Source organism: Arthrobacter sp. StoSoilB19 (genome assembly GCF_019977275.1).
GTDB lineage: Bacteria > Actinomycetota > Actinomycetes > Actinomycetales > Micrococcaceae > Arthrobacter.
On the sequence record NZ_AP024650.1, the window covers coordinates 1943982 to 2174667 of the forward strand.

Consider the following 230686-nt stretch of genomic DNA (forward strand, 5'->3'; position numbering starts at 1 on the left):
CCGCCGTTGGGGCCGCCGGGGTTCATGTTCACCGTCAGGACCCATTTCATGGCTGAGGAGTCACCGTCCAGGGGCAGCTCAAAGAGGTCCGGGCATTCCCAGATCCCGCCGGTGGCGTTGGCCGGGCCGAAGGTGCTGAGATATTCCCAGATCTTGAGGTCCTGTGAGCGGTAGAGCAGGACGGTGAAATCATGGGCTTCCACCGCCACCATGACCCAATAGCTGCCCGAAGGGCCGTCGTAGCGGAAGACTTTGGGGTCCCGGAATTCCGGCGAGTTTCGGGTCAGGACCGGGTTGCCGGCGTACTTCGTCCAGGAGTATCCGCCGTCCGTGCTCCACGCGAGGGACTGCGCCTGCGTGCCCTCGTGGAGGGAGCCCGGCTTGTACGCGCTGGTGTAGATGGCCACTAGGGGAGCCTTACCGTCCGCGCCGAATCCGCTGGTGTTTTCGGCGTCCACCACAATGCTGCCGGAGTAGATTTCCTCGACGTCATCGCAGGGAATCGCTACCGGTTGCTCCGTCCAGCTGACCAGGTCAGTAGAAGTCGCATGGCCCCAGGACATGTTGGCGTGGACGTTTCCGAAGGGGTTGTTCTGGTAGTACAGGTGGTAGGTGCCCTCGTGGAAGACAAGCCCGTTCGGATCGTTGAGCCACGTGTCTTTGGCGGCGAAGTGCGTTGCCGGCCTGTAGGTCTCAACGGTGGTGGTAACGCTGTTCATTCTTCTCTTTTCATGGCTGGCTGAGGTCCTCGGACCTGTGGAGCGGGCGTGTGTTGGCGTAAAGGGGCCACTGCGAAATCAGCTGGCTGCAATTGCAGGAGTCGGGGTGCTCTCAGGTTCATCGCGTGGGGTGAGCGCCTGGCGAAGCAATGCCTGAGTAGTTCCGTGCCCGGCTTTGGGAGGCGGTGTCCGCCATTGGATGCTCCAGAAGTCTTCGTTGAACTGGACGTTGGCTGCTAGTGGTTTGCGCTTATCAGTAGTAACTCGCGTTACCTTGTTGCGTGATCTAAGTTACCCGCGTTAGTTGGGTGGTGTCAAAGGTTTTTTAACTCGTCCGCCGTCGCCCACTACATGGAGGGTTTCGTTCAATGACGGGGCTGAGGGCGAGGACGATGCTGGCGGGGACGATTTCCCGGCCCACACGCCGCGCGCAGATTAGCTGGGGATGCTGGCCTGCTGCAGCCGTGCCGACAGTTCGCCGGCGGTAGGCGGAGCTGCGCCTTTTCGGCTGACCGTGATTGCAGCTGCGGCGGCAGCAGTTCGGCCGAGTCTTTCCTGGGCCTGGGGCGTCAGTCCGTGTGTTCCGCGCGCGAGGAGCCCGTAAATGAGGGCGGCCATGTATGAGTCCCCTGCTCCGATGGTGTCGACGACCTGCGTGGGGAATGCCGGTACGTGCACACTGCCGTGAGGAGTCATCAGGAGCGATCCGTCTGCACCCAGTGTGGTGACCACCAGCTCTGGTCCGAGGCGAAGGATTCGCTCGCCAACCTCCTCCACAGTCAATTCTGGGTAAAGCCAGGCGGCGTCCTCATGGCTGAGTTTGATGACGTGTGCAAACGCCGCCAGATCCTCGAACGTCGACCGTGCCTCCCATACGGAGCCCAGCAGAGCCGGCCTGATAAGACACCGACGATGAGCCTGTGCAACGAGTTCCCTCACCACCGCGGCTCCGGGCGCCAGGAACGAAGCGAGGGATCCCGTGTGCAGGATTTGCGGCAGGATGGGCGCAGCGATCCTTAAGGGGTCCCAGCTGATATCGAACTGGTAGGACGCGGACCCATCGGCGGACAAAGTGGCGGCTGCGGTGGCCGTAGGGCTGTCGCGGTGTGCACCTGGCAGGAGTTCGACGCCGGCGCTGTTCAGGTGGGCGGCGATCGCGCGCCCCCGGGGATCTTGGCCAATCGACGTGTGGAAGCTGGTTTGGATCCCCAGGCGCCCCAGCCCGTAGGCCACGTTTGCCGGTGAGCCGCCCGGGTGTTCGGACACTCCTTCCGGTGAGTTGACGACGTCTATCAGGGCCTCCCCGACCACAAGGACGTCAGGGCCGTGCGGTTGTTTGGAGCATGTGTTCATGTTTCAGGCGAGCGGCGTCAGCTGCAGAGAAGCGGCGGCTGTTCCGCCGGTCGAGTAGAGCGCCAGCGAGGTCGCGGAGGGGTCAGGGAAGATCAGTTCGGTCAGCGTCACGAGCCCGTCCTGCGCAAAGATCTCAACGGAGCAGTGGTCGATGAAGATCTGCAGGGAGTAGGTCCCATCGGGGCCCGGCTGGATTGGTGCGGTGCTGACGGAGGGGAAGGCGTCGTGGAATCCAGTGTCGCCGGAGTTGGTGCGGTCCACAAGGAGTTCGCCGGATACCGGACGGATGCCAATCCTGGTAGCGGCACCATCCTCGCAGCCCCTGACCGCAACGCCGTATTCTTCCGCTGTTCCCGGAGTGAAGGTGACCTGTATCTGCTGGACGGCCGTGCCGCCGTCGACCGCAACCGTCCCGTCCAGTTGTAGCTGCTGAGCGGGAACGGGAACCGAATTGGCGGTGTATTCGGCGGCGGGTTGCTGGACTAGCCGCGGTTGTCCGTTGACGGAGGTGAGGGTGACGTCGCGGACGAGGCTCATAGGGCTGCGCCAGGGCGACGTGGGGATGTGGTTGGCGTACTGCCAGTTGTTCATCCAGCCGATCATCAGCCGGCGCCCGTCCGGGACGTTGCTGAAGGAGACTGCTGCGTAGTAGTCCCGGCCCCAGTCCAGCCACTGGTAGTCGGCTACGCGGCCGTCGTCCTGCATGCCCTCGGTGACCGTGGTTTCGGAGCGGAACGTCACGCCGTCGAACTGTCCCACGAAGTATTGCCCGGCGGACCCGCCGTTGGGGCCGCCGGGGTTCATGTTCACGGTCAGGACCCATCGGGTGTTCCCGGCGTCGCCGTCCAGGGGAAGTTCGAAGAGATCCGGGCATTCCCAGATGCCTCCCGTGCCGTTCGCGGGCCCGAAGGTGCTGAGGTACTCCCAGGTCTTCAGGTCGTCGGAACGGTAGAGGAGGACAGCGTAGTCGTGGGCTTCTACGGCGGCCATCACCCAGTAGCTGCCTGCGGGGCCTTCGTAGCGGAAGACCTTGGGGTCACGGAATTCGGGGGAGTCACGCGTGAGTACGGGGTTGCCGGCGTATTTGGTCCATGAGTAGCCGCCGTCTGTACTCCAGGCGAGGGACTGTGCCTGGATGCCGGGGTGGGCTGAGGCCGGCTTGTAGGCGCTGGTGTAAATGGCTACCAGCGGGTCGGCGCCGTCGTTGCTGAAACCGGAGGTGTTCCCGTGGTCCACCACGATGCTTCCGGAGAAGATCTCTTCCGTGTTATCGCATGGGATGGCCACCGGCTGCTCTTCCCAGTTCACCAGGTCTGTGGATGTTGCATGTCCCCAGGACATGTTGCTGTGGACGTTCCCGAACGGGTTGTTCTGGTAGTAGAGGTGGTAGGTGCCTTCGTGGAAGACCAGGCCGTTGGGGTCGTTGAGCCAGGTGTCCTTGGCCGTATAGTGCATGGCCGGGCGGAAGGTCTCAAGGGTGGACGTGACAGTGTTCATGGGTCTCTTTCGTGATGCCGCCGGCCGGGGCGGCGCAGGCTGGGGTGCCGGGCGCGGAGTCCGCGCCCGGCACCGGGAGGGAAAGCCGGGGGCTTAGGAGTTGCTCTTGTACCGGTCGTAGGCCTGCTGGTAGACCTCGACCATCTTGTCCACTCCGATGTTCTTAAGCTGTGAGACGTAGCCGTCCCATTCGTTCTCAATGCCGCCGGACACGATCCATTTGGCCGTTGACTGCTTGACGATGGTGGCGGCGTCGGACTCGATGGTGCTGATCTGCTGGATTTCCTCATTGGACAGCGGGACCGGCGGGTAGCCGTCGTTGGCGGCGAAGGGCTTGTAGTTCTCCTGGACCGTCTTCTGACGCTCGGCGGCGCGGGGTTCGGGCGCTACGACGTTCTTGAAGTTTTCAGCGGTGTTGGCTTTGGGACCGCCCGGGGCGACCTTTTGCCGGCGTTCGCCTTCGCTGGTGCCCGCCGGTGCCGGGATCTGGGTGAGCAGCCCGGTGGCGGGGTCCTTTTGCAGGGTTTCGCCGATGGGTCCCCAGTTGGCCTGGGCGGACTGGATGGGTTCGTAGAGGTGGTCCGCCCAGCGGATGGTCGCGGCGGGGTACTTGTCCGCCCGCGTCACGGCGAAGGCGCCGCGCGCGATCTCCTGGTTGTTGGACTGGCTGGCCCGGCGCTTGCCGTCCACTCCTTCCAGGACCGGCAGCAGCTTGTAGTCGGAGGCGCGATCGGCGCCGACCATTTCCTTGATCTCCCACCAGACGAATGACCCGAGGTTTTCCGTTCCAGCTTTGCCCTTGGCCAGGTAGGCTTTGTCGTCCTGGGAGAAGGATTCCGGATCGATCAGTCCTTCCTGGTACCACTGGTGCAGGGTCTGGAGCGCTTTCTTGTAACCGTCCTGGGTGGCGGTGTAAATGACCTTGCCGTCCTGGACGATCCTGTGGTCCATATTGTCCGGAACGCCGCCGAGTGCGGCGATCAGGTCCACGATGTCCCCGCACCATGAGCCAGGCATGAAGCTCAGCGGGATCGTCTTGCCGGTCCCGGATGCGTCGCGGTTCTTGAAGGCAAGCAGGGCGTCATGGAGTTCGTTGACGGTTTTGGGCATCGGGATGCCCAGCTTGTCCAGCCAGGCGGTGTTGATGGCCATTTCGTTGGGGAACTGGACCAAGCCGAGCTCCTCAATGGAGGGGAGGGAGTAGATGTGCCCGTCGGAGGAGGTGATGGCTGCCTTGATGTCGGGCCGGTCCGTGAGCAGCTTTGAGAGGTTGGGAGCGTTCTTCTCGATCAGTCCTTCCAGCGGGATGAGGGTTCCGCTGGCTGAGTACGTGGCGATTTCGGCGTCGGTCAGGCCACTGTTGAAGAAGGCGTCGGGCAGGTCGCCGCTGGCAAGGATGAGGTTCTTCTTTTCCTTGAACACGGTTTCGGGAAGGTTCTGCCACTCGATGTGGACGTTGGTGTCCTTTTCCCATTGCTGCACCAGGGACATGGTGTTGTAGTCAGGGGCCAGTGCGGTTTTAGTTCCGGAGAACTTGAGGGTCAAGGTGTCCTTGACGATCGGCAGTCCTGACTGTTGGAAGCCGAAGTCCGCGGACGAATCCTTGATCTCCGTGGTGCCCTTGGAGTTGCCTGAGCAGGCGGTGAACAGCATCGTTCCTGCCATCAGGGCGCCGGCGACGGCGAGTTTGCGGCTGGTTGCCATGGGTTTTCCTTTGCTTGGGTGGAGGGGAGGAGCACGACGGCGGTGCGGGGCAACGGCGTCGGGCATTGGTTTTGAGGGGTGTCAGCTCTTGACGGCACCGATCATGGTGCCCTTGGTGAAGTGCTTTTGCATGAACGGCAGGGCGATCATCAGGGGGAGGCTGGAGACCACGATCATGGCGTATTTGGTCAGTTCGGCGATCCGCTGGGCGGCGGCGTAGGACTGGATGTCCCCGCCGGTGGTGCCGGTGGAAGAGACGTCCGATTGGATCAGGATGTTGCGCAGAACCAGTTGCAGCGGGTACTTGGTGTCATCGTTAAGGAAGATCAGGGCGTCGAAGAACGAGTTCCAGTGGGCCACCACGTGGACCATGATCATCAGCATGATGAGCGGCTTGGACAGCGGCAGGACCATCCTGAAGAAGAAGGTGAAGTCGTTGGCGCCGTCCATCTGGGCGGCTTCGCGGAGTTCGCCGGGAATGGTGTGTTCGAAAAACGAGCGGGCGATGATGAGGTTCCATACGCCCACCGCACCCGGCAGGACAACGGCCCAAACCGTGTCGAGCATGCCCAGGTCGCGGACCACCAGGTACTTCGTGATGAGGCCGCCGTCGAAGAACATGGTGACCACAAAGAGCAGCATCAGGATCTTCCGGCCCGGCATGTCTTTCCGCGACAAGGCATAGGCGCCGCACAGGATGGTGGTCACGCTGATGGCAGTCCCCAGCACGGTGTACACCAGGGTGTTGCCGAGGCCGTTCCAGATCCGGCTGTCGGCGAGTATGCGCTGGTAGCCTTCCAGGGTCACGCCGGAGGGGACCAGCCACACTTTGCCTTCATAGACGGCGTTCGGGTCGCTGACGGAGGCGATGACGATGAAGTACAGCGGGTAGACAACCGCGATGATGGACAGGGTCAGGATGGTGATGGCCGTGATGTTGAACGCTTTATCGGCCCACTTTTCGCGGAACGGGACAGTCCGCCCGGGGCCTGGATCGTTCGTTCCAGGCCTGTTTCGCTGGGCAGGGGCCGGAGTGGCCACGGGTTTGGTATTCAGGGTCATAGCGGCATCACCAGAGGGTTGCTTGGTTGGCCCGGCGTGCTACCCAGTTGAAGGTCAGCAGCAGCACGAGGTTGAGGACGGAATTGAACAGGCCGATGGCGGCCGAATAGCTGAACTGGGCCTGCTGGAGGCCTGCATGGTAGACGTACGTCTGGATGATTTCCGACGCCGGCAGGTTCAGGTTGGTCTGCATCAGCAGGGCCTTTTCGAAACCGACGTTGAGCAGGTTACCGATGGCCAGGATGAACAGGACGGTGACCACGGGCATGATGCCCGGAAGGTCGATGTGGCGGATGCGCTGCAGTTTGGAGGCGCCGTCCACCTTGGCTGCGTCGTGCAGCGCAGGGTCGATGCCGGAGAGCGCAGCCAAGTAAACGATCATGGAGAATCCTGCGTTTTGCCAGACATCCGAGATCACATAGATCGGCCGGAACCACTCGGCCGAACCCATGAAGAAGATGGGTTCGCCGCCGGCCAGTTGGATGGCGTTGTTGACCAGGCCGGACCGTGGAGACAGCAGCACGAACATCATTCCGACCACCACCACCGTGGAGATGAAAGCAGGCGAGTACAGCACGGTCTGGGTGAACTTCTTGAACCGTTCGCTCTGCAGTTGGTTGACCAGCAGGGCCAGGACAATCGGGATGGGGAAGGCCACTACGAGCCCGAGGACCGCGATCCAGAGGGTGTTCCCCACAACTTGGCCGAACTGGTATGAGTTGACGAACCGGATGAAGTGCTGGAGCCCCACCCACGGACTTCCTGTGAAGCCGTCAACCGGGTTGTAGTTGCGGAAGGCGATCTGCACTCCGTACATCGGCCAGTACTTGAAGACGGCGATGTAGATGAGGGCCGGAGTTAGTAATACGTATAACTGCCAGGACCGGGCGACTTTTTTGAGGCGCAGCGGCAGGGGAGTGCGGCGCGTTGGTTCAGTAGGGGGAGTTGGCGGCGCTGCCGGTGTGGATCGAGCCAGGATGCGGCTCATGGCTTCTCCTTGGGATGAGTCACTGAGTTTCTTTCGATCAGGGGGCAGGTGATGAATTCCACCTGGCCGTCGGGTTCGGCGCCTTGCAGGATGAGGTCCACGGCGCGGCGTCCCATCTCCACGAACGGCAGCTCAAGGGTGGTGAGGCCGGGCCGCAGGTGCGGGGCGAGGGTTTCCTGGTTGTCGAAGCCGATGATGGATAGGTCACGCGGAATCGAAAGGTGCAGTTCCTGGGCAGCCTGGTAGGCGCCCCAGGCGGTACGGTCGTTGGCGCAGAAGATGGCGGTGGGCGGCTGTGCTGCCGTGAGCAGGTCCATGGCGTGGGTGAAGCCATCCTCTTCGTTGCCCCTGCCGAAGCGCACCAGCTCCGGCTGAACGCCATGCCCCGCTTCGTTCATGGCCTGGGTGTAGCCGCGAAATCGTCCGACGGCGGCGGGGAGTTCGCTTTCCAGGGTTTCGATGTTGATCATCGCCACCCGGGTATGGCCGGCGTCCAGGAGATGCCGGGTAGCCGTGAGGCCGCCCAATTCCTCGTCGGGAGCCACGCTGTGCAGGCGGAGCTTTCGGTCCTGGGAGTTCAGCACCACGGAAGGGACGTCCATCAGCGCCTCGGGAACGTCCAGGCGGCGGTGGTACATGCCCGCGTAAACCACCCCCGCCACCTTATAGCTGAGCATGGAGTCCAGCGACGCTGCCTCGAGGGCCTTGTTTCCGCCGGTGTTCATGGTGAGCAGGAGCAGGCCGTCTTCCCATGCCCGTTCCTGTGCGCCTTCGATGATCTTTCCGGCGAATGGAGCGGTGGCCACGGCATCCCCGAGGAATCCGATGATTCCAGAGACGCCGTCACGCAAGGTTTTGGCATGGGCGTTGGTGCGGTACCCGAGCTTCTGGACGGCATCCTGCACCCTTTTCCGGGTGTCGTCCGAAAAACGCGATCCGGCGGCCGAATTCAGGACCAGGGAGACGGTGGCCTGCGAGACACCCGCTTCCGCCGCGACGTCATGCATGGTGGGTCCTGAATGGGGGCGGGGTCGTGCCATGGGCACCTCCTTGGGCCGTTGGTTATTCGTATCAGTTATTCGTATAACTGGATTGCTGTAAAACTGTAACCTGCGCCATATCGAGCCGTCAAGGGATGGGACTGCGGAATTCGGCAACCCATTCTTCTTGATGCTGGAGCTCACCGTTGCTGGTTGCCCTGCAGCATTTAGTGATCAACCGGTGCTGTCCGCGCGAGGTTCGCGAGTGATTGCTGTTGGTGCTTCCGGCCGGCGGCTTCGAAGCCCACGACCGAAACAGCCGGCGCTGCGGTGACGATCAGCAATGTCACTCCAATCGGCGCACCTGCCGCGGATACCGTGGCGGCCAGAGCAAGGATGGCGGTGGTGGCGACGGACAGCCATGCGTGCAGTCCGTCGAATTCCTGCAGCATGTAGGTGTAGCCGGCCATCACGGCCAGGCAAAAGACGGCGACCGGGATGATCACGGTGAGTGTGGAGGCGAAGGCTCCAATCCCGCGGCTCCCTCGATGGCGTGGGCGGCCACATGGAGGCCTGCGCCAATCGCAACGATGCTTGCATACAGCGCAAAATGCAGGTAGATGAAGGGTTGGAACTTACGGCGGAAGCGCGAGAGGACCCAGCCATAGGGTGTCATAAAGTACATCCACCACAGGCCGAAAGTCAGGCCGACTCCGGCGGTCACCACTGTGACGGCGTCGAAGCTCCATCCGGTGATTCCGACCAAGGCATTGACCGAGGCGACAGTTCCAAAGACACCTTCGCCAAGAGCAATGATTGCCAGCAGGCCAAAACGCTCTGCGATGTGGTGCGCATTCCACCCCACTTCGCCGCTGCGCTGTTCGACGAGGCGGGTTCCGGTAATTTCCAGCAGGAACAGGATTACGGCCGCCAGGACGAACAAGGGGAGCGTCGGCCTGGTGATGGCAATCCCCAGCCATCCGGTCATTGAGGTGCCCACGAGGAGCGTGTGCTGGAGGGCTGAGCGCCGCTGCCCGCGGTCCTGGCGGGCTAGTCGGGTCCACTGCAGGAGCGTCGCGGCCCGCATGACGAGATACCCGGCGATGATGACCCGGGGATCGATGGAATCGCCGCTTTCCAGAGTCCGAAAGAAGTCGGGCAGGCCCAGCGCCAGGATCATCACACCGATCATCTGGATCATCGTGGCGAGGCGGTAGGCCCAGTCATCCACACCGAAAGCCGAGCCGAACCAGGTGAAGCTTACCCAGACCGACGCGATGCCCGTAATGGCGTAGATGAACCCGCCCACGCCCAACGCTGCATGACCGGAGACTATGGCGTGGGTCAGTTGGTCCGCCGCCTGGCCGAACGCTACGACGAATGCCAGGTCAAACAACAGCTCCAGGGGCGTCGCGGTCCGGGGACTGGCTGGGTCACGGCGGCGCATGCTTACGAGGCTGCGCCGCCCTGGCCCCGTGGCTCCGGATTTCCACGGTGCTGCATCCCTCACGTCATCCTGCCTGTCTTATGCGTTTGGCGAGCCAAGGTAGGCCCCGAGGTTGTCCTCCACTTTCAGGAGGCCTTCCTGGTCTATCAGCTGACCGAAGGCCTGGATCCGTTGCGGGAACCCGGGAAAGTTGAGGGATTCAACGAATTCGTTCCATGAGCTGAGGAGGTCTGCTTTTGGCGGGAGTGTGGCCCGGTTGATCTGGGCTTTGGCTCCCAAGATAGCCTCCTTATCAAACGAAGCGATGCGGCGGGCGATGGTGTCCACAAAGCCGTCCAGGTCGTCGTCGGCGAGGGTCCGGGTAACCCAGCCGAACGCTTCGGCCGTATCGGCGTCGTAATCCATGCCGCTCATGATGGCTTCGAGTGCTCGGTCCCGCCCCAGGAGGCGGGCAAGGCGGTCTGTGCCCCCTCCACCGGGGATCAGGCCGGTTCCGACTTCCAGTTGGCCGAACGTTGCCTTCTGGCGGCTGGCATAGCGCAGGTCGAAGGCGAGGGCGATTTCATCGCCTCCGCCGCGGGTGTGGCCGCGTATCAGGGCGATGGTGATGAACGGAGCCGAGGCAATGCGGGAGGCAAGGTCCACCCAGCCGGGTGTGCCGTCGTCGGCCGTGAATGCCAGCAATCGCGGTATCTGGGTGAGGTCTGCGTGGTTGTAGAAATAGCCGTCGACGCTGCTGTCGAATACTGCGGCCTTGACGTTTTCGTCCCGGCTCAGGGCATCCATGACGCCCGCAAGCTCGATGGCTGCATCGGCGCCCATGAGGTTGACGGGAGGGTTAGCGAAGGTCACCCGCCGCAGGTTGTCGGTAATGGTTTTAACGGTAAAGAACGCTGTGCTCGTCATTGGTTCCTCCGGGGTCGCGGCGTCGCGTGTTTTAGCGGGTTGGTGGGTTGAAGGTGTGGCGGATGCTGAAATGCCGGGAGACCGGCGGTGCGGTGATGATTTCGGCAAGCCTGGTGACGCCTTCCGGGGACTGCCGCCACGCCGTGTAGGCGGCCAGGTCGGACTCCGTGGCCCAGCGGGTCATGACGGTCAGCCGGGTGGGGTCGTCGCCGTCCTGCAGTACTTCGGTGCTGATGTTGCCGGGGAACGACGCCGTCCGGGTGAGGTCGTGTTCGAAGATGGCGTCCAAGTTGGTGGCGGCTGGATTTACACGAATTTCCAGGGTGGAGGTCATGGTCATGAAGCGGTTCCTTGGTGACGGGGCCTACTCGCCGCTCACGGCGGCGAGGAGGTCGGCGATGGGCAGGGCCATTCCGGCCCGGACTTGGCGGGTGGTTTCGTCGGCCAGGACTTCATCCGCGTTGGCTTCCAGCCCGTCGTAGATGGCCCGGACGACGTCGGCGGGATCGTTCATGTCCATGGTCATTCCTTCTGTCATGGGCGTCTTGGTGTAGGCAAGATGGGCGCCGAGGACGTGGACACCACTGGGCGCCAGCTCCAGCCGGAGGGCGTTCGTCGCCGACCACAGGGCGGCTTTCGAAGCGCCGTAGGAGCCCAGCGGCAGCCAGCTGGCAATGGAGGCAATGTTGACCATGGCGCCCTTGGCATTCCGAAGTGCCGGGGCGAAAGCCCGGGTCAGCGCCAGGGGTGCGAAGAAGTTTGTTTCCATGGTTGCCCGGATGTCGTCGAAGGAGCCGTCAACCAGCGAACCCGGGCGTGAAATGCCGGCGTTATTAATCACGACCGTTACGTCCGGTGCCGCTGCCACTGCTGCGGCGATGGAGCCGTCGTCGGTCACGTCCAAGGCCAAGGGCACTACGCGGGCGTCGTCCCATTCACGCGGGGTGCGGGCCGCTGCGTAGACTCTGGCGGCACCCCGCTCAAGGGCCTCGGTGACGAAGTGGATGCCGAGGCCGCCGTTGGCGCCAGTGACGAGGATGACGGAGTCTTTGAGGTTCATGCGCTGATTCCTTCTGGATTGGGGGAGTGGGTGCTTAGGCGGGAAGGTGGTTGAGTTTGCGGATTTGACTGTCGAAAACCGAGGCCGGGGCGTACCTGCGGAGCAGGTGCACCTGGCCTGCGCGGGCACCGGCGGCATACCGGGCCTTGGGACGGGCGGCTCGTGCCGCCGTGACGACGGTGTCTGCCACGACATCGGACGGATAGCCATCACGCACCGCGCTTGCCATGTATTCCTCAAATACCCTTCGCTGCGTGGCGTAGTCGGCCAGCGGCTGGTCCGCCTTGAGGTTGTTGGCGTCGAAATCGGTACTGGTCCAGGCCGGTTCAACAAGGAGGGCACGGATGCCGTGTTCACGCAGTTCGTGGTCCAGTGACTCGGTGTAGCCCTCGACGGCGTGTTTGGAGGACGAATAGACGGCCATGAAAGGCTGGGGAATGAATCCCACAACGGACGAGATATTGATGATCCGTCCTGTCTTGCGGCTTCGCATATGCGGCAGGACCGCTTTAGTCATGCGCATAACACCGAAGACATTGATGTCGAACACCCGGCGGTCCTGGTCCAGGGAGGTGTCCTCCGCCGCACCGGATGCACCGACCCCGGCATTGTTCACCAGCACGTCGATGCGACCGAATCGGCTCAGGACCTTTTCCACCGCTGCGGCGACCGACTCGTCACTGGTGACATCGAGGTCGATGAACGTGACCCCCTGAATCGGGGAAGCGCTGACAGCGGATCGGCTGGTGCCGACGACGTTGAAACCGGCAGTGACCAAGGCGGTCGCGACCGCCCTGCCGATTCCGGTTGATGCTCCGGTGACCAGCGCTACCTGGGATGAGCTTGGCATGGCCGCTCTCCTAAATTATTTTTCGACAATTGATGTATCACTAGTGTAGCCATTAAGTGAATAATTGCAACAGCAATGTTCTAGTTAGGGGCTTAGTTGCGTCGCGTCAGTGTTGGATAGGATGGGGTGACAAGCCAGAAGGAGTGAGCGTGGGAAGACCCCTGAGAGCCGACGCCGAGCGCAGCGTGCGGGCCATCCTTGAAGCCGCCGAGCAGGTCCTTAGCAGGGACCCGGGGGCGTCGATGGAGCAGATCGGAGACGCGGCGGGAGTTGCCCGAACCACGGTCCATCGGCGGTTCGCAAGCCGCCAGGCCCTCATTGATGCGCTGGCGATTTCAGCCAAGCAACAGCTCGCCGACGCCGTGGAGGAGAGCAGGCCGGATTCGTCACCTCCCCTCGTGGCGCTGTACCGCGTCACGGCGAGTGTGTTGAAAACGAAGAATGCGTGGAGGTACACCCTCGGCAGCCATTCCGAGGACACCAGTGCCGCGGCTGACATCTGGGACCGGATCAACGCCCGTACCCATGACCTCCTTTCGAGGGCGCAACACGAAGGCCTGCTCGCCCCGGAAGCCGACCTCGAATGGGCTCGCCAGGTGTACTACGCCCTCATGAGTGAGGCGCTGCAGAAACCCTCAGGTCCGGAAGGCCCCGATACGGACGCCTTGGCTGAACTCGTAGTCGATACCCTGCTATGCGGCGCCGGGGTCAGGCGCGCCCAAGGACTTCAGCAGCGGGTCAATCCGGTACTCCTAACGCCCGAGGATACCGATTTGCCCCGGGGCTGAAGTTTTCGAAGGCGATCCGGCTTGGATCGGCCAAGCGACGGGCTCCATAAGTGGCCAGCTCATCGCACGAGAGCCTGTGTGGAAAAATATTCACATCTGGAGCCCCGAGCGTCGAGCCAGAATCCCGAGCAGCGTCGGCACGAATCCAGAAGAGGAGTCAACGTGAAGCACGCGGCCTGGACTGAGGGTACATGGACTACGGAACCTGCACGGGTCGACATAGACCAGCACGGCATGCGAGTAGCGGCCGTTGGGGGAAGTGATGCTTGGCGAATAACTTCATACGGATTCATCCATGACACTGAACATGCCCTCCTCGCCCCTTTTGAACCGGGCTCTGCGGTCGAGGTTTCGTTCCTTTTCGACTTTTCATCGCAGTTTGACCAAGCAGGCATCTTCGTTCGTACCGACGACGCCACTTGGATCAAAACCGGCATTGAGTGGAGCGACGGAGACGGAAGCCTCGGTGCTGTCGTTACCCGCGGCGTATCTGATTGGTCACTGTCGCGGGTTGAGGGCTGGCAGGGACGACTCGTCACAGTCCGAGCGAGTCGTTCAGGCGACGCCCTCACAGTACGAGCGCGCGTCGATGACGAGCCATGGCGCCTGGTCAGGGTAGCTCCTCTGGATCCGGACGCTGACGTCACGGCCGGACCCTACTGCTGCGCCCCGTCGAGGGACGGCCTAACCGTTCACTTCACATCCTGGCGGACCGGCAACGCAGACCCAAGCCTGCACCCAGAAGCCTAACTGGATCGCATACGGCAAGGTCCATCAACAGCAGTCGTTGCCCCGGCAGGCCGCCACCCACGAGTTTGGGTGCGGACTCGACACGAAACGCACACAAGAGCCGCGGCCAAGACGGCACTGCGAATCCCGCCGGTGGCCCCCGCATCAGCTTGGCCGCCGGCAACCTGTCGCCTTCGGGGCCTAAGAAGCCACTCGCCCTGAACGCCAAAGCATTCATCCCCGTCACTCGATGATCACCAAGCGGGAACTGGTCTCCAGCTAAGACCCGCTTCGGCGCGGAACCTCGGCGCGAGAACCCATCGGCGTTAGCGGGAAAATGCCGACTTTTGGCCCGCATATTGCTTAAGTCCCACAATGGTTATTCCGACAGGCTCACCAGGGCGTCACAGGCCAAAAGTAAGAGTGTGGACATTGTCCACACTCTCGGCTCTGGATCGGGTCATACGGGCCTCGGATTGGCCCGGATCCCGCATGTTTTCTCGAGTTCCCAGTGTTTGCAACGGCCGGAATGTAGTTCGAGTCCCACCTCGGGCACAGTGTTTCCGCAGGTCAGAGGCGATTTTGCTTTGACGTGTGTACAAAGCTTGATTTTCGTAGCTCTGACGGGTGGGTTGCGGGCTGTGGCCTGGCCGCCGCAGTGGTCTGTTCAGGTGTGTGGGGTGGCGGGTTCAAGTCCCTGGCTGGGTGAGCCCTCCGCCTGCTGAAAGTGTGTTTATGCGGTTCCTCGTTCCTGAGCTGTAAGGTGGGCCCGGGCCGGCGTACACCTATTCATGTGCCGGGGGAGCGGGGACGACATGACCGTGCTGACAGCGCTCTAGGAGTTTCCCAGGGGTGGCCTTCTCATCGCTGCGACGGGTGAGCTCCTTCGATACCGAACACCCCCATAGCCGGATTGTCCGCCGCCCATGGGATGCGGGGGTCGGGGGCGCCATGCGTGATTACCACACCGTTCCGGGCTGGATGCGAGCTGCGGCCTAGGGAGCCGCAGCCAAGTAAGTGACCAGACGGCGGCACCGAGGCCGACCTCGAGACCGCTGCTTTCCCACTGCTTCATCGATGGTGTTGTAGGCGGATGATGGGCAGGAGGGGCCGAACTGTTCTTTGGCGACGACGGCGTATTCCGCGGTCTATGGTGGCCACGCGGGTCGAGGGACTCGTAGGTCTCCATAGCGTAGCCTTCTCCGGCAGCAGGGCCCTGTGGTCATTGTCCGTTTGGTTATGGTTTGTCGGCGAAGTCCTGTGAGGGCTGCGCTAAAAAGGCGATATAGCCGAAGTGCGCAGTCAGCATCACAACTGCTCCCGTCGACACATGGTCCAGGTTCGGAAGCGGTTCGCAGCCCTAATGAGAGGATGTCCGGTGCAGGACCGGACATCCTCTCCGGGCCTAATGCTTGTTGGTGTCCTGAGGGTACTCGGTGGTGTTCAGCACGCTGAGCCGGGAATCGAAGGGCAGGATGACCGGTTCGTTGGCGGGGTCGTCCCAGCCGAACATCCGTCCGATGGAGCGCTGTTCCCGCAGGTCCGCGAGCAGGACGGCTTCAACGCACATCACCTTTTCGGTCCAAAAGAAGATGAAGAGGTCCTCTGCTACTTCCCAGGTCATGCACCGATCGGTGTCCGCCAGCCCCGCCTCGCCGCCGCGGACGCAGTTCCAGGTGAAGGTGCCTGGGTTCAGGTAGATGTGTTCGTAGGACTCGACGTCGCTGTAGCGGTAGAAGATCCGTTTTCCGACCAGGCCGGATGAGCGTTCGTGCCGGGCCGCTGAGCCGTTGCTGTTGGTCTGGCTGAAGTCGGTGGTGCTGCGGGTCCTGTCGCCCACGAGGACGAAGCGTGATACTCCGGAAGTAACCGCGCCGGTTTTCCGGTCCCAGATAATGGTGACGTTATCTGCTCTGAGCCCTTCACCGCGGACGAAGTCGATGATGAAGATCCCGGGGCGGGCTTCGATGGCTTTGTAGCCTGCAGTTCCGCTGGTCTTCTCCTCGCCGCGCTTAGAGGTCCAGATGATGGAGGATTCCGTGTCGAAGACGTACTCCTCGGTTGCTCCGTCCTCGCCCGGGATGCTCAGAGCCGCTCCAGTGAGGGCGGGGGAGGCGGGCAGCGTCTGGTCGCCGAAGCCTTCGAGCATGGCAGAAACCGGCGGCCACTCCTCTTCGGGAATGTAGTCCTGGATATCCGTTGAAGTCATGGTGTGTTCCTTTGTTCTTTTCATTGTGTGGGGACAGGTGGGTGCGGCTGGGTCAGCCGATGACCGCGGCGAAGTTGATCGAGGGCTTTTGTGCTCCCCGGGCAATTCCGGCCACGAAGAAGAGGGGGATGCCGAGGAGGAGCCAGCGGGCAACGCCGCCGGCGCCGCCGAGCAGGGCGTCGTAGTTGTCCAGCGTCAGGTATCCGATGACGATGAATGCGAGGAATGACAGGGACGGTGCGATGACGGTGACCCAGAGGTTGTCCCGCATGCCGTTCCTGGCGAAGAAGACCACGATGGCAGCTGAGGTCACCAGCAGGATGGTGATGAAGCCGGCCGTTCCCAGGGCAACGAACCAGGAGAACACGGTGGTGATGGGGTCGGCTCCTGCGAGCAGGAAGATGCTGATGACTGCGAGGACGACGATTCCGTTGATGAACCCGGCAATGTGCGGGGCCCTGGTCTTGGAGACGGCGGAAAGCTTCGCGGGCAGGGCGCCGGCGCGGCCGAGGGAGAAGAGGTAGCGGGAGAACATGTTGGACAGGCCCAGCAGCATGGCCAGGAAGCTGGTGACCACGAGGATCTGCATGGTCATGCTCAGCCAGTAACCTGCACTGGTCTGGGCCAGGTCGAAGATCATGCCGGCCGGGTTGTCCGTAGCCACGGTCTGGATGTTGTCGATGCCGATGGCTCCGCTGATGGCCCACGTGGAGATGGTGTAGAAGATTCCTACGAAGGCGATGACGAAGTAGGCGGCGCGCGGAATGGTGCGGCGGGGTTCTTTGGCTTCTTCGGCGAAGACGACTGTTGCTTCAAAGCTGGTGAAGCAGGCGAATGCAAAGAGCAGGGAAATTCCCATACCGGGTCCGAAGACGTTGGAGCCGGTGAAGCCCTCGAATGTGAAGATGCCGATGCCCTTTTGGGCGATGAGGGAGACCACCAGCGCGGCTACCGCGAAGGCTTCGCCGACAATGAGAACTCCCAGCACTTTGAGGCTGGCGTCCACGCCGCGCATGGTCAGCCCGGTCACGACGGCAAGCAGCACGGTGATCCAGAGGTATGCCGGGATGCTGAGCCCGGTGATTCCTTCGACCAGGAGTTGGGCGAATACCCCGAACTGTGACCAGAGCCCGATTTGAAGGCTGAGGTAGGTCAGGATGGCGATCCCCGCGCCGCCGGTGGCCCATTTCGTTCCCAGGCCTTTGGCCATATAGGCGACAAAGCCGCCTGCGTTGGTGATGTGCTGGCTCATCCGGAGATAACCGACGGAAAGAGTGCTACAAGGAGCGCGGCAATCACGTAGATGACGGGTGTTCCGGCGCCGGTGGTCGAGAACAGTACCGGGCTGGCGCCTACTACCGCCGCCATGGGGGGGCGGCCGCGGCAATAGCGAAAAAGGCTATGGCCAGGACGCCGAGTTTATTGGGCCTCAGTCCCGCTGGGCTGGGAGAGTCCCCGCGCTCTTCCGACCCAATGGTCGTTCGCAATGCGACTGATTCTTGATTCATGCGATGGCTCTTTTCGGGATGCAGGGCGTTAAGCCGATGCGAAAAAGGTGCCCCAATTTCGGTGCGTCAGTACGCGGAAGATGCAGGGGAGAAGCTGATTGCAATCGAGCGAACGTGGGTGACCGGGGCCACGCCCAGAACTCTACAAGTGTTTAGTTAGAGGTGTCAACGTATCCCTTTCGAGGAGTGGCAAAGACTAGACTCGGCGTATGAGCCAATCCCAACGTTCGGCCCGATTGCCCTATGGAGACGGCCGGGAGGCGTTGTTGTCAGCAGTGCTTGCTCTCGTGGGAGAGAAGGGGCTGCGGGGAGTTACCTACCGTGCCGTCGCCGCTCGGGCAGGCGTGAACCACACGCTGGTCACGCACCACTTCGGTTCCATCGAAGGTCTTCTGGCTGCCACGATGGAATGGGCTGTGCAACGGTCCATCGAGGAGACTGGCCTGGAGCGGATTGTCGACTTTGACGACAGTTTCGCTGATTCGCTCATTGCGACGGTGTCGGCTGAACCGGAACTGCAGCTCTTCCAGTTTGAGATGCTGCTTGAATCCCGTCGGAACCCGGAAGTACGGCCACTGGTTGAAAGGTTGTACGCCGCTTACATGCAGACCGTTGAGGATGCGCTGAGGCAACGCGGCCTGGTGGCGGATGATGCTGTTTCGCTGGCTATCTTTGCAGCATTGGACGGTCTCATGCTCCAGTTCCTGACCATCAGCGATCCGGTGAGAATCAGGGCAGCCGTGATTAAGGTCGGTCACATGGTGAGCCTTCTCGAATCCGCCAAGGACAGCGTTGACGGGAATTGACCAGGACTCGCAACCGGGCTCCGGTGTCACATGCCGTGAATGGTGGGCCGCAAAATTTGAAAAAAGATGAGGACGACGGCGGGAATCCCGCCGTCGTCCTTTGTTTGGTTCCTAGGCTCGATAGGCCCATTGTTCGAGTAGCCGCCCGTGGGCATCGTACTTTTGGACGGCCAGTCCTGGCCCTTGGTAGCTCATGCCGGCTAGAGGGTTGTGGTGGTCGTAGGTGAAGGCGATTAGTGGCCCACTTGAAACGACATCGTGCAGGTGAAACCGGGTTTGTCCGGCCCCTTTGCGGGCCAAGGCGCTAACTTCCTCCAGGCCTTGGTATGTCTTGTCGAGATCGACGATGTTGTATTGAACGTCGTCGTGGAAAGTGGCGATCAGGGGTTCCGGGTCCCCGTTGTTGTAGGCCGCCATCACGGTCCGGACTCTTTCGGATAGGGTGCTCACGACGCCGCTCCTGCTTTCCTTGGGGGTGCCGTTTTCAGGCCGCTGTCATGCCCTTCTTCGATGTTTTCTTGATTCGTTGGGGTGCGGGGGATGGCAAGGGCAGCGAGTGCCCCGGCTACCGCGACGCCTGCGATGAACAAGAGGGGCACGATGACATTGCCGGTCCAGTCCTGACCGAGCCCCATGACGTAAGGGCCAAGGAAGGACCCTATGGAGCCCACGGTGTTGATCAACGCGATGCCTGCGGCGGCCGCCGTCATGCCCTTGAGTTGTAGGTTGGTGACCGCCCAAATAATGGGGCCGGTGGCGGTAAAGAGTGCACTTGCGAGGGATATGCCGATGAGGGTGGGGACCAGTTGATCGCCGGTGGCCACACTGGCGACCAGTCCCAGTGCGGCCAGTACCATGCCCGTGACCAGTACCCGCCGGTGGGCCTGGCTGCGGTCGCAGTAGATGCCAAGGGCGATGGTCGCCACGACAGCGACTGCGAACGGGACGGAGGACAGATAGCCGATCGTCATTACATCCGTTACGCCGGTGTTCTTGATGATGGTTGGTATCCAGAAGACGACGGCGTAGATGCCTATGTAGTTGGCTGCCAGGATGACGCCGAGGAGCCAGACCCGCTTGTTGGTGATGGCCTTCTTGAACTGCGTTGTTGCTTTCTCACGCGCGCCGGCCGGGCCGAGGCTTGCCGCAATGGCGGTCTTTTCCTCATTGGTGAGCCACGCGGCGTCCTTCGGTGTGCTGGCGACGGCAAAGAAGAAGATAATGCCAAGGAGGGCTGCCGGAATGCCCTGGATCACGAAGAGCCATTGCCAGCCTGCGATACCGGCGAGTCCCCCCAGGCTGGACATGACCCAGCCGGAGAGGGGGCCGACGAACATGCTGCCGATGGGTCCTGCGATAACCAGCAGTGCCAGGGCCTGGGCGAGGCGTTTGCGTGGGAACCACTGGGATAGGAAGTAGACCATGCCTGGGTAGAAGCCGGCCTCTGCGATACCCAGGAAGATCCGGGCAATGTAGAACTGTTCAGTGTTTTGGACGAAGCCGGTAGCGATGGTGACAACGCCCCAGGTGACCATGATGCGGGCGATCCACATTTTTGCGCCGACGCGTTCGAGGATCATGTTGCTGGGCACTTCAAAGAAGATATAGGCGAGGAAGAAGATGCCGGCGCCGAGCCCGTAGGCGGCTGCCGAGAGACCGATGTCGGCACTCATTTCGAGCTTTGCGAAGCCGATATTGACCCGGTCGATGATGGCCACGGCGTAACAGATGGAGGCCAGGGGCAGAATTCGCCAGGCGAGTTTCTTGTAGAGGGTGGTTGGCAGGTCCCCGGTGCCTTCTGAAGCTGTGTTGTGGGTGTACGTCATTGTACGGACTCTTTCACTCGTCAGTGGGTTGTGTTGTGTGCTGGATGCAGGGCGGGGAATGTCCACCAGGTGTCGGGCTGCCACTCTGCCGATTCCCATGCCTGCCGTTGTTGCTGCCGGGGGTCCGGGACCACTGTTGGGGTGGTGTCCAGCAACATTGTCCACCGTTCTGTTCGCCGGTATTCCGGCCAGAAGGGCAGGTCCTGGCTTTCGGGTTTTCCGTGGTGGATGAAGGTTGTCCATGCCTGCCGGATTCCTGATGCCAGAGTCTGTAACGCCGGTTCTGCCGCTTCGAGTCCGATGTCCCAGACGAAGGGAACGTCGGCGCCATGGAACCCCCACTTCTCCTTGGGGGCGCCGGGGCTTGGAGCATCGAAGCGGTAACGCCAGCAGGACGCGTGTTCGGACTGGCTGTCGAGCAGCCGAATGGTGGGGATGCCGTACCGTTCGTCGGCCAGCACGGCGCAGTGGAGGCGGCGCTCATCCGCCTCTGGGAAGGCGCTCCGGTAAATGTCCAGCACTTGTTCTGCTTCGTCCCCGAAGATCTCCTGTAGGACGCGTGGTGACTGTTGCGATGCACACGGGTCGGCGAGGTCGTAGCTTCCGGCCTCGTTGGCTGTCACGCCGGCCATGATGTTGATCCCCCTGGCGCGGCCCTTGGCGAAGGCGTGGACCGGGGCCTCGGGAAGAATGAGTCCGTCTACGGTTGGGCGCCAGACCCAGGTTGCCCTGACGCCGGCGGCAATCTCCTGCTGTGCGGCGAGGATTGTCTCAACGGGCATCGTTAGGAGCTCCGTGGCATCCGCAGGGCTAAGGCCGAGGGTGCGAAGCAGTGCAGCGGTGACCTGCTCTGCGGTGTCGGGGGTGTTGAGGTGCTCGCCGCCACTTTGAATGATTCCGCGGTGGAACAGGCCCTCGGCCATTGGCGAGGCCATCAGATTGACCACGCTCTTGGCCCCGGCGGAAACACCGGCGATGGTGATGCGTGAAGGGTCTCCCCCGAATGCGGCCACGTTGTCCCGGACCCATTTCAGTGCAGCGATCTGGTCCAGTAGGCCTGCGTTCGCCGACGAGGCGTACTGCTCGCCGAGGAGGTGGTCCAGCTTGAGGAAGCCGAGGGCTCCCAGCCTGTAGTTGACGGTGACCACGATGGTGCCTTCGAGGGCGAGGGCTGTCCCGTCGCCGATAAAGTTGGCTCCTGATCCCCAGGTGTATCCGCCGCCGTGGAACCAGACCAGAACCGGACAGGGCGAGTTTGCCGACTGCATCGGTGCGGTGATGTTGAGGAAGAGGCAGTCCTCACCCATGGGCGAGTCATCGTCCGACGGCGTTGCCCCGCCAGGCGGCACGAGCTCGGCCGCGAGCACCTGCGGGGCACGCGTTGGAAACGTGGTCACGTCCAGAATGCCCTCCCACGGCTCTGCCGGCTGGGGAGCCTGCCACCGCAGGGCTCCGGTCGGGGGAGCGGCGTACCGTATCCCGCGCCAGCTGATGGTGCCATCGTTCGTGACCCCGCGAACTGCTCCCTGACGCGTCATTGCGACTGTGCCTGTCATTGCTTTTCCTTCACTAGGTATCGACTTCGTCAACAATCGTGTGCTGGGTCACGTGTTTCCGACAATGATTTCTGGATAAGTGGAAGAATCAGCCAAAAGTCTGGCGGAAAGTCTAGAGTTGGAGGTGACAAAGAAGTCGTAAAAGGGAGCGGGAAATGGATGTGCTGGATGAGCTGGACCAGCGGATTGTCGGCGCCCTCCAGGTAGACGGGCGCGCCTCGTGGGCGAAAGTGGCCGCATCATTGGGGGAGGCCGAACGGACGGTGGCGCGGAGGGGCTCCGAGCTCCTCCGGGACGGGCGGGTGCGGATACGCGCGTTGCCGAATCCGAGCCGCTTCAGGCATCTGGAACAGTTTGTGTTGAAGGTTGCCTGCAATCCGGGCTCAGCAGGAATAGCCGCTGCGGCCCTCGCGCGACGGCCGGAGACCTTGTACACCTACATCCTCACCGGTTCGGCGGATTGTGCGGCGGAGTTTTCCAGCCCTGCTTCCAAGTTTGCAGAGCTGCTCATCCGGGACATAGGGAGCATCCCGGGGGTGAGGTCGGCCGCCACGTATCCGGTCCTCAGCTATCCCAGGACCATGCATCAGTGGAATCCCGGCGTCTTGACGCCGGCGGAGATTGAGGCGATGGGCGGAACCCGGTACTCGGAGGCTCCCACCGCCCTGGAGCACGTGGAGCAATTGGGCAAAGAGGACCGGCAGATTCTCCGGGCACTGGAACGCGATGGCCGCGCCAGTTATGAGGAACTGGCGCGTATCACTGGGCTCTCAGTGCAGACCGCCCAGCGCAGGGTGGAGCGGATGCGGCGCGAGGGCACATTGTTCATCCGTGCGGTCTTCGAGCCTGCGCTGCTCGGTTTGCCGGTGGAGGTTCTGCTGTGGGTCAAGGTGCCGTTTCCAGAACTGGACCGTGTGGAAGCGGAAATGCTTCCTTCTTCGTCAGTACGGTATGCCGCGGTCCTCGCCGGTGACTTCCAGCTTGTTGTCGATGCCGTATTTCCAAGCCGCGCAGCACTTTCTACCTATCTAAAAGGGGCTGAGTGGGCCACGCGGGCGCAGGCCATCGAGCCTGCCGTGGTGGTAGACGCGTTGAAGCGCAGCGGAACGATGGCGTTGTCGTTCGGCGAAGACCCCGGCGGGTACAGCTCCTGACAGGTTTGCCGTCGTGGCCGCTGTGGCAACACGACTTCCAGGCACTACGCCAATGTGTTCAGCGTTTCCTGCTCGGCGGCGATGGTGGTGTTCCCGCCGTGGCCGGTGCGGACCACGGTGTCGGCCGGGAGGGTCAGGAGCCGTTCGCGGATGGAGGCGAGGATGGTGGGGTAGTCGCTGTAGGACCGGCCGGTGGCGCCTGGGCCGCCGTTGAACAGCGTGTCCCCGGTGAAGACCGTCCCCTCGCTTTCCAGGTGGAAGCAGGTGGACCCGGGCGAGTGGCCGGGTGTGTGGATTGCCTTCAGGGTTGCCCCGCCCACCTGGAACACGTCGCCGTCGGAGTGGTAGTGGTCCGGTTTGGCGTCCGGGTAGACCTGCTCCCAGAGCACCAGGTCCTCCTTGTTCAGGTGGATCGGTGCGCCCAGGGCATCGGCGACTTCGCGTGCGGCGCCGATGTGGTCGTTGTGCGCGTGCGTGAGCAGGATGGCCTTCACCTTCCGGCTGCGGACCTGGGCGATGATCGCGGCGGCGTCGTGCGGCGCGTCGATGATGATGCATTCCTCGTCATTGCCCACGATCCAGACGTTGTTGTCCACGTCCCAGGTGCCGCCGTCGAGCGAAAATGTGCCGGAGGTGACCAGGTTTTCGATGGTGACGCTCATGCGGACGCCCCGGCCGGCTGGACCTCGACGACGGAGCGCAGCACCTTGCCCTCGTGCATCTTGCCGAACGCTTCCTCGACCTGGTCGATGGTGATCCGCTCGGACACGAACGCATCCAGGTCCAGGTTGCCCTGCTTGTAGTGCGAGACGAGCATCGGGAAGTCGCGGGAGGGCAGGCAGTCGCCGTACCAGGAGGACTTCAGCGACCCGCCGCGGCCAAAGACATCCAGCAGCGGCAGTTCCAGCGTCATCTCCGGCGTCGGGACACCCACCAGCACCACGCGGCCGGCAAGGTCGCGGGCGTAGAAGGCCTGCTTGTAGGTTTCAGGGCGGCCGACGGCGTCAATCACCACGTCCGCTCCGTGGCCTCCGGTGAGGGCGCGGATGGCTTCCACGGCGTCCTCCTGGCGCGAGTTCACGCCGTGGGTGGCGCCGAGCGACTTGGCCATGTCGATCTTGTTGTCGTCGATGTCCACGGCGATGATCGTCGTGGCACCGGCCAGCCTGGCCCCGGCGACCGCAGCGATGCCCACGCCGCCGCAGCCAATGACGGCCACGGATTCCCCGCGCTTGACCTCGCCGGTGTTGATCGCGGCGCCGATGCCGGCCATGATGCCGCAACCCAGCAGCCCCACGGCGGCTGCGTCAACGTCCGGGTCCACCTTGGTGCACTGCCCGGCGGCGACCAGCGTCTTCTCGGCGAAAGCGCCGATGCCCAGGGCCGGCGAAAGCACGGTTCCATCCTCCAGGGTCATCTTCTGCGTGGCGTTGTGCGTGTTGAAGCAGTACTGCGGCTGGCCCTTGGCGCACGCACGGCACTGCCCGCAGACGGCACGCCAGTTAAGGATCACCCGGTCGCCGGGGGCCACGGACGTGACGTCGGGGCCGACAGCACTGACCACACCGGTGGCTTCATGGCCCAGGAGGTACGGGAAGTCGTTTCCGATACCGCCCTGCTTGTAGTGCAGGTCGGTGTGGCAGACGCCGCAGGTCAGGATGTCCACCAGCGCCTCCCCCGGCCCCGGATCCGGCACCAGGATGGTCTCCAACGACACAGGGGCGTTCTTCTCCTTAACCACAACTGCTTGGACTTTATGAACCATGAATGTGCACCTTCGTTTGCGTTCTTGCTGTTGAACCGGGGCGGATCAGATGTCTTTAGTGTCGAGATGCCAGATTCTGTGGGTCCCGACGCTGAGAAGCTGGCGGTCACCACTGGAGATTCTGCGGACCCAGATCACGCCTATCTCTGCTGCTGTTTCTTCTACTTGGAGCCCGTCTTGGTAGAAGAGGTCTTCTGAGACGGCAACCCTGTCGCCGGCCCGGAGCATGGACCAGTCCTTTACCTCAACTGCACGGGTGTGGCGGTTCAAGTAATCCTCCGCAATGTCGATTGGCACTACTGGGTCGCTGTATCTAGCGTGCGGCCCTTAGCCTTGGCCTTCCGCGGTGGGGGCACCGCCTGCGGCGGTGCCCCCACCAGTCAGTGGTGTTTTAGCCGTTGATTACCTGGGGGACGCCGAGGTGTTTGAGTCCTTCGACGCCGAATTCGAGGCCGTAGCCGGATTGTTTTGCGCCGCCGAAGGGGATGCGTGGGTCGACGGCGCCGTGTTTGTTGATCCAGACGGTGCCGGCTTGGATGCGGGCGGCGACATTGCGGGCTGTTGCCGGGTCTGAGGACCAGACGGAGGCGCCGAGTCCGACGTCGAGGGCGTTTGCTTTCTGGATTGCTTCGTCGATGGTGCTGTAGCGGATGATGGGCAGGGCGGGGCCGAATTGTTCTTCGGCGACGAGTGGGTTGTCGTTGTCAATGTCGGCCACGAGGGTGGTGGGGTAGAAGTAGCCGGGCTGGTCAGTGTCCGGGTTTCCGCCGAGGAGGACGCGGGCTCCGGAGGCTTTGGCGGCCTCCACGAGGTTCGCGACGATCTCGTATTGTGCCTTGTTCTGCAGCGGTCCGAGGACGTTCTTTTCGTCCAGGCCGTTACCCATCGGCATGGCCTTGGCCACGTTGGTGAGCTCCTCGCAGACGGCGTCGTAGATGTCGTCGTGGACGTAGAGGCGTTTCAGGGCGGCGCAGGTTTGGCCGGTGTTGATGAAGGCGCCCCAGAACAGGCCTTCGGCGATGGCCTTCGGGTCGGCGTCGGGCAGGACGATGCCGGCGTCGTTACCTCCCAGTTCCAGGGTGAGCCGCTTGACGGTGTCCGCGGAGGATTTGATGATCGCTTTGCCGGTGGCGGTGGAGCCGGTGAACATGATCTTCCCGATGGCGGGGTGCGAGGCGAGGGCCTCGCCTACATCGCGTCCGCCGGAGACTACGGTGAGGAGCCCTTCGGGCAGGGCTTCGTTGATGGTTTCAACGAGGGCAAGCACGCTGAGCGGGGTGTGTTCGGAGGGTTTGACCACTACGGCGTTGCCCATTCTCAGCGCGGGGGCGACCTGCCAGACGGTGATCATCATGGGCCAGTTCCACGGCCCGATGGCCCCGACGACGCCGATGGGCCGGTAATGCAGCTCGGCGCGTGTTTCACCGTCATCGACCAGGGTTTCGGCTTCGAGCGGTGTCCCTGCGGCGGCGCGGAGCCAGGCCGCGCAGGCGCCGACTTCGAAGCGGGCGTTGGGGCCGTTCAGCGGTTTGCCCTGCTCGCGGGAAAGCAGCTGGGCGAGTTCTTCGGCGCGGGCTTCGATGGCGTCGGCGGCCTTCAACAGTGCAGCGGACCGTGCCTCGTGGCCGAACTCGGCCCAGCCGGGCTGGGCGGCGACTGCCACGTCGATGGCGTGCTGCAGGTCCGCGACCGTATGCACCGGGGCGTCTCCGACGGGTTCACCGGTGGCGGGATTGAAGATGGTCCGGGCAGCAACGGAGCCCTCGGTCAGGACAGGCGTGGTGTTCATGGCATTCTCCTCATTGAGTGGTTAGTTGTTGTTCCGCGTGAATCCGGGATGGTCACCATTGGTTTTGATCAGTAGGGCCGTCGAGTGTTTCCAGTGCCAGACGGAGTTGCTCGATCATGTGTTGGGCGTGTTCGAGTTCGAAGACGAGCGGTGGCCTCATTTTGAGGACGTTTTCGTGGCGACCGATCTTTCCGATGAGAACGCCGCGGGAACGCATCTCTTCTGTGAGTGCCTTGGTGGCGGCGGGGTCCGGCGTCGCATCGTCGGTATTGACGATTTCCAGGCCAAAGAAGAGGCCCCTGCCGCGTACGCCCTTGATCCTGGGGTTGCCCTTAGTAAGGGCTGCGAGTTCGTCAGCGATGAACTTGCCGAGTTGGTGTGCATTTTCAACAAGCCCGTTCTCTTCCATGACCTGGAGCACAGCAAGGCCGGCTGCCGACGAAACGGGGTTTCCAGCAAATGTGTTGAAGTAGGTGTTGTTTTCCCCGAATTCCTCCATCAGTGCGTGCGTGGTGATGACGCCACCTACGGGGTGGCCGTTGCCCATCGGCTTGCCAAGTGTCACCAGATCAGGGGTGGTGCCGAAAGCCTGGTGGCCCCACATGTGGTTGCCGGTCCGTCCGAAGCCTGACTGGACCTCGTCCGCGATGATCAGTCCGCCGGCAGCACGGACCCGGTCGGTGACTGCCTCGATGTAGCCGGCGGGGGTCTGCAGGAGTCCCTCGGTTGAGAACAGCGGGTCATACAGGATGGCTGAGACGCCGTAGCCTTCGGCCTGGAGCGAGGAGATGGCTGCGTCGACGTCGCGCAGCGCTTCCTGGAGGAGGCGCTTTCGTTTAGCCGGTGTCAGCCCTGCTGCGTCCGGAATACGAATGGGGCGTACGTGGGCGCCGAGGGGTTCTTTGACCTGGAGGCCGGTGGTCAGTTCGGCAAGGGTCGTGGTGTTGCCGTGGTAGCTGTGGTCCGAAATAAGGATGCCGGTGTTGCCGGTGTGTTGCCGTGCGATTCGCAGCGCGAGCTCGTTTGCTTCTGATCCGCTGTTGGTGAAGAACACCCGCTCCAAGGGGGAATCGAAGAGCGCCAGCAGCTTTTCGGCGTACTCAACGACGCGTGAGTTGAGGTACCTAGTGTGGAGGTTGATGGTCTGCAGCTGGGTTGTGATTGCTTCGCGGACGACGGGGTTGGAGTGTCCGACGTGGGGAACGTTGTTGTAGACATCCAGGTAGGTCTTGCCGGTGGCGTCGTGGACCCACACGCCCTCGCCGGCCACGATTTCCAGGGGAGTGGCATAGAACAGCGGGGAGTGGCGCCCGATGGTGCGTTCGCGGCGGTTAATGAGACCTTCCTGGAGGAGTGCGTCGGGTGCCGGTTCTGTGGCTGTTTCGAGTGTCATTGCTGTCCTTGGCCGTTGGTGCGGATTTGAGTCCGGAACATGAGTCGGTGGGTGTTGCCGGGGTCGGACGGTCGATGGCCGGCCCCGGCAACCGGTTAGAGGGCTTGGGCGCCGGCAGTAGCGACCAGGTGGTCGTTTTCCACGGTGCTGCCGCTGACACCGATGGCGCCGATGGTCACCCCGTCTTTGGTCAGTGGGATGCCTCCGGGAAAGGTGATCAGGCCGCCATTGGACACTTCGATGTTGAACAGCGGTCCGCCGGGCTGCGAGATGGAGCCGATGTCTCCGGTGGGCATGTCGAAGTAACGGGCCGTGCGTGCCTTTTTGATGGCGATGTCGATACTGCCGAGCCACGCACCGTCCATGCGGGTGAAGGCCTTGAGGTTTCCGCCGGCGTCTACAACGGCAATGTTCATCAGGGTTTCCGAGGCCAGGGCTGCCTCTCGTGCCGCTTCAACTATCTTGTGTGCTTCTTGCTGTGTGATGTCGTTCATCTGTTGCTCCGAAATCTTTTCCTGTTTATGGGCGTAGTCGTATCGACTGGTGTAGAGCCAGCCTTGGTTAGGCGCTAACGCGTGGCGGGGGGTGTTAGACGAGAGCTGCTGGTTTTGCGGCTGCCTTTATTAGGTCGGGGAAGTCAGGGGCTGTTATTTCGGTGATCAGCCCTTCCCAACAGGTACGCAGTTCCCCTGCGTAGTCGGCGTCGTCGTTGGGCGCAGCGTTCCCCATTGCGGTGATCCACAGTCCACTGTTGGACCAATGAGCCACCGCCATGAAGAGCCTGGCGCGGGCCATTTTTACTGGGTCAGTGTTGCCGAAGTAGGCCTCGAAGAGTGCCTGTGCCTTCTCTTTCCCGAATCCGTTTTGCGCTGCAATAAATCCAATCTCGTAGCACGGGTCCGAGTTGCCGGCGAGGTCCCAGTCGATAATGTTGTAGTTCATCGAGGAGGTGTCCTTGATGATGTTTGCATCCCAAATGTCCAGATGGCAGGGAACAAACTGGGACGGATCCAGGGCCAGGACGGTCTCCAGACGGTCCATCAGGGCCTGGATGGCTGACGTTCCGGGCGGCAGCTCGATACCTTGTCTTCTGGCGGCCTCCATCCTTTGTCGGGCCAGGTTGAAGGGGTTGATGTCGTTGAGGAACCGGCGGCCGGAGTGATGAAGCCGTTGAAGGGCAGGGACGAGTCGGGTGACGGAGTCATCGTCGTCGCTTAGCCTCGGGTGGCCTCCCGGAACAAAGTCGAGAGCCAGCGCCAAGGGTTCGTTTGAGACTGTTATGACGGGCGCGCCTACGCCGATCTCGGCGGCAATTCTCGTGTTTTCCAGAACAACGTGGGCGGCGGGCAGAACTCCTACCGTTTCCCAGTAGTTGTTCCAGAGCTTGACGACGCAACGACGGGAACCGTCCTCGACGAGGTAGTTCTTATGGGCCTGGCCGCCGGAGAGGGAATGTGCGGTGACGTGACAGCCACCCCAGTCGGGGTTCGTCGAAAGCACCGCCTCAATGCTGGTGATTTCGGTATCAGGGACGATGGTCATTAGGATTGGATGTCCTTCGATGTTCGAATGCAGGTGCACTGTGTTGGGGTCGGAGGTTGTCCTGGCTGCACTGTTCGCACTGTTTCACGAGCTCCCACAAGCTCTGTAACGGTGCGGTCAGGACATCTGCCGGTGTCATGTTTACGCCTTTGCTGTGGCGAAGCGTGAAGGCAGGAACAGGTTTGTTTCGGGGCGGGAAACGCCGTCGACATGATCGGCCAGCATTTCACCAACAACCGCTGCATAGCGGAACCCTCGGCCCATGTCTCCGGTGCCGATGACGACATTGGACGACTCCGGGTGTCCACCGATAACCCAATGGCCGTCCTCCACCTCAGACCACATGCATACGGTGGTCGATACCGGGTTGGTGTCGATGTCCGGAAGCCTGGCGCTGAGGACTTCCTGGATCCGTTCGAGGTCTCCGGGCCTGAGGTCCTGACTGAGGTCCTCGGGATCGATCCAGTTTCCCTTCCCGGGGACAGAGAACTTCCATTCACCGTTAGGCTCGGAGCAACCGTAAGCCGGTGCCTCGTCCGATCCTGGGGGCTTGGCGAAGTAGATGGCCGGCTTCGGTGGCCCGTCCTGGCGGAAATTGGCCAGCACCTGACGGTCCACCTTGTAGGGCAGATCCAGTTGCATCAAATGGTTGGCGCGGGCACCCACGGTGACGACGACCTTGTCGGCTGAATAGTTACCCTGATCGGTGCTCACGACGATGCCCGAAGCGCTCTCATCCCAGCCTTGAACCGCTTCTCCCGTGCGCAGGGTTGCGCCGAGCCGGCGAGCCTCCGACTGCAGGGCCTTGATGGCGGGGTGGACGAGGGCAACGGTGCCGTTTGGCTCCCATACGGCGACTTCGTCGTCTTTAATCGTGGCCCAAGGGAACCGCTTCCGTGCCGTCGACGCGTTGAGGGCATCGTACTCAAAATCGGACGCGTTCAGGGATGCCACCGTTTTGTCGAACCACATTGATCCGGGTTCGCCGACGAACACAGTTCCCGAACGTTCCAACAGCCGGGTCCCGGTTTTCGCGGCCAACTCGTCCCACAACTCAAAGGTCCGCTTTGTGAAGGTGGTGTACTGGGCTCCTGCACTGCTGGATTGCCGGGCCAGCCGTGTGGCGCCTCCGTGCGAGCCGTGCATGTGTGGCGGTGCGAACTTATCCAGGCCGAGCACGGACTTGCCGCGGGCTGCCAAGTGCCACGCCGCCGATGAGCCCCAGGGGCCCAATCCAATGACGATGACGTCGTAGTGTTGTGTTGACACAAATTCCTCCGTTAGTGGTTTTCGGACCCTTGGCGGGTCAGACAGTGGCTCGTACTAGAAGTCCGTCCATGAGCAACCGGATAGCCGCGACCGCTGGCCCGGCGTTCGCCGGCTCACGTGCTGCAGCAGCCCCGGCAGCGCGGATCGCCCCGGTTATCATTGCAGCCAAGGCCTCAGTCGGTGCGTCCTCCGGCAAGGTGCCGCTGTCCTTGGCATCCTTCAGATCCCGCGCAATGAGCTCTTCGAAAGAGCGGGAAGTCGAGCCCATGACGTCCGATAGTGCTGACACCAGGTCCGGTCCCATCACCCCGTAGAACCGGCCCTTGGGCTCCTTTGTCGCCTCCACCAACGCCGTGGCCAGCGCCGTGATTCTTGCGCCGGGGTCCGTCAGGGGATCCCGCAAGCTGATCCCTCGTACGTACACGGCGTCGGCGATCCGCAGATAAACTTCGCGGACAATTTCGTCCCTTCCGCCGGGGAAGTGGGCATAAATGGTGCCCCTCGAAATACCCGCCTGCTGGCTGAGGACCTCGAGCGCGGTAGAGGCGTACCCCTCCGAACTCAGCAGCTCAGCTGCGGTGTCGAGAATGTCGCCGCGGGTTCTCATGCGGTTGCGTTCCCGAAGGGAGAGGGGCTTGTTGGAGGCACTCATTTCTGGTCCTTCGTGCGGGGTGCTGGTGATCTGCTTCACATGATTGCACATCAGATCCTAAAAGTGAACAGTCTGTGCAAACTTTGAAGAAGAGGTACGCGGCCGCTCCGATGCGGTTGAAAACATTGAACACTATGCCTAAGTTCTGAACTAGTCATGCAACAAACATTTAACGTGTTCTATTGCAGTACGAAACATTCAGTGTTTACCTTTTATGTATGAAACAGGTCACACCAGGCTTGGCTGGCCCTAACTCCCTTGAGGGCGTCCGGAACTTCCGAAGCCTCGGGGGACTGCCAGCGCACGGAGGATCCCGTGTGGCTGAAGGCATGGTGTACAGGAGTGGACACTTCGGATACTCGACAGCCCTGGACCGTCAGAGGCTGGAGGCGGCACGCCTGCACTTCATGGATCTGCGAAGTCCTTGGGAATCCGACGCCGAAGACCGTTGCGTGCCTGCGCTAACGGCTGTACAAACGCCACTTCAGGCTCAAGACAGCAGGGACGCGTGCCTGTGGTCTGCGGTTCGCGAAGGTCGCGTGAGCGAGCTTGGCAGGACGCTGACTGCTGCGGAGGCTGAAGAGGTAATGCACCGGCTCTATGCCCGTGACATAGCCGGCAACCCATCGGTATTTGCCAATTTCCTTCAGTCATTGGCTCGAGTTGAGCTGCCTGTCGTCGTCCACTGCTCGGCAGGGAAGGACAGAACCGGATGGGCAATAGCCATCCTTTTGACCATCCTGGGAGTACCTGAAACCGCAATCCTCGAAGACTACGTTCAGAGTTCATTGCCGGAGAACCAATACCTCATCAGAGATTCCGCAGGCAGCGTCGCGCCCATCGACAGGCACCTGCGAACAGTCATCACACCCTTGCTGGAAGCGCGGCAAGGGTACCTCGAAGCCGCATGGCACAGCGTGGAGCACGCCTGGGGATCACGTCACTCCTACTTGGAAGACGGACTCGGCATCACTCCGGCGCTCACAAACAAACTCAAGGCACGGCTCCTCGTCTGAGGAAGCCCGACCACGGCTACGGCCATTATCTGCCCGAAAGAGAAAACCCATGATTGATAATGTCAGCGAGTTGCCGGCAACGACGCCGTCCAGCACACCTGTCCCACCGCAAGCAGGCCATCTCCGCTCAAATAAACTCGGCGTCTTCGCCATCGCCTTTTTCGTCATCGCAGCGGCGGCCCCCATGGCAGCCGTCGTGGGCACCGGTCCCGTGGTCTTTGCTGCGGTTGGACCGGCAGCCCCCTTGATCTACGCGATCGCTGCCCTGCTCATCGCACTCTTCGCCGTCGGATACCTGCGCATGAGCAGGTATGTCACCAACGCCGGCGGCTTCGTCGCCTACATCGCCAAAGGCCTAGGTACACCCTGGGCCACGGCAGGAGCTGGTCTGGCGCTGCTGATGTACCTCAGCTTGCAGGTCGGGCTCTGGTCGCAGTTCGGCGTCTTCGCCGGGCAGTTGCTGGAGAGCATCACGGGACTCTCCGTGCCCCCGCTCGTCTGGATTGTCGCGTTGCTTCTGATCTCCACGGCACTCACTATGCGGGGCGTCGACACGAGCATCCGACTCTTGGCCGTCCTCATCATTGGTGAAACGCTCGTAGTGGCTGCCCTCGTTATCGTGCTCGTTGCCAGCAAGGGGCCAGGAGTCTTCACATTCTCTGGCTTCACGCCAGAAAACCTCTTCAGCCCGGGCCTGGGCATTGCATTGCTGTTCGCCTTCCTGTGCTTCACCAGCTTCGAAGCAACCGTGGTTTTCTCTGAAGAAGCAATCAACCCCCGCAAGACGATCCCGCGGGCCCTCTACGCCGTGATTGCCTTTGTCGGAATTTTTTACACGCTCTCCATCTGGGTTATCGGAGGGGCCATCGGGGTGGACAACATCCAACAGGCGGCAACGGATGACCCTGCGGGATTCATCTTCAACCTCGCCTCCGAAAGTGGAGGGAGCGTCTTGAGCATGGCCATGCAGGTTCTCGTCGTGACCAGTTACCTCGCCATGCTGCTGGGCCTGATGAACATGTTCGCCCGCTACCTTTTCGCCCTCAGCCGTGCCGGAGTCCTGCCGGCCAGGCTGGCCACCGTTTCCAAGGATGGGAGTCCCGCCACCGCAGCCCTGGCCAACGGCGTCGCCGTCGGCATCGTCGTGGTTGCCTTCCTGGTCTTCGGCGCAGATCCGCTGACCGTCGTGTTCGCCTGGTTCAGCGCCTTGGCAACGGCAGCCTTCATCACCATCCTCATCGTGGCGTCCGTATCCATCGTCGTGTTCTTCTTCCGGACCAAAGACAACACCAGTATCTGGGCGACCAAGATCGCACCCACTCTCTCCACCCTGATCCTCTCCTACATCGGCTACGTGACGGTCGAGAACTACGACTCCCTCATTGGGCCTGACAACGCTGCCGCGAAATGGCTGCTCGTCCTCATTCCCGCCGCGATGCTTGGCGGCCTGGTTTTCGGCAGGAGCAGACGCGACATCGACTACGCCAAAGAAGTAATCTGACGCGGATACCTTGCTGCCGCCCCTCTGGCGGCAGCAAGGTATCCGCCATCGTCGATGGGGAAAGCATTTCGGCATTGAAGCCACCAGAATGACGCGCAAAGGTACGCCGCACCCTTGTTTAAGTCGAAGGGTTAGTCCTTCATGAGACGGCAACAGCACACACTCCGAAACAGAACCGGGAGATCCAAATAACCCCCACACCAGTTGCAGTTATTACGGGCGGAGGAACCGGAATCGGAGCCGCCACCGCCGCAGCACTCCGGGGCCAAGGGTGGGAAGTTGTCATCTGTGGACGCCGGCGGGAAGCTATCGCCAAGGTCGCTGAAACAACCGGCGCCCACGCTATTGTCGCAGACGTCGCTTCGGTTTCCGATATGGAACGGCTGGTCGAGGACACCGTGGATCAATTCGGCACCATCAACGGCCTGGTACTGAATGCCGGAATTGTCCGTGCCGGCAGTGCCGGCGAGCTGTCCGATGAAGACTGGAACGCCATGGTCAGCACCAACCTCACCGGGCCCTTCCTACTAGTCCGTGCCGCCTTGCCGCACCTGATCAAAGCCAACGGCTCGATCGTAGGGGTGGCCTCGGCGGCCGCACTTCGGGCTACCGCTGGAATCGCCGGTTACGATGCCACGAAGGCCGGCCTTGCCATGTTGATGCAGTCCGTGGCCGTCGACTACGGACCGCGCGGGGTGCGCGCCAACGCAGTATGCCCTGGCTGGACCCGGACAGAGATGGCCGACATGGAGATGGGCGAATTCGCTGAACACAGCGGCATCGATCGCGAGGAAGCCTATAGCCTCGCCACAGCGTTCGTCCCAAGCCGGCGCCCGGTCGCATCCTCCGAGGTCGCCGATGTCATTGCCTGGCTGCTTTCCGATCAGGCCTCGTACGTCAACGCCGCCACGATCCCGGTGGATGGGGGGCTGATCGCAGTCGAGCCCGGCGCCATCGCCTTCGACCCCCGGGTCAGTATCTGCACCACTGGCACCGACGGACCCACCCCGGCGATGCAAGCGATTCCCTGACTAACCACTACAGCCCGTCTTTCACGAGTTAATTGGAAAAGGAGTGTGGACTTTGTCCACACTCCTGGTCCCGGACTATCCCGTACTGCCTCCAAATGCGCCCGTATTTCCGATGTTTTCGCGGGCTCCCAGTGTTTGCAAGGGCGAGAATGTAGTTCGAGTCCCACCTCGGGCACAGTGTTTTCCCTCGTCAGAGGTCTTCTTGCTTTGACGTGTTGACAAAGCTTGCGCTGGGGCGCCTCTGACGCTAACGGTGCGGGCTTTGGCCTGGCTGCCGCGGAGCCTATTCAGGGGTGTGGGGTGGCGGGCTCAAGTCCCTGGCTGGTGGGCCTTCCGCCTGCTGTGGCAGGGGTTCCGCGTTTCCTCGTTCCGGTTTCTCGGGTGGGCCCGGGGTGGGCCTATACCTATTCATGGGCCGGGGGGCGCTCAGCCCCCGCGCTGGACGCCATAGTCTTCAGCACGACTTGCCAGGCGCCGATGCCTTCCACCACGACCTGCTGGGCGCCGATGACCCGGCCAGCCTCTTTACCCTTCCTGCCTGAGACACCAGCAATTGCCGGTTTCGCCCCGGCTGGAAGAGGGCCATCAATAAATTGCCGGAGTGGCTGCTGCGGCGATTGGAGAAGGCCATGCGCAAGGCACTGCTGTGCAAACTGAACATTCACCACGAATGGCATGTCGAGCACGCCGATGACGGAGGCCCCTGCAGCCGCTGCCGGCGGTGCGGTAAGGACGCCGATGACCGCGCCGGTGGGCGTCGCGGCGGCGAGTTCAGTAAGTGGCTGGGGCTCAGTGGATGGCTGGGGCCGACCGGAGGGGGCGGGTGGGTTAGGCAGTGCCTTTCTTCAGTGACCCGGTTTGCAGATGCGGTCCAGGGCTTCGTTGAGTGAGGTTTCGATCCGGTCGTTCAGATCGTAGCGCTTGTCTTGGGTTGAGGGGTCCTCAAGCTCGGTGGGCATCGGTGGTGTTGTAACTGTCAGGGCGGCCTGGTACGCCCCGTCTCCACTGCTGACCGCGACGGTCTGGTAGTCCAAGAACGTGCCCCGGCCCTCGTGCCGCGAGTCCTTCGAGCATCCGTCTGCATGCTCCCACACGCCGAGCCCGTACGGGCTAAAACCGGGGCTGGTTTTCATTTCCCGCAGGGAGGACGCTGAGAAGGCCCGTCCTTGGAAGATTCCGGCCATGAGGAGGTTCAGGTCCTCCATCGTCGAGACCGCGCCGGCTGCCGGGTTGCCGACCGTGATTGTGTTGTCTGTGATGTCTACCCTCTCACCGTGCAGGGTCACGTAGCCGTGCAAGAGCCCGTTCTCGTGAGGGTCGACATGATCCAGGCTGGTGTTCTTCAAGCCGAGAGGGTCAAAGACCTGCTCCTGCATGATTTGGACGTAGGGCTTGTGCCGCAGCGTCTGGACCAGGAGGCCGAGTGCGAAATAGTTGGTGTTTGAGTACTTAAATGACCCGACATCGGTCGCGGTCCAGGGGAGGGTTCCTGCCAGTTGCAGGCCCCGCTCCATCGAGAGTGTTTGGGCCAGCCCAGAGCGGAAGTCAACATCCTTCGGCAGGGCATCGTTGACTTCGGGCATTCCGGACGTATGGCTGAGCAGCTGCCTCACGGTGATCGGAGCCGGCGGCTTGAGCGAGGAAGTGAATCCAGGGATGACGTCATTGACGGGATCGTCGAGGCCGATGAGGTTGTCGTCCACGAGCTTCAGCACGGCCACGGCCGTCATCGTCTTGGTGACACTGGCAACTTGGGCACGGTCCGTAGGCTGCGCCGGGGTCTTGGTCTCAAGGTCCCGCACGCCATACGCCCTGGACCACTCGCCCTCGGGCCAACGAATCTGGACGACGACGGCTACCGCGCCTTCGTCCAGGAACAGTTGGACCTGATTTTCCAGCGAAGCGAGAGGACTCGGTGAGCTTGACGACGGTGCAGGCTCATCGGTGGAATAGGTACAGCCAGTAAGAAGGAGCACGACTGCGAGTCCCACCCGCTTCCAAACGCGATTATTCCTACTCATTGCCGCATCCGCTCGGGACGATATGACAGATTCGGGGCCGCCCGCGGCCCCGGTCCGGCCAGACCTGCAGCGACACCGCCGCCCCAGCCCTACCATTTTATGACTGGGCGATCTGGTGGGGAAGTAACGGAAACGGCGCCAATCCTAGGAGAACCCCGCGGAGCGGCTGCGGACAACCGTGCGGTAACTGCCTGTACCCTCCAACACCCGCGAGGGCCATCATTGAAAGTGCCAGATACGCGGATTGGAGAAGGCCATGTTGAAGGCGCTGCTGTGCAAACTGAACATCCACCATCAATGGCATGTCGAACACGCCGAGGACGGCAGCCTGTACAAGCGCTGTCGCCGGTGCGGCAAAGACGATGATGAGCGCCAGAGAGGAGGAGGAGAGTTCAGCGGCTGGGCAGGGCCCGTCGGAGGAGGCTTGATCTAGCCCGCCTTTGATCAAAGTCGGTCTCTATCCCGTTGCTTGGCCAGAAGACGTGGCCGAGCATCCGAAGATTGGCGGCCGGGTGCTGGCACCAGGGCTCTAGCTTAGGGCCGCGCAGATATCGATGGCCGTTCCGGATACGCTTTGCACGTCGAAAACACCCTCCGGGTCGATGGTAAAGACGACGGTGCCTATGTATTGAGTTGTGGATGGGCCGGCCGGAATGTCACTGGGGAACAGAATCAGGCCCGTATGCCCACTAATTCGGACGGTCGCTGCCCCGGTCTTTGGATCAACAACGGTTTTCGAAACGCTCCCGTTGGACCGGAACGTAATCGATTTCCCTGTGTCACTGTTTGTATAAGTCAGGGTGTATCCCTTTCCAGCCTCGATGATAAGACCCACATCGCCGTTGTGGACTGTGAGCTCATGCGTCCTGGCCGTAGAGCCGGTTCCTAATACGTCCAGAGGGAATTCACAGGCCACGCCGGCGTCAAAATTCACGTCAAGATCCGGAGCGGCCGTTGCTGAGGGAGCCGAGACAATAGCCAGGGACGTAGCACCCATGAACGACACGAGGGCGGTTAAAAAGCGTTTCATTGAAATATCTCCAAAGCCCGGGAAGCATTGCCTCCGGTGAAAAGCACGCGGTGCGGTGCGGATATGCAGCTCCACCGATCCGAGATGGTCTGCGTGGTGCCACTCATTCTGGGAATCGATTGGCATGGACCGTTGGGCATTACGAAATGCCCAACGGAGGTAAATGCCATCCGCTGATGCCTACGTTAGAGATCAGGGTGACGGCGGTTACGAGCGCGTTCAGATGGTTGATGATCAGAAATGATGCGAGGACCAGGGCGACGAGAAGAGCCACGGACCACAAGATGATGATCAGGACCCTTCGTTGTCTCAGATTCTCTGGGAGAGTGCTGGCGATTGGCACTGGAATCCAGTCCGTTCAATTGAGCTGCGGAACGCGGAATTATTTCTGTTCCGGGATCCAAAAAGGCGCACTGACTCCGGCGCCCGTTAGGTTGTCGCAACGAACCAGTTGTGTGTCAATCCGTTGTAGCGGGCAGTCGACGTACGTCGTGATGGAATCGTCGCGGAACGTATTGAGCGTGCTGTGTGCTTGCACGGGGGAAAATATGAGCGACTGGAATAGCCCTGCAACGAGGGAGAGTATCAGCATAGTGATCTCCTGAATGTGCCGTGAGAGACACCGAACGCCACGGCTGAATGCAGCTAGGGTTTTTCGGCATTCCCGCAACGCGATTCAGCAACAGCGGTTCCAGTTATGCGGGCCCAGGTTCGTTGTTTTCGCAGCTTCCATGCGTGAGGGGGAAATCGAAAACCTGGGATGTTCGGGGCAAGCCCTGACTGCGAATCAACGAACCTTCCCAGCCGGCCCCGGCTCCCGCCAAGAAAGTAAATTCATAGTATTTACCCGTCGATGACCGGTAAAGCTGCGGGACTACCCAATTAAGGAAATCCATCCCCTATTACCTTTTAGTAGGACACGTCACGCAGGCGGGGAGCCAGCTTCGTGGCAGCCGTAATGTGATAGCCGATGGTGGTCTCGGCGACGCCGGCGGCTGCAGCGATCTTCGCCGTCGGGATGCGCTGCAGTTCAGCTACCCCCATTCCGGGCCCCTGCGTCTTGTCCGCGTCAGTTCGCCCAAAGGCGTGGGGCGCCGCCGAGCCCTCCTGGGAGGCCGTCCGAGTCGGCGAACGACGACACGGTGACGACCTCGGAGTAGGAGGCGGGGATGCGACTCGCTGCGTCCACAGACTCGTTACCCTCACTTGCCACGGTTGTCATGCCTCGGGGACCCGGATGACACGTTCTCGTCGTTCTCCAACTTCGGCGCGGTCGTTGACCTGTCCCCGCCCGGTGAATGCGTGACGGACAGTTGGGCAATGTGTCGGGTCCGAGCTTTTCTGCCCCACTGGTTGCAGGTGGCGCGGCGCTGTACCTGGCGAGGCAGAAGTCAGCAGCACCCAATGACGGGCGTACTGTACTGCTCCAGTCGCGCGAGCAAACGGCGCTGCGACGCGACCCCGACAGGTACAACGAAGGCATGAGACGGCCCATCCAGCCAAACCCGGTGAGGATCACCAGGCCGATTGCCGCCAGGAGGTGCATGGCTCGAGTCTTGGACCGTGATCGAGGAAGACCCCGCCGAAACTCCGGGCCGCCCATAACGAAGTTGCGAATTGGGAAGGGTGGCCGCCCCATTCGCTGAGCCAGTTGCAGCGCTATCGCAACTACGCTCGATTTGCGTAGGGGTAGGTCGGATTGTCCTAGGACCGGGAGGGCCACGCGTGAAAGAGGTCTACGGTCTAGGTTTGGTGTTGATTGGTCCGATTGACATGGTCAGTGGTCCCTTGCGGCTTGCCGTGAGCCTGGATGTGGGCGCGGGCAAACAATTCCGAGGAGAATATCGATGAAGATTGCGGTGACTGGTGGAAGCGGGAAGCTGGGCCGGCACGTGGTGCGGCGCCTCACGAGTGAGGGGCACTGGGTGCTGAATCTGGACCAGGTTGGTGAGCGAAGCCCCAGTCTGGTCGTGGTAGACCTTCGGGACTATGGCCAAGTTGTAGACGCGTTCCTGGGCGTGGACCGCCGGCACTCAGGCTTTGATGCGGTCGTCCACCTGGGCGCGGTCCCCGCCCCGGGTCTCATGTCGGACGCGGCGACCTTTGAGAACAACATGCTCTCCACCTACAACGTATTCCAGGCGGCCCGCCGGGCCGGGATAAAGAAGGTGGTTCACGCCTCCAGTGAGACGGTGCTGGGAACGCCGTTCGACGTCGACCCGCCATATATCCCGGTGGATGAGGAGTACCCGACCCGGCCGGAAACCACGTACGCTCTCGTGAAACGCCTGGAGGAGCAGATGGCCATCGAGCTGACGCGCTGGGACCCGGGACTGAGCATCGTTGGGCTGCGGTTTTCGAACGTCATGGATCCGGAAGACTACGAAGCGTTTCCGTCCTTCGACGCCGATGCCATGCTGCGCAAGTGGAACCTTTGGGGTTACATCGATGGTCGGGACGGGGCGCAGGCCGTGCTCCGGGCATTGGAGAACGGCAAACCGGGGTTCGAGGCGTTCATCATCGCCAATGCGGACACCGTCATGAGCCGCTCCAGCGCCAGCTTGGCGGCCGAGGTGTACCCCAACGTCAAAGTGACCAAGGACTTGGGCGAACACGAGACCTTGCTCTCCATCGACAAGGCCCGGCGCCTGCTAGGGTTCGATCCCCAATACACCTGGCGCACCAGCCCACCTTCGACCGGAAATTGAGTAACGGGACGGTCAGCGGCAGCGGTGCACTATGACATTGCGGCTCGCTGCCCTAATTCACCCAACTCCCGGGCGCCCGCGCCAGCAGCCGTGGGAAGGTCCGATCCTTGGATGAGTTGGATTGGGTTACGGCGTGCGGCCCGGGAGTACGAGGAGGGCGTCCCCGACGGGGCGTTCGCCGGTGGCGTCGGAGGGGGAGTTCGTGACCTGGTCGCCCTGGACCATGGTGGTGGATCCGCCGCCGTCGAGGTTGATGGCGTTGACCATGCCGAGGGACGTGGCCACGTGGGCTTCTTCGTTCAGGCTTAGGCCCAGGCTGGTGGTTTGCCGGCCGTCGGCAGTGACCAGGAGGGTACGGCCTTGGGCGTCCACTCCTGCGAAGGTGCGGGGGTTGCGCTTGTGGACCCAGCCGTAGAAGAAGCTGTTGCTGTCGTTGGTCCGGACCATGCCGTCGCGCTTTGCGGTGACGTCCAGCTGCCCGTTCTGGACCAGGGTCGGGCCACCGTTGACGACGTCCGTCGAAGGGGTCGTCTTCAGGGACTTACCGCTCTCGGTGAGCAGATCGGTGTCGACCTTCAGCTTCCTTCCTGGAGCGGCCGCGGCCGCAAGCTTGTCGACGTCGGAGCCGATCGCCTGCACCGTCTGCCCGCCGGCCGGGACCGCGGTCCCGCGCGTGTGGTTGACGGCGGTGACGGTCCCTTGGGTGTCCAGGACGACTTCGAGTCCGGGCCCGGCAGGGGTGGTCGGGCCGAACTCAGGGGTGAAGGCGACGATTTCGTCCGGGTCTGTGCAGGTGAAGTCGTGCAGGGGCAGATTCGTCGGGGTGTCGTCCGTGCCGCCGCAGTTGCGGATCAGCCCGGGGACCCGGTCGATGCCGTCCAGTGGGAGTTCCGCCGCGCCCGGCGCGGTGACAGTGCCGTGCCAGTGCAGCCGCTGGATGGCGGTGCCGTTCTTATCCAGGATGAGGGAGGGCCGGTCGCCGACGGCTTCGCTGAGGACCTTGCCATCGTCGACTGTGGCCCCGGCGGGGTCGCCGGGGGCGCCTGCTGCGGGGTCCATGGTGAAGAACCCGCCGTTCACGGCTGCTAGGGCTCCGGCTGCGGTGGAGAGCTGGCTTGTGGTTTCGCGGTCTTGGAGGTTGGGGCCGGAGGAGGAGGTGAGGTTGCCGTGGAATTCCTTCGGATCAATCGTGAGCACCTGGAGGTTCCAGGGGCCGCGGTCGTCCTCACTGGAGCCGGCGTCGCCGTCCCAGCCGGTGTAGATCACCGAGGCCTTGTAGCCCGCGGCTTTGATCTGGTCCACGGTGGCGGTTCCGTCGGCCTTCGAGCTGAACTGGCCCGTACGGACCCGGTAGCCGAGGTCGCCGCCGGCGTCGGCGAGTTGGGGTGACTGGACGTGCTCGACACGGGCCGTGACTCCGGCGGCGTTGAGCTTGTCGGCAACCTTCTGCGCCTGTGCCTGGGTGGACAGCGCGGAAGCCGGGGCGTCGGGGTCGGGCGAGGTGGACGGGACCGCGACTTCGGCAGTCCAGAAGAAGTCCTGGTTAGGGGCGCCGCGCGAGATCGTGGTCCGGGTCAGGCCCGGAGCCAGCGTGGTCACGTTCCGCCTCTCAGGCAGGTCCTGCGTGCCGAGGTCCAGATGGCCGGTCTGTGCCGGTGCGGCCGCCTGCTGGTCGGGTGCGTGTGCGGGTGCAGTTGGTGCCGCGGTGGAGGCGCCGGCGGGGGTGAGGAAGGCGAAGGGAAGGGACACGGCCAAGGCGGTGATAACCGCACAGCGGAAACGTTGATTGGGGGTGATCATGGTGATCGACACTAAAGCGCCATGAAGTCAGAGAACGCTCCCACACACCGGGGTTCTTCATGCCTTCGATTGGTGTTCATCAGCCGTTCGGGGGACTGTGTCCAGATGTTCCGTCCCGATACCGTCACCCCCATGAACCGTCACCCCCTGAACTGTCACCCCGGTGGTGCGGCGGCCCTCGCACCCTGCCCCGGCACGGGCAAGGCCGTGGCTAGTTCCTCCAGCCAGGATTGATGGAAACACTGCCCACCTGCGGCCGGCGATAAAGCGGTGGCAGGCGCTATTCGCTGATCACGCCGCCGTTCCAGCCATCCGACCGGGTGTATGAGGCCAAGAGCGATCCGTCGCCGAAAGGGGAGCACTGGTGAAGCGTTTGGCGTAATGCGGCCCTGGTGCAGTCCAGCCCCTTGACAGCTTCTCTTGCCCGTGTATCGCGTCGGGGACGTTGCGGCCTTCCACCGTGAATCGGCCAGCCCCCTGGTCGGTCACGTATTCGAGAAAGAAGGGCATCACCCAGAGCATGGCAGGCGCACCCTGCTGCGCGAAGTGACTAAGGACACCTGTCCGAGCTCGGGACAGGATCCGTGGGGCGCGGGCGTTACGTGGCTGCAACGGCTGGGGTGTCGACGTCGGCGGCCGGCAGGGTCAGGGTTGCGGTCGTGCCCTCTCCGGGGCTGCTGGAGAGGGTAATGTAGCCGCGGTGGTTTTCGACAATGGATTTGGTTATCGCCAGTCCCAGGCCCGCGCCGGGAATGGTGGAGGAGTGTGCGTTCGCGGCCCGGAAGAAACGGGTGAAGGCCTCATCCATCTCTTGTTCGCTCATGCCAACGCCGGTGTCGGTGACTTCGCAGCGGAGCTCGTGCCCGGTCCTGCTGACCGTGACAGTGACCCTGCCGCCGTCGGATGTGTATTTAATGGCGTTCGAGATGAGGTTGTCGACGGCCTGGCCGATGCGGTCCGGATCAAAGTGCCCGGTCGCGGTCCCGAACGTGCTCAGGTGCAGGCTGATGCCGCCGGCCTTCGCTTTGGATTGGGCGGCTTGGACGCTTTGGTTGACGACGTCGGTAAGGTCGGCGTGGCGGGGTTCTATGGCCAAGGCATCCGAGGCGATGGTGAGCAGGTCTCCGACCAGGTGCAGGAGGCGTTCGGCGTTGCGTTTGGCAACGGTCAGGTAGAGCTCCATCTCGGGATCAACGTTTTCCTCGGCCAGGCCAAGATCCAGGTAGCCCAGGATTGAGGTGAGCGGGGTCCGCAGTTCGTGGGAGACGCTGGTGACGAACTGGTCCTTGGCTGAGAGCGCGTCGACCAGCGCGGTGACGTCAGTGAACGCAAGGACCGAGCCGCAGTGCTTACCGGTGTCGTCACGGATAAGCCGGCAGGTGGCGGAGTATGCCCTCTGGGCAGGTCCAGTGCCTGCCCAGATCAGCTCGTCGGTGAAGGCTTCGCCCCGGGCGGCCCGGGTACCAGGGCGTCGTTCCGTCGGAAGGGGATGCTTTCGGTCAGGACCGTAGACAGGGATCCCGGGGTCTTCACCGGATGGCGGCATCCCAGGGCGGGCGTTGTCGAGGTGGCTGCTGAAGTGGCGGTTCATCAGGACGACGCGGCCTTGGTTGTTGAGGGCGCAGACACCAACGCTGACGGTATCCATGACGGTGTTGATGAGCCGCTCACGCTCCTCGCTGGCGGTCAGCAGATCATGGACCTCACGGCCCTTTGCTTCCAGCTGTTGCCGCTGCAGGGAGAGGGCGTTGGCGATCGCGTAGGCGGTGAGCGCGATCGCTCCGAGGATGACGGGCAGGAGCACGATGCGGATGAAGTCGGGTCCGTCGAAGCCTGTGCCGAGGATGACCGGGGGCAGGACCGCGCTGAGGATGGTGGCAAGGATGGCGAAAATGACTCCGGTGCGGCGCCGGTCCGTGGCCAGCCACACCACCGGGAAGACCAGGAGGAAACCCAGGACGGCGAGGTACTGGTCTGCTGCCTCGCGGGTGATTCCGATGGCCAGGCAATCCAGGACTGGAATAGAGAGCACCGCGCGTCCATGCAGCCGTCCCCAGGGCACCAAAGCGCAGGCAGCGAGTAAGAGACCGTGGATCCCCAGGCTGTACAGGAACGGTCCGGCTGCGTCGAGTTCCGGATGCAGGACCATCGTTAGGACCGTGACCAGCAGCATCGTCACCGACAACGGAAGCTGGACTAGTACCGCGCGACCTCTCGGGCCCAACGTTCGGTAGTACGCATTCAACGGCTCAAAAAGCATGGCCTCCCCTGTCCTTGCCTGATCGCCTTTCCCGTCGAAACCTACCCCGCACAGCGCGCAATCAACAGCATTGCTGGATTAAACGCCTGGTCTGACTCTGCAGAACCCAGGCTGACTGAGGTTTGGCGGCTCAGCCACCGGACAGCTGCTGCTAGCCGGCGACGTGATCCGCATCGACGGCCCCGATCCCAAGGGATCGCGGTGGATACCTGGTAGACGAATTCGTGTTGATTGCGTTGGTTTGGGTGGGTTGACGGGCGGGCGAAGCTTGTGCCGGGGTTCGCCGTCGTAAGGCGAGAGTGTGTGCTTGCCGATGAAGAGTCGTCCTGGATGATGATGCCGTGTTCGGCGAGGACAAGGTAGGTTCCTGCACGCTAAAGAGGAAAGCCACCTCCATGGGATCGGCTCGTGATTCGCCAGTGCGGCTCCGGAGGGAGATGTGCCACTCCGCGGTCTCCCTGAGCAGTTCGGCGGGATTCCGCGGTGTCCGTGGAACCGGTGTCGCTGATGCGTCCGGGAGTCTTGTGGCGATCTCCTGCAGGATCCAGCGGTTGCCTTCCGAATCATGGAATGAGGCGCAGGAGGCATACGAGCGGCGGCCGGGATCTGTCTGAACTGGTCCCCAAAAGTTGGACTCGCAAATGTGATGTGGAAACCACCGCCGAGGCTACCGTTTGGCGACTTGGAAGACCTCGCCCGGTCCATCGCCGTACTCCATCAGGGCAGTGCGGGCGGGCGTCGGTGTCATCGACCACCAGGAGCAGTCCGTCGAGACTGCCGGGTTGGGCGGAGGTGACCTGGGTGCCGAAGAGGACAGGGCGTCTGACCCGGGGGTCAGTTGCATCAGGCGGTACCCATTGCCGTCGTCGAGGTCTGCATCGATTCTCCAGCCCAGCGCCGCGTAGAAGCCCTTGGCCCGGGAGAAGTCGGCGAGGGGATGACCACCGCTTCAACCCGGCACGCCACGGGCGGGGCTTGGATGGCCGTTGTGCTGCTTGGATGTGTCGGGTTCACTGATGCTCCTGTTGTGTGGTGATTGTTCTTGGGGGTTGCTTTTTCAGGCGGCGGGGGCTGCCGGGGTGAGGGCGCTTGCGGTATCGCGCCGTTGGCGGACCAGTTGGATGACGACCGCCGGGACGGCGAAGGCCACGATGGCCGCTGCGTACCACTGGAAGGTCGGTACCGGTCCGAGGATGGGTACAAGCTGCCCGGCGATGATGACAGGAAGACCGAAGGCCAAGTACGCGACCGTGTAGATGCCGGAGAAGACGCCGGCACGCTGGTGCGGCTGGATGTGCGGGGCGATCAGGCGGACCTGCCCCCCGAATGAGGCACCGAAGCCGGTCCCGCCGAGTACGGCACCGATCCAGACGGCGGCGAGCCAGGTTTGATTCACGCCGATGAGGACCACGATGACCCCGATCAGCGTGAGGGACGTACCGATGATGGTGGCCTGCCTGGCGGGGTGCCGGTTGAAGGTGAAACTTGAGACAGCAGCGGCGAAAGGACCTAGAAATGCGGTGAACCCTGCGACCAGTCCGCCGTCCAGGGCGAAATGGAGGCGGAGGATCGCAGGTGAGAGTCCAAGGAAGAAGGCCGGGAACATCCAGCCCGCGACGTGCACCGGGACGCCGGCAGCGAACTCGCTGCGGAGCGCTGCGGGCACGCCAATGCGGGGGATGAGGGAGCGTAGTGCGCCGGGCCACTTCGGAGCTGTTTCGGACGTGAAGCCCACGAACACAAGGCCCAGCGCCATGATTGCCGTAAGGGCACTAAATATCACGGTGTTGGCGTCGGAAGTGAATTGAACGGCAGCGCCGGTCACGAGCGCCCCGAGACCCAGGCCGCCGGCAACGGAACCCGCAGCCAGGCCCCCGGCGAACTTCTTGAATCGGGCAGGTGCCTGCTCCGTAATGGCAGCACTGAAGGCGCTGGTCGCCAGGCCCGTGGCGATGCCTTGAAGGATGCGGGCACTGATGACCCACGTGATGCTCGGAGCGAGTACGAATCCAATCATCGCAGCGAGTTCAGCAGCAAGAGCAGCGAGCATGACGGGACGACGGCCCACGTGATCGGACAGCGAACCAGCCCCGAGCAGCGCCGCCAACAGGCCTATGGCGTACGCGGAAAAAGCGATGCCAAGGGTGCCAGTTGAAAAGTGCCACTCCTGCTGGCGCAGCGAGAGGAGTGGGGTCGGTGCACCGGCAGCGAAAAAGAACGCTGCGAATACTGCGGCGAGCCCGGGGAAGGCGAGACGCGCGGACATTTTCTTGGGGAACAAGGTGGAAACTCCTTAGACAGACGTAAGGGGATACACGCTCATGCCCCGTGGAGGACACTTCGCGCCCCACGAAGAACCCAACTGCTCGCCAACGACATCGCCGCATCCCTACAAACCCTATGACTCCTGTGGTTATCTATGGCTGGGACTGGGAGCTTTTGGGGTAGCTCCCGAAAGCAGTAGCGGTAAAAAACCTAACTCGGGGAGCCCGCACCCTGTTCCGTGCCGGACTTGGCGGTGTGCTGGTCGCACACTGGTGGCAGAAACACCTCGGGTGGTTCGGCGGCGGCGGTATTGAGGAGACCAGCAAGGGCATGGATGCCAGGGCTTCCGTCCTGCGAAGACCAGTGACCTCCGGTGGACCGGACTCAGCACTCAGCACAGCGCCCCTTGACGACCGAGGACCGTCGGCAGAGAGTGGCACATGTGAAGCGTGTGGCTCTTCGGGAGTATCTGGCGAGCGCACTGTGGGCGATGCCGACATGCGCCGTCGTGCTCGCGCTCATCGCGGGGGCGAGCCTTTCCGCTGTGCAGATCGACAAGAGGTCGCCTCTTGCTGTCCTCCTCTTCCAGGGGACATCCGATGACGCCCGGAACCTGCTCGTGAGCATCGCCAGCACGATGGTCACGGTCATCGCCCTCGTCCTGGGACTTACCGTGGTGGCCCTGCAGCTCGCGTCGACGCAGTTCAGCCCTCGGCTCCTGCGGAATTTCCTCCGCGACATCCCCAACCAGCTGACCCTGAGCGCCTTCGTCGCGACCTTCGCGTACAGCACGGCGGGGCTCTACACGGTGGGCATCGCAGGCGGCCAACGCATCGAGGAGTACCCCCGACTCGCCGTTAGCGGCGCGCTGATGCTGCTGTTCGTGAGCATGGTGATGCTCGTGTTCTTCGTCCACCATCTATCGCATTCGATCCAGGTGGACCAAGTCATGAAGGGCGTCGAGACGGCGACGCTGAAGGTGATCGAGCAGTCATACGTCCCCGGCGACCCTGGGATCCCCATGCCGGACGTGCCGCAGGGTGCCACCGCCCTGCCGGCACCGGCATCGGGATACGTCCAGGCCTTCCATGTCGGGCCATTCGTCGGTGCACTCGCGGAGCGGGGCCTGAAGGCACTGATGGTGCCCATGGTGGGCCGGCACGTGGTTGCCGGAGCACCCATCGCCTGGGTATGGGACGTAGCTGACGGCAGCGGGAGACCGTATGTGCCCGAGGCTTCCGCCCCGCTTCGGCGTGCACTAGCGCAGAGTGTACGCATCGGCTACGAACGGACCCTGGAGCAGGACGTCGCGTTCGGGATCCGACAGCTCGCGGACGTCGCGTCCAAGGCGCTCTCGCCAGCTATTAATGACCCATACACGGCGAACCAGGCGGTCGACCATCTGGGCACGATCCTCGCCGCGCTTACACTCAGGCAGCACGGCCCGCGAGCAGTGACAGACGCCCAAGGTACGGTCAGGCTCCACATCCCGGCCCGCGACTTCGCCTATCTCGTCGATCTGGCCCTCGGACAGGTTCGGCGTTACGGATCGAACGAACCCCGCGTCGTCAGGGCGTTGCTGCGGGTGTGCCGTGATCTCGCCTGGTTCGGAGACGCCGCGCACCGCGCCGTCGTTCGGCAGTATGTGCAGACCCTTATGAGCGACGTAACCCGGCTCGTGGCGCAGACAGCCGATCGCGACCCCCTGCTGGAGGAGGGCGCAGCGGTCCTTGACCTCTTCGACATGGCGGACGGCCCTCCGGGCACCTCTTAACTCCATCCTCCTCCCGCCGCAGAGACGGCCGGAGAGCGGAGGCAGCCAGTGGCCTGGTGCCACGCTATTTCAAGTTCAAACGCAGGAAGGTCAGAGGGCACGAAGAAGGCGCGCCCCGTTCGCTGAGCGCGCGCCCTTCCCGTATAGAACTGTTACTCCTTGAAGGCATCCTTGACCTTTCAATGCCGGCCAATTTCGCCATGCAAAAACAATTACATGGGACGCGAAGCCTGCCAGCCATAAGCCACATCGGGGCATGCGGGAACGGCATCGTGGTGCTCTACGCCTCGATCACCCGGCCCGCTCGACATGCTCAGGTCCGTTGTTACGGACGCTGTTTACCCTCGTGCTGACAACCCGGGGTGTCAGGGTTGGCTCCGGCAGAGAGCCCAGCAGGTGCTCTGCCACTCAAAGTATCCGTCAGCCGGGAGGATTGCCCTTCGTTTGACCGCCGCTTTGCGGAAAGACGGCTTCTCCAGTTCACTGCGGGCATTGATCAGCTTTTTGCCGATCTTGATGTCTTTCGCCCAAGAGGGGACCAGACCCCAGTGGGCCACGAGCAGATGCCGCTCGATGGAACCCTCGTCCAGGCGCTCAGCCACGATATGCACGCTCTGTGTCGGCGCCACATTCCAGCTCGGAGGAGGCGGGTCACCTTCTACCTCTTTGGCATCAAAGTAGCTCAGAAGGTCGCCGGTGGCCTTGGACATCACGTATCTGCCGCACATGACGCCATTGTGCCTGAAGGCTGTAGTCAGTAGGCGTCGAAGCGAACCAACAATGTTTGTGCCACCTTTCAGAAGTTCATACGGGCTCTCCCTGGCCGTTCATGACCGAATCGTTCCGCCTGCTGCGGGCGTACCTGCCGTTCGGTGCGAGTGAATCCTGATTGGAGCAGTTAGGCCCCAACGGTTCTGTCCAGGGCCTAACTGATATTCGGATATGTCGCGCGTTGAACAGGTCAGGTAGCTGTTTCGCTTACTGGAGGGCACCTCACTTCGCCTATAGGTTCAGCACCAGAAATAACGACTTTTTGAGATTCACAGACACGTTCAGAAAGCAGAAAGCAATCGCTCAAGTTGTGGCAGACGTGAGAGGGCTAGGTCATGGACGGTGCTTCCAACACTACTCCTGCCGGAAAGCCTGAGGGTGCCCAGGATTGCAGAGCCGTCAACAGGAGAACCAATCCCATGCCGATCGAGTACTACTTGGGTCAGGCGGTGGTGATAGGGCCGGGCCGGTTAGACTCGTTTCATGCGCACAACCTCGGCACGAGGCCCCGACGCCGCTGGGAGCGAGCGCGTACTTATCCTGTCAGCAGGGGTAGGAGCGGGGCACAACAGCGCCGCGGCGGCGCTGCGGCAGGCGTGTGCCGCGCGCGCCGACATTGCTGAGGTGCAGGTGCTCGACGTGCTGCAGGTGAGCAGCGTGCTCTACCGCTCACTGCTGGGCAAGGGTTACTTCGTCCTGGTCAAGGACTTGCCCTGGCTGGTCGAGTGGGGCTACGACATCAACGACCGTCCGTTCCGGCGCCGGGTCCCAGTTGATCCCTGGACACGGGTAAACGCTCTTCCGGTGATCGGTGCGATCAAGCGATTCCGGCCGACCGCAATCCTGTGCACGCACTTCCTGCCAGCCCAACTGCTGGCGTCGCTGCTCCTTCGCGGCGTGATTGACGCGCGGACCGCCGTCGTCATGACCGACTACGACTTCCAGGGCCTATGGCTTACGGGGGCGTTCCATGCGCTCTTCCTGGCCAGGGAAGAGGGCAGGGTGGAGCTGATAGCGCTGGGTTTGCCCCCCGACCGCGTCGCGGCCACGGGCATCCCGATCGCCAGCCAGCTGGATGTAGCGCCTGTGCGCGATGTAAACGAGCCCCCGATGCTGCTGATCTCGGCGGGCGCGACTGGCGGAGACTATGCCGTCTCGGTCGTGCGGCAGACGCTGCACATGCGCTCATCCTTCACGGCCACGGTTCTGTGCGGACGCAACGATGCCCTGCGGCAGCGTATCGAACAGCTAGTGGCGCCCGCTGGCGACCGCTACCGCGTTCTCGGCTTCACGGCGGAGATGCCCGAGTTGCTGCGCCGCGCCGACCTGTTTGTGGGCAAGCCGGGCGGTCTGGCGGCGGCGGAGTGCATGGCTGCAGGGCTGCCCATGGTGCTTGTGAATCCCATTCCGGGGCAGGAGGTTCGCAACGGGGATTACCTGATGGAGCAGGGGGCGGCGGTCCGTTGCAACACTCCCGCGACGATCGGTTGGAAGATCGACGAGCTGCTGCGGGAGCCGGGCCGCCTGCAGCGGATGCAGGCGGCGGCGCGGAGAACGGGCCGCCCTGACGCTGCGGCGGACGTGCTGACCGGGCTGTTGGACGGCCCGTCCCGTCCCCTCGTCGTGACACGCGCAGCGCAAAAGACAATCCTCGCCGAGAGCGAGCGGCGAGTCGTTTCGACCGATCTGACGGGACCTTCGTCGCTTGTCAGCATGATCGATTCGGCGGCGGGCAGCACGGTCGCGCTGCTGCGAGCCGAGGAGCTGGGAGATCTGCAGAAGTGGTACGCCACCCCGAACGGGGGTCTGCTACTGCGGCGCGGTCACGCGCTCAGGTCGCTCAGATGGGAGGAGCGGCGGCTGCTCCGCGCCATTCTGCGCGGGGACAACGAGCTGCACGTCCGTGTCGAAGGGCCCTCGCCACCGCCTCGCATCCGCCCCTCCCGGTCGCCAGCAGCGGCAAAGAGCCAGGCAGTCGACCCCGAATCAAAAAGCTGAACAGCGAACAGCCGGCTTCGTTTCCGGCTGTGTCGGGTTGGTTCGGGATGGCCAGCACCGGTGCAAGGGCCGGGGGAGCGGGCACAACAAGACTTTGCTGATTGTGGTGGGAAACTTCCTCGGACGGCTACTTTCTTCGGCGCGGGAGATGGGGCACCTGTCTGTCCTGCCAAAGTTTGCTCCCATCCGGCGGGGACGAGCCGGTAGAAAGACTGAGGAGCAGCGCTTAGCGCTTCCCGTACTTGCGGTGGACGGCTTGTTTGCTTACGCCCAGGCACAGGGCAATGGCTTCCCAAGAAAGGCCGGCCTGCCGGGCCTTCCTGACCAGGGACGCTTCGGTGCGCCCAACCTCCTTCTGCAGCTCAGCGACCGCGCGCAACGCGTCAGCGGGGCCCTTGCCGTCCATTGATGCAACCAATGTCTTCATCCGGTCCACCTCCATGCGTCAACATTAGTTGACGGAAATCGCCAGCGTCAACATTTATTGACAATTCCTAAGGGCCTGCAGACGGGTGTGAAGTCAGCAGTCCTCCAATACTCACGGGACAGCCACATGCCCCAGCCTCACCAGGACCGGTCTGAAACGGCTGGGGCTCGTCCCCATGAACTCGCGTCCCGCCGGCGATGCCGTCCGGGGGAGTTCCACCCAGGTCTTCATGCGGTCGACGTCGCTCCAGTCCGTTGTCGAGGATGTGCGGGATGACGCCCTGCCACTCCTGCTGACGGCCCTTTCATGAGCCCTGGCGGCGGCGTATCGTCTATTCCGCCGGGAACGGTCGTAGCCGTCAGAGGAGCGGACATGGCTGGATGGAATGCGGACACAGCGGCGGGGCCGGTGGGGGCGGGAACCGTAACGCTGGTGGAAGGCTCATGTTTCTGCATCTCCGCCGCCAACGGCGACATCCATTCGGAACTTCCCCACGGTGTATTCCACGAGGACACCCGGATCCTGTCCGAGTGGAGCATGACAGTGAACGGCCAGTCGCTTGAGCCGCTGGCCGCGGAAACGAAAGAACCCTACCGGGCACTGTTCATCGGCCGCGTTCCGCGCGGGGACGGATACGCGGACAGCCCTCTGATCGTGGAGCGCCTGCGGGAAGTCGCTGACGGCGTGATAGAGGAAATCACCATTCGCAACTACTCCGGAAACCCTGTGGAGTGCAGCGTCTCCGTTGGCGTCGATTCGGATTTCGCGGACCTGTTCGAGGTGAAGGAGGCGAGGGTCCAGCGGCGCTGGGAGGTCGTCCGTGGAGCCGACGGTGATTCCCTGATTATCAGCGCGGCATGGCAGGACCTGCGGAAGGCTGTCCTGGTGCGGGGACGCGGGGCCGTGGCCACCGCCGGCGCACTAACGTACCAGGCGGTGGTGCCCGCTTACGGCCACTGGACAACGCGGCTAAGCGTTGCACCGGCCGGGCAAAAGGACGTTTCACGCCCTGTCCGGCACGGCACCTCACAGAGTGATCGGCGGCACCAGGAATGGGTCGCGAAGATACCCAGGCTGCAGATGACCAACCGGTCCATCGAACGGACGCTGCGGCGCAGCTACGACGACCTCGGCGCACTTCGGATCGAGGACCCTGCGTATCCGGAGCGGATTGTGGTGGCCGCAGGAGCGCCATGGTTCATGACCCTTTTTGGGCGTGACTCGCTGTGGGCTTCAGAAATGGCCCTGCCTGTGGATCCGTCACTGGCTCTTGGCACCCTGCAGACCCTGGCTGACCGCCAGGGCAACGTGGTGGACCCGGTGAGTGAGGAGGAACCCGGGAAGATCCTCCACGAGGTACGGCTTGGGGTATCTTCCGGGCTGGCTCTGGGCGGAAAGTCGGTCTATTACGGCAGCGTGGACGCCACTCCGCAGTTCGTGATGACTTTGGCCTCCGTCAGCCGGTGGGGTTTCGCGAAGGAAACCATTGCGGCACTGCTGCCCAACGCGGACCGCGCTCTGGACTGGGTTCGGAACTACGGCGATAAGGACGGCGACGGCTTCGTCGAGTACTGCCGCCTCAATGACCACGGCCTGCTAAACCAGGGGTGGAAGGACTCGTGGGACGGTATCAACTTCGCTGACGGCACCCTTGCCGAGCCGCCGATAGCCCTTTGCGAGGTGCAGGCGCTGGTGTACTCCGCGCTGCAGGCACGGGCGTGGATGGCGTACGACGCCGGCGACGCGGGTTTGGCCGCGCAGCTCACCGATGAGGCGGCGGCGCTGAAGAAGAGGTTCAACGAGGCGTTTTGGCTGCCGGAACGCGGCTACTTCGCGGTAGCGCTGGACGGCAGGAAACGCCCGGTGGATGCCTGCGCCTCAAACATGGGCCAGTGCCTGTGGCACGGCATCATTGATGATGACAAGGTGCCGATGGTGGCCGAGCGGCTGATGTCGCCTGAAATGTTCAGTGGATGGGGCGTGCGGACCCTTGCCACAAACATGGGCGCCTACAATCCGGCAAGCTACCACAACGGGTCTGTTTGGCCCCACGACAATGCCATTATCGCGGCGGGCCTCATGCGCTACGGCTTCGTGGAGGAGGCGCAACGGATCGCCACGGCCCTGCTTGAAGCGGCGGACTACTCCGACGGGCGGCTCCCGGAACTGTTCTGCGGATTCAGCCGGGAACAGGTGGCCGAACCGGTGCCGTACCCCACGGCCTGCTCACCCCAGGCGTGGGCGGCCACCACACCCATCATGCTGATCACCAGCCTGATGCGGTACGACGCCCACGTGTCGCGGGGCGGCTTCTGGATGGACCCTGCTCTGCCGGCATCCTACGGGGATCTGCACATTACCAATGCGCCCCTTGCCGGGGGCCGGATCACCATTGACATCACCCCCTCGGGCCCATCGGTGCAGGGCCTGCCGGAGGGCATCACTTTCCACCGCGAACACCGGCCGTGGCTGAGCGAGCTCATTTCGCAGGCCGGACTCGACGCCAAAAGCTAAGCGTCCAGCCGGCGTCGTCTTTCAAGCTCCGGTGTCAGCTCCAGCCGAGGCCCGGGCCCCAAATGATTCTTGGCACGCAGGTATCATCGGCGCAGGAGCCCTCCCACGCAGATGCCCGGGAAAGGCTGGGCCGGCGGCGGTTAGAGGGCAGCATCCTGTCTCAAAGCTGCCACGGCCGCCGGCCCTGTCCCCATTCAAGGTCCTGCCCCCAACAAGCGGGACCTTGACGTCCGTCAGTGACGCCCACCTCATTCTGGCTTAGAGGGAATACCAGTGCTGGTTTTGGGCTTGTTCCCAGTGAGGCGCCGACGGTTGGCTGCCTCGTTCGAAAGGACCCTCTTGCCCACTGCTTTCATTCCCTTCACTATGCGCGCCTCGGTCCGAGACGACCACCGGCGCACCTTCCGCACCGACATCGAGCGGATGACCGACGGACATCTCCGGTGGACGCCGCTGGACGTTATCAAGTCAACGAACACCCAGGCCCTGTTCCGCGGGGCTGCGCCGAAAGGCCCGCACACCGCGACCGATGCGAGCCTCGCCCAGTACCTTCAGGACCGCCTCATGGCCGAGAACATCCACCTGGATCTCAGCGTCCGCATCGATCGTTAGGCGCATCTGGGGAGCCTCGGACCATTGCTGGTCCGAGGCTTTGTTGTGCCCTTGATTCGACGGTGCCAAGACAGTCAGAATAGGTCTTTGGTCAGTTGTGCAGGGCTGCAGAGCCTTCCCACATGCCCAGTCCGTCGGGGGGCGAAACCGGGCTGGTTTCCATTTCCCGCAGCAACTCCATGGAAACCCCTTTGCCGGTGAAGAGGCGTGCCATGTAAGGCCGCTCCGTTCAGTGAGCGCGCCCTTCCGTAGCGTTTGTCACTGCTTCGAGCGTCCGAAACGACCCTGCCTGCCCACCGTAACGGCATGGAGGGTATCCAAGGGCAGGAGCCGTTCTAGGTCGCGGCAGGAGTGAAGTAGTTGTGCACGTCGCGGAAGGTTAGCTTCGGTGGGCCGGCGAATCCCAGCTCCATGCTCAGTGGCCCGATCTTGTCCCGGGCGAAGGCGTCAAACTGTTCCCGGCTTTCCCAGACATCTGTTACTTGAAATCCGGTGTCTGTGGCAGCGGCCCAGTGGGATATTGAGCCTGCGGGACCGGGGCCACCGGGGGTCAGCCCCATTTTCTTGTTGATCTGGTCATATTGTTCGAGGGTTGACCCGTCGAATTCCATGATGATTGCGACTGCCATGATCTGCTCCTTGTTCAGCGCAAGTCCTCTGACGCAGACTTGCCGGTGGATTCTGTGCCAGGTGCCACGTACCGAATATAGGACTCTTCGGGGCCGCCTTATATACGTAATTTTGCGTAGCCAGGGGATCGGCAGGAAGGGTGGTTGAGCTACGTCTGATGCCTTGAAACGCGGTAATCCACGCGTCTAGCCTTGTATGACCGGGCTTTCGCTATCAGGGTGGGCAGAAAATGGATGCCGTAGGTGATCTCGCCAGCCAGTTGATCCGGTTGCCGGACCGGGAGACGTACTTGAGAGCGGCCAGCGAACTTCTCTCAAAGCTTTTCCCCTGCGATGGGCTAGCGTGGAATGAGCTGGATACGAAAGCTGCGAAAGCGGAAGTGTTCGCCCGCCCCGCCGACCACCCATTCGGTGACCTTGCCCCGAGATTGCTTGAGAGCCGAAGCTACCATCCACTCGTCACAAGCGACTTGAGCGATTCCGTGTCGGGCGTTTGGCGTCCCCGGCGTCTTAGTGACATTCTTTCGGAACGCGAATTCTATGGGTCCCGGCTCTACTGTGAGGGTTATCGAGAGCTGCGAATTAACCGTCAATTATCGATCCGGACTGCGCAGCACGGGCAAGGAAGCGTACACAGCTGGGTGATGAACCGCTGGAATCACGACTTCAGTGACGGGGAAATGGAGCTTGCCCAGGCAGTCCAGCCTGTATTGCGTTTGCTCGATGCGGCATACGCGAATTTCGACTTGCTACCGGGCAACGTTTCTCATGGCGACGGCTTGGGGCTGACCGATCGGGAGAATGAAATCATGCGGCTCGTGTCCCGGGGCTTGACGAGCACTGCAATGGGCCATCTTTTGGGAATAAGCCCCAGAACGGTGTCAAAGCATCTTGAGCACAGCTACGCAAAACTGGGATGCAGTAACCGGATAGATGCTATCAGAGTCTTCACTTCGGGAGCGGCCGGCGGTGCGACTATAAGCATCTAGGATGCTCGGTGTCAGCGCCCCCTCGTGAGTCGAAACTTCCAGAGTTCGCGGGATTCGATTGGCAGCTGGCCCCAGGAAGCACCCGGGTGCGCGTTCGCCATCTCACGGGATGCGGGAGTGGTTTCGCTGTCGACGGCGTGATTGGCCTGGCTTGAGGCATCAGGGCCGCCAAGCAACACGGCGCCAAAGACAACTGCCGTGAATAATGGCCGGAACCGGACAAAACCGTTTGAAATGCCGTAGGCGTGCATGGAAGCCTCAAATTATTCGTGAAAACTTGCGTGCTGTAACGCCCTGACGCCCTGTGCGCCTGGCTGAGATGCTGGCCGGTCAGGGGGTCGGGTCAACTAAAAACCGTCTAGTGCGGATCTCGAATCCCATGCGCCAGTGACGGGTACGAACCTATCGCCAACACCAAATCGATGGTGCCCAAGGGCGCTCTCCTTGTTCGATCTTCCATACCCTCGATGGTCCGCGCTTTGCCTTATATGAGCCATACGTATTAGTGCGTATGTCCGGGGAGGTTAGTGCGTATGTCCGGGGAGGCTCCTCACGTCCTGTGCCGAAAGCTCTGAGCTGACGAGACCGGTAGCATCATTCGCCTCTTAGCCGTCGAAGTGCGTCGAGTCGGTTGGTGCATCCGAGTTTGGTGTAGGAGTGTTCAAGATGCTTGGCAACTGTCCTCGGGCTGATCCCGAGCAGATGGCTGATGGCTGTCGCGGTGAGGCCCTGACCGACCAGCCGGAGGATCTCCTGTTCCCGGGCAGACAGCCCATGCACGTGGGCTGCCGTCGCCCACCTTATGTCAGGATGTTTTTCGTGATGGGATGCCTCGAGGAGCCTGAGTACCGGCTGGATATAGCCCGCAAGGTGAACCTCAAAATCCGTGAAGTCCTGGTGAACTCGGTTTATCGCCCACCCTGTGAGAGTAAAAAGAGTGGGCTGCGTCACCAGAAAGGCAAGCTCCCTGTTGGAACCCAGTGGCGCAAGCGTTTCATGGTATGCGCGGCTCCGGTACAGCTGCGTGTCAGTCACAAGGTCGCTGAGCCGTCGAGGCGTCCAGATGCCGTCACCGGTGTCATGCTGGTAGCTGAGGACCAGCGGGTGGTCATTCCAGATCTCAGGCAGAATATCGGCGGCGTGAGTGGGGAACGGATAGGCAGGAAAGACGTGGACGTCAGCCGTGGGCGCTCGCACGTCAAGAACGTTGTATACGACGTTTTCACAGGGAAAGAGCTTCAGCAGAAGCTCGCCGGCAGCCTGCAGGTATTCTTCCGGGTCACGGAGTCCGATGAGCTCCGCCGCAAGCTTGGTGGCTGGCTCCATCACGCGCCTCCGGACTCTCGGAACAATCCGTTCCCCGCAGCGCCCGGGGCGCTGTTCGAAGCCCTCGTACGCAGTGACGCGCACTGGCATCAAAAGGATGCGTGCCGACCCCTTTGCTGTGGAGATCAACCAAGATTAGCTCCCGCGGGAAGATCCAAACAACAGCTGTTCGGTTCCGGATTGACTTTTGTATTTGCCTGCTGGTCAGCTGTTACCGCTGGGGCCTTCCCCCTAGTCGCGGCTGGGGTGGTGTCTCTGCCGGAGGCCTTGTGCCAGACGATCTGCGACCGGTTCTGCGACGCGTGCCGACGGGTGACATTCGGTCCGCAGCAGCAGTACCTTGGCCATCAGCATGATGGCCAAGTAGCCTGTCAGGAACCGTGAGAAGAACAGCCCCAAGGCAACATGGAATGCGATAGTGAGGACAAGCCCCACTTGAGTGGCCTTCCGCCGGTGAACACCGGAACAGGCGCGTCGACGAAGAACTGCGGAGCGTTCACCGCCCGGAGATTTCATTCCAGGCGCAGGGGCCGGCAAACGCGCCACCAGCCACTGCGGTCAACGTTCCCCGCCGCCATTCACGGGCCACGAGAAATGCCAGAACCAGCGCAGCAAGCGCCGACAGCGCCGCTCCGTACAAGATCGTAAGCCACTCCAGCATCATTGCCTCCTCAAGAACACCGCCCCAGGACGCGCAGTGGACCGTAACCGATGTGCCCCGCAGCGGTAAAGGGGTGTGGCCGGTGGCGTAAGAATGGCAATGTATAGGCGACTCATTACCCGGGAGGAAGCTCGGAGAACGCAGCCGCCTGTGCGCGCTGGGTACGTGACGCTTGGGAATTCAGATCGGTGCACCATGCGGGGTAGACGCGGAAGCCGCGCTTGCCGGGATGAAGGCCGGAGCTGACGTATCCGAGCAAGACCAGGTGCGCCTTGGTGAACTGGAAAACCCCGAACCGTTCCTGCTCCTGAACTAAGACAAGCAGCCCAGACAGCGACTCATCAGCAGTGAAGGGCCTGGTCGATCCGCCTTCGACCCGCTTCCAGACCGCGACGAAGGCGCCCGGCTTCGCCGGTGTGATCCGGGCGGTGCGGATTCGCCACTGCTCCTTGCCGATGCGGGCAACCCCGGATTCGTAGTCACCGTTCTGTTCTTCTACCTGGGTGACAGCCTGTGCGGCGGCACCAGGATCCGAAAGGTCGAGGAAGCGCTTGAATCCCTGGAACTTCACCCTCTGACTTTATTCGTTCAAGGATCCGGCCTGAGTCACAACACAGCCCGCTGCCCCCAAGCCACCGCTTCTGAGGACAGCGGCGACCTCACCGAGGTCACGTCCAGCCGGGGTCAGGCGCTTTCCGCAGATAGGGCCAAGTCTGTGGGGTCCGGAGTAACCTGCTGCGCGACCGCCAGGCTCTGTGCAATGGCGGTAACGCGCTGCTCCACGCTGGCCTTTGGGGGTGCTGCCACCTTGATTGCCCGGAAGCCTGTTTCGTGCAGGGGGCCGGCTGCCTGCAGGCACTCTTCCATCCGCTCAATGGTCAGGAGCGAGCCAGGTTCGAGGAGCCCATCAGAAGGGACGCCCAGATCGGAAGTCCTGGCCGGGGCTGGTTCTGGTGGGGCGGCCGGTACGTGGACGTCGGCCCAGGCTGGACCGTATGTCGTGTCGATGCTGGAGCATCCGGAAAGCACAACCCCGCCCAGAATTCCGCGGTCACGAAGGTAGGTTATGTGTTCGCGCCCGGCTTCTGGTCGTCGCTGTTCGATCACCGACCGCCCCCAGTTGACGACCATGCCGAAAGGATAACCTGTGGCGTCGCACGCCCGCTGGACTGCTTCTGCCTCCGCTTCCAGGCTGAGGAAGCCTTTGGCCGGTGTTTGGCCTGGCATCCGGGCGTCGCAGTGTTCCAGGACGAGGCGGGCGCCCCCCGTGTCCCGGCCGGCCAGCTCGGTCAGCGAGGCTTCAAGTGCGGCAGCCGACGCGGCATCCTCAATGGCTATCGGGGCGGCATGCAACTCCAGGGCGGCGACGGCGGGCCTCCCCACCTGCCGGTTGAGCCGCTTCACGGACTCCAGCGCATCCTGGACGAAATCCAGTGCTGACCGCCGGCCGGACGCAGACGTCGAGGCAAGGCCGAAGCCCGGGTCAGCCTGCAGCCTGGCCATGGTGCCGGGGATCGTCGTGACCACGAAGCGTGCATTTTCCGGAAGCTGTCGCAGGAACCATGCTTCGTCCTCTTTGTGCAGCTTTCCGGTGAAGGGTATTTCCAGTCCGGCCACGCCATCCAGGGCCAGGACGGAGGCCAGGAACTTTCCTTCAGCCACGGGATCCCATCCCAAGAGGCTGGGCGCGGCCGCATAGGCCCCAATGAAGTAGGGGGCCCTGTCCGGGCTCGTTAAAGGCATCATGGTCTCCATTGGTTTGTGGCCGTCAACGGCTGACGGGCTCACGTGTCTGCAGCATCGCCAATTCGTGGCGGCGGGGGAGCCCTTCCCAGTCGCCTTGGACCAGGCAGGCGAAGGCCCCGGTAATGGTGGCGGTGATGAGTCTGTCCTGCGGTTCCCGGCCTGCTACGAGTTCGGCAAGGTAGCCGGCGACGAATGCGTCGCCGGCTCCCACGGTGTCCACGGCGTCGACGGGCACTGCCTCTTGGCGGAATATCGTGCCGTCGATGAGGGCCAGCGCGCCGTCCGCGCCCAGCTTGACGACGGCCTGGCTTGGACCCAGTGCGGTGATGCGCCGGGCCGCCTCCTCCGGATGGCCGGCTCCGACGGCGATCGCGGCTTCATCGTCGCCCGCGAACACGACGTCGGCGAGCGGGATGATGTCCTGGTAGACACGTTGTGCAGCTTCCGGTGACCACAGGGTTGCGCGATAGTTCAGGTCAAAGGAGACCGTCACGTGGTGGGCACGCGCCAGGTCCACTGCGTATCTCAGGGTCGCTTCCGCACGAGAGGAAAGCGCGGGTGTGATGCCGGTGACGTGCAGCAGGGTCGCTCCTGACACCAGTTGTTCGTCGATGTCCTCCGGCGCGATTCTGGATCCGGCGCTGCCGCACCGGTAGTAGCTGACGCGCTGGGTGGCGGGAGTCCGGCGTTCCTTGATCATCAACCCGGTAGGGGCGGAACGGTCGACGGCGGCCCTGACGTCAACGCCTTCGGCGCGGATTTCCCGCGCCACCAGGCTGCCCAGTGAGTCAGCGCCCACGCGTCCGCACCAGACAGTCTGCACGCCGAGTCGTTGGAGCCCGATGGCGACATTGGATTCCGAGCCGCCGATGCCCAGGCTCAGTGTGGATGTGTGGGCGAGCGGCCCCACCTGCTCCGTGCGCATCAGCGCCATGGTTTCGCCGAAAGTGAGCACGTAAGGCGCGCCGTTCATTGGGTTGCTCCAAGCTGGGCCGCGGTCTGGTCCACCAGGGCGCGGACGCGCCGGGCCCGGGCCGTAAGTTCCTGGAGGTCGCCGCCCTTGAAGGCATCACCCAGCAACGGGCCGCCCAGGCTGACCGCAAGTACTCCTGCCCGGATCCAGACGGGGACGTCGTCGATGTCCACGCCGCCGGAAGGTATGACCTGGATGTCAGGGAACGGGCCGCGCAGCTGGGAGACGTAGCCGGCACCCACAGTGGAGGCGGGGAAAACCTTTACGGCGGTCGCGCCCAGCTTCCATCCGGCGTGGAGTTCGGTGGGCGTCAGGCCTCCTGGGTAGACGGGGATACCGCGGCGGACGCAGGCTGTGATGATGTCCGGGTCGGTGACGGGGGTGACGATGTACGCCGCGCCAAGGTCCATGGCCGTTTCTGCTTCGTCGGCTGCGGTGACGGTTCCCACGCCGATTTCCAGGGTGTCGCCAAACCTCTCCTGCAGGCGGGGCAGCTCGTCCCAGACTCCTGGCGTGCTCAGGGTCAATTCGATGCTCAGCACTCCGCCGAGCTGAAGTGCTTCGATGACGGGAGCGTAATCGGAGGCGTGGCAGGCACGGAGGACGGCCACAACCCGGGTTGCGCCGAGGATTGCGGATGGGTGCGGGCGCTGAAGCGTGCCTTGGTCATCGAGGCGCTGCATTGAAGGTCCTTCTGCTCTGGTGTGCGGTGGTGACGTGCCCGACGGCGGCGCGTGCCGCCGTCGGGCGTTTAGTCGGTCTATTTGACGTGCTGGGCGGTGGTTGCGTTGGCAGCCCCAGCGGCTGCGGCCGTAACGATTTCGCTGTGGTGCCGGGCATCCTCGGGGTCGGTGAGGTCGCGGTTGAGTGTTTCGGGCGTGAGCCGGGTGGCGATGAAGCTGACCACCATGGTCAGGGACATGTAGATGGCAACCGGGATCCAGGAATTGCTGAAGAGCCCCAGCAGCCCTGCGCAGATCATCGGTGCCACGCCACCGCCGATGATGGAGGAGAACTCGCGTCCCAGGGTGACGCCGGCGTAGCGGTAGCGGCTGCCGAAGATTTCGGGGAAGTAGCTCATGTGGACGCCGACGACGCCCTGGCAGGCAAGCATGAAGCCCACGATGATCACCAGGACGATGGCCACGGGGGACCCGGTGGTGAGGAGCATGAAGGCCGGTGCCGGGAAGAGGATCAGTGCCCCGGTGATGAGCGACACGACGCGCCGGCGGCCGATTTTGTCGGACAGTATCCCGAAGGAGACGGCGGCGACGCCGCCGCACAGTGCGCCGATGAGGAGGACCGGGGGGATGAACTTGGGGTCGGTTCCGACGACGGTGATCAGGTAGGAGGCCATGAACACCTGGATGGTGTACGACTGTGTGCTGACGCCGAGGTTCATGAGGATGACGCGCAGGACGTTGGCCTTGCCGTTTTTGGCGACTTCCTTCAGCGGGGCCGGCGGTACGGTACGGGCCTGCTTGATTTCTTCGAAGACGGGGGACTCATCCAGCTTGCGCCGGATGACCAAGGCTGCAATGGTGACGAAGATGCTGGATAGGAAGACAAGCCGCCAGCCCCAGGTCAGCATGTCGTTAGGGGCGAGGGACTGGGCCGCGATCCACACGAGGGCACCGAGGGCGGTGCCGGCGGCTGCGCCGACCATGATGAGTGAGGCGAGCTTGCCGCGGGTGCCGGGGGCAGCGGATTCGGTGAGCAGGGTTGCGCCGCCGGACTGTTCGGCGCCGGCGCCGAAGCCCTGGGCTGCGCGGCAAACGCAGAGCAGGACCGGGGCAAAGATGCCGATCTGGTCGAAAGTGGGCAGCAGGCCGATGGCCAGGGTGGCGCCACCCATCAGGAGCAGGGTGACCACAAGGACCCATTTGCGGCCGAGCCGGTCGCCGAAGTGGGAGAAGAAGACGCCGCCGAGGGGCCTGAACAGGAAGCCGACGGCGAAGGTGGTGAAACTGGCGATCAGTGCCGCCGCGGGGGAGACATTGGGGAAGAACAGTTTGCTGAAGACGAGGGCCGAGGCGGTGCCGTAGATGACGAAGTCATACAATTCGAGGGTTGTACCGATGAGGCCGGCGACGGCGGCCTTCCGGACTTTGCTTTGGTCAACGTTCCCCGGGGGAACGTGCGCTGCTGTGGTCATTTCCATACTCCTTTGAATGGATGTCCTGCTGTGCTTCTGGTGGTGCTGAATCAGTAGGTGATGAGGACTTTGAGGTTGGTCGGGTCAACCACCGGTGCCGTAAGGGCCGCCGCGGTATTTTCGAGCGGGTAGGTGCTGGTGATGATGGACTGCAGGTCTACGACGCCGGAGGCCGCGAGGTCGATCGCGGCCGGGAATGCGTTGGCGTAGCGGAAAGCGGTGACGAGGTCGATCTCGTAGCGCTGGAGGAAGCCGAGCGGGATTCCGTCCACGGTGGGTTTGGCCTGGCCGACGACGGTGGCGCGGGTTGCCGGTGCCAGGGTCTGGATGCCGTCAGCGAGGGCGCGGGTGCTCCCGGAGCATTCGATCAGCCGGTCCATGCCTGCAAGGTCAAGTGGTGTGGTGGCGGTGTTGATGGTGCGGGTGGCGCCGAATTTGGTGGCAACGGCGAGGCGGTCGTCGTTCACGTCCGTCACGACGATCTCGGCGGCGCCTTGGGCTGCCGCAACCTGGGCGACGAGGAGCCCGATGGGTCCGGCGCCGGTGATCAGGACGCGCTGGCCTTTGTGGACCTGCGCCCGTTCGACGGCCCAGACGGCGACGGCGAGTGGTTCGATCGCGGCGCCGATTTCCGCCGGGATGGTGTCCGGCAGGGGGTGCACGGCGGCCTCGGGGACCACTACGTGGCGGGCGAAGAGCCCATCGGTCGGTGGGGAACCGAAGCAGGTACCGGTGGGGCAGAGGTTGTAGCGTCCGGACAGGCAGGTGGGACATTCACGGCATGGCAGGGCGGGCTCGATGACCACGGGGGTGCCGCTGGTGATGCCGGCCTGCGGACCTGCGGCAATGACTACGCCGGCGCCTTCATGCCCCAGGACCGTGGGCTGCCGCAGTACGTTGGTGCCGTTGCGTCCCTCGGCGAAGTAGTGCATGTCGGATCCGCAGATTCCGCCGGAGCGCATTTCGACCAGGAGGTCATTCGGGCCCAGGGGCGTTAGTGGTTTGTGCTCGACGCGCAGGTCCCGGGCGCCGTGCAGTACGGCGGCCTGGGTGCCGGTGGGAAGCGCGGGCGTGTTCGTTTCGGGAATGGCTTGGGTGGTCATGGCGTGCTCCGCATGATTTGGAGGGATGGGGCCGGAGTAAGGGAAACGGGTGGTCTTGCTTCAGCGATGGCGGCCAGCGGTCCCGATGAGCGAATGATGTCGATGAACTCGCCGGTGCGCAGGATGAACCCGTCGCGTCCGGCCAGTTCCTCGCCGAGGAGGTGGTGGTCCCCGATGACCTTGCGGGCGAGGTCGCGGCCCGAGCGGGACCCTGCTGCGAGTCCGGCCAGCATTCCGCGCGCCGGGTCCTCCATGGCGTGGGCCTGTGGTCCGGGATCGAAGCCGGGCAACGGGGCGATGCATGCAAGATACGCGGCGGTGGTGAGGGCCAGGAGGTGGGGCATCCCGCCGTCGTCGAGCATCTGCAGCGCCGGCAGCGGGATTCGTTGGCGGAGTTTGACGGATCCGTCGGATCCCACCTGGCTGGTGCGGTGGCCAAGGGCCGTGTTGCGCCAGCGGGTGAAGAGCTCTTCCTCGTAGGCGTCCACGTCGACGTCGCGTGGCACCGCGACGGTGGGCAGGTACTCGTTGCGCAGCACGGAGCGGGCAGCTTGTTCGATGGACGGGTGCGAGACGGATTCGGGGATGGTGACGGCGCCGGTCAGGGCACCGAGGTAGGCGATCAGTGAGTGCGTGCCGTTGAGCAGGCGGACTTTCAGCTGCTCATAGCCGCCTACCTCGTCGGAGAACACCGCCCCGCCGGCCTCCCAAGTGGGCCGCCCGGCAATGAAGTTGTCTTCCACGATCCACATGCTGAACGGCTCAGCCGGGACCGGGATCCTGTCGGTGTAGCCGCGCTGGGATGCGACCAGCCTCCGGTAGTGGTCCGTGGTGGCGGGCACGATGCGGTCAACCATGGAGGAAGGGAAGCTGGTGCGGCTGTCAATGAAGGCCAGGGCCTCGGAGGCTTCCGCCGGCGGGAGCAGGGCGGCGAATTCGCGGACCAGCCGCTGGGTGTGGTGGCCGTTGTCGGCCAGGTTGTCGCAGCTGAGGATGGCCACCGTCTCGCCATGCGTCCTGGATCGGTGCTGCAAGCCGCGGACGATCTGCCCGACGGGAGTCTGGGGTGAGCCGGGAACGGCCAGATCGTGCTGGATTGCCGGATCCTGAAGGTTGAGGGCGCCGGTGGCAGGGGTGTAGTTGTAGCCGTTCTCCGTGACCGTGAGGGACACGATCCGGGTACCGGCGTCGCCGATCGCCTTTACTACCCGGTCCGGGTTGGCGGCTGCCGTGAAGGCATCCGTGTGCACCCGGGGCACCGAATAGGTGGCACCCGCCGGGGAGGTTTCCACCACGGTGTAGAGCATGTCCTGGGCGTGCATGGCATTCGGGATGGTGGAGGAACGGCTGGCAACCCCGATGATGCCCCAGTCACCGCCGTGGGCGGCGACGGCGGCGTCAGTGTAGACGGCCTGATGTGCGCGATGGAAGTTGCCGAGGCCCAGGTGGACAATCCCGGGAGCCGGTGCTGCCGGCCGTCGCAGGATTCCCGGGGTGGCCGCGGACAGCGGGGGAACGGAGGTCATGGCTACCAGTCCTTCATGGAGCCGTCGAGTTCCCGGGCGATGGGCAGGTAGGCCTGTTTGTAGGGGAACCGGGCTGCCGCCGCCTCGTCCACCTGCACACCGAGGCCGGGTTCTTCTCCGGGATGGAGGTAACCGTCCTCGAATCTGAAGCTGGACTTGAAAACTTCCGACACCAGCGGGTCGTAGCCCATGTATTCCTGGATCGCGAAGTTGCTGGTGGCAAGGCCCAGGTGCAGCGAGGCGGACAGGTTGATGGGCGAGACGTCGGAGGGGCCGTGCGGGGCTCCCTTGATCTGGTACACCTCGGCCAGCGCCAGGATCTTGCGGACGTGGGAGATGCCTCCGGCATGGACGACGGCGGTGCGGATGAAGTCGATGAGCCGCTCCGTAATGAGGTGCTCACAGTCCCAGATGGTGTTGAAGACTTCACCGATGGCCAAGGGGATGGTGGTCTGCTGGCGCAGGGTGCGCAGGAGGCGCTGGTTTTCGGCCGGGGTGACGTCTTCGAGCCAGAACAGGTCCACGTCTTCCAGGGAACGGGCCAGCCGGGCGGCTTCGGTAGGGTTGAGCCGGTGGTGGACGTCGTGGAGCAGCTTCAGCTCGGGGCCGACGTGCTCCCGGACGGCCGACAGCACTTTCGGGGCGTGACGGAGGTAGGCGGAGGTGTCCCAGTCCTCTTCGACCGGTCCGGCGCCGCGCCCGGCCGGTTCATAGCCGGCGGCACCCTTGGTGACGCCGTAAACCTTGTCCAGGCCGGGGACGCCGGACTGGGCGCGGACAGCCCGGAAGCCTTGTTCGCGGCGCTGGTCGATCGAGTCGAGGAGCTCCGGGAGGTCCCAGCCCGTGGCGTGGGTGTAGGTGAGGATCTTCTCGCGGGCGGCGCCACCGAGGAGTTGGTAGACGGGGACGCCGAGGGCTTTGCCTTTGATGTCCCAGAGGGCGAGGTCGATCGCGCCGATGGCTGCCATGGTGACCGGTCCCCGGCGCCAGTACGCGCCACGATAGAAGTACTGCCAGGTGTCCTCGATACGGTCGGCGTCGCGTCCGAGCAGTGCGGGGGCGAGGTGGTCCCGGAGGTAGCTGGCGACGGACAGTTCGCGGCCGTTGAGGGTGGCGTCCCCCCAGCCGATCAGCCCGTCGTCGGTGGTGATCTTGAGGGTGACGAAGTTGCGGCTGGGGCTGGTAACGAGGACGTCGACGTCGACGATTTTTCGGGTCATTTGGTGATCACGACATTCTTCAGTGGCTGGTTCGCGGACAGGCGGCTGATGTTTTCGGCTATCTCGAGGGCGCGGCCGCGGAAGGTTTCGGCGGTGACGCCGGATGAGTGCGGGGTCATGATGATGTTGTCGAGCCGGTCGAAGGGCAGGGCGGACGGCATGCCGCGGCCGTCCGGACCGGGGTACTGGTACCAGACGTCGACGGCAGCCCCGGATATTCTGCGGTCCATCAGGGCTTCGTAGAGCGCGGCTTGGTCAACGACAGGGCCGCGGGCAACGTTGACCACCTGCCCCTTGGGGCCCAGGGTGTTCAGTTCCTCGGCGCCGACAAGGGCTGTTGTTTCTGCGCTGAGTGGGATGCTGATGAGCAGAATGTCGGACTCGCTGAGTGCTTCAGCGAGGCGGCCGGTGGTCCCGGCCCAGCGCAGGCCGCTTTCCTCCGGGTCGACACTGCCGCTGCGGGTGATCGCGATGCCTTCCGCCCCGAAGGCCTGGAGCAATTTCCAGGCGGCGCTGCCGATATGGCCAAAGCCAAGGAACGTGACAACGGCTCCGCGGAGTGTTTCCGGCTGCGGGATGTCCTGTGAATATACGGAGGAGGCCCAGACGCCGCTGCGGAGGGCAGCGTCCTGGCCCAGCAGGTTGCGCCGGAGGGCGACCAATGCGGCGGCGATGTACTCGGCGATGGAGCCTTCGTGGTGGAAGGTGTTTGCGCACACCGCGCCGGCTGGCAGGGCGTCGGCTTCAATACCGTCGTAGCCCGCCCCGGCAACATGGACCAGTCGGAGGTTAGGGGCTTGGGCGCCCATGGCCGCGGTGAACTTGGGTCCGACATAGACGTCAGCGTCTTTAAGGTCTGTCAGGACCGAGTGCTCATTCCAGCTGTCGTGCCAGGACGTGAGTGCACCGGCCGGGAGTGCCGCCTCCAAAGTCGCCCTTTGGGGCATCAAATTGGGGTCTGCGATGACAATTCTCATGGTTACTTTCCTTGGAGGGCGTGATCTGCGTTGCGTGCGGCGAAGGTGGAGCCGCGGACGATGAGTTGTGAGCTGAGGTGGACAGCCTCAGTGGTGGAGGGCTTGCCGGCGATCTGTTCGAGGAGGAGCTCGAGGGCCAAGGAGCCGCTTCTGCCGATCGGAACGCGCACGGACGTGAGGCCGGGCTCCGCGGCTGCGGCGATGTCGAGGTCATCAATGCCCACGACACTGATGTCTTCGGGGCAGTGGTACCCGAGGGTCCGGGCTCCGGCGAGCATGCCGATCGCCACCAGGTCGTTGTATGCGATTACCGCGGTTGCACCGCTGGCGACGACTGACGCTGCGGCGGCGAGGCCGCCGTCGACTGTGGCATTCTGGTTGCCGACCGTCACCAGTTCGATTCCCCAGTCATTGCAGAAACGGCTGATGGCTGTGTGGCGTTGCCCGTTCGCCCATGACGAGGCGGGACCGGGAATGTAGGCGATTTTACGGTGGCCGAGCGCGTGAAGGTGTTCCACGGCCTGGCGGAGGCCTTCGCCCGCTTCCATCAACACACGGGCCGCATGGTCGGCTTCACCGTTGATCACCACAAGGGGCGTGTTGCCCGCGAGCTGGTGGATCTGGTCCGAAGGCAGGCGGGGGGAGCAGAGGATGATGCCGTCGACGCCGGCAGCGAATGACACCAGGTGTTCCCGTTCCCGGGTGGACGACTCGGAAGTGTCTGCCAGCACCATCCTGTGCCGTCCGTGCCAAGCCTGATCCTGGATTGATTTGATCAAAGCCGCGAAAACGGCGTTGGAGATGTCGGGAACAACGACCCCGAAAGTCCGGCTGCCCGACAGGCCAGGCACGTCGTAGCCGACCTGCAATGCAGCGTCTACCACCTTCTGACGGGTTTCGGCCGCCAGTCGACCCGGATCGCTGAAGGCCCTGGACGCTGTCGCCAGCGATACACCCGCAAGCTTTGCGACATCCGTGAGTTTGGCCGGCATTGGTCCTCCAGTTGCTTCGTTGAAACCCTTCCTCATTAGTATGGAAATACTTGTACAAGTTTGTCAAGGATTTTCCATGACGTGCATCACTCGGCAGCGCGGTCGACAGCCGCGCCCGATCCTCTGGGTTCTCTACAGAACCAGGTGTAGCCGTTTCTGAATCAGGGCGCCGTTGCCGCGGTCGTGCAGATCCGTTGGCCCGAGGGGGAGTGGTCCAAGGCTCACGGCGTGCGTGACCTTGAGTCCAGGACAGCGGCGCAGCCCGCGGACCGGGTGGAGGTGGCGAGCGTCACCAAAACTATGACCGCCGTAGCGGTGCTGAAGCTCGTCGACGATCACCTCATTGGTCTCGACGATCCCGTCAACGACGTCACTCCCGAGTTCACGTCCTCACTCAAACCCCCGGGGCCCATCACAGTAAGGCAGCTGATGAACCACACGTCCGGAATGCCCGAGGTAAACGATGCTCTGCCAAAGGACGTTGACTTCCGCCCTGTGCCTTCCAGCACGCTCAGCCTGGAGGAGGGACTCCAGTTAGCCGGGACCCTTCCCTGGACCTCGGCCAGTGTTGGGTCCTTCAAGTATTCGAATACGAACTACCTGGCACTCGGTCTCCTGATCCAAACACTGCGGCACAAGCCTTACATCCAGATCATGCAGGAGGAGGTATTCGACCCCCTCGGTTTGAAGAACACCAGCCTGGACCGCCTCGACCCGCACGAAACCGGACTTCTGCACGGCTACGTAACCCTCCGCGGCGAACGAATCGACACCACAGACAACACCTTCACGGTCGGCAACCCGGCAGCCGGCGCGGTCTCGAGGATGGAAGACCTGAACCTCCTCATGGCCGGCATTTTCCAAGGACGGGAGCTACCAGGCGGCGATGACAGTCACAACGCCATCACTGCCCACCGAACTCGAAGACCCGTCCACCGGGAACAGGCGTGACCTCCTGGACAGCCAGGTCGAGTCCTCCCTGAACGAGACCCTTGACCGGCTCTGCATGTCAGCCAGATGAGAAAGTGCCTGCTGTTCAAGGCTTGGTTTGAACACAGCACAGATGGACGATCCGGCGGAATGCGCAATCGCGACGGGCGGGACGCCAGGGAATCCCGTGGCTTCGGGAAGGCCCGAAACCAGGTGACTAATGGCTCTGTTCGCCCGTCGGTGACCGCGCAAAGCTGGAATGAACGGCAGGGATTGAAGGGGCGGGTCCGGGGATGATGTACGGATGGTATGGCGACTGGGGTGTGGGCGGTTGGATTGTCATGGCCCTGATGATGCTGCTGTTCTGGGGTGGTGTGGTGACGGTCGTGATTCTTCTGGTCCGCGGCGGACGCCAGGGGCACGGGGGATACTACGGGTCTGCTCATGATGAGGCTGAGCGGATCCTGAATGAACGTTTCGCGCGGGGGGAAATCGACGCTACCGAGCTGAATGAACGCCGGGCTGCTCTCCGACGCAGGCCGTGAAGACACTCTCCCGCAGCACGCAGATCCTGATCGGGGCTATCGCGACAGTACTGCTGACCGCGTTGTCCATGACGGGGATCGCGCTGCTGGGCGGTGGCCCGAATCCGGGCGGAGCAGGGAATCCCGGCACCACCCGCTGTGCGGCGCCGAGTTTCGCGGGCACCGTCGTGAACGTCACTACCATCGACAGGGGCGGGACCATGATGGCCGGTCCCAGGATGATGCGCGGCAGCATGCGCCTGACCGCGGACCGGGCCACCGTGGTCCACGGCAAAGTGTCCTTCCTGGTCGTCAACGCCGGCACCATTCCCCATGAAATGCTGGTCGTCCCCGTGGCGGGCACCCAGAGCGCAGGAACGCGCCCCGTGGGCCGGGACGGAAGAGCCGACGAGGCCGGCAGCCTGGGCGAGGCCTCCGCTGCCTGCGCCGAAGGTGAAGGAGAGGGGATCCTGCCGTCCACGAGCGGCTGGGTCACGCTTGACCTGCCGCCCGGGCGGTATGAACTGTTCTGTAATCTCCCGGGCCACTACTGGGCAGGGATGTACACGGAGCTCACCGTCACCTGAACCGGCCGGAGAACCGCAGGCGGCGGGGAGCGATACCGGACAGGGGGAGCGGGTCCGCCGGTGACGAACCGGCGGACCTCATGAGGTAGCCTGCCCAGGCAGCCCGCTTCCTGCCCGGATCTAGTTGCTGAGGTAGCCGTTCGGGTCCAGGACGTACTTTGTGGCCGCTCCGGCATCGAATTCCGCGTACCCCCGCGGTGCATCATCGAGCGCTATGGCTGTGGCGTTGACCGCCTTGGCGATCTGGATCTTGTCATGCAGAATCGCCATCATCAGTTGCCGGTTGTACTTCATCACCGGGCACTGGCCGGTCGCGAAGGAGAGGGACTTTGCCCAGCCAGTGCCCAGGGACAGGGACAGTGAACCCTTCTGGGCCGCCTCGTCCGCGGCGCCCGGGTCTCCTGTGACGTAAAGGCCGGGAATGCCCACGGACCCGCCGGCGGCGGTGAGGTCCATCAACGAATTGAGCACGGTGGCCGGCGCTTCCTTGGCGCCATGCCCGTGCCCGCGGGCCTCGAAACCGACTGCGTCAATACCGGCATCGACCTCCCGAACGCCGAGGATCTGCTCGACCTGGTCGGCCGGGTCGCCGTTGGCCACGTTGACGGTTTCGCAGCCAAAGGACCGGGCCTGGGCGAGACGATCCTCATTGAGGTCCCCTACGATGACCACGGCGGCCCCCAGCAGCTGGGCGCTTGCCGCCGCGGCAAGTCCTACGGGTCCGGCCCCGGCAACATAGACGGTTGACCCGACGCCGACACCTGCCGTGACGGCGCCGTGAAATCCGGTGGGGAGGATGTCGGAGAGCATGGTCAGGTCCAGGATCTTCTCCAGGGCCTGGTCGCGGTCGGGGAACCGCAACAGGTTCCAGTCGGCATAAGGGACCAGGACGTACTCCGCCTGCCCTCCGACCCAGCCGCCCATGTCGACGTAGCCGTAAGCGGATCCTGGGCGGTCCGGGTTCACGTTCAGGCAGATCCCGGTCTTGCGCTCCTTACAGTTCCGGCAGCGCCCGCAGGAGATGTTGAACGGGACCGAGACGATGTCCCCGACCTTGATGAACTCGACGTCGGGCCCGGTCTCGATGACTTCCCCGGTGATCTCGTGACCCAGGACCAGGCCGGCCGGGGCGGTCGTGCGGCCGCGAACCATGTGCTGGTCCGACCCGCAGATGTTGGTGCTCACGGTGCGCAGGATGACGCCGTGCGGGACCTTCCGGCCGACGTTGACGGGATTGACTCCGGGGCCGGCCTTCAGTTCAAAGGTGGGGTAGGGGGTATCGATGATTTCGACAATCCCGGGTGCCTTGTACGCAACGGCTTTGTTGGCTGACATGGGCATGGCTCCTATGGTTGGTGTTCGAATTGGCACGGAAGGCCTGACGCCGGCTGCATCAGACCTTCCGTGGGGCAAGAGTTGTCAGTTTTCGTGAAGCAAGGGGGGTGGATTGAGGTGCCGGGCGGGCCGGACCGAGCGGCTAGGCGTCGATAACCATGTCGGTCAGCGCGGTTGAACAGCAGGGAAGGAACTTGCCTGCAGTGATCTCACGTGCCCGGATGCCGCCCTGGTGGTTCATCTCCACCTCGCCGGAAAGCTTGACGACTTTGCAGGAGCCGCACATACCCTCCTTGCAGTTCGCGCCGATCCGGACGCCTGCACGCTGGGCCACTCCGAGGATGTGTTCGTCCGGGCCGATCCGCACATTGATGCCCGTCCGCATGAAGGACAACGTGAGGCTGCCCGTTCCCACAGTGTCAAAGCTCGAGGCGTCGGGGGACGCGGCCTCCGGTTCCGCATCTGATCCGCCTTCGGCGGCCGCCGGGCCCGGGTCGACCGTTTCCAGCGGCAGCCCCGTGGCCTTCAAGGTTCCCTCGTCGTCGTAGCCAGGCTCGTAGAGCCCGAACGCGCTGGGCTGGCTTTCGAAGTAGTCCTCGGCGGAATCGGCGATTTCCTCGGCGATCTCCTCCGCGATGTCCGAAGCGAGCGCGATTTCTGCCTGGTATTCAAGGAGTGTCTGGCGATCCCCCGAGAAGAACTCCATGTAAATGGAGGTGTCGTCGACGCCGACCTTCTTAAGCAGCTCGGTGGCGGTGTTCAGGTAACCTTCCGGGCCGCAGGCGTACACCTGGCGGCCGTTGGCATCAGGAGCGACCTCGTCGATCATGGCCGAGGACAGCCTTCCGCTGAAGCCATCCCACTCCTCGGGCCGGCCGCGGTCGCCAAGGGCGTAGAAGACCTTGACGCGCGAGTCCACCGACGCGATGTAGGCCAGTTCACGGTGGAAGGCAAAGCCGCCGGCTTCCGCTCCGTGGTAGAGCACTACCACATTGGCCGTACCGGGCAGCGAGTGGATGGTCCGCAGCATCGACATGATCGGAGTGATGCCGGCGCCGGCAGCCAGGAAGAGGTACCGTGCGCGCCGGTCGGCATCGGGCAGGTGGAATGCCCCCACGGGTCCCAGCATGTCCAGGACGGTGCCGGGTTTGACGTTGTCATGCACCCACGGTGAAACCAGTCCGCCGGGATCGCGCTTAACGGTGACGCTGAAGGTCCAGGGTTCCGTGGGTGAGCTGGAGATTGAGTAGCTGCGGTCCACGGGTTCCTGGTCCTCGCCGTTCACGGGAAAGGCGATATTAACGTACTGGCCGGCCCTGAATGCCAGGGGTGCGCCGTCGCAGCGGCGGAACACGAAGGTCATCATGCCCCCGGCCTCGGGTACGGTCTCCACACATTCCGCCATGAACTCCTGCGGATGCCAGGGACCCAATGCACGTGCAGCGCGGGCGGGTGCCTCGGCGCTGCCCATTACCCTGTTCCACGGCATCTCAAGGCCACGGATGCGTTGGGGTTCCTGGACTACCGTTTCAGTAAGGAGTTCCGTCATGCCAAGTGCTCCTGAACGCGCTGAACGTACCAGTTGATGAAGGCCTCCACCTGGTATTCGCTCTTCATGTAGGGGCCGGGCTGGTAGGCAGGGCTGCCGGCACCCTTCTGGCACAGCTCCACGAACGCCTTGTCCTGCAGGTTTGTCTGCTTCCAGGTGTAGGTGAGCTTGTCCAGGTCGTAGTCGACGCCTTCTTCCGCGTCGTCCGCCACGAGCCAGGTGGTTCGCACCAGCGACTGGTGTTCGTTGATGGGGAAGACACCGAAGGTGATGACGTGGTCCCCAAGGAAATGGAACCAGCTGTTGGGCTGCAGGTGCATCGAGCAGCGGCCAAGGCGGAAGTCCGGAAGGTCGCCAAGCAGTTTCTTGGAAAGCCTGCGTCCGTCGGGCGAGAACGATTCGCCCTCGCCGTCGAGCGATTCCCGTGAGATGCGGATTCCCGCGATGCGCGTGTCGAGCTCCTCGACCACCTCGTAGGGAAGGCCGTAGCGGCGGCAGCGCTCCTCGAGCGATGACTGTGCGTTCTTGTTGCGGTCCCACACTTCCTCAAGGTGCGTCGGGATCAGCCCCTCCGTGAGGCCCCAGGTGGGAAAGAGGGAGCAGGCGAGTTCGGGGTGGCCGTCACAGTGGTAGCACTCCCGGTTGTTCTCCATGACGAGCTTCCAGTTGCCCTCTTCGATGATGTTCTGCTGGTAGGCAATTTTCGTCTTCGACAGATCGTGGGGCGCGAGGTAGGGCTCAAAGATCTTTGCGGTTTCATCGAAGTCCGTCGGCGGCACGTCCGCAATGCAGACGAAGATCAGTCCTGCCACCTCCCGGCCGTGGGCGCGCTTGAGGCCGAAGCAGCTCTTGTCGAACTTCGTTTCCCCCGGGGCCGAGGCGTGGATCAGGTCGCCGCTGGGCGAGTAGGTCCAGGAGTGGTAGCCGCAGACCAGGTTTCCTGTTGATCCCGTGGATTCCGTCAGGACGCGGGCGCCGCGGTGCCGGCACACGTTGTGCAGTACGTTCACGCCACCGTCGTCGTTGCGCAGCACGATCAGGGAATAGGGCCCGTAGTCGACAGTGACGTAGTCGCCCGGTTCCGGCAGTTCGGCAGTGCTGGCGGCAAAGATCCAGTGCTGCCCGAAAATGGCCTCCATGTCGATATTGAAGATCGTCGGGTCCGTGTAGAAGGGGGCATCGAGGGAATATCCCGTGCGCCGGAACTCGAACAGTTCGGTGATTTCCGCCAGTTGCTCGGCAGGCAGGGATGCAGCGAGTTTTCCGCGCTTGAGGGGGACGTTCACTGAAGCAGTCATGTTGGGTTTCCTCCCGGGAGGGCTGGCTGGTGTGCGATTCGTGGCGACCACAGAGTTGGAGGCGGCAACCGGCGTTGCCGCAACTTTGCAGTCATAAAGGTTGGGGAGGATCGACCTGCACCAATGCGTCCGTCGGGGACGTCCCTGTTCGCGCTGTACGCAACATCGATCACCATATGCAACAGTGTGACTCGTGCCACGCAGGGTGTCAATCTATTAATTGACGCCGCCAAAAACTACGAAAAAACGTGCTGACTGACCCGGGCGCGCATCAGCTAAGGCGTGTGAAATCCGTTTGGACGCTGGCCCTGAGCCGGTTACTCACTGCTTTTGTTGCGCAACGCCGCCCACGCCTGGAAACCGCCGATCAGGTCGGTGGCACGGATCAGCCCCAGCCTCTGCAGGGTGTGCGCAGCGAGGCTGGAACTGTAGCCCTCGTTGCACACAACCACGATGCGGCGGGCGGGGTCGTCAGCGATCGGGAGCCGATGGGCGCTGGAAGGATCGAGCCGCCACTCAAGAACGTTGCGGTCGATCACGACGGCTCCCGGAATTTCGCCGTCCCGGTCCCGCTGATCCACGGGCCGAATGTCAACAACAAGGGCGCCCGCTGCCATTTCCCGCTCAAGATCCGAAGGGTGGACACGCACGAGCCCGCTGCGGCTCTCTTCCAGTAACTGGTCGACCGTAAGGGCCGCGGGGGTGCCGCCCGCATGCGAACCGCGTTCGCCGCCTTCAGCGCCGTCGTCGGAGTTATCAAACTGGTTCAAAATTCTCTCCCTTTACCTTCTGATGCGTCCATCGTTCCACCATGAAGCTGAACGCGGGGACGGTCGGACCGGGGCGAATGTCTTTTTGCGTCCGCCTGGGGGAGGGGGCACCGGCGGAAGGTGCACGACGGCGGTGCGTCCCGTCGTCGTGCTCCTTGACTTTTGTGGGGACTACTTGAATTTCGGCGCCGTAGTTTCTGCGGAAGACACGCGAACGCTGTCCTGTTGCTTTCGCGGCGCTTCGGGATATGCTCCACAAATGGCACCGCGAAGTTTCCTTCAATGGCCGGTCATCCGTCAATTGTCGACGGGGGATCTGCTGGGCCGTGGGCCCGCTGTCACTTCGGCCAAGACCCAGGCCATTGCCCCCCGCACAGCTACTGCTGACCGCGTTGTCCAGAGCGTCTGCCCCTACTGCGCCGTGGGTTGCGGACAGCGTGTCTACGTCAAGGACGAAAAGGTCATCCAGATCGAAGGCGATCCGGACTCACCCATCTCGCGCGGCCGCCTGTGCCCCAAGGGTTCTGCCAGCGAGCAACTGGTCAATTCACCAGGCCGGCAGACCAAGGTGCTTTACCGTGCGCCGCGCTCCAGGGAGTGGGAACACCTGGATTTGGCCACGGCCGTCGAGATGGTGGCGGACCGGTTCATCGAAACGCGCCGCAGGACGTGGCAGCAGGAGGACGACCAGGGCCGGCTGCTTCGCCGCACCATGGGCATTGCTTCGCTGGGCGGCGCAACCCTGGACAACGAAGAAAACTACCTGATCAAGAAGCTCTTCACGGCTGCAGGGGCGGTGCAGACCGAGAACCAGGCCCGCATATGACACTCCGCCACGGTTCCCAGTTTGGGAGCCTCGTTTGGACGCGGTGGTGCAACGCAGTCACTGCAGGACATGGCCAACGCCGATTGCATCGTTATCCAGGGTTCCAACATGGCCGAGTGCCATCCCGTGGGATACCAGTGGGTAGCGGAGGCTAAAGCCCGCGGAGCCAAGGTCATCCACGTTGACCCCAGGTTCACGCGGACGTCGGCAGTGTCGGATAAGCACATTCCCATTCGTGCAGGCTCCGACGTGGTTCTCCTTGGTGCGCTCATCAACTATGTCCTCACCAATGACCTGTGGTTCAAGGAGTACGTCAGCGCGTACACCAACGCCGCCACGCTGGTCCATGAGGATTACCGCGACGCCGAGGACCTGGGTGGGCTGTTCTCCGGCTTTGATCCGGAGAAGCGCGCCTACGACACGTCATCGTGGGCCTATGCGGAAAAAGGGGACGGTGCCATCGATGAGCCCGGGCCAGGTTCGGAACACGGAGCCGATGCCACGGCCCGCGCCGCCGGCCACGCCTTTGGCAGCGGCGGACCACCTTTGGAGCACGCCGAAGTGCAGCGCGACGACACCCTCCAGGACCCGCGGACTGTTTTCCAGATCGTCAAGCGGCACTACGCCCGCTACACCCCGGAGATGGTCCAGGACATGTGCGGGATCGACGCCGCGGACTTCGAGTACCTGGCGCGCTCCATCACGGAAAACTCCGGGCGCGACCGCACGACGTGTTTCGCCTACGCCGTCGGCTGGACCCAGCACTCCCTTGGGGCTCAGTTCATCCGGGCCGCCGCCATCCTGCAGCTTCTGCTCGGGAACGTCGGACGCCCCGGTGGCGGGATCATGGCCCTGCGTGGCCATGCCAGCATCCAGGGCTCAACGGACATCCCCACCCTTTTCAACCTTCTGCCCGGGTACCTGCCCATGCCCAGCGCCGGACGCCATGACAGCCTTGAGGAGTACCTGTCAGTCATTGGCTCGAAGCAACAGAAGGGTTTTTGGGCTGATGCCGACGCCTACACCATCAGCCTCCTAAAGGCCTGGTGGGGTGAGGCTGCCAACGCGGACAACGACTGGGCTTACGACTATCTCCCGAGACTGACGGGGGCCCACGGAACGTACGAGACAGTAATGGGCATGCTCGAGGACGAAGTTGAGGGCTACTTCCTTCTCGGCCAGAATCCTGCAGTGGGTTCGGCCCACGGCCGGATGCAACGCCTGGCCATGTCGCACCTGAAGTGGCTGGTGGTGCGTGACTTGAACCTCATCGAGTCGGCCACGTGGTGGAAAGACGGTCCGGAAATTGAATCCGGGGAGCTGCGCACCGAGGACATCGAGACCGAAGTGTTCTTCCTGCCTGCCGCAACCCACGTTGAGAAAGCCGGCTCTTTCACCCAGACCCAGCGCCTGCTGCAGTGGCGGCACCAGGCGGTGTCGCCGCCGGGGGAGTGCCAGAGCGAGCTGCAGTTCTTCTTCGAACTGGGCCAGCGGATCCGGGAGAAACTGGCCGGGTCGCAGGACGAACGGGACCGTCCGCTGCTGGACCTCACTTGGGACTACCCCACGGACGAGCATGGCGAACCTGATGGTGAAGCCGTGCTGGCGGAAATCAACGGCCGCCACCTGGACGGCCCGGATGCGGGCAAGCCCCTCTCGGCATATACCGAACTGCGCGCCGACGGATCCACGGCGGCCGGCTGCTGGATCTACACCGGCGTGTACGCTGACGGTGTCAACCACGCCGCCAACCGGAAACCGGGCAAGGAACAGGGGCCTGCGGCCCCGGAATGGGGCTGGGCATGGCCGGCCAACCGCCGGATCCTCTACAACCGCGCGTCGGCTGATCCGGCCGGCAACCCGTGGAGCGAGCGGAAGAAATACATCTGGTGGGACCAGGAACAGGGTAAGTGGGTCGGAGACGACGTGCCGGACTTCCCGGTTGACCGGGCACCTGGCAGCAAACCCGATCCCTCTGTCGGTGGTCCAGCCGCACTCAGCGGTGATGATCCCTTTATCATGCAGGCAGACGGCAAAGGCTGGTTGTTCGCGCCGAAGGGCCTCATGGATGGACCCCTTCCCACCCATTACGAGGCGCAGGAATCACCGGTGGCGAACGCGCTTTATCCGCAGCAGCAAAGTCCTGCGCGGCTGGTGTTCCCCCGCGCGGACAACCTCAGCGCACCGAGCGCCGGCACCAGCGGAGCAGACGTCTACCCGTTCGTCTTCACCACATATCGGCTCACGGAGCACCATACGGCGGGTGGGATGAGCCGCTGGCTCCCATACCTGTCGGAGCTCCAGCCGGAGATGTTCTGCGAGGTCTCGCCTGAACTGGCCGCCGAGCGCGGACTTGAGCCGTACGGGTGGGCCACTATCATTTCGCCGCGCTCCGCCATCGAGGCGAAGGTTCTTGTCACGGACCGGATGAGGCCCCTGGCTGTTGGCGGCCACACCGTGCATCAAATTGGGCTGCCCTACCACTGGGGCGTCGGCAGCAATGCCGTGGTCAGTGGTGACGCGGCCAACGACCTGCTGGGTGTGACCCTGGACCCCAACGTCCAGATCCAGGAGTCCAAGGTGGCTTCGTGCGATATCCGTCCGGGCCGCCGTCCGCGGGGGAAGGAACTGCTTGCCCTGGTTGCGGAGTACCAGGCCCGGGCAGGAGTGACCATCGAGACGGGGAACAGCGCCGTCACCAATCCGACGGCGGAAGGCAACAAACCCGCCCCGCATACCGATCCCACAACGGAGGACTAGATGGGCCAGCTGTCCGGACCGACCGACCCCACCGCCGATGCCCACTGGGAACACAACCATCCGCGCAAGGGATTCTTCACCGACACCTCGATCTGCATCGGCTGCAAGGCCTGCGAAGTTGCCTGCAAGGAATGGAACCACAACCCGCAGGACGGAAACTTCGAGTTGCTGGGGTCTTCCTACGACAACACCGGATCCCTGGGCGCCAGCACCTGGCGGCATGTGGCGTTCATTGAGCAAGGCCAGGAACGCATTACCGAGGCCCGGGAATCCGGGCGGGCCCTGGTCAATTTGGGCATGCCCCGCATTGGTCCTCCCGCCACGGCAGGGTCCGCAGCGACCGACCTGGCAGAGGCCGACACGACGCCCCCGGACACGGCAGACTTCCGGTGGCTGATGTCCTCCGACGTCTGCAAGCACTGCACCCACGCCGGATGCCTTGACGTCTGTCCCACGGGGGCCCTTTTCCGTACCGAATTCGGCACCGTGGTGGTCCAGGACGACGTCTGCAACGGCTGCGGAACCTGCGTGGCCGGGTGCCCCTTCGGCGTGATCGAACGCCGCAGCAATGGCACGGTGAAGGTGGCCGGCCAGCGGGACGAGCAGCACGAAAAGCATCCCGCCGACCCCAACGTGGGCGTGGCCCAGAAGTGCACGTTGTGCTACGACAGGCTGGTGGCCGATGAGACGCCCGCGTGCGCCAAGGCATGCCCGACGACGTCCATCAAGTTCGGCGACCACGACGACATGGTGGAAACAGCCCGGGAGCGGGTGGCCCACCTGCACGCGCAAGGCCTCACCGAAGCGCGGCTCTACGGTGCGAACGAGAACGACGGCGTCGGTGGAACGGGATCGGTCTTCCTGCTGCTGGATGAGCCCGAGGTGTACGGGCTCCCGCCGGACCCGCGCGTCCCCACAGCCGACCTGCCGCAGATGTACCGGCGGGCAGGCATGGCTGTAGCGGGCATGGCCGCGGCTGCAGCATTGGCTTTCCTGGGAGGACGGGCGTGACCCTTTCGGAATTCGACAGCTTCCGGCCGGCGGAGCGTGCCCGGCGCCGCCGGCAGGACGGCAAACCCGGCCTGCGCCGCCGCAGGGACAACGGGGACGGTTCCCGCGAAGTGCCCATGGTCCCGGAGCCTGAATTCACCTCTTACTACGGCCGCCCCGTCGTAAAGCCCGCGCCGTGGGGCGATGACGTTGCCATCTACCTGTTCCTGGGCGGCGTGGCAGCAGGCTCGGCGCTGCTTGGCCTCGGCGGCCAGTTGACCGGACGGCCGATACTTCGCCGGAATGCCCGGCTGGGTGCCTTGGCCGCCGTGAGTGCCGGCGCCGTCGCGTTGGTGAAGGACCTGGGCAGGCCGGAGCGTTTCCTGCATATGCTGCGGACCTTCAAAGTGACCTCGCCGATGAGCGTGGGCTCCTGGATCCTCAGCGCCTTCAGCGCAGGTGCGGGTGTTGCCGCAGTGGCCGAAATCGACCGGATGAGCGGAAACCGGCTGCCGCTGGGACCCTTGCGCAGGGTGCTGCAGGCCGTGGAAGGACCGGCGGGCGTCGAGGCTGCGGTGTTCGCCGGACCATTGGCGGCATACACAGCTGTCCTGCTTGGCGACACCGCCACCCCCACCTGGAACGCTGCGCACGAGGAACTGCCGTTCGTCTTCGTCAGTTCGGCGTGCCTCGCTTCTGCCGGGCTCGCCATGGTCACCACGCCGGCCCGCGAGACCGGTCCCGCCCGCAAACTCGCGGTGCTTGGCGTCGTGGGCGACGTGCTTGCCATGAAGATCATGGAGCGCCGGATGGATCCGGTGGCAGCCGAGCCCCTTCATCAGGGCAAGGCAGGCACCATGCTGAAGTGGAGCGAGCGGTTGGCAGTCGCCGGCGGCCTGGGAACCGTGCTGGGTGGCCGCAACCGCGTCGCAGCTGCCGCTTCGGGGGTGGCGTTGCTGGCCGCTTCTGCACTGACCCGGTTTGGCATCTTCGAAGCGGGGCTGGCCTCTGCCAAGGACCCGCGGTACACCATCGAACCGCAGAAGGCCCGGCTCGCAGCCCGCCGCGCAGCCGGCGTAACCGGCGACGCGATCACGACCGCCAGCTGACCTGGCCGCCAGGCATCAGCGGATCCTGATGCCCCGGCCGGCAGTGGTGTGGCCGATGACGGGGTGCCCTGGCAGCTCGCCGACCACCAGCAGCCCGCCGGAAGTCTGGGCATCGGCAAGCAGCAGCAGGTCGTCTTCGGTGATGCCCGGTGCGGTCTGCAGGTGCGGCCGCACCCAGTCGAGGTTGCGCCGGGTCCCGCCGGAGACAAAGCCGTCGCGCAGTGCCTCGCGGGCTCCATCAATCAGCGGTACCGCCTTCAGGTCGATCACTGCGCCCACTTCCGATGCCCGGACCATCTTGTGAAGATGGCCAAGCAGGCCAAAACCCGTGACGTCCGTTGCTGCCCGGACGCCGGCGGCCACCGCTGCCTCGGACGCGTCGCGATTGAGACCCACCATGGTCGCTATCGCCTCGGCAAACACTTCACCGGTCGCTTTGTGCCGGTTGTTGAGAAGCCCGACGCCGATCGGCTTTGTCAGCGTGATGGGCAGGCCCGGCCGGGCGGCGTCGTTGCGCAGCAGCCGGTCCGGGTGCGCGACGCCGGTGACGGCCATGCCGTACTTGGGTTCCGGATCGTCGATGGAGTGTCCGCCAAGCACCGGGCAACCGGCCTCCGACGCCACACTAAGCCCGCCGCGGAGGACCTCCGTCATCAGCTCCATTGGCAGGACGCCGCGGGGCCAGCCCACCAGGTTGATGGCCGTGACCGGCCGGCCGCCCATTGCATAGATATCCGAGAGCGCATTGGCGGCGGCGATCCGGCCCCAGTCAAAGGCATCGTTGACAACGGGAGTGAAGAAATCCGCCGTGGTAAGAACCGCGAGGTCGTCCCGCACCAGGACGGCCGCCGCGTCGTCGCCACTGTCCAGGCCAACCAGCACCTCTGCGCCCGGCTGGCCGATGAGGCCACGGACGGCATCTTCGAGCTCACCCGGCGGGATCTTGCAGGCACAGCCTCCTCCGTGGGCGTAGTCGGTGAGCCGAAGGGCGCCCACGGCGCCCTCATCAAGTTGCTGGACTGACGTCTGGGCCTCATTCACCCGCCTAGCGTACCCCCGTGAATCGACCTGCTATATTGAGGCGCGGTGGCGTCCGGGTCCTGGTGGGCCCCCCGGTCTTCAAAACCGGTGCGGCTGAGCATCTCGGCCTGGCGGGTTCGATTCCCGTCCGCCACCGCCAACTTTCGGCAGTGAATGCCGCGATATGAGGAGGGCTGTGGACCACGTCGATCCCCGCCGCCTGATTCCCCGCACGGACGACCTGCTGGCACTGCCGCCCGTCCGCGAAGCCCGGTCACGGCTGAGTGAGCGTGTGATCCGCGAACTCGTCCGGGACATCCAGGACCAGGCCCGGCGCGGTGACCTTCCTCCCGGCCAGGTGGAGCCAGTCCTGCTGGCCGCCGTCGCTGACCGCAAGGCAACAACCCTCCGCCCGGTGCTGAACGCCACCGGGGTCATCGTCCACACCAACCTGGGGCGGGCACCCCTTTCCGCGGCCGCGGTCGAAGCTGTTATCGCAGCCAGCGGCTACGTTGACGTGGAACTCGACCTGGCTGACGGAAACCGCTCCCGCCGTGGCGCCGGGGCCCGGGCGGTACTGCTCGCCGCCTGTCCCGCCGCTGAGGACGCACTGGTGGTCAACAACGGAGCAGCGGCGCTGGTACTGGCCACTACAGCCCTGGCCGCCGGCCGGGACGTGGTGGTGAGCCGCGGCGAACTCGTTGAGATCGGTGCAGGCTTCAGGCTCACCGACCTGATGGAATCGACAGGGGCAAGGCTTCGCGAGGTGGGCACCACCAACCGGACCCACCTGCACGACTACGCAGCGGCCCTCGGCCCCGATACGGGCTGCGTGCTGAAGGTCCATCCGAGCAACTTCCGGGTAGACGGTTTCACTTCCGCTGTTCCGCTGCATGAACTGGCCCCGCTGACGCAGGCACACGGAGTACCGCTCGTGGCCGACCTTGGCAGTGGACTGCTGGCACCCGACCCGCACCTCCCTGATGAACCTGATGTTGCCTCCGCTTTGGCGGCCGGGGCCGACGTCGTCATCGCCAGCGGCGACAAACTTCTCGGCGGACCCCAGGCGGGCCTGCTGCTGGGCCGCAAGGAGGTCATCACCCGGTTGGCCCGCCACCCGCTTGCCCGGGCCGTCCGGGCAGACAAACTTGCCCTCGCTGCCTTGGAGGCGACCGTGGCCGGCGGAATGCCGCCCGTCGTACAGGCGCTGCACGCCGACGTCGGGCAATTGCGGCGCCGCACGGAACGGCTGGCCCAGGAACTCGGGGCAGCGGTGGTGCCGCATGACGGCAGGGTAGGCGGCGGGGGCGCCCCCGGTTTTGCCTTGCCCGGGTGGGCGCTCCGGCTCCCCGAAGGACTGGCGCGGCTCCTGCGTACCGGCGATCCCGCCGTGCTTCCGCGCGTCCACGACGGTTCCTGCCTGATCGATCTGCGGTGCGTGCCCGCCGCGGACGACGACCGGATTCTCGAGGCCATTCGGCAGGCGCTGGCAGCCCTCGAGGCTGCGGATGCAGGCAGGGCGGGCTGAACCGTGCACGTCGTTGCCACGGCCGGTCACGTCGATTCCGGCAAGAGCACCCTTGTCCGCGCCCTTACCGGCATGGAGCCGGACCGCTGGGAAGAAGAACGGCGCCGCGGGCTGACCATCGACCTGGGTTACGCCTGGACCACGTTGCCGTCCGGGCAGGACGTTGCGTTCGTCGACGTCCCCGGCCACGAGCGTTTCCTGGGCAACATGCTTGCCGGCATCGGACCCGCGCCGGTGGTGTGTTTCGTCGTCGCCGCCGACGAAGGCTGGCAGGCCCAGTCGAGTGACCACCGGGACGCCGTGGCGGCGCTGGGCATCGAGCACGGTGTGGTGGTCCTCAGCCGCGCGGACCGGGCGTCCAGCCAGCGGGTGGCGGACGTCCTGGCACGCACCCGGGTGGAGCTGGCCGGGACTGGTCTGAGGGATGCCCCGGCCGTTGCCGTGTCCGCCATCGACGGCACCGGCCTGGCTGAGCTGCGTTCAGCGCTCGACGGCGTCCTGGCCAGTGTGCCCCAACCCGCCACAGATGGGCGGGTCCGGCTGTGGGTGGACCGGTCGTTCACGATCACCGGTTCCGGCACCGTGGTGACCGGAACGCTGGCCGCAGGAACGATCGTCCAGGGGGACCGGCTGGGCCTCTTTGGTCACCTTGGTTCCCGGTCCGTCGTCGTCCGCGGCCTGCAAAGCCGCGACACCTCGTACCCCTCGGTGGCGCCAGTCAGCCGTGTGGCCCTCAACCTGCGCGACGTTTCCGCCACGGACATCCGGCGCGGTGATGCGCTGCTCACCCTCGATGCCTGGCCCACCACCGGCGTCGTGGGCATCCAACGGACCACCGGTGTGGCGTATACGGATGTGCCGGAGCAGCTCATGGTCCATGTTGGCACCGCGTCCGTGCCGGCCAGGCTGCGTCCTTTCGGCGCCGACCACGCTAGGCTCGTCCTCGACAGGCACCTGCCTCTCGTCCTGGGCGACCGGCTGGTGCTGCGCGACCCCGGAAGCCGCTCTGTGCTGGGCGGGGCACGCATCCTCGACGCCGATCCACCGGCCTTGCGGCGGCGCGGAGACGGCGCCCACTGGGCCCAGCGGCTTGCAGGCATGGACCCGGCGGGTGACGTGCTGGGGGAGGTGGCAGCCCGCAAAGCCGTGCAGGTGGAGCATCTGCGCCGGCTCGGGCTGTTGTCCGGGCAGGACCCGGAAGGGCCGTCCGGCGTGCAGGTCATCGACGACTGGTGGGTGCACGCTCCTGTCCTTGAGGCCTGGCAGCACCAGCTTCGCAACGCAGTCCAGGCGCTGCAGGAATCCGATCCCTTGGCGCCGGGCCTTTCCATGGGGGCAGCCCGCAACCTGCTTCGCCTGCCCGACGAGAAGCTGCTTTCCCATGTCATCCGTGGGGCCGCCCTGGAACAGGACGCAGGCCACATCCGGCTGCCCGGCAGCCGGGGCCACCTTGGCCCCATCGAACCGGCAATTGCCGAGCTGGAGCGCAGGCTCACCACGCATACGTTCCAGGCCCCGGAATCCGAGGAGCTGGCCGCGCTGGGTTTGGGCACGCGGGAGCTGGCTGCTGCAGAACGCTCGGGCCGCCTGCTGAGGCTGCGTGACGGCGTGGTGCTGCTGCCAACGGCGCCGGCCCTTGCGATGCGAACCCTAGCCGGCCTGGAGCAGCCCTTTACCACCAGCCAGGCGCGCCAAGCCCTCGGAACGACGCGCCGGATAGCGGTTCCACTGCTGGAACACCTCGATTCGCGGGGGTGGACCCAGCGGTTGGACGCAGGCCACCGCAAGGTGGTGCGCTAAGGGTTTGCGTCCCGAAGTCGACGGGCTTTGACGAGGAAGACAACCGCAACAATCGTCCAGAATGCAGCACCCCAAAGCAGTGCCGGCATCAGGACCGCCATTCCGGTCGCCGTACCTGATGCCATGAAAGAGTTGATGAACGCCCCTGCCGAAAGCGGCGCGTGCATGAGCATCGCCAGCGGGAGGCTCCCTGTCCGGTCGTAGACCCACACCATCAGCACCCGGAATGGGGGCAGCCAGGCAAACAGGAACACCGCCACGATAACCGCGTTTGGTATAGCTCCTGAAGGGTCAGTGCTGTCCGCGAACATCGGGTAGTGCCAGGTTCCCCACAGCAGGGCCATGATGAGGCCAGTCAAAAGAATGCCGTAACGCCTACGGAGTCTGGGCAGGGCAAAGCCCGTCCAGCCAAGCTCTTCCAGGATGCCGACCGCGAGCCCGACCAGGAGGCCGCCCAGGATAATGGCCGCTGTCCCCTCCAGTGTGGTCGTGCCCGCGTAGTAACCCGGAAACATCATCGAGACCATGGCCGCCGTCGTAGCCATGACGATCGGGCCAGTAAGAAGGGCGAAAAGGTACCACCGGGGGCCCACCCGCCATTGGCGCAGCCGGGTCCCGAGTTCCCGAAGCCCTGTTCGGCCGTATAGAAGGGCGGTAAGGGAAACGCCGGCTGCGGCGGGCCCTGCCGGGAGCGCCGCCGCGGCCCAGGTTACGGTTAGGTGCCCTGCACTGAGAATGGCAACCATTCCGCCCCAGGAGATGAAAAATGCGAGGAGGTAGAAAACAGGCAAGGGATGGCGCCTCGTGAACGAGGAGAACCCCTTGCCGGCGGCGCCCGAAACGAGCGGCACTCCGGGCTGTGGTTGCGTTGTCATGGGGACCCTCCTGCCTGACCAAACGCGCGCCCGCCGGTGACCCGGGAGCTGCTACCCCCAACTCCCAGCGTGATAGTGCAGGCAATGGCGGAGTAGGGGCTTTGGTCATGGCACCCTGTACCTCTGGAGCGCCGGGACGCCCCGGAGACCTGTCTTGGTTCCAAAGACCCTGTTTGGGCACTTCTCCGCGCCCTAGTCTGTCGTCATCCATTACATCAAGGAGGCATCCATGCGCAGAGCAGCAATGACTGAAACCGAGCGGGTCCATCATCTCTCCGAGAACCTCATGGGCCAGCTGGCCAGAGGCAGGGAATGGGCCACGCCTGGTGTGCAGGCTGCGCTTCAGCGGGCGGTGGCTGGGCTGGATGCAGGCATCGAGACCGCTTCTCCCCGCCTCCAGGCGCTGTTGCGCCGGTTGGCCGATGAGCTTGCCGGGGGTGTGGAGACACTGACGCCACGGGTCCAGGGACAGCTTAAGCGCGTTGGCCCGAAACCGGCCGGACGAGCCAAGAGACGCGGCCCGGTGAGGTCCCGGCAGCCGGCCTTCCGGATGTGGTGGTGGATCGCAGGGCTCGTAGCGTTGGCGGCCGGGGCAGCAGTCTGGCGCTCAATGCAGGCGTCCAAGGAAGAGACGGTGCGTTCGGACAGTTCGCAGGACATGAGCGGTGCGGATGCGAATGTCGACGCAGATCTTGCCTCGGGACGGATGTAGGAGGGCGTTCAGCGGCGGCAAGAAAGCATCGTTCTACAAAGGCGCCGGCCACCGATGGATTATCCCCCGGAAGGCCAGCGTCTCAGAGGAAGCGTCTGAGCAGTTCCGGGACCCGGGGCAGGACCAGTTCAGGGGGACCGGAAAGCCGGGACTCGAGGGCCACTGTTCCCTGGTACCCCATGGCCTTGAGGGCGGCGCCGATCGGAGCCCAGTCGATGTGGCCGGCGCCCGGTTCCAGTCGATTGGAGTCGCTGGCCTGGACGTGGCCGACGAAAGCGCCCGCTGCCTCCAGTGCCGCTGCGGGATCTGCTTCTTCAATGTTCATGTGATAGGTGTCTGCGGCAAGCTTGACCGAACCGAGTCCGACTTTCCGCAGCAGTTCCACGCCCTGGGCGAGTGTGTTGACCATGTGGTCTTCGTACCGGTTTAAGGGTTCCAGATAGAGTTCTACGCCTTCGCGCGCGGCGTGCACTCCAAGTTGACCGAGAACATCAACAAGCACGGCCGTGTCCTCCTCCTGGGTTCGCGGCGGAATGAACGGGGGAAGGCGTTTTGAAAACATGCCGTACGAGGCCGGGGTTACGGCGCCCCGGCCCCCCAGCTCGGCCATGACACTTAGCTGGGATCGAAGTTGAACCACGGCGTCCCGACGGAGGGCCTCGTCAAAGTCTCCGATGAAGTGAAGCATGTCCACGCATACGGTGGGCATGACCACTCCGTTCTTCCGTGCGCGCCGAAGCTCGGACAGACGGTTCTGGAAACCCAGGTCGCCTTGGGCGCGGAGCTCAATTCCGTCGAAGCCCCAGGCAACGGCTCTCTCAAATTTCTCCTCCAGGCAGCTACCGGGCAGGTGCTGCTCTTGTACGGTGAGCGGGATCATCGGAACTCCAAAACTGTCTGAAGGGCAGACTCGGGATTGTTATCCAACAGCTCGTAGGCCTTGGCAGCATCTGCGATGTCGAACCGGTGGGTCACCAGCGAGGCTGTATCCAGGGCGCCGGACGCGATCGAAGCGATCACTGTCTGTTCCAGGCGGGGAACGCTCCACCGGGTGCGCAGCCGGTTTGGGACCGAACCGATTTGCGAGGCGAGTATCTGGACCCGGTTGTGGTGGAACTCTTCTCCCAGGCGGAGAGGTGCCGCGCCGCCCTGGTAAAAGCCGGCAGCAACCACTGTGCCATCGGCACCCACGGCCCGCGTGGCCTCGTGGAGGGCGCGGTAGTTCCCGCTGAGTTCAATGGCGCAATCGCACCCCATGCCGCCGGTAAGTTCGCGAATCCGGGCTGCGGGATCCGGGTCCGGCGCCAAGGCTTCCTCCGCACCCCAAGCGAGTGCCTTGTTTTGGCGCACCCTGATTCCGTCAACTGCGATCACCGTCGCGCCGTTCAAAACGGCGAAGCGGGTGGCCAGCAGGCCGATGACGCCCTGGCCAAAAATGGCAACCGTCGAACCCACCCCCAGGTCAGCTGCCAGGACGGCGTTCAGGGCTATCGCTCCCACCCGCACAAATACGGCAGCGAGCGGGTCCATGCCCTCGGGCAGTTGGTGACCGGCCACGGTTTTTGCCGGCAGGATAGCCTCGGACTGGTGCCCCCAAATGCCCCAGACGGTGTCTCCGACTTTGACAGGCCGGCCGGCGTCCTTCCCCTCATCGACCGGGTCGGGCACGGCAGCAACCTCCACGACCTCTCCGACCTCCGAGTATCCCCACCCGTCCAGGGGGTAGCCAAGCCGCGGTTCACGTAGATCCTGCTGGAACAGGCGGATCCCGGGATTCCATACGGAGGTCAGGTAGGGATTAGTGCCCCGGTACGCGGTCATCTCGGTCCCGGCCGAGATACCCGAAAACAGGGTGCGGACCCGAACCTCTCCGGGCTGGAGGGCAACGCTCTGGCTCTCGATGATCTCTACTTTGCCGGGGCCTGCAAAGCGAAGAAGGCGGTACACGGCTGATCTTCCTTGATGGCGATTTGGTGCCTGGGACCATGGCGGTGCTTTCAGTATGCATGGGTCCAGCGTGGCGCTGCTTTCGAGACAGTGATCAGATGTGGGGGGTATTGCCTCGGCCACGTGCCCGCCGCAGGCTTACCCTCCGGGGGTGTGGAGCGGCACGGTTTCGGCGCATGCGGCTGTGCCATGGCCTTGCATGAAGGTGGACCGTGGTAGACGGCGCTGATGCCACCAGGGTGGATCCGTTCCTTCGGCGGCGAAGATGGACGATCACGAGGACGGTCAGGCCGATCCAGGCGAACGCAACGCCGATGACAAGGAGCACTGTCGGAATCGTGTCCACTGCGGCACTTCCTCAGGAAGCAGGGGTTTGCTGGTTCACGTAAAGAACGGGGTCATTGGCGTGGTGCCTCTGTACCCGGACGCACCACGGGCGGTCCCATGCCATGGTGGGGTCCGGGGTGGCTGCTGACGCGCAGGATCCTGCAGCGGGTGGGCGATAGGGGTGATGTCACAGCGGCCTCCGGCTGAGCTGAAGCGGGGCCTGCTGCTGGACTTAGTTGAGGTATAGCGCGGTGCCACACCATAGTCAATAGACGTGGGCGAAGCCCCCGGCTCAGGCCACCACCACGCCGTGCCGGGAACACTCCGCTGTCCAGCCAAGCGGCGTCACCTGTACTTTCATCCGGCGCCCGCAGGCGGCGCAGTACCGCGGCGGTTCCATTGCCATGCGTTCGCCGCAGCGTTGGTGGGCGTTCGACGGCGGGTGGTTGCCGCCGTCGAACGCCTTGCCGCAGTGCCCGCAAAAGTTCCCGGCGGCCGAATGCATGGAGGGAAAAGCTCTCTTCACAGCGTTTTCTGAAGTTCCTTGATGGGCATGTTGAGGTCCACGAGCAGGTTCAGGTCTGCGGTGGCAGGGCGGCCGAGGGTGGTGAGGTAGTTGCCCACGATGACGGCGTTGATGCCCCCGAGCAGGCCATCGCGGGTGCCGAGGTCGCCGAGGGTGAGTTCGCGGCCGCCGGCGTACCGAAGAACGGTGCGGGGCATGGCCAGGCGGAAGGCGGCGATGGCGCGGAGGGCGTCCTTGCCGTCCATGATGCCTTGGTTCTCCAGCGGGGTTCCAGGCCGGGGATTGAGGAAGTTGAGCGGCACTTCGTGGGGTTCCAGGGCTGCGAGCTGGGCGGCCAGTTCAGCCCTCTGCTCCAGGCTTTCACCCATTCCGATAAGGGCGCCGCAGCACAGTTCCATGCCGGCGTCCTTGACCATGGCGCAGGTCTGCAGCCGTTCCTCATAGGTGTGGGTGGTGACGACTTCGGGGAAGTAGCTGCGTGCCGTTTCCAGGTTGTGGTTGTAGCGGTGCACCCCCCACTCCTTGAGCTGGTCCACTTGGCGCTGCGTCAGCATGCCCAGCGAGCAGGCGATGTTGATGTCCACTTCCTGGGTGATGCGGTCGATGGCGAACTTGATCTGGTTCATCAACTTGATGTCGGGCCCCCGGACGGCAGCGACGATGCAGAACTCCGTGGCCCCGGTGGCGGCTGTCTCCTTGGCGGCCTTGACCAGTTCCGGGATATCCAGCCACACGCCACGGACGGGGGAGTCAAAGAGACCGGACTGGCTGCAGAAATGGCAGTCCTCCGGGCAGCCGCCGGTCTTGATGGAGATAATGCCCTCTACCTCCACTTCCTCCCCGCAGTGGCGGAGCCGTACCTGGTGGGCCAATTCAAGGGCGCTTGGAAGTGCCTCATCCGGGAGCCGGAGGACCTCTTCGAGCTGGGCCTGGTTCAGGCCGATGCCGTCCCCGAGAACCTGCCGGCCGGCGGTTTCCAGGATTGCGCAGCCTCCGCCCGCGGTGGTCCCGGTGCTGCCGGCGCTGGGAAGGTTTGCCTGGATGGTCATTAATTGGTCCTTTGCGTCTACATGGAATATGCCTCACAGCAGACGCTAGTTCTCCCTGGGCGACTCGATTTTGGAGGAGTCCAACAAAGAATCCGGTGACGGGCCCAACGATGACGCGCCGGGACCGGTGACACGTACTCCGCCCACCGCCCCTGTCCACGGCGTATCGCCCGGAACGGGCAGCACCAGATGCGCAAAAACGTACCCCTGCTCAAGTGGGAGGACCCTGGACGTGGCCCCTGCGCACTTCAGGCACAGCGCCACCGGCTGAAAGGGGGCGCCGGGATGCTCCTGCCCCACGGAGACCACAGCGCCGGAACCACCCACGCAGGCTACGGTGACGGTGTACAGCCCAGCCGCCGGCACCTTCGCCATCGTGCCAAACCCCCTGACGGGGCCATCCAGGGGTCCCTCCTCGAAAAGGAGCGCAGGCCCGGGTACTGCCTTAAGAAGCCGGTCCAGCTCAGCATAGTTTCCCACCTCGCGCTCCAGGACGAGCGGGGTCAACGTAGGGGGCAGGGGAATCAGCGACTGGGGACGGGCTCGCCATGGGACTCTGCACAGTCTCTTTGTACCCATACGCGCAGCCGGCGGTTCCCCAGGCCACAGTCGGCAAGCAAAGGGTGAAAGCAAGACCACGCTGCCTGTCCTTCATTCCCACCTTTCCATGGTCGCCATGCCCGCGGTTCAAGGCAATGGTCCGGTCACTGGCAGCACCTTCGCGGCGGGAGGCCGTGGGGGTTCTTGGTCGACAGCCGACAATGAAGCCAAGCTCAAGATTGAAACAATAAATCCCTGTAGTGGACAAAATATCTTCCCCGTGGCCGCAGGGCTTCCTAAAGTGGCCGTACAGCTACGACTTGGGGGACAGTCCCCCAATTGACCAGGCCAAGGGGGGCCGCATGAGCACAAGCAATCCGCCGGCCGCCAAGGACGAACATACGGTGACGCGGCCGGTGCCCGCTCCACCTGTGGGGCCCTTGGCAAGACCCGGCACGGTTCAACAGACCTCGCGTTCCAGCAGGCGGGAACATGAGGTACAGCGCCTGATCCGCGACCTTGCCGTCCTTGCAGACAACCATCGCGCGCAGGTTTCGTAAACCGCCTGCTTAGCTCCCGGAACCTGTTCCGGTCCTGTGGAGGATGTCATCCACCACGCTCTGGAGTGGTGCAGTAGCGTCGATCGCAATGGCACCGGACGGGATTTCTTCCCGTGTTCCGTGAAGGCGTTCTATGAGCTTCCGTTCAGCCTGGCGCCCTCCCCACTCGTCCTTTGGGCGCGCATCAAGCCGCCGGCGAAGCGTTTCGAGGTCCACCTCAAGAACGAACACCGCGTCAAAAAGCTCAATGAACTTTGAGAGATTCCTGGATCCGCCGCAGAAGAACGTCACCGCCTCCCGCCGGTCTTCGGTGAGGGCCTTCACGTCGTCCACCCTCCAGAGATGGTGATGGTGCACGGAGACGCCGGTGATGCCGGCGAGTGGTTCACCGGTCTCAGGATCGCCTTGATAGGCCAGTTCGCGGTCACCGTTGATTGCGTGATAACCGCGCCGGCGCAACTCGTCGCAGACAGCGGTCTTGCCGGTTCCCGAGCCGCCTTCGATGAGGTAGTTCTTCCTGCCCATGCCTGATGGTACCGATACTGCGTGCTGAAGAAGATGGATCCGACGATGTTCCCGGGCGCTGCATGGTGGGTTGGGAACCGGCTCGTCATTCAGCCCTCGCGGTTGATGGTTTGATTAGTCAGTGCTCCGTGTAAAACGCTTTGTTGTTTTCAGCCTGTTTGTCGTTTGCATCAGCACTGCTGTCTCCTTCTGGCTCATCCGGCAGCCAGGCGCGGACGCCCGGGTGGCCTTTTCCGCACCGCCGCGGGCAGGGGCAACTTTCGCACTCGGCCCCGCCGGCATCGACACCGCCGTCAACGTAACACGCAGCCCGGACGCCCAGTGGCTGCTGGAGGCTTCCACCCAGACCGGTATCCCTGCCCGGGCCCTGCGGGCCTACGTTGGTGCCGCCGCCACCGCCAATGACGCCACCCCGATGTGTCGAATCGGCTGGAATACTCTGGCTGCTGTCGGCTTCGTCGAATCAGCCCATGGAACCTATGGCGGCGGCCGCCTGGACAGCAACGGCCATGCGAGCGGGCCCATCGTGGGACCAAGCCTTAACGGCGATGGATTCGCCGCCATCGCGGATACGGATGGCGGCGCCCTTGACGACGACGCCCGGTGGGACCACGCGGTGGGGCCGATGCAGTTCATTCCCTCCACGTGGCGGCTTGCAGGAAGGGACGGGAACGGGGACGGAACAGCGGACCCGTCCAACATCGACGACGCCGCCCTCAGCGCGGCCACATATTTGTGCGCCCACGGCCGGGACCTCACAACCCCGCAGGGGTGGGCAGACGCCATCCACTCCTACAACCAGTCCGATGCCTACATCCGTCAGGTGCGGGCCCAGGCGACCGCTTACGCCGCAGAAACGGGCACCCCCGAATGATGCCGGGCGGCTGGCGGTCGCAGTGCCGGCTTCAGGTGCATACGGGGTCTCCCCGTGGACTCGGCCGTCCGTGCGTCAGGCAGGCTGCCACCTGACGGGAAGTGCCTTCAGTCCGTAAACGATGGTGCTTTCCATCCGCTCCAGTTGCGCTTCATGAGCCAAGGAGAGCCCAGGCAAGCGGGCCAGCAGTGCCTCCAGCGCAATCCTGGCCTCCAGCCGGGCAAGAAGCGCGCCGAGGCAAAAGTGGATGCCGTGGCCGAACGCCAGATGACGGTTGGGGTTGCGGTCAATGTCGAACTCCGCCGGCCGCTCGAATTGCTGCCCGTCGCGGTTGGCGGACCCGATCCAGGCAACAACCGGTGCCCCGGCCGGGATTCGCTGATCGCCCAAAATCGTCTCGGCCACCGTCACCCGGTACATGGACTGGACCGGCGACCGGAACCGCAGTACCTCTTCGAGGGTTTGGGGAAGCAGGGCCGGCTCCTTAAGGACACGCTCGAGAGAGCCCGGCGACTCAGACAAACATAGAACGGCGTTGCCGATCAGGTTGGTGGTGGTCTCATTGCCGGCGACGAGCAGCAGGCTGCAGAAGCCGAGCAGTTCAGGGACCGTGAGCTTTTGGCCGTCAATCTCGGCAGACAGCAGGCTGCTGATCAGGTCCCTGCCGGGGCGGCTCCTGCGTTGGTCGATGAGGGCCAGGAAGTATTCGATCATCTCTGAGGCGGTTGCGTCCTGCCCGTCGCTGGCCGGGCCAGTGCGGGTTTGGCTGACAATCACGTCGGACCATTGCTTGAAACGCTCGCGGTCCTCCGCCGGGATGCCCATGAGCTCGGAAATCACGATGACCGGCAGCGGGTACGCCAATTCCTTGATCAGGTCGCCGCTCCCGCGGGCCGCGATCCCCTCCAGGAGTTCGTCCGTGAGGTCGGCGATACGTGGCGCCAGCGCGTCAACGGCCTTTGGCGTGAAAGCCTGTGTCACCAGGGAGCGCAGCTGCCGGTGCCTCGGGGGATCGGCGGTGATGAGGCTTGAGGCGAAGAGCTGGCCGGAGCCGGACGGATTTTCACCGCCCATGCGGGATGAGAACGTAGCGTGCTCGGACAGCACCCGCTGAACATCGTCATACCGGAACACGTGCCAGCTCCCCGATTGGCCGTCCTGGAAGACAGGAGCGGCTGCACGCATTTGTTCGTAGTGGGGAAAGGGATCGAGCGGATATTCAGCAGCCTGTGTGACGTCCATGGTGGCCTCTCTGCCTCCTTGGCGCTCCCGGGGGCACGGCGGGCGCCAAGGCCTCAAACGACTGAGCGTGGAACCTTGATCCTAACCAAAGCCTGCGCCTGGGTCATCAGTCCCGCCGTCGAAATCCCTGGCCGCTATTGAAGTCTGGCTGGCAGCGGGCCCCGCCGCCGTCTGTGGGATTGCCGGAACCGCAACAGACACCTACCCCAGGCGTAAGGCGACGGCGAGGTCCGGTCCCAGTGACTTCGCGAAGGTATTGGTCATGTGGTTGTCCCGATAGACCAAGACGTTCCCGATGACAGCCGGGCAAAGGCCGTCCCGGCAAAAGAGCCTGGAGAGGTCAACAATTTCAATGCCTCCAACCCGGCGGGCCGCCCCAACAAGCGCGTCATCCCCGCCCGCAAGGGCCTCCGAGGCAGGCGTGGCGCAAGCGCCGTGGTCGGCATACTTTTGAATGCATTCCACCGGGTTGCCCTGTGGATACGGCAGGTCCGCGACGACCGCGACCCGCAGTCCCGCAGCACGCAGCCGGGAAAGGGTCTGAACATAACCCTCGACAAGCGGGGCATCCGGCGCCCAGGACCACCCAAGAGCCTTTTTATAACCGGACTCGCGCATCCCGGCAACCAGGACGAGGTCCGGTCTTCCTGCCGCGATTCTTTCGGCTGTTATGGAATTTTGGTTCGAACAGTTGGCGTAGAGGGTGGTCTCGGACCGCGGCGGAGTCAAGGCAAACGGGCAGCCGTTCCGCACCAGGGCGTGGATTCTCAGCGGGATCTTCCGGGATACGGCAATGAGGGGGTCAACAAACTGGCCGGCGTGTGAATCCCCGACAACCACAACAACAGGCGCATCCTGCTGTGCCACCGAACCGAACCAGCAATCAGTGTCAGGCACCACGGCGGGGTCGTAAACGCCGCAGGCCCCGGCGCTGGTGGCAGGTACATCCTGCATGGCGACCGAGGGATCAGGGCGGATGGGGAGGCCGGCAGGTACCGGCGCGGGGCGGGTGGACCAAGCCTGGGCGCCGGGGTAATCGTGGTCCGACAGTTCGGTCGACAGTTGTGCGCGCTTAATCTCAATTACCTGCCACGGCGCCCACGCTGCAACGGACACCACCATCGCGCCGCACAGCGCCATCGCGTAAGTCCGGCGGTAAACGCTCCAGCCAGCATGCCCTGAGCGGTGCCGGAAGCGCTGTTCCACCAGGTGGTAGGAGGCTACGGCGAGGACAAGACTGAGCAGGGCGAGGAGCAGCGCTTCCCTGATGCGTGGCGTGCGGCCCAACAGCGCGACAGCGAAAACGATGACGGGCCAGTGCCACAGATACAGGGAATACGACACGTCTCCGACGAGCGTCATGGGCCGGATGGCAAGGAACCTGGAAGCGGACCACGGAACGGCTGCTGCTGGAGGGCCAGTGCGCAAGAGGATGGCGGTCCCGAGTACTGGGATGCCGGCGATGCTGCCGGGGAAGGCAATATCAGTACTGAAGAGAAAAGCGGGGACGACGATGGCAGAGACGCCCAGCCACCCGCTGACCGCTGCAAGCCGGCCGGACGGTTTCGGCAGTGCCGGCAGGAGAGCGGCGAGCCCGCCGACGGCGAGTTCCCAGATCCTCGTCGTCGTGGCAAAGTACGCGAGGGTGTGTTCATGGCCGCTCAGGTAGATGCTGTAGACGAACGACGCCAGGGCAGTCACGGACAACGCCGGGACGATGAAGCGGCCGGGCGGCTTGCCTGTGGCGAGCGCCGCGGAGATCAGGCCAAGGAAGAAGAACGGGATGACGAGGTAGAACTGCTCCTCGACGGCAAGGGACCAGAAGTGCTGAAGGGGAGACACTTCCTGCGTTGCGCCGGCGTATGAGACTGCGGACAGGGCCTGATGCCAGTTTTGTACCTGGAGCAGCGAGAACAGGACATCGGAGGAGATGTTCTGCCAGCGGCTTTGGGCAAGCAGCAGCATTGCCCCGGCCAGGACTGCAACCAAAACAACGGCCGACGCCGGAAAGAGGCGGCGGATGCGCCGTGCGTAGAACTCGGGAACGGAGATTGACGCGTTCTTTGACGCTTCCCTGGCAAGGGAGCCGATGATGAGGAAGCCCGAGACGACGAAGAACACGTCGACTCCTACGAACCCGCCCGGGAGGGCTTCAGGCCGAAGATGGTAGATGACGACGATCCCAACGGCCAGTGCGCGGAGGCCCTGGATGTCCCGTCTGGCCCCGGAGCCGTTGGTGCCGTGCGCCCGGACCTTAGCCGCGGCATGCCTCATTGCTTCCCCTTGTATTCTGCTGTCAACCTCCGCCCTTTAGCGGGTATCGAGGCGAGTGGGACTCGCCGAGAGGGGATTCTATCCGACACCAATGCCATGGTTGTGGCACTCGAACGCCGTTTTCGTTTTGACCGGCCAAAGTGGTGCCCGCCTTTGCCGGCGCCGGGGTGGAATGGTGACGGCCCGCCCCTGGATTTCCACCCCGCCGTTGGCCAGGGGCCGGGGGCCCGGGTTTTGTGGTAGCCAATCCGGGTCCCCTAAGGTTGATGCTCGATGAAAGCCCCTGAGAAGACTTCCGATCAGCTGCCCGCAGGTTCCCCGCGCGGACCCGTTTTTGTTGATGCCTCAGGACGGCGCCTCCGGCGGGTCCAGCTGATTGGCCTGGGGGTTCTCGGGCTGGTGGCCGGATACGTCGTCCTGGTGCTTGCCGCGTTCATTGGCGGCTCCGGGGTCTCCGCGCCCTTCCTGCCCCTGCCCGCCGCGGCAGGCCCCCACGACCAGCCGTCAATTCCGCCGTCTTCACCAGCGGCTGATTCCCACACTGCCGCAGCCTTGTCCGGCCCCGCCGCTCCGCCCGTTGAGCAGTCCCCGGCGGCAGTGCCGGTGGCCCTGGCCGCCGCACCGGCCGCACCCCCGGTGGGCGGTACCGCCGTCGCGACTTCCGCCCCTGTTTCTGCTCCGGTTCCTGCTGCGTCCACTCAACCCGGACTGAGCGGGACGGCTCCCGGTGCCGCTGGAACCGCCCCCGGCTCCAGCGGGACGGCCCCGGGTACCAGCGGTGTTGCGCCGGGGTCCAGCGGTGTTGCGCCGGGCCAGGCAACGCGGCCGTCGGCCCCTTCCCGCCAGTAACATGACCCTCCGGAACAAGGGCACCAGAAATGCAAAGAGCAATGTGCCCGCGAATGTCAGGGCCCATTGGTTCGTCCTCCTGGCCACCTTGATGGCGCTGGGGCTGGCTTTGGCGGTGCAGGGATACCTGCACCACCTGGGCGGTGCCGGCGTGGACCAGGTGCCCGTGAACCAGGCATCCGGGAATGTCCCGGATGCCGTTTCCCACGGTGGCCCGGTGCTGGATTCCCGTGGCGGGACCGTAACGTCCGTCAGGCCGCCGGACCGGACGGTCGCCCTGACGTTCGACGACGGCCCGGACCCCGTGTGGACGCCCCGCATCCTCGACGTCCTTCGGGAACACCATGTCCATGCAACCTTCTTCGTTGTGGGCTCCGCTGCAGTGGACCACCCTGAACTTCTACGCCGCATCGTGGCCGAAGGCCATGAAGTAGGCGTCCACACGCTGACGCACACAGACCTCGGCGCAGCTCCAGATTGGCGCCGGGAACTGGAGGTGCAGGGCGGACAGGACGCGATTGTGGGGATCACCGGCCAGGCAGCCTCCCTGCTGCGGCCGCCCTACACCTCAGGCAACGAGGCCGTTACGGACAGCATGTGGTCCGCTCTGCGGGGGCTGGCGGATGACGGATACCTCACCGTGCTGAGCAGCATGGACAGCAAGGACTGGCAAATGCCGGGCGCCGGAGCGATCGAGGACAATCTCGCGCCGTCCGGGCCGCAGGGGCAGGTGGTTCTCATGCATGACGGGGGCGGTGACAGGGAACAGACCGTCGCCGCGCTGGACTCCGCCCTCTCACGTTTCTCCGGGCAGGGGTACCGCGTCACCACGGTGGGGGATGCGGTGGGCGTTGACAGCATGCGCCCCGCCTCCGGCATGGAACAGATTCGCGGCTCTGCGTTCGTGTGGGGCATCCGCCTCAGTGACTTCGTTGTCACCGCCATCTCCTGGGGACTCGTTGCCGCTGGTGCCGTGACTCTTGTGCGCGCCGTCCTGGTGATGTTCTTCGCTGCCCGCCATAGCCGCGCAGCGCGGCGCCTCCCCAGGGCTGGGCGCGGCAGGCGCCGCATCGACGTGAGGGTGGGGCCGGCGGTTACCGAACCGGCCACGGTGGTTGTCCCCGCCTACAACGAGTCCGCAGGAATCGAAGCCGCGGTCCGGTCCATCCTTGCCTCCACGCATCCGGTGGAAGTCATCGTGGTGGACGACGGCTCAATCGACGGCACGGCCGACATCGTGGAGGCTCTCGGCCTGCCCGGCGTAACCGTCATCCGCAAGGAGAACGGCGGCAAACCTTCCGCCCTTAACGCCGGGATCCATGCGGCGAGCCACGATCTTGTTGTCATGGTGGACGGTGACACCGTCTTCGAACCGGATACGGTCCGCGCCCTCATCCAGCCCTTCGCAGACCCCCGCGTGGGGGCGATTTCCGGCAACACCAAGGTGGCCAACCGGGGAGGCATCCTGGGTGCGTGGCAGCACATCGAGTATGTCGTCGGGTTCAACCTCGACCGCAGGCTGTTCGACGTCGCCGAATGCATGCCCACCGTTCCCGGGGCAATTGGAGCCTTCCGGATCGAGGCCCTCCGCAACGTCGGCGGTGTCAGCGATGACACGCTCGCCGAGGACACCGACCTGACCATGGCGCTGTGCCGGGACGGCTGGCGCGTGGTGTACCAGGAGGACGCCAGGGCCTGGACGGAGGCGCCCGCAACCATCGGCGCCCTGTGGCGCCAGCGGTACCGCTGGTGCTACGGCACCCTCCAGGCAATGTGGAAGCACCGGGGGGCTGTGCTGCAAAAAGGGCCGGCCGGAAAGCTCGGCCGCCGCGGACTCGGCTACCTGTTTGTCCTCCAGGTACTGCTTCCCCTCTTCGCGCCCGTCGTCGATGTTTTTGCCCTGTACGGCCTGATCTTCCTTGACCCGTTGCGGATCGGGCTGCTGTGGCTCGTCTTCCTGGCGGTCCAGTTGCTTATGGCTGCTTACGCGTTCCGGCTCGACAGGGAACGGCCGGGCCCGCTCTGGACGCTTCCCCTGCAGCAGTTCGTCTACCGGCAGCTTATGTACCTGGTGGTCATCCAGGCTGTTGTCACAGCAGTGGCCGGAGTGCACCTTCGCTGGCACCGGATGGAAAGGTACGGCAGCCTGCGCGTCCCGCAGACCCAGGGCCGGGGCTAGGGTAAGTTCGGGCCTGTGGATCCGTGCCCCCGGACCAGGGCGCCGTCCACCTTGCCGGCCAACTCGGCGGCAGGTACCTGGAATGCAAAGGAGCTCCATTGGCTGACGAACTAACCACGGGCCGGCTTGAGTGCCTTTTCACGGGTTCGGTCTGGTCAGAGGGCCCCGTGTGGGTGCCGTCGTCGAAAACCGTTCGGTGGAGCGACATCCCTAACGACCGCATCCTTGAGTTCAACCCCGCCACCGGGACCACCCGGGACTACGCGGTGGGCGTTGAGTTCACCAACGGCCGCACCCTCGACGCCGACGGCAGCGTGGTGCAGTGCAGCCACGGCCGGCGCCGGGTGGAGCGCGACCGCGAAGGCACGGTGACGGGCCTGGTGGATTCCTTCGAGGGCCACCGGCTGAACTCACCCAATGACGTGGTCATCGCCCGCGATGGAAGCATCTGGTTCACTGACCCGCCCTACGGCATCCTTCCGGGCACCAAAGAAGGTCACGAGGGCGAGCAGGAATATGGGGGCTGCCACGTCTTCCGCTTTGAGCCGGCCGCCGGAACACTGACCGCCGTCGTCACCGACCTGGTGCACCCCAACGGGCTCGCCTTCTCGCCTGACGAGTCGGTCCTCTATGTCGCGGATACGGCCGGTTCCCGCTACGGCGTTCCGCTGCGCATCGCTGCCTACAGCGTGCATGAGGGGCACCGCCTCGCCAGGACGGGCACGCTCGAACTTGAAGACGGGTATCCGGCCGACGGACTGAGGGTCGACGTCCTAGGAAGGATCTGGACCTCCGCCGGCCCATCCGTAAGGATCTACTCACCGTCCTTCCAACTCCTGGACACCGTCACAGTGCCCGAGACCGTCTCGAACCTGTGCTTTGGCGGTTCCGACGGCCAGGACCTCTACATCACCGCAACCACAAGCCTGTACCGGATCCGTACCACGACCAGGGACGCGGCCTCCCGCCACTTTCCGCCCCACAACCACTGATCACGAGGACAAACCATGCAGCACCGAACCCTTGGCCACAGCGGCGCCGTTGTCACCAGCTACGCACTGGGCACCATGACCTTCGGCGCGGAGGCGACGGAGGAGACATCCCATGCCATCCTGGACAGCTATTTCGAAGCGGGCGGCAACTTCATCGACACCGCCGACGTCTACAGCGCCGGAGTGTCGGAAGAAGTCATCGGCCGCTGGCTCGCCAACCGCCCCGACGTGAGGGACAGGGCGGTGATCGCCACCAAGGGGCGCTTTCCCATGGGGACGGCGCCCAACGACGTCGGGACCTCACGGCGGCGCCTGACGCGCGCCCTTGATGATTCCCTCCGCCGCCTGGGCGTGGAACAGATCGACCTCTACCAGCTGCACGCCTGGGATCCGATCACCCCGCTGGAGGAGACCCTCCGCTTCCTGGACGACGCCGTGACCCGCGGCAAAATTGCCTACTACGGCTTCTCGAACTTCCTGGGCTGGCAACTGACCAAGGCTGTGCACGTTGCACGCAACCACGGATGGAACCCGCCCGTCAGTTTGCAGCCCCAGTACAGCCTGTTGGTCCGCGATATCGAATTCGAGATCGTCCCGGCAGCCCTTGACGCAGGAATCGGACTGCTGCCGTGGTCGCCCCTGGGCGGCGGCTGGCTGTCCGGCAAGTACAAGCGCGACCAGCACCCCTCCGGTGCAACCCGCCTCGGCGAAAACCCCGAACGCGGCATGGAGGCCTGGAAGGCGCGCAACGAGAACCCAAGAACGTGGGCTGTCATCGACGCTGTCCAGGACATCGCCGACGCCCATGGCGTGACCCCGTCCCAGGTGGCCCTGGCCTGGCTGGCGGACCGCCCGGCTGTCACATCGGTGATCCTGGGGGCGCGGACCACGGAGCAGCTCGCTGACAACCTCGCCGCCGCCGACCTTCAGCTCAGCGCCGGTGAAGTGGACCGGCTCACCAAGGCCAGCCGGCCCGAGGCAGGCGTATATCCCTATGGCCCCATGGCTGAGGAACAGCGCAGCCGCAAAATGGAGGGCGGGCGGTAGCCTGACCGCGAAGGCAGGACGGCGGAAGCGACTACCCGCCGTGCCTTAACACGTCCGGCAGTTCGTCCACATACACCGTTTGCGGCGGCTCGTAGTAGATCACCAGCACCTCGCTGCCCACCGGGAAGTCGCTGGTTTTGTCGAACGGGTGGGCGTGGAACGCCATGATGCCGCCGAGGTAGGGCAGCATGACTTCCCCGATGGTGCCCGGGCCGATGCGCCCGGTCACCCGGCCGATCTTCCCCGTCAGGCTCCGGTCAACGTCCTTGCGCATGGGCGGGCCTATGCACCGGGAGCCTTCGGCGGACGCTTGGTGTCTTCGCCCTTCCGGAGCGCTGATGCGAGGGCAGGCAGGTAGTCGCCCGCCTGTGCCAGGATGCCGCCCAGCATCTTGTTGACGCCTTCGCCGCCGTTGAGGACGGTCATGTTGCCTACGTGGGAGAAGGGCTCGGCTGCAGCGGCGATGATGGCGGGCATGTTCTCGGCAAGCTGCTGGGAGATGACGGCGTCCTGGTTGGTGCCCAGCGCTTCGGCCCGGGCCTTGATGCCGTCCGCTTCGGCCAGCGCCTTGGCCTTGATGGCGGACGCCGCGGCGTCGCCTTTGGCCCTGGTGGCGGCGGCTTCAGCCTCGCCGGTGACCTTGGTTGCTCCGGCTGCGGCGGCAGCTGCGGTGGCATTTGCCTGGGCCTGGAGTTCCGTGCGCCGCGCGTTCGCCTGCGCCTCGAGCTCGGTGCGGCGTGCCAGCGCCTCGGCGGCGCTGATGTCCGCCGCCTTCTGGCCTTCAGCATCGGTGCGTTTGGCGTAGGCCTTCGCATCAGCGGGTTTGCGGACACTGGTCTGCAGCTTCTGCTCCTCACGGTCCGCCTCAAGCTTGGCAACTTCGGTTTCCTGGACCACCACCTGCTGCCGGGCCGTGGCCTCTGCGAGTGGCCCGGCCTGGGCTGCGTTCGCCCTGGCGCGTTCCGCGTTGGCCTGCGCCACGGACTGCCGGATTGCCGAAACGCTCTGCGCGTCCGCGATCAGGGCCGCAGCCTCCGCCTCCTTCTCCGCCGCTTCCCGGTTGCGGGTGGCCTCGGCAATCCGGGCCTCCATCTTTACCTGCGCAATATGCGGCTTGGCGATGTTCTGGATGTAGCCGGTTGGGTCCTGCAGGTCCTTGATCTGCAGCGAGTCCACCACCAGGCCCAGCTTCTCCATCTCCACTCCGCTGGCGCTGCGGACCTGGGACCCAAGCTTGTCCCGCTCGCGGATGATCTCCTCCATGGTCATGCTGCCGATAATGGAGCGGAGGTGGCCCTCAAAGACGTTGTAGACCTGGCTTTCCATTTTGGGTTGCTGGCCCAGGAAACGGCGGGCCGCATTTGCAATGAACGGCGGTGCGTCACCTATTTTGTAAATGACGACGCCCTCCACAATGACCTGGATACCCTGTGACGTCACGCAGGAAACCTTGAGCTCGGTTTCGTTCAGTGTCAGCGACAGGGTCCGCACCGTCTGGAGGCCGGGAAGGACCAGGGCGCCTTTGCCGGTCACAATCTTGAAGTCCATTCCGGCCCGGGTCTCAAGGGTTCCCCGGGTCAGTCCGGAGATGATCAGGGCCTCGTTGGGTTCAGCCACCTTCCACATGAGCTTCGTCGCCACCCAAATGAAGGCAATGGCAACAAGTACGCCCAAAACAGTGGAAATTAACGGGAAGAACGGTGCAAAGTCCGGCATGGCCAGGTCCTTTCAATGCCGCGAAAATCGCTTCACGGTAAAACCCCAATGAATGCAGCCGGCCATTTGTCCGACCTTTCGGAATCTGCGCCTGGCCAGCTGTTGTAGCCAGTCTCGTTGGGCCCCGGTCAAGAGTCCAGAGCCGGGCCGATATTTGCCTGCAGCAACGATGAAGGGCGTACGACGGCGGCGCCTGGCAGATGCCGGAAGGGTGCGGCCAGGCGTCCGGCAGGAGAGTGCCGGTCCGTGGGTGCCGCTGCGACCGGTCAGCGGCGGTTCGGGGACTCCGAACCCGTGGCCAGGAGGGTTCCGACTTCCGCGGACCGGTGGGCCTCGAAGACGAGGTCGGCATTGGCCCGTGTGCTGGAAAGGTACGGTATTGGCAGGCTGGCTCCGCACCCCCGGCAGCGGATTTCGTCGGTCCAGACCCAGTTGTAGGCTGCGTGACGTTCCAGGACGCTTTGCATGGCGGTGGCAACGGCTGTGGTGATGGCATTCGCTGCCGCGGTGACCAGCGCTGCATCCCCGGTGCTGTGGATGGACCCAACCTCAGTGTCGATGCTCATGGTGCCTCTTCCCGCGATCCCGATGGTGCTGTCGAGCATAGTGTGTTCCGCGTCACAAGCCTGTATTGGCAAGGTCTCGGTTCCCTAACGGCGCGCGGGCGCGGAACGGGGAGGGGGAGCGGCCCTGTCACGGCTCCCGGTCTGTGTCCACCACGGTGACCTCCAGGGGCATCCTGTTTGTCCGCCGCAGGCGGCCGGCCAGGATGTTGTGCAGCCCGTGGGTCACCAGCCGCCTCCTGGTCAGGAACCGGTATTCCGCTTTGTCGGACGTCACAAGGTCCAGGATTGGCTGTGCGGCCTGGTCGGCGCTCTGCCCCCACAGGCCAACCACCACCTGCAGTGCCCCGAGACGGTGTTCGTACCCGGCCTGCGACGTGACCTTTCCCAGGAGGGCCGTCTCCACAAGGCCGGGATTCATGCCGTGCACCCGGACCCCCGTACCTTTGGTTTCCAGCCTCAGCGTCTCCGTGAACTGGCGGACCCACCGTTTGCTCGACGCGTAGGCGTTCTGCATCGCCACGGGTCCGCGGTCACCCTGGCCGTAGAGGTTCACCAGGTCACCATGGCCTTGCTCCAGGAACACCGGCAGGGCCGCCCTGGCGCCGTGGAACGTGCCCAGGATGTTGGTCCGCACCACCCGTGTGAAGTCATCCACGGGCGTCGATGCCGTCGGTCCGTAGACCCCTGGCGTGCCGGCGTTGTTGACCCAGATGTCCAGCGTTCCACGGCTGAGGGCCATGTCCCGGAGTGCTTCCACGTCCGCCGGCTCGCCGGTGTCGCAGCGCCTTCCGTCCGCCGCGATGCCTTCCAGGCGCAGACGCCCGACGGCGGCAGCAACGCCGTCGTCCGTTCTGGATGCCAGCACCACCGCCGCGCCATGCAGGCCCAGCACCCGGGCCATGGCAAACCCCAGCCCGCGGCTGGAGCCGGTCACCACCGCCACCCTGCCTTGGAGCACAGTGTGAGGGGGCATGGCCGGCCGGGAACGCATTCCTCCGTCCTACGCCTCTGCGCGGTCCGGGGCAAGGGCGTTGCCCGCTACCGTTCCGTCCCCGGCCTTCCGGTCCCGGAGGGCGGCTGCCAGGTAGGGCGCTGTGCGGCTGTTGGCTGAACGTGCGACGGCGGCGGGGTGGCCGGCGGCGACGAGCTTCCCGCCGGCGTCGCCTCCGGACGGTCCCAGGTCCATTACCCAGTCCGCGGACGCAACCACATCCATGGCGTGTTCCACCACGATCACGGTGTTGCCGGCGTCCACCAGGCGGTTGAGCTGCGCCATCAGGAGTTCGACATCGGCCGGATGCAGTCCCGTGGTGGGCTCGTCCAGCAGGTACAGCGTGTGGCCGCGGCGGGCGCGCTGCAGCTCGGTGGCCAGCTTGATGCGCTGCGCCTCACCCCCGGACAGCTCGGTGGCGGGCTGGCCCAGGCGAAGGTAGCCCAGGCCTACTTCCTGGAGTGTCTGCAGGGACCGCGCGGCGGCGGGAACCCCCACCAGGAAACCGGCGGCGGCATTGACCGTCATTCCCAGCACGTCCGCAATGGTCCTGCCCTGGTAGGTGACCTCCAGGGTTTCGGGGTTGTAGCGCGAGCCGTTGCATTCGGGGCACGGACCGTAGCTGCCGGGGAGGAAGAGCAGCTCCACCGCGACGAAGCCCTCGCCCTGGCATGTTTCACACCGTCCGCCGGCCACGTTGAAGGAAAAACGTCCGGGCCCGAAACCCCGGCTCCTGGCAGCGCCGGTGGCAGCGAACTCCTTGCGGACGGCATCGAAGAGGCCTGTATATGTTGCCAGGTTGGAGCGGGGCGTGCGGCCGATCGGCTTCTGGTCCACCTTTACCGTGCGGTCGATCCGCTCCAGCCCGGACACCCGCCCCACACTGCCCACACCCTCTTCGTCACGGTCCGCGCCGGGCTCGTCACCTGGTTCAAGGTTGTCTTCGCCGGCTTGCCCGGACGTGCCGGCGACGTCCGCCAGGACCTTGCTGACCAGGGTGGACTTTCCCGAGCCGGATACGCCGGTGACGGCTGTCAGGACACCAAGCGGAAAGGCCACGTCCAGGTTCCGCAGGTTGTGCCGGTTGATGCCGCGCAGGTCCAGCCACCCGGAGGGTTTCCGCGGCGCACCCCTGGCGGCGCCGCCGTCGTCCATTGACCCTGCTGAACCGTTTGGGAACAGGAACGGCCGGGTCACCGACCCTGCCACGGCGTCGAGGCCCTCAACGGGCCCGCTGTAGAGCACCTGCCCGCCGTCTTCTCCGGCCCGGGGACCAACATCCACCAGCCAGTCGGCACGCCGGACCACATCCATGTTGTGTTCCACCACGAACACGGAGTTTCCGGACGATTTCAACCGGTCCAGGACAGCCAGGAGCGGTTCGGCGTCGGCGGGGTGCAGGCCGGCCGACGGTTCGTCCAGCACATAGATCACCCCGAACAGCCCGGACCGGAGCTGGGTGGCAATCCGGAGCCGCTGCATCTCGCCCGGCGAGAGCGTTGGCGTGGCCCGGCCCAGCGCCAGGTAGCCCAGGCCAAGATCCAACAGCACGCTGATGCGCTGCAGCAGGTCCCGGGTGATGGCCACGGCCACTTCGTTGGATTCGGATGACTGCTTCCGCGATGCCGTCCCTGCCGTGGCCAGCAGGGTGGTGGGGCGGATGATCTCCGCCAGTTCGGTCATGGGCACGGCATTGAGCCCGGCGATGGTGTGCCCGGCGAAGGTCACCGCAAGGGCCTCGGGCCGAAGCCCCGTTCCGCCGCACCGCGGGCACGGTCCGGTTTCCATGAAGCGCAGCACCTTCTCCCGCATGGCGGGGCTCTTGGAATCGAGCAGTGTGTGCATCACGTAGCTCCGGGCGCTCCAGAACCGGCCCTTGTACGGCTTGGCCACGCGGTCCCGCTGCGGCGTCACTTCCACCACGGGCTGTTCCTCGGTGAACAGGATCCAGTCGCGGTCCTTTTTCGGCAGTTCCCGCCAGGGGGTGTCGACGTCGTAGCCCAGGTGGGCCAGGATGTCCCGCAGGTTCTTGCCCTGCCAGGCGCCGGGCCAGGCGGCGATCGCGCCGTCGCGGATGCTCAGCGACGGATCCGGAACCAGTGATGCCTCAGTGACGGTGTGGGCGGTGCCAAGACCATGGCATTCCGGGCAGGCGCCTGCCGCGGTGTTGGGGGAGAAAGCGTCCGAGTCCAACGGGGGAGCTCCGGCGGGATAGCTGCCGGCGCGGGAGAACAGCATGCGCAGCGAATTGGAGAGCGTGGTGACGGTCCCTGCCGTGGACCGGGAAGTGGCGGTGCCCCGGCGCTGTTGGAGGGCGACGGCGGGCGGCAGCCCGGTGATCTGCTCCACCTTGGGGTTGTGGCCCTGCTGGATGAGCCGGCGGGCATATGGCGCGACGGACTCGAAGAACCGGCGCTGTGCCTCGGCGTAGATCGTGCCAAAGGCCAGGGACGACTTGCCGGAGCCCGATACTCCGGTGAACGCCACAATGGCATCCCGCGGCACATCCACGCTGACGTTGCGCAGGTTGTTCTCCCGGGCGCCCCGCACCCGGACGAAGCCGTCTTCGGCCTGGTCGGCCGTAAAACCCGGGAGGTCCAGCGAGGTCAGTTGCTCAGCGTTCTGTTTGGCATGCACCGCTTCGACTGTAGTGGCCAACCGTGCCTGGCCGGAACTTGAGGGGACCTGTCGGGACAGCGCGGACGGATTTACACTAAAGCATTCCGTGACGCAGGCAGGCGGGGGACGCCGACCGGGGACAGAAGACCAACTACATATTGAGGAAGGGCCGGCCATGGGCAACGCGTCGCAGGGAGCGAACAAGGCAGTATCCGAGGCCGCGTCGGCGAGCCGCAGCCCCGCGGTCCGTATTCTGGCCCGTGCCGGATTTGTCTTCATCGGTTTGGTCCACATCCTGATCGGAGCCATCGCCTTGCAGGTGGACCGGGGCCAGGGTGGTGAAGCCGACCAGTCCGGGGCGATCGGATCCCTGGCTTCCAAGCCCGGCGGCGGCATCCTGCTGTGGGTCGGGGCGGTGGCCTGCGCTGCGCTTGCCCTGTGGATGCTCAGTGAGGCGTTTATTGGGGCGCGCTCCGAGACAGACTCCAAGAAGAAGCTGAAGGCTGCCGCCAGCGCCGGGGGAAAGGCCGTGGTCTTCGGTTTCCTGGCCTTCACCTTCGCCGTCTTCGCCTCCGGGGGCAGCAAGAACTCCAGCCAGTCGGCCAGTGACTTCACGGCAAAGCTCATGGGAGCGCCCGCAGGCGTGGTTCTTGTGATCGCGGTGGGGCTGGCAATCATCGGCGCCGGCGTCTATTACGCCTACCGGGGCATCACCCGGAAGTTCATGAAGGACCTGCAGGACCCGGGCAACGCCCGGACTGCCGTCAAGTGGCTCGGAACAGTCGGTTACGCAGCCAAAGGCGTGGTGCTCGCCGTCGTTGGCGTGCTGATCATCGTGGCGGCCGCAACTGCCGACCCTTCCAAGTCCTCCGGCCTGGACGGCGGGCTGAAGACCCTGGGCTCGCAGCCTTATGGGGTGTTCCTGCTGGGCGCCATCGCCGCAGGGCTCATCTGTTACGGGGTGTACTCCATGGCCCGGGCACGGTACGGAAAGTTCTAGCTTGTGCCCCTGGGCCCCTTCCGGGACCGGGATGCCCGGATGCGGCCTTACTTACGGCGCCTGCCCGGACTTGCCGGGCCGGCCTGGCTGACCAGGCCGGCTACCGCTTCGTCCAGCTGGATGCGAAGGGCCGGCCCGTGGCCGGGCAGGACAACCGGGGCGTCAACGCCGGCCAGGGTCCGCACGGAGGCCAGCGCCGCGGCCCGGTCTGAGTGATACATCGCGTGCAGCATCTGCGGACCGGACGTCCGGCTGATCGGGTGGCCGCTGACAAACGAATCTCCAACGGCGATGGCACCCGCAGCCGGAAGAAGGATTGCTGCATTGCCGGGCGTATGCCCGGGCACGGAGATGGCAACAGGGCTGCCCGGCAGGGCTTTGAGTGTGGCGTCGTCCCAGGCCTCCGCCTGCGTCGCGGGCCTGGCCGCCAGCGCGCCTGCCCTGATGGCGTGCACCATCCAGCGGAACACACGCGGCCGCCACGCTCGCCTGAGGACCTGGCCCAGGGTGACTTGGTGCTTCTCCTTCCCCTGCACATGCGCCAACTCCGCGGGAGCGCACAGGACAGGGGTCCCGAAGGACTCGGAAAAGAATGCCGCGGAGCCGGTATGGTCCACGTGGCCGTGCGTGACCAGCAGGGCAAGGGCGTCCGCAGGTTCCAGGCCCAGGTGGCGCAGCGACGCGATGACGTGGCGGCGGTCATCGGGATATCCGCTGTCAATGAGGATGAATCCCGTGCCGTCCCGCACCACTATCCAGTTGGACGCCGGCCCTTCAGCGAAATACACGCCGGGTGCCTGCTCGGAAAGGCTGGTTGCGGGGTCCCACCCCGCGGTTTGCTGCTGCACGGGTAAAAGAGTAGCCGCAGGCAGCCGCATATGGCGGATGCGGCCCAAGCCCAGGGATACCTAAGGCCCCTAAAGTTCCTGTGCAGTCGCTGTGCATCCTTTGATCCTGGTCACCTTGGCCCTACAGTATTCCCACCATTGCCTACGATGGGATACGGACAGGGGACGGATTGGCGGCGCGCAGCCGCCTCCGGCCCGCGACGATTTGCTGGCAGGAGGTGGACCGATGCACCACGGCGTGCTGCTTCAGGGACATCCTGTGTACCGGCATCCCGGCCGCGTGATAGCGGCGGGAGCAGTTGGCCTGGTCCTGGCCATAACCTCAGGGAGTACGGCCCCCACCCAGCCCCCGGCCGCCGCCGCGCCGGTCCGCGTAGTGGTTGTGGGGGACTCGCTGAGCACCGGTCACGGCACTTCGCCGCAGCAGGCGTGGCCGGCATTGATGCGCAAGGACCCGCTGGGCGCCGGCCTGGAGGTTGTCAACGCCGCCGAGAATGGCAGCGGCTACCTCAGCACAGGTGATCTTGACGGAACTTTCGGCACCGAGGTCGAAGACTTCGTGACACCGGACACCGGCATCGTGGTCTTTTTCGGTTCAGAGAATGACCTTGGCTTTGCGCCCGCAGACGTTGGCGGCGCCGCCCTGGCCGCGATGGACCGTGCGGAAGCCCTTGCCCCGGAAGCGAAGATCATCGTGGTGGGGCCGCCGTCGTACTCTGCAACCCCGGACCCCGCCCTCGTGGACATCAGCGACCAGCTAAGGGCCGCTGCCCGGCAGGCAGGCGGGGAGTTCGTGGACCCCATCGCCGAGGGCTGGATCAGCGACGATTTTGACGACCTCATCGGCCCGGACGGCGACCACCCCACGGTGCTGGGACAGCATTACCTGCTGGAGCACATCGGCGCCTACCTGGAGCAGGCGGCCCCGGCGGCGGCCGCAGCGCAAGGCCGTCCGGAGGCCCAGTGAGCGCCGGCCGGACCGGGATTTCCCGGCGCAGCTGACTCAGATCAAGGGCCACGGGTAGCGCATGCCCGTGTGGTCAACGGGAAGTACCTTGTCCTGAAGCACGCGCTGGACGCGCCGCCGGAGGGCTGCCACTTCGGCGTGGTCGAGGAGCCCGGCCACATCGGCAGGCACCGTGGTGGCCAGGGGACTGATGTCCTCAAGCAGGTCGTCCGGAATGGGGTCGCCGGCGAAGTCCCAGATCACGGTGCGCAGCTTGAACGCGGCAGAGAAACACAGGCCGTGGTCGATTCCCCAGATGTGGCCGTCAGTGCTGCGCAGTACGTGCCCACTCTTCCGGTCCGTATTGTTTGCCACGTAGTCGAACAGGGCGATCCGGGCCAACGCGGCGTGGGTCCCGGGCGAGTCGGCGTAGAGGGTGAAGTAGTGCTCCTTGAGGTCCCCTTCGACGAACCACTGCAGGGAGCCCACCCCAAGCGGCGCGTCCGATCGGACAACTGTTGGCGGAACGATGCCCCACCCCAGTGCTTCGCTGAGCAGATAGGCTGCGCGTTCCCGGCGGTACAGGCCGGCGTCGAAATCCGCGAGCGGCCGTTCCCCGGCTTCGGGCTTGTAGACCGCCCAGGCGGACTCATCCGCGCAGGAAACCTCCACCAGGAAGGTGGCGTTGCTGCCGCTCATGATGCGGCCCAGCAGTTCCACGCGGCCCTCGTTAAGGAGGGTCAGTTCCCGGCCGGACACCGCATGCCCCGTGCGGCCGCGTCCCGCGGCCATCCATCCGATGACACTCCGCACGGCATCACGGCGACCTCAGCCCGCTCAGGGGTTCCGACGTCGAATTCACCGTGAGGACGGCCGGCGCCCGGCCGTCCACGTAGGAAATCGCGGAGACCGACGCCGGGCTGATCATGATCCGCTGGAAAAGGTCCAGATGGGTGCCCAAGGCGTGGGCCACGGCCGCCTTGATGGGGTCCGCGTGGGAGAAGCACACCACCACGCCGCCCCGGTGGGCTGCGCGAAGGTTCTCCAGGGTGCCGACCATCCGGGCCTGCATCCCGGAAAAGCCCTCTCCGTTGGGGAACCGGAAGGCCGACGGATTGTGCTGGACGGTCTGCCACTCCGGCAGGCCCGCAAGGCCGGCGAGCGCGGCGCCGGTCCAGTCACCGAAGTCGCACTCCAGAAGTCCGGGTTCTTCCGTCACCGCCATGCTTGTCCGTGCCGCCGCAGGTTCCGCGGTTTCCTTTGCACGCTCCAGGGGCGAGGAGTAGATGGCCTGGATGGGCAGGCCGGAAAGGCGTTCGGCAACAGCGTCCGCCTGGGCACGGCCGCGCTCGGAAAGGTGCAGTCCCGGGGCCCTGCCGGGCAGGACAGTACCCGTGGTGGGTGTTTCGCCGTGCCGCACCAGGAGGATCAACGTACTCTCAGCAGTCATCAGCAACCAGCCTAACGCCCCGCTGCCTGCCTGCGCCCCGCCGGCACGGGCCGGGACGCCGGCTGGCTCCCTTGGCCGGCCACGCGGCATCGTCACGCTGCTTCGAGGAATCTGGAGGAAACTCTCGATTAGCCGCAGGGCGGGGACTACCGTAGAGGGGTGACTGATCGCCCCGATATCTTTACCGTTGGTGAACTGCGTGCGGCAGGCCATGTCCACAAGGACCTGCGCCACGAGATCCGCGACAATCTCCTCGCATCCCTGGCTGCGGGGCGCGACCCCTGGCCGGGTTTGTACGGCTTCGGCCGGACCGTGATTCCGCAGCTGGAGCGGGCCCTGATTGCGGGGCATGACATTGTCCTGCTGGGTGAACGGGGGCAGGGCAAGACCCGCCTGCTCCGTACCCTGGCCGGGTTGCTGGACGAGTGGTCGCCGGTGATCGAGGATTCGGAGCTGAACGAACACCCCTTTGAACCGATTACCGAACAGTCCCGCGCCCGGGCCCTGACCGAAGGGGACCGGCTCCGGATCGCCTGGCGTCACCGGTCCGAGCGCTACGTGGAAAAGCTCGCGACGCCGGATACCTCGGTGGCCGACCTGGTTGGCGACGTGGACCCGATGCGCGTCGCCGAAGGCCGCCGCCTGGGAGACCCCGAGACCATCCACTACGGGCTCATTCCCCGCTCGAACCGCGGCATCATCGCCATCAACGAACTGCCGGACCTGGCCGAGCGCATCCAGGTGGCGATGCTCAATGTCATGGAGGAACGCGACATCCAGATCCGCGGCTACGTCCTGCGGCTGCCGCTGGACGTGCTGGTGGTCGCGTCCGCCAACCCGGAGGATTACACCAACCGGGGCCGGATCATCACCCCATTGAAGGACCGCTTCGGCGCCGAGATCCGGACCCATTACCCAATTGAACTGGAGGACGAGGTCTCGGTCATCCGGCAGGAGGGCCGGCTGGTGGCGGACGTTCCTCCCTTCATCCTGGAGATCCTGGCCCGCTATACCCGGGCGCTGCGGCAGTCTCCGGCCATCAACCAAACATCCGGCGTCTCCGCCCGGTTCGCCATCGCGGGGGCAGAGACGGTGGCCGCGGCCGCGCTGCGGAGGTCAAGCCTGCGGGGCGAGGACCAGGCCGTGGCCCGGATCATTGACCTGGAGCCCGCCGTGGAAGTCCTGACCGGCAAGCTTGAGTTCGAATCGGGCGAGGAAGGACGCGAACAGGGCGTCCTGGACCACCTCCTGCGCACCGCCACCGCCGAAGCTGTCAGGGCGCACTTCCAGGGCCTGGACATGGGTCCGCTCGTGGCTGCCCTGGACGGCCACCGGACCGTCACCACCGGGGAGCAGGTCACGGCGAAGGAGTTCCTCGGCAACCTCCCGGCCCTGAACGGATCAGGCCTGTATGACGAAATCGGCCGGCGCCTGGGTGCGACGAATGACGGGCAGCGGGCAGCCGCCGTCGAACTGGCGCTCGAAGGCCTGTACCTCGGACGGCGGATCTCCAAGGAATCCGACGACGAGGAAACCATTTACGGCTAGGCACGGGAGGCACCATGGCCATCCACAAGCGGTCCGCAAGGTACGGCCGGTACACCGGCGGTCCGGACCCGCTGGCCCCGCCGGTTGACCTGGCGGAGGCGCTCGAAGCCGTCGCCCAGGACGTGATGGAAGGCTACTCGCCCCGCCATGCCCTGCAGGAGTTCCTGCGGCGCGGCGGCCGGAACCGCGACGGACTGGACGATCTCGCCCGGCGCGTCCAGCAGCGGCGCCGTGATCTGCTCAGCCGCCACCGGCTGGACGGCACCCTGGATGAAGTGAAGAAACTCCTGGACACCGCCATCCTGGAGGAGCGCAAGCAGCTGGCACGGGACGCCATGATGGACAACACCGAACGCGCCTTCCGCGAGATGCAGCTGCAGAACCTGCCGCCCTCCACAGCGGCGGCCGTCAACGAGCTTGCGTCCTACGACTGGCAGTCAAGCGCGGCCAGGGAAGCGTACGACCGGATCAAGGACCTGCTGGGCCGGGAGGTCCTGGAACAGCGGTTCGCCGGCATGAAGCAGGCTCTGGAAAGCGCCACTGATGAGGACCGCGAGGCAGTCAACGAAATGCTCCGGGACCTCAATGAGCTGCTGGGCAAACACCGGCGGGGCGAGGACACGGAAGCCGATTTCCAGGAGTTCATGGCCAGGCACGGCCAGTTCTTTCCGGAGAATCCGCAATCGGTCGAGGAACTGGTGGATGCCCTGGCGCAACGGGCCGCCGCAGCCCAGCGGCTCCTGCAGTCCATGTCCCCGGAACAGCGTGAGGAGCTGATGCGGTTGTCGGCCCAGGCCTTCGGCTCTCCTGAGCTGATGGCCCAGCTCAGCGAGCTCGACGCCACCCTGCAGGCGCTGCGTCCCGGGGAGGACTGGACGGGATCGGAACGCTTCGAAGGACAGGAAGGCCTGGGGCTGGGTGACGGGACAGGTGTCCTGCAGGACATCGCCGAGCTTGACGAACTGTCTGAGCAACTGTCCCAGTCCTACAACGGCTCCCGGCTTGATGACCTGGACCTTGATGCCCTTGCCCGCCAGCTGGGCGAGAACGCAGCCGTGAGTGCGCGCACGCTTGCCGAGATCGAGCGCGCCATGCAGGACGGCGGCTACCTGCGGCGCGGTGCCGACGGCGACCTGCGGCTGTCACCGCAGGCAATGCGCAGGCTGGGGAAATCACTGCTGCGGGACACCGCCAGGCAGCTCTCCGGGCGCCAGGGGAACCGTGACACCAGGGTGGCCGGGGCCGCCGGGGAACAAACGGGTTCCAGCCGCCAATGGGAGTTCGGGGACGCCGAGCCCTGGGACGTTACCCGCACCATGACCAACGCCATCCGGCGCACCATGGCCGACGGCGGCGATCCGGCCCGCGGACTGCGGCTCGCCGTCGGCGACATCGAAGTGAGCGAGACCGAGGCCCGTACCCAGGCCGCCGTTGTCCTGCTGGTGGACGTTTCCTTCTCCATGGCTGCCGAGGGGCGGTGGGTTCCCATGAAGCGGACCGCGCTGGCACTGCACCACCTGGTCTCCACCCGGTTCCGCGGCGACAGGCTGCAGCTGATCACATTCGGCCGCTACGCGCAGTCAATGGACATCGGGGAACTCACGGCCCTGCCGGCCCTCCGCGAACAGGGCACCAACCTGCACCACGGCCTGCTGCTGGCGGGGCGCTTTTTCCGCCGGCACCCCTCCATGCAGCCCGTGCTGCTGGTGGTCACCGACGGCGAACCGACGGCGCACCTGCTGCCGGACGGGGACTCCTGGTTCAACTGGCCGCCGGACGCCGGGACCATCCGCGCCACCGTTGCCGAACTGGACCGGCTTGGCCGTTCGGGCGTCCAGACCACGTTCTTCCGCCTGGGCAACGACCCCGGCCTGGAGCGCTTCATCCGGCGGATGGCGCAGCGCGTTGACGGCAGGGTCGTGGCGCCGGAGGTGGGGGACCTGGGTGCCGCGGTGGTGGGGGAGTACCTCCGGGCGCACGTCCGCAGCGCCTACGCCGACGGCGACTGGTTCTGACCGGTTCTGCGGTCCGGGCTGGTCCGTGAGTCCGGGTCACTGGTCCCTTGCCGGGCTTCGCGGGCGGGAATACCATGGCCGCCATGAGCCAGTTGATGGTGGACATGATCATCACCCTGGACGGCTTCGCCTCGGGCGAGGGATGGCCTGGCTGGTGGGGCCTGGAAGGTCCTGAATATCTGGCCTGGCTGCAGCAGGAGGCCGGAGGGGACCGTACCTACCTGATGGGGGCCAACACCTACCGCCTCATGTCGGGGATGTCGGAAGATGCTGCCGCCGGGGGCACGGGATATTCGCCGGACGAAAGCACCTCCCTGACGGGTCTTGCCGCCGTTCCCAAAGTGGTGTTCTCCTCCAGCCTGGCCGCACCCCTCCGCTGGCCGAACTCCGAACTGGTGGCCGGGGACGCGGTCGAGGCCGTCCGGCAGATGAAGCGGACCCACGACGAACTCTTAAGCACCCTCGGCAGCCTCAGCCTCTGCCGTTCCCTGGTGGCAGCGGGTCTAGTGGACCGGTTCCGGCTGGTCGTCTTCCCCCTGATCACCGGGCGTACCGGACGTGAACGCATCTATGACGGCTATCCGGACGTCGCCCTGGAAATGGTGGACAGCAGGATTTTCGACGGACGCCTGCAGCTGCTCGAGTACATCCCCCGCGTCATCGACCGCCCGCCGCTCACCGGCGAACCGTAAAACCCTCGGCAACTGCCAGCCGCTGCTGCCCAGGTAGCCGATTCCGTGTCAGGATCAAGGTATGCCCCGGCGACTCATGCTGCTCGATACTGCCTCCCTGTACTTCCGCGCCTTTTACGGCCTGCCGGACAGCATCCGCCGCCCGGACGGAACGCCGGTCAACGCGGTCCGCGGGTTGCTGGACATGATCGCCAGGCTCAGCACCGACTACCATGCCACCCACCTCGTGGCCTGCTGGGACGACGACTGGCGGCCGCAGTGGCGGGTGGACCTGATCCCCACCTACAAGGCCCACCGGGTGGCCGAGGCAGTTTCCGGCGGCGCCGACATCGAGGTGGTTCCGGAGGGCCTCCAGGCGCAGCTGCCGATGATCCGCCGCGTGCTGGAGCTGGCCGGCATCGCCATTGTGGGCGCGGCACACCACGAGGCCGACGACGTCGTTGGCACCTATGCGAGCCATGCCGGCTTCCCGGTGGACGTGGTCACGGGTGACCGCGACCTCTTCCAGGTGTGCGACGACGAACGGGCTGTCCGGGTGATTTACACCGCCCGCGGCATGAAGAACCTCGAAGTCATCACGGAAGAAACCGTGGTGGCCAAATACAAGGTGCTGCCCCAGCAGTATGCCGACTACGCCACACTCCGCGGAGACGCCTCCGACGGCCTGCCCGGAGTGGCGGGCATCGGCGAGAAGACGGCAGCGTCGCTGCTGCTGAAGTACGGAACCCTCGAAGGGTTGCTGGCGGCTGCTGACGAGCCGGGCACGGGCGTGTCGGCACCTGTCCGGGCCAAGCTCTCCGCTGCCTCCGCGTACCTGGAAGCAGCCCCCGCCGTCGTACGCCTGGTGCGGAACCTGGAGCTTCCCACCCTGGACCAGGCGGGCGCCCGCCTGCAGCCCGTCACGGGCGACCGGCGCGCGGAACTGGAGCAGCTGGGCGTCGAGTGGAACCTGGGCGGCTCGGTCCGCCGGCTGCTGGCCGCGCTGGACCTGCGGCCTTAACCGGGGCTGTCCCGACCGGCCAGTGCTGGTTACGTCCTTCTGTTGCGTCAAACAACGACACGTCAGCGTCCCTGAAGCCACGCGCCGATGACGCCGGAAGTACGGGCATGACAATTCGTTTCGCCGCGGGTCGGTGCGTTTCAGGCGGCTTGAATGAGCCGATTTGCTGATGGTTTGGTGAGGTAACGATCCAGATGAGAGGCCATTTCCATGACAGTCACTTCAGATCTTGCTCCGCGCCGGCTCCGGGACATTTTCGGCACGTTTGCCAGCGGCCTGACCATCATTACGGGTTCCACCCCCGATGGGCCCACCGGGTTCACCTGCCAGTCCTTCGCATCCCTTTCGTTGGAGCCGGCGCTGGTCACCTTCAGCCCGGCGCGGACATCGACCACCTGGCCTGCACTGAGAAGGGCCGGGTCCTTCACCATCAACATCCTTCCGGCCGAACACCAGCACCTCGCGGGCCAGTTCGCGCGCTCGGGGACGGACAAGTTCGCCGGCGTCAGCCACGCATCCTCGCCCCTGGGGAACCCGGTGCTGGATGACGCGCTCGCCTGGCTGGACTGCGAACTCCATGCAGAATACGACGGCGGCGACCACACCATTGCGGTGGCTGCCGTGCGGCACCTCAGTGCCCGGAACGACGCCGAACCCCTGCTGTTCTTCAAGGGCCGGTATGCAGGACTCGCCCCCGCGGAGCGCCTGCTCGAAGCGGCCGGCTGACTGGCGCGCCCAATCCACCGGGCATTGCCGATGCCCCGGGACCCCGCCTCCGTGCCCTTGCTTTAGCTCCATCCAGTAGTAAGCTTGCTGAGCATTACTAGTAAGCTTGCTGATTAAATGGGATGGGAGCAGGAGCTATGGGCGCAATTTTCGGTACGGCCCTGTCACTGGTGCTGACCGTTGGCGGTGCGGCGGTGGCGGCAGAACGCGGCCCGGGAGCCGCGCAGCACTATCTGGCCGGGCACGTGCTCCTCGGAGTGGGGATCGGCCTGTTGTTCGCCACCGGACTGCGCATCGGCATCCGGTATCTCCTGGCCCGGCCAGGATCCCAGCGGCGGAGCGCTCCCGTGGCACCCCCGGCAGCGGAGCTCGCCTCCGTGACTGTACTCCCCGTCCGGACCGCCTCCGCAGTCCCGCTGCGGGGCAGGCATGCCGCTTGAGGCGCAGGCACCGGCGGACCTGGTGCTGACTCCTGAGCAACGCGCCCCGCATCCCGCACCCCGGCGTCGCCGCGGAGTCCGTGCCCTGATGCTCCTGTGCTGCGCCGTCGTTGCGGCGGCGCTGGTTGCCGGCGCCTCCGGCATCCGTTCCGGGGATGCAGACGAAAACGTCCTGCGCGGTTTCCAGATCCGGGTGCTGAGTATCAGCCAGGCCGCCGCCGAGAACAGGATGGATGGGGCGCTGGCTGCCCTTCAGGCCCTCGAGAAGGACCTGGGCGATGCGGCAGCAAATGGCCGGCTTTCGGCATCGCGGTACCGGAGCATCGAGAATGCACTGTCGGTGGTCCGGACAGATCTCGCCACGCAGGTGGCAGCAGCGTCCGCGGCAGCATCCCCTGACACAGCGCCGGGCGCCGTTTCGCCAGACCCTGCCCTTGCCGGCACCGGGCAGAACCAAGCCGCTCCCGTGGAACCCGCCGTTCCGGCCGTCGCTCCGGCGCCGGTCCCGGCAGACTCCGCTCCGCAGGCCCCCGGGCCGGAGCATCAGGACACCGCGAAGGAAGCCAAAGGCAAGGGCAAAGGCCAGGGCAAGCCCTGACCGCAGCGGCAAACAGCTCCCCGGCCAAGGGAGAATGGATGGATGAATCCTCCTGAGGGCCGCCCCGCCGCCGACGCCTTCGACCTCCGCGCGATCGGTGCCGGACTCGCCTTCGAAGGATCCCTTTCCGCTTTGCGGGAGGCACTGGGAAGTGATGGTATCCCGGGTGCCGCCGTTGTGCAGGCACCGCCGGGAACGGGAAAAACCACCCTCGTACCGCCCCTGCTGGCGAACCTCCACGGCCGGCGGGGCCGCGTTGTCGTCACCCAGCCGCGGCGGGTTGCCGCCCGTGCCGCCGCCCGGCGCCTTTCTGCGCTCGACCGCAGCCGGATGGCCGGCCGCGTGGGCTACACCGTCCGCGGGGAACGCCAGGCGGGCCCGGACACCCTGATTGAGTTCGTCACCCCGGGCATCCTGTTGCGACGCCTGCTGGCAGATCCCGGGCTGGAGGGCACTGCCGCCGTCGTCCTGGATGAAGTGCACGAGCGGGGACTGGAAACAGACCTCCTGGTCGGCATGCTCGCTGAGGTCCGTGCGTTGCGCGGCGACCTCGCCGTCGTCGCCATGTCCGCAACCCTGGACGCGCCCCGGTTCGCAGCCCTGCTGGGGGATGACGAGGGCGCCGGGCCCGCACCCGTCGTCGACTTCCCCTCCGTCAACCATCCACTGGACGTGCAGTGGCTCCCGGCGCCCGCCGCCCGGCTGGACGCGAGGGGAGTGGCGCGCACCTTCCTGGATTATCTGGCCACGGCAGCCGCGGACGCCCATGAACGTGCCGTTGCGGCCGACGGGTCCGTGGACGCGCTCGTGTTCCTGCCCGGGGCCAGGGAGGTCTCGCACGTTGCAGCGGTCCTGCGCAGCCGGCTGGGCAGCAGTGTTGACGTGCTGGAACTTCACGGCCAGGTGGGGACAGCCGAGCAGGACAGGGCAGTGGCGGGGCGTGCTCCCGGGGACCTCCCGCGGATCATCGTCTCGACCGATCTTGCCGAGTCCTCCCTGACAGTGCCCGGCGTCCGGCTGGTCATAGACTCCGGACTGGCCCGGGAACCGCGGCGGGACGCAGGCCGCGGCATGAGCGGGCTGGTTACCGTGTCCTGTTCCAGGGCGTCAGCCGACCAGCGGGCCGGGCGTGCCGCACGGCAAGGCCCGGGGACAGTGGTCCGCTGCTACTCGCAGCACGCATATGGTGCCGCTCCCGCCCACGTGACGCCGGAAATCAAGGTGGCGGACCTGACCGGCGCCGCCCTGACCCTTGCCTGCTGGGGCGCGCCCCGGGGGAAGGGGATTGCCTTGCCGGACGCACCGCCCGGCCAGGCAATGGATGACGCCGTTGAGGTGCTCCGGGAGTTGGGCGCAGTGTCCGGTGACGGCCACGTGACTGCAACGGGCCGCGCCCTTGCCGGCATCCCCGCCGATCCACGGCTTGCCCGGGCATTGCTCGACGGCGGCACCTCCACCGGACACCGGTTCGCCGCCGGGGTGGTAGCCGCGCTCTCCGGGGACCACCGCGCACCCGGAGCGGACCTGACCCGCCTGCTGGCCCAGCTCAAAGCCGACACAGGCCCGGCCGGAAGGCGCTGGGCGGACGAGTCCAGGCGGCTGGGCGCCCTGGCGGGTCGGCAACAGGACGGCGCCACGGCCCCTCCCGCCATCCCTGCCGCTGGAAACGAAGCTGCGGGCGCCGTCGTCGCGCTTGCCTTTCCCGACCGCGTGGCCCGCCGCGTGCCCGGCAGCGACGGCGCCGGACAGTACCTGCTGACGTCCGGGACCAGGGCAGGGCTGCCGGCAGGCAGCACGTTGTCAGGCCACGAGTGGCTGGCCGTGGCCGACGTGTCCCGCGCCAAGGGAAGGGACGCGGCCGGTACGGGCGCCGTGATCCGCGCCGCAGCCCCCATCACCCTTGGCATTGCCGAAGAGGCGGCGTCCCACCTGCTGTCCGACAGTGTGGACGCGGAATTCAGCGGCGGCCGGCTGAGCGCGCGCAGGACCAGGCGGCTGGGAGCGGTCGTACTCTCCGCAACCCCCGTGCGCCCCACCGCCGAACAGGGCAGGAGGGCCGTGCAAGCCGCGCTGCGGTCAAGCGGCCTTGCCGCCCTGTCGTGGTCGACGGCGGCGGCCTCCTTGCGGCGCCGCCTCGCCTTCCTGCACCGCGAGGTGGGGGCGCCGTGGCCTGATGTGTCGGACGGGGCGTTGCTTGGGCGGCTGGAAGAGTGGCTGGGGCCCGAGCTGGAAGACCTGGCGGCCGGGAAACCGGTCACCTCAATCGACCTGGCCCACCCCCTGCGCCGGCTGCTGCCCTGGCCCGAAGCGGCCCGGCTGGACGAGCTTGCGCCGGAAAACCTGGAGGTCCCCAGCGGCTCCCGCGTCAGGATCGACTACCCGGAACCAGGTGGGGACTCCGCCGCGCCCGTGGTGGCGGTGAAACTGCAGGAGTGTTTCGGGCTGGTTGAATCCCCGCGCCTGGCGGGCGGCCGTGTCCCGGTCCTGTTCCACCTGCTGTCCCCGGCCCGCAGGCCGCTGGCGGTCACCGGCGACCTCACATCGTTCTGGTCCGGCCCGTATACCCAGGTGCGCGCCGAAATGCGGGGCCGCTACCCCAGGCATCCCTGGCCGGAGGACCCCTGGTCGGCTCCCGCCACGGCACGGACCAACAAGCGGAACTGAAACCACGTCCGATTCTTTCCGGCCGGAGAAGGCTGCGTGAGAACTCCGATACACAGCCGAAACGTCGCGTCGACGTGCTGAAACATGCCTTCCCTACGCTCTTAAGTACGCGGACAACGTGGTCCGCATTCCCCTACGGAAGGACACACCATGTTTCTCTTGAACAGCCTCAACCTCCTGCTGGACGGCCGACGCAGTGAGGCCGGCGGGTCCCGCAACACCGACACCGGCACGTTCCCGGAAGGCCGGCTCACCTCCGCCGCCTGGGAAGGCTGGTGGCACGAGGACGCTGCCTAGCAGCGTCAGCCGTGCCCGGCGATAAACTCCGCCACCGGAAGCGCCAGCGACGCACCCACCTCATCGGCGGGGCGCTTGTTTCCCGCCACGGCAAAGGAGTGGTCACCGCCCTCCACCCACTGCAGGACCGCGTTGGATCCAATCCGGGCCACGACGCCCGCCAGGATGTCGGGCGTGGCAAACGTGTCGCGCGTTCCCTGCAGGAACAGCATCGGCGCCGTGATCCCGTACAGGTGCTCATCCCGGAGTTTCTCCTGCTTGCCGGGGGCATGCAGCGGGTAGCCGAGGTACACCAGGCCTGTGGCCTCCATGCCGTCGGCAACGGCCATGGACGCCATCCTGCCGCCGAACGACTTGCCCGCCGCCCAGACGGGGCCGCTGTCGCCGTTGGCCTCCGCCTGGGCGCGGGCTGTGTCCATGGCGGCCCGCCAGGCGGCGATGGCAGCCGGAGGGCGGTCGGGGAACTTCCGCCCTGCCTCCAGGTACGGGAAATTGAAGCGCAGGGTGGCCAGGCCCAGACCGTTCAGGGCGTCGCTGAAGCCGCGGAGGAACGGATGGTCCTTGCCGGCACCGGCACCATGCGCCACCACCACAGTGGCGGTGGGCTTCCCGGGACGGGCGTAGACGGCGGAAAACGAGGCGTCACCGACGGCGACCATGAGCTGCTGATCGGATGAGGGCATGGCTCCATCATGCCGGAGGCCGGCGGATATGCCGGTGTCTGCCGGCGGCCGGGTGTACGTTGTCCCCATGGCGAGCGAACAGACCACCATCACTGTCCCGGGTCCCAATGGCGAGCGCGAAATGCGCATCTCCAGCCCCAGCCGCGTCCTCTGGCCGGACCTGGGCCTGACCAAGCTGGACCTCGCCAGGTATATCTGCGACGTGGGGGAGGCATTCATCGCCGCCAACGGGGACCGGCCCGTGTCCCTCCAGCGGTACTCGGACAACATCGAAGGCGAAATGTTCTTCTCAAAGAACCCGCCAAAAGGCACGCCGGACTTCGTCAGGTCCGTCAAGGTGGTGTATCCGAGCGCCAGGTCCCACCCCCAGCTGGTCCTTGACGAACCGGCAGCTGCCGTCTGGGCCGTACAGATGAACACCGTGGTCTTCCACCCCTGGCCCTCCCGGGCGGAGAACACGGACAACCCGGACCAGCTGCGGATCGACCTTGACCCGCAGCCGGGCACGGACTTCGACGACGCCGTTCCCGCCGCCTTGGTGCTGAAGGACGTCCTCGCCGAGGCAGGCCTCACCTGCTTCATCAAAACGTCCGGCAACCGCGGGCTGCACGTTTACGCACCCGTCGAACCAACACGGGAATTCCTGGACGTCCGGCACGCGGTCATCGCCGCTGCCCGGGAAGTGGAGCGCCGGATCCCGGACAAAGTAACCACGGCGTGGTGGAAGGAAGAACGCGGCCAACGGGTGTTCCTGGACTTCAACCAGGCCAACCGCGACCGCACCATCGCCGGCGCCTACAGCCCGCGGGCCCTGCCGCACGCCCCCGTGTCCTGCCCCATCACCTGGGAGGAACTGGAACACGCGGATCCAAAGAACTTCACCATCCTCACGGTTCCGGAACGGTTGAAGACGGTGGGAGACCCCTGGGCTGGCTTCAACGCCAAGCCCGGGACCATCGACACGCTGCTGGAATGGTGGGACCGCGACTGCAAAGCCGGCCTGGGGGAGATGCCCTTCCCGCCGGACTACCCCAAGATGCCGGGCGAACCGCCCCGGGTCCAGCCCAGCCGGGCGAAAAAGCAGACTGACGCCAACAGCGACTGACCCGCGCCCTCCAAAACGGGGCACTTTGGCACGGACACGGCGGCCGCCGTCGGAAATTACGACGGCGGCGCCGCCAAAGTGCCCCGGGACCGCAGGTGCGGCCCGGGTTACTTCGAAGCAGGTTTATTCGAAGCGGGACGGGTCGCCCATGCCACGCCGGACCACCTCGGCCAGCCCGCTGGAGAAATCAATCACGGTGGTGGGCTCTGCGCCGCAGTCCCCGGCGTCGATCACGGCATCCACCTGGTGGTCCAGCCGCTCCTTGATTTCCCAGCCCACGGTCAGCGGCTCTTCCTCGTCCGGCAGCAGCAGCGTGCTGGACAGCAGCGGCTCGCCCAGTTCGGCGAGCAGCGCCTGGACCACGCGGTTGTCCGGAATCCGCACGCCCACCGTCTTCTTCTTGGGGTGGAGCAGGCGCTTGGGAACCTCCTTGGTGGCGGGCAGGATGAAGGTGTAGCTGCCCGGGGTAACGGACTTGATGCTGCGGAACACGTCGTTGCCGATGTTCACAAACTGGCCCAGCTGCGCGAAATCGCGGCAGACCAGCGTGAAGTGGTGCTTGTCGTCCAGGTGCCGGATGCTCCTGATCCGGTCCAGCGCCTCCCGGTTGCCCATCTGCGCCCCCAGCGCGTAGCAGGAATCCGTGGGGTAGGCGATCAGGCCGCCGTCGCGGATTATGTTCACTGCCTGCGCGATGGCGCGCGGCTGGGGGTCCTGGGGATGCACATCAAAGAATCGGGCCATGCCCCGAGCCTACGTTCCCGCGGCCCGCGCCGCACCCTTTCCTGCGGGATATGCCTCGACACGGAAACAGTTTCGTCCCCTGACATTCAAACCCCGGAACACGGGATGAACAGGGGAGACTTCCCCTACCGGGTGGCGGCCGGATAGGGCAGGATGTTGTCTGCCCGCGTTCCGGCCGAAGCAGTTCCGGCCCCTGTGAAGGAGAACCTGCCATGCCAACAATCCTCAATCCCTACATAAGTTTCCGGGACAATGCCCGTGAGGCACTGAACTTCTACCAGCAGGTGTTCGGCGGCGAGCTGACACTCAGCACTTTTGGTGACTTCCAGGCCAGCGAGGATCCTGCGGAAGCGGAAAAGATCATGCACGGCATGCTGATCACCACCCAGGGCCTGGTCCTCATGGGCGCTGATACCCCCAACAGCATGGAGTACCACCCGGGTTCCGCCATCTCCATCTCGCTCAGCGGCGATGATGAAGTGGAGCTTCGCGGCTACTACGAGCAGCTCAGCGGCGATGGCGGCGCGGTGACAGTCCCCATGGAAAAGTCGCCGTGGGGTGACATCTTCGGCATGTGCACCGACCGGTACGGAGTCGCCTGGCTGGTCAACGTCAACGCATCGCAGGCCACGCCGGCACCCTGAGGACCCTGAGGACGTGGAGGGGGGAGGGCCGGCCAGCCTGCATGGATCTGCCCCTGCGCCTTGAGGCCGGGCCCCCGGGCTGGGAGGATTGATGCGTGAGGCCCCTCATGGAGTTCCTGTACGACAAGTGGTGGATGGTGTTTCCACTGATGGCGGTGGCCGGCCGCTGGGCAGGCGGCTGGCGGCGTGCCGGCGACCGCCGGTACCGGCGCCGGGTCGAACTGTACAAACTCCAGAACCAGGACAAACTCCAGAACCAGGCACGCGAAGCTGCCAGGGCGTCGGTGGCCGACGTGAAGTCGCTCATGGCCACCCACGATGCCACCAACCGGCGATGGCTTGACTATGAGCTCGACGTGGGCAAGCTCGTTGACTTTCCCCTCATGACGGACGTCCGGGAACCCCTCACGGTCGCCTTCCTGCGCGCCAAACGCGAAGCCGACGGCCTGCGGCCACCCTCTGCCGAAGACCTGACATCAGTGGCCGGCCTTGACGCCTACCGGCAGGCCGTGAACAACTTCGCGGTGGCCCTGGATGTGGCCGAGCGCGAAGCCATACGGATCAGGGACAGCAAGTTCAGCGGCCCCGAACGCGAACGGCTTGCCGTGGCACGGAAACTGCTCATGATTGCCGAGAACCATGCGGCTACCCCGGCCGAACGGCAGTCTGCCTACAAGCGGGCCCGGCGTGAGCTGGACGGGCTCATCGTCCTGCCGGACGTCACAGTGGCGGCCCTTGAGGGCAGAATCGCGCCGCCGCTGGATGCAGGTCCCAGGCCGCCGCAGTTCCACCAGGGCTGAAGCCCCTGCAGGTGCAGCGTGCGGCGGACGCTTTATTTGGATGTCGACGGCGTGGTCTGCCCGTTCGGCCCGGAGGGAACCACCGGCTGGGGGTCCGCCTGGCAGCGCGCCGACGCTGGGCTGTTGCCCGTCACCTTCGCCGCAGAACTCGTATCGGGGCTCAACTCCCTGGCCATGACGCCCGGGCTGCGTTGTGTCTGGCTCACCAGCTGGGAGGAGCTGGCGCCCCAATACCTGTGTCCCGCCGTCGGACTTGCGGGCAGCGGCTGGCCATACCTTGCCGCGGACGGGGCAGCCGGCGGGGCCGTCTGGTGGAAGCTCCGGGCCATCCAGGGCGACGTCGAGAAGACCGGACCCGACTCGGTGGCGTGGGTGGATGACCAGCTGGCGTTCGAGGCTGAAGCACAATCATGGGCACGCTTCCTGGGGAGGCGCATCCTCACGGTGTCGCCCCATCCGCGGCAGGGAATCACGCCCGCGGAACTGGACATGCTCCGCTCTTTCCTGGCCGGGCCCGTGTTTTGACCTCCTGCCCGGTACGCGTACGATCGATAAGGTTTCCCGCCGGTTGTGCCATCGCCGCAAGTCATTCCAAAGCAAACAACTGGTGAACTATGCTGTCCAAGGCAGCCGGGTAAGAGAAACTGCTGAACGTCGACTCTGCAGATTGGGCAACAGGTGGATATCACCTTCATGGTGGCGCTGGTCATCGCACTGGCACTATTTTTCGACTTCACGAACGGCTTCCACGACACCGCGAACGCCATGGCAACGCCCATCGCAACCGGTGCCATCAAGCCCAGGACAGCCGTGGCCCTGGCAGCCGTCCTGAACCTGGTGGGCGCCTTCCTTTCCACCGAGGTGGCCAAGACAGTGTCCGGCGGCATCATCCGCGAAGGGTCCGGCGGCGTCCAGATCACGCCGGAGATCATCTTCGCCGGATTGATGGGGGCCGTCCTGTGGAACATGGTCACATGGCTGAAGGGTTTGCCCTCCAGCTCATCCCACGCACTGTTCGGCGGACTGATCGGCGCGGCCATCGTCGGCGCAGGGTTCAACTCCGTCAACCTTGAGACGCTCCTTCAGAAGGTCATTCTTCCGGCGGTCTTCGCACCGCTGATCGCAGGCCTTGCCGCCTACGTCTGCACGCGCCTTGCCTACGCCCTCACGTCACGCCACGATCCCGAGACGGGCACCAAGCTCACCCAGAAGCGCGGCGGCTTCCGCACGGGGCAGGTCTTCACGTCCAGCCTGGTGGCCCTGGCACACGGAACCAATGACGCCCAGAAGACCATGGGCATCATCACGCTGGTCCTGATCGCCGCCGGAAGCCAGGCGCCCGGGTCCGGTCCCCAGCTTTGGGTGATCGCCGCCTGCGCCCTCGCCATCGCCATCGGTACTTATGCCGGCGGCTGGCGGATCATCCGCACCATGGGTTCCGGCCTGACCGAAGTCAAGCCCGCCCAGGGCTTCGCGGCCGAGACCAGCACTGCGTCCGCCATCCTCGCCTCGTCCCACCTTGGCTTCGCCCTTTCCACCACGCAGGTAGCCTCGGGTTCCGTCATCGGCTCCGGAATGGGACGCCGCGGGACCACCGTCCGCTGGAACATGGTGGGCAAGATCGCGCTGGGATGGCTCTTCACCCTGCCTGCCGCCGGCATCGTCGGTGCCCTGACCGCCCTGCTGGTGAAGACCGGCGTCGTGGGCGTGCTCATTGCCGCGATTGCCGGCAGCGCCGCGGTGCTCTTCATGTTCTTCTACTCACGCAAGTCCTCCGTGAGCCACCAGAACGCCGTCGAGGTGGAGGAAGCCGGCCAGGCTGTCCGGTTCGCCAAGAAGAAGGCCATGGCCCGCGCCCGGGCCGAAGCCAAAGCTAAAGCCAAGGCGGACGCCAAAGCCAACAACCCCAAGGAGAATCGGCGATGAAGTGGTTGGAACTCCTGACCGTTGCCGGCGCCACGCTGGTTGCTGCCGCAACAGTGGTGACCCTTTACTCGCTCGGCGTCCGGCTGACGGCGATCGCCGCTGACGCCGAACAGACGTCCCCGGCCATGAAGCGCTCGTTCGCTTATGCTTGCTTCGGCCTGTGCGGCCTGGCTGTCCTGGTGGGGCTGTACCTGATCATTCCGTACTTCTCCAAGTAGCCATTCCCGGAAGCTGCTGCCCGGAGAGCCGCAGCCCGGGCATGGCCCGGGCCATTGGCTGGACTGGGCCGCTTGGCTAGGCTGGGGCCATGCCCCGCATCCAATACTTTGTGGCCGCGTCCCTTGATGGCTTCATCGCCACGTCCACCGACGATCTGGACTGGCTCCTGCAGTTCGACGGCTTCGAAGGCGGGGCCGACAGTTACGGCGAGTTCATGTCCGGGGTGGGCTGCATCGTCATGGGCGGGGAAACCTACGCCTGGCTGATGGAGCACGAGCCCGGCAGGTGGCCGTACACGGACACACCCAGCTACGTCTTCACGCACCACGAATACCGTGCCTCGGAGGGCGCAGACATCACGTTCGTCCGCGGGGATGTCCTGGAGTTCATGGCCGACTTCGAGCGCGCGGCCGGGGACAGGAACATCTGGGTAGTGGGCGGCGGCAACCTGGCGGCCCAGTTCGCGGATGCCGGACTGCTGGACGACATCATCCTTTCCGTCATCCCGGTGGTCCTGGGCAGCGGGAAGCGGCTGCTCCCGGTAAAAGGACCGACGCCGCCGCTCGAGCTGGCTGCGTCCCGCACCATGGGCAGGGGGATCGTGGAGCTGCGCTATCTGCTGCCCGGGCGAACGGGCCCGCGGTCCTGACGCACGTACCTCAGCCGGCGTCGTCCCGGAGCATGTTGGTGATCCGTGCCGTTGAAAGGCGCCGTCCCTGGGCATCGGTCATGACGATTTCATGGGTGGCAAGCGTGCGCCCCAAATGGATCGCCGTACAGGTGCCCGTCACCATGCCCTTCGCAATGGACCGGTGATGCGTGGCACTGACCTCGATGCCGACGGCATGCCGGCCGGGACCGGCGTGCATCCCTGCGGAGAACGAACCCAGGGTCTCGGCCAGCACCACGTGCGCGCCGCCATGGAGTATGCCTGCCACCTGGGTGTTGCCCTCCACCGGCATGGTGGCAACGGTCCGTTCCGGACTCATCTCCAGGAAATGGATTCCCATTTTGACCACCAGGGCGCCAACGCCAAACCGGCCCAGCCAGCCGTGCATGTGGTCGGGAATGCCGGCGGCCGCCAGCTCCTCCGCGAAAGCGCCCGGCGTGAAATTGTCTGTCATGGCAACTAGGCTGGCACCTGTGAGTGAAACAACCAAACCGGCCCCTTTCCCGTCTTCGGCCATCGCTGAGGAGGCTGCCGCGCAGCTTTCGTCCTCCACGCCCAGGCCTGCTGCAAAAGCCGCCACCCCCGCTGCCGGTGGGTCTGTTTCAGCCACGGAAGCGCCCGTGATTCCCATCACCGACCAGCCCCGGCTGCTGGTCCTTGACGGCCACTCCATGGCGTTCCGCGCCTTCTTCGCCCTGCCCGCGGACAAGTTCTCCACGTCCAACGGCCAGCACACCAACGCCATCCACGGCTTCACCTCCATGCTGATCAACCTCATCAAGGAGCAGCAGCCCACCCACATCGCGGTGGCGTTCGATGTCTCGGACGAATCCACCCACCGGAAGACCGAGTACAGCGACTACAAGGGCGGCCGGAACGAAACCCCCCGCGAGATGAGCGGCCAGATCGACCTCATCGCGCAGGTCATGGAAGCGTGGGGCATCAAGACCATCAAAATGCCCGGCTACGAGGCCGACGACATCCTGGCCACGCTCGCCACCATGGGTGAAAAGGCCGGATTCGAAGTCCTGCTGGTCTCCGGTGACCGGGATGCCTTCCAGCTCATCACGGACAACGTCTTCGTGCTCTACCCGCGGAAGGGCGTCAGCGACATCCCGCGGATGGACGCTGCGGCCATTGAAGCGAAATACTTCGTCAGCCCGTCCCGCTACTCGGACCTTGCCGCCCTGGTGGGGGAGACGGCCGACAACCTGCCGGGCGTGCCCGGCGTCGGGCCCAAGACCGCGGCGAAATGGATCAACCTGTACGGCGGCCTGGAAGGCGTCCTGGAGCACCTTGACTCCATCGGGGGCAAGGTGGGCGACGCCCTGCGGGAGAACGTCGACGCCGTGAAGCGCAACCGCCGGCTGAACCAGCTCCACACCGATCTTGAGCTCCCCGTCACCCTGGACGACCTCTACCAGCCGCGCCCCGACCAGGCCGCGATTGAGGACCTCTTCGACCAGCTGGAGTTCAAGGCCATCCGCGGCCGGCTGTTTGCCCTCTACGGCGACGCTGACACTCCCGCCGCCGAACGCGACAGCATCGAAACACCGCACTACACCACGCCTGCCGGTGCCGCCGAACTGGCCGCCTTCCTGGCCGCAGGCGCCGGCCAGCGGACCGCCCTCGCTGTGGACCTCGTGCCCGGCCGCATTGGCGAGGACGCCGCCGCGCTGGCCATCGTGCGCGGCGACGCCGCCGTCTACGTCGACCTCGCCGGCCAGGACGCCGAAACCGAAAATGTACTGGCCGGATGGCTGCGCGACCCCGAAGCACCCAAGGTGATGCACGGCTTCAAGGCCGCGCTCAAGGCACTCACTGCCCGCGGCCTGGAGCTGGAGGGCGTGGTGGACGACACCTCCATCTCGGGCTACCTCATCCAGCCGGACCGCCGCACCTATGAACTCGCCGAACTCGCCCAGCACCACCTCAACGTGGGAATCCCCGCCGCCACGGCCAAGGCCGGGCAGCTGGAACTGTCGTTCGACGGCGACGACACCGCAGCCGCCGACGCCCTGGTCCAGGCCGGCGCCGTCGTGCTGGCCCTGAGCCGCTACTTCGAGGACGAGCTCAAGGAGCGCAAGGCGGAGGAACTGCTGTCCACCCTGGAACTGCCGGTCAGCCGGGTCCTCGCCGACATGGAACTCGCCGGCATCGCCATCGACATGGACAAGATGGATGAACAGCTTGCCGACCTCGCGCGGGTGATCGACCAGGCGCAGGAACAGGCCTTCGCTGCCATCGGCCACGAGGTCAACCTGGGCTCGCCCAAGCAGCTGCAGACCGTCCTGTTCGACGAACTGCAGCTCCCCAAGACCAAGAAGATCAAGTCCGGTTACACCACGGACGCCGCTTCCCTGAAGAACCTCCTGGAAAAGACAGGGCACGAGTTCCTGGTGCAGCTCATGGCGCACCGCGAGGCGGCCAAGCTGCGCCAGATGCTCGAATCGTTGAAGAAGTCCGTGGCGGAGGACGGCCGGATCCACACCACCTACGCCCAGAACGTGGCCGCCACCGGCCGGATCTCGTCCAACAACCCCAACCTGCAGAACATCCCCATCCGCAGCGAGGAAGGCCGGCGCGTCCGTGGCATCTTCGTGGTCAGCGATGGCTACGAATGCCTGTTGTCCGCCGACTACTCCCAGATCGAGATGCGCATCATGGCGCATCTTTCGGGGGATGCGGGCCTGATCCAGGCGTACAGGGACGGCGAGGACCTGCACCGCTTCGTCGGCTCCAACATCTTCCACGTCCCCACGGACCAGGTCACCAGCGCCATGCGCTCCAAGGTGAAGGCCATGTCCTACGGGCTTGCCTATGGTTTGACGTCCTTCGGCCTGTCCAAGCAGCTGGAGATTTCCGTTGATGAGGCACGGACCCTGATGAAGGATTACTTCGACCGCTTCGGCGCCGTCCGCGACTACCTCCGGGGAGTGGTGGACCAGGCCCGGGTTGACGGCTACACCGCCACCATTGAGGGGCGCCGGCGGTACCTGCCGGACCTGACCAGCACCGATCGCCAGCTGCGCGAGAACGCCGAGCGCATCGCGCTCAACAGCCCCATCCAGGGTTCGGCGGCGGACATCATCAAGCGCGCCATGCTGGGTGTCCATGCCGAACTGCAGGCGCAGGGCCTGAAATCGCGGATGCTGCTCCAGGTCCATGACGAACTGGTCCTGGAAGTCGCTGCCGGGGAGCGAACCGCCGTGGAGAAACTGGTGACCGAGCAGATGGCGGCAGCCGCGGACCTGAGCGTGCCCCTGGAAGTCCAGATCGGCGTCGGACCCAGCTGGTACGACGCCGGGCACTAACGTGTGTTGATGCTGGCCAGGCGCCGGAGGTCTTGGCTAGGCTCAGGTGCGTGGCTGATCTGAGTGGAAACTACGAAATCCGGCGCTTTGGTGCTGTATCCAGGGGCAAAGACGGTTACGCCCAGGCGGAAACCTGGAGCCGCGCCGTATCCTTCGGCTTCCACGAATCCACCCGCACCCCGGAACACGTCGCGAAGACGCTCGAAACGTATGAGGCAGACCGGCGCGTCCTCACCGGCGCCTACCAAACGGGCCCGGTGGCGCCCTCGTCGCTGCCCGCGGACGTGCCGGTGGCCACCTTCGGCACCATGCGCAATACCCTCAACGTAGGCTTCGGGCGCCTGGTGGAAGCCCACCTGGTCACCGCCGTTACCGTCCGCACCTCGCACCGGCGGCGGGGGCTGTTGCGGCGGATGATGAGCGAGGACCTGCAGCTCGCGAAGGACGACGGGGTGGCGGTGGCGGCGCTGACCGCATCAGAGGGAACCATCTATGGCCGGTTCGGCTACGGCGTGGCCAGCTTTGAACGCACTGCCAAGGTGGACACCACTGCGCGGTTCAGCCTGCGGCACCAGGCCACCGGCACCGTGGAGGTCGCCGACCCCAAGGCCCTGCTGCAGCTGGCTCCTGAAGTCTTCGACCAGGTGCACCGGCTGACTCCGGGGTCCGTAGGCCGGCAGGACTGGTATCGGCTGCTTGCGTCGGGCGAGCTCGGCCGCGACGGCAAGGAGGACCCCGCCATCAAGGTGGCGCTCCACTACGGCCCGGGCGGCGACATTGACGGCTACGTTTCCTACAAGTTCCTCGGCTGGGACACCGAGCCCTACACCGTGGAAGTAGTGGACCTGCTGGCCGGCAGCAACGATGCCTACCTGGAACTCTGGCAGTTCCTTGGTGCCATCGATTTGGTGGACCGCGTGTCCTGGATGGAAGCCCCGTTGGACGACCCCCTGGCCTGGGCCCTGGACGATCCCCGCTGCATCGACTCCTCGGACAGCCGGGACATGCTCTGGCTGCGCATCCTCGATGTCCCCAAGGCACTCTCCGGGCGGCAGTACCCAACAGCAGGCCGCCTGGCGCTGAAAGTCCTGGACCCGCTCGGCCTCACGGCTGGAACCTACGCCCTTTCGTCCGACGGCGGCCAGGCCGCCGTCGAGCGCCTGCCGGAATCCGCGGAGGCGGACCTGACCCTCGATGTGTCCGCCCTGTCGTCCATCTACGTCGGCGGGGTCAGTCCGGTTACGCTGGCGGCAGCCGGCAAAATCCGGGAGCACACGGCAGGTTCGGCGTTGACGGCCATGCAGATGTTCGCCGTCGAACGGGCGACGCACTGCCTCACCCACTTCTGAGGTCGGTTGACTGCATGGGGTCCGGTCCTGGGTGAACGCGCCACCGGCGTACTGCGCCTGCCCGCTTTGACCCGAATTGCGGGCAGCGACTAGAATAAACGGGCGTGTACCACGTGTACGCACTTGCGTCCCCTCGCGGGGCGCATTGAAAGCAATCCACAAAATCAGGATGACCCGGAGGATCCGTCGGATTCACCGCGAATCGCGCCTGCGTTCCATAACGCGGGCGCGCCGGTTTGCCTGACCGACTAACTATCCACAACGGAGCCCCTACTACATGACCATCACCTCCACCGAGAAGCCCGGTACCCCCGTAGTCGCCATTAACGACATCGGTACCGCTGAGGACTTCCTCGCAGCAGTCGACGCGACCATCAAGTACTTCAACGACGGAGACCTCGTCGAAGGTACCGTCGTCAAGGTCGACCGCGACGAAGTTCTGCTCGACATCGGTTACAAGACCGAAGGTGTCATCCCCTCCCGCGAGCTTTCCATCAAGCACGACGTTGACCCCGGAGACGTCGTCTCCGTTGGCGATCAGGTCGAAGCCCTGGTGCTCACCAAGGAAGACAAAGAAGGCCGCCTGATCCTCTCCAAGAAGCGCGCTCAGTACGAGCGTGCCTGGGGCGACATCGAGAAGGTCAAGGAAGAAGACGGTGTCGTCACCGGTACCGTCATCGAGGTTGTCAAGGGTGGTCTTATCCTCGACATCGGCCTGCGCGGCTTCCTGCCCGCATCCCTCGTCGAGATGCGCCGCGTGCGCGACCTGGCTCCGTACATCGGCCAGCAGATCGAAGCCAAGATCATCGAGCTGGACAAGAACCGCAACAACGTGGTCCTGTCCCGCCGTGCATGGCTGGAGCAGACCCAGTCCGAGGTCCGCTCCACCTTCCTCAACAAGCTGGAAAAGGGCCAGGTCCGTCCCGGCGTTGTTTCCTCCATCGTCAACTTCGGTGCCTTCGTGGACCTGGGCGGCGTAGACGGCCTGGTCCACGTTTCCGAGCTGTCCTGGAAGCACATCGACCACCCGTCCGAGGTTGTCGAGGTAGGCCAGGAAGTCACCGTCGAGGTCCTCGAGGTCGACCTGGACCGCGAGCGCGTCTCCCTGTCGCTCAAGGCTACGCAGGAAGACCCGTGGCAGACCTTCGCCCGCACCCACGCCCTGGGCCAGGTTGTCCCGGGTAAGGTCACCAAGCTGGTTCCGTTCGGTGCGTTCGTCCGCGTCGAAGACGGCATCGAAGGCCTGGTCCACATCTCCGAGCTGGCCGTGCGCCACGTGGAGCTGGCCGAGCAGGTTGTCTCCGTTGGCGACGAACTGTTCGTCAAGGTCATCGACATCGACCTGGAACGCCGCCGCATCTCGCTGTCCCTCAAGCAGGCCAACGAGGGCGTCGACGCCGACAGCACCGAATTCGATCCGGCTCTGTACGGCATGGCCGCAGAGTACGACGAAGAGGGCAACTACAAGTACCCCGAGGGCTTCGACCCCGAGTCCAACGAATGGCTCGAAGGCTACGAGACCCAGCGCGCCGCTTGGGAGCAGCAGTACGCTGACGCCCAGGCCCGTTGGGAAGCCCACAAGAAGCAGGTTGCCCAGCACGCTGCTGACGACGCTGCTGCCGCAACGTCCGGTGACGGCGATTCCGGCGCCACCAGCTACTCCTCCGAGCCTGCTGCCACCGACACCGGTGCCGGCACCCTGGCTTCGGACGAGGCACTTGCTGCCCTGCGCGAGAAGCTGACCGGCAACTAATTGCCGCCGGCCCGGATTCCGGGCTGACGCAAGGGGCCCCCGCGAAAGTGAACTGCTCCCCGAAAGTTGGACTGAAAAATCAGTTCTGACTTTCGGGGAGCAGTTTTATGCATGGAAGAAGTTCGTTGTCCGAGGAACAGCGCGAGGCCGCGGTGGCGCTGTTTGAGATCGGGTGGGGCTCCAGAGCTGTAGCAACCAGGCTCGGGGTGCGTCGGAAGCCGATCCTCCGGTTACACGACAGATGGCGCGTTCGTGGGGATACTGCTCTTGTGACCAAACCAGGCAACCGCGTGTATTCATTCGAGCTCAAGCTCAACGCCGTGCAGCGATATATCTCCGGCGAGACCAGGGTCGCACTGGCCAAAGAGCTCGAACTATCCTCGCCACACCTGATAGCCGTGTGGGCAATGCAGTACCGGGCTCAGGGCGAGGAAGGCCTCCGTCCGAAACCTAAAGGCCGCCCAAGGAAGAACCCAGATACCCCGCCGCAGCAGGAACCGGAGCTGCAGCGGCTGCGACGTGAGAACGAACGCCTGCGTGCAGAGGTTGCTTTCCTGGGAAAAGTAAACGCCTTGAGGGGCAGGGAGCAGCGCTAAAGGTTCGCGCTGTCATCGCTCTCAAGGCTGAGCACCGATTAGAGGTTCTGCTGGACGTGGCCGGGTTAGCCCGGTCCACGTTCTTCTACCACCAAGCCAAACTCAATGGCCCCGATCCACGGGCGTCCCTGAAGGCCGCTGTCACTGACATTTTTACGAAGAACCACGGCCGGTACGGGCATCGCCGGATCCATATTGAACTGTTGAAGCAAGGATGGACGGTCGCTAAGAAGACGGTTCTGAAGCTGATGCGTTCCCTCCGGCTGGTCTGCAAGGTCCGAAGCAGGAAGCGATACAACTCCTACCAGGGCGAGCAAGGCATCGTGGCCCCGAACCTGCTGAAACGCCAGTTCGACGCGGACGCCCCAAACCAGAAGTGGGTGACCGATGTGACCGAGTTCAGCGTCGGCGACAGGAAGCTCTACCTCTCACCGATCATGGACCTGTTCGACCGGCAGATCATCTCCTACGCCATTGGGACCTCGCCCAACCTGGAACTGACCAACTCCTCATTGCGCGGCGCCTTGGCCACGCTGGAGAACGGGCAGAAACCCCTCGTCCACTCAGACCAAGGGTTCCAGTATCAGCACAACTCCTGGCGCACACTCCTGGAGAACGCCGGCGCCGTCCAATCGATGTCACGCAAAGCCAACTGCTACGACAACGCCGTCATGGAGAACTTCTTCGGACACCTGAAGGAAGAGCTCTTCCACCGCGTCCGGTTCCTCAACACCGACGCACTCGCATCAGCGCTGCACGCATACATCAGCTGGTACAACACCGAAAGAATTTCCACCAAGCTCAAGGGCTTGAGCCCGGTACAGTACCGTGCTCAGATGCTTGCGGCTTAGGTCCCAATTAGAAGCACAGCTGGACTAGGGTCCCCCCATTAGACCGCAGCCAAACGCGCCCTTGCCTGTCTGCACGACGATAAAAACTCTGGCTTCGGCAGAAGGCTCCTGAGCAAATATCTCGCCCCCTCCGGCTGTCCTGCCTTGAGAGGTTAGGGCGGATACATCGTGTTCGGCGGGCTGTGGGTTGGGACCACAGTTATATTCGCGGTCGGCAAACTGCACTCTGGACGGAACTTCCTTGGGCGACAGGACCCAGTCCGATGTCTGTTGATGGACGTTCCATAGCCGGACGCCGGCAAAAATGCCCGCCAGCACCAACACGGAAACCATCAAAGACAAAGCGATTCGCGTCCCCCGGCTCATGGACCAAACGATCCACGAATACGGCATGAAGGTCAATGAACGGGCTAAACCCAGGTGCAGCTCTCGTACCCCTTCGCTTGGCAGGTGGTACAAACACGCAGAAGTCCCCGTCCCACTTGGGACGGGGACTTCTGCGAACAGCCGATAGCTGGCCGCTAAAGTGGATACATCGCATTTGCGAGTCCAACTTTCGGGGACCAGTTCAAAGCGGGGGCCCGTTGTGCTTTAACGCGACAGCTGGCTGGCAGCTGCCCGACAACGCACGGGGCGTTGCGGTCAGCCGGGCCTACAGGTCGACGACGGCGAGGACCGTCCCTTCGCCGTCAGAGGTCAGTGCCGCCCCGGCTGCCGCGAGCAGCCGCTGGGCGCGGTGGTTCCCAGCCAGGGTACGCGCGGTGACGCGCCTCAGGCCGGCCCGGCGGGCCTCCGCCAGGACCAGGTCCAGGGCGGCGGTGCCGATCCCGCGCGAACGGAAGCTCCGGCCAAGCCAGATCCCGGTTTCCGCGGAAGGCACGTCGGCACCAGCGTTCCGTTTGAGGCGCACGGAGCCGGCAATCCGGCTGCCGCTGAAGACGGCCCAGGACTTTTCCGCTGCGGGGCCTCCCAACCCGGCGGCCGCAGCGTGATGGTAGCTGTAGAACCAGGCAGTGCGCTCCAGGTTCCAGCCGGGGCCGCCCAGTGGGGGAGCGACTTCATCCGGGGAGGCGTCGCGCTTGGCCAGCTGGAGCAGCTGGTCCGCTACGGCTTCATCGACGTCCACCAGGGTCACTTCAGGTGATGGCTTCATCCACCCATTCCGTTTCACCGGGCGTGAGCGTGGCAGACCCTGCAGTCAGCTGCAGGACGCGGTCAGTTGCGGCAGCTATGGCGGCTGCGTGGTCCGGCACGGCAATCCGCAGCACCGTGTGCCGGTCCTGGTAGCTGGTCTCCGCCATGACGGCGCCGGTGGCACGCAGGTCGTTCTCCAGCCGCCCTGCGGCGGCGTGCGGTACCGCCGTGGAACAGATCCGCAGCCTGCTGCGGCGGACCAGGGGCGCCAGGTCCAGGGCTGCCGAAACCGACTCGGAGTAGGCCCGGACCAGCCCACCGGCGCCGAGCAGGACGCCGCCGAAATAACGCACGACGACGGCACTGGTGTCACTGAGGTCGGTCACCCCGGGTGCGGTCTCCCTCTTCAGCAGGGCTTCGAGCATGGGGATGCCTGCAGTCCCGGCAGGTTCGCCGTCGTCGCTGGAGCGCTGGATGGTGCGGTCCGGCCCAAGGACAAACGCCGAGCAATGGTGGCGCGCGTCGTGGAATTCCCGGCGGAGGTCCGCCACCAGGTCACGGGCCGCAGCCTCCGTGCCGGCCCTCCGCAGGACCGTGATGAACCGGGAGCGCTTGATCTCGAGTTCGTGCCGGAAGTCCCGGCCGGCCGCCAGCGTGGTGTAGGTGCCTGACCGGCTGTCTTGCTCTTGCATCCGCCCCAGTCTAGGCCCACCCGCCGGCGGCCTCACCTCCCTGCTTCCAGGCGGCGGACCTGCGGCCGGGGACTAGTAGGCTGGCGGGGTGCTGAAAATCGGGCTGACGGGCGGGATCGCTTCAGGGAAATCGGTGGTGGCCGCGCGGCTGAAGGAACGTGGCGCCGTGCTGGTGGACGCAGATGCGCTGGCACGGGAGGTGGTTGAGCCCGGCACCGAGGGCCTCGAGCGGATTGTGGGGGAGTTCGGCGCGGACATGCTCGACGGCGCCGGGCGGCTGGACCGCGCACGGCTCGGCGGGGCGGTGTTCGGCAACCAGGAGCGTCTGGCTGCGCTGAACGCCATCGTCCACCCCCTGGTACGCGCCCGCGCCGCCGCCATCACGGCAGCGGCGCAGGAAGACGCCATTGTGGTCCAGGACATCCCCCTTCTGGTGGAGACGGGGCAGGGGGCCGCCTTCCACCTGGTGCTGGTGGTGGACGCCCCGGACGAGGTGCGGATGCAACGCATGCAGGAGCAGCGCGGCATGACCGCCGAAGCGGCGCGCGCGCGGATGGCCGCCCAGGCCACCCGGGAGGCACGGCTGGCCGCTGCCGACGTCGTCCTGGACAACTCCGGCACCATCTTGCACCTGCTTGAGCAGGTAGACAGGCTCTGGGACCGGCGGCTGGTGCCGTTTGCGCGCAACCTGGCGGCCGGGACCCGCGCACCGCGGAAGGGGGGACCGGTGCTGGAGCCGCACCGGAAGGAATGGGCACGGCAGGCGGCCCGGATCGCGGCCCGGCTGGAAGCGGCTGCGCCCGGCCTCATCCTGGCCGTGGACCACATCGGCTCCACCTCCGTTCCCGGCCTGGCCGCCAAGGACGTCATCGACCTGCAAGTGGCGGTGCCGGACCTGGAAACCGCGGACAGGATCGCGCCGCTCCTGGCGGCTGCCGGCTTCCCGGCAGTACGGGGAGCCGAATCGGACACCCCGAAGCCCAACGCCCCTGATCATGCCGAATGGCAGAAGCGGTTCCACGCCAACGCGGACCCGTGCCGGGCCGTGAACGTCCATGTCCGGGCCGCCGGCTCGGCCGGGTGGCGTTACGCGCTGATGTTCCGCGACTGGCTGCGGACTGACCCCTCCGCGGTCCGGCTTTACGAAGCGCACAAGGCGGACCTGGCAGGACGCTTCGCGGACTCCGCCACCACCAGGGCCTACGCGGACGCCAAGGAGCCCTGGTTCACCGACGTTGCCTGGCCGCGCATGTCCGCCTGGGCCGAGGCAACAGGGTGGGTGCCGCCGTCGTACGCGTCCTGAGGCAGGTCCTTGGACGGGCGGCTGTTCGCCTGTAACGGACGGGACCGCCCAGTGTCGGTGCCCGGTTGTAGATTAGATCCATGAGCCTTGCGCAGGAGATCAACCGTGTTGTAGCGCCCTTTGAGGTCATCAGCGAATTCAAGCCCGCGGGCGACCAGCCGGCGGCCATCGCGGAGCTGACGGAGCGGATCAACAACGGCGAGAAGGACGTGGTGCTGCTCGGTGCCACGGGTACCGGTAAGAGCGCCACCACTGCCTGGCTCATCGAACAGGTGCAGCGCCCCACCCTGGTAATGGTGCAGAACAAGACCCTCGCCGCCCAGCTGGCCAACGAGTTCCGCGAACTCCTGCCCAATAACGCGGTGGAATACTTCGTTTCCTATTACGACTACTACCAGCCCGAAGCCTACGTCCCGCAGACGGACACGTTCATCGAAAAGGACTCCTCCATCAATGAGGAAGTCGAACGGCTGCGCCACTCCGCCACCAATGCCCTCCTGACCCGCCGTGACGTCATCGTGGTGGCCACCGTGTCCTGCATCTACGGTCTGGGAACACCGGAGGAATACATCGCAGGGATGGTCACGCTGCGCAGGGGCCAGGAGATGAACCGGGATGCCCTGCTGCGCAAGTTCGTGTCCATGCAGTATGCCCGGAACGACATGGACTTCCACCGCGGCACGTTCCGGGTACGGGGCGACACGGTCGAGATCATCCCCATGTACGAGGAACTGGCGCTGCGGATCGAGTTCTTCGGGGATGAAGTGGAAAACATCTACACCCTCCATCCGGTGACGGGCGATGTCATCCGGGAGGAGACGGAGATGTACGTCTTCCCCGCGTCGCACTACGTGGCCGGGCCGGAGCGGATGAGCCGCGCCATCAAGACCATCGAGGCCGAGCTCGCGGAGCGGCTGGCGGTCCTGGAGGGCCAGAACAAGCTGGTGGAGGCACAGCGCCTCCGCATGCGGACCACCTACGACCTCGAAATGATGCAGCAGATGGGCTTCTGCAACGGCATCGAGAACTACTCGCGGCACATCGACGGCCGCCCCGGCGGATCTGCGCCGCACTGCCTGCTGGACTACTTCCCGGACGACTTCCTGCTGGTGGTGGATGAATCCCACGTGACCATCCCGCAGATCGGTGCCATGTACGAAGGCGACATGTCCCGGAAGCGGACCCTGGTGGACCACGGCTTCCGGCTGCCCTCCGCCATGGACAACCGGCCCCTCAAGTGGGATGAGTTCCTGGAACGGATCGGCCAGACCGTCTACCTTTCCGCCACCCCCGGCAAGTACGAACTTGGCAAGGCCGACGGCTTCGTCCAGCAGATCATCCGCCCCACCGGGCTGATCGACCCCGAAGTGATCGTCAAACCAACCAAGGGCCAGATCGATGACCTGCTGGGCGAGATCCGCACCCGGGTGGAGAAGGATGAGCGGGTCCTGGTCACTACGCTTACCAAGCGCATGGCCGAAGACCTGACGGACTACCTCCTGGGGCACGGCATCAGGGTGGAGTACCTCCACTCCGACGTTGACACGCTGCGGCGCGTTGAACTCCTGCGGGAGCTGCGCCTCGGCAGCTTCGACGTCCTGGTGGGCATCAACCTGCTCCGTGAAGGACTGGACCTGCCGGAGGTCTCCCTGGTAAGTATCCTGGACGCAGACAAGGAAGGCTTCCTGCGCTCCTCAACGTCGCTCATCCAGACCATAGGCCGTGCCGCCCGCAACGTGTCGGGCCAGGTGCACATGTACGCGGACCGGATCACTGACTCCATGGCCAACGCCATCGACGAAACCAACCGGCGGCGCGCCATCCAGGTGGCCTACAACAAGGAACACGGCGTTGACCCGCAACCGCTGCGCAAGAAGATCGCGGACATCACGGACCAGCTGGCCCGCGAGGACGCCGACACCCAGGAACTGCTGAACAACAACCGGCTGGCCAAGGGTGCCAAGCGCAGCAAGTCGGGCGCCAAGGGCGCAGCGCAGGTGCGTGCGGACGGGCTGGCCGCTGCACCGGCCGAGGACCTGGTGGGCCTGATCGAGCAGCTGACGGAACAGATGCACGGCGCTGCGGCTGAACTGCAGTTCGAGGTGGCGGCCCGCATCCGCGACGAAGTCAGCGACCTGAAGAAGGAGCTGCGGCAGATGCAGGCGGCCGGCCACGCCTAGGCGCTGCTTTTCCAGGCAGCCGCAGCCATGACCGGAAACGGCGGGCACCCACCCCGGGTGCCCGCCGTCGCGCTTTCTCTGCTGTGGTGCTGTTGCCTTACTTCCTGGCGGAGTCGATCATTCCCTTAGCTTCCTGCATCAGGCCCTTCGCAGCATCCGAAGGGGATTTCCGGTCGAACAGGACATCAGTGCTGTACCGCTGGATAAGCGCCTGGACGCCGGAGGAACCGGTGGGAGGTACCGGCGGACCGCTCTTCAGGTCCGGCTTGATGTCCTTCAGGAACGCGGCAGCGGCCTTGTCCGCAGGGGTCAGCAGCGGGTCGATCGCCGTCTGGACCTCGGAGTTGGTGGGGAAGCCGCGTTCAGTCAGGATGGTCTTGGCCGCATCCAGGTTGTTGAGCATGTAGTTGACCACTTCTGCGGCTTCCTTGGGGTGCTTGCTGCGCGAGGAAACTGACCAGAACATGGACGGTTTGTAGGACATGCCGTTGTCTTTGGCGCTGCCGGTGGAGCTGGGTGCCCGCAGGATCTTCACCTCGGTCTTCAGTGCGGACTGGAGCGCATTCACCTGGTTGGTCCACCACCACGACATGGCCGTCTTGCCGGTGGCGAACAGGGTTTGTTCCACGGGGGCGCTGATGTCCTCGGTGGCAATGTTGGCCGGTGGGGCGGCGCCCTTGTTACGCAGGTTCAACACGTTCTGGAAGAAGGACGCTGCCGTGCCCTCGTCAAAGCCGAGGCCGCCATCCGCCGAGTACAGCGACTCGCCGTGCTGCATGGCCCAGGTGTTCAGGTCGGAGTCGGTCAGGGAGTAGGAGCTGCCGTAGTTGGTCTGGCCGGCCTTGCCCGCAGCCGCCGCGATCTGGGCGGCGGTCCGGGCGTAGTCGTCCCAGGTCCAGGTTTTGTCATCCGGGATGGGAACCCCGTAGTCCTGGAACATCTTGGTGTTGATCATCACGGCCTTGGCGTTCTGCCCGGTGCTCAGGCCGTACTGCTTGCCGCTCACCTGGCCGGACTTCAGGGCGTCCTGGTCAATCTTGGACGTGTCGACGTTGCCCTGCTTGGACAGGTCCAGCAGCGCGCCCCGGCCGCCGTACTCGGCGATGTACGCCTGGTCCATCTGGATCACGTCCGGTGAATCGTTGGCGGCCGTGGTGGTGGCCAGCTTGTCCCAGTAACTGCTCCACACCCCGGGCTCAGCCTTGACGGTGATGTTGGGATGCGAAGCCTGGAATGCATCGATCACCTGCTGCGTCTGCTTGTTCCGCAGGTCGTTGCCCCACCAGGTGAAGCGGATGGTGACGTTTCCGCCGTCGCCCGACGATGAAGAGGGGGAGGACGAACAGCCGCTGGCCAGCATGGCCAGCGCGGCGGCGGTGGCAAGGGCCTTGGCCACCACGCCAGTGCGATGAGGAGTCTTCATTGACCAACCTTGCTTTTCTGGGAATGACGCCGGGACGCCGGGTCGAAGCGAGAAACCGCTTTCTCGCCTGGACGTGATTATTGCAAGCGTGCCGGCGGCCGTCAACGGTTTGGGGGAAAACGTTATCCAGCGACGTGCGCCCGCGTCCCGGGGCGCGCCGGTCAGCCCCCTGGGGTACAGTTAATGGCACGTAGGGGAGTATCCCAAGCGCTACGATCGTCAACACGCAGGGCACAGTTGCCCTGCCGGGCGTAGCGGGCCGCCGCATCAGCACCAAGTGCACAGGCAGGCCGGAGAGACTTACACCATTTTTGTGTACCCTGCGAAAGGCTTCCCTGTGCTTGATTTGCCTGTTTGGTTCGAGGTCGGCTCATTTGTCGTCCTTGGCCTGATTCTCCTGATCGATCTCCTCCTGGTGGTCCGGCGGCCGCACGAGCCGTCCATGAAGGAAGCCGGTCTGTGGGTAGCCTTCTATGTCAGCCTCGCCCTGGCCTTTGCCGGTGCCATGTTCGCTTTCACGGGTGCCGAGTTCGGCAGCCAGTTCGTGGCCGGCTGGGTCACCGAATACAGCCTCAGCATCGACAACCTGTTCGTGTTCATCATCATCATGGCCAGGTTCTCCGTGCCCCGGAAGTACCAGCAGGAAGTGCTGATGGTGGGCATCATCATCGCGCTGGTCCTGCGAGGCATCTTCATCATGCTGGGCGCCATCGTCATCGAACAGTTCAGCTGGGTGTTCTACATCTTTGGCGCATTCCTGCTGTGGACGGCCTGGAAGCAGGCCCAGGACGAGGGCGAAGAGGAAGAAGACCGGGAAAACCCGCTGATTGCCAGGATCCGCAAGGTCATCCCCATGTCCGAGAAGTTCGACGGGGGCAAGCTGCGGACCACGGTGAACGGCAAGAAGGTGTTCACCCCCATGGTGATCGTCTTCATCACCATCGGCCTCACGGACCTGCTGTTCGCGGTTGACTCCATTCCCGCCATCTTCGGCCTGACCCAGAGCCCTTTCATTGTCTTCACGGCCAACCTTTTCGCCCTCATGGGACTGCGGCAGCTGTACTTCCTGCTCGGTGGCCTGATGAACCGGCTCATCTACCTGAAGCACGCACTGTCCTTCATCCTCGCGTTCATCGGCGTCAAGCTGGTCCTGCACGCCATGCACGTGAACGAGCTGCCCTTCATCAACGGTGGACACCACATCGAATGGGCGCCGGAGATTCCCACGTTCGTCTCCCTTGCCGTCATTGTGGGCACCATCATCATCGCCGTGGTCGCCAGCCTGGTCAGCTCCAAGGCGCAGGCTGCCAAGATGGATCCCCGGCTTGAGGAAGACGTTCGCAGGAGCCACAGCGACGTCGACTAGGCGCCCCCGCCCGCTCAAATCCGCCGGATCCCGGCCGCACGCGCGGCCGGGATCCGGCATTTAACCCTTCCTGAGGCAGCGGGCAAAAACCCCTGTGGCGTGCGCCGCGCCGGGACTATGCTCTGAACATGGCCCGCACACTTGTGATGGAGCAGGACGTGCGCCACGTGCAGCGGCGCACTGTTGTGCTCTTGAGCGTGGCCCAGGTATTCAGTGGACTTGGGACGGGATCAACCGTCTCCATAGGCTCAATCCTGGCCGTGGAACTCTCCGGTTCCAGCGCCTGGGCGGGTGCCGTTGCCACGGTGATGACCCTCGGGGCCGCGGCCGCGGCACTGCCGCTGGCATCGCTGGCGGAACGGCGCGGACGCCGGGCCGGGCAGGTGGCCGGTCTCTCGGCCGCTTTGGCAGGCGCCGTGCTGATGGTGCTGGCCGTTGTCTCCGGACTCTTCGTCCTGCTGCTGCTTGGATCGGCAGGCATAGGGGTGGGCACGGCCGCGAGCCTGCAGGCAAGGTTTGCCGCCGTCGATCTCGCTCCTGCCGAACACCGCGGGCGGGCGCTGTCCACCGTGGTCTGGGCCGTGACTGTCGGCGCCGTTGCCGGACCCAACCTGATCCAGCCGGGCACAGCCGTGGGGGCAGCATTGGGCCTGCCTCCGGTTGCTGGTCCTTTTGTGATTTCCGGGGCCGGGCTCCTCATTGCCACTGTAATCCTGTTCGCAGGCCTTCGCCCCGACCCCTTGCTGCTGGCACGCCAACGTGCGGCCGCCGGCCCTGGTGGAGCCGTTCCGCCGTCAGCGGCAGCGCGAACCGGGGTCGCTGCCGCCGCCCCCTCGCAAGCCCCTCCCATGGACGCCCCACCCACTGTCTCCGCGGCCGCCGCAGCTGCCTCCCCGGGTTCGCTCAGCCGGGGGCTTCGTGCCATCCGTGGATCGCGGACAGCACTGCTGGCGGTGACGGGCGTCGTGGCAGCCCACGCGGTGATGGTCGGCGTGATGTCGATGACGCCGCTGCACCTCCAGCACCTCGTGGAGGGACCCGGTCCGCACGCCGGGCACGTTGCCGAGGGGGACGTGCTGGTCATCATAGGCTTCACCATCTCACTTCACATCGCCGGGATGTTTGCGCTCTCCCCGGTCATGGGCTGGCTGACCGACAGGGCGGGCAGGATGGAGACCATCATGATCGGCTTCACGCTGCTGATCGCGGCGGTGGCCGTTGCCGGGTTCGGCCAGTCCTCAACCGCCGCGGTGGCCACCGGGCTGGTCCTGCTGGGCATGGGCTGGTCTGCGGCCACGATTTCCGGCTCCACGCTCCTGGCGGAAAGCGTGGGGCAGGAAGCCCGGGTGGCGGTCCAGGGTGTCTCCGACATGCTGATGGGGGCCGCGGGGGCTCTGGGCGGCGCGGTGTCGGGACTTGTCCTGGGTGTTGCCGGCTACCTGGGCCTGAACCTTCTGGGCGGGACCATCGGGGCGGCCGTCCTGGCCGCAGCGGTGGCCACGCGCCTGTCACACCGCCGGTCAGCGGCCGCCTGACCGCACCATGCCCAGCAAGCGGGCAAAAATCCGCTCACCGTCGTCGGCGATTCCGTCGTGATGGAAGTCCGCCGTCTCCCAGACCTGCAGCCCGCGCACCGCAGCGGCGGTCCGCAGCGAAAGCTCCCGGTCCACGTAGATGTCGTCCGAGTAGACTGCCGCAGCCACGGGAACAGTATTGCGGGCCAGTACCCGCGCGTCGTACAGCGGCTTCCAGTCCTGTTTGCCGGCCAGCAGTTCCGCCACTTCCCGCAGTGGCCGGAGGGCAGGGTCCTGCTCGAAGTACCACGGATACACCATCTCCCCGGTGAGCAGCAGCGGGTCGGCATCCGGCCGGAACCAGGGGTTTTCGCCGAGCATCCGCCACGCTGACCAATCGGTGGCCTGGCCCTGGCCATAGATGGATTCGTGCATCAGCGCGTACAGCGGGTTGGACCGGCGGGAGATGACGCCTTGGAGCTGCTCCAGGAACGCGTCGGACAGGCGCGGTCCGGCCGCCGTGTCCACAAAGGCGTCCTCGAGCAGGTAGTGGAGGCTGTCCACGCGCGTGTTGCCGCCCAGGAACGCCCCCGCCATCTGGAACCGCTCCACGGTGAGGGGGCCGCCGTCGGGCAGGAACTCCGGCGTGGAGCGCAGGTGGCGGGCAATCCGCTTCACAACGTTCCTGTCCTCGGGATACCAGCGGAAGTACTCGTCATTGCGGGCCGCAACCCGCTGGTACGTGGCCCGGTACACGTCGTCCGCGGAACCGGTGAGCGGGGCAAGGCCGCCGGTTACCAGCACCTCGCGCAGGCCCGCAGGTGCGAAGGACAGGTAGGTAAGCGCGCAGAAGCCCCCGTAGCTCTGGCCGTAAATCGTCCAGGGCGGTGATTCCAGGGCGTGGCGGATCAACTCCGCGTCCGCCACGATCGAGTCCGCCCTGAAGTGCTCCAGGTAGGCCGCCTGCTCCGCCGCGCTTCCGCGGCCGGGCAGGGTGTTCCGGTCAATGGGCGAGGAGAGGCCCGTGCCGCGCTGGTCAAGCATCAGGATGCGGAAGTCCTGCGCCGCGGCTTTGCTCCAGCCACCCAGGGAACCCCACCTGTTGCCGCGGCCGCCCGGGCCGCCCTGCAGGAAGAGGAGCCACGGCAGCCGCGCGGCGGCTTCTTCGCTGTGCGCAGCAGACACGTACTCCCGGGCGAAAACCGTGATGGTTTCGCCGCGAGGCTGGCCGCCGGCCACGGCATGATCCTCCGAAGCAAAATGGTCCAGCGGGACTGTGAAGTAGTGCTCCACCGTGCGCATGCCACGGAATTCATGCCGGGCCTTGACGTCATGCCCGACGGCGGTCGCCTGGACCCGGCGCGCGTCAGCCACGGGCAGAAGCGGGAAGGGAGTCGCGGGACGTGGCCCGGCCGAACCGGTCCAGTGATTCGCCGGTCAGCCTGAAGGTGGACCAGCCGTCCATGGGGCGCGCACCCAGGCGGCGGTAAAAGTTGATGGAGGGCTCGTTCCAGTCCAACACGCGACATTCCACCCGTGCGTAGCCATTCTCGACCGCGATCGCCGCAAGGTGCTGCAGCAGCGCCTTGCCGTGGCCTTCGCCCCGGGCTTCAGGGCTGACGTAAAGGTCCTCCAGGTAGATCCCGTGAACGCCCTCCCAGGTGGAGTAGTTCAGGAACCACAGCGCGAAGCCCTGCACCTCGCCCGCCGCGTTTTCGGCCATGGCCGCGAATACGCGGGGGTTGTCGCCGAAGAGCACCTGTTCCAGGCGCTCGGGCGTGTTCCGGACGGCGTCGGGTTCCTTCTCGTAATGGGCCAGTTCATGGATCATTCGGAGGATGGCGGGCACGTCGTGGCGGGTTGCGGGGCGGATTGCACTCATTCTCCGAGCTTACCGCCGGCGCCGGGACGGCTGCCCCGGCCAGGTCGGTGTCAGAGCCGGTTAACCTCCGTCACCTTGACCACCGCTGTCCCGGTGGCATTCGAGCCCGCAAGATCCACCTCGGCGGAGATCCCCCAGTCGTGGTTGCCCGCCGGGTCATCGAAGATCTGGCGCACCTTCCACGTTCCGGGTTCCTCGGTGATCATGAGCAGGCCCGGACCGCGGGCGTCGGGCCCGGTCCCGATGTCATCGTGTTCGTCGAAGTAGTCGTCCAGCGCGTCTTCCCAGCGTTCGGCACCCCACCCGGAACCGCCGTCGAGCTCGCCCAACGCCGTGGCGTCCTCGTCAGCGAACAGTTCCACCCGCCGGAACATCTCGTTGCGCACCATCACCCGGAAAGCGCGGATGTTGGAGGTGAGCGACGGCGGCGGGGGAGGCGGCGCGTCATGCGGCGTCGGCGCCGCCCCGGAGGCCAGCTCCTCCCATTCGTCCAGGAGGCTGGAGTCCACCTGCCGCACCAGCTCACCCAGCCAGGCGGTCAGGTCTTCCAGGTCCTCGCGAAGCATGTCCTGCGGAACAGTCTGGCGCAACGCCTTGAAGGCATCGGCAAGGTACCGCAGCACGATTCCTTCGGACCGGGCCAGGCCGTAGAACTGGACGAATTCGCCAAAGTTCATCGCCCGCTGGTACATGTCGCGCACTACCGACTTGGGTGCAAGCTCAAAGTCGCCCACCCACGGCGCGGCCTTCCGGTAGACCTCGAACGCCTCGCCCAGGATCTCCGCGAGCGGTTGGGGGTAGGTGACCTCGTCCAGCATGGCCATCCGCTGGTCGTAGTCGATGCCCTCAGCCTTCATGGCGGCCACCGCTTCGCCGCGCGCCTTCTTCTGCTGCGCCGACAGTATCTGCCGCGGTTTCTCCAGGGTCGCCTCGATCACGGACACCACGTCCAGGGCGTACGACGGCGACTCCGGGTCAAGGAGCTCCAGTGCGGCAAGCGCAAAGGGGGAGAGCGGCTGGTTCAGCGCGAAGTTCGGCTGCAGATGGACGGTCAGCCGGACGGAACGGCCATCGGGGCCTTGCTCCTCCGGCGGGATGCGTTCGATCACTTCGGCGGCCAGCAGTTCCCGGTAAATGCCCAGGGCCTTCTTCATCAGCCGCAGCTGGGAAGCGCGCGGCTCGTGGTTTTCGGTGAGCAGCCGCCGGGCCGCCGCGAACGGGTCGCCGGGCCGCTCCATCAGGTTCATCAACATGGCGTGCGTTACCGTGAAGCTGGACGTCAGCGGGTCCGGTACCGATTCCACCAACCGCTTGAACGTGGGCTCACCCCAGGAGACGAAGCCCTCGGGCGGCTTTTTCTTCACCACCTGGCGCAGCTTCTTCTGGTCATCGCCGAACTTGGCGGTGGCCTTGGCCATCGCCTTGACGTTCTCAGTCACGTGCTCGGGTGCCTGCACCACCACTGTCCCGGCGGTGTCGTAGCCCGCACGGCCTGCCCTGCCCGCAATCTGGTGGAACTCACGCGGGTTGAGCAGCCGGGTGCGGACGCCGTCGTACTTGCTCAAAGCCGTGAGCAGCACCGTCCGGATGGGGACGTTGATGCCCACGCCCAGGGTGTCCGTGCCGCAAATGACCTTCAGCAGCCCCGCCTGCGCCAGCTGCTCCACCAGCCGCCGGTACTTGGGCAGCATCCCGGCGTGGTGCACACCGATCCCATGGCGGACCAGGCGGTTCAGCGTCTTCCCAAAGCCCGCGGCAAACCGGAAGTTGGCGATCAGCTCCGCGATTTTGTCCTTTTCCTCCCGGGTGCACACGTTGATGCTCATCAGGTTCTGGGCACGGTCGATCGCTTCGAGCTGGCTGAAGTGCACCACATAGACGGGCACCTGCCGGGTGGACAACAACTCCTCCAGCGTCTCGTGGACGGGTGTCTGGTGGTAGTAGTAGTGCAGCGGAATGGGCCGTTCGGCGGAACTGACGGTGGTGGTCGCACGTCCGGTCAGCGCCGTGAGCCCCTCCTCGAACCGGGTGACATCGCCCAGGGTGGCGGACATCAGCAGGAACTGGGCCTGCGGAAGCTCCAGGAGGGGGACCTGCCAGGCCCAGCCGCGCTGCGGGTCGGAGTAGAAGTGGAACTCGTCCATGATCACCGCACCGAGTTCGGCTGCGGCGCCTTCCCGGAGCGCGATGTTGGCCAGGATCTCGGCGGTGCAGCAGATGATGGGAGCATCCTGGTTCACCCCGGAGTCGCCGGTGATCATGCCCACGTTCTCTGCTCCGAAGATGTCGCAGAGCGCGAAGAATTTCTCGGACACCAGGGCTTTGATCGGTGCCGTGTAATAGCTTCGGCGGCCCTGGGCCATGGCCTGGAAGTGCGCCGCAATGGCCACCAGGGACTTCCCTGAGCCGGTGGGCGTGGCCAGGATGACGTTCGCCCCGGTTGCCAGCTCCATGATGGCCTCGTCCTGTGCCGGGTACAGCGACAGGCCCCGGCTTTCCGTCCACTCCACGAACCGGGTGTAAAGGGCGTCGGGGTCGACGGCGGCGGATGGGGCGGGGGCGGGCAGATCGATCAGCTGGTCAACGAGTTTCATTGACTTCAACCTTAGTGCCACGTTGCGGCCGGATCCGGAGTCCCTGGCGGGTTAGGCTACGCCTTGCCCGTGTGCGCGTCAGAAGCTGGAGAGATTCATGAAGTGGGACCCCGCCAAGTATGTCCAGTTCGGCGACTACCGGAACCGGCCGTTCTTCGATCTCACGGCCCGGATCCATGCCGACCGGCCCAAGCACGTGGTCGACCTGGGCTGCGGGCCAGGGAACCTGACGGCAACCCTGGCTGACCGCTGGCCGGGCGCCCGGGTCCTGGGCCTGGATTCCTCCGCGGACATGCTGGCAAAGGCGTCGGCACTGGCGGAGGAGAAGCCCTCCCTTCGCTTTGAGCAGGCCGGCATCGAGGGCTGGATGCCCAGTCCGGAGACGGACGTTGTGGTCAGCAACGCCGCCCTGCAGTGGGTTCCGGGCCACCAGGACATGATGCGCAAGTGGCTGGAAGTGCTCCGGCCGGGGGCCTGGTTCGCCCTGCAGGTACCCGGAAATTTCAACGCCCCCTCGCACTCCCTGATGCGGAACCTCGCGGGGTCGGACCGCTGGGCTGCAAAGCTGGACGGTGTGCTGCGGGGCGGGGAGGCAGTGGGGGAGCCGGAGGAATACCTGCGGATCCTGCTCGACGCCGGCTGCGCGGCGGATGCGTGGGAAACCACCTACCTGCAGGTCCTGCCGGGGCCGGACCCCGTGCTGGAATGGGTCCGGGGCACGGCACTGCGGCCTGTGATGGCCGCCCTGGGCGAGGAGGACGCCAGGAGCTTCGAGACCGAGTACGCGGCCTCTTTGCGGGACGCCTACCCCCGCGGGGTCCACGGCACCGTTTTGCCTTTCCGCCGCATCTTCGCAGTGGGCCGCAAGGCCGGCTAACCGGTACCCGGCCAACGGGTTTTCCACGCCCGTCACAGGCTGTGACAGCAGTGAAAAGTGATCTGGCTTACAATGGCGACTGTGGTTTAGGGGTCAAGCCGCTGGCCCCCTCTTCGGCCCATGCATTTACAGGGGGTATTTTGCTGGTCGGACTCGTGAAGCGGCAGCTTGCCGGTCAATACGCGTATGTATGGGCGATCGTTTTCCTTCAGCTGATCCAGGCGGCGGCAAACCTGCTGCTGCCCACCGTGAACGCCGCCATTATCGATGACGGGATTGTCGCAGGGGAGCCGGGGGTGGTCTCGCGCCTTGGCGTGCTCATGGCCGTCATTGCCGTGGTGCAGGCAGCGTCCGCCATTGCTGCCGGCTACCTTGGGGCGGTGGTGGCCATGAGGATCGGGCACCGCCTGCGGGCCGAGGTTTTCACCCGGATCCAGTCCCTGTCCTCCCAGGACGTGGCCCTGTTCGGAACACAGAGCCTGACCATCCGCGCCACCAACGATGTCCAGCAGATCCAGGCCTTCGCGGTGCTTGTCTTCACCATGCTCTTTGCCGGGCCCGCCATGGGCGTAGGCGGCATCGTCCTGGCCGTGCAGCAGGATGTTGCGCTGTCCCTGGTGGTGATCGTCATCGTGCCCCTGCTCCTGCTGATCATGTACCTGATTGTCAGGCGGCTGATTCCGCTCTACCGTGAGGGCCAGGACCTGCTGGACCGGTCCGGCGGGATTCTTCGCGAGCAGATCATCGGGGTGGATGTCATCCGCGCCTTTGTCCGCCAGGGCCATGAGGTCCGGCGGTTTGCGGAAACCAACGCCGGCCTCACCGCCAACAACCTGCAGTCCGCGCTCCTGGTGGCGGGGATGCTGCCCATCATCATGCTGGTGGTCAATACCAGCTCGGTTGCGGTGGTGTGGTTCGGCGGGCACCGGATCCAGGCAGGCCAGATGAACCTTGGGGCGCTCACGGCGTTCATCGCCTACATCATGCAGATACTGCTGGCGATCATGATGTCCATGTACGTGCTCATGACGGCGCCGCGGGCGGCAGTCTGCGCGGAACGCATCCAGGCGGTCCTTGACACCGAGCCGTCCGTCGGCGATCCGGGCAATCACACTGCGGCCAGTGACCGAGCGGCCAGCGACAAGGCAGCCAGTGACAAGGCAGCCGCGCCTCCGCCGCCCGGCGCCGTGCTGCCGGGGCGGCAGGCAACGCTGGCGTTCCACGATGTTGCCTTCTCTTATCCGGGAGCAGAAGCGCCCGTGCTCGCGGACATCAGTTTCACGGCAGCTCCCGGTACCACCACAGCAATCGTGGGCTCCACCGGAAGCGGCAAGACCACGCTGCTGAACCTGATCCCGCGTTTCCTGGACCCCACCCACGGCCGCATCACCCTTGCCGGCCACGACATCCGCCACCTGCCCCTGGACCAACTCCGCGCTGCCATGGCTATCGTGCCCCAGCACTCCCACCTTTTTACGGGAACCATCGCAGACAACCTGCGGATGGCGGACCCCGACGCCACGGACCAGGAACTGTGGGCTGTCCTGGAGGCTGCCCAGACCATGCGTTTCATGCGCGACCTCCCGCTTGGACTTGCCACCCCCGTCGGCCAGGGCGGCGCCAGCCTGTCGGGCGGCCAGCGGCAAAGGCTCTGCATCGCCAGGGCCCTCCTGCGCAAAGCGCCCCTCTACCTCTTTGACGACAGCTTCTCCGCGCTGGACTATGACACCGACACCAGGCTGCGGCGCGCACTTGACCAGGCGCTCGCCGCCGCAACGGTCATCATCGTGGCCGAGCGCATTTCCGCGGTCGAAGACGCGGATCTCATCCTGGTGCTCGACGACGGCCGGCTGGTTGCGCAGGGAACGCACAGGGAGCTGCTGGAAACGTCCGCCACCTACCGGGAAATCGCAGAATCCCAGCTCGCGCTGGACGGCACGCTGTGACGGCGGTGGAGGAATCCGCGGAAACGGCGCACAGGTTCTGGCCGACCGCCCGCAGGCTCCTTGGCCTGCTGCGCCCGTTCCGGCTGCAGATGCTGGGGGCCGTGGCGGCAACGTGCGCCTTCGCAGGGGTCAACGTTGCCGCCCCCAAGTATCTGGGCGACGCCACGGACATGGTGGTGCAGGGCATCTTCCAGGGAAGCCTGGACCAGCGCCTCGGAGTCCTGCTGGCAGCCGTGGCCTTGATGTATGTTTTCGCTTCCCTCTTCAACTGGATCCAGGGCGCTCTGACGGCACGTGCGGTGCAGGGACTTATGTATGGCCTGCGAGCAGCGCTTGAGGACAAGCTGCACCGGCTCCCCTCCACGTATTTCCGGGAACGCTCCCGCGGGGATGTCCTGAGCCGGGCCACCAACGACATCGACAACATTGCCCAGGCCCTGAACCAGGTTCTGACCCAGCTCATCGTGTCCGTCCTGATGCTCTGCGGGTCGCTGGCCATGATGCTGTGGATCTCGCCGCTGCTCGCGGCCATTGCCATTGCCAGCGTCCCCGTTTCCACCTGGATCACCGTCCTGGTGGCCCGGCGGTCCCAGGAGCATTTCGCCAGGCAATGGAAGGAGACCGGCGAACTCAACGCGCACGTGGAGGAATTCATCAGCGGGCATGAAGTCATCAAGGCCTTTGGCCGGCAGGCGCAGGCCACGGAGGTCTTCAGCCGCAGCAACGGCCGCCTGGCCCGGGCGGCAGCCAAAGCCCAGTACTCAGCCGGTGTGGTCCAGCCGCTGATGGTGCTGATGTCCAACCTCAATTACATTGCTGTCGCAGTGGTGGGTGCGCTGCAGGTCATCGCAGGCGCCATGACCATCGGCGGCGTCCAGGCCTTCATCCAATTCAGCCGGCTGTTCACCCAGCCGGTGGGGCAAATCGGCGGCCTGCTCAACGTTATTCAGTCCTGCGCAGCCTCGGCGGCAAGGGTTTTCGTGCTCCTCGATGCCGGGGAAGACCTCCAGGAACCGGCCGGCGCAGCGGCCGGCGCTCCCGCCGCCGGCCGCATCGTCTTCCATGACGTCACCTTCAGCTATCCCGGTTCCGTTCCGGCGGTCAGCAACCTCACCTTCACGGTGGAACCGGGCCAGGCGGTGGCCATCGTGGGGCACACGGGCGCGGGCAAGAGCACCGTGGTGAACCTGCTGATGCGGTTCCTGGAACCTTCGTCCGGCAGGATCACCATGGGCGGAAGGGACATCGCGGAAATTCCCCGCGACCAGCTGCGGGGCAGGTTCGGCGTGGTGCTCCAGGATTCCTGGCTTTTTGCCGGGACCATCCGGGAAAACATCGCCTACGGGCTGCCAGGCGCTGCGGATGCGGCCATAGTTGCCGCCGCGGAGGCAACGCACGCGGACCGTTTCATCAGGTCCCTGCCGCGCGGCTACGACACAGTCCTGGAGAACGGCGGCGAGCAGCTCAGCCAGGGGCAGCGGCAGCTCATCACCATCGCCAGGGCGCAGCTCGCCGGGCGCAGTGTGCTGGTCCTGGATGAGGCCACAAGTTCGGTCGATTCCAGGACGGAGGTGCTCATCCGCCAGGCGATGCAGCGGCTGCGCCAGGGGCGGACCAGTTTCGTGATTGCCCACCGTTTGTCCACCATCCGGAACGCTGATCTAATTCTCGTCATGGACCATGGACGGATCGTCGAGCAGGGCACGCATGACAGCCTCCTTGCCGCCAACAGCTACTACGCCCGGCTGTACAACGCACAGTTCGCCGAACGCGACGGCCGCGCGGGCATCCTGGAGGGCGGCCTGTGAGCGCCGCAGGCGACTTCCCGGGGTCCTGGCGCCCCAACCCGGCCAGCAGCGTGGCGCTGTTCGAGCAACTCCGGCTTCAGGTCATCCATCTGGCGGACAGCGGCGCGTTGGCGCCGGGCACCAGGCTGCCTGCCGTGCGGGCCCTGGCGGAGAAGCTCGACGTCGCCCCGCACACCGTGGCCAGGGCGTACAAGGAACTGGAGGCCGCCGGGATCGTCACCACCCGTGGCCGGAACGGTACGGTGGTTGCCGCGCGTGACGAGCGCCTGGGCGGCCTGTCCGCCGCAGCCGCCGCATACGCCGCCGTCGCCAAATCCCAAGGGGCCAGCTTTGCCGAGGCCGTGAAAATCCTGGCGGCCGCCTACGATGTTCCCTGACGGCGGAACCGCGAGTGTTCGAAAAAGTTTTCGATTAGCATAATGGGGTGCCTAAAGCCGTAGCTGAAGAGACCCCTGCCCCCTCCACGTCCTTCGCGGTCCCTGCCGCCGCCGCCCCGCAGCGCCCGGACCTCTCCCGCCTTGTGGTGAAGGGCGCGCGGGAGCACAACCTGCGCAACGTGGACCTCGACCTGCCGCGCGACGCCATGATCGTCTTCACCGGCCTCTCCGGCTCCGGCAAGTCCTCGCTGGCGTTCGACACAATCTTTGCCGAAGGCCAGCGCCGCTACGTCGAATCGCTGTCCGCCTACGCACGCCAGTTCCTGGGCCAGGTGGACAAGCCCGACGTCGATTTCATCGAAGGGCTCTCCCCGGCTGTATCCATCGACCAGAAATCCACCAGCAAGAACCCGCGGTCCACTGTAGGAACCATCACCGAGATCTACGACTACATGCGCCTGCTGTGGGCGCGCGTCGGCAGGCCGCACTGCCCCGTCTGTGGTGAACCCGTGTCAAAGCAGACGCCGCAGCAGATTGTGGACCAGCTCCTCGAACTCGACGAGGGAACCCGCTTCCAGGTCCTGGCGCCGGTGGTGCGTGGCCGCAAGGGCGAGTTCGTGGACCTCTTCAAGGAACTCACCGCAAAGGGCTACTCCCGGGCGCGGGTGGACGGCAACCTCGTCCAGCTCAACGATCCCCCCAAGCTGGGCAAGCAGTTCAAGCACACCATCGAAGTGGTGGTTGACCGCCTGGTGGTCAAGGAAGGCATCAGCCAGCGGCTCACCGACTCCATCGAGACCGCGCTGGGACTGGCCGAGGGCCGGGTCCTGGCGGAGTTCGTCGACGTGGACGCGGACGCCCCCGAAAGGATCCGGGCGTTCTCCGAGAACCTCGCCTGCCCCAACGAGCACCCCCTGGCCATCGACGAAATCGAGCCGCGCTCCTTCTCGTTCAACAACCCCTTCGGCGCCTGCGCCGCCTGCAGCGGCATCGGCACCCGCCTCGAGGTTGACGAGGAACTCATTGTTCCCAACCCGGAACTCTCCCTGTCGGAGGGAGCCATCGCGCCCTGGTCACTGGGTACTGCCACCACGGAGTACTGGAACCGGCTCCTCGAGGGCCTGGCCAAGGAGGTTGGCTTCTCCATGACCACGCCGTGGGAGAAGCTGGGCAAGGACGTGCGCCAGACCATCCTGCACGGCAAGGACCACAAGGTGGTGGTGCAGTACCGCAACCGCTTTGGCCGCGAACGCAAGTACAGCACCGGGTTTGAAGGCGCCATCCAGTACGTCCACCGCAAGCACGGCGAGACCGATTCCGACTGGGCCCGCGACCGCTACGAGGAGTACATGCGGCAGGTTCCCTGCCCCGCCTGCAACGGCGCGCGGCTCAACCCGGCATCCCTGTCGGTGCTGATCAACGGCAAGTCCATCGCCGAGGTTGCCGCGCTGCCCATGCGGGACTGCGCGGATTTCCTCAACAACCTGGTGCTGACCGGGCGCGAGGCGCAGATCGCCCACCAGGTCCTCAAGGAGATCCAGGCCCGCCTGACCTTCCTGCTGGACGTGGGGCTGGAATACCTCAACCTGGAGCGCCCCTCGGCCACCCTGTCCGGCGGCGAAGCGCAGCGCATCCGGCTCGCCACCCAGATCGGCTCCGGCCTGGTGGGCGTCCTCTACGTCCTGGATGAACCCTCCATTGGGCTGCACCAGCGGGACAACCGCAGGCTCATCGAAACCCTCACCCGGCTCCGCGACATGGGAAACACCCTGATCGTCGTGGAGCACGACGAGGACACCATCCACGTGGCCGACTGGATCGTGGACATCGGACCCGGCGCGGGCGAGCATGGCGGCCAGGTGGTCCACTCGGGGACCTACAAGGAGTTGCTGGACAACAAGGAGTCCCTGACCGGCGACTACCTGTCCGGCCGCAAGGCCATCGAGGTGCCCCGGAAGCGGCGCAAGTACGACAAGAAGCGCGAGATCAAGGTATTGGGCGCACGGGAGAACAACCTCCTGAACGTCGACGCAGCCTTCCCGCTGGGTCTTTTCACCGCGGTGACGGGCGTGAGTGGTTCGGGCAAGTCCACCCTGGTCAATGAAATCCTCTACAAGGTGCTGGCCAACAAGCTCAACGGCGCCAAGCAGGTGGCCGGACGGCACAAGACGGTCCAGGGCCTGGAGCACCTCGACAAGGTGGTCCATGTAGACCAAAGCCCCATCGGCCGCACGCCGCGGTCCAACCCGGCCACGTACACCGGTGTCTTCGACAACATCCGCAAGCTCTTCGCCGAAACCACCGAGGCCAAGGTCCGCGGCTACCTGCCCGGCCGTTTCTCGTTCAACGTCAAAGGCGGCCGCTGCGAGGCCTGCTCCGGCGACGGCACGCTGAAGATCGAGATGAACTTCCTGCCTGACGTGTACGTCCCCTGCGAGGTGTGCCACGGTGCGCGCTACAACCGGGAGACCCTGGAGGTGCACTACAAGGGCAAGACCATCGCCGACGTCCTCAACATGCCCATCGAAGAGGGCGCCGAGTTCTTCGCGGCCTTCTCGCCCATCGCACGGCACCTGAACACCCTGGTGGACGTGGGACTCGGGTATGTCCGCCTCGGACAGCCTGCCACCACCCTCTCCGGCGGTGAAGCGCAACGCGTCAAGCTCGCGGCGGAGCTGCAGAAACGCTCCAACGGCCGCAGCATCTACGTCCTGGACGAGCCCACCACTGGCCTGCACTTTGAGGACATCCGCAAGCTGCTGATGGTCCTGCAGGGGCTGGTGGACAAGGGGAACACGGTGATCACCATCGAGCACAACCTGGACGTCATCAAGAGTGCCGACTGGCTGGTTGACCTCGGGCCCGACGGCGGTTCGGGCGGCGGCCAGATTGTCGCGGCCGGAACGCCGGAGCAGGTGGCCAAGTCCGGCACCAGCCACACCGGGAAGTTCCTGGCCGAGATACTCGGCTGACCGGATGAAATTCCACCGAAATATTCCTCACGGGGAATGCGAGTTTCAGGCACTCCTGCTGTCATGAGAAACTAACCCGGTGACTTCAACAACAGTGCCCGTGATCTTTGACCTGGACGGCACTCTTGTCGACCCGGCAGGTGGCATAACCGAGGGGATTGCCGCGGCCCTCCGCGGACTGGGGCTCCCGGTTCCCGGCCAGGACCTGCTCAACGCGATGATCGGCCCCAAGCTGAGCGATTCCCTGCTCAACGTGGCAAAGGTACCGGCGGACCGCCTGGAAGAGGTGGTCCGCCGGTACCGCGAACACTACGTGGCCACCGGAATCGCCCAAAGCCGGCTGTACCCGGGCATCCGCGGGATCCTTGAATCCTTCGCCGCAGCGGGCCGGCCTGTGGCAGTAGCCACCCAAAAGCCACAGCGTCTGGCGCATACGGTGCTGGCGCATCATGGCATCGACGGCCTCTTCCACGGAATCCACGGCTCCGGCGATGACGAAGCGGCAGTGGACGGTGTTCCCCTGGGCAAGACCCAGATCATCGCCGCCGCCCTGCGGGATCTGGACACGCAGCACGCCATTATGGTGGGGGACCGCGCCCAGGACGTGTCCGGGGCCATCGCCAACGGACTGGACTGCATCGGCGTCGCATGGGGGTTCGCTCCGGACGGGGAACTGGAGGAAGCCGGCTCCGTGGCTGTCGTCAGCACCGATGAGGAGCTGGTCGCGGTCATCGAGCGTCTGCAGGCCGTCCACGTCGCGGCAATGAGCGGGGTGAGCAACGATGGAAATGTTTGATGCCGTCCGCTGGACCACCCGCAACCTGATCTCCGGCACCTGCCGGCCCACCGTCGTCGGGCTGGACAATGTCCCCTCCGACGGCCCGTTTATCGTGGCTCCCAACCACCTGTCCTTCTTCGACAGCGTGATCGTCCAGGCATTGATGCCGCGGCCGGTCGCCTTCTTCGCCAAAGCCGAATACTTCACCACCGGCGGCGTCAAGGGCAAGGTCATGAAGGCGTTCTTCGAATCCGTGGGCTCCATTCCGGTGGAGCGCGGCGAACAGGCCGCAAGTGTCCAGGCGCTCAAGACACTGCTGGATATCCTGGAGTCAGGCCGCGGCATCGGCATCTACCCTGAGGGAACCCGTTCCCGGGACGGCATCCTCTACCGGGGACGCACCGGGGTCGGCTGGCTGGCGCTCACTACCGGGGCGCCGGTGATTCCCGTGGGCCTGATCGGCACCGAGAAGCTGCAGCGCGCCGGCGAGAAGGGGGTCAGGCCGCAGCACTTCACCATGAAGGTGGGGGAGCCGCTGTACTTCGACAAGACCGGCCCGGACCACTCCCTGCCTGCCCGCCGCGAGGTCACGGACCGCATCATGGACGCCATCGCCGAACTCAGCGGCCAGGAACGTTCGGCCAGTTACAACCAGAGCAAGACCCCGGAATAGCCGGCAAGCCGGCCAGGGACAGCCGGAACGGACCCCGTCCTGGCCGGCTGGCAGGGAGACCCGGCGCGACTCAGTAGACTTGATAGGTGGCAAATCCAGCAAGTTACCGGCCCAAAACCGGTGAAATCCCCACCAACCCGGGCGTATACCGGTTCCGTGATCCGCACGGCCGGGTCATCTATGTGGGCAAGGCGAAAAGCCTGCGGTCCAGGCTGAACTCGTATTTCGCCAACCCGGCCGGACTGCTGCCCAAGACCTATGCCATGGTGCACGCGGCCAGCAGCGTCGAGTGGACGGTCGTTGGCAGCGAACTCGAGTCGCTGCAGCTGGAATACACCTGGATCAAGGAATTCAAGCCACGGTTCAATGTGGTGTTCCGGGACGACAAGACCTATCCCTACCTCGCCGTGACCATGAACGAAAAGTACCCCCGGGTACAGGTCATGCGGGGGGACAAGCGGAAGGGGACCCGCTACTTCGGCCCGTACACCGCCGGGGCCATCCGCGAGACCATGGACACCCTGCTCCGCGTCTTCCAGGTCCGGAGCTGCAGCGCCGGCGTCTTCAAGCGGGCGGAGGCCAGCGGGCGGCCGTGCCTGCTGGGATACATCGACAAGTGCTCCGCGCCCTGCGTGGGCCGGATCTCGCCGGAGGACCACAAGGCACTTGCCGAGGATTTCTGCGCCTTCATGGGAGGCGAGGCCAAGCGGTTCATCAACAAGCTGGAAAAGCAGATGGCCGACGCCGTGGCGAGGCTGGACTATGAGCACGCCGCCCGGCTCCGCGACGACATCACGGCCCTGCGCAAGGTCTTCGAACGGAACGCCGTGGTGCTGTCCGAGGACACGGATGCAGACGTCTTCGCCCTGCATGAGGATGAGCTGGAAGCCGCCGTCCAGGTGTTCCACGTCCGCGGCGGCAGGATCCGCGGCCAGCGCGGCTGGGTGGTGGAAAAGGTGGAGGATTTCACCACTCCGGACCTGGTGGAGCACCTGCTCCAGCAGGTCTACGGCGAGGACGGCGACACCCATGGCCGGCTGCCGCGCGAAGTCCTGGTGCCCGTGGCGCCCAGCAACGCGGAGGACCTTGCCAAATGGCTGGGCGGCATCCGTGGCGCCAAGGTGGACATCCGGGTGCCGCAGCGCGGAGACAAGGCGGCGCTGATGTCCACCGTCCGCGAGAATGCCGAGCACGCGCTGAAGCTGCACAAGACGCGGCGCGCCGGGGACCTCACCGTCAGGTCCCAGGCCCTCCAGGAACTCCAGGAGGCACTGGACCTGCCCGTGCCCCTGCTCCGGATCGAATGCTTCGACGTCTCCCATGTCCAGGGCACCAACGTGGTGGCATCCATGGTGGTGGTGGAGGACGGGCTGCCCAAGAAGTCGGACTACCGCAAGTTCTCCATTACCGGCCCCGCGGCCGCCGATGACACGGCGGCCATGCATGATGTCCTGACCCGGCGGTTCCGGCACTACCTGCAGGACAAGTCCGCGCAGGTGGACGAATCCGTCCTGGCATCCGAGGGCCTGGAACCGGACGCGGACAGCGCCGTGCTGGACACCACCACTCCTGCACCCAAGGCCAGGTTCGCCTACCCGCCCAACCTGGTGGTGGTGGACGGCGGGCAGCCACAGGTGAACGCAGCGGCCCGCGCCCTGAAGGACCTGGGCATCGACGACGTCTACGTGGTGGGCCTGGCCAAGCGGCTGGAGGAAGTGTGGCTTCCGGACAGCGACTTTCCCGTCATCCTGCCCCGGACCTCCCAGGGGCTGTACCTGCTCCAGCGGATCCGTGACGAGGCGCACCGCTTCGCCATCACCTTCCACCGGCAAAAGCGCGGCAAGGCCATGACCGTGTCCGCGCTGGACGCTGTTCCGGGCCTGGGCGCCTCCAAGCGCAGGGCCCTGCTGGCCCACTTTGGATCGGTCAAGGGCGTGAAGGCCGCAACCGTGGAAGAGCTTTCGCAGGCAAAGGGGATTGGTCCGGCACTCGCCAGCGCCATCGTGAACCACTTCGCCGCTGACGGGCCCGAGGCCGTTGCCGTGCCCGCGATCAACATGACCACCGGCGAAATCATCGAGACTTAGCGGAGTTCCCGGAAATTTAGCTAGGGTAAAGGACGGGCAGTGCCATCACGGCTGCCGGTGGACAACGAGGAAACGGGGCAGGCTTCATGGCAGACACGACGGCGGGATCCGGAGCGGATCAGGACGGGCTGGAGCCCGTCAAACCGCTCGAAGCGGAACTGCTGGTGGTCACCGGAATGTCCGGCGCCGGGCGGAGCACCGCCGCGGACGCCCTGGAGGACCATGGCTGGTATGTCGTGGAGAACCTCCCGCCCCAGATGCTGGGCACGCTGGCGGAGCTTGTTTCGCACGCCCCGCAGTCCATCCCCCGGCTGGCAGTGGTGATCGACGTCCGCAGCAAGGGCCTTTTCGCGGACATCCGCGCAGCCCTGGGCGCACTCGCCGCGAGCGGTGTCACCTTCCGCGTCCTGTTCCTCGACGCCAGCGACAACGTCCTGGTCCGGCGGTTCGAACAGGGGCGGCGGCCCCATCCGCTGCAGGGCGGCGGACGGATCCTGGACGGCATCGCTGCCGAACGTGAGCTGCTGCAGGAACTGCGCGACAGCTCCGACGTCGTCCTCGACACCTCCAACTACAACGTCCACGGGCTGGCCACCGCCATCACCGAACTGTTCAGCGAAACCGGTCCGGTGGCGCTTCGGCTGAATGTCATGAGCTTTGGCTTCAAGTACGGCCTGCCGGTGGACGCCAACTATGTGGCCGATGTCAGGTTCATCCCCAACCCGCACTGGGTACCGCAGCTGCGCCCGCTGACGGGCCTGGACAAGGACGTCAGCGACTACGTGCTCGAGGCCGAAGGCGTCAAGAACTTCGTGGACCGGTATGTCCTGGCACTCGAACCCGTCCTGGAGGGCTACCGCAGGGAGAACAAGCACTACGCCACCATCGCCGTCGGCTGTACGGGCGGCAAGCACCGCTCCGTTGCGGTCGCCGTGGAACTTTCCAAGAAACTTGCGCAGTACCCCCGGGTCACGGTGACCACCGCGCACCGGGATCTGGGCCGCGAATAATGGCACTTTTCACCGGAGCACTGCCCCTGGTGCCGCCTGCCGCCGGCAAGGGCTCGGGCCAGCAGGACAAGGGCCCCAACGTGGTGGCCCTGGGCGGCGGCCACGGCCTTGCGGCCTCGCTGTCCGCGCTCCGCCTGCTCACCTCCGAACTCACCGCGGTGGTCACAGTGGCGGACGACGGCGGGTCGTCGGGGCGTCTGCGCGAGGAGTACGGTGTCCTTCCGCCGGGAGACCTCCGCATGGCGCTGTCTGCGCTCTGCGACGACACCGACTGGGGCCGTACCTGGCGCGATGTCATGCAGCACCGGTTCCGCGCCGCAAAGGGACCTGGCGGATCGCTGGACGAGCACGCCATGGGGAACCTGCTGATCGTCACGCTCTGGGAACTGCTGGGGGACACCGTCGCAGGGCTCAAATGGGCGGGTGCCCTGCTGGGCGCCCGCGGCCAGGTCCTGCCCATGTCCACCGTGCCACTCACCATTGAAGGTGATGTGCGCGTGACCGCACCTGACGGCTCAACCGCGCTGCAAACCATCCACGGCCAGGCCCGCTGTGCCGTGGCAGGCTCACTCGAGGAGGTCCGCCTCCTGCCGAAAGCGGCGCCGGCCTGCACGGACGCCCTGACGGCCATCGAACTGGCGGACTGGGTGGTCCTGGGTCCGGGCTCCTGGTACACGTCCGTCCTGCCGCACCTGCTCCTGCCGGAGATGCGCCAGGCCCTCTGCAGCACCCCCGCCAAACGCTGCCTGACCATGAACCTTGCCACGGACACCAAGGAAACCACGGGCATGACGGCGGCGGACCATCTCCACGTCCTGCGGCGCTACGCGCCGGAGTTCAGCGTGGACGTGGTCCTGGCCGATCCCACCTCCATACCGGACCGCCGGGAGTTCGAGAAGGCCGCCGGCATGATCGGCGCAGAGGTGGTCTTGGGTAAAGTAGGGGCGTCGGGACGCCGCCCTGTCCACGAGCCGCTGCGGCTGGCGACGGCGTACCAGGACATTTTTGGGAACAGTTAGGAAGGTGCCATGGCACTGACAGCATCAGTCAAGGAAGAACTGTCCCGTCTGGACATCAAGAAGTCATCAGTGCGCAAGGCTGAGGTTTCCGCCATGCTCCGGTTTGCCGGGGGACTGCACATCATCTCCGGCCGGATCGTCATCGAGGCGGAAGTGGACCTGGCCTCTACGGCGCGCAGGCTCCGTGCCGCCATCGCAGAGGTCTACGGACACCAAAGCGAAATCATCGTCGTTTCCGCCGGCGGACTCCGGCGCGCCAGCCGCTACGTCGTCCGCGTAGTCCGTGACGGCGAGGCGCTGGCACGCCAGACCGGCCTCCTGGACGGACGCGGACGCCCCGTGCGCGGCCTGCCGTCCGCCGTCGTGAACGGTTCCGCGGCGGACGCCGAGGCCGTCTGGCGCGGGGCCTTCCTGGCCCACGGCTCCCTCACGGAACCCGGCCGGTCATCATCGCTGGAGGTCACCTGCCCGGGGCCAGAATCCGCCCTGGCCCTGGTGGGCGCGGCCCGCCGCCTGGACATCCAGGCCAAGGCCAGGGAAGTCAGGGGAGTGGACCGGGTGGTGATTCGCGACGGTGACACCATCGCCGCACTCCTGACCCGCATGGGAGCCCACGACGCCCTGATGGTCTGGGAGGAGCGCCGCATGCGCAAGGAGGTCAGGGCAACCGCCAACCGCCTCGCCAACTTCGACGACGCCAACCTGCGCCGTTCCGCACAGGCAGCGGTGGCGGCAGGGGCAAGGGTGGACCGGGCACTGGAAATCCTCGGCGACGACGTTCCGGACCACCTGAAGTACGCAGGCGAACTGCGGGTGGCGCACAAGCAGGCCAGCCTGGACGAGCTGGGCCGCCTGGCCGACCCCGTCATGACCAAGGATGCTATTGCCGGCAGGATCCGCCGGCTGCTGGCCATGGCGGACAAGCGCGCCCTTGACCTGGGCATTCCCGGAACGGACGCCAATGTGACGCCCGAAATGCTGGACGAGTAACCGCCCCATAGAATCAAAAATAATTCCGGGCACCAGCTGCCCGGATGCACAATCCGAGAGTTACCAACCGGGCCTGACGGGTCCACGATATTGGAGGATTTTGTGACCGAGTACGTATTGCCGGAACTCAGCTACGACTACGCCGCCCTCGAACCGCACATTTCCGCGCGGATCATGGAACTGCACCACAGCAAGCACCACGCCGCCTACGTGGCAGGCGCCAACAACGCCCTCGCCCAGTTGGCCGAGGCGCGCGAAAAGGGCGACTTCGCCAACATCAACCGGCTTTCCAAGGACCTCGCGTTCCACACCGGCGGCCACATCAACCACTCCGTGTTCTGGAAGAACCTCTCCCCGGACGGCGGCGACAAGCCCGAGGGCGAGCTGGCTGCCGCGATCGATGACGCCTTCGGCTCCTTCGATGCCTTCCGTGCACAGTTCTCCGCCGCTGCCCTGGGCCTCCAGGGATCGGGCTGGGGCTTCCTCGCCTACGAGCCCATCGGCGGAAACCTCGTCATCGAGCAGCTGTACGACCAGCAGGGCAACACGGCACTGGGAACCACCCCGCTGCTGATGCTGGACATGTGGGAGCACGCCTTCTACCTGGACTACGTCAACGTGAAGGCCGACTACGTCAAGGCCTTCTGGAACATCGTCAACTGGGCGGACGTTGCCAAGCGTTTCGAGGCAGCACGCACCAACGCCACGGGACTCATCACCCTCCCGTAGTGGGCGGTACCATACCCTGCTGTAACAAACTTCACATTCGGACTTAAACCACCCGCAATGTGGACCGTCCGCCCCCGCACTTGCGGGGGCGGACCCAGTTAAACGTAAGATAGGTCACGGAAGGCGGTTAGCCTTCAGCAATGAGGCTGGTCGCCCTCCGTTTGTAAATCATCTCTGCCCAATGGCGTGCGGGATCTGTTAGTTGGCTTGATAGCCCGCTCAACTAGTTGTGCTTCTGAAAGCACCAAGGAGACTGAAAAAGTGACGACCCGTATTGGTATCAACGGCTTTGGCCGTATTGGCCGCAACTACTTCCGCGCAGCCCTGGCACAGGGCGCCGACCTGGAGATCGTTGCAGTCAACGACCTCACCAGCCCCGAAGCCCTGGCCCACCTGTTCAAGTACGACTCCGTGGGCGGCCGCCTGAAGGAAACCATTGAGGTCAAGGACGGCAACATCGTCGTCAACGGCAACGTCGTCAAGGTACTGGCTGAGCGCGACCCCGCCAACCTCCCCTGGGGCGAACTGGGAGTGGACATCGTCATCGAGTCCACCGGCTTCTTCACCAAGGCCGCCGATGCCCGGAAGCACATCGATGCCGGCGCCAAGAAGGTCCTGATCTCCGCTCCCGCCTCGGACGAGGACATCACCATCGTGATGGGCGTGAACCACAACCTGTACGACAACGCCACGCACCACATCATCTCCAACGCCTCCTGCACCACCAACTGCCTCGGCCCGCTGGCCAAGGTGGTCAACGACGAATTCGGCATCGAACGCGGCCTGATGACCACCGTCCACGCCTACACCGCAGACCAGAACCTGCAGGACGGCCCGCACAAGGACCTGCGCCGCGCCCGCGCTGCCGCCATCAACATGGTCCCCACTTCCACCGGCGCCGCCAAGGCCATCGGCCTGGTCCTGCCTGAGCTGAAGGGCAAGCTGGACGGCTACGCCATCCGCGTTCCCGTGCCCACCGGCTCGGCCACCGACCTCACCGTCACCGTCTCCCGCGAGACCACCGTGGAGGAAGTCAACGCAGCCCTCAAGCGCGCCGCCGAATCCGAGGAACTGCAGGGCTTCCTGACCTACACGGACGAGCCCATCGTGTCCTCCGACATCGTCGGCGACCCCGCATCCTCCATCTTCGACTCCGGCCTGACCAAGGTCATCGGCAACCAGGTCAAGGTTGTTTCCTGGTATGACAACGAATGGGGCTACTCCAACCGCCTCGTAGACCTTACGGAGCTCGTCGCATCCAAGCTGGGCTAGGGTTAGACACATGACATCTCACACCCTCAACGAACTGATCGCTGAAGGTGTCCGCGGGCGGTACATTCTGGTTCGAAGTGACCTGAATGTGCCGCTCGACGGCTCTACAGTCACTGATGATGGCCGTATCAAGGCCTCCCTGCCAGTGCTGCAAAAGCTCACGGACGCCGGTGCCCGCGTGCTGGTAACAGCCCACCTCGGACGCCCCAAGGGCGCCCCGGAAGACAAGTACTCCCTCCGCCCCGCAGTGGACCGCCTCGCCGAACTGGCAGGCTTCAAGGTCACCCTTGCAGCCGACACCGTCGGCGATGCCGCCAAGGCAGCCGCCGCGTCGCTGCAGGACGGTGAAGCGCTGGTCCTTGAGAACGTCCGCTTCGACGCCCGCGAAACCAGCAAGGACGACGCTGAACGCGGAGCCTTCGCGGATGAGCTCGTGGCGCTCACCGGCGGCAACGGCGCCTACGTGGATGACGCCTTCGGCGCCGTCCACCGCAAGCATGCCAGTGTCTATGACGTCGCCACCCGGCTTCCGTCATACCAGGGCGACCTGGTGCACGCCGAAGTGGAAGTCCTCCGAAAGCTGACCACCGACACCCAGCGCCCCTATGTGGTGGTGCTCGGCGGCTCCAAGGTCTCGGACAAGCTCGCGGTCATCGACAACCTGATCGGCAAGGCTGACACCATCCTGGTGGGCGGCGGCATGCTCTTCACGTTCCTGGCGGCAGCAGGCCACAAGGTTGGCTCCAGCCTCCTTGAGGAGGACCAGATCACCGTCGTCCAGGACTACCTGAAGCGCGCGGCCGATGCCGGCACGGAATTCGTTGTCCCCACGGACGTTGTGGTGGCAGAGAAGTTCGCCGCCGACGCCAGGCACGAGACCGTGGCAGCCGACGCCATTGAAGGCAGCAGCTTCGGCGCCCAGGGCATCGGCCTGGACATTGGGCCGGATACAGCGGCTGCCTTCTCCGAACGGATCAAGGGCGCGCGGACAGTCTTTTGGAACGGCCCCATGGGTGTCTTCGAATTCGAGGCATTCTCGGCCGGCACCCGTGCAATCGCCCAGGCCCTCACCGAAACCGGCGGGTTCACCGTGGTGGGCGGAGGGGACTCCGCTGCCGCTGTGCGCACGCTGGGTTTCAGTGATGACCAGTTCGGACACATTTCCACTGGCGGCGGCGCCAGCCTGGAATACCTTGAAGGCAAGGAACTCCCCGGCCTCAGCGTCCTGGACCGGTAGGGCCAGGCCGGTAGAACCACCGCTGCTTTCCCAGCAGTAAACGGACTTCGCAGTCCTCCGGCCGGCAGGTTGCCCGCGGCAGCCTGCCGGCCGCACACATATCAAGAACTTTTTGGAGATTACGTGACTACGTCAACGAACGGCGCTTTCGACCGCAAGCCCTTCATCGCGGGCAACTGGAAAATGAACATGGACCACGTCCAGGGCATCACGCTCCTGCAGAAGCTGGCCTGGACCCTCTCCGACGCCAAGCACGACTACAGCCGCGTCGAGGTGGCCGTCTTCCCGCCGTTCACGGACCTCCGCGGTGTCCAGACCCTGGTCCAGGGCGACGACCTGCAGGTCGCCTACGGCGGCCAGGACCTGTCCCAGTTCGATTCAGGAGCCTACACCGGCGACATTTCCGGGCAGTTCCTGAACAAGCTCGGCTGCAAGTACGTCCTGGTGGGCCATAGCGAACGCCGCACCATCCACAACGAATCCGATGACGTCCTCAACGCCAAGGTCAAGGCCGCCTTCAGGCACGGGGTCACCCCGGTCCTCTGCGTCGGCGAAGGCCTTGAGATCCGCCAGGCCGGAACCCACGTCGACCACACGCTGCAGCAGCTCCGTGCCGGAGTGTCCGGCCTGACGGCCGAACAGGCCGCCGAACTGGTGGTGGCCTACGAGCCCGTCTGGGCCATCGGCACCGGTGAAGTGGCAGGACCGGAGGACGCACAGGAAATGTGCGCCGCCATCCGCGCCGAGCTGGAATCGCTGTTCGGTGCCGGGACAGCCGGCAAGACCCGCCTTCTCTACGGCGGTTCGGTAAAGGCCAACAACGCGGCAGCGATCCTGCAGGAACGCGACGTGGACGGCCTGCTGGTGGGAGGCGCAAGCCTCGACCCCGCCGAGTTTGCTAATATTGTCAGGTTCGAGAGCCACCTGGTCGCGGACTAGTCCCCAGCCAGCGAAAACTCCCGTAATCCCAACTTCTGAAAGGCCGTCGTGGACGTTCTTCATGTCATTCTGCAGATCCTCCTGGGCATCACCAGCCTCCTGCTGACGCTGCTGATCCTCCTGCACAAGGGACGCGGCGGCGGGTTGTCCGACATGTTCGGCGGCGGCATGAGCTCGGGCCTCAGCTCTTCAGGCGTGGCAGAACGGAACCTCAACCGCTTCACCATCATCCTGGGCGTGACGTGGGGCGTGGTGATCATCGCCCTTGGCCTGATCATGCGGTTCAGCGGGACCGGGGATTCCTGACCCCTGCTGTACAAGGTCCTTTAGGCCCTGCCGCCCGGTAGGCCTGCCAATTAGACTGTGGCTGTCGGTTCACCCGGCGGCCACAGTCTTGTTTAAGCTGCAGGTCCCCGGCGTCCGCTTCGAGGCAGGAGTCGTAATGGTCCATCCGTCATCAGGCTTCCGGGGCACCCGCGCCGGGGTTACTGCAGGGTCCGGGTCGAGCCTGCAGTCCAACGACTCGTCCCCGCGCCCTCTTCCCCGTATCCGGGTGTCCTATTGGTGTGCCAGGGGGCATGAGACGCAGCCCGTGTTCCTGAAGATGCCCGAGGACCAGATTCCCGCGACGTGGGACTGCAGGCGTTGTGGTGGACCCGCCACCAGGGACGGACGGGCCGCGGCTGCTGACGACCCTTTCGACGACGGCTACAAGAGCCATCTGGAATACGTTAAAGAACGGCGCTCCGCCCAGGACGCCGAAGACGTCCTGGCCGGAGCGCTGGAAAAGCTACGCGCCCGCGGCGTCCTTCCGGACCAACTGCTGCGGGACACGTGAGGCTGCATTCTCGTCAATCAACCACAGGGTACGGGACGTTCCACGGGGGCCGGACGCCGGTACCTGCACAGGGTTCGCCCCGGCCAGCGCCAGCCCTACAGCTCCTGCCTTGTCCTCACCGGCCACAACCATCCAAACCTCCGCCGCCGTATTGATGGCGGGAAGGGTCAGCGAGATCCGCAGCGGCGGCGGCTTGGGGGCGTTCCTGACACCCACCACCGTGCGCTCCTTTTCGCGGATGCCGGCCTGTTCCGGAAACAGCGATGCGATGTGTGCGTCGGGCCCCACGCCGAGCAGCACCACGTCCAGCCGGGGGAGCAACGACGGCTCCTCCGGCCGGTCGTCGGACATGTCGGCCGCGTGTTCGTCTGCTGCGGCTTCCCGCAGCTGGCGGGCGTAGTCCTCGGCGGCTTCCTCCGGAGTGCCGAACTCATCCGAAGAACCAGGGGAGTGCACCCGGTCCGGATCGACGGGGATGTGGGACAGCAGTGCGTCGAACGCCTGCCTGGTATTCCGCTCAGGATCGGCAGACCCGACGAATCGTTCGTCGCCCCACCAAAAGTTGACCTTGGACCAGTCGACGGCGGGCGCTGCCGGTGAGTCCGCAACCGCCTTCAGCGTGCCGATCCCCACGGTTCCCCCGGTGAGCACCACGGTGGCTTCGCCGTACTTGTCCTGCACATCAACGAGCTTGGTGATCAGGCGGGCCGCGATGGCGGCCATGAGGACGGACGAATCTGGATGGATGCTTACTCGTGGGTCAACGCTCACTGGGTCGGACGCTCCTTAGATTGGTACGTGGCAGTCCCATAGTAATCACTTCCCCGAAGACTTCGTCCGGGTCGAGGCGGCGGAGTTCTTCGGCGAGGCAGTCGCGGAGGCTGCGGCGTGGGAGGGAGATCCGTTGGGCGGGTTGGCCGGGTTGGGTGAGTTCGGCGACGGAAAGTCCGGGGCGGAACAGCTGGACGTCGCCGCCGGGGCGGCTGAGGCGGACGCGGCGGATGCCGGTCCCTGCCGGGTCCGCGACGATGGTCACGGGTGCGTCCAGGGTCAGGGTGAGCCAGGCTGCCAGCAGGATGGTGGAGGGTGAGTCCGAGGCGCCTTCGACCGCGACGGCCGTGACCGGTGAGGAGTCCACTTCGTCCAGGGCTGCCGCGAGCTGGATCCGCCAGTTGGTCAGCCGGGTCCAGGCGAGGTCGGTGTCGCCGGCCTTGTAGGTGCGGTGGATCCGTTCCAGTGCGGCCTGGGGGTCGGGTTCGTTCGCGGAGTCGGTGATCCTGCGGTGCGCGATCGCGCCGATGGAGGTCTCGCACGCGTTCGCGGGGGCGCCGTGCGGCCACCAGGCCACGATTGGGGCGTCCGGGAGCAGCAGCGCGGCCACCAGGGACTCGGACTCGTGGGCCAGTTGGCCGTAGCCGCGCAGCACGATCACTTCCGAGGCGCCGGCGTCCCCGCCCACCCGGATCTGCGCGTCGAGCCGGTCTTCAGCGTCCTTCCCGGCGTCGGCGAGGACGATGATCCGGCAGGGGTGTTCCCGGCTGGCGTCGTTCGCGGCCTCGATCGCTTCTTCCTCGAGTCCGGACTTGGTCACGACCACCAGGGTCAGGACCCGGCCCAGCGCGATCACGCCGCCCTGCTCGCGCAGGGCCATGAGTTTCTTGGACACCTTTGAGGTGGTGGTGTCGGGCAGGTTAACGATCATGGCCTTCTCCAGGTTCGTCCGTCACGGGCCAGCAGCTCATCGGCCGAGGCGGGGCCCCAGGAACCGGGGGCGTAGGGTTCGGGCTGCTCACTCAGGGACGCCCAGTATTCCTCGAACGGGTCAAGGATCTTCCAGGACAGCTCCACTTCCTCATGCCTCGGGAACAGCGGCGGCTCACCCAGAAGCACGTCCAGGATCAGCCGCTCGTACGCCTCCGGCGAGGACTCCGTGAACGAGTGCCCGTAGCCGAAGTCCATGGTCACGTCGCGGACTTCCATTTGCGTGCCCGGGACCTTGGAACCGAACCGGATGGTCACGCCCTCATCGGGCTGGACCCGGATCACCACGGCGTTCTGCCCGAAGTCATCCTCCCCGTGGTCACGGAACAACAGGTTCGGGGCGCGCTTGAAGACCACCGCGATTTCGGTCACGCGCCGGCCCAGGCGCTTGCCGGCCCGCAGGTAGAACGGCACTCCGGACCAGCGGCGGGTGTGGATGTCCACCCGGACAGCGGCGTAGGTTTCGGTGGTGGAATCGGCGGGGATGCCTTCTTCCTCCAGGTAGCCCTGGACCTGCTCGCCGCCCTGCCAGCCGCCGGTGAACTGCCCGCGGGCCGAGTGCGTGGACAGGTCGTCCGGGAGCTTGACCGCGGCGAGGACTTTTTCCTTCTCTGCCCGCAGGTCATCGGCGTTGAAGGAGATCGGCTCCTCCATCGCCGTCAAAGCGAGCAGCTGCAGCAGGTGGTTCTGGATCACGTCGCGGGCCGCGCCCACGCCGTCGTAATATCCTGCCCGGCCGCCGGTGCCGATGTCCTCGGCCATGGTGATCTGGACATGGTCCACGTAGTTGGCGTTCCACAACGGCTCGAACAACTGGTTCGCGAAACGCAGCGCCAGGATGTTCTGCACCGTTTCCTTGCCCAGGTAATGGTCAATCCGGAACACCGCGTCCGGCGGGAACACCGATTCGACGATGTCGTTCAACTGCCTGGCCGACTGCAGGTCGTGACCGAACGGCTTTTCGATCACCACGCGCCGCCATTTGTCCCCCTCGGCCTGCGCCAGGCCGTGCTTGGAGAGCTGCCGGCAGACCTGCTCGAACGCCTTGGGCGGGATCGACAAGTAGAACGCGTGGTTCCCCCGGGTGCCCCGGACGTCGTCGAGTTCCTTGATGGTCTCACCAAGGCGCTCAAAGGCCGCGTCGTCGTCGAACTCGCCCTGGACAAACCGGATGCCCTCGGACAACTGGTTCCACACGGCCTCATCGAACGGCGTCCGCGCATGGGCCTGCACCGAGGCCTTCACCTCGGCGGCGAAATCTTCCTTGTCCCACTCCCGGCGGGCAAAACCCACCAGCGCGAAACTCGGCGGCAACAGCCCGCGGTTGGCAAGGTCATACACCGCAGGCATGAGCTTCTTCCGGGCCAAATCACCCGTGACCCCAAAGAGTACCAACGACGACGGACCGGCAATCCGGTTCAAACGGCGGTCACGCGGATCGCGCAACGGATTACGCCCGCGGCCCGCGCCCTTCCTGCCGTATTCAGTTTCTGGCATGGTTGCTTCTGCGCCTTAGCTTTCGGTAGCGGATGCGCGGGTGGACAGGGCAGCGACGATGTCCTGCAGCTGCGCCACGCCGGCGGCACGGTCGGTGAGGTGGAGGCGGAGCACGGGACGTCCGTGCCCACCCAGGACCTGGGCGTCGCCTGCTGCCTGTGCGGCGATGAGTTCGCCAAAGCTGAAGGGCCGGTCCGGGATCCCCAGATCCTCGGCGGGGGTGGCGGTGACCTGGAGGAACACGCCAATGGCGGGACCGCCCTTGTGGAACTGGCCGGTGGAGTGCAGGAAGCGCGGACCCCAGCCGAACGTCACCGGACGGCCGGTCGCGGCGGCAAGTTCGTCCCGGATACCCTCCAGCCCGGCGAACGCCAGCCGGTCGAAGTACGCCTGGACGCTCACGTAGCTGTCCGCGGCCAGGGTGCCCAGCAGGGCCTTGACGGCGCCCTCCGCCGTGGCGGCGTTTCCGAGCCAGTCCCCGCCGCGCACCTCAATGGCGCCGTCGACGAATGCCGCAGGCGTGGGCTCCGGCTGGGCGTCCAGCAGCCCACGCGCTGCCACCTTGGCGGCCTCAACGTCGGGCTGGTCGAAGGGGTTGATCCCCAGCAGGCGCCCGGCAACGGCGGTGGCGAACTCCCACACCATCATCTGGGTGGCAAGGCCGCCGGCAATGGCCACCTGGTTGTCACCGGGTTCGACGTCGGCATCCGCGGCGACGAGCCGCACCACCAGGACGTCGGGGGCACCGGAGGTTACCTCCGGGGCCTGCGGCCCCGCGACGACCGGCAGGATCCCGGTTCCCAGCTTGCCCGTAGACTCGGCGATGAGCTGCTCAGCCCAGTCCGCGAAGCCAACGATGCCGGAGCCGTCCTCGGCGATGACGACCTTGTTCCGCAGCGGGCTGGTTCCGCCCAGCGCGGCGCCCAGTGCCAACCCGATGTTTTCAGGGGCGTCGTCGTTGAGGATCTCGGCAGCTTCCTCGGCTTCGTCCAGGAATGCCTGGATGTCCACGCCTGCCAGGCCGGAAGGAACCAGGCCGAACGCTGTCAGCGCGGAGTAGCGGCCGCCCACGTTGGGGTCGGCGTTGAAGACGGCGCGGTAGCCGGCTTCGCGGGAGGCCTTGTCCAGCGGCGATCCCGGGTCCGTCACGATGATGATCCGGCTCTTGGCGTCCACGCCGGCCTCGGTGAAGGCCTGCTCGAAAATCCGGCGCTGCGAGTCGGTCTCCAGGGTGGAGCCGGACTTGGACGAGACCACGATTGCGGTCTGGCCCAGCCGGTCCGCCAGGGCAGCCCGGACCTGGTCCGGGTCCGTGCTGTCCAGCACTGTCAGCTCGACGCCGGCGGTGCCAGCGATGACCTCAGGGGCCAGCGAGGATCCGCCCATGCCGCAGAGCACGATCCTGCTCACTCCCTCCGCGCGCAGGGCGTCGCGGAGTTCCAGGATGTCCTTGACCAAAGGCTGTGAGACTGTTGCCGCCTCCACCCACCCAAGGCGGATTGCCGACTCCGATTCGGCGTCGGGACCCCACAGGGTGTGGTCCTTGGCGAAGATCCGCGTGGCGACCCGGTCCTCCACCAGGGCGGGAAGGTGCTGTTCAAGCGCGTGCTGGGCAGCGCCGGTGGCGTCGAAGCTGAGAGTGCTCATAGGTGTTAGGAAGCCTTCCGTGCAGAGGCCAGGGCACCTTCGACGTCGGCCAGCAGTTCCTTCCAGCTGGCCACGAACTTGTCCAGGCCTTCGGTTTCAAGGAGTGCCACGACGTCGTTGTAGGAGACCCCGAGCTTTTCAAGGGCGTCGAGGGTTGCGTTTGCTTCGGCGTAGGTGCCGGTGATGGTGTCACCGGTAACCACGCCGTGGTCGAAGGTGGCATCCAGCGTCTTTTCCGGCATGGTGTTCACCACGCCGCGGGCCACGAGTTCGGTGACGTAGAGGGTGTCCGGGTAAGCAGGATCCTTCACACCGGTGGAAGCCCACAGGGGGCGCTGGGGGAGAGCCCCGGCGTCGGCCAGCAGCGCCCACCGTTCGGTGGCGAAGAGCTCTTCGTAGACCTGGTAGGCCAGGCGGGCGTTGGCCACGCCGGCCTTGCCCTTGAGGGCTTTTGCCTCGTCGGTGCCGATCTTGTCGAGGCGCTTGTCGATTTCCGTGTCCACGCGGGAGACGAAGAACGAGGCAACGGAGTGGATCTTCGAAAGGTCGTGGCCGTTCTCTTTGGCCTGTTCCAGGCCGGACTGGAATGCATTGATGACCGCGCGGTACCGCTCCAGCGAGAAGATAAGGGTCACGTTGACGCTGATGCCCTCGGCCAGTGTTGCCGTGATGGCTTCAAGGCCCTCGATGGTTGCCGGGATCTTGATCAGGACGTTGTCCTTGTTGACTCGCTGCGAGAGGTGCTTGGCCTCGGCGATGGTCCCTGCGGTGTCCCAGGCAAGGCGCGGGTCGACTTCGATGGAGACGCGTCCGTCAACGCCCTTGGTGGCAGCAGCCACGGGTGCAAACAGGTCGCAGGCATCAGCAACGTCGGTGGTGGTGATCTCGAAGATCGTGTCTTCCACGCTGGCGCCTTCTGCGGCCTTGCCGGCAATGATGTGGTCGTAGTCCGTGCCGGACGTGATGGCTGCGTGGAAGATGGACGGGTTGGTGGTCACGCCGACCACGTTCTTCTCTTCAATGAGCTTGCGGAGGGTGCCGGTCTGCAGGCGTCCGCGGGAAAGGTCGTCGAGCCAGATGGAGACTCCGGCGTCGGAGAGCTGCTGGGTGGGAGTAGTCATTTCTTGTATCTCCTAAAAGATGAGGGTTTCAGGCCTGGAGGCTGGAGATGGAGTCCTTGGCTGCGGCAGCCACTGCTTCTGCCGTGATGCCGAACTCCTGGAAGAGGCGCTTGTAGTCCGCGGAAGCGCCGTAGTGTTCAAGGCTCACGGAACGGCCGGCGTCGCCGACGAATTCCCGCCAGCCCAGGGCCAGTCCTGCTTCCACCGAAACGCGTGCCTTGACGGCGGCGGGCAGGACGGATTCGCGGTAGGCGGCGTCCTGCTTCTTGAACCACTCGACACACGGCATGGAGACAACCCGGGCTGCGATGCCTTCGGCCTGGAGGGCTTCGCGGGCCTGGACGGCCAACTGGACCTCGGAGCCGGTGCCGATCAGGATCACGTCGGCCGGAACCGTGGCGCCGTCCTTCGAGGCCTCGGCCAGGACGTAGCCGCCCTTTGCAACACCTGCGGTGGAAGCGAACGTGTCGCCGTCGGCGTCGCCCGCGCCACGCTCCCAGGTGGGGATGTTCTGGCGGGTCAGGACGATGCCGGCAGGGTTGCTGTGGTTTTCGAGCATGGTCTTCCACGCAGCTGCCACTTCGTTGGCGTCGCCGGGGCGGACCACGTCCAGGCCAACGATGGCACGCAGCGAGGCGAGCTGTTCCACCGGCTGGTGGGTGGGGCCGTCTTCGCCCAGGCCGATGGAGTCGTGGGTCCAGACGTACAGCGACGGAACACCCATGAGCGCGCCGAGCCGGATGGCGGGGCGCTGGTAGTCGCTGAAGATCAGGAAGGTGCCGGAGAAGGCGCGGGTGTTGCCCGCCAGGCTGATGCCGTTCACGATCGAGGCAGCAGCGTGCTCGCGGATGCCGAAGTGCAGCACGCGGCCGTAGGGGTTGCCGGACCAGGCACCGGTCTGCTTGGAGGCAGGCACGAAGGACGGCGAGCCCTCGATGGTGGTGTTGTTGGACTCGGCGAGGTCGGCGGAGCCGCCCCAGAGTTCGGGCAGTACCGGGCCCAGCGCGTTCAGTACCTTGCCCGATGCTGCGCGGGTGGAAACGTCCTTGCCTGCCGGGAAGACCGGAAGGGCAGCGTCCACGCCTTCGGGAAGTTCCCTGGCCTCGATGCGCTGCAGCAGGGCCGCGCCTTCAGGGTTGGCTGCCTGCCAGGCATTGAAGGACTCTTCCCATTCCTTGCGGGCGGCGGCGCCACGGTCCACTACGGAGCGGGCGTGGGCCAGGACTTCCTGGTCCACATCGAAGGACTTGGACGGGTCGAAGCCCAGGACTTCCTTCAGCGCTGCGACTTCCTCGGCGCCGAGGGCGGAGCCGTGGATCTTGCCGGTGTTCTGCTTCTTGGGCGCCGGGTAGCCGATGATGGTGCGCAGGGAGATGATGGAGGGCTTGGAGGTCTCAGCCTTCGCTGCGAGCAGGGCCGAGTACAGCTCCTGCACATCTTCCTTGTATTCGCCCGTCTTGGTCCAGTCCACCCGCTGGGTGTGCCAGCCGTAGGCTTCATAGCGCTTCAGGACATCTTCGGTGAAGGCGATGTCGGTATCGTCCTCGATGGAGATGTGGTTCTCGTCGTAGATGACCACGAGATTGCCGAGTTCCTGGTGGCCGGCGAGCGAGGAAGCCTCGGCCGTGACGCCTTCCTGGAGGTCGCCGTCGGACGCAATGACCCAGATGGTGTGGTCGAACGGCGATTCGCCGGCGGGGGCATCAGCATCGAACAGGCCGCGCTGGCGGCGCTGGGAGTAGGCGAAGCCAACCGAGGAGGCCAGGCCCTGGCCCAGCGGTCCGGTAGTGATCTCCACGCCGGCGGTGTGCTTGTACTCCGGGTGTCCCGGGGTCAGCGAACCCCACGTGCGAAGCGCCTCCAGGTCCTTCAGTTCCAGGCCGTAGCCGGAGAGGAACAGCTGGATGTAAAGGGTCAGCGAGGTGTGGCCGGGGGACAGGACGAACCGGTCGCGGCCCAGCCACTGCGGATCGCGCGGGTCATGGCGCATCAGCTTCTGGAAAAGAAGGTAAGCGGCGGGGGCCAGGCTCATGGCGGTTCCGGGGTGGCCGTTGCCCACCTTCTCTACGGCATCGGCGGCCAGGACGCGGATGGTGTCCACGGCGCGCTGGTCCAAGCTGGTCCATGACAGTTCTTGCTCTTCCAAATGTGGCACGAAAACCGGGCCCCTCTCTGTGCTGATGGCGGCTGTACACCGGTTCCGTTTAAGGGCGCACTGCGTGGCGCCTGCTGCGGTGTGTACCAGCCGTTCACCATCGAAACGTTGATCCTTGCATTCAGTCACGGACAGCAGCGGGAATGCGTTTTCCACCGCTTTCTTGCTGCGTGCTGATCTGTTGACAGCTTAGCTCTTATCCATTCTGCGGGCGGCCCAAATCTCACGTTTTGGACGCAATTTCCCCTTTTGTGAATCACCGTCACGAAGGGTTGAGTTAATCTGCTCGAATGGGCCCGTGAGCAATCATCTGCGCATATGGCGGGGCAGGGACAGCGCCCGCGGCGCGGTATGATATTCGGAGGCCAACGCCGGGCGTGCATCCCTATCGCCGTCCGGGGTTTCCCGACTGTTGCACGCACCTGAAGCATTTCCTCCCTTCTTGCCGTGCCCGGGTCCGGGCCGCACGACCGGAGCTGCACTGCCAGCCTCAACTGCCACACAGAACGGGTGACTGCCACCGTGAGCACAACAGATACGCCGCTGAACGCATCCCGGGCCTCCGGCGCCGGGTTTGCCCGTAAGGCCAAGGCGTATCTCGCCCTCACCAAGCCGCGCGTGATCGAACTGCTGCTGGTCAGCACCCTGCCCACCATGATTTACGCCCAGCGGGGCTTCCCATCCATCGGACTGATCCTCGCCACGCTGGTGGGCGGTGCCTTCGCTGCGGGCAGCGCCGGGGCCTTCAACTGTTACATCGACCGCGACATCGACAAGCTGATGCACCGCACGGAGAACAGGCCGCTGGTCACCGGTGAAGTCACCCCGCGCGAGGCGCTGGTCTTTTCCTGGCTGCTGGGTGCCGCCTCGATCGTGATCCTCTGGTTCGGAGCCAATCCGCTTTCCGCCTGGCTGGGGCTGGGTGCCATCTTCTTCTACGTGGTCATCTACACCATGATCCTCAAGCGGCGCACGGCGCAGAACATTGTCTGGGGCGGTGCAGCAGGCTGCTTCCCGGTACTGATCGCGTGGGCTGCCGTCACCAACTCTGTTGAGTGGCCGGCGGTCGTCCTGTTCATGGTGATCTTCCTGTGGACCCCGCCACACTACTGGCCCCTGTCCATGCGTTACGGCGAGGACTACCGGAACGCCAACGTCCCCATGCTCGGTGCCATCGCCGGCGCCAAGGTGGTGTCCGTCCAGGTGGTCCTGTACGCCTGGGCCATGGTGGCCTGCTCCCTGCTAATGATTCCTGCGGGTGGGGCCGGTTGGGTCTACACCGTAACCGCAGTCCTGGCCGGCGCGTGGTTCCTCTATGAATCCCATGCCCTGTATTCGCGCGCCCACAGCGAGGACATCCCGGACAAGCGCGCCATGAAGGTCTTCCATGGCTCCATCAGCTACCTGACGCTGTTGTTCATCGCGCTGGCGGTGGACCCGTTCGTCGGGCATGCAATCATGGCCGGCTAGGCCCCGGGGCGCAGATCGCCGACGCACATCCCCGGCCCAAGCCCATCGGCGGCCCCCACCTGAGTGGTGGGGGCCGCCGTTTGCGTTAACCCGCGCAGGCTGCGCGTGCACGGAATCGAAACCGATATGACATTTTTGTCATATCGGTCACTTTAAGTGTCATCCATCATGACCAGCTGCTTACGGTGGGGTGGACCCTTCCCTCGATCAAAGGAAAAATCCATGGAAGTCCGTCCCTCCACAATTCCCGCCCCCAGCCACAGCCCGCCGGGAGGCCGGGGAAGCCGTGGCCGCTTCACCTTCCGCCGCCCGCCGTTTGCTGCCCATTTGGGCGCCGACGTACCCGCATCCCTGGTGGTGTTCCTCGTGGCCCTCCCGCTCTCGCTCGGCATCGCAGCCGCGTCGGGAGCCCCCGTCATGGCAGGCCTCATCGCTGCAGCCGTGGGCGGGATCGTGGCCGGAAGCCTGGGCGGCTCACCGCTGCAGGTGAGCGGACCCGCGGCCGGGCTGACCGTCGTCGTGGCCGGGCTGGTCCAGGAGTTCGGATGGCAGGTGACCTGCGCCATCACCGCGGCCGCGGGCGCCGTGCAGCTCCTGCTGGGCATCAGTCGCGTGGGCCGGGCCGCCCTGGCCGTCTCACCGGTGGTGGTCAAAGCCATGCTCGCCGGCATCGGTGTCACCATCATCCTGCAGCAGGTCCACGTGCTTCTCGGATCCCGGCCGGCAGGCTCGGCCCTCGAGAACCTTGCGGCACTGCCGGCAGCCATCACCAACCTGGAACTGCACGCGGCCCTGCTGGGACTGGCCGTCGTGGCAATCCTGCTGTGCTGGAAGTTCCTGCCCGCCACGGTCCGGCGTGTTCCGGGCCCCTTGGCCGCCGTCGCGGCAGGAACCGCACTGGCCGTGGCCTTTGCCCCCGGTGTTGAGCGCATCTCCCTTGATGGCTCCATTTTCGATGCCATCGCCCTGCCGCAGCTTCCGGACAGCAACTGGCGCGCGTTCGCTTTTGCCATCTTGACCATGGCCCTCATCGCCAGCATCGAGTCCCTCCTGTCGGCCGTGGCCGTGGACAAGATGCAGACCGGTCCGCGGACCAACCTGAACAGGGAGCTCATCGGGCAGGGCACCGCAAACATCGTTTCCGGGTCCCTGGGCGGCCTGCCCGTGACGGGCGTCATTGTCCGCAGCGCCACGAATGTGGAAGCGGGAGCGGCTTCCCGGACATCCGCAGTGCTGCACGGTGTCTGGGTTCTGGCTTTCTCTGCCCTCTTTGCCGGGTTGATCCAGCTGATCCCGCTGGCCGTCCTGGCCGGCCTGCTGGTGGTTATCGGCGCGCGGCTGATCAAGGTGGCGGACATCCGGACCAGCCTGCGCACGGGAGACCTCACCATTTACGCGGTTACCCTCATCTGCGTGGTGTTCCTGAACTTGTTGGAAGGAGTCATGATCGGCCTGGCCCTCGCCGCTGCCAGTGTGCTGTGGCGTGTTCTGCGGGCCCCCATCCAGGCGCACCGTCCCGCCGCACCGCCGTCGCCCTGGCGGGTGACCATCGCGGGATCATGCAGCTTCTTCGCGCTGCCAAAGCTCAACGGCGTCCTGCAGTCGGTGCCCGCCGGCGCGGACGTGGTGGTGGAGCTCAACGCCGACTATGTTGACCATTCCTTCCGGGAAGCCCTGTTGGCCTGGCAGCTCCAGCACCAGGCCGCCGGCGGCACGGTGAACCTTGAGGAGCACGGCAACACGGTGTTCCGGGACGCCGCCCACCAGGCTCCCCGGCGCGAGGAAGCCACCGAGTTGCCCCTTCCGCCAAGGAAGGAGCCGTTGTTGCAGGGCGTCAACAAATACCACCGCCGGTTTGCGCACCAGGTCCGTCCGCTGGTGCATGACCTGACGGAAGGACAGAACCCGGACAGCCTGTTCGTGGGCTGCATCGATTCGCGCGTCAATCCGAACCTGATCACCAGCAGCGGCCCGGGGGACCTGCTCACGCTGCGGAACATCGGCAACGTGGTGTGCGGCAATGGCCAGGACGCCTCAACGGATTCTGCCCTGTCCTTTGCCGTCAACGGCCTGGGAGTGCAGTCGGTCGCCATCTGCGGGCACTCCAACTGCGGCGCCATGAAGGCGCTGCTCGCAGAGGCCGGCGGCGAAGACAACAGTTCGCTTGGTCCGGCATTCGGACAGTGGCTGGACCACGCCCGGCCCAGCTACACGGAGCTGCTGGAAGGGCATCCGGTGGGCCGGCAGGCGGCGGCGGCGGGTTACGCCCGGGTGGACCAACTGGCGATGGTCAACGTGGCCGTGCAACTGGCCAAGCTGCAGGACCACCCGGTGACGGGCCCGGCGCTGGTGGAGGGAAAGGTGCAGGCAACGGGCCTCTTCTACGACATTGCCACCGCGCAGGTCCTGCAGATCACCGCCACGGGGATCCGGAACCTTGACCCGGCCGGCGGGTCCGGGCTTCGGATCAACGCCTTCGCTGAACGGTAATTTCCCGGGACGCCTGCAAGGCGGCGAAACATACAAAGGCGGTAAACGCAGGCGCCCCGGCCCCATCCCGGGCCGGGGCGCCTGCGCGCTGTACGGGTGGGCGGGCGCCTACTTCGCTGCCCTGGATGAGTCCACGGCACTGGAACGGGCGATGTCCCAGGCGTTGGTCGATGCCGCCATCAGCAGGGCCGCGCCGAGCATGTGGGCCGCTACCAGCAGCGCCGGAATACCGTTGTAGTACTGCGTAAACCCGATCACCGCCTGGAGCACGGTGACGCCCAGGAGGGCCAGGACGGCCGTCCGGAAGGGGCCCGTAATGCGGCGCCTGATGACCAGGACCAGGGCCACTACAGTCCCGGCAGTCACCAGGTACGCGGGCACGGCATGGATGTGGGAGAACAAATCCCAGTCCAGGTCGTTGCGGGGAGCATCGGCGTCACCGGCATGCGGGCCGGCCCCGGTGACCACCACACCGAGCATCACGGCGACGGCGGAGAAAAGCGCGACGGCGGCCGTCACCGGGCGCAGGGGTGCGGGCAGGGCGGCGGGCCGGGTGGCAAGGAAGCGGCCGGTCCGCCCGAAGGCACGGTTGACCAGCAGGGTGGCGAAGACCACCAGCGCCATGGAGACCAGGAAGTGCAGGCCCACCACCCACGGGTTGAGGTTGGTCAGCACGGTGACGCCGCCGATCACGGCCTGGGCGGGGATGCTGGCCAGCAGGCCCAGTGCCAGGAGGAAGAGGTCCTTGCGCTCCTTCCGGAGGTTCCACAGGTACACCAGCATCAGGGCGGCGACGGCGGCCAGCGCGAACGTCAGGAGCCGGTTGCCGAACTCGATGAAGCCATGGATGCCCATCTCCGGAGTGTTTACCAGGGAGTCGGAGGTGCAGCGGGGCCAGGTGGGGCAGCCAAGGCCCGATGCGGTGAGGCGGACGGCGCCGCCGGTGACCACCAGAAGCGTCTGGCCGATCAGGGAGGCGACGGCGAGGCGGCGGATGCGGACGTCCACGGTGCGTGGGAGCCGCGAGGCCAGGCGGCCGGCGAGCTGGGGGAGGCGTGAAGCCGTGGACACGGTTATCTCAATTCCACTTGAACCAACGGATGGCTGCGGCGCCGGCGATGACCGTCCAGAGCAGCAGGATGAGGGCGGCGCCGCCGTTCACGGCCCCGTCCAGGAAGGCGGCCCGCATCGATTCGCCCAGGGCGCCGGAGGGCAGGAAGTGCACGACTGCCTGCGCGGCGGCAGGCAGTCGCCCCGCGGGGATGACGATGCCGCCCATGGCGCCGAGGAGGATCCACAGCAGGTTGGTGATGGCCAGCGTGGCTTCCGGCCGGACTGTCCCGGCCACCAGCAGCCCCAGCGCGGTGAAAGCCGCCGCGCCCAGCGCGAGCAGCGCCAGCCCCGGGAGCCAGCCCGCCGCCGTCGGCTGCCATCCCAGGGCCAGGGCAACCACGCCAACCACCACCACCTGGAGGCACAGAACGGCCAGGACCGACAGGACTTTGCCGGCAATCAGGCCGCCGCGGCCCAAGGGGGTGGTGGACAGGAACCGGAGTACGCCGTAGCGGCGGTCGAAGCCGGTGGCGATGCCCTGGCCGGTGAAGGCCGTGGACATCGCACACAGGGCCAGGATTCCGGGAACGGCCACGTTGATGCGGCTGGATCCCATTCCGTCCAGGAACGGGGTGACCGTCAGGCCCACAAGTGCCAGCAGCGGCAGCACCACTGCCAGGATCAGCTGCTCGCCGTTCCGCAGCATTGTCAGTGCCTCGTACTTGCCCTGCAGCAGGACCCGGCGCAGCAGGGGCGCCGGCTGCTGGGCCTCCTGCATTGCTGCGGTGCTCATCGGATGTCCTTTCCCGAGATATCCAAAAAGACGTCTTCAAGGCTACGCGCCTGAAGGCTCATTGAGGCGGGCATGATTCCCTTCGCCTCCCACCACCGGGCCAGGGCGGAGAGGTGCCGGGGCGTCAGGGCGCCGGTGATGGTGTAGCTGCCGGCACGGGGTTCGGAAACGTCCACGTCATCCGGCAAAGCGGCTGCCAGGTCCAGCCCGGGCGGGGCTTCGAACGCCAGCGTCCGGATGTGCCCGCCGTCCTGGTCCGCAACGGGGCTGCGCTGCAGCAGTTCCTGCACGGTCCCTTCGGCAACGTTGCGGCCGCCGTCGATGATGTACACGTAGTCCGCCAGGCGCTGGGCGTCGTCCATCAGGTGGGTGGTGAGGATGATCCCCATCCCACTGTCACGCAACTCGGCGATCAGGTCGAACACCAGCTGCCGGGACTGCGGGTCCAGTCCGGCGCTGGGCTCGTCCAGGAACAATACTTCGGGCCTGCCCACCAGGGCGGCGGCGAGTGCCAGGCGCTGTTTCTGGCCGCCGGACAGCCTGCGCACGCTGGTCCGGCTGAAGGAGTCGATGCCCAGCCTGCCCACCAGGTCTTCCAGCGGCCACGGGCGGGCGTACAGCCCGGCGATGTGCCGCAGCAGCGGCAGGGGCCGGGCCGACGGCGGGAGGCCGCCGTCCTGCAGCATCACGCCGACGCGGGACCGGAGGTCAGCGCCTGCCGCCGCCGGGTCCTGGCCCAGCAGCGAGATGGTGCCGCCACTGCGCTTTTGCAGGCCCTGGGCGCATTCGAGGGTGGTGGTTTTTCCGGCACCGTTGGCGCCGAGGAGGGCGGTTACCTGTCCGCGCTCGGCAACGAGTGAAACGCCGCTGACAACCCTGAGCATCTTTCCGTCCAGGCTGGAAAGGGGGCCGACGTCCTTGATGAGCCCATGGATGGACAGAACGGGGGACTGGGGGGATCGCACCACAGTATTCTACGGGATGTAGTATTTAGCACCGTCCCCCGGGCCTGTGCAGCTGCCTGGCATAGGTCAGCCTGCCCTTACTGGAGTGCGGGACTAAATTACGACATGATTGTGTTGTGTATTCCATGACCAACGCTACTGCCGTGCCTGCGCCCGGGCCTGTGGCTGATGCCGACGAGCGCACCCGGGACCGGGTCCTCGCTGCCGTCCTGGAGCACGGGCCCGTCAGCGCGGCCGAACTGGGCGACATGCTGGGATTCACCCCGGCCGCCGTCCGGCGCCACCTGGACCACCTGTCGCGTGCGGGCGTCATCGAGGTCAAGCGGGTGGCCAAGCCCGGCGCGGGTGCCGGCCGTCCGGCCCGCCGCTACGTCCTCAGTTCACAGGGCCAGTCCAGCCTGGGCAACGACTACCTGGACATCGCCGCCCTTGCGCTCCAGCAGCTGCAAAAGATGGCAGGCCCGGACGCGGTGCGCGCCTTCGCCGAGGAGCGCTTTGCGGACATGGAGCGGCGCTACGCACCCGAAATCGAGCAGGCCGGCCCGGACATCCGGGACCGCGCCACCGCACTCGCAGCGGCGCTGACCCGCGACAACTTCGTGGCCTCCGCTGCGTCCATCGAGGCAAAGGCACCGCTGCCCGCGGCGCTTTCCAGCGTGCAGCTCTGCCAGGGCCACTGCCCCATCCAGCAGCTCGCCGCCCGCTTCCCGGTGTTCTGCGACGTCGAGACCGAAGTCTTTTCAAGGCTGGTGGGCGTTGACGTCCGCCGCCTCTCCACGCTGGCCCGCGGCGGCCACGTCTGCACCACACATATTCCTACAGGCAGGCTGCCTGCCAAACCGGCCACGGTGCCGGCGGCAGCCCCCGCCAGCCTGGACGAAGTAATCAACCATCAGCAAGAAAGGCCGTGATGACGGACCAACTATCAGAGAAAGCAGTCGCCGAAAACACTGTGATCTCGGAGATTCTGGAAAAGAATCCCGAGCTCCACGGCATCGGCAACTACGAGTACGGCTGGGCTGACAAGAACGATGTCGGCGCCAACGCCCGCCGTGGGCTCAACGAAGAGGTAGTCCGGGACATTTCGGCGAAGAAGAGCGAGCCGGAATGGATGCTCGACCTGCGCCTGAAGGGCCTGAAGTATTTCGATCGCAAGCCCATGCCCACCTGGGGCGCGGACCTCTCCGGCATCGACTTCGACAACATCAAGTACTTCGTGCGCTCCACCGAGAAGCAGGCTGCCACCTGGGAAGACCTGCCCGAGGACATCAAGAACACGTACGACAAGCTGGGCATCCCCGAGGCCGAAAAGCAGCGCCTTGTTTCGGGTGTTGCCGCCCAGTACGAGTCTGAGGTTGTTTACCACCAGCTGCGGGAGGACCTTGAGCGGCAGGGTGTCATCTTCCTGGACACCGACACCGCGCTGAAGGAACACCCGGAGATCTTCCAGGAGTACTTCGGCACCGTCATCCCGGTAGGCGACAACAAGTTCGCCTCGCTGAACACCTCCGTCTGGTCCGGCGGCTCGTTCGTGTACGTCCCCAAGGGCGTCCACGTGGAGATCCCCCTGCAGGCCTACTTCCGCATCAACACGGAAAACATGGGCCAGTTCGAACGCACGCTGATCATCGCCGACGAGGACTCCTACGTCCACTACATCGAAGGCTGCACAGCGCCGATCTACACCTCGGACTCGCTGCACTCCGCCGTCGTGGAGATCATCGTCAAGAAGGGCGCCCGCGTCCGGTACACCACCATCCAGAACTGGTCGAACAACGTCTACAACCTGGTGACCAAACGTGCCATCTGCGAAGCAGGCGCCACCATGGAATGGATCGATGGAAACATCGGCTCCAAGGTCACCATGAAGTACCCGGCCGTGTACCTCGTAGGCGAAGGGGCCAAGGGCGAGACCCTGTCCATCGCCTTCGCCGGCGAAGGCCAGCACCAGGACACCGGCTCCAAGATGGTGCACATTGCGCCGAACACCAAGAGCTCGATCATCTCCAAGTCCGTTGCCCGTGGTGGCGGCCGCGCCGCCTACCGCGGCCTGGTCCAGATCCGGGAAGGAGCCAAGCACTCGGCCAACACCGTGCGCTGCGACGCCCTCCTGGTGGACACCATTTCCCGGTCTGACACCTACCCGTACATCGACATCCGCGAGGACGATGTCCAGCTGGGACACGAGGCCACCGTTTCCCGCGTCAGCGAGGAACAGCTGTTCTACCTCATGTCCCGCGGCATGCCCGAGGACGAGGCCATGGCCATGATCGTGCGCGGCTTCATTGAGCCGATCGCCCGCGAACTGCCCATGGAATACGCCCTCGAGCTGAACCGCCTCATCGAACTCCAGATGGAAGGATCCGTCGGTTAATGACTGCCGAAGCAACTACCGAAAAGGCGCGCGTCGGCGCACCGTCGATCGCCGGTTTCACCGAGGAGGGCGAGCACCTCGTCGCCTCCAAGGTGGACCGCCACCACAGCCACGGCACACAGGTCATGGCCTCCCGCGCCGAGCGGCTCACCAGCCATGACGTGGCCGATTTCGCCCTGCCCAACGGCCGGGAAGAGGAATGGCGCTTCACCCCGGTGCGTGAACTGGCCAACCTGCTGTCCGATACCCCGTCGGAGGCCGGCGCCCTTGGCGTCACGGTCGAGGCACCTGCAGCCGTGGTCCAGCGGACCCTCCGCGCAGGTGAGGCCCCCCGTGGCGCCACCCTCGTCCCCGCCGACCGTGCCGCCGTCGTGGCTTCCGCGAACGCCGGCGACGCCCAGCTCATCTCCATCCCGGCGAACGCCGAGTTGGACGAGCCGGTGCGCCTGGTCCTGACCGGCAACGGCGCAGGCCGCCGGACCAACTCCCACGTGGTGATCGAAGCCGGAGTCAACAGCCGCTCCGTCGTGATCATCGAGCACGACGGCACCTCAGACCACAACGGCAACGTTGAGGTCCTGGTTCGCGAAGGCGCCCACCTCACGGTGGTTTCCCTGCAGCTCTGGGGGGACGACGCCAAGCACCTGGCACAGCATGACGCCGAGGTTGCCAAGGACGCCGTGTACAAGCACATTGCCGTAACTCTTGGCGGCAAGATCGTGCGCCTGAACTCCAACGTCCGCTTCGCCGGGGAAGGCGCCGAGACACAGCTCCTGGGCCTTTACTACGCCGATGCAGGCCAGCACCTGGAGCACCGTTCCTTCGTGGACCACAACGTGGCCAACTGCAAGTCCAACGTCCTCTACAAGGGCGCGCTGCAGGGCAAGGGTGCGCACACGGTCTGGGTTGGCGACGTGCTGATCCAGAAGCAGGCCGAGGGCACCGACTCCTACGAGAAGAACCAGAACCTGGTCCTGACCGACGGCTGCCGCGCGGACTCCGTGCCCAACCTCGAGATCGAGACCGGCCTGATCGAGGGTGCCGGCCACGCCAGCGCCACCGGCCGGTTCGACGACGAGCACCTGTTCTACCTGATGGCCCGCGGCATCCCCGAGGATGTTGCCCGCCGCCTGGTGGTCCGCGGCTTCCTGAACGAGATCATCCAGCAGATCAAGGTCCCGGCCCTCGAAGAGCGCCTGACCGATGCCGTGGAACGCGAACTCGCGGCAATCGACTACTAGAGACAGGCAGGCAGGAACGTATGAGCGGCAAACCCAAGGGTGAGCTGGTGTGCAGCGCCAATGACATCCAGGTCAAGCAGGCGCTGCGCATCCTGGTGGACGGCTACCCCGTAGCCGTGGTCCGGGACTCGATGGGGGACATCCACGCCATCGGTGACACCTGCTCGCACGCGGACATTTCCCTGTCCGAAGGCGACGTGGAAGGTTGCGCCATCGAGTGCTGGGGGCATGGTTCCCAGTTCGACCTGCGCAGCGGCCAGCCGCTCCAGCTCCCCGCCTACGATCCCGTGCCGGTCTTCGCCGTCGAACTCGACGGGGACGACGTCTACGTGGACGTCACCAACGTTTTGAACGGCGCAGCAGTAGACAACTACTGAGCGCCCGCAGCACCAGACTTACGAGCGAAAAGAAAGAAGAGCATGTCAACTCTTGAGATCAAGGACCTGCACGTCAGCATTGAGACGGAACAGGGCACCAAGGAGATCCTGAAGGGCGTCAGCCTGACCATCAGGACCGGCGAGACGCACGCCATCATGGGCCCCAACGGCTCGGGCAAGTCCACCCTCGCGTCCACCATTGCAGGGCACCCCCGCTACACCGTCACCCGTGGCACCATCACGCTGGACGGCGAAGACGTGCTGGCCATGAGTGTTGACGAGCGCGCCCGCGCCGGCGTCTTCCTGGCCATGCAGTACCCGGTGGAGGTTCCGGGCGTCACCATGACCAACTTCCTGCGCACGGCCAAGACCGCCATCGACGGCCAGGCGCCTGCCCTGCGCACCTGGACCAAGGACGTCAAGGCCGCCATGGAGAAGCTGCGCATCGACGCCGACTTCGCCCAGCGCAACGTCAACGAAGGCTTCTCCGGCGGCGAAAAGAAGCGCGTGGAGATCCTGCAGCTGGAGCTCTTCAAGCCCAAGTTCGCCGTCCTGGACGAGACCGACTCCGGCCTGGACGTGGACGCGCTCAAAATTGTGTCCGAGGGCGTCAACCGTGCGCACTCCGAGGGAAACATGGGCACGCTGCTCATCACGCACTACACCCGCATCCTGCGCTACATCAAGCCTGACTTCGTGCACGTGTTCGTGGACGGACAGGTTGTCGAGGAGGGCGGCCCCGAGCTGGCCGACCGCCTCGAGGAAGAAGGCTACGACCGTTACGCCAAGGGCGCCGGCGCAGCCACCATCGCGGCTGCCGCCGCAGCACAGGCCTAGTAAGGACTTGTCATGACCGAAATCAAGCCGGGCCGCACGGCCCTGGAGGACGTCGAAGAGGCGCTCAAGGACGTCATCGACCCTGAGCTTGGCGTCAACGTGGTGGACCTGGGCCTCCTGTACGGCCTGAAGTACTCCGATGACGACGGTGCGCTCCTGATCGACATGACGCTCACCACCGCAGCCTGCCCGCTCACCGACGTGCTCGAGGAGCAGGTGGGCCAGGCCCTGGACGGCGTCGTTGACGACTGGCGCCTCAACTGGGTCTGGATGCCGCCTTGGGGTCCCGAGCGGATCACCGATGACGGCAAGGACCAGATGAGGGCCCTCGGCTTCAACATCTAGAAAAAAGTACGACGACGGCCGGTCACCATTCCCGCGAAAGGTGACCGGCCGTCGTCGTACCCCGTTCCATCGAGGTTAGAGGCTGGCGGCGCTGAAGGTGTCGCACTGCTTGATGTCGCCGGTCTGGTAGCCCCGGCTGAACCACCGCTGGCGTTCCTCACTGGAGCCGTGTGTCCAGCCTTCGGGGGAGACACGTCCGGTGGCTGCCTTCTGGATCCGGTCATCGCCCACTGATGCGGCCGCCGACAACGCGTCGTTGACGTCCTGCTGGGTGAGCGGTTCCAGGTAGGGCTGCCCGGTGGACGGGTCCGGCGTGGTGGATGCGTACTTGGCCCACAGGCCTGCATAGCAATCCGCCTGCAGTTCCGTACGGACGGAACCGGACTCCGGTCCCTGCGGGTCCTGCTGCGCCCGCTGCAGATCGCCCAGCAGGTTCTGGACGTGGTGGCCGAACTCGTGCGCCACTACGTATTCCTGGGCCAGAGGTCCGCCTGAGGAACCGAACCGGTCCACGAGTTCCTGGAAGAAACCGGGATCAAAGTAGGCGGTAGTGTCCGTGGGGCAGTAGAAGGGCCCTACTTCGGAGGTTGCGGCCCCGCACCCGGTGTTGGTGCCGCCGCTGAAGATCACGGCCTCCGGGCGGGGGTACTGCACGTTGTACTGCTTCAGGTAGCCGGGCCAGAACGCATTGAGGCTGTTCACCGTGCCGGTGATCCGGCAGTCCAGGCGGGCATCGGCGTCCGCTCCGGTGGTGCAGGCCGGTGCCGTGCCCTGGGACTGTCCGCCGGCACCGTTGTCCACCAGCCCGCCGAGCATGTTCGGGTTGATTCCCAGCAGGAGCGCAACGAGCAGCACCAGGCCGCCGCCGATTCCGCCGCCGATTTTCACGCCGGTGCCCATGCCCCTACGGTCCTGGACCTGGGAAGGATCAAGCTGCACGTTGTCATTGAAACTCATATCGTCACAATACCCGCGGGCCGGGGGCTCAACCCGTGGCGGCCGGTAAAGTTGGTCCGTGCCTTTCCTCGACAAGATCCAGCTCTGGGCTGGGCAACGGCCGCACGACACTGCCGTGGTGATCGCGGGCCGGCGACTGGACTGGGCGGAGCTGCTGGATGCCGCCGCGGGTCTGGTGCCGGAGATGAAGTCCGTCAGTACCCTGTGCGAGTCCAATTCGGTGGACTTTGCCGTAAAGTTCGCAGCCGCCGTGGCCGGCGGCCGCCAGTGCGCGGTCCTGGACCCTTCGTGGCCCGCACCGCTGCAGGAGGATATTGTCCGGCGGGTGGAGGCATGCGCCGTTCCGGCCCAGGTCTCCCCGGACGACGTGCTGGCCGACGGCCCGCCTGGCTCCAGCTTCCTCATCGGCCTCACTTCCGGCACTACGTCTGTACCCAAGGCGTTTACCCGCTCCCGGCGGTCATGGCAGCAGTCCTTCGACGCTTCCATCGAGTTTTTCGGGCTTCGCCAGGACGACGTCACCCTTGCGCCCGGGCCGCTGGCTGCCAGCCTGAACCTCTATGCCCTGGCCGAATGCCTCTACGCCGGATCCGAGTTCCAAACACTGGAGACGTTCGACGTCGGCGACGTCCACGCTGCCATCACCCACGACCGGGTCACCCGGCTGGTCCTGGTGCCCACCATGCTGCGGATGCTCAGCGAACGGGGGATGACAGGGTGCGTGGACGCCTCCGGAATCCGCACCATCATCTGTGCAGGCTCCAAACTCGATGCCCGCACCCTGGAAGCGGCACGGCGCTGGGCGCCGAACGCCACCATTTATGAGTACTACGGCGCCTCCGAGCTGAGCTTCGTCTCCGGCCTGGGCCTGGCCGCGGGACAGGTTCCGGCGGCGGGCGGCACGGGAATCGGGCGGCCCTTTCCCGGTGTCGATGTCCGGATCCTGGATGACGGTGGCGCAGCGGTTCCGGACGGCGGCTACGGCAACATCTGCGTCCGCAGCGGCATGGTGAGCAACGGCTACCTGTGGGGCGACGACGGCGAGGCGCTGCGGTCCTTCGGCGACTGGTACACGGTGGGGGACCAGGGCTACCTTCTGGACGGCGAGCTGCACATCCTTGGCCGGCGCGCGGACATGATCCTTACCGCCGGAAGGAACGTCTACCCGCACGAGGTGGAACTGGCCCTGGCGGCAGTCCCGGGTGTGGCGGCAGCGGTGGCCGCCGGCGTGGCTGACGATCTGCGCGGCCAGCGCGTGGTGGCGGGGGTGGTTGCATCCCATGGCGGGCTGACGGCCACGCAGTTGCGCGCCGGCCTGGAGGACATCCTGTCCCGGCACAAGCGGCCCCTGCAGTACTACCTCCTGCCGGAACTTCCCACCACGGACCGCGGCAAGGTCAGCCGGAACCTGCTGCTGGAGTGGATCAACACCCGGGACCCCAGGGTACGGCCCCTTGGTGGCTGACGCGGTGCACGCTGAGCTCCTGCCGCCGGACCGCCAGCCGGTGATCATCGCCGCCCGCCGCACCCCGGTGTGCCCGGTCAACGGAGCCCTGCGCACCCTGCGGGCACATCAACTCCTGGCCCCGGTGCTGCGCGCGCTCGTCTCCGAACTGTCCCTGGAGCCGGAGTCCGTTGCCGACGTCGTGATCGGCAACGCGGTGGGCGGCGGCGGAAACGTGGCCCGGTTGGCCTTGCTGGAGGCGGGTCTGCCCGTCACCGTACCCGGGATCACCGTGGACCGGCAGTGTGGCTCAGGACTGGACGCCATCGTCCTCGCCGCCCGGCTCGTGGCGGCAGGAGGCAGTCCCGTTTACCTGGCTGGGGGAGTGGAGAGCACCAGCACCGCGCCCCTGCGCGCCAACCGGAGGGACGACGGCGGCCCGGAGTTTTACGCCCGCGCCCAGTTTGTGCCGGCCAGCTACGGCGATCCGGACATGGGTACCGCCGCGGAAACGGTAGCCGCGGAATACGGCGTCGGCAGGGACCGCCAGGATGCCTTCGCCCTTGCCAGCCACCGGAAGGCCCTCACGGCGACCCGGGACGGGCGTTTCGCGGGCGAACTCGTGCCACTGGCCACCGCTGCCGGGACCGTCTCCGTCGATGGCGGGCCGCGGGCCGGCCTGACCCCCGCCATCATGGCAAGGTTCCCGGCCGCCTTCGTGCCGGGAGGAACCGTTACCGCCGGAAACTCCTGCTTCGACGCGGACGCCGCCGCCGCCGTCGTCATCACCTCCCTGGAGCGTGCACGCCGGCTGGGGGCACGCGACGGCCTGGTGGTGCGCGGCACCGGCACAGCCGGCGTGGCCCCCCAGGTACTGGGGATCGGTGCTGCCCCTGCCGCGCGGGAGGTGCTGGCCCGTGCCGGGGTGTCAGCCGGCGAGGTGGGCCTGGTGGAATTCAATGAGGCGTTCGCGTCGCAGGCACTTGCCTGCCTGGACCAGCTTGGCATCGATCCCGAGCGGGCAAACCTCGACGGCGGTGCGCTGGCCCTGGGGCATGCCTACGGTGCGTCCGGGGCCGTCCTGGTGACGCGGCTGCTGGCCCAGGCGAGGGGCGCCGGCACGCCGGGAACCCTGGGGCTGGCGATGATCAGCATGGCGGGCGGCATGGGGACCGCGGCACTGCTGGAGTACCGGCAGCTGTCGCCAGCCTGATCTTCAGGGGGCTGTGTCAGTCCTCGGCCTCGCCGAGGCCGCGGGCGGCGAGCGCTTCGCCGGTTTGGCGGGCGTAGGCCACGGAGGTGATGAACACGGGCAGGATCAATGCGCGCGGGTTGCGCTCCAGGCCCCGTGCCCGGGCGGAATCGCGGACGTCGGCGAACGTGCCGGCAATGAACGGGATGCTGCGAAGCATGATGCCAGTAGTCAGGGCGAAGCGTTCAGGATCGGCGCCGAGCCTCCTGAACGGACGCGCCAGCCGGACAACGCCATCCAGGAGCTGTTGAATGGGTGTGGTGGCGGTGAGCAGGGACGCCGCCACCACGCAGACCAGGATGTTCAGGACGATCCGCGCCGCAGTGGGGCCGCCGAGCTGCCACCACTGGAAGAACCCGATGGCCAACAGCACTGGAGCCAGCGGCCGGACGGCTCCCCAGATCCGTCTCGCGCCGGCGCCTGCCAACAGGAACAGTCCGGTGAGCATGGCCAGCACGGCAGCGGAGATGCGCCAATCCACGATGACGAAGGACGCCAGGCCGCAGGCAAACACAAGCCCGAACTTCAGCGCCAGCGGTGCGCGGTGAAGGAGGGAGTTGCCTGGCACGTAATTGGCCAGGAGGAATCCGTGGCCCCTCACGGAGCGTCCCTGCCTGCCGGATTCAGCCCCTGCAGGCACCACGAACGGTAGGCTGCCACGGCTTCGCCAGGGGCGCCGTCAAATGCCACGCGGCCTGCTTCGATGACCAGGACGCGGTCCATTTCCAGTGCCAGGTCCAGGTCATGGGTGGACATGATGATCTGCTGGTCCAGGTTGGCCAGCGTCCGGCGGAGCAGCTCACGGTTGCGCAGGTCAAGGAGGGTGGAGGGTTCATCCAGGACCAGGACCGCAGGGTTCACTGCGAGCACGGCGGCGAGCGCCATGAGCTGGCGCTCACCGCCGGACAGCTCGTAGATGCTCTGGTCGGCCAGGTGCAGGAGCCCCAGCCGTTCGAGCGCCGCGTCGGCCTGGCGACGCCGCTCGGGGCCGTTTTTCACGGAACGGCGCAGGGACAGCTCCACATCCTCCCTGCCGGTGGGCATCACCAGCTGGGAGAGGGGATCGGTGAAGACGAAGCCGACGTTCCGCCTGACTTTCCGCACGGCACGCACTGTATCGTCGCCGTCGACCGTCACCGTGCCGGTGGTGGGCTGGATGAGCCCGTTGACCAGGCGCAGCAGCGTTGACTTCCCCGAGCCGTTGGCGCCGATGACGCCCACGCGTGCCTCCTCCAGCCGGAGGGTCACCGCGTCAAGGAGGACTTTGGGCTGTGCGGAGTTCTCCGTTTCGACGGCGACGGACGCCTGGTCAAAGGTCACTGCGGGCATGGCGGGAGGTCCTAGGCGCTTTCGGACGCGGCGGTACGCCGGCGCACGCGGCGGACCAGGACGTCGGGGAAGGCGCGGTGAAGGGCGACGGCGATCGCGGCGGCGAGGACATTCTTGATGATGTCGCCCGGGTAGAAGACCAGGTCGCCCAGGAAGGCCTGCTCCAGGGTGGCCTTGGAGTTCAGCGCGATGCCCAGGATGCCCAGCGAGTGCACAACCACGATGCTCGTGGCCGTGGCAGCCACGAAGAACCAGAGGGCGCGGGCCTTGGTGGTGCGTTTGATCACCACGGTGGCCAGCCATCCCACGACGCCTGCGGCGATGGGGAAGGCGATGATGTAGCCGGCCGAGGGTCCGGCGAGGATGCCCAGGCCGCTGCGGCCCTGGCTGAAGATGGGCAGGCCGGCCAGGCCAAGGAGCGTGTAAAGCCCGACGGCGGCGAACCCGCGGGCGGGGCCCAGCACCAGTCCGGTGAGCATGACGGCCAGGGTCTGGAAGGTGATGGGGACGCCGAAGCCGTTCAGGGCCAGTCCGGGCACCAGGGCTGCGCCGGCCACGAGGGCGGCAAAAACGGCGATCAGCCCAAGGTCAGTGCCGTTCCAGCGGCGGCGCTCCGTCCGCGGGCTGTTCTTGGGGGTGGTCTCGGTATTGCTCATGGTGGTCCTGTCGGGGTTGTACAAGCGGAATCTAATGTACAGCCGACGCTACCGGGGTGGAACACCGCCCATTTTGTAGGGGATCTACTAAACCGGGCCGCGCCTGCCTCGGGCTGGGCACAAAGAGCCCTCGGTCACGGGTCTTGTCGCTTCTTCCGGCGCGTGAGGCCCCCACTGTTGATCGTACCGACGAGGCTCCTATCCACTGGTGGCTGCACCTCTTCCACCGAACGGTTGTCAGACTTTGTTGCGGGAGTCTCCCGGCTTCTGGGTCTCGGGGGAGAACCCCAGGAGCAGGTGACGACACCGGCGGCGCCAGGGCGTGGCCCCCGTCCTACCGGCCTCACGTCGAATCGTGTAGGCGCCGCAGGCGCAGCTGGCCGGCGCGCATCCCACTGCCATGCCGGCGTACCTTGGTCCTCATGCCCCCATCTGCTCCGACGTCTCGAAACCGTCCAGAAAACCACCGGTTTTGAGACGATTTGATGTGTAGCGGTTAGGGCACCCCTGATTCTGTTGATCGAAGCAACACCCAATCCAGGGAGTTCCTTCGATGTATCAACAGTTCGATTCGCCCACCGGTGTCAGGTTTCTTGCTCTCATAAAGGAGGGCAAGAGTTTCAGAGAATCAGTACGGGTGACCGGAGTCGGTAAGGAGACGGGTTACCGGTGGCTGCGTGATGAGTACCTCCGATTCCGCAGCAAAGGCCTCGACCACGTAGCTGCCCAGGTCGAACTGGGATTCACGTCACGCAATGCCGAGAAATGGAACGAACGCTTCCTGAGAAGCTCCGGGCGCCATCACTTCCAAGTCGACCCAGCTGTTGAGGAAGCGTTCTGGTCCTCATACTCCACCGGCATGAGCGTATTGGCTGCTGCAACATCAGCAGGCGTAAAGCACACGACAGGGTACCGGTGAGTCTACCGGCGTTTCATCGCTCTGCGAAGTGGACTTCCGCTGGCAGAGGTTGTCGATGCGTTACGACTGTCCCCGGGGACAACCGTTAGATGGGAAGCCCAACGGAGAAAAGAACTGGAAGCCGAAAAAGCACGTCTGCTGAAAGCCGAGCGGGAAGCGATTCGGACCGCGAGGATCGTTGCCGAGAGGGTTGCAGCTCCTTTGTCTCCAGCACAAAAGCGACGCGCGTTACGGGAGACACGATATTGGGAGTTGGTGGGCTCCGGTGCTTCCAATGCTGCCGCCTGCAGGATGTTGGGCGTGAGCAGGGTTATCGGGACAAGGCTTCGGAACCAGAGGGCGCAACAGCCACGGGCCAGCCTCAAACCACCATCGGGCAGGTACTTGTGCCTGCGCGAGAGGCTTCAAATGGCGGACCTGCTCCGCTTGGGATGTTCTCTGCGGCAAATTGGCAGGGAGCTGGGGAGGCATGCCTCGACCATCAAACGGGAGCTTGACCGGCACCGTGATCCCCGGGGGCGCTACTTGCCCCATATCGCCGATCACGAAGCGCGCAGCCAGCGACGTCGGCCGAGGGATCGGAAATTGCACGCTAATCCACGCCTGCACGCACTGGTGCAAACAAAGCTAACCAGTCACTGGTCGCCGGAGCAGATCTGCGGGTGGTTGGCGCTGGAATTTCCCGCTGAACCAGCGCTGCGGCTCTGTCCGGAGACAATCTACCAAGCACTATTGTTCGGCGATCATGGCGGGCTAAGAACGGCTGGCAAGCCACGCCTGCGCACAGGGCGAAAGATTCGTAAGCACCGCTGGCGGACAGGATCAGGTCATGGTTCCGTCGTGAAGAACATGACGATGATTCACGAAAGACCGCCAGAGGTTGATGCCAAAGAAGAGGCCGGCCACTGGGAAGGTGACCTCATCGTGGGGGTTGGTTCCGCATCCGCTATGGTCACCTTACGGGAACGAAAGACCCACTACGGAATCATCATCAACCTTCCGCACGGACACACCGCAGCGCAGACCAACCAAGCGATCATCGCTGCCTTCTCAGGCTTGCCGGCTCACCTGAAGCAGACACTGACTTGGGACCAAGGCGTGGAAATGGCCCGTCATCAGGAATTAGCGGCCGCTACCGGACTGCGGATCTACTTCGCGGAGCGGTCCAGCCCCTGGCAACGCGGCGCGAATGAGAACTTTAATGGCCTCGCGCGCCAATACTTCCCAAAGGGTACGGATCTCTCCGTCCATTCAGAGGTCCACGTCAAACAGGTCTGCGTCGAGCTGAACAGCAGGCCACGCAAAAGCCTCGGCTACCTCACTCCGGCAGCAATCTTTCAATTCTCGACGGACGGATAGGCTCCCACGCCAAGAGCCTCCAGCTGCCGACTGGCGACGCCTCTCCCGCGTCCCGTCAGTCTGCCCCTATCCTCCGGTTCACAACGTGGCCTGCAGTGGCAGCACTCTTCAGTAGATCTTCAAGGCGATTCCTAAAAAACTGTTCTGCGCCGAAAAAAGTTCGGTCCGTCAAACGCCACCCGAAAGTGTCAAAAGCGCGTGCCTGAAGCTTGCACCCGTCATCGATTGCTGTCGCCGTAACCTCCAGGGCAACTGGAAGAACTTTCTCGCCTGAAAGGAGGTTTCCGAGGATCCTATAAAACCAATTAGAGCCAGCACGGATACGTACCGCTCCGCCGTCGATTTCAACCTTCGCGCGTGACTTAGCGAACGATCCCGCAATGGCTTCGATGGCGGCGCTGGCACCTAAGGGCGATCGCCAGTGCTCAGTTATCTCCACGATTGGTTTTCCCTTGAAACCATCAGCGCCCACGACAACGCCCCCTTCATTGCGGAAGGACGTGTTCTTTGGACGTCCCGGTACCGAATCTACAGGCGATCTTTCTAATAAGGGATAACCTCTTTGCGCAGCCTATCCAGGAGGCCGTTCTACAGCTCCCTTCGTACTCTCGTAGACTTCAACCACAGGGCGACAGAGCCCGAAAGTAGCCCGTTGTTGCGTCGACCACTTGAATCCGCCGCACCTTCACCGTGCAATCATCGTGCGGGGTAAACGTGCATAGGGAGGCCAGCAACGGTGCCGAGGGAAGAATCTTGCGTGGCCGCGCGCTCGGCCACCGGCTTACGGGCGGTACATCGTCACTTCCCCAGGCTGAGCCAATGCGCACTGAGATATCCCTGCTCGTCGTCGTGACAGGATAGACTAATGAACCTAACACCACTTCCAGACGTTCGTGCGGAGCAGGGAAGCGCGTCCGCACGGGACGCGGCCGGAATCTGGGCTCGCGCTACCGCTCTGCGGGATCAACTCCCCGTAATTCCAGCGGTCGACGACAAACTGCCGGGTATTGAATCAGCGCTTGCCCTTGACGGGGCGCTGCTACTAATGGCCCGTACTGGTGATCGCGCGATGGCGTTCTCGATCGTCGTTCCTCGACTGGATGTTTTGGAAGTGCTCTATCTAGCAGTTGACCCGGAAGCCTGGGGCAACGGTCTTGCGCGCCAACTCCTTGATCATGTCCGACGCCACTCGCTGGACGTGCAGATTTCTATGGAGCTTTGGGTTATCGCTGACAACACGAGAGCCATCGCCTCCTACGAAAGTGCCGGCTGGATTCCAACGTCCGACGTTAAGGTTCGCAACTCGCCGGGCCGGCCGGAACGACGCTACATCCTGTCCCCGTAAGGGATCGTCAACCGGACGGCTGTGAGAAGCTGAGCGAGTGATTCTGGAGCACGCGATCCTCCCCGTCCGTACCGGCAGCGAGTCGGATTTCGAAGAGGCATTCCGGGTGGCGCGACCTCTGATCAGCAGGCAGCCGGGGTTCCGCAGTCTTTCGATTTCGCGGTCGATCGAGTCCCCAAACCTGTACCTTCTCCTCGTTGAGTGGGATTCGATGGAAGCTCACACCGACGGCTTCCGTGGGTCCGCCGACTACGAGCAATGGAAGGGCCTGCTGCACCATTTCTACGACCCGTTCCCGGTCGTTGAGCACTTCACAACGGTGCGGTAGCCGATCCCCTTGCGGACAGCCAAACTCGTCCCCTGGTCCGTCTGGATCTGTCTCATGACTCGGGTAAGTAAGAGTCCCGGTGTTTCGAGGTGCAGAGGCCTTCGAGGCACCGAATGGGCCCAATTGAATGGGCCGCTACCCCTCAGTCGGATCCATACCCGGACGGTCGCCTTTGGTGAAGAACACGATCCTGCACGAACGTCCATCGCCTCATAACAGAGTGCAGCGAGATGCTTGGTTGGCCCGGGGCCATGCTGACCCGACGTCGGGTATTCAGCGCCTGGTCTCGTACCTGGTCAGCAGCACGCCGTCGGGAAACGGCCGGGTCTCCACCAGGCTCAGGTTTACCCAGTTGTCCAGGGCGGTGAAGAACGGCGTGCCGCCGCCCACCAGGACCGGATGGGTGACGAGCACGTAGTCGTCGATCAGCCCGGCCCGCATGGCCGCCCCGGCGAGTGTGGCACCGCTGATGTCCATGGCGCCGCCGTCGCCGGCCTTGAGCCGGGTGATTTCGGTGACCGCGTCGCCGGTGACCAGGCGGGTGTTCCAGCCGACCGTGCTGATAGTCGAGGAGAACACTGCCTTCGGCATCTCCCGCCAGCGGTGGGCGAACTCGATCTGCGCCGGTGTGGCGCCAGGCTGCTGGTCGGCAGTCGGCCAGTGGGAGCTCATGGTCTCCCACAGTTTGCGCCCGTACAGCGCCAGCCCGGTCACCGCAACCCGGTCCGACCACCATTGGAACAGCTCGTCGCTCGGTACGCCCCAGCCGAGGTTGTCCCCGGGCGCGGCAATGTAGCCATCCACGCTCATGTTCATGGCGAAGGTGAGGTTGCGCATGGCGATAGTCTCCCGTCGTTTGGTATTCGCTGTACAGACCGGCGGTTGACGGAGGTGGACCCGTGTGCGCTCCGCAGGCGATAGGAAGTGCCGGAACGGATCACGAGCGGTAGTCCATACACCGCTGCAAACATCCAGCAGAACTGTCAATTCAGACGTAAATGGTTTCGTGCTGAAAATGCTTTTTAGCAGGCCTCCACAAAATCGAAGTCTATGCAATAACAATGTGGAACTGCTGTGGAAACCCGAAGAATACGTTCCTTTTGCCGTGTAGGGGCAGGGATTAGGGGGAGCCCGGGATTGTTTCGGATGCCCCCAGCAATGACACTGAACGAACTGATAATTGGCGGTGGCATTGGACTCCGGGGAGCTAAATTGATTCATAGTCCGTTTTTCCACAGGGGCGAGCGTGGCAGTAGTTCCAGAAGGGCCGCGCTTTTCCAATTGCTAGGACTTGATCGCTTGGCTTGCGGCCTCCTGACAGCGATGTTGGTTGTGCTGGCTGCTCTGGCAGTGCCGGTCCCGGCGTCGGCTGCCACCGGTGATGTTGGCGTTGAAGGTCCATCGCATACAGGAACGGACAGTCCCACGGGCACCAAGCGGGCCACCAGTTCGCTGTGGTTCACCGACGGCTCCTGGTGGGGCAACCTGTGGAGTTCGGCCACGTCGGATTTCCACATCTTCAGGTTCAATGCCGCGACGGGTTCCTGGGTGGATACGGGTGTGGCAACTGATCCCCGCCCAAGCACCCACCACGACGTGTTGTGGGACGGGAAGACGCTGTATGTGGCCAGCTACCGGTTCGTTAACGACGAGCTGCCGGCTGAGCCCAACTACCCCACAACATTGCGCCGCTACAGCTATGACTCGAGCACCAAAAAGTACAGCCTGCTGAGTTCCACCCAGATCAACAACTCCAAAGTTGAGGTCCTGACCATCGATAAGGACACCACTGGCAGGGTCTGGGCCACGTGGCAGCAGGGAAACAGGATCTACCTCAACGTGACCGCCACGGACGGCAAAACGTGGGGAACCCCCTTCCAGCATCCGGCATCGATGAGCAACGTCTCCGTGGATGACACGTCGGCCGTTATCGCGTTCGACGGGAAGATGGGCGTCATGTGGAGCCGGCAGGTCGGCGACTCCACCGATGGCATGTACTGGAGCTACCACGTCGACGGCGCCTCGACCACGTCCTGGAGCACCCCCGTTGCGGCAGTTTCGGGCCAGAGCAGCAGCGATGACCATATGAATCTGAAGTGGCTGGACTCCTCGGGTGGCAGGGTTTTCGCCGCTATCAAGACGTCCTACACGTCAGCATCGCAGCCCCTGATACAGCTCCTGGCACTCAGTGGAACCACGTGGTCGGCGCACACGATCGCAACCGTGGCGGAGTGTCCCAACCGCGTGATCGTGATGATTGACGAGAGCACCCAGCGGCTGCGTACTTTCGCCACCTATCCGAAACCTAGCGGCACGACGGATGCCGGTGTCTGCACCAGTACGGGAGGCGCGATCTACGAGAAGTCCACGCCGCTGGACAAGATCAGCTTCACCACCACCAAGACAGCCCGCATCGTGGACGCCGACCAATATGTGCACAACGTGACCTCGACCAAACAAAACCTCAACAGTGCCGACCGTGGCACGGCGAACAGCGGCCTGCTGGTGCTTGCGGATGCGAATGCGACCAGCCGGTACTGGCACTACTACGATCCGACCGGCGGCGGCAGCACTGATACGGCAGCCCCCACCGTGACGGCGACGTCTCCCGCTGCCGGTGCCACGGGTGTGGCAGTGGCGGCGAACGTGACCGGGACGTTCTCGGAGGCCATGACTGCCTCGACGATTACAGCGAACACGTTCACCTTGAAGACGGGGACGACGACGGTGCCGGCCGCCGTGTCGTACAACAGCACAGACAAAGTGGCCACATTGAACCCCAGTGCCGACCTGGCGGCCGGTTCGACGTACACGGCAACCATCACGGGCGGCGTGGCCGGGGTAAAGGATGCAGCAGGCAATCCTCTGGCATCGGACAGGACGTGGACCTTCACCACGGCTGCGCCCGCACCCGCGCAGACTCCCATTGCGGTGAAGGCGGCGTCACTCAACGGTGGGCTGGGAGCAGCCACCACCCCGGAGATCTACGGCCTGAAGGACAACGGCGGATACCAGTGTTTTGAACGCGGATGCATCCTCTACTCGCCGGCAACAGGGGCCCACATCTCGGTGGGGGCGATCCGCAGTCTTTGGGCGGCCACGGGGTTTGAAACCGGCGGGCTGGGATACCCGGTCACCGACGAAGTGGGCGGGCTCAGGGACGGCGGGGTGTACCAGAACTACCAGGGCGGCGCCATCATCTGGTCGCCGGCAACAGGGGCCCACATCTCGGTGGGGGCGATCCGCAGTCTTTGGGCGGCCACGGGGTTTGAAAACGGTGGGCTGGGATACCCGGTCACCGACGAAGTGGGCGGGCTCAGGGACGGCGGGGTGTACCAGAACTACCAGGGCGGCGCCATCATCTGGTCGCCGGCAACAGGGGCCCACATCTCCGTTGGCGGCATCCGTTCAATCTGGGCCTCCACAGGGTTTGAATCCGGCCGCCTCGGATACCCCACCAGTAACGAATACGCGACGGGCAATGACGGAAGCGTGGCCCAGAACTACCAGGGCGGCGTTATTCACTGGAGCCCGACCCGGTCCTACATCTCATGGTTCTGAGGACCGGACCGGCGCGTTGTCCGTTTGGTGTCCTGAAACCCCCTGCGACTTGGTAATGTCTGGCCATGCCCATCAAGCTGGAAAACGTCGGCATAGCCGTCCGCGACCTTGACGCGGCCATCGCGTTCTTTACCGATCTCGGACTCACCGTCCTGGGCCGGCAGACGGTCAGTGGAGAGTGGGCGGACACCGCCGTGGGCCTTGACGGGAACCACGCCAAAATCGCCATGCTCCAAACCCCGGACGGACACGGCCGCCTTGAGCTCTTCGAGTACATCCACCCCGCGGCGATCGAGACTCCACCCACGTTGCCCAACGAGATCGGCATGCACCGCGTCGCATTCTCAGTGGAGGACATCGACGCAGCACTTGAAATCGCGGCGACGCACGGCTGCCACCCCCTGCGCGGTGTGGCCACCTACGAAGACGTCTACAAGCTGACCTACGTCCGGGGGCCCAGCGGCATCATCGTAATGCTCGCCGAGGAACTGAAGAAGGGCTGAGCGCCCGCTGCAATATACTCCCAACATGCCCTTCTCGCACCCAGCCCTCAATACCCATCGGTCCGTTACCGTGCTGCGCGGAGGCCAGCTGTGAGCGGCGGCCTGGTTGCCCTGCTCGATGACGTTGCGGCCCTGGCCCGGATTGCGGCCGCCTCGGTGGACGACGTCGCGGCCGGCGCCGCCAAGGCTGGGGCCAAGGCCGCGGGCGTCGTGATCGACGACGCCGCCGTCACCCCGCAGTATGTGTCGGGCTCGGACCCGTCCCGTGAACTGCCGATGATCAAGAAGATCTTTTGGGGCTCCATCCGGAACAAACTCCTGATCATCCTCCCGGCCCTGCTGCTCATCAGCGCGTTCGTCCCGGGAATCATCCCGTTCATCCTCATGCTGGGCGGCACCTACCTCTGCTACGAGGGCGCAGAAAAGGTCTGGCACAAACTCCGCGGCGGCCACGAAGAGGACGGGGATACTCCGGCGGTGGACCGCGGGCACGATGCAGAGGCCAAGGTGGTCAAGGGCGCCATCACCACGGACTTCATCCTGTCCTGCGAAATCATGGTCATCTCCATGAACGAGGTTGCCGCCGAGTCCATCTGGGTCCGCGCATTCATCCTGGTCATGGTCGCGTTCGCCATCACGGTGCTTGTCTATGGCGCGGTTGCACTCATCGTCAAGATGGACGACATCGGGGTCCATCTGGCTGCCAAGGACTCTCCCCGCGCCAAGCGCCTTGGGCATCTGCTGGTGAGGGGCATGCCCGCCGTGCTGACCACCATTACCTTGGTGGGAACAATCGCCATGCTGTGGGTGGGCGGGCACATCATGGTGCAGGGGGCACACGACCTCGGCTGGCATGCACCCTATGACCTGATCCATGCACTCGAGCACCCGGTGGCCGGGGTTGCGGTTGTGGGCGGCTTCCTGGCTTGGCTGGTCGACACCCTGTGCTCGGCAGTTATCGGTCTCGCCTGGGGCCTGTTAATCCTGGCAGTCGTAGGACCGCTGCTGAAAGTACTGCCGTTCGGCAAGGCCAAGGGCGGCCACGACGAGCACGCGGAAACGACCCGGGCCGAGGCCCCTGGCCCGAAGAAGCATGACGCCTGACGGACAGCGCGTACCTCGGGAGCGAACCCTAGAACGCGTAGCGGATGCGGCAGTAGGGAGTTAACTTCCCCATCAGTGTGGTGAGCTGCCGGACGTACCCCGCCTTCGCCCGCGCCCGGTACCGGACGTTGCTGAAACCGTTCGACGAGACCTTGGCTTCCTGGAGATCGGGACGCCACAGGACGTCTTCAGCCTGCGGATGCCAGCCCAGGTTGACCTGGTGCAGCTGGTCATTGTGCGTCAGGAAAATGACTTCCGCGGCCAGCTGCTCCTTGGCCGCCGGCGTCAGGGTCGAATCGAGTTGGCGCAGCAGCTGCTCCCAGTCCGAGAGCCAGGTGTCGGTGATGATGACGGGGGAGAAGTTCACATGCACCTGGTAGCCGGCCTCAACAAAGTCGTTGATGGCGGCCATCCGCTCCGCCACCGGCGACGTCCGGACGTCAATGGACTTCGCCAGGTCCGCGGGCATCAGCGAAAAGCGGATCCGGGTGTGCCCGCCGTGCTCCCAGTCCAGCATTGCCGGGTTGACGAACTTGGTGGCAAAGGACAGCTTCGCATTGGGCAGTTCGCGGAAAAGCGTGACAAGCTCCTCCACGTTGTCGCTGATCAGTGCATCGACCGAGCAGTCACTGTTTTCGCCGATGTCGTAGACCCAGAGTTCCGGGTCGCACTGGTTGGGCTCCAGCTTGATCCCCTGGCGGACGGCGTGCCGCTCAATGGCTCCGGCGATCTGGCCAATGTTGGCGAAGACCGTGACCGGATTGCTGTAGCCCTTGTGGCGCGGCACGTAGCAGTAGGCGCAGGCCATGGCGCAGCCGTTGGCTGTGGAGGGTGCGATGAAGTCTGCTGACCGCCCATTGGGCTTGACGGCCAGCGACTTCTTGACGCCAAGGACCAGCGCTTCTGTCTTGATCCGGGACCAGCGCGGGACGTTGGTTTCGTCACCATGCACGTCCGGAATGTTCCAATGGTTTTCGACCAGTACGACGTCGGCATCCGGCCAGCGTGCCACGATCTCCTGTCCCCGGGGCAGCTCCAACGCGGCAGGCTGGGCGTAGATGCGCCGGATCTGGAGCAGCCGATCGAATTCCATGACCTCATTCTCTCCGACACTCCGGGGCCGCAGGCCGCGGTGACGCCCACGGCATCAGCAGCAATTCCCCGCAGCAGGTTCCCGCGGAAAGTGCACTGCTCCGGCGGACGGTAGACTGGACTGTGCCGTTCTCCGGCCACTCTGCCCCAGCGTCCCTTACGTAGTACGTGCGCGGACCAGGGCGTTCCCTGTTGTGAAAGGCCTTACCTGCTGTGATTACTGTCCAGGATCTTGAACTGCGTGCCGGTGCCCGGCTCCTGATGGACCAGGTGAGCTTCCGCATCGATAAAGGGGACAAGATCGGCCTGGTGGGCCGGAACGGCGCCGGCAAGACCACGCTGACGCGTGTCCTTGCGGGCGAAGGCCTTCCCGCGGCCGGCAAGGTGACCCGAAGCGGTGAAATTGGCTACCTGCCCCAGGACCCGCGCACCCCTGACATGGAGCAGCTGGCACGGGACCGGATCCTCTCCGCCCGCGGCCTGGACATCGTGGTCGGGAAACTCCGCAAGGCGCATGACGAAATGGCAAGCGAGGACGCCGACGTCCAGCGCAAGGCCATGAACCGGTACGACCGGCTGGAGTCCGAATTCCTCGCGGCCGGCGGTTATGCCGCCGAGGCCGAAGCTGCCTCCATCTGTTCCAACCTGGCACTCCCTGACCGCCTGCTGAACCAGCCGCTCAAAACACTTTCCGGTGGCCAGCGGCGCCGCGTGGAGCTCGCACGCATCCTCTATTCCGATGCCGAAACCATGCTCCTGGACGAACCCACGAACCACCTGGACGCCGATTCCATCGCCTGGCTGCGTGACTTCCTGAAAAACCACCAGGGCGGCCTGATCGTCATCAGCCACGACACCGACCTGCTGGAAGCAACCGTCAACAAAGTGTTCCTGCTGGACGCCAACCGTGCCCAGATCGATTTCTACAACATGGACTGGAAGCGGTACCTGCTGCAGCGGGAGACGGACGAGCGTGCCCGGAAGCGTGAACGGGCCAACGCAGAGAAGAAGGCACAGGTCCTCATGGACCAGGCCAACAAGATGCGTGCGAAGGCCACCAAGGCCGTGGCCGCACAGAACATGGCTAAGCGCGCCGAACGGCTGCTCAGCGGACTGGAAGCCGTCCGCGAGCAGGACCGCGTGGCAGCCCTCCGGTTCCCGGACCCGTCACCCTGCGGCAAGACCCCGCTTACCGCCGACGGTCTCAGCAAGTCCTACGGCTCGCTGGAGATCTTCACCGACGTGGACCTGGCCATCGACCGAGGTTCCAAGGTGGTCATCCTGGGCCTCAACGGCGCCGGCAAGACCACGCTGCTGCGCATGCTCGCGGGGGTGGACACCCCGGATACCGGCGAAGTCATCCCGGGCCACGGGCTGAAGGTGGGCTACTACGCGCAGGAACACGAAACCCTGGACCACGACCGCACGGTGCTTGAGAACATGCGTTCCGCTGCGCCGGACATGAAGGACGCCGAGGTGCGCGGCATCCTCGGTTCCTTCCTCTTCTCCGGCGACGACGTCGACAAACCGGCCGGTGTGCTCTCCGGCGGCGAGAAGACGCGCCTGGCCCTGGCCACCATCGTGGCCTCCAGCGCCAACGTCCTCCTCCTCGACGAACCCACCAACAACCTGGACCCCGCCAGCCGCGCCGAAATCCTCGGCGCCCTGCGCAACTACACCGGCGCCGTCGTCCTGGTCAGCCACGACGAAGGCGCTGTTGAAGCCCTGAACCCCGAACGCGTGGTCATGCTTCCCGATGGCGTCGAAGACCTCTGGAACGAGGACTACCTGGACCTGATCACCCTGGCCTAGCGCACCTTCAGCTCCAGGGCGCCGGTGATCCTCCGGAGCTGGGCGTAGGTGATGCTGAACATTGACTTGTGGTCCCCTGCTCCGGCCCAGAGCGTTTCGTGCTCCTGGAGGCTCAAGTCCAGCAGGGTCCTGATTCGCCGTGGGTGGCCGACCGGGGCTACCCCGCCTACTTCCTGGCCGGTATGTTCCAGGACGAAGGCAGGGGAGGCGCGCCGGATCCGGCCCTGGGCCAACTGCCCGGCCACGAGCTTTGTATCGACGCGCGCGGCACCGCTTGCGAGGATCAGCAGCGGCTCACCGTTGAGGTCGAAGACCAGGCTGTTGGTGATGGCCGCCAGATCGCACTCCAGAGCTTTTGCAGCCGCCGCCGCCGTCGGCACCCCGGCTTCAAAGGTCCGCACCGTGTCGCCGACTCCGGCACCCACCAAGGCCGCCCGCACCAAGGCGACAGGGCCGCCGTCGTCCGTGGTCATGCCTCAGTACCCCTGCGCGTCCAGGAGGGCGTCTTCTTCCTCCTCCGCCGTGGCCCTCTTGCGCTTGCGCGGCGGGGCCGGCCGGCGGCGGGAGGCGGGGACGGCTGAATGCACGGCGCCGTCCGGCAGCGCCTCTTCCTCCTCCTCGGCGTCGATCGCTGCATTGCGGGCCTGCTGCCGGGCCGCGTAGCCGAAGCCGACGAACATGAGCACGCCGAAGGCGAACCACTGCAGTGAATAGGACAAGTGTGTGCCCTCGTCCGTGGACGGCTTGGGGAACGCGACGGGCATGTCGGCGGACGGCGGCGTCTCCGACGCAAGCTGGCCGTAGGCCCCCGTGAGCAGGGGATAGCCCAGCTGCGCGGCGTACGTGGGCAGGTCAATCGATGCGAGTTGGCCTTCGGGCGCCCCGCGCTGAAGTTCCGGCTCGCCGTGCTTCAGGCGGACGACGGCGGTGACCTCACCGGACGGGGGTGCCGGCACCGAATCCGGGCTGCCCGGGTTCTTGTTTCCGATGGGCAGCCAGCCGCGGTCAATAACGACGGTTTCGCCGGTGGCCAGGCGGAAGGGGACCACCACCTCGTACCCCGGCTGCCCGTTGAGCGGGCGGTTGCGGACAATCCGCTGGCCGGCGGCATCGTAGGAGCCCTTCAGCTCAACCTGGGTCCACTCCTTGGCCGGGTCCAGCTGGTTGAACTGGTCCCGTGCCTGCGTGAAGGGGATGGGTGTGGCCGAGTAGTTGCTGACCACGCGGTTGATCTCGGCCAGCGTCTCGGCGCGGCGGTCCATCTGCCAGCGGCCCAGGAAGACGCATGCGGTGGCAAAGATCGCGGCCAGCAGGAGATAGCCCAGCCATTTGCTGGAAAAGAGGAAGCGGTACATTCAGATGTCCTGCTCGGGTGAACCGTCGTCGCCTGGGCGCAGGGGAAGCGTTTCCTTCCAGAGCCCCCGCGTCTGCAGGTAGTCCTCCAGCCAGTCCCGGTGGTCGGCGCAGGCCAGCCAAATCTTGCGGCGTTCAGGCGCATGAATCTTGGGATTGTTCCAGAGGAGCTGCCAGGACGCCTGGGCCCTGCAAGCCTTCCGTGAGCAGATGGCGGCCGTTTCGGATGTCAGGTCCGATCCTGCTGCAAAATCGAAAATGCTCATGATGCCTGCCGCTCCTCCCCGGGCCCGGGCTCCTCATCCTTCACCAGTTCGCCCTGGAGCACAGCGCTTCCCGGCTGGTCTTCCGTATCCGGGAGAACCGGGCTTTCAATCTCGGCCAGGGGAGCGGAATCCAGCAGCAAATCGCTGTGGGCCTCAGCCTTGTCGCTCCCGTTGGCGATGACCACCGCAATCCAGGGCAGGAACACCGCGCCCGCCACGGCAATGATCTTGAACCAGCCGTCCACCACGAAGATCAGGATCAGGCACACCATGCGGATCCCCATCGCCAGGGCGTACTTGATCATCCGCTGGCGCATGTCCTCAGAGTGCGCGCCGGCAGCGTCGGTAATGCTGTGGACCTCGGTGTCGCCGGAGAACCGGCCCGGTTCTTCGGGCGCGGAATGTCCCGCATGGTTTTCAAGGGTCACGGTGAATGATCACGCTCCAAAGGCTTCCCTCAATTCTCGCACCATCGGCAGTGCTGCCCAAACCCGCAGCGGGCCTGCCGCTAAGATCGGAGGCAGCCCAAACCACACCCGCTACCGCGGCGCAGCCTGCCGCAGAATCCGGAGCCCCTCTATGACTGAAACAGCTTCCGCGCCCCGCAGCGTCCTGATCACAGGCGGCAACCGCGGCATCGGCTTGGCCATCGCCCAGGCGTTCCTGGCTAACGGTGACAAGGTGGCGGTGACCTACCGCAGCGAAACCCAGCTGCCTGACGGCATCCTCGGGGTCAAGGCGGACGTCACCGATGAGGCTTCCGTTGACGCAGCGTTCAAAGAAGTGGAGGCTGCCCACGGCCCGGTGGAAGTGCTGGTGGCCAACGCCGGGATCACCAAGGACACCCTGCTCCTGCGCATGAGCGAGGACGACTTCACCTCCGTCATCGACACCAACCTGACCGGCGCCTTCCGTGTCATCAAGCGTGCCTCCAAGGGCATGATCCGGCTTCGCAAGGGCCGCGTGGTCCTGATCTCGTCCGTCTCCGGTCTCTACGGCGCCCCGGGCCAGATCAACTACTCCGCCTCCAAAGCCGGCCTGGTGGGCATCGCCCGGTCCCTCACCCGCGAACTCGGCTCCCGCGGCATCACGGCCAACGTGGTCGCTCCCGGCTTCATCAACACCGATATGACCGCTGAGCTCCCCGAAGCCACCCAGAAGGACTACCTGGCCAGCATCCCCGCCGGGCGCTTTGCCGAAGCGTCCGAGGTGGCCAACGTGGTCCGGTGGATCGCCAGCGACGAGGCCGCCTACATCTCCGGCGCGGTCATCCCCGTGGACGGCGGCCTGGGCATGGGCCACTGACTCGTCCGGACCTTGCCCCTGCAGGAAACTAGCCGGGCGGCGCTTATTTGTCGGAGCCGCACAAGGGATATCGGCAACAGCCGCTGGCATGATGGACTGCAGACCACAACGATTTAGATGTTTTGAACAAAGGAAGCTCGAATGGGACTGCTGGACAACAAGACGGCCATCGTCACGGGATCATCGCGGGGCATCGGCGCCGACGTAGCAAAGATCCTCGCCTCGGAGGGGGCCGCCGTCGTGGTCAACTACCGCCAGAAGGCGCCCCGCGCCAACAAGGTGGTGCAGGGAATTGAAGCCGCCGGCGGACGCGCTGTCGCCGTCGGCGCCGACCTCACCACGCAGGAGGGCGTGCAGGCCCTCGCCAGTGCCGCCATGGAGAACTTCGGATCGCTGGACATCCTGGTGCTGAACGCCTCCGGCGGCATGGAAACCGGCATGGGGGAGGACTACGCCCTCAAGCTCAACCGCGACGCCCAGGTGAACATGCTCAACGCCGCAGTGCCCCTGATGAAGGAAGGATCCCGCGTGGTGTTCGTCACCAGCCACCAGGCCCACTTCATCAACACCGTCCCCACCATGCCGGCCTATGAGCCCGTGGCCCGCAGCAAGCGAGCCGGCGAGGATGCCCTGCGCGGCCTGATCCCCAACCTGGCGGAGAAGGGCATCTCCCTGGTGGTGGTGTCCGGCGACATGATCGAAGGCACCGTCACCGCCACGCTCCTGGACCGCTCCACCCCGGGCGCCATTGAGGCCCGCCGCGCGGAAGCCGGGAAACTGTACTCCGTGGAGGAGTTCGCCCAGGTGGTGGCCGGCATGGCAACGGCCGACGTCGAATCCGGCCACACCGAGTACGCCGGCGGAGCCGACTACTTCGGCAAGGGCGCCCAGCAGCCTTCCAGCTAGGTACCAGGAACGTGGCTCCCGCTGCCGGGCAATCCGGCGGCGGGAGCCACAGCCATTTAAGGCGCCAGCAGGGTCAGACGCCGGCCACGTGGCGGACGGCGTCCAGGTACGGCATGTTCAGGGCTGCGTCGGCCACGGCGCGCACGGCAGGCTTGGCGTTGAACGCCACCCCGATCCCCGCAGCGCCGAGCATGTCCAGGTCGTTGGCGCCGTCGCCTACAGCCACGGTGTGCTCCAGGGCGATGTCCTCCGCCGCGGCCCACTCCCGCAGGTACTTCTCCTTGGCGGCCCTGTCCACCACCGCGCCCAGCACCCTGCCGGTCAGCACGCCGTCAACGATTTCAAGTTCATTGGCCTGCCAGTAGTCCAGGCCCAGGTCGGCGGCAATTGGCTCAAGGATCTGGTTGAACCCGCCGGAGACCACGGCCACAACGTGGCCGGCCGCCCTGAACGCCGCCACCAACTCCCCGGCGCCTTCGCTGAGCTTCACTTCGTGGCGCACGGAATGGACGACGTCGGCCGGCAGCCCCGCGAGCACCGCCACCCGGGCGTGCAGGCTCTGGGCGAAGTCCAGTTCGCCGCGCATGGCAGCTTCCGTGACAGCCGCGACTTCCTCGCGTTTGCCGGCGTAGGCGGCCAGGAGTTCGATGACCTCCTGCTGGATCAGGGTGGAATCCACATCCATGATCAGCAGCTTCCGGGCAGCGGCCCGAAGACCGGCTGGAACAAGCGCCGTGTCGAAATCTCCGGTCGCGGTGTCCGCCACGGAGCGGCGCAGGGCGGCGAGCGCCGCCGCGGTCACGTCCGGAAGGGCCAGTTCGAGGATGCGGACCTGGTACCGGTCGTCCGCCGGAGACGATTCGGACAGTACCTGGGCGCCGTGCGATGCAAGGACGGAACGCAGCTGCTCCAGCCCGGTGGGGGTCACATTGCGGCCATAGCTGACCGCAGTCACGTTCGAAGTCATGCCTGCAATCTTAGCCAGTGCCGACCGGACGGCCGGAATTCGTTGCGGACAGGCGGATAGCGCCGGCACTGCTGCCGGGCCTACCATAGTCGTGGCTGGGTTTCCGACGGACGCGTCCTGACACCAGGAGACACAGATGGACCAGCCAACCACGATTCCCGGCGACAGGACCGCAGCAGTGTGCGCCTACGCCGCGGCAGCCGCCGGGGCCCTGGGCGCGGTGACCCTGGGGGCCATGTACGCCGTCGAGGTCCCCCGGGGCGGCCCTTACGTATTCGGCACCATCAACGACGCCACCGGCGCTGCGTTCAACGTGCTGGCCATTCCGGTCATCCTTCAAGTCCACCGAAGGGCGCCCCGTGCGGTGTGGACGGAGCCAATGACCTGGCTCACGGTTTCAGCCTGCGCTGCAGGTGCTGCCAGTTCCGCACTGCTTGTCCTGAGATTGCTTGATTTCAACACTTCCACCGCTGTTTCCGTCGCGTCCATCACCCTGCAGGGCGCATGGTTCCTGGCCATCCACGCCCGGCTGCGCAGGGTGGAGGACTATCCGCGCAGCCTGTCCGGATTGGGGCGCGCCATCGGCGGTGGAATGCTGTTTGGATTTGCCTTGGCTGCAGCAGGCTTCTCCGTGGAGCGGCCGGCGTGGCTGCGGACGGCACTGCTGGCGGCCGGGGCAGCGGCGGCGGGCGCAGCGTGGCTGGCCTGGCCCTACTGGTATTACAGGGCAGGGCAGTACTTGGGCGGCAGGCTGCGTTCCGGAACTGTGCCGGCGGCCGGAGCCCAGGACGGCGGTTGAGGGCAAAGCCGGCGCCAGCCGGAGACTGCCACTTAGGGGGCCTTCACACCGGTTATCAGTCATCTTGTTTTTTGTCCTAGTGTCTACTCCTATGAGTGATGTTCTGGAACTGGACTCCGTCAGCGTTGTCCGAGGTAAGAAAACCCTGCTGGACAAGGTTGACTGGCAGGTCAATGAAGGCGAACGGTGGGTCATCCTGGGCCCCAACGGCGCCGGCAAAACCACCCTCCTCCAGATCGCGGCGGCCCGGCTCCACCCGAGCAGCGGCACCGCGGGCATCCTCGACGAAGTCCTGGGCCGCGTCGACGTCTTCGAACTCCGCCCGCGCATCGGCCTCTCGTCCGCAGCCCTCGCCACCCAGATCCCCGAACAGGAGAACGTCCTGAACGTGGTGGTCACCGCGGCCTACGGCGTCACCGGCCGCTGGCGCGAAGGCTACGAGCGCGACGACGAACGCCGCGCGTTCCGTCTGCTGAACGACTGGGGCATGGGGCCGCTCCTCAACAGGACCTTCGCCACCCTGTCCGAAGGCGAGCGCAAGCGCGTCCAGATCGCCCGGGCCCTCATGACGGACCCCGAACTGCTCCTCCTGGACGAGCCGGGCGCCGGCCTGGACCTGGGCGGCCGCGAAGAGCTGGTCCACAAGCTGGGCGAACTCGCCAGCGACGAGGCCGCGCCGGCCATGGTCCTGGTCACGCACCACCTCGAGGAAGTCCCTCCGGGTTTCACGCACGCCATGCTGCTGCGTGACGGCGGCGTGGTGGCCGCCGGTCCCATCACCGAGGTGCTGACCGAAGAGCACCTGAGCACCACCTTCGGCCTGCCGCTGTCGGTGACCGAAAACGCCGGGCGCTACACCGCCACAGCCCGCCGTTAGAGCAGGCCTGCGCCAACTACCTTGGAACTCTTCAGCAGCATCATTGTGTTCATCGCCGGCCTGTGGGCGGGCACCATCAACGCGGTGGTCGGGTCCGGCACCCTGGTCACATTCCCGGTGCTCATCGCCCTGGGCGTGGCCCCGGTGGTGGCCTCCATGAGCAACGCCATGGGACTGGTGGCGGGGACCGCCGCCGGAGCCTTCGGGTACCGGCGCGAACTGGCCGGCCGGGGTCGGCAGGTGCTGCGGCTGCTGCCGGCGTCGGTCCTGGGCGGCGTCTCCGGCGCCTGGCTGCTGCTGCACCTGCCGGAGAAGGTGTTCCACTACGTTGCGCCGGTCCTCCTGGTCCTGGCCCTGCTGATGGTGGTGTTCCAGCCCCGGCTCCAGGACTGGGTGCGCAACCGCGAGGCCAACCCCGAACACGCAGTCCGGGACAAGCGCCACGGGATCCTCCTCATAGTGCTGGTGTACCTGGCCGGCGTGTACGGCGGCTACTTCGTGGCTGCCCAGGGAATCCTGCTGGTCGGAATCCTTGGTGTCTTCCTCACCGGCACCATCCAGAACGCCAACGCCATGAAGAACATCCTGGTGCTCGGCGTCAACATGGTGGCGGCCATCTCCTACCTGCTGTTCGCCTTCGACCGGATCAACTGGCTGGTGGTGCTGCTCATTGCGGTCAGCTCCACCATCGGCGGCCTGCTGGGCTCGAAGGTAGGCCGGAAGCTTTCGCCGCGCCTCCTCCGCGCGGTGATCTTCAGCCTGGGCATCGTGGCGCTGGCCGTCATGACCGCCAACCTGCTGAAATAATCACCCGGTGACCTTCCACTACCTCGACTCTGCCGATGACCCGCGGGTCAGCGACTACACCACCCTGACGGACGTACACCTCCGCAAGCTCCGCGAACCCGCCGAGGGAATGTACATCGCCGAGTCGTCGCGGGTCCTTCGCAGGGCGTTGGCTGCGGGCCACCAGCCGCGCTCGTTCTTCCTGGCGGAGAAGTGGATGGCGGACCTCGGCGACGTCTTCCAGGCATATCCCGACGTCCCGGCCTTCATTGGCTCGGCAGCCCTGCTGGAGGAAATCACGGGTTTCCACCTGCACCGCGGCGCCATGGCGGCCATGCAGCGCCCTGCGCCGGTGCCGCTGCCGGATCTCCTGGCCGGAGCGCGGCGTGTGGCCGTGCTGGAGGACATTGTGGACCACACCAATGTGGGCGCCATCTTCCGTTCTGCCGCGGCGCTGGACATCGACGCCGTCCTGGTCTCACCCCGGTGCGGGGACCCGCTGTACCGGCGCAGCGTCAGGGTCAGCATGGGCACGGTGTTCCAGGTTCCCTGGGCGCGCCTGCAGGACTGGCCGGGCGACCTCCAGGTGCTCAAGGACCACAGCTTCACGGTTGCCGCACTGGAGCTGACGCCGGACGCGGAGGACGTCGACGCCGTCGCCTCGCGAAACGTGGACAGGCTCGCCCTGGTGCTTGGCACCGAAGGCGCCGGCATGAGCCCCCAGACCCTCGCCGCCGTCGACCTCGCCGTCAAAATCCCCATGCGCAACGGTGTGGATTCCCTCAATGTTGCTGCCGCCTCGGCCGTGGCGTTCTGGGAGCTCCGGGCGCGGTAGGGGTAGGCGAAGCCGCAGGTGAACCGGTTCGTCAGTCCCTCCCGCATCCGCTATGATGGATAGCTGGTTGTCCTGCTTTTTCAGCTTCGGCTGATGCAACAGATCCCAGCCATCCCATTCATACCTGGCAGCTGGCAAAATCCAGCTGCGCGAACAAAGGTCCCATTATGAAGTCTGATACACACCCGAAGTATGAAGCTGTTGTCTTCAACGACCTGGCCTCCGGCACCAAGTTCCTGACCCGCTCCACCGTGTCTTCCAACAAGACCATCGAGTGGGAAGACGGCAACACCTACCCGGTCATCGACGTCGAAATCTCTTCCGAGTCCCACCCGTTCTACACGGGCAAGCAGCGCATCATGGACTCTGCAGGCCGCGTCGAGCGCTTCAACGCTCGCTTCAAGGGCTTCGGCGGCAAGAAGTAAATTTCTTCCCCAAGGTCTGATGGAATGCCCGCACCGGAAACGGCGCGGGCATTCCGCTTTTAACCGTGCACCCGTTTTCTGGGGCAGGATGGAAAGCATGACCGAGCCGCATATTCCTGCCCATGATGCCGCCAGCAACCAGCGCCTGCACGGCGAGTACAAGGTTCCGGGCGGCAAGCTCGTGGTGGTTGACCTGGCCGTGGTGGACGGTGCCTTGTCCGGCGTCTCCGTCAGCGGGGACTTTTTCCTGGAGCCGGACGAGGCACTGGAGGACATTAACCGCGCACTGACCGGCCTGCCGGACACCACGCCCGCCAAGGACCTCGCAGCCGCCGTCACGGCCGCACTGCCGGCCGGAGCCGTGCTGTTCGGCTTCTCCGCGGACGCCGTTGCCGTCACCGTCCGCCGTGCCCTGGCCAAGGCAACCTCCTGGGGAGACCACGAGTGGAACGTCATTGCGCCTACCGTGCTTCCCACCGAAATCAACGTTGCCCTGGACGAGGTGCTCACCGAGGCCGTCGGCGCGGGGGCTCGCACGCCCACGCTGCGGTTCTGGGACTGGCAGGAGCCGTCCGTGGTCATCGGCAGTTTCCAGTCCGTGCAGAACGAGGTGGACCCCGACGGCGTCGCCAGGCATGGCATCAACGTGGTCCGCCGGATCAGCGGCGGGGGAGCGATGTTCATGGAGGCCGGCAACTGCATCACGTATTCGCTCTACCTGCCGCAGACCCTGGTGGACGGGCTCAGCTTCGCCGACTCCTACCCCTTCCTGGACGCGTGGGTCATGGCCGCACTGGAACGGCTTGGCATCAACGCCTTCTACATCCCGCTTAATGACATTGCCACGGACCAGGGCAAGATCGGCGGGGCCGCACAGAAGCGCCTGGCCAATGGCGGCATGCTGCACCACGTGACCATGAGCTACGACATTGACGCCGACAAGATGGTGGAGGTCCTGCGGATCGGCAAGGAGAAGCTCTCCGACAAGGGCACCCGCAGCGCCAAGAAGCGGGTGGACCCGCTGCGGCGCCAGACTGGCCTGGCACGCACGGCGATCATCGAGGCGATGATGGCGGTCTTCAGCGAGCGTTACGGGGCAACGCCGTCAGAGCTGGCGGGACACGAACTGGCGGCCGCCGAGGAACGGGTGGCCGCCAAGTTCGGCACCAGGGAATGGCTCCATAGGGTCCCGTAACCGGGCAGCGCCCTGGCCTTAGGGTTCGATGCGCGGGGACTGCCCGTGCGCACCGGCCCCGGCCTTCACTGCGCAAGGCGGGTCCATTGGCACCGCGGTTAGCGCTCAGATTACCCGGCGGCCTGCGCGGTGAGTCCCCGCAGCAGGTGGCTGCGCTGCTCGATGATGATCCTGCGCAGGGCGTGCGGTGCGTCGGGGTTGGCGGCCAGCCAGTCGTCCGTCCGGCGGACCACCGGGTGGTCTTCGGGGCGTGTGCCCGTCGCCAGGTCCTGCGCTGCGGGATAGAGTCCGCGGACAATCCGGCTGGCGATTTCGATGCTGCGCTCATCCCAGACAGTGCGCAGGCAGTCGAAGTACGGCTCCACGTACGGCTCCAACAAGGCCGGCGGCGCGGTGGTGAAGCCGGTGATCGTGGCGGTGAGGAGCTGGTTGGAGAGCTCATTCCCCTGGACCGCGGCCTGCCAGGCTGCTGCCTTGACCTCCGGGTCGGGGCGGGATGCCGTGGCAGTTGCGTGTCCGGCCCGGCCTGAGGCCGTGGTGTCCCGCGCCAGCTCGGCGTCGAGCCCGGCCGCGCTGGCCTGCCCGTTGGCGGCCAGCGCATGCCAGAGCTGCCAGCGCAGCTCGGCGTCCACCGCCAGGCCCTCCACGGGGAACGTGCCGTCCAGCAGGCCGCGGAGCCGGGGGAGCGCTGCTGCATCGTGCCGGCTGAGGGTAGCAAGGGTACGCGCCCAGGCAAGCTGCGCGTCGGAGCCCGGGACCGCCCGGTCCAGCTCCGCTATGGCTGCCGCCAGGAAGGAAGCACGAACACTGTCACGGGTGTCCGCCGGGGTGTAGCGTTCGACGGCGGTAGTTGCATTGTCCAGGATGTTCAGCAGCACCCCGATGCCCGTCTCAGCCGGACCGAAGGCGGCCACGGCGTCAACATATTGGCTCGCCGGGCTTTCGCCGTCGCGGGCGGAATTCCACAGTGCAGTCCAGCAGAGGGCGCGGGTCATGGGGTCCTTGATCCGGTCCAGGGATGCACGGACCGTGGCTTCCGACACCGGATCAAGCCGCACCTTGGCGTACGTCAGGTCCTCGTCATTGACCAGCAGGAGTGCCGGCCGCGGCTGCCCGGCGAGCTGGGGGAGCACGGTCCGCGCGCCGGCCACGTCCGTTTCGATGCTTCCGGTCCGCACCAGTGCGCCGTCGGGGTCAAAATCGTAGGAGCCCACCCGGAGGCGGTGGGGGCGCAGCTCCTCACGTCCCGTCACCGGGTCCACTGCTTCCTGGACGATGGCCACCCGGCCCGGCACGCCGTCGTCGTCCTTCCCGCCGGCGGATCCGAGGTCCAGGGACAATCGGGAAATTCCGGAGGTCTGCAGCCACTGCCGGGCCCATTCGGACAGGTCCCGCCCCGAGGCGGCAGCCAGGGCCGCGAGGAGGTCGGCCAGGGATGTGTTGCCGTAGGCGTGCTTCCGGAAGTACTCCCGCGACCCGGCGATGAAGGCGTCGAAGCCGACGTAGGCCACCAGCTGCTTGAGGACCGAGGCGCCCTTGGCGTAGGTGATCCCGTCGAAGTTCTGTTTGGCAGCCTCAAGGTCCGGGATGTCCGCCACGATGGGATGGGTGGTGGGGAGCTGGTCCTGCACGTAGGCCCATGCCTTGCGTTTGTTGGCGAAGTTGACCCAGGCCGTGTCCCAGTCCGTGGCCCGGTCAACACCGAGCGTTCCCATGTAGTCGGCAAAGGATTCCTTCAGCCACAGGTCATCCCACCACTGCATGGTCACCAGGTCGCCGAACCACATGTGCGCCATCTCGTGCATGAGCGTGTTAGCCCGCGCCTGGTACTGGGCGTCCGTGGCCCGCGACGTGAACACGTAGCTCTCCGTGAAGGTGACGAGCCCCGGGTTCTCCATGGCGCCGAGGTTGTATTCGGGGACGAACGCCTGGTCGTACTTGCCCCAGGGGTAGGGAAAGTCGAAGAGTCGGTTGAAGAAGTCGAGGCCCTTCTTGGTCAGGCTGAAGAGCTGCGCGGTGTCGAAGGAGTCCGCCATGGACGCGCGGCAGTAGAGGGCGAGCGGGACGTCCAGGCTGGTGCCGTCGTCGAGCGTGGCCTGCCAGCGGTCCTCGGCCTTGAAATACGGACCGGCCAGGACCGTGGTGATGTACGTGGACATGGGCAGGGTGGTGGCGAAGTCCCAGCACGCGCTGGCCGGATCGCTGGTCAGCAGGGTGCGGTTGGCCTCGGCGCCGTTGGAGGCAACGTGCCACCCGGCAGGGGCCATCACATGGAAGGTGAAGGTTGCCTTCAGGTCGGGCTGTTCGAAGTTCGCGAAGACCCGGCGGGCATCGGCGGGCTCGTACTGCGTGTACAGGTAGCACTGGCCGTCCGCGGGGTCCACGAACCGGTGCATGCCTTCGCCGGAGCGGCTGTACAGCGCTGTTCCGGTGACCGTGACCTGGTTTTCGGCCCGCAGGTTGTCCAGCCGGATCCGTGCGCCGTCCACCACGTCGTCCACCCGCAACCCCTTGCCGTTGAGGAACACGCTGTGCACGTCGCTGCCGATGAAATCCAGGAACGTGGTGGCACCGGGGTTTGCGGTGAAGGTGATGACGCTGCGGCTGGTGTACCCGGGGACCGCCGGATCCGCTGCCTGCCGCACATCCAGGGAGATGTCGTAACTGGTGGTGCGGACAAGTGCTGAACGTTCAGCGGCTTCACGGCGCTGCAGATTCTCATGTGACACCCGGCTATCTAATCACGGTGCTGATTCATTGGCTCAGCCGGCGATCAGGAAGGCGGCACCCAGGCCCAACACGGCGATCAGGAGCCAGGACGCGAGGGCCGCCAGGAGTGCCTGCCCGCCGGTGTGGAGCAGGGTGCGGATCCGCACCGCAGAGCCAAGGCCAAACAGGGCCGCACCCAACAGGATGTCCTGCAGCGTGGCCCCGAGGTCCAGCCAGCCGCCGGACAGCCAGCCCGTGGAGCGCAGGCCCACCATGGCAACAAAGCCCACCACGAACAGCGGCACCAGCGGAGGCATTTCCGCTGTCACGCCCTCGGCGCCCAAGGCCCGCACGCCGTTGCGGTGATGCGCACCCGCCAGGGCGGCGACGGGCGCCAGCAGCAGCACGCGGGTGAGCTTAACGACGACGGCGACCGCCAGGGCAGCGGTACCTGCGGTTTGCGCCGTGGCCACCACCTGGCCCACGTCGTGGACCGACGCGCCGGTCCACGCCCCGAAGACTGTGGCCGTGAGTCCCAGGGGCTCGGCGAGGAGGGGCAGGACGCCGATGGCCAGCGTCCCGCAAAGGGTGACCAGGGCCACGGGCAGGACGGTTTCCACATGCCGGATGCGCCGGACCGCGGCTATGGCGCCAATGGCGGAGGCACCGCAGATGGAGAATCCGGTGGCCACCAGCAGTGACGTCACGGGCGGGAGGCGGAACAGGCGCGAGATCGCGTACGTCCCGCCGAAACTGGCGGCCACGACGCCCACGATCAGGACCAGTGCCAGCCACCCCAGGCCCAGGACGTCCATGACACTGACCTTCAGTCCAAGGAGTACGATTCCACCGCGCATCAGGTGCTTGCCGGCGAAGTCCAGTCCCGGGCGGGCCCGGCCCGCCGTCCAGCCGCCGGCACCGGGCAGGTTGGCGGCGAGCACGCCAAGGACCACGGCCAGGGTCATGGCAGGAAGGGCCGGCAGCAGCCCATGCACCAGGAACGCCGCCGCGACGGCGGCAGCGGCGGTCAGCAGACCCGGAACCAGCCGGGCAATCCCGGGTCCGGAACCGCCGTGGCCCGGCGCTGGAAGGCTTCTGCTGACTGGCACTCACCTACTGTGCCCGACAGTGCCCGTAAAGTACGAACCGGGCCATTGGCGCCAACACGCCAGAATGGATGGCAGTAATGAATTCGAAACAAAAAGATGGTTGGCTATTGGACATGTCAGACCTATTCCAGGATTACTCCGAGGCCGCAGGCCGCACCGGAGCCTACGACGAGATGTTCGCCCCGGGGCAGCAGGCCAGGGACTCGTACGGGCAGGTGGCGGACGCGCTCCGGAAGCTCTCCCTGGCGGACGTCAGCGCACGCGCCGACTCCATGGCCCGCACCTTCCTGGACCGCGGCGTGACGTTCGACTACGCGGGCGAGGAGCGGCCCTTTCCGCTGGACATCGTTCCCCGGGTCATCCCGGCGGCGGAATGGGACGTACTGGAAAAGGGCGTTGCCCAGCGCGTCCGCGCCCTGGAAGCTTTCCTGAACGACGTCTACGACAAGATGACCGTGGTGTCCGATGGCGTGATCCCGCGCCAGCTGGTGACCACCAGCGCCCACTTCCACCGGCAGGTCCACGGCTTCGAGCCGGCAGGCGGGGTCCGGGTCCACATCTCCGGCATCGACGTGGTCCGCGATGCCGCGGGCACTTTCCGGGTCCTGGAGGACAATGTCCGCGTCCCTTCCGGCGTCAGCTACGTGCTGGAGAACCGGCGTGCCATGGCCAAGGGCCTGCCCGAGGCCTTCGGCCAGCAGCTCATCCGGCCCGTCGAGGAATACCCGCGCCGCCTGCTCTCCGCCCTGCGCAAGACCGCACCCGCGGGCGTGGACGATCCCACCGTCGTCGTCCTGACGCCCGGGGTGTTCAACAGCGCCTACTTCGAACACACCCTCCTGGCCGGCCTGATGGGCGTTGAGCTGGTGGAGGGCCGCGACCTGATCTGCCGCGGAAACCGCGTCTACATGCGCACCACGGCCGGTGAACAGCGCGTGGATGTCATCTACAAGCGGATCGACGACGACTTCCTTGACCCGCTCCAGTTCCGCTCCGATTCCATGCTCGGCTGCCCCGGACTGGTGAATGCCGCCCGCGCCGGCGGCGTCACCATCGCCAACGCGGTGGGCAATGGCGTGGCCGACGACAAACTGGTTTACAGTTACGTGCCTGAACTGATCCGCTACTACCTCAGCGAGGAACCCATCATCGCCAACGTGGACACCTTCCGCCTGGAGGAAAAGGAGGCCAGGGAGTACACCCTGGACAACCTCGCGGAGCTGGTGGTCAAGCCCGTTGACGGTTCCGGCGGCAAGGGCCTGGTCATCGGTCCGGATGCCTCCAAGGACGAACTGGACGCCCTCCGGCAGCGGATCATCGCGGACCCCCGCGGCTGGATTGCCCAGCCGGTACTGCAGCTCTCCACCGTTCCCACCCTGGGCGGGGACAAATTCGGCCCGAGGCACGTGGACCTGCGGCCCTTTGCCGTGAACGACGGCGACAACGTCTGGGTGCTCCCGGGCGGCCTGACCCGCGTGGCACTGAAGGAAGGGTCCCTGATCGTCAACTCCAGCCAGGGCGGCGGATCCAAGGACACCTGGGTCCTGGCCGATTCACCCCAGATGCCGGTGGAAACCGTGCCCCGGCAGTCCGTCACGGTCCGTGAACGGGTCTCCGTGTGGCCGGTGGAAAGCAACTGGCGCGACCGCCAGTCGGAGCAGCAGCAGTGAGCCGCGCCGCCGTCGGGCATTTCCCTTTCACTGTTCCGGGCACGCTGGAGGTAGCCGCGAATGCTTAGCCGTATTGCCGAGTCCCTGTTTTGGATCGGCCGCTATGTCGAACGGGCGGACGGAACCGCCCGCATCCTTGACGTTCACCTGGAACGCCTGAACCACCTCCCCATGGAGGAGCGCAAGAGCGTGGCCCAGGAACTGCTGGCGGTCATGGGTGCCCGGCCGCAGAGCGAGGACTTCGGCCTGCCGGAACTGCTCCATGCCCTGGCCTACGACAAGACCAGCGCCACGTCCATCGCCGGCTCCCTGGGTGCTGCCCGTGAGAATGCCCGCCGTGCCCGCGAAACCGTGTCCTCGGGCCTCTGGGAGAGCCTGAACACCACCTATTACGGCTTGAGCCAGCACCGCAAGGACGTGGTGGGCACCTACCGCTTCTGCAACTGGACCCTGGAGCGCACCGCCATGGTCAGCGGCCTTGCCGACACCACAGTGAGCCATGACGAAAGCTGGCTCTTCCTGGTCCTGGGCCGTTCGTTGGAACGCGCGGACATGACGGCCAGGATGCTGTCCACCCGCGACGTGCTCTCCGCCGGCATGTCCTGGGTCAACATGCTGCGCTGCGCCGGTGCCTATGAATCCTTCCTGCGCACCCGCCGGGCGGCATTCGGGGACCAGCACGCCGCGGAATTCCTGCTGCTGGACCGGCTGTTCCCCCGCTCCATCGTCTACGCGCTGCGGGACGCCGACGAGTGCCTGGCCAAGCTGGACCCGTCCGCGCAGCGGGTGGGCTTCATCAACGACGCCCGCCGCATCGTGGGGCAGGCCCGGACCTTCCTTGAGTTCCACCGGACGGATGACCTCATGTCCGAACTGCCCGAGCACATGGAGCGTGTACAGAAGGCAGTGTCCCAGGCCTCGGATGCCATTTCCCGTAAGTACTTCAATCAGGCGGACGAACTTGCCTGGGTGGGAGAAGTGTCATGACCCGGTTGAGCATCGTCCACAGGACGGCCTACAAGTACAACAAACGGGTGACCCTGTCCTACAACGAGGCCCGGATGACGCCGCTGACGGATTCGCAGCAGGTGGTCCTGGAGTCCGTGGTGAAGGTGTCCCCGTCCCAGGCGGCGGTGAGCACCTACCGCGACTACTGGGGGACCAGGGTGACCGCGTTCGACATGCAGATGCCGCACGAGAACCTCGAGGTGGTCTCCAACATCACGGTGGAAGTCCACCGTGCCGAGAAGATCCCGGCTGAAGCGGACATCGTGGGCTGGGACGTCCTTGCCTCCCCGGAGACGCTGGATGCGTTCAGCGACTGGCTGCCGCAGTCCCGGCTAAGCGGGCCGGGCGACGAAGTGCTGGGCATCATCCCGGACGTCGTGGCCGGGAAAAACCCGCACGAGGCCGCCATGGCCGTCTTTGCCTGGATGCGGGGGGAGATGACGTACATGTCCGGCTCCACCGCCGTCACCACCAATGCGGAGGAAGCCTGGGGCCAGCGCCAGGGCGTGTGCCAGGACCTGGCGCACCTGGCCATCGGTGCCCTGCGAAGCTGCGGCATTCCGGCCCGCTATGTGTCCGGCTACCTGCACCCGCGGTCCAGCGCCGGCATCGGCGAGACCGTGGCCGGGCAGTCGCACGCGTGGCTGGAATGGTGGGACGGTGACTGGCGCAGCTGGGATCCCACCAACCACAAACCCGCCGGCGACTTCCACGTCACGGTGGCCCGCGGACGGGATTACCGTGACGTGCCACCGCTCAAGGGCATCCTGTCCGGAGGCGGCGGGTCCGCCTTGAAAGTCAGCGTGGAGATCACGCAGCTCGCCTGAGCCACGTCAGGTTCCCCGGCTTCCATCGCCGGGGAACCCGGGCCGCCGGCTCTATTCCGGCGCCGTCCTGGCGGTGCTGCTGATCTGGGTCCACCATGTCATCGGATCAGTGACCTTGAAGCGGCGGCCCGTGACTGAGTCCGGGGTGATGCGCACGAATGCGTCCTTCCGCCCCGACTGCCACGGGAAGAGGTACAGGCGGGAGGTCTCCAGCACCTCCTCGGTGCTCTTGACCAGGGCGGCGGTGCCCTTGATCACCACGCTCCATGCCAGGCCCGTGTCGGCGTCCACACCGTCCGCCTCCACGGCTACTGCGGCATCGTCGCCGGTCGCCGCCGAGAGTTTGGTTCCCTGGCCGGTCCGGAAGACCAGCGTGCCGCCGTCCACCGTGTAGTTCACCGGGAAGATGTCCGGGCGTCCCTCAACCAGTACTGCCAGCCTGCCCACGGACACGGTACGCAACAGGGCCCAGCATTCATGGTGTTCGAGGTTCTGCACTTGGGTAGATGACTCGTTGCTCATGCGGTGAGCATACGCCCTTCACCAAGGGCTGGGCTTGTAATCCTTCAGGAAGACACCGTACTGGTCCTCGCCCTTTTCGCCCATGACGATTGGATCGTAAACGCGGGCCGCGCCGTCTACCAGGTCCAGGGGTGCGTGGAAGCCTTCCTCCATGAGCCGGACCTTGGTGAAGTGGGGACGTTCGTCCGTGATCCAGCCGGTGTCCACCGCGGTCATCAGGATGCCGTCGGTGTCCAGCATCTCCTGGGCGCTGGTGCGGGTCATCATGTTCAGCGCGGCTTTGGCCATGTTGGTGTGCGGATGTCCCGGGCCCTTGTAGGCGCGGGAGAACTGGCCCTCCATGGCTGAGACGTTCACGATGTACTTCCGCCGTGCGGAGGAGCGCTTCATGGCCCCGCGCAGGCGGCTGACCAACAGGAACGGCGCGGTGACGTTGCAGAGCTGCACCTCGAGCATCTCGAGGGGATCCACTTCGTCCACCACCTGGGTCCAGCTGTTGATGGTGGCAAGGTCCGGGACCAGGCCGCCGGCGTCGATGGCGGTCCCCGAAGCGATCCGCTCCAGCGATGCGGATCCGGTGGACAATGCCAGTGATGTGATGGCGTCGCCGGCCAGGACCGGATGTTCGGTGACGCTGCCTGCAAGCGCCAGCGGGTGCTTGTCATGGGCATGGCCGAAGGTCAGCAGTTCGGGGCCGCCGTTGGCCGCTTCAAGCGCCGCGGGCAGCGGCTCGTCCTCGGCGTCCACCAGCGGCTTGTAGGCGTTGCCGGAGCGGCGCACAGTCTGGGCGGCGTTGTTGATGATGATGTCCAGTGGACCGGCCTCGTTGAGGGAGTCGGTCAGTGCCATGACCTGGGCAGGATCGCGCAGGTCGATGCCCACGATCCGGAGCCGGTGCAGCCACTCGCCGCTGTCTTCCATGGCGATGAAGCGCCGGGCCGCATCCTTGGGGAAGCGGGTGGTGATGGTGGTGTGCGCCCCGTCGCGCAGCAGCCGGAGGGCGATGTACATCCCGATCTTGGCGCGGCCCCCGGTCAGCAGGGCGCGGCGGCCGGTCAGGTCGGTCCGGGCGTCGCGCTTGCTGTGGCTGAAGGCAGCGCATTCGGGGCAGAGCTGGTGGTAGAAGGCGTCCACCTGCGTGTAGTGCTGCTTGCAGATGTAGCAGGGGCGGGACCGGATGAGGTGGCCCGCAATCTTGCCGGTGGCTGAGGGCGCCAGCTTGTTGCCGCGGGTCTCGTCATCGATCCGGTCCGGTGCGGCGGTGGCCGTCTGGGCAATGACGGCCCGGTCGGCGTCGGCGATCGAGTCGCGCTTGGTGACCCTGCGGTGGCGCTTGACGGCCTTGAACATCTTTCCGGTGGCGCGGCGTACCGAGATGTAGTCCGGGTGCTCCTCGTCATAGGCGTGGATGGTGTTCAGGACCTTGAGGCAGGCCTGGATGTCCTCAGGGGTCAGATCGGGGGAGCTCATTGGGGAAATTTTACAGCGTACGCCGCAGGCCGGGACACCATCAGCGGTGTCCCGGCCTGCAGGATGCCTTTTGGGGAGGGCCCGGGGTCAGGAAACCCTGGCGCCGGGCGCGGCTTCCGCGGCCGCGGCGGCGTGCGTGTCAGCCACCTTGTCCGCGGCCTCGCGCATGTTCGGGTACTGGTCCGTGGCGGCCTTCACGGCGTTGGGCAGCTGGCTGAGGTGCCGTGCAGCGAGCCGGCGTTCCTCTTCGCCCGGCTCAGGGACTTCCTGGCCCTTGGCAAGGACAGTGATGCCGGAATCGGTGACTTTGAAGCCGCGGGCGCGGTCAAGGTCCGGATCCAGTCCGATGGCGGCACCAGCTGGCACCTTGACGTTCTTGTCCAGGATGGCCCGGTTGATCACTGCCCCTTCGCCCACCTGGACCTTGTCCATCAGTACCGAGTCGATGACCCTGCCGCTGGTGGCCACGTATACGTCGTTGGACAGCACGGAGCCTTCCACCACGCCGCCGGAGATCACCACGCCGCTGGAGACGATCGAATCCAGCGCCGTGCCCACGGTGTTGTTCTTGCCGCGGACGAACTTGGCCGGCGGGGAAATGCTTTGCCGCGTGTAGATGGGCCATTCGGAGTTGTAGAGATTGAACACCGGCAGCGGGGAGATGAGGTCCATGTGGGCGTCGTAGAAGGAGTCGATGGTGCCAACGTCGCGCCAGTAGGTGCGGTCGCGTTCGGTGGAGCCGGGGATGTCGTTGAGCGTGAAGTCGTAAACGCCGGCCTCGCCGCGGTTGACGAAGTAGGGAATGATGTCCCCGCCCATGTCGTGCTTGGTGTCCAGGCGCTCAGCGTCCACGTGCAGCGCAGCCACCAGGGCATCGGCGTCGAACACGTAGTTGCCCATGGAGGCCAGGAACTGTGAAGGATCGGCAGCCAGGCCGGGCGTGGAGGACGGCTTCTCAACGAAGGCGGCGATCTTCTGGGGATCGTTCTGGTCCACTTCGATGACGCCGAACTGGTCGGCCATGTGCAGCGGCTGCCGCACTGCCGCCACCGTTGCCTTGGCACCGCTGTTCACGTGCTGTGCCACCATCTGGGCGAAGTCCATGCGGTACACGTGGTCGGCGCCCACCACCACAACAATGTCCGGGTTGGCGTCGTGGATGAGGTTCAGGGACTGGTAGATGGCGTTGGCGCTGCCCAGGAACCAGCTCTTGCCTACGCGCTGCTGGGCGGGAACCGAAGCGATGTAGTTGCCCAGCTGGGTGGACATCCGCCACGTCTCGGAGATGTGCCGGTCGAGGCTGTGCGACTTGTACTGCGTCAGCACCACGATCTGGAGGTAGCGGGAATTGACCAAGTTGGACAGCGCGAAGTCGATGAGGCGGTAGCTGCCGGCGAAGGGCACGGCGGGCTTTGCCCGGTCTGCCGTCAATGGCATCAGCCTGTTTCCCTCGCCACCTGCGAGGACAATGGCCAGGACTTTTTTCGTTAACGGCATGATGGTCGCTCCTGTACGCCTTCGTAACTCCCCAAGACAGTCCGGTAGGCCCGGACTCCTTCACACTAGAACAGTTATGCGTGAAGGACTACCTTGGGTCTTGTGCGAATAGACATTGTGACTAAAGAGTTCCCGCCGGAGATCTACGGTGGCGCCGGGGTGCATGTAGCCGAATTGAGCAGGGTGCTTAGCAAGCACGTTGACCTGCAGGTTCGTGCTTTTGGGGCTCCCCGCGACGCCGACTACCATGGCGCGACCGTGACGTCCTACCAGGTCCCGGAGGACCTGGGCGGGGCGAACGCAGCGGTGCAGACCCTGGGCGTGGACCTGCGAATCGTGCCCGACGTCCAAGGCGCGGACCTGGTCCATTCGCACACCTGGTACGCCAACATGGCCGGGCACCTGGCCTCCCTGCTGCACGGTATCCCGCACGTTCTCAGCGCGCACAGCCTTGAGCCGCTGCGGCCCTGGAAGGCTGAGCAGCTCGGCGGCGGCTACGCCCTGTCCTCCTGGGTGGAAAAGACGGCCTATGAAGCGGCTGCGGCGATCATCGCCGTCTCCGAGGGCATGCGCCAGGACATCCTGCGCAGCTACCCCAACGTGGATCCCACAAAGGTCCGCGTGGTCCACAACGGCATCGACGTGGAGCTTTGGCAGCGTGATGAAAACGACGACGCCGTCCGCGCCCTGGGCATCGACCCCGCCAAGCCAAGCGTCGTCTTTGTGGGAAGAAACACACGGCAGAAGGGCGTCCCCTACCTCCTGCGGGCGGCGGCGAAGCTTCCCGCCGATGTCCAGTTGGTCCTGTGCCTCGGCGCCGCCGACACCCCCGAACTGGCAGC

206 protein-coding genes, 1 tRNA gene and 1 pseudogene (2 of these 208 only partly in view) are annotated in these 230686 nt (G+C 65.2%); 104 read left to right on the top strand and 104 right to left on the bottom strand.

Annotated features, from left to right (window positions below; translation table 11 throughout):
* The 13 genes from LDO86_RS08905 to LDO86_RS08965 all read right to left on the bottom strand — a co-directional run.
* Positions 1-719, bottom strand: partial view of a glycoside hydrolase family 32 protein gene (locus LDO86_RS08905; RefSeq protein WP_018771300.1) — the 5' portion only. Its footprint begins 790 nt before the window's first position; 719 of the gene's 1509 nt are visible here — the first part of the coding sequence; the start codon lies at positions 717-719; its stop codon lies off the left edge, out of view.
* A gap of 435 nt (positions 720-1154) precedes the next feature.
* Entirely contained in the window at positions 1155-2072 is a 918-nt protein-coding gene (locus LDO86_RS08910; RefSeq protein WP_026266078.1) for a carbohydrate kinase, read from the bottom strand.
* Between the two features lie 3 nt (positions 2073-2075).
* Complete coding sequence (locus LDO86_RS08915; protein WP_018771302.1) at positions 2076-3569, bottom strand: glycoside hydrolase family 32 protein; 1494 nt, start codon at positions 3567-3569, stop codon at positions 2076-2078.
* Between the two features lie 93 nt (positions 3570-3662).
* Complete coding sequence (locus LDO86_RS08920) at positions 3663-5273, bottom strand: ABC transporter substrate-binding protein (RefSeq protein WP_018771303.1); 1611 nt, start codon at positions 5271-5273, stop codon at positions 3663-3665.
* Positions 5274-5354: 81 nt separating this feature from the next.
* Positions 5355-6335: a carbohydrate ABC transporter permease gene (locus tag LDO86_RS08925; protein ID WP_018771304.1), complete on the bottom strand. Its 981-nt coding sequence runs from the start codon at positions 6333-6335 to the stop codon at positions 5355-5357.
* A 7-nt stretch (positions 6336-6342) separates the two neighbouring features.
* A complete protein-coding gene (locus LDO86_RS08930) occupies positions 6343-7323 on the bottom strand; it encodes an ABC transporter permease subunit (RefSeq protein WP_026266079.1) in 981 nt (326 codons plus the stop codon).
* Positions 7320-8363 carry a LacI family DNA-binding transcriptional regulator gene (locus LDO86_RS08935; RefSeq protein ID WP_224084430.1) on the bottom strand — a complete coding sequence of 348 codons (1044 nt, stop codon included), beginning with the start codon at positions 8361-8363 and terminating at the stop codon, positions 7320-7322. The genes LDO86_RS08930 and LDO86_RS08935 overlap by 4 nt, the downstream gene beginning before the upstream one ends.
* 167 nt (positions 8364-8530) lie before the next feature.
* Positions 8531-8809 carry a hypothetical protein gene (locus LDO86_RS08940; protein WP_051081436.1) on the bottom strand — a complete coding sequence of 93 codons (279 nt, stop codon included), beginning with the start codon at positions 8807-8809 and terminating at the stop codon, positions 8531-8533.
* Positions 8806-9750 (bottom strand): low temperature requirement protein A, encoded by a 945-nt coding sequence (locus tag LDO86_RS08945; RefSeq protein ID WP_051081437.1) that lies wholly within the window; start codon positions 9748-9750, stop codon positions 8806-8808. Before LDO86_RS08945 ends, LDO86_RS08940 begins: the two co-directional genes overlap by 4 nt.
* A gap of 78 nt (positions 9751-9828) precedes the next feature.
* Positions 9829-10656, bottom strand: coding sequence for an enoyl-CoA hydratase/isomerase family protein (locus LDO86_RS08950; protein WP_018771307.1), 828 nt, complete (start codon positions 10654-10656; stop codon positions 9829-9831).
* A gap of 31 nt (positions 10657-10687) precedes the next feature.
* Positions 10688-10996 carry an antibiotic biosynthesis monooxygenase family protein gene (locus LDO86_RS08955; protein WP_018771308.1) on the bottom strand — a complete coding sequence of 103 codons (309 nt, stop codon included), beginning with the start codon at positions 10994-10996 and terminating at the stop codon, positions 10688-10690.
* Positions 10997-11020: 24 nt separating this feature from the next.
* Positions 11021-11716: an SDR family oxidoreductase gene (locus tag LDO86_RS08960; protein ID WP_018771309.1), complete on the bottom strand. Its 696-nt coding sequence runs from the start codon at positions 11714-11716 to the stop codon at positions 11021-11023.
* 34 nt (positions 11717-11750) lie between these two features.
* Positions 11751-12566 (bottom strand): oxidoreductase, encoded by an 816-nt coding sequence (locus LDO86_RS08965; protein WP_018771310.1) that lies wholly within the window; start codon positions 12564-12566, stop codon positions 11751-11753.
* A 149-nt stretch (positions 12567-12715) separates the two neighbouring features.
* Here LDO86_RS08965 and LDO86_RS08970 point away from each other — a divergent pair, with 149 nt between their 5' ends.
* On the top strand, positions 12716-13354 hold the full coding sequence (locus tag LDO86_RS08970; protein WP_018771311.1) for a TetR/AcrR family transcriptional regulator: 639 nt from the start codon (positions 12716-12718) through the stop codon (positions 13352-13354).
* A gap of 162 nt (positions 13355-13516) precedes the next feature.
* Positions 13517-14104 carry a DUF1349 domain-containing protein gene (locus LDO86_RS08975; RefSeq protein WP_224084431.1) on the top strand — a complete coding sequence of 196 codons (588 nt, stop codon included), beginning with the start codon at positions 13517-13519 and terminating at the stop codon, positions 14102-14104.
* Positions 14105-15488: 1384 nt separating this feature from the next.
* Here LDO86_RS08975 and LDO86_RS08980 read toward each other — a convergent pair.
* A complete protein-coding gene (locus tag LDO86_RS08980; protein WP_018771312.1) occupies positions 15489-16292 on the bottom strand; it encodes a MoaF C-terminal domain-containing protein in 804 nt (267 codons plus the stop codon).
* 52 nt (positions 16293-16344) lie between these two features.
* Positions 16345-17544 (bottom strand): APC family permease, encoded by a 1200-nt coding sequence (locus LDO86_RS08985; RefSeq protein ID WP_018771313.1) that lies wholly within the window; start codon positions 17542-17544, stop codon positions 16345-16347.
* A gap of 465 nt (positions 17545-18009) precedes the next feature.
* On the opposite strand from LDO86_RS08985, the gene LDO86_RS08990 reads away from it, so the two are divergent.
* A complete protein-coding gene (locus tag LDO86_RS08990; protein WP_026266080.1) occupies positions 18010-18606 on the top strand; it encodes a TetR/AcrR family transcriptional regulator in 597 nt (198 codons plus the stop codon).
* Positions 18607-18717: 111 nt separating this feature from the next.
* Here LDO86_RS08990 and LDO86_RS08995 read toward each other — a convergent pair whose 3' ends face one another.
* From LDO86_RS08995 to LDO86_RS09005, 3 genes are read right to left on the bottom strand one after another with little or no spacing between them, the layout of a single operon-like run.
* A complete protein-coding gene (locus LDO86_RS08995; protein WP_018771315.1) occupies positions 18718-19056 on the bottom strand; it encodes a nuclear transport factor 2 family protein in 339 nt (112 codons plus the stop codon).
* A complete protein-coding gene (locus LDO86_RS09000) occupies positions 19053-20432 on the bottom strand; it encodes an MFS transporter (RefSeq protein ID WP_224084433.1) in 1380 nt (459 codons plus the stop codon). The genes LDO86_RS08995 and LDO86_RS09000 overlap by 4 nt, the downstream gene beginning before the upstream one ends.
* Before the next feature lie 20 nt (positions 20433-20452).
* Positions 20453-21988, bottom strand: coding sequence for a carboxylesterase/lipase family protein (locus LDO86_RS09005; RefSeq protein WP_026266081.1), 1536 nt, complete (start codon positions 21986-21988; stop codon positions 20453-20455).
* 155 nt (positions 21989-22143) lie between these two features.
* Between LDO86_RS09005 and LDO86_RS09010 the strand changes: the two genes are divergently transcribed.
* Positions 22144-23142: an Lrp/AsnC family transcriptional regulator gene (locus LDO86_RS09010; RefSeq protein WP_224084434.1), complete on the top strand. Its 999-nt coding sequence runs from the start codon at positions 22144-22146 to the stop codon at positions 23140-23142.
* A 44-nt stretch (positions 23143-23186) separates the two neighbouring features.
* Here LDO86_RS09010 and LDO86_RS09015 read toward each other — a convergent pair whose 3' ends face one another.
* The 9 genes from LDO86_RS09015 to LDO86_RS09055 form a co-directional block, all read right to left on the bottom strand.
* Positions 23187-23804, bottom strand: a complete 618-nt coding sequence (locus tag LDO86_RS09015; protein WP_018771319.1) for an MBL fold metallo-hydrolase — start codon at positions 23802-23804, stop codon at positions 23187-23189.
* Positions 23801-24907 carry an S-(hydroxymethyl)mycothiol dehydrogenase gene (locus LDO86_RS09020; protein WP_224084435.1) on the bottom strand — a complete coding sequence of 369 codons (1107 nt, stop codon included), beginning with the start codon at positions 24905-24907 and terminating at the stop codon, positions 23801-23803. Before LDO86_RS09020 ends, LDO86_RS09015 begins: the two co-directional genes overlap by 4 nt.
* 45 nt (positions 24908-24952) lie before the next feature.
* Positions 24953-25204 (bottom strand): hypothetical protein, encoded by a 252-nt coding sequence (locus tag LDO86_RS09025; protein ID WP_026266041.1) that lies wholly within the window; start codon positions 25202-25204, stop codon positions 24953-24955.
* 94 nt (positions 25205-25298) lie between these two features.
* Positions 25299-26696, bottom strand: a complete 1398-nt coding sequence (locus LDO86_RS09030) for an aldehyde dehydrogenase family protein (protein WP_018771076.1) — start codon at positions 26694-26696, stop codon at positions 25299-25301.
* 52 nt (positions 26697-26748) lie between these two features.
* Positions 26749-28089, bottom strand: a complete 1341-nt coding sequence (locus LDO86_RS09035; protein ID WP_224084436.1) for an aspartate aminotransferase family protein — start codon at positions 28087-28089, stop codon at positions 26749-26751.
* Between the two features lie 95 nt (positions 28090-28184).
* Positions 28185-28583 (bottom strand): heme-binding protein, encoded by a 399-nt coding sequence (locus LDO86_RS09040; RefSeq protein WP_018771074.1) that lies wholly within the window; start codon positions 28581-28583, stop codon positions 28185-28187.
* Between the two features lie 94 nt (positions 28584-28677).
* A complete protein-coding gene (locus tag LDO86_RS09045; RefSeq protein ID WP_018771073.1) occupies positions 28678-29631 on the bottom strand; it encodes a phosphotransferase in 954 nt (317 codons plus the stop codon).
* 141 nt (positions 29632-29772) lie between these two features.
* Positions 29773-30900: an N-methyl-L-tryptophan oxidase gene (gene solA / locus LDO86_RS09050; protein ID WP_081620240.1), complete on the bottom strand. Its 1128-nt coding sequence runs from the start codon at positions 30898-30900 to the stop codon at positions 29773-29775.
* Between the two features lie 37 nt (positions 30901-30937).
* Positions 30938-31552: a TetR/AcrR family transcriptional regulator gene (locus LDO86_RS09055; RefSeq protein ID WP_018771071.1), complete on the bottom strand. Its 615-nt coding sequence runs from the start codon at positions 31550-31552 to the stop codon at positions 30938-30940.
* Positions 31553-31770: 218 nt separating this feature from the next.
* On the opposite strand from LDO86_RS09055, the gene LDO86_RS09060 reads away from it, so the two are divergent.
* From LDO86_RS09060 to LDO86_RS09070, 3 genes are all read left to right on the top strand, one after another.
* The gene (locus LDO86_RS09060) at positions 31771-32568 is read left to right on the top strand and encodes a tyrosine-protein phosphatase (RefSeq protein WP_081620239.1); all 798 of its coding nucleotides are present in this window, start codon (positions 31771-31773) and stop codon (positions 32566-32568) included.
* A 49-nt stretch (positions 32569-32617) separates the two neighbouring features.
* On the top strand, positions 32618-34069 hold the full coding sequence (locus tag LDO86_RS09065) for an APC family permease (protein WP_018771069.1): 1452 nt from the start codon (positions 32618-32620) through the stop codon (positions 34067-34069).
* Between the two features lie 233 nt (positions 34070-34302).
* The gene (locus LDO86_RS09070; protein ID WP_263422047.1) at positions 34303-35100 is read left to right on the top strand and encodes an SDR family oxidoreductase; all 798 of its coding nucleotides are present in this window, start codon (positions 34303-34305) and stop codon (positions 35098-35100) included.
* An 845-nt stretch (positions 35101-35945) separates the two neighbouring features.
* Here the strand turns inward: LDO86_RS09070 and LDO86_RS09075 are convergent.
* The 3 genes from LDO86_RS09075 to LDO86_RS20205 all read right to left on the bottom strand — a co-directional run bounded on the left by LDO86_RS09075 (position 35946) and on the right by LDO86_RS20205 (position 39195).
* Positions 35946-37091 (bottom strand): serine hydrolase domain-containing protein, encoded by a 1146-nt coding sequence (locus LDO86_RS09075; protein WP_224084437.1) that lies wholly within the window; start codon positions 37089-37091, stop codon positions 35946-35948.
* Positions 37092-37650: 559 nt separating this feature from the next.
* Positions 37651-38151, bottom strand: a complete 501-nt coding sequence (locus tag LDO86_RS09080; RefSeq protein WP_018771064.1) for a hypothetical protein — start codon at positions 38149-38151, stop codon at positions 37651-37653.
* Positions 38152-39060: 909 nt separating this feature from the next.
* On the bottom strand, positions 39061-39195 hold the full coding sequence (locus LDO86_RS20205; RefSeq protein WP_018771061.1) for a hypothetical protein: 135 nt from the start codon (positions 39193-39195) through the stop codon (positions 39061-39063).
* Positions 39196-39998: 803 nt separating this feature from the next.
* On the opposite strand from LDO86_RS20205, the gene LDO86_RS09090 reads away from it, so the two are divergent.
* Entirely contained in the window at positions 39999-40859 is an 861-nt protein-coding gene (locus LDO86_RS09090; RefSeq protein WP_018771060.1) for an NAD(P)-dependent oxidoreductase, read from the top strand.
* Between the two features lie 126 nt (positions 40860-40985).
* On the opposite strand, the gene LDO86_RS09095 is transcribed toward LDO86_RS09090, so the two are convergent.
* The 3 genes from LDO86_RS09095 to LDO86_RS09105 all read right to left on the bottom strand — a co-directional run bounded on the left by LDO86_RS09095 (position 40986) and on the right by LDO86_RS09105 (position 47200).
* Positions 40986-42659 carry a phosphodiester glycosidase family protein gene (locus LDO86_RS09095; protein ID WP_051081428.1) on the bottom strand — a complete coding sequence of 558 codons (1674 nt, stop codon included), beginning with the start codon at positions 42657-42659 and terminating at the stop codon, positions 40986-40988.
* A gap of 598 nt (positions 42660-43257) precedes the next feature.
* Positions 43258-44691: a PAS domain-containing sensor histidine kinase gene (locus LDO86_RS09100; RefSeq protein WP_224084438.1), complete on the bottom strand. Its 1434-nt coding sequence runs from the start codon at positions 44689-44691 to the stop codon at positions 43258-43260.
* Between the two features lie 1285 nt (positions 44692-45976).
* Positions 45977-47200, bottom strand: a complete 1224-nt coding sequence (locus LDO86_RS09105; protein WP_155845621.1) for an MFS transporter — start codon at positions 47198-47200, stop codon at positions 45977-45979.
* A gap of 435 nt (positions 47201-47635) precedes the next feature.
* Between LDO86_RS09105 and LDO86_RS09110 the strand changes: the two genes are divergently transcribed.
* Positions 47636-48958, top strand: a complete 1323-nt coding sequence (locus LDO86_RS09110; RefSeq protein ID WP_018771056.1) for a DUF2254 domain-containing protein — start codon at positions 47636-47638, stop codon at positions 48956-48958.
* A 291-nt stretch (positions 48959-49249) separates the two neighbouring features.
* On the opposite strand, the pseudogene LDO86_RS09115 reads toward LDO86_RS09110, so the two are convergent.
* Positions 49250-49668, bottom strand: a pseudogene (locus tag LDO86_RS09115) (SOS response-associated peptidase family protein).
* 544 nt (positions 49669-50212) lie between these two features.
* Here LDO86_RS09115 and LDO86_RS09120 point away from each other — a divergent pair.
* A complete protein-coding gene (locus tag LDO86_RS09120; protein WP_018771054.1) occupies positions 50213-51727 on the top strand; it encodes a glycosyltransferase in 1515 nt (504 codons plus the stop codon).
* A gap of 226 nt (positions 51728-51953) precedes the next feature.
* Here the strand turns inward: LDO86_RS09120 and LDO86_RS09125 are convergent, their stop codons facing one another.
* A complete protein-coding gene (locus LDO86_RS09125) occupies positions 51954-52169 on the bottom strand; it encodes a hypothetical protein (RefSeq protein ID WP_018771053.1) in 216 nt (71 codons plus the stop codon).
* Positions 52170-52329: 160 nt separating this feature from the next.
* Here LDO86_RS09125 and LDO86_RS20210 point away from each other — a divergent pair, with 160 nt between their 5' ends.
* From LDO86_RS20210 to LDO86_RS09135, 3 genes are all read left to right on the top strand, one after another.
* On the top strand, positions 52330-52464 hold the full coding sequence (locus LDO86_RS20210; RefSeq protein WP_018771052.1) for a hypothetical protein: 135 nt from the start codon (positions 52330-52332) through the stop codon (positions 52462-52464).
* Between the two features lie 62 nt (positions 52465-52526).
* On the top strand, positions 52527-54668 hold the full coding sequence (locus tag LDO86_RS09130) for a glycogen debranching N-terminal domain-containing protein (RefSeq protein ID WP_018771051.1): 2142 nt from the start codon (positions 52527-52529) through the stop codon (positions 54666-54668).
* A 339-nt stretch (positions 54669-55007) separates the two neighbouring features.
* Complete coding sequence (locus LDO86_RS09135; RefSeq protein WP_026266036.1) at positions 55008-55280, top strand: hypothetical protein; 273 nt, start codon at positions 55008-55010, stop codon at positions 55278-55280.
* 91 nt (positions 55281-55371) lie between these two features.
* On the opposite strand, the gene LDO86_RS20215 is transcribed toward LDO86_RS09135, so the two are convergent.
* Both LDO86_RS20215 and LDO86_RS09140 read right to left on the bottom strand, forming a co-directional pair.
* Entirely contained in the window at positions 55372-55494 is a 123-nt protein-coding gene (locus LDO86_RS20215; protein WP_018771049.1) for a hypothetical protein, read from the bottom strand.
* 121 nt (positions 55495-55615) lie between these two features.
* A complete protein-coding gene (locus tag LDO86_RS09140) occupies positions 55616-55909 on the bottom strand; it encodes a hypothetical protein (protein ID WP_018771048.1) in 294 nt (97 codons plus the stop codon).
* A gap of 230 nt (positions 55910-56139) precedes the next feature.
* On the opposite strand from LDO86_RS09140, the gene LDO86_RS09145 reads away from it, so the two are divergent.
* On the top strand, positions 56140-56898 hold the full coding sequence (locus LDO86_RS09145; RefSeq protein WP_018771047.1) for a helix-turn-helix transcriptional regulator: 759 nt from the start codon (positions 56140-56142) through the stop codon (positions 56896-56898).
* Positions 56899-57492: 594 nt separating this feature from the next.
* Here LDO86_RS09145 and LDO86_RS09150 read toward each other — a convergent pair.
* The 11 genes from LDO86_RS09150 to LDO86_RS09200 form a co-directional block, all read right to left on the bottom strand.
* Positions 57493-58224, bottom strand: a complete 732-nt coding sequence (locus LDO86_RS09150) for a helix-turn-helix transcriptional regulator (RefSeq protein ID WP_018771046.1) — start codon at positions 58222-58224, stop codon at positions 57493-57495.
* Between the two features lie 776 nt (positions 58225-59000).
* Positions 59001-59456, bottom strand: coding sequence for a MepB family protein (locus LDO86_RS09155; RefSeq protein ID WP_018771043.1), 456 nt, complete (start codon positions 59454-59456; stop codon positions 59001-59003).
* 113 nt (positions 59457-59569) lie between these two features.
* Positions 59570-60631 (bottom strand): DUF4862 family protein, encoded by a 1062-nt coding sequence (locus LDO86_RS09160; RefSeq protein WP_224084439.1) that lies wholly within the window; start codon positions 60629-60631, stop codon positions 59570-59572.
* A gap of 22 nt (positions 60632-60653) precedes the next feature.
* The gene (locus tag LDO86_RS09165; protein ID WP_018771041.1) at positions 60654-61604 is read right to left on the bottom strand and encodes a sugar kinase; all 951 of its coding nucleotides are present in this window, start codon (positions 61602-61604) and stop codon (positions 60654-60656) included.
* Positions 61601-62287, bottom strand: a complete 687-nt coding sequence (locus LDO86_RS09170) for a bifunctional 4-hydroxy-2-oxoglutarate aldolase/2-dehydro-3-deoxy-phosphogluconate aldolase (RefSeq protein ID WP_018771040.1) — start codon at positions 62285-62287, stop codon at positions 61601-61603. The genes LDO86_RS09165 and LDO86_RS09170 overlap by 4 nt, the downstream gene beginning before the upstream one ends.
* A gap of 77 nt (positions 62288-62364) precedes the next feature.
* Positions 62365-63759, bottom strand: coding sequence for an MFS transporter (locus tag LDO86_RS09175; protein WP_018771039.1), 1395 nt, complete (start codon positions 63757-63759; stop codon positions 62365-62367).
* A 50-nt stretch (positions 63760-63809) separates the two neighbouring features.
* The gene (locus LDO86_RS09180) at positions 63810-64862 is read right to left on the bottom strand and encodes an NAD(P)-dependent alcohol dehydrogenase (protein ID WP_224084440.1); all 1053 of its coding nucleotides are present in this window, start codon (positions 64860-64862) and stop codon (positions 63810-63812) included.
* Positions 64859-66388 (bottom strand): mannitol dehydrogenase family protein, encoded by a 1530-nt coding sequence (locus LDO86_RS09185; RefSeq protein WP_018771037.1) that lies wholly within the window; start codon positions 66386-66388, stop codon positions 64859-64861. Before LDO86_RS09185 ends, LDO86_RS09180 begins: the two co-directional genes overlap by 4 nt.
* A gap of 2 nt (positions 66389-66390) precedes the next feature.
* Positions 66391-67608, bottom strand: coding sequence for a D-mannonate dehydratase ManD (gene manD, locus LDO86_RS09190; RefSeq protein ID WP_018771036.1), 1218 nt, complete (start codon positions 67606-67608; stop codon positions 66391-66393).
* Positions 67605-68585: a 2-hydroxyacid dehydrogenase gene (locus tag LDO86_RS09195; protein ID WP_026266034.1), complete on the bottom strand. Its 981-nt coding sequence runs from the start codon at positions 68583-68585 to the stop codon at positions 67605-67607. The genes manD and LDO86_RS09195 overlap by 4 nt, the downstream gene beginning before the upstream one ends.
* A gap of 2 nt (positions 68586-68587) precedes the next feature.
* A complete protein-coding gene (locus LDO86_RS09200) occupies positions 68588-69577 on the bottom strand; it encodes a LacI family DNA-binding transcriptional regulator (protein ID WP_018771034.1) in 990 nt (329 codons plus the stop codon).
* Between the two features lie 228 nt (positions 69578-69805).
* Between LDO86_RS09200 and LDO86_RS09205 the strand changes: the two genes are divergently transcribed.
* From LDO86_RS09205 to LDO86_RS09215, 3 genes are all read left to right on the top strand, one after another.
* Positions 69806-70528 (top strand): serine hydrolase domain-containing protein, encoded by a 723-nt coding sequence (locus tag LDO86_RS09205; RefSeq protein ID WP_231377452.1) that lies wholly within the window; start codon positions 69806-69808, stop codon positions 70526-70528.
* Between the two features lie 272 nt (positions 70529-70800).
* The gene (locus LDO86_RS09210; protein ID WP_018771032.1) at positions 70801-71052 is read left to right on the top strand and encodes a hypothetical protein; all 252 of its coding nucleotides are present in this window, start codon (positions 70801-70803) and stop codon (positions 71050-71052) included.
* Entirely contained in the window at positions 71049-71618 is a 570-nt protein-coding gene (locus LDO86_RS09215; protein ID WP_018771031.1) for a sulfocyanin-like copper-binding protein, read from the top strand. Before LDO86_RS09210 ends, LDO86_RS09215 begins: the two co-directional genes overlap by 4 nt.
* 120 nt (positions 71619-71738) lie before the next feature.
* Here the strand turns inward: LDO86_RS09215 and fdhA are convergent, their stop codons facing one another.
* The 4 genes from fdhA to LDO86_RS09235 form a co-directional block, all read right to left on the bottom strand.
* A complete protein-coding gene (fdhA, locus tag LDO86_RS09220) occupies positions 71739-72953 on the bottom strand; it encodes a formaldehyde dehydrogenase, glutathione-independent (RefSeq protein ID WP_018771030.1) in 1215 nt (404 codons plus the stop codon).
* Positions 72954-73095: 142 nt separating this feature from the next.
* Complete coding sequence (locus LDO86_RS09225; RefSeq protein ID WP_018771029.1) at positions 73096-74502, bottom strand: ferredoxin reductase; 1407 nt, start codon at positions 74500-74502, stop codon at positions 73096-73098.
* Positions 74499-75800 carry an aromatic ring-hydroxylating dioxygenase subunit alpha gene (locus tag LDO86_RS09230; RefSeq protein WP_018771028.1) on the bottom strand — a complete coding sequence of 434 codons (1302 nt, stop codon included), beginning with the start codon at positions 75798-75800 and terminating at the stop codon, positions 74499-74501. The genes LDO86_RS09225 and LDO86_RS09230 overlap by 4 nt, the downstream gene beginning before the upstream one ends.
* A 317-nt stretch (positions 75801-76117) precedes the next feature.
* Positions 76118-76570: a rhodanese-like domain-containing protein gene (locus LDO86_RS09235; protein WP_224084441.1), complete on the bottom strand. Its 453-nt coding sequence runs from the start codon at positions 76568-76570 to the stop codon at positions 76118-76120.
* Positions 76571-76829: 259 nt separating this feature from the next.
* Between LDO86_RS09235 and fdh the strand changes: the two genes are divergently transcribed.
* Genes fdh through nrfD form a run of 3 tightly spaced genes read left to right on the top strand, consistent with a single transcriptional unit; the run spans position 76830 to position 82255 of the window.
* Positions 76830-80156 carry a formate dehydrogenase gene (gene fdh, locus LDO86_RS09240; protein ID WP_224084442.1) on the top strand — a complete coding sequence of 1109 codons (3327 nt, stop codon included), beginning with the start codon at positions 76830-76832 and terminating at the stop codon, positions 80154-80156.
* On the top strand, positions 80157-81167 hold the full coding sequence (locus LDO86_RS09245) for a 4Fe-4S dicluster domain-containing protein (RefSeq protein ID WP_224084443.1): 1011 nt from the start codon (positions 80157-80159) through the stop codon (positions 81165-81167).
* Positions 81164-82255, top strand: coding sequence for an NrfD/PsrC family molybdoenzyme membrane anchor subunit (gene nrfD, locus LDO86_RS09250; RefSeq protein ID WP_056390125.1), 1092 nt, complete (start codon positions 81164-81166; stop codon positions 82253-82255). The genes LDO86_RS09245 and nrfD overlap by 4 nt, the downstream gene beginning before the upstream one ends.
* A 15-nt stretch (positions 82256-82270) precedes the next feature.
* On the opposite strand, the gene selD is transcribed toward nrfD, so the two are convergent.
* Positions 82271-83296, bottom strand: a complete 1026-nt coding sequence (gene selD / locus LDO86_RS09255) for a selenide, water dikinase SelD (protein ID WP_222430048.1) — start codon at positions 83294-83296, stop codon at positions 82271-82273.
* A 44-nt stretch (positions 83297-83340) separates the two neighbouring features.
* Here selD and LDO86_RS09260 point away from each other — a divergent pair.
* The 3 genes from LDO86_RS09260 (at position 83341) to selB (ending at position 86603) form a co-directional block, all read left to right on the top strand.
* Positions 83341-83435: transfer RNA gene (locus LDO86_RS09260), tRNA-Sec, on the top strand.
* A gap of 36 nt (positions 83436-83471) precedes the next feature.
* Positions 83472-84803: an L-seryl-tRNA(Sec) selenium transferase gene (gene selA, locus LDO86_RS09265; RefSeq protein ID WP_224084444.1), complete on the top strand. Its 1332-nt coding sequence runs from the start codon at positions 83472-83474 to the stop codon at positions 84801-84803.
* Between the two features lie 3 nt (positions 84804-84806).
* Positions 84807-86603, top strand: a complete 1797-nt coding sequence (gene selB / locus LDO86_RS09270; protein ID WP_224084445.1) for a selenocysteine-specific translation elongation factor — start codon at positions 84807-84809, stop codon at positions 86601-86603.
* Here the strand turns inward: selB and LDO86_RS09275 are convergent.
* Entirely contained in the window at positions 86600-87130 is a 531-nt protein-coding gene (locus LDO86_RS09275; RefSeq protein ID WP_224084446.1) for a CPBP family intramembrane glutamic endopeptidase, read from the bottom strand. The two genes, selB and LDO86_RS09275, sit on opposite strands and share 4 nt — an antisense overlap.
* A gap of 577 nt (positions 87131-87707) precedes the next feature.
* Here LDO86_RS09275 and LDO86_RS09280 point away from each other — a divergent pair.
* On the top strand, positions 87708-88190 hold the full coding sequence (locus LDO86_RS09280; protein WP_018771018.1) for a hypothetical protein: 483 nt from the start codon (positions 87708-87710) through the stop codon (positions 88188-88190).
* Between the two features lie 82 nt (positions 88191-88272).
* Here the strand turns inward: LDO86_RS09280 and LDO86_RS09285 are convergent, their stop codons facing one another.
* The 5 genes from LDO86_RS09285 to LDO86_RS09305 all read right to left on the bottom strand — a co-directional run bounded on the left by LDO86_RS09285 (position 88273) and on the right by LDO86_RS09305 (position 92519).
* The gene (locus tag LDO86_RS09285; protein WP_224084447.1) at positions 88273-89070 is read right to left on the bottom strand and encodes a sugar phosphate isomerase/epimerase family protein; all 798 of its coding nucleotides are present in this window, start codon (positions 89068-89070) and stop codon (positions 88273-88275) included.
* Complete coding sequence (locus tag LDO86_RS09290) at positions 89067-90137, bottom strand: zinc-binding alcohol dehydrogenase (protein WP_224084448.1); 1071 nt, start codon at positions 90135-90137, stop codon at positions 89067-89069. Before LDO86_RS09290 ends, LDO86_RS09285 begins: the two co-directional genes overlap by 4 nt.
* Positions 90138-90756: 619 nt before the next feature.
* A complete protein-coding gene (locus LDO86_RS09295; protein WP_224084449.1) occupies positions 90757-90990 on the bottom strand; it encodes a hypothetical protein in 234 nt (77 codons plus the stop codon).
* Positions 90987-92039, bottom strand: a complete 1053-nt coding sequence (gene bioB / locus LDO86_RS09300) for a biotin synthase BioB (RefSeq protein ID WP_224084450.1) — start codon at positions 92037-92039, stop codon at positions 90987-90989. Before bioB ends, LDO86_RS09295 begins: the two co-directional genes overlap by 4 nt.
* Positions 92040-92084: 45 nt before the next feature.
* Positions 92085-92519 carry a hypothetical protein gene (locus tag LDO86_RS09305; protein WP_224084451.1) on the bottom strand — a complete coding sequence of 145 codons (435 nt, stop codon included), beginning with the start codon at positions 92517-92519 and terminating at the stop codon, positions 92085-92087.
* Positions 92520-92941: 422 nt separating this feature from the next.
* On the opposite strand from LDO86_RS09305, the gene LDO86_RS09310 reads away from it, so the two are divergent.
* Positions 92942-93139, top strand: a complete 198-nt coding sequence (locus tag LDO86_RS09310; RefSeq protein ID WP_156400190.1) for a hypothetical protein — start codon at positions 92942-92944, stop codon at positions 93137-93139.
* A gap of 9 nt (positions 93140-93148) precedes the next feature.
* Here the strand turns inward: LDO86_RS09310 and LDO86_RS09315 are convergent, their stop codons facing one another.
* Complete coding sequence (locus tag LDO86_RS09315; RefSeq protein ID WP_018771013.1) at positions 93149-93664, bottom strand: hypothetical protein; 516 nt, start codon at positions 93662-93664, stop codon at positions 93149-93151.
* 121 nt (positions 93665-93785) lie between these two features.
* Here LDO86_RS09315 and LDO86_RS09320 point away from each other — a divergent pair, with 121 nt between their 5' ends.
* A complete protein-coding gene (locus LDO86_RS09320) occupies positions 93786-94538 on the top strand; it encodes a lytic murein transglycosylase (protein ID WP_018771012.1) in 753 nt (250 codons plus the stop codon).
* A 75-nt stretch (positions 94539-94613) separates the two neighbouring features.
* On the opposite strand, the gene LDO86_RS09325 is transcribed toward LDO86_RS09320, so the two are convergent.
* Both LDO86_RS09325 and LDO86_RS09330 read right to left on the bottom strand, forming a co-directional pair.
* On the bottom strand, positions 94614-95780 hold the full coding sequence (locus tag LDO86_RS09325) for a cytochrome P450 (RefSeq protein ID WP_224084452.1): 1167 nt from the start codon (positions 95778-95780) through the stop codon (positions 94614-94616).
* A gap of 201 nt (positions 95781-95981) precedes the next feature.
* On the bottom strand, positions 95982-98054 hold the full coding sequence (locus LDO86_RS09330) for an acyltransferase family protein (protein WP_018771010.1): 2073 nt from the start codon (positions 98052-98054) through the stop codon (positions 95982-95984).
* A gap of 273 nt (positions 98055-98327) precedes the next feature.
* Between LDO86_RS09330 and LDO86_RS09335 the strand changes: the two genes are divergently transcribed.
* The 4 genes from LDO86_RS09335 to LDO86_RS09350 all read left to right on the top strand — a co-directional run bounded on the left by LDO86_RS09335 (position 98328) and on the right by LDO86_RS09350 (position 103121).
* Positions 98328-98903: a hypothetical protein gene (locus LDO86_RS09335; RefSeq protein ID WP_018771009.1), complete on the top strand. Its 576-nt coding sequence runs from the start codon at positions 98328-98330 to the stop codon at positions 98901-98903.
* 43 nt (positions 98904-98946) lie between these two features.
* On the top strand, positions 98947-101082 hold the full coding sequence (locus LDO86_RS09340) for a bifunctional polysaccharide deacetylase/glycosyltransferase family 2 protein (protein WP_196804780.1): 2136 nt from the start codon (positions 98947-98949) through the stop codon (positions 101080-101082).
* A 98-nt stretch (positions 101083-101180) separates the two neighbouring features.
* Positions 101181-102074, top strand: a complete 894-nt coding sequence (locus LDO86_RS09345; RefSeq protein ID WP_018771007.1) for an SMP-30/gluconolactonase/LRE family protein — start codon at positions 101181-101183, stop codon at positions 102072-102074.
* 15 nt (positions 102075-102089) lie between these two features.
* Entirely contained in the window at positions 102090-103121 is a 1032-nt protein-coding gene (locus LDO86_RS09350) for an aldo/keto reductase (protein WP_018771006.1), read from the top strand.
* A gap of 31 nt (positions 103122-103152) precedes the next feature.
* On the opposite strand, the gene LDO86_RS09355 is transcribed toward LDO86_RS09350, so the two are convergent.
* The 5 genes from LDO86_RS09355 to LDO86_RS09375 all read right to left on the bottom strand — a co-directional run bounded on the left by LDO86_RS09355 (position 103153) and on the right by LDO86_RS09375 (position 109004).
* Positions 103153-103395: a hypothetical protein gene (locus LDO86_RS09355; protein ID WP_018771005.1), complete on the bottom strand. Its 243-nt coding sequence runs from the start codon at positions 103393-103395 to the stop codon at positions 103153-103155.
* 8 nt (positions 103396-103403) lie between these two features.
* Positions 103404-104837, bottom strand: coding sequence for a flotillin family protein (locus tag LDO86_RS09360; RefSeq protein WP_018771004.1), 1434 nt, complete (start codon positions 104835-104837; stop codon positions 103404-103406).
* A gap of 266 nt (positions 104838-105103) precedes the next feature.
* Positions 105104-105403: a hypothetical protein gene (locus LDO86_RS09365; protein ID WP_043425306.1), complete on the bottom strand. Its 300-nt coding sequence runs from the start codon at positions 105401-105403 to the stop codon at positions 105104-105106.
* Between the two features lie 127 nt (positions 105404-105530).
* Positions 105531-106337 carry an SDR family oxidoreductase gene (locus LDO86_RS09370; protein WP_231377450.1) on the bottom strand — a complete coding sequence of 269 codons (807 nt, stop codon included), beginning with the start codon at positions 106335-106337 and terminating at the stop codon, positions 105531-105533.
* Between the two features lie 66 nt (positions 106338-106403).
* Positions 106404-109004, bottom strand: a complete 2601-nt coding sequence (locus LDO86_RS09375; RefSeq protein WP_051081426.1) for an excinuclease ABC subunit UvrA — start codon at positions 109002-109004, stop codon at positions 106404-106406.
* Between the two features lie 184 nt (positions 109005-109188).
* Here LDO86_RS09375 and LDO86_RS09380 point away from each other — a divergent pair, with 184 nt between their 5' ends.
* On the top strand, positions 109189-110013 hold the full coding sequence (locus tag LDO86_RS09380) for a DUF1206 domain-containing protein (RefSeq protein ID WP_018771000.1): 825 nt from the start codon (positions 109189-109191) through the stop codon (positions 110011-110013).
* A gap of 47 nt (positions 110014-110060) precedes the next feature.
* Here LDO86_RS09380 and LDO86_RS09385 read toward each other — a convergent pair whose 3' ends face one another.
* Positions 110061-110861, bottom strand: coding sequence for an MBL fold metallo-hydrolase (locus tag LDO86_RS09385; RefSeq protein ID WP_051081423.1), 801 nt, complete (start codon positions 110859-110861; stop codon positions 110061-110063).
* A gap of 226 nt (positions 110862-111087) precedes the next feature.
* On the opposite strand from LDO86_RS09385, the gene LDO86_RS09390 reads away from it, so the two are divergent.
* Positions 111088-111828, top strand: a complete 741-nt coding sequence (locus tag LDO86_RS09390) for an SGNH/GDSL hydrolase family protein (protein ID WP_018770998.1) — start codon at positions 111088-111090, stop codon at positions 111826-111828.
* 36 nt (positions 111829-111864) lie between these two features.
* Here LDO86_RS09390 and LDO86_RS09395 read toward each other — a convergent pair whose 3' ends face one another.
* Together LDO86_RS09395 and LDO86_RS09400 are read right to left on the bottom strand one after the other, a co-directional pair.
* Positions 111865-112599: an SCO1664 family protein gene (locus tag LDO86_RS09395; protein WP_224084453.1), complete on the bottom strand. Its 735-nt coding sequence runs from the start codon at positions 112597-112599 to the stop codon at positions 111865-111867.
* Between the two features lie 25 nt (positions 112600-112624).
* Positions 112625-113257 (bottom strand): MSMEG_4193 family putative phosphomutase, encoded by a 633-nt coding sequence (locus tag LDO86_RS09400; RefSeq protein ID WP_018770996.1) that lies wholly within the window; start codon positions 113255-113257, stop codon positions 112625-112627.
* 159 nt (positions 113258-113416) lie between these two features.
* Here LDO86_RS09400 and LDO86_RS09405 point away from each other — a divergent pair, with 159 nt between their 5' ends.
* The 9 genes from LDO86_RS09405 to LDO86_RS09445 all read left to right on the top strand — a co-directional run bounded on the left by LDO86_RS09405 (position 113417) and on the right by LDO86_RS09445 (position 123237).
* Positions 113417-114805 (top strand): sigma 54-interacting transcriptional regulator, encoded by a 1389-nt coding sequence (locus LDO86_RS09405; protein ID WP_018770995.1) that lies wholly within the window; start codon positions 113417-113419, stop codon positions 114803-114805.
* A 14-nt stretch (positions 114806-114819) separates the two neighbouring features.
* Positions 114820-116820 (top strand): VWA domain-containing protein, encoded by a 2001-nt coding sequence (locus LDO86_RS09410; RefSeq protein ID WP_018770994.1) that lies wholly within the window; start codon positions 114820-114822, stop codon positions 116818-116820.
* A gap of 83 nt (positions 116821-116903) precedes the next feature.
* Positions 116904-117512 (top strand): dihydrofolate reductase family protein, encoded by a 609-nt coding sequence (locus LDO86_RS09415; protein WP_026266028.1) that lies wholly within the window; start codon positions 116904-116906, stop codon positions 117510-117512.
* A 61-nt stretch (positions 117513-117573) separates the two neighbouring features.
* The gene (locus LDO86_RS09420; protein ID WP_026266027.1) at positions 117574-118512 is read left to right on the top strand and encodes a 5'-3' exonuclease; all 939 of its coding nucleotides are present in this window, start codon (positions 117574-117576) and stop codon (positions 118510-118512) included.
* Positions 118513-118722: 210 nt separating this feature from the next.
* Positions 118723-119238, top strand: coding sequence for a flavin reductase family protein (locus tag LDO86_RS09425; protein ID WP_018770991.1), 516 nt, complete (start codon positions 118723-118725; stop codon positions 119236-119238).
* A 137-nt stretch (positions 119239-119375) separates the two neighbouring features.
* A complete protein-coding gene (locus LDO86_RS09430) occupies positions 119376-119678 on the top strand; it encodes a hypothetical protein (protein WP_018770990.1) in 303 nt (100 codons plus the stop codon).
* Positions 119668-120276, top strand: coding sequence for a hypothetical protein (locus tag LDO86_RS09435; RefSeq protein ID WP_018770989.1), 609 nt, complete (start codon positions 119668-119670; stop codon positions 120274-120276). The genes LDO86_RS09430 and LDO86_RS09435 overlap by 11 nt, the downstream gene beginning before the upstream one ends.
* A 42-nt stretch (positions 120277-120318) precedes the next feature.
* Positions 120319-122940, top strand: coding sequence for an ATP-dependent helicase HrpB (hrpB, locus tag LDO86_RS09440; RefSeq protein WP_018770988.1), 2622 nt, complete (start codon positions 120319-120321; stop codon positions 122938-122940).
* 150 nt (positions 122941-123090) lie between these two features.
* The gene (locus LDO86_RS09445) at positions 123091-123237 is read left to right on the top strand and encodes a hypothetical protein (protein ID WP_018770987.1); all 147 of its coding nucleotides are present in this window, start codon (positions 123091-123093) and stop codon (positions 123235-123237) included.
* A gap of 5 nt (positions 123238-123242) precedes the next feature.
* On the opposite strand, the gene LDO86_RS09450 is transcribed toward LDO86_RS09445, so the two are convergent.
* On the bottom strand, positions 123243-123920 hold the full coding sequence (locus LDO86_RS09450; RefSeq protein ID WP_018770986.1) for an alpha/beta family hydrolase: 678 nt from the start codon (positions 123918-123920) through the stop codon (positions 123243-123245).
* Between the two features lie 67 nt (positions 123921-123987).
* Between LDO86_RS09450 and ligD the strand changes: the two genes are divergently transcribed.
* Positions 123988-125025, top strand: a complete 1038-nt coding sequence (ligD, locus tag LDO86_RS09455) for a non-homologous end-joining DNA ligase (RefSeq protein ID WP_026266026.1) — start codon at positions 123988-123990, stop codon at positions 125023-125025.
* A 123-nt stretch (positions 125026-125148) separates the two neighbouring features.
* Here the strand turns inward: ligD and LDO86_RS09460 are convergent, their stop codons facing one another.
* Positions 125149-125769, bottom strand: a complete 621-nt coding sequence (locus tag LDO86_RS09460) for an L-threonylcarbamoyladenylate synthase (protein WP_018770984.1) — start codon at positions 125767-125769, stop codon at positions 125149-125151.
* A 212-nt stretch (positions 125770-125981) separates the two neighbouring features.
* On the opposite strand from LDO86_RS09460, the gene LDO86_RS09465 reads away from it, so the two are divergent.
* The 6 genes from LDO86_RS09465 to LDO86_RS09490 all read left to right on the top strand — a co-directional run bounded on the left by LDO86_RS09465 (position 125982) and on the right by LDO86_RS09490 (position 130007).
* Positions 125982-126413, top strand: a complete 432-nt coding sequence (locus LDO86_RS09465) for a VOC family protein (protein ID WP_018770983.1) — start codon at positions 125982-125984, stop codon at positions 126411-126413.
* A gap of 95 nt (positions 126414-126508) precedes the next feature.
* Positions 126509-127213: a hypothetical protein gene (locus LDO86_RS09470; RefSeq protein WP_026266025.1), complete on the top strand. Its 705-nt coding sequence runs from the start codon at positions 126509-126511 to the stop codon at positions 127211-127213.
* A gap of 18 nt (positions 127214-127231) precedes the next feature.
* On the top strand, positions 127232-127738 hold the full coding sequence (locus tag LDO86_RS09475) for an HAD domain-containing protein (protein ID WP_026266024.1): 507 nt from the start codon (positions 127232-127234) through the stop codon (positions 127736-127738).
* Between the two features lie 153 nt (positions 127739-127891).
* On the top strand, positions 127892-129139 hold the full coding sequence (locus tag LDO86_RS09480) for an inorganic phosphate transporter (RefSeq protein ID WP_018770980.1): 1248 nt from the start codon (positions 127892-127894) through the stop codon (positions 129137-129139).
* Positions 129136-129357 (top strand): hypothetical protein, encoded by a 222-nt coding sequence (locus LDO86_RS09485; protein WP_018770979.1) that lies wholly within the window; start codon positions 129136-129138, stop codon positions 129355-129357. Before LDO86_RS09480 ends, LDO86_RS09485 begins: the two co-directional genes overlap by 4 nt.
* A gap of 89 nt (positions 129358-129446) precedes the next feature.
* Positions 129447-130007, top strand: a complete 561-nt coding sequence (locus LDO86_RS09490; protein ID WP_018770978.1) for a dihydrofolate reductase family protein — start codon at positions 129447-129449, stop codon at positions 130005-130007.
* Positions 130008-130017: 10 nt separating this feature from the next.
* Here the strand turns inward: LDO86_RS09490 and LDO86_RS09495 are convergent, their stop codons facing one another.
* Complete coding sequence (locus LDO86_RS09495) at positions 130018-130482, bottom strand: hotdog fold thioesterase (RefSeq protein WP_026266023.1); 465 nt, start codon at positions 130480-130482, stop codon at positions 130018-130020.
* 217 nt (positions 130483-130699) lie between these two features.
* On the opposite strand from LDO86_RS09495, the gene polA reads away from it, so the two are divergent.
* From polA to LDO86_RS09520, 5 genes are all read left to right on the top strand, one after another.
* Positions 130700-133342, top strand: coding sequence for a DNA polymerase I (polA, locus tag LDO86_RS09500; RefSeq protein WP_043425302.1), 2643 nt, complete (start codon positions 130700-130702; stop codon positions 133340-133342).
* Positions 133343-133401: 59 nt separating this feature from the next.
* Complete coding sequence (locus LDO86_RS09505; protein WP_026266021.1) at positions 133402-134691, top strand: GNAT family N-acetyltransferase; 1290 nt, start codon at positions 133402-133404, stop codon at positions 134689-134691.
* 277 nt (positions 134692-134968) lie between these two features.
* On the top strand, positions 134969-136444 hold the full coding sequence (gene rpsA, locus LDO86_RS09510) for a 30S ribosomal protein S1 (RefSeq protein WP_018770974.1): 1476 nt from the start codon (positions 134969-134971) through the stop codon (positions 136442-136444).
* A 269-nt stretch (positions 136445-136713) separates the two neighbouring features.
* Positions 136714-137040 carry a helix-turn-helix domain-containing protein gene (locus tag LDO86_RS09515; protein ID WP_224084454.1) on the top strand — a complete coding sequence of 109 codons (327 nt, stop codon included), beginning with the start codon at positions 136714-136716 and terminating at the stop codon, positions 137038-137040.
* A gap of 50 nt (positions 137041-137090) precedes the next feature.
* Positions 137091-137891, top strand: coding sequence for an IS3 family transposase (locus tag LDO86_RS09520; protein ID WP_263422048.1), 801 nt, complete (start codon positions 137091-137093; stop codon positions 137889-137891).
* 652 nt (positions 137892-138543) lie between these two features.
* Here the strand turns inward: LDO86_RS09520 and LDO86_RS09525 are convergent.
* Together LDO86_RS09525 and LDO86_RS09530 are read right to left on the bottom strand one after the other, a co-directional pair.
* Positions 138544-139044 (bottom strand): GNAT family N-acetyltransferase, encoded by a 501-nt coding sequence (locus LDO86_RS09525; protein WP_018772000.1) that lies wholly within the window; start codon positions 139042-139044, stop codon positions 138544-138546.
* The gene (locus LDO86_RS09530) at positions 139028-139717 is read right to left on the bottom strand and encodes a YigZ family protein (protein WP_018771999.1); all 690 of its coding nucleotides are present in this window, start codon (positions 139715-139717) and stop codon (positions 139028-139030) included. Before LDO86_RS09530 ends, LDO86_RS09525 begins: the two co-directional genes overlap by 17 nt.
* An 88-nt stretch (positions 139718-139805) precedes the next feature.
* Here LDO86_RS09530 and coaE point away from each other — a divergent pair, with 88 nt between their 5' ends.
* Entirely contained in the window at positions 139806-141020 is a 1215-nt protein-coding gene (coaE, locus tag LDO86_RS09535) for a dephospho-CoA kinase (RefSeq protein ID WP_018771998.1), read from the top strand.
* An 80-nt stretch (positions 141021-141100) separates the two neighbouring features.
* A complete protein-coding gene (gene uvrB, locus LDO86_RS09540; protein WP_018771997.1) occupies positions 141101-143200 on the top strand; it encodes an excinuclease ABC subunit UvrB in 2100 nt (699 codons plus the stop codon).
* Between the two features lie 97 nt (positions 143201-143297).
* Here uvrB and LDO86_RS09545 read toward each other — a convergent pair whose 3' ends face one another.
* Positions 143298-144623 carry an extracellular solute-binding protein gene (locus LDO86_RS09545; RefSeq protein WP_026266194.1) on the bottom strand — a complete coding sequence of 442 codons (1326 nt, stop codon included), beginning with the start codon at positions 144621-144623 and terminating at the stop codon, positions 143298-143300.
* 337 nt (positions 144624-144960) lie between these two features.
* Between LDO86_RS09545 and LDO86_RS09550 the strand changes: the two genes are divergently transcribed.
* Both LDO86_RS09550 and LDO86_RS09555 read left to right on the top strand, forming a co-directional pair.
* A complete protein-coding gene (locus LDO86_RS09550; RefSeq protein WP_018771995.1) occupies positions 144961-145989 on the top strand; it encodes a TerC family protein in 1029 nt (342 codons plus the stop codon).
* A gap of 128 nt (positions 145990-146117) precedes the next feature.
* Positions 146118-147524, top strand: coding sequence for an MFS transporter (locus LDO86_RS09555; RefSeq protein WP_018771994.1), 1407 nt, complete (start codon positions 146118-146120; stop codon positions 147522-147524).
* Here the strand turns inward: LDO86_RS09555 and LDO86_RS09560 are convergent.
* The 3 genes from LDO86_RS09560 to LDO86_RS09570 all read right to left on the bottom strand — a co-directional run bounded on the left by LDO86_RS09560 (position 147510) and on the right by LDO86_RS09570 (position 151979).
* The gene (locus LDO86_RS09560; RefSeq protein WP_081620265.1) at positions 147510-148805 is read right to left on the bottom strand and encodes an alpha/beta fold hydrolase; all 1296 of its coding nucleotides are present in this window, start codon (positions 148803-148805) and stop codon (positions 147510-147512) included. The two genes, LDO86_RS09555 and LDO86_RS09560, sit on opposite strands and share 15 nt — an antisense overlap.
* A 64-nt stretch (positions 148806-148869) precedes the next feature.
* A complete protein-coding gene (locus tag LDO86_RS09565) occupies positions 148870-149385 on the bottom strand; it encodes a GNAT family N-acetyltransferase (protein WP_224084455.1) in 516 nt (171 codons plus the stop codon).
* A 50-nt stretch (positions 149386-149435) separates the two neighbouring features.
* Entirely contained in the window at positions 149436-151979 is a 2544-nt protein-coding gene (locus tag LDO86_RS09570; protein WP_018771991.1) for a DEAD/DEAH box helicase, read from the bottom strand.
* 97 nt (positions 151980-152076) lie between these two features.
* Here LDO86_RS09570 and LDO86_RS09575 point away from each other — a divergent pair, with 97 nt between their 5' ends.
* From LDO86_RS09575 to LDO86_RS09655, 17 genes are all read left to right on the top strand, one after another.
* Positions 152077-152856 carry a trans-aconitate 2-methyltransferase gene (locus LDO86_RS09575; protein ID WP_018771990.1) on the top strand — a complete coding sequence of 260 codons (780 nt, stop codon included), beginning with the start codon at positions 152077-152079 and terminating at the stop codon, positions 152854-152856.
* Positions 152857-152996: 140 nt separating this feature from the next.
* The gene (locus tag LDO86_RS09580; protein ID WP_018771989.1) at positions 152997-154802 is read left to right on the top strand and encodes an ABC transporter ATP-binding protein; all 1806 of its coding nucleotides are present in this window, start codon (positions 152997-152999) and stop codon (positions 154800-154802) included.
* Positions 154799-156610 carry an ABC transporter ATP-binding protein gene (locus LDO86_RS09585; RefSeq protein ID WP_018771988.1) on the top strand — a complete coding sequence of 604 codons (1812 nt, stop codon included), beginning with the start codon at positions 154799-154801 and terminating at the stop codon, positions 156608-156610. The genes LDO86_RS09580 and LDO86_RS09585 overlap by 4 nt, the downstream gene beginning before the upstream one ends.
* The gene (locus LDO86_RS09590) at positions 156607-156987 is read left to right on the top strand and encodes a GntR family transcriptional regulator (RefSeq protein WP_018771987.1); all 381 of its coding nucleotides are present in this window, start codon (positions 156607-156609) and stop codon (positions 156985-156987) included. The genes LDO86_RS09585 and LDO86_RS09590 overlap by 4 nt, the downstream gene beginning before the upstream one ends.
* A gap of 47 nt (positions 156988-157034) precedes the next feature.
* On the top strand, positions 157035-159959 hold the full coding sequence (uvrA, locus tag LDO86_RS09595; RefSeq protein WP_018771986.1) for an excinuclease ABC subunit UvrA: 2925 nt from the start codon (positions 157035-157037) through the stop codon (positions 159957-159959).
* A gap of 79 nt (positions 159960-160038) precedes the next feature.
* Complete coding sequence (locus tag LDO86_RS09600; protein ID WP_026266193.1) at positions 160039-160755, top strand: HAD hydrolase-like protein; 717 nt, start codon at positions 160039-160041, stop codon at positions 160753-160755.
* Positions 160742-161410, top strand: a complete 669-nt coding sequence (locus LDO86_RS09605) for a lysophospholipid acyltransferase family protein (protein WP_026266192.1) — start codon at positions 160742-160744, stop codon at positions 161408-161410. The genes LDO86_RS09600 and LDO86_RS09605 overlap by 14 nt, the downstream gene beginning before the upstream one ends.
* Positions 161411-161496: 86 nt before the next feature.
* Positions 161497-163497, top strand: a complete 2001-nt coding sequence (gene uvrC, locus LDO86_RS09610) for an excinuclease ABC subunit UvrC (protein ID WP_224084456.1) — start codon at positions 161497-161499, stop codon at positions 163495-163497.
* Between the two features lie 86 nt (positions 163498-163583).
* A complete protein-coding gene (rapZ, locus tag LDO86_RS09615) occupies positions 163584-164507 on the top strand; it encodes an RNase adapter RapZ (RefSeq protein ID WP_018771982.1) in 924 nt (307 codons plus the stop codon).
* Positions 164507-165526: a uridine diphosphate-N-acetylglucosamine-binding protein YvcK gene (gene yvcK / locus LDO86_RS09620; RefSeq protein WP_018771981.1), complete on the top strand. Its 1020-nt coding sequence runs from the start codon at positions 164507-164509 to the stop codon at positions 165524-165526. The genes rapZ and yvcK overlap by 1 nt, the downstream gene beginning before the upstream one ends.
* A 9-nt stretch (positions 165527-165535) precedes the next feature.
* Positions 165536-166516, top strand: coding sequence for a DNA-binding protein WhiA (gene whiA, locus LDO86_RS09625; protein WP_015937022.1), 981 nt, complete (start codon positions 165536-165538; stop codon positions 166514-166516).
* Positions 166517-166618: 102 nt separating this feature from the next.
* Positions 166619-167245, top strand: coding sequence for a superoxide dismutase (locus tag LDO86_RS09630; RefSeq protein WP_018771980.1), 627 nt, complete (start codon positions 166619-166621; stop codon positions 167243-167245).
* Positions 167246-167506: 261 nt separating this feature from the next.
* On the top strand, positions 167507-168517 hold the full coding sequence (gene gap / locus LDO86_RS09635; protein WP_018771979.1) for a type I glyceraldehyde-3-phosphate dehydrogenase: 1011 nt from the start codon (positions 167507-167509) through the stop codon (positions 168515-168517).
* 10 nt (positions 168518-168527) lie between these two features.
* Entirely contained in the window at positions 168528-169754 is a 1227-nt protein-coding gene (locus tag LDO86_RS09640) for a phosphoglycerate kinase (protein ID WP_026266191.1), read from the top strand.
* Between the two features lie 123 nt (positions 169755-169877).
* The gene (gene tpiA, locus LDO86_RS09645; protein ID WP_018771977.1) at positions 169878-170693 is read left to right on the top strand and encodes a triose-phosphate isomerase; all 816 of its coding nucleotides are present in this window, start codon (positions 169878-169880) and stop codon (positions 170691-170693) included.
* Positions 170694-170741: 48 nt separating this feature from the next.
* Complete coding sequence (gene secG, locus LDO86_RS09650) at positions 170742-170999, top strand: preprotein translocase subunit SecG (RefSeq protein ID WP_018771976.1); 258 nt, start codon at positions 170742-170744, stop codon at positions 170997-170999.
* Between the two features lie 136 nt (positions 171000-171135).
* Positions 171136-171531, top strand: coding sequence for an RNA polymerase-binding protein RbpA (locus LDO86_RS09655; RefSeq protein ID WP_026266190.1), 396 nt, complete (start codon positions 171136-171138; stop codon positions 171529-171531).
* On the opposite strand, the gene pgl is transcribed toward LDO86_RS09655, so the two are convergent.
* From pgl to tkt, 6 genes are read right to left on the bottom strand one after another with little or no spacing between them, the layout of a single operon-like run.
* A complete protein-coding gene (pgl, locus tag LDO86_RS09660; protein ID WP_018771974.1) occupies positions 171484-172254 on the bottom strand; it encodes a 6-phosphogluconolactonase in 771 nt (256 codons plus the stop codon). The two genes, LDO86_RS09655 and pgl, sit on opposite strands and share 48 nt — an antisense overlap.
* Before the next feature lie 37 nt (positions 172255-172291).
* The gene (locus tag LDO86_RS09665) at positions 172292-173233 is read right to left on the bottom strand and encodes a glucose-6-phosphate dehydrogenase assembly protein OpcA (protein ID WP_134165361.1); all 942 of its coding nucleotides are present in this window, start codon (positions 173231-173233) and stop codon (positions 172292-172294) included.
* Positions 173230-174789, bottom strand: coding sequence for a glucose-6-phosphate dehydrogenase (gene zwf, locus LDO86_RS09670; protein WP_026266207.1), 1560 nt, complete (start codon positions 174787-174789; stop codon positions 173230-173232). Before zwf ends, LDO86_RS09665 begins: the two co-directional genes overlap by 4 nt.
* A gap of 15 nt (positions 174790-174804) precedes the next feature.
* Positions 174805-176436, bottom strand: a complete 1632-nt coding sequence (locus LDO86_RS09675; protein ID WP_224084457.1) for a glucose-6-phosphate isomerase — start codon at positions 176434-176436, stop codon at positions 174805-174807.
* 5 nt (positions 176437-176441) lie between these two features.
* Positions 176442-177557 carry a transaldolase gene (gene tal, locus LDO86_RS09680; protein ID WP_018772119.1) on the bottom strand — a complete coding sequence of 372 codons (1116 nt, stop codon included), beginning with the start codon at positions 177555-177557 and terminating at the stop codon, positions 176442-176444.
* Positions 177558-177585: 28 nt separating this feature from the next.
* The gene (gene tkt, locus LDO86_RS09685) at positions 177586-179703 is read right to left on the bottom strand and encodes a transketolase (protein WP_026266206.1); all 2118 of its coding nucleotides are present in this window, start codon (positions 179701-179703) and stop codon (positions 177586-177588) included.
* A 519-nt stretch (positions 179704-180222) separates the two neighbouring features.
* Here tkt and LDO86_RS09690 point away from each other — a divergent pair.
* Together LDO86_RS09690 and LDO86_RS09695 are read left to right on the top strand one after the other, a co-directional pair.
* Positions 180223-181182, top strand: coding sequence for a heme o synthase (locus LDO86_RS09690; RefSeq protein WP_018772117.1), 960 nt, complete (start codon positions 180223-180225; stop codon positions 181180-181182).
* A 222-nt stretch (positions 181183-181404) separates the two neighbouring features.
* The gene (locus tag LDO86_RS09695; RefSeq protein ID WP_018772116.1) at positions 181405-183672 is read left to right on the top strand and encodes a bifunctional SulP family inorganic anion transporter/carbonic anhydrase; all 2268 of its coding nucleotides are present in this window, start codon (positions 181405-181407) and stop codon (positions 183670-183672) included.
* Positions 183673-183780: 108 nt separating this feature from the next.
* Here the strand turns inward: LDO86_RS09695 and LDO86_RS09700 are convergent, their stop codons facing one another.
* From LDO86_RS09700 to LDO86_RS09710, 3 genes are read right to left on the bottom strand one after another with little or no spacing between them, the layout of a single operon-like run.
* Positions 183781-184743 (bottom strand): COX15/CtaA family protein, encoded by a 963-nt coding sequence (locus LDO86_RS09700; protein ID WP_018772115.1) that lies wholly within the window; start codon positions 184741-184743, stop codon positions 183781-183783.
* Positions 184744-184750: 7 nt separating this feature from the next.
* Positions 184751-185518, bottom strand: a complete 768-nt coding sequence (locus LDO86_RS09705) for an ABC transporter permease (RefSeq protein WP_018772114.1) — start codon at positions 185516-185518, stop codon at positions 184751-184753.
* On the bottom strand, positions 185515-186483 hold the full coding sequence (locus LDO86_RS09710) for an ABC transporter ATP-binding protein (RefSeq protein WP_018772113.1): 969 nt from the start codon (positions 186481-186483) through the stop codon (positions 185515-185517). Before LDO86_RS09710 ends, LDO86_RS09705 begins: the two co-directional genes overlap by 4 nt.
* A 125-nt stretch (positions 186484-186608) precedes the next feature.
* On the opposite strand from LDO86_RS09710, the gene LDO86_RS09715 reads away from it, so the two are divergent.
* The 6 genes from LDO86_RS09715 to LDO86_RS09740 are packed head-to-tail and all read left to right on the top strand — an operon-like array spanning position 186609 to position 191657.
* Positions 186609-187394, top strand: coding sequence for a helix-turn-helix domain-containing protein (locus LDO86_RS09715; protein ID WP_134165355.1), 786 nt, complete (start codon positions 186609-186611; stop codon positions 187392-187394).
* The gene (sufB, locus tag LDO86_RS09720; protein WP_018772111.1) at positions 187394-188857 is read left to right on the top strand and encodes a Fe-S cluster assembly protein SufB; all 1464 of its coding nucleotides are present in this window, start codon (positions 187394-187396) and stop codon (positions 188855-188857) included. Before LDO86_RS09715 ends, sufB begins: the two co-directional genes overlap by 1 nt.
* Positions 188857-190098 (top strand): Fe-S cluster assembly protein SufD, encoded by a 1242-nt coding sequence (gene sufD / locus LDO86_RS09725; RefSeq protein ID WP_018772110.1) that lies wholly within the window; start codon positions 188857-188859, stop codon positions 190096-190098. Before sufB ends, sufD begins: the two co-directional genes overlap by 1 nt.
* A 20-nt stretch (positions 190099-190118) precedes the next feature.
* The gene (locus tag LDO86_RS09730; protein WP_018772109.1) at positions 190119-190475 is read left to right on the top strand and encodes a non-heme iron oxygenase ferredoxin subunit; all 357 of its coding nucleotides are present in this window, start codon (positions 190119-190121) and stop codon (positions 190473-190475) included.
* Between the two features lie 42 nt (positions 190476-190517).
* Positions 190518-191312 (top strand): Fe-S cluster assembly ATPase SufC, encoded by a 795-nt coding sequence (gene sufC / locus LDO86_RS09735; RefSeq protein ID WP_018772108.1) that lies wholly within the window; start codon positions 190518-190520, stop codon positions 191310-191312.
* A gap of 12 nt (positions 191313-191324) precedes the next feature.
* A complete protein-coding gene (locus LDO86_RS09740; protein WP_018761278.1) occupies positions 191325-191657 on the top strand; it encodes a metal-sulfur cluster assembly factor in 333 nt (110 codons plus the stop codon).
* A gap of 75 nt (positions 191658-191732) precedes the next feature.
* On the opposite strand, the gene LDO86_RS09745 is transcribed toward LDO86_RS09740, so the two are convergent.
* Positions 191733-192614 (bottom strand): neutral zinc metallopeptidase, encoded by an 882-nt coding sequence (locus LDO86_RS09745; protein ID WP_026266205.1) that lies wholly within the window; start codon positions 192612-192614, stop codon positions 191733-191735.
* Between the two features lie 58 nt (positions 192615-192672).
* On the opposite strand from LDO86_RS09745, the gene LDO86_RS09750 reads away from it, so the two are divergent.
* Both LDO86_RS09750 and LDO86_RS09755 read left to right on the top strand, forming a co-directional pair.
* On the top strand, positions 192673-194079 hold the full coding sequence (locus LDO86_RS09750; protein WP_018772106.1) for an AMP-binding protein: 1407 nt from the start codon (positions 192673-192675) through the stop codon (positions 194077-194079).
* Positions 194080-194083: 4 nt separating this feature from the next.
* Positions 194084-195271 carry a thiolase family protein gene (locus LDO86_RS09755; protein WP_043425682.1) on the top strand — a complete coding sequence of 396 codons (1188 nt, stop codon included), beginning with the start codon at positions 194084-194086 and terminating at the stop codon, positions 195269-195271.
* Between the two features lie 16 nt (positions 195272-195287).
* On the opposite strand, the gene LDO86_RS09760 is transcribed toward LDO86_RS09755, so the two are convergent.
* The 3 genes from LDO86_RS09760 to LDO86_RS09770 are packed head-to-tail and all read right to left on the bottom strand — an operon-like array spanning position 195288 to position 197295.
* Positions 195288-195911, bottom strand: a complete 624-nt coding sequence (locus tag LDO86_RS09760; protein ID WP_018772104.1) for an energy-coupling factor transporter transmembrane protein EcfT — start codon at positions 195909-195911, stop codon at positions 195288-195290.
* A complete protein-coding gene (locus LDO86_RS09765; protein ID WP_018772103.1) occupies positions 195908-196639 on the bottom strand; it encodes an ABC transporter ATP-binding protein in 732 nt (243 codons plus the stop codon). The genes LDO86_RS09760 and LDO86_RS09765 overlap by 4 nt, the downstream gene beginning before the upstream one ends.
* Before the next feature lie 11 nt (positions 196640-196650).
* Positions 196651-197295, bottom strand: coding sequence for a biotin transporter BioY (locus LDO86_RS09770; protein ID WP_018772102.1), 645 nt, complete (start codon positions 197293-197295; stop codon positions 196651-196653).
* Positions 197296-197848: 553 nt separating this feature from the next.
* On the opposite strand from LDO86_RS09770, the gene LDO86_RS09775 reads away from it, so the two are divergent.
* From LDO86_RS09775 to LDO86_RS09790, 4 genes are all read left to right on the top strand, one after another.
* Entirely contained in the window at positions 197849-198214 is a 366-nt protein-coding gene (locus LDO86_RS09775; RefSeq protein ID WP_224084458.1) for a hypothetical protein, read from the top strand.
* Positions 198215-198505: 291 nt separating this feature from the next.
* Positions 198506-199573 carry an IS30 family transposase gene (locus LDO86_RS09780; protein WP_224084479.1) on the top strand — a complete coding sequence of 356 codons (1068 nt, stop codon included), beginning with the start codon at positions 198506-198508 and terminating at the stop codon, positions 199571-199573.
* 865 nt (positions 199574-200438) lie between these two features.
* Positions 200439-200918, top strand: coding sequence for a GNAT family N-acetyltransferase (locus tag LDO86_RS09785; protein WP_018771177.1), 480 nt, complete (start codon positions 200439-200441; stop codon positions 200916-200918).
* A gap of 37 nt (positions 200919-200955) precedes the next feature.
* Positions 200956-201246 (top strand): antibiotic biosynthesis monooxygenase, encoded by a 291-nt coding sequence (locus LDO86_RS09790; RefSeq protein ID WP_018771176.1) that lies wholly within the window; start codon positions 200956-200958, stop codon positions 201244-201246.
* 273 nt (positions 201247-201519) lie between these two features.
* On the opposite strand, the gene LDO86_RS09795 is transcribed toward LDO86_RS09790, so the two are convergent.
* Positions 201520-202083, bottom strand: a complete 564-nt coding sequence (locus LDO86_RS09795) for a dihydrofolate reductase family protein (protein WP_018771175.1) — start codon at positions 202081-202083, stop codon at positions 201520-201522.
* A 486-nt stretch (positions 202084-202569) separates the two neighbouring features.
* On the opposite strand from LDO86_RS09795, the gene LDO86_RS09800 reads away from it, so the two are divergent.
* The 3 genes from LDO86_RS09800 (at position 202570) to LDO86_RS09810 (ending at position 206414) form a co-directional block, all read left to right on the top strand.
* Positions 202570-204807: an Ig-like domain-containing protein gene (locus LDO86_RS09800; protein WP_224084459.1), complete on the top strand. Its 2238-nt coding sequence runs from the start codon at positions 202570-202572 to the stop codon at positions 204805-204807.
* A 65-nt stretch (positions 204808-204872) separates the two neighbouring features.
* Entirely contained in the window at positions 204873-205310 is a 438-nt protein-coding gene (locus LDO86_RS09805; protein ID WP_018771173.1) for a VOC family protein, read from the top strand.
* A gap of 90 nt (positions 205311-205400) precedes the next feature.
* On the top strand, positions 205401-206414 hold the full coding sequence (locus LDO86_RS09810; RefSeq protein WP_018771172.1) for a DUF808 domain-containing protein: 1014 nt from the start codon (positions 205401-205403) through the stop codon (positions 206412-206414).
* A gap of 28 nt (positions 206415-206442) precedes the next feature.
* Here the strand turns inward: LDO86_RS09810 and LDO86_RS09815 are convergent, their stop codons facing one another.
* Positions 206443-207507 (bottom strand): spore photoproduct lyase family protein, encoded by a 1065-nt coding sequence (locus tag LDO86_RS09815; protein WP_018771171.1) that lies wholly within the window; start codon positions 207505-207507, stop codon positions 206443-206445.
* A 212-nt stretch (positions 207508-207719) separates the two neighbouring features.
* Between LDO86_RS09815 and LDO86_RS09820 the strand changes: the two genes are divergently transcribed.
* A complete protein-coding gene (locus LDO86_RS09820; RefSeq protein ID WP_018771170.1) occupies positions 207720-209318 on the top strand; it encodes an ABC-F family ATP-binding cassette domain-containing protein in 1599 nt (532 codons plus the stop codon).
* Here the strand turns inward: LDO86_RS09820 and LDO86_RS09825 are convergent.
* The 4 genes from LDO86_RS09825 to LDO86_RS09840 are packed head-to-tail and all read right to left on the bottom strand — an operon-like array spanning position 209315 to position 211365.
* A complete protein-coding gene (locus tag LDO86_RS09825) occupies positions 209315-209791 on the bottom strand; it encodes a YbaK/EbsC family protein (RefSeq protein WP_018771169.1) in 477 nt (158 codons plus the stop codon). The genes LDO86_RS09820 and LDO86_RS09825 overlap by 4 nt on opposite strands.
* A 3-nt stretch (positions 209792-209794) precedes the next feature.
* Complete coding sequence (locus tag LDO86_RS09830) at positions 209795-210673, bottom strand: SURF1 family protein (RefSeq protein ID WP_018771168.1); 879 nt, start codon at positions 210671-210673, stop codon at positions 209795-209797.
* Positions 210674-210937 (bottom strand): hypothetical protein, encoded by a 264-nt coding sequence (locus tag LDO86_RS09835; protein ID WP_018771167.1) that lies wholly within the window; start codon positions 210935-210937, stop codon positions 210674-210676.
* Entirely contained in the window at positions 210934-211365 is a 432-nt protein-coding gene (locus LDO86_RS09840) for a DUF3099 domain-containing protein (protein ID WP_018771166.1), read from the bottom strand. Before LDO86_RS09840 ends, LDO86_RS09835 begins: the two co-directional genes overlap by 4 nt.
* Before the next feature lie 151 nt (positions 211366-211516).
* Here LDO86_RS09840 and LDO86_RS09845 point away from each other — a divergent pair, with 151 nt between their 5' ends.
* Positions 211517-212242, top strand: coding sequence for a beta-ketoacyl-ACP reductase (locus LDO86_RS09845; RefSeq protein WP_018771165.1), 726 nt, complete (start codon positions 211517-211519; stop codon positions 212240-212242).
* A 141-nt stretch (positions 212243-212383) separates the two neighbouring features.
* Positions 212384-213148: an SDR family oxidoreductase gene (locus LDO86_RS09850; protein WP_018771164.1), complete on the top strand. Its 765-nt coding sequence runs from the start codon at positions 212384-212386 to the stop codon at positions 213146-213148.
* Positions 213149-213221: 73 nt separating this feature from the next.
* On the opposite strand, the gene serB is transcribed toward LDO86_RS09850, so the two are convergent.
* Entirely contained in the window at positions 213222-214115 is an 894-nt protein-coding gene (gene serB, locus LDO86_RS09855) for a phosphoserine phosphatase SerB (protein ID WP_018771163.1), read from the bottom strand.
* A gap of 136 nt (positions 214116-214251) precedes the next feature.
* Between serB and LDO86_RS09860 the strand changes: the two genes are divergently transcribed.
* The 6 genes from LDO86_RS09860 (at position 214252) to LDO86_RS09885 (ending at position 219032) form a co-directional block, all read left to right on the top strand.
* Entirely contained in the window at positions 214252-214914 is a 663-nt protein-coding gene (locus LDO86_RS09860) for a hypothetical protein (protein WP_018771162.1), read from the top strand.
* 91 nt (positions 214915-215005) lie between these two features.
* Positions 215006-215791, top strand: a complete 786-nt coding sequence (locus LDO86_RS09865) for an ABC transporter ATP-binding protein (RefSeq protein ID WP_018771161.1) — start codon at positions 215006-215008, stop codon at positions 215789-215791.
* A gap of 21 nt (positions 215792-215812) precedes the next feature.
* On the top strand, positions 215813-216598 hold the full coding sequence (locus LDO86_RS09870) for a sulfite exporter TauE/SafE family protein (RefSeq protein ID WP_018771160.1): 786 nt from the start codon (positions 215813-215815) through the stop codon (positions 216596-216598).
* Positions 216599-216605: 7 nt separating this feature from the next.
* Positions 216606-217412: an RNA methyltransferase gene (locus LDO86_RS09875; protein WP_018771159.1), complete on the top strand. Its 807-nt coding sequence runs from the start codon at positions 216606-216608 to the stop codon at positions 217410-217412.
* 167 nt (positions 217413-217579) lie between these two features.
* Positions 217580-217837, top strand: a complete 258-nt coding sequence (locus LDO86_RS09880) for a type B 50S ribosomal protein L31 (RefSeq protein WP_018771158.1) — start codon at positions 217580-217582, stop codon at positions 217835-217837.
* Between the two features lie 97 nt (positions 217838-217934).
* A complete protein-coding gene (locus tag LDO86_RS09885) occupies positions 217935-219032 on the top strand; it encodes a biotin/lipoate A/B protein ligase family protein (RefSeq protein ID WP_018771157.1) in 1098 nt (365 codons plus the stop codon).
* A gap of 110 nt (positions 219033-219142) precedes the next feature.
* On the opposite strand, the gene pepN is transcribed toward LDO86_RS09885, so the two are convergent.
* Complete coding sequence (gene pepN / locus LDO86_RS09890; protein ID WP_018771156.1) at positions 219143-221761, bottom strand: aminopeptidase N; 2619 nt, start codon at positions 221759-221761, stop codon at positions 219143-219145.
* A 33-nt stretch (positions 221762-221794) separates the two neighbouring features.
* Entirely contained in the window at positions 221795-222796 is a 1002-nt protein-coding gene (locus tag LDO86_RS09895; protein WP_043425367.1) for a putative sulfate exporter family transporter, read from the bottom strand.
* Positions 222797-222963: 167 nt separating this feature from the next.
* Here LDO86_RS09895 and LDO86_RS09900 point away from each other — a divergent pair, with 167 nt between their 5' ends.
* The 3 genes from LDO86_RS09900 to LDO86_RS09910 are packed head-to-tail and all read left to right on the top strand — an operon-like array spanning position 222964 to position 226355.
* On the top strand, positions 222964-224520 hold the full coding sequence (locus tag LDO86_RS09900) for a circularly permuted type 2 ATP-grasp protein (protein WP_018771154.1): 1557 nt from the start codon (positions 222964-222966) through the stop codon (positions 224518-224520).
* Positions 224521-224580: 60 nt separating this feature from the next.
* On the top strand, positions 224581-225507 hold the full coding sequence (locus LDO86_RS09905; RefSeq protein WP_013600945.1) for an alpha-E domain-containing protein: 927 nt from the start codon (positions 224581-224583) through the stop codon (positions 225505-225507).
* Entirely contained in the window at positions 225504-226355 is an 852-nt protein-coding gene (locus LDO86_RS09910; protein ID WP_018771153.1) for a transglutaminase family protein, read from the top strand. The genes LDO86_RS09905 and LDO86_RS09910 overlap by 4 nt, the downstream gene beginning before the upstream one ends.
* 51 nt (positions 226356-226406) lie before the next feature.
* Here the strand turns inward: LDO86_RS09910 and LDO86_RS09915 are convergent, their stop codons facing one another.
* The 3 genes from LDO86_RS09915 to glgC all read right to left on the bottom strand — a co-directional run bounded on the left by LDO86_RS09915 (position 226407) and on the right by glgC (position 229844).
* Complete coding sequence (locus LDO86_RS09915) at positions 226407-226877, bottom strand: pyridoxamine 5'-phosphate oxidase family protein (protein ID WP_026266057.1); 471 nt, start codon at positions 226875-226877, stop codon at positions 226407-226409.
* Between the two features lie 18 nt (positions 226878-226895).
* A complete protein-coding gene (locus LDO86_RS09920; protein ID WP_018771151.1) occupies positions 226896-228347 on the bottom strand; it encodes an SDR family NAD(P)-dependent oxidoreductase in 1452 nt (483 codons plus the stop codon).
* A gap of 87 nt (positions 228348-228434) precedes the next feature.
* Positions 228435-229844 carry a glucose-1-phosphate adenylyltransferase gene (glgC, locus tag LDO86_RS09925; RefSeq protein ID WP_018771150.1) on the bottom strand — a complete coding sequence of 470 codons (1410 nt, stop codon included), beginning with the start codon at positions 229842-229844 and terminating at the stop codon, positions 228435-228437.
* A 102-nt stretch (positions 229845-229946) separates the two neighbouring features.
* Here glgC and glgA point away from each other — a divergent pair, with 102 nt between their 5' ends.
* Positions 229947-230686 carry the 5' portion of a glycogen synthase gene (glgA, locus tag LDO86_RS09930; protein WP_043425351.1) on the top strand. The gene runs 466 nt beyond the window's last position, so only the first 740 of its 1206 coding nucleotides appear in the window; its start codon is at positions 229947-229949; the stop codon falls past the right edge of the window.

Coding starts and splice junctions, on each gene's coding strand:
- LDO86_RS09275 (WP_224084446.1), bottom strand. CDS start 87,130: ATGGTCTCGATGATGTTTCCGGGTTACTACGCGGGCACGACCACACTG.
- LDO86_RS09010 (WP_224084434.1), top strand. CDS start 22,144: ATGGATGTGCTGGATGAGCTGGACCAGCGGATTGTCGGCGCCCTCCAG.
- LDO86_RS08990 (WP_026266080.1), top strand. CDS start 18,010: ATGAGCCAATCCCAACGTTCGGCCCGATTGCCCTATGGAGACGGCCGG.
- LDO86_RS09830 (WP_018771168.1), bottom strand. CDS start 210,673: ATGTACCGCTTCCTCTTTTCCAGCAAATGGCTGGGCTATCTCCTGCTG.
- LDO86_RS08915 (WP_018771302.1), bottom strand. CDS start 3,569: ATGAACACTGTCACGTCCACCCTTGAGACCTTCCGCCCGGCCATGCAC.
- serB (WP_018771163.1), bottom strand. CDS start 214,115: ATGACTTCGAACGTGACTGCGGTCAGCTATGGCCGCAATGTGACCCCC.
- LDO86_RS09920 (WP_018771151.1), bottom strand. CDS start 228,347: ATGAGCTCCCCCGATCTGACCCCTGAGGACATCCAGGCCTGCCTCAAG.
- LDO86_RS09445 (WP_018770987.1), top strand. CDS start 123,091: ATGTTTCTCTTGAACAGCCTCAACCTCCTGCTGGACGGCCGACGCAGT.
- rpsA (WP_018770974.1), top strand. CDS start 134,969: ATGACCATCACCTCCACCGAGAAGCCCGGTACCCCCGTAGTCGCCATT.
- LDO86_RS09900 (WP_018771154.1), top strand. CDS start 222,964: ATGTCAGACCTATTCCAGGATTACTCCGAGGCCGCAGGCCGCACCGGA.
- ligD (WP_026266026.1), top strand. CDS start 123,988: ATGGCGAGCGAACAGACCACCATCACTGTCCCGGGTCCCAATGGCGAG.
- LDO86_RS09695 (WP_018772116.1), top strand. CDS start 181,405: ATGGAAGTCCGTCCCTCCACAATTCCCGCCCCCAGCCACAGCCCGCCG.
- LDO86_RS08945 (WP_051081437.1), bottom strand. CDS start 9,750: ATGCGCCGCCGTGACCCAGCCAGTCCCCGGACCGCGACGCCCCTGGAG.
- LDO86_RS09080 (WP_018771064.1), bottom strand. CDS start 38,151: ATGAAACGCTTTTTAACCGCCCTCGTGTCGTTCATGGGTGCTACGTCC.
- LDO86_RS09210 (WP_018771032.1), top strand. CDS start 70,801: ATGATGTACGGATGGTATGGCGACTGGGGTGTGGGCGGTTGGATTGTC.
- LDO86_RS09460 (WP_018770984.1), bottom strand. CDS start 125,769: ATGGCCCGATTCTTTGATGTGCATCCCCAGGACCCCCAGCCGCGCGCC.
- LDO86_RS09795 (WP_018771175.1), bottom strand. CDS start 202,083: ATGCGCAACCTCACCTTCGCCATGAACATGAGCGTGGATGGCTACATT.
- LDO86_RS09095 (WP_051081428.1), bottom strand. CDS start 42,659: ATGATCACCCCCAATCAACGTTTCCGCTGTGCGGTTATCACCGCCTTG.
- LDO86_RS09145 (WP_018771047.1), top strand. CDS start 56,140: ATGGATGCCGTAGGTGATCTCGCCAGCCAGTTGATCCGGTTGCCGGAC.
- polA (WP_043425302.1), top strand. CDS start 130,700: ATGGCGTTCCGCGCCTTCTTCGCCCTGCCCGCGGACAAGTTCTCCACG.
- LDO86_RS08985 (WP_018771313.1), bottom strand. CDS start 17,544: ATGAGCCAGCACATCACCAACGCAGGCGGCTTTGTCGCCTATATGGCC.
- LDO86_RS09035 (WP_224084436.1), bottom strand. CDS start 28,089: ATGACACTCGAAACAGCCACAGAACCGGCACCCGACGCACTCCTCCAG.
- LDO86_RS09395 (WP_224084453.1), bottom strand. CDS start 112,599: ATGGCCGCGGGACGCGGCCGCACGGGGCATGCGGTGTCCGGCCGGGAA.
- tal (WP_018772119.1), bottom strand. CDS start 177,557: ATGACTACTCCCACCCAGCAGCTCTCCGACGCCGGAGTCTCCATCTGG.
- LDO86_RS09065 (WP_018771069.1), top strand. CDS start 32,618: ATGATTGATAATGTCAGCGAGTTGCCGGCAACGACGCCGTCCAGCACA.
- LDO86_RS09325 (WP_224084452.1), bottom strand. CDS start 95,780: ATGGACGTCACACAGGCTGCTGAATATCCGCTCGATCCCTTTCCCCAC.
- LDO86_RS09245 (WP_224084443.1), top strand. CDS start 80,157: ATGGGCCAGCTGTCCGGACCGACCGACCCCACCGCCGATGCCCACTGG.
- LDO86_RS09850 (WP_018771164.1), top strand. CDS start 212,384: ATGGGACTGCTGGACAACAAGACGGCCATCGTCACGGGATCATCGCGG.
- LDO86_RS09160 (WP_224084439.1), bottom strand. CDS start 60,631: ATGATGCCTTTAACGAGCCCGGACAGGGCCCCCTACTTCATTGGGGCC.
- LDO86_RS09170 (WP_018771040.1), bottom strand. CDS start 62,287: ATGCAGCGCCTCGATGACCAAGGCACGCTTCAGCGCCCGCACCCATCC.
- LDO86_RS09545 (WP_026266194.1), bottom strand. CDS start 144,623: ATGAAGACTCCTCATCGCACTGGCGTGGTGGCCAAGGCCCTTGCCACC.
- LDO86_RS09365 (WP_043425306.1), bottom strand. CDS start 105,403: ATGAGCATCGACACTGAGGTTGGGTCCATCCACAGCACCGGGGATGCA.
- uvrB (WP_018771997.1), top strand. CDS start 141,101: ATGAGCCTTGCGCAGGAGATCAACCGTGTTGTAGCGCCCTTTGAGGTC.
- LDO86_RS08950 (WP_018771307.1), bottom strand. CDS start 10,656: ATGACGAGCACAGCGTTCTTTACCGTTAAAACCATTACCGACAACCTG.
- LDO86_RS09420 (WP_026266027.1), top strand. CDS start 117,574: ATGCCCCGGCGACTCATGCTGCTCGATACTGCCTCCCTGTACTTCCGC.
- LDO86_RS09200 (WP_018771034.1), bottom strand. CDS start 69,577: ATGCCGGCCAAACTCACGGATGTCGCAAAGCTTGCGGGTGTATCGCTG.
- LDO86_RS08930 (WP_026266079.1), bottom strand. CDS start 7,323: ATGAGCCGCATCCTGGCTCGATCCACACCGGCAGCGCCGCCAACTCCC.
- LDO86_RS09910 (WP_018771153.1), top strand. CDS start 225,504: ATGACCCGGTTGAGCATCGTCCACAGGACGGCCTACAAGTACAACAAA.
- LDO86_RS20215 (WP_018771049.1), bottom strand. CDS start 55,494: ATGGCACGCCTCTTCACCGGCAAAGGGGTTTCCATGGAGTTGCTGCGG.
- LDO86_RS09000 (WP_224084433.1), bottom strand. CDS start 20,432: ATGACGTACACCCACAACACAGCTTCAGAAGGCACCGGGGACCTGCCA.
- LDO86_RS09355 (WP_018771005.1), bottom strand. CDS start 103,395: ATGCGCAAGGACGTTGACCGGAGCCTGACGGGGAAGATCGGCCGGGTG.
- LDO86_RS09570 (WP_018771991.1), bottom strand. CDS start 151,979: ATGAAACTCGTTGACCAGCTGATCGATCTGCCCGCCCCCGCCCCATCC.
- LDO86_RS09020 (WP_224084435.1), bottom strand. CDS start 24,907: ATGGTTCATAAAGTCCAAGCAGTTGTGGTTAAGGAGAAGAACGCCCCT.
- LDO86_RS08935 (WP_224084430.1), bottom strand. CDS start 8,363: ATGGCACGACCCCGCCCCCATTCAGGACCCACCATGCATGACGTCGCG.
- LDO86_RS09825 (WP_018771169.1), bottom strand. CDS start 209,791: ATGACCACGGACGACGGCGGCCCTGTCGCCTTGGTGCGGGCGGCCTTG.
- LDO86_RS09525 (WP_018772000.1), bottom strand. CDS start 139,044: ATGAAGCCATCACCTGAAGTGACCCTGGTGGACGTCGATGAAGCCGTA.
- LDO86_RS09860 (WP_018771162.1), top strand. CDS start 214,252: ATGGACCAGCCAACCACGATTCCCGGCGACAGGACCGCAGCAGTGTGC.
- pgl (WP_018771974.1), bottom strand. CDS start 172,254: ATGGCCGCCATCGCGGCCCGCCTGATCACCAAGCTCGTTGATGTGCAG.
- LDO86_RS09140 (WP_018771048.1), bottom strand. CDS start 55,909: ATGGCAGTCGCAATCATCATGGAATTCGACGGGTCAACCCTCGAACAA.
- fdhA (WP_018771030.1), bottom strand. CDS start 72,953: ATGTCAGCCAACAAAGCCGTTGCGTACAAGGCACCCGGGATTGTCGAA.
- LDO86_RS09015 (WP_018771319.1), bottom strand. CDS start 23,804: ATGAGCGTCACCATCGAAAACCTGGTCACCTCCGGCACATTTTCGCTC.
- LDO86_RS09495 (WP_026266023.1), bottom strand. CDS start 130,482: ATGACAGACAATTTCACGCCGGGCGCTTTCGCGGAGGAGCTGGCGGCC.
- LDO86_RS09360 (WP_018771004.1), bottom strand. CDS start 104,837: ATGCCGGACTTTGCACCGTTCTTCCCGTTAATTTCCACTGTTTTGGGC.
- LDO86_RS09045 (WP_018771073.1), bottom strand. CDS start 29,631: ATGACCATCGTCCCTGATACCGAAATCACCAGCATTGAGGCGGTGCTT.
- LDO86_RS08965 (WP_018771310.1), bottom strand. CDS start 12,566: ATGCCAAGCTCATCCCAGGTAGCGCTGGTCACCGGAGCATCAACCGGA.
- LDO86_RS09885 (WP_018771157.1), top strand. CDS start 217,935: ATGACCGAGCCGCATATTCCTGCCCATGATGCCGCCAGCAACCAGCGC.
- LDO86_RS09705 (WP_018772114.1), bottom strand. CDS start 185,518: ATGAGCACCGCAGCAATGCAGGAGGCCCAGCAGCCGGCGCCCCTGCTG.
- LDO86_RS08910 (WP_026266078.1), bottom strand. CDS start 2,072: ATGAACACATGCTCCAAACAACCGCACGGCCCTGACGTCCTTGTGGTC.
- LDO86_RS08960 (WP_018771309.1), bottom strand. CDS start 11,716: ATGAACCTCAAAGACTCCGTCATCCTCGTCACTGGCGCCAACGGCGGC.
- LDO86_RS09815 (WP_018771171.1), bottom strand. CDS start 207,507: ATGGAATTCGATCGGCTGCTCCAGATCCGGCGCATCTACGCCCAGCCT.
- LDO86_RS09310 (WP_156400190.1), top strand. CDS start 92,942: ATGAGCACAAGCAATCCGCCGGCCGCCAAGGACGAACATACGGTGACG.
- yvcK (WP_018771981.1), top strand. CDS start 164,507: ATGGCACTTTTCACCGGAGCACTGCCCCTGGTGCCGCCTGCCGCCGGC.
- LDO86_RS09770 (WP_018772102.1), bottom strand. CDS start 197,295: ATGAGCAATACCGAGACCACCCCCAAGAACAGCCCGCGGACGGAGCGC.
- LDO86_RS20205 (WP_018771061.1), bottom strand. CDS start 39,195: ATGGGGGTAGCTGAACTGCAGCGCATCCCGACGGCGAAGATCGCTGCA.
- LDO86_RS09730 (WP_018772109.1), top strand. CDS start 190,119: ATGAGCGGCAAACCCAAGGGTGAGCTGGTGTGCAGCGCCAATGACATC.
- manD (WP_018771036.1), bottom strand. CDS start 67,608: ATGACCCGAAAAATCGTCGACGTCGACGTCCTCGTTACCAGCCCCAGC.
- LDO86_RS09005 (WP_026266081.1), bottom strand. CDS start 21,988: ATGACAGGCACAGTCGCAATGACGCGTCAGGGAGCAGTTCGCGGGGTC.
- LDO86_RS09800 (WP_224084459.1), top strand. CDS start 202,570: ATGTTGGTTGTGCTGGCTGCTCTGGCAGTGCCGGTCCCGGCGTCGGCT.
- LDO86_RS09655 (WP_026266190.1), top strand. CDS start 171,136: ATGGTCCATCCGTCATCAGGCTTCCGGGGCACCCGCGCCGGGGTTACT.
- LDO86_RS09675 (WP_224084457.1), bottom strand. CDS start 176,436: ATGAGCACTCTCAGCTTCGACGCCACCGGCGCTGCCCAGCACGCGCTT.
- sufC (WP_018772108.1), top strand. CDS start 190,518: ATGTCAACTCTTGAGATCAAGGACCTGCACGTCAGCATTGAGACGGAA.
- hrpB (WP_018770988.1), top strand. CDS start 120,319: ATGAATCCTCCTGAGGGCCGCCCCGCCGCCGACGCCTTCGACCTCCGC.
- LDO86_RS09835 (WP_018771167.1), bottom strand. CDS start 210,937: ATGAGCATTTTCGATTTTGCAGCAGGATCGGACCTGACATCCGAAACG.
- LDO86_RS09400 (WP_018770996.1), bottom strand. CDS start 113,257: ATGACTGCTGAGAGTACGTTGATCCTCCTGGTGCGGCACGGCGAAACA.
- LDO86_RS09490 (WP_018770978.1), top strand. CDS start 129,447: ATGCCCCGCATCCAATACTTTGTGGCCGCGTCCCTTGATGGCTTCATC.
- LDO86_RS09180 (WP_224084440.1), bottom strand. CDS start 64,862: ATGACCACCCAAGCCATTCCCGAAACGAACACGCCCGCGCTTCCCACC.
- rapZ (WP_018771982.1), top strand. CDS start 163,584: ATGGCAGACACGACGGCGGGATCCGGAGCGGATCAGGACGGGCTGGAG.
- LDO86_RS08955 (WP_018771308.1), bottom strand. CDS start 10,996: ATGACCATGACCTCCACCCTGGAAATTCGTGTAAATCCAGCCGCCACC.
- LDO86_RS08925 (WP_018771304.1), bottom strand. CDS start 6,335: ATGACCCTGAATACCAAACCCGTGGCCACTCCGGCCCCTGCCCAGCGA.
- LDO86_RS09125 (WP_018771053.1), bottom strand. CDS start 52,169: ATGGAGGTGGACCGGATGAAGACATTGGTTGCATCAATGGACGGCAAG.
- LDO86_RS09845 (WP_018771165.1), top strand. CDS start 211,517: ATGACTGAAACAGCTTCCGCGCCCCGCAGCGTCCTGATCACAGGCGGC.
- LDO86_RS08980 (WP_018771312.1), bottom strand. CDS start 16,292: ATGACTTCAACGGATATCCAGGACTACATTCCCGAAGAGGAGTGGCCG.
- LDO86_RS09785 (WP_018771177.1), top strand. CDS start 200,439: ATGAACCTAACACCACTTCCAGACGTTCGTGCGGAGCAGGGAAGCGCG.
- zwf (WP_026266207.1), bottom strand. CDS start 174,789: ATGCCAGAAACTGAATACGGCAGGAAGGGCGCGGGCCGCGGGCGTAAT.
- LDO86_RS09040 (WP_018771074.1), bottom strand. CDS start 28,583: ATGAACGACATCACACAGCAAGAAGCACACAAGATAGTTGAAGCGGCA.
- LDO86_RS09575 (WP_018771990.1), top strand. CDS start 152,077: ATGAAGTGGGACCCCGCCAAGTATGTCCAGTTCGGCGACTACCGGAAC.
- LDO86_RS09350 (WP_018771006.1), top strand. CDS start 102,090: ATGCAGCACCGAACCCTTGGCCACAGCGGCGCCGTTGTCACCAGCTAC.
- LDO86_RS09175 (WP_018771039.1), bottom strand. CDS start 63,759: ATGACCACAGCAGCGCACGTTCCCCCGGGGAACGTTGACCAAAGCAAA.
- LDO86_RS09430 (WP_018770990.1), top strand. CDS start 119,376: ATGGGCGCAATTTTCGGTACGGCCCTGTCACTGGTGCTGACCGTTGGC.
- LDO86_RS09230 (WP_018771028.1), bottom strand. CDS start 75,800: ATGACTGCTTCAGTGAACGTCCCCCTCAAGCGCGGAAAACTCGCTGCA.
- LDO86_RS09905 (WP_013600945.1), top strand. CDS start 224,581: ATGCTTAGCCGTATTGCCGAGTCCCTGTTTTGGATCGGCCGCTATGTC.
- LDO86_RS09195 (WP_026266034.1), bottom strand. CDS start 68,585: ATGAGAATTGTCATCGCAGACCCCAATTTGATGCCCCAAAGGGCGACT.
- LDO86_RS09745 (WP_026266205.1), bottom strand. CDS start 192,614: ATGAGTTTCAATGACAACGTGCAGCTTGATCCTTCCCAGGTCCAGGAC.
- LDO86_RS09560 (WP_081620265.1), bottom strand. CDS start 148,805: ATGCGCACGGTGGAGCACTACTTCACAGTCCCGCTGGACCATTTTGCT.
- LDO86_RS09120 (WP_018771054.1), top strand. CDS start 50,213: ATGCGCACAACCTCGGCACGAGGCCCCGACGCCGCTGGGAGCGAGCGC.
- LDO86_RS09055 (WP_018771071.1), bottom strand. CDS start 31,552: ATGAGTGCCTCCAACAAGCCCCTCTCCCTTCGGGAACGCAACCGCATG.
- LDO86_RS09775 (WP_224084458.1), top strand. CDS start 197,849: ATGTATCAACAGTTCGATTCGCCCACCGGTGTCAGGTTTCTTGCTCTC.
- LDO86_RS09765 (WP_018772103.1), bottom strand. CDS start 196,639: ATGCCCGCAGTGACCTTTGACCAGGCGTCCGTCGCCGTCGAAACGGAG.
- LDO86_RS09150 (WP_018771046.1), bottom strand. CDS start 58,224: ATGGAGCCAGCCACCAAGCTTGCGGCGGAGCTCATCGGACTCCGTGAC.
- LDO86_RS09780 (WP_224084479.1), top strand. CDS start 198,506: ATGTTGGGCGTGAGCAGGGTTATCGGGACAAGGCTTCGGAACCAGAGG.
- LDO86_RS09415 (WP_026266028.1), top strand. CDS start 116,904: ATGAGCCAGTTGATGGTGGACATGATCATCACCCTGGACGGCTTCGCC.
- LDO86_RS09665 (WP_134165361.1), bottom strand. CDS start 173,233: ATGATCGTTAACCTGCCCGACACCACCACCTCAAAGGTGTCCAAGAAA.
- LDO86_RS09060 (WP_081620239.1), top strand. CDS start 31,771: ATGAAACAGGTCACACCAGGCTTGGCTGGCCCTAACTCCCTTGAGGGC.
- LDO86_RS09565 (WP_224084455.1), bottom strand. CDS start 149,385: ATGAGTGCAATCCGCCCCGCAACCCGCCACGACGTGCCCGCCATCCTC.
- LDO86_RS09865 (WP_018771161.1), top strand. CDS start 215,006: ATGAGTGATGTTCTGGAACTGGACTCCGTCAGCGTTGTCCGAGGTAAG.
- LDO86_RS09315 (WP_018771013.1), bottom strand. CDS start 93,664: ATGGGCAGGAAGAACTACCTCATCGAAGGCGGCTCGGGAACCGGCAAG.
- LDO86_RS09880 (WP_018771158.1), top strand. CDS start 217,580: ATGAAGTCTGATACACACCCGAAGTATGAAGCTGTTGTCTTCAACGAC.
- LDO86_RS09165 (WP_018771041.1), bottom strand. CDS start 61,604: ATGAACGGCGCGCCTTACGTGCTCACTTTCGGCGAAACCATGGCGCTG.
- LDO86_RS09410 (WP_018770994.1), top strand. CDS start 114,820: ATGGCCATCCACAAGCGGTCCGCAAGGTACGGCCGGTACACCGGCGGT.
- whiA (WP_015937022.1), top strand. CDS start 165,536: ATGGCACTGACAGCATCAGTCAAGGAAGAACTGTCCCGTCTGGACATC.
- LDO86_RS09740 (WP_018761278.1), top strand. CDS start 191,325: ATGACCGAAATCAAGCCGGGCCGCACGGCCCTGGAGGACGTCGAAGAG.
- LDO86_RS08920 (WP_018771303.1), bottom strand. CDS start 5,273: ATGGCAACCAGCCGCAAACTCGCCGTCGCCGGCGCCCTGATGGCAGGA.
- LDO86_RS09450 (WP_018770986.1), bottom strand. CDS start 123,920: ATGCCCTCATCCGATCAGCAGCTCATGGTCGCCGTCGGTGACGCCTCG.
- LDO86_RS09380 (WP_018771000.1), top strand. CDS start 109,189: ATGGGCAACGCGTCGCAGGGAGCGAACAAGGCAGTATCCGAGGCCGCG.
- LDO86_RS09605 (WP_026266192.1), top strand. CDS start 160,742: ATGGAAATGTTTGATGCCGTCCGCTGGACCACCCGCAACCTGATCTCC.
- LDO86_RS09225 (WP_018771029.1), bottom strand. CDS start 74,502: ATGACGGAACTCCTTACTGAAACGGTAGTCCAGGAACCCCAACGCATC.
- LDO86_RS09090 (WP_018771060.1), top strand. CDS start 39,999: ATGAAGATTGCGGTGACTGGTGGAAGCGGGAAGCTGGGCCGGCACGTG.
- LDO86_RS09465 (WP_018770983.1), top strand. CDS start 125,982: ATGCCAACAATCCTCAATCCCTACATAAGTTTCCGGGACAATGCCCGT.
- sufD (WP_018772110.1), top strand. CDS start 188,857: ATGACTGCCGAAGCAACTACCGAAAAGGCGCGCGTCGGCGCACCGTCG.
- LDO86_RS09285 (WP_224084447.1), bottom strand. CDS start 89,070: ATGATCCCGCTCACCGTACAAGAGCAGCACCTGCCCGGTAGCTGCCTG.
- LDO86_RS09330 (WP_018771010.1), bottom strand. CDS start 98,054: ATGAGGCATGCCGCGGCTAAGGTCCGGGCGCACGGCACCAACGGCTCC.
- LDO86_RS09390 (WP_018770998.1), top strand. CDS start 111,088: ATGCACCACGGCGTGCTGCTTCAGGGACATCCTGTGTACCGGCATCCC.
- LDO86_RS09485 (WP_018770979.1), top strand. CDS start 129,136: ATGAAGTGGTTGGAACTCCTGACCGTTGCCGGCGCCACGCTGGTTGCT.
- LDO86_RS09185 (WP_018771037.1), bottom strand. CDS start 66,388: ATGACCTCCGTTCCCCCGCTGTCCGCGGCCACCCCGGGAATCCTGCGA.
- LDO86_RS09715 (WP_134165355.1), top strand. CDS start 186,609: ATGACCAACGCTACTGCCGTGCCTGCGCCCGGGCCTGTGGCTGATGCC.
- LDO86_RS09915 (WP_026266057.1), bottom strand. CDS start 226,877: ATGAGCAACGAGTCATCTACCCAAGTGCAGAACCTCGAACACCATGAA.
- LDO86_RS20210 (WP_018771052.1), top strand. CDS start 52,330: ATGAACTCGCGTCCCGCCGGCGATGCCGTCCGGGGGAGTTCCACCCAG.
- LDO86_RS09130 (WP_018771051.1), top strand. CDS start 52,527: ATGGCTGGATGGAATGCGGACACAGCGGCGGGGCCGGTGGGGGCGGGA.
- LDO86_RS09640 (WP_026266191.1), top strand. CDS start 168,528: ATGACATCTCACACCCTCAACGAACTGATCGCTGAAGGTGTCCGCGGG.
- glgC (WP_018771150.1), bottom strand. CDS start 229,844: ATGCCGTTAACGAAAAAAGTCCTGGCCATTGTCCTCGCAGGTGGCGAG.
- LDO86_RS09280 (WP_018771018.1), top strand. CDS start 87,708: ATGCGCAGAGCAGCAATGACTGAAACCGAGCGGGTCCATCATCTCTCC.
- sufB (WP_018772111.1), top strand. CDS start 187,394: ATGACGGACCAACTATCAGAGAAAGCAGTCGCCGAAAACACTGTGATC.
- LDO86_RS09425 (WP_018770991.1), top strand. CDS start 118,723: ATGACAGTCACTTCAGATCTTGCTCCGCGCCGGCTCCGGGACATTTTC.
- LDO86_RS09030 (WP_018771076.1), bottom strand. CDS start 26,696: ATGAACACCACGCCTGTCCTGACCGAGGGCTCCGTTGCTGCCCGGACC.
- LDO86_RS09335 (WP_018771009.1), top strand. CDS start 98,328: ATGAAAGCCCCTGAGAAGACTTCCGATCAGCTGCCCGCAGGTTCCCCG.
- LDO86_RS09555 (WP_018771994.1), top strand. CDS start 146,118: ATGGCCCGCACACTTGTGATGGAGCAGGACGTGCGCCACGTGCAGCGG.
- LDO86_RS09805 (WP_018771173.1), top strand. CDS start 204,873: ATGCCCATCAAGCTGGAAAACGTCGGCATAGCCGTCCGCGACCTTGAC.
- LDO86_RS09530 (WP_018771999.1), bottom strand. CDS start 139,717: ATGCAAGAGCAAGACAGCCGGTCAGGCACCTACACCACGCTGGCGGCC.
- LDO86_RS09435 (WP_018770989.1), top strand. CDS start 119,668: ATGCCGCTTGAGGCGCAGGCACCGGCGGACCTGGTGCTGACTCCTGAG.
- bioB (WP_224084450.1), bottom strand. CDS start 92,039: ATGACCATCCAGGCAAACCTTCCCAGCGCCGGCAGCACCGGGACCACC.